This is a genomic window from Streptomyces sp. NPDC001507 (genome assembly GCF_042894765.1).
In the GTDB taxonomy this organism is placed as follows: Bacteria; Actinomycetota; Actinomycetes; order Streptomycetales; family Streptomycetaceae; genus Streptomyces.
In genome coordinates, this window is sequence record NZ_JBIAVV010000013.1 from 228,438 (window position 1) to 392,526 (window position 164,089).

Here is a 164,089-nt window from a genome sequence, read left to right on the forward strand (position 1 = left end):
GGCCGCGACGGATTGGGCAAGCTCGCCGATGCCATGCGCGTGGTGCGCGACGCCAATGACGATCCCGGGAAGTGACGTCGGCACGCGGAACGTCCGAGGACAGAAACGTCGCCTGCGAATGCACTTCCTCACGGGCGAAGCGCAATTACCGAGTTGTGGTGGCGGAAGGCGACGTCAGGCTGACCGTTCCGAGTATTCCGAATCCGCACCGACGCCTTCGTCGTGGTGGTCCACCGGCCCGATAAGTGCCTCACTGATTTCACGCAGTTGCTCAACCTGGGCAGGCGTCAAACGATCGAGGAAATGAGAGCGCACGCAGGCGAGCTGAAGGGGAGCTGCGGTCCGCAAGGCAGCTCTTCCCGCACCGGTCAACCGCGCCAGGACGATGCGACGGCTGACGGGATCCGGTACCCGTTCCACCCAGCCGTGCTCCCGTGTGCGGTCCACCAGATGAGAGAGTCTGCTGGTCGATATGCCCATCCGCCGGGCCAACTTGGTGAGGCCCAATTGCCCCTCAGGAGCTTCCGCCAGCCAAGAGAGCATCTCGTAGTGGATCTGCCACATCCCGGTCTCGCGTCGAATTTCCTGCCCGACCTGCTCAGTCAGCCACCGTGCCGCACTACTGAAGACGCGCACAGAGTGCTGCGTGCAAACGTCGGCCGATTCGATGCTCTCCACAAGGACTCCTTGAATTTTGCGGCACCCCTCAGTGTAATTTAATGTCGAACCAAATGGGAAGCGTGACATACGCACTTGGTCACACTCGCGACATTTCTGTTGTGGTCAAGATCCGTTTGGAGGCGGACCCCGGCGCTGGTGGCGGGGTAGCCGCGAAAGCCGAAGAAGCACAGGCCGTCGATCACTGCTTCAGACAGGATTTCCGGCAGGCTCCATGGGCGGGGGCGCAGCCGTCCGTTGCCACGCCTCCATGCTGAAGCGGCAGAGCGATCATCTGGTGAACCTCTGCGGTGCCGTCGATCAGCCCGGAGACGTCGATCTGCACCGCCCAAGTGGGGTGATGTCCGATGCTGCCCCGAGTACGACCACATCCTCGGGATCCCAGTCGGAAGGATTTCAGCGACGGAGCTGGTCCGTCGATGTAGCGGTGGTGCGGTTGGCGATGTCGGCGAAGGCCGGCATGCCGAGACCGACTGTGGAGGGTGTCCACGAACATCAGCCTGTCCGGGTGAGCGGTCATTTCAGGTCCCTGCCGACGGACAGTTGATCTCCCTGTCCGGTATGACTGTTCGTCCTCCGTTCGACTGTATCCGTGCAGAGGGTCGGGACGGCCGTGCCGTGCGCCTGCGCCGTCTGTGATGTCAGTGGTGGCTGCGATGCTGGCGGCATGACAACCCCTTGGAACCTGCTTGATCTCGACAGGGCCCTGCGTGCCGGCTGGGCCGCCGACACCTGCTCGCCCGACGACCAGGCCGACTGGCAGCCGGACAACCCGGCCTGGGGGCACTGCGACATCACCGCCTTGATCGTCAACGACGTCTTCGGCGGCGACCTCATAGTCGGCGAGGTGCACCTTGACGGGACCCAGCGCGGTTTCCACTGGTGGAACCGGCTGCCCAGCGGGGTGGAACTCGACCTGACACTCGAACAGTTCCAGCGCGGGCAGATCGTCACGGCTGCCCGTGTCGTCGAGCGGCCGCCGGGCCCGCTGCCCCGCCGCTGGGAGGAATACCTCCTCCTGCGTGAGCGTGTGATCAAGCACCTTGGTCCGCTTCCGGAGCCCGTCTGAGGAGACAGCGGTCAGCCGACCGGGGCGTGGGAGACGACGCCCTGACCGCTGGTGGCCTGGGTCAGCCGCAGCGAGGACCCGTCGGTCAGGACGATGTGAGCATGGTGCAGGAGTCGGTCAACGGCGGCGGTGGCCGGCGTTTTCGGCATGATCGAATCGAATCCTGACGGATGGAGGTTCGAGGTCGCGATCACGGACCGGCGCTCGTAGGCGGCGTCGATCACGCGGTAGAAGGCCTCGGCTGCGGCTTGCCCGGACGGCAGCATGCCGATGTCGTCGACGATGATGAGGTCACACCTGGTGATCTTCGTGATGGCCTTGGAGACCGTGTTGTCGACGGTTGCCCGCCCGAGGTGGGCGGTCAGCGACTCCAGGGTGAACCAGGCGACCTTCATGCCCCGGTCGATCGCCTTGTTCGCCAACGCTTCCGCCAGGTGACTTTTCCCAGCACCGCTTGGTCCCGCGACCGCCAAGTTCTCCGCCCGGGTGACCCATTCCAGCGTCGTGAGCGCGTGCTGGGTCGGCGGCGGGATCGAGGAGTCGGCCTCCCGCCACGACTCGAAAGTCTTCCCGGACGGCAGCTGGGCCATCTTGCGGTGGTTGCGGCGGGTCGCCTCGTCGCCGCCCTTGATCTGCGCTTCCAGCAGTTGTCCGCCCGCACCCTGCCCTGCGAGCGTTCGACCCACTCCTCGATCCTCGGCATGAACGGGTCGATCAGCTTCGGCCGGACGACCGCCGCGTCGACCGGACGGTCCGTGTCCGTGCGCACCTCCGCACGGTCTTGGGGTCGACCCCCGCCAGCTCGGCGGCGGAGCGGGACCTGCGGTGTCCGCCTACAAGGATCTTGCGGTGTCCGCTCTCACGTGGCCCTTGTCCGGCCCGTCGCCCATTTCGCCGTGGTGACGGGCCGGACGGCTGCTCAGCGGGCGAGAGTGTCGGTGAGCGGCTGGCGGGTCAGCCGGCCTGCTTCACCACGTGCAGGGAGCCGTTGAGGGAGCCCTCCTGCTGTTCGTAGTGGGAGAGTGCCAGGCCGAGGCCTATGAACGTCGGTGCCCACTCGCCGACGAAGATTCCCCACCGGTCGGCTCGCTCGATGCCGGCCTGTTCGGCTTTGAGGCTGGCGAGCCAGGACGCGAAGCTGAGACCGATGGATGACAAGCCGGCCAGGTAGGCGTGCTCGCTGCGGATGCCCATGTCGTGCATCTTCTTGATCACCATGGGGGTTCTCCGATCTGTGGCGTGTCCTGTCGGGGTACCACAGTGAATTCCTCCTATTCGACCCTTATGGATGCATTTGAGACCACGTTCTCTGCCGTGGAACAGCCCGCGCCCTCAAGCCGGCGGTCCCTGGCGAGCTCGTCCGGCGCCTCCCGAACCGGTGAACAATCGCTGCTCGTTCTCGGGCCCTGGCTCAACTCCGTGACGCCTGTCTTGCCCCTTCTGCCGGCTCATCCGCGAACACAGTGCGCAGTGGGTAGCCCGTAAACCCTCCACCTGCGCTTTTACCCCGCTCGTCTCTCGCTCTCGGCGGGGTCGACGCTGAGCTGGTAACGGGTCTTGTCGGCGACCCAGTTGGTGACGTACGTGCGCCGGTAGGGCGAGCAGGGGGGCAGCCACTCGGTGGGGTCCTTGTCGGTCTTCGACCGGTTCGAGGCGGCGGACACCGCGATCAGCGCGCGGGGATCGTCCAGGTCGTTGGCGTAGGCCTCGTGCTTTCAGGCGGAGGCGCCGGAGCCCCGGCCTCGGCGAGCGGGACCAGGCGTCGACGACCAGGCGGTCGACGTTCGGCTGTGGCGGGATAGCTGCACGCCCCTGGCGGGACGAGCAATAGTCAAGGATCGCGGTGTCAGGCGACTTGTCTGGTCGCGTCTGACGCCTGGCCGCGGCTTCTTCGGTTGGTCATTCAAGGGGGACGTGCTTGGCGGAACACCTAGACTCGGGCCATGAGTAGGACCGACCGCGCCAGCCGGGTTATCGCGGCATCACCGGCGACTGTCTACGGCGCTCTCCTCGACCGGGAGTCCCTTGAGGCCTGGCTGCCGCCGGAAGGCATGCGCGGGCGGGTCGAGCGGTGGGATCCCCGGCCTGGTGGCGGATTCCGGATGGTCCTCACCTACCTCGACCCCGTCGACAGCCCCGGCAAGACTTCAGACGCGACGGATGTCGTCGACGTCGGGTTTGCGGAGCTGGCGCCGCCGGAGCGCGTTGTGCACAGGGCCGTGTTCGAGGCCGACGACCCCTCGTACGCGGGCACCATGACGATGACCTGGCACCTCGCTGCCGCCGGTGACGGAACCGAGGTGACCGTCACAGCCACGGACGTGCCACCTGGCATCGAGCAAGCGGTCCACGAGGCCGGGATCGCCTCCTCGCTGGCGAATCTGGCGTCGTACGTGGAAGCGGTCGACTGAGTCAGGTTGGGCCGCGACCCCGGCCCGGCCACGTCGCCGCGAGAACCGTCGAACACTCACACGTGGGGCACACAAGCCTCGTCCTGGACGTGGTCGAACAAGCCCGGTGGCAGCGTGGCCACCGGCCGAATGACCAGGTCACCGGGCTGGTGCACCACTCGGACGCGGCAACCGTCCGGCACGCCGTCCGCGACGAGTTCGCCAGCGGCAAGGAACTCGACGAGGCCACAGGAGACCCACCTGGCCCTCCTAACTCTTTCGGGCTGCTGTGTCACCTCATGACAGCGGCGAGACGGCGGCAGACACCGCCTCATGTCAGCAAGAGCGGCGCAGAGTCTTGGCTGTGTCGTCTCATGAGGCTGGTGCCGCTCCAGCGGCGACAACGGCGTGCTGGTCCTCATGTCCGGCGGTGTCCGAAGGCTGCCCAGACCTGGACCCTGGCCGCGGACCGGCCGCGGCGGCCGACTCGGACAAGTAAGTCAAGCCTTACTTTCATGGAAATCTGGCTGCATAGTGGAGGGCCGAGTCCAGAGGAGGGCCGCTGTTGCCGCAGTTCGACAAGGATGCCGCAGGACAGGTCGAGGTGGAGCAGGCCCACCTGGCCGCCATGTACCGGCTGCTCGATGAGCGATTGGCGGATGCACGGGCCCAGCTGGCGGATGTGCTGAGGTCGTCTTCCGACAGCGCGGGCGAGGTGTACGCGCGCGATGTCGCCGCAGAGCGTCTGGCACGTCGGATTCGCGGGCTGGAGGGGGCCGAGGAGGGGTTGGCGTTCGGCAGGGTCGATGGCGCGGACGGAACAGTCCTGCACATCGGACGGCTCGGCCTGCACGTGGGGGACCGCGACCTGCCACTGCTCGTCGACTGGCGAGCGGACGCGGCGCGGCCCTTCTACGAGGCGACGACCGTCCACCCCATGGGACTGCGGCGCCGGCGTCATCTGCGGGTCGAGGGCCGTGCGGTACGTGGGGTGAGCGACGAGCTCCTGGACGGATCGCCGGCCGCAGTCGGCGACATCGTCGGCGACGGTCCGCTGCGGGAAGCACTGGAGGCACAGCGCACGGGGCGGATGCGTGCGGCGGTGGCGACGTTGCAGGCGGAGCAGGACGCGATCGTCCGGTCCCCGCATCGGGGGGTGACGGTGGTGCAGGGCGGCCCCGGTACAGGCAAGACCGTGGTGGCGCTGCACCGGGCGGCGTATGTGCTGTACGCGTTCCCGGGAGCGGCCGCGCGCGGTGTGCTGGTGCTCGGGCCGAACGCGCGGTTCCTCGAATATGTTTCCCAGGTGCTCCCCTCGCTGGGGGAGAACGAGGTGCTCCTGGCGACGTGCGCGGAGCTGGCCGGGTTGGCGCCCGTAGCTGTGGAGTCGTTCGATGTCGCGCGTCTCAAGGGGAGTTCCGCGCTGGCCGGGGCGCTCGCCGGTCTGGTGCACTCCCTGCAGGCACCTGCCGGCGGCTTCGTGGTGCGGGTGGGGCAGCAGGCGGTCCGGCTGGAGGGCGTAGATGTCGCGGCGGCGCGGGATGCCGCGGTGGCGAGCGGTCTGGCGCACAACCGTGCGCGGGAGGTGTTCAAGGAGCACCTGATCCGCGCGGTCACGGATGCTCTGGAGCGCGACGCCGTCGAAGCCCTCGCACATATCGACGTCGAGATCGCCGAGAGCACGGGCCTGGACCTCGATGCCGCGGCCGAGGCCGATCTGCGGGCTCTCGGGTTCGACGACGCGCCGGCCGCGGATCCGGCCGAGGTGTTCGACGCGGACGCCGTCCGCGCGGACCTCTCGGGCGACGCCCACGTCGACCGAGAGGTGGAGGCCCTCTGGCCGCGACTGACACCCGAAGGGGTCGTGCGGACCCTGCTGGCGGACGCTCGCACGGTGGGCAGGCATCTGCCCTCACTCGCCCGCGACGAACGGTCCCGGCTGGTGCGTTCGCCTGATGCCCCGTGGACGGATGCCGACGTACCGCTGCTGGACGAGGCGGCGGCCCTGGTGGACGGACTGCCGGAGCGGTCGTTCGGACACGTCGTGGTCGATGAGGCCCAGGAACTGACCGCGATGCAGTGGCGGATGGTGATGCGCCGGTGTCCGGCCAGGTCGATGACGCTGGTGGGTGACTTCGCCCAGGCGGGCCCTGCGACGGCGGCAAGCGACTGGTCCCAGGCGCTGGGCCCGCATCTCGGCAACCGGTTCTCCCTGCACACGTTGACCGTCAGCTACCGCACGACCCAGGAGATCCTTGCGAGCACCCACGGCCTGCTGGCGCGGATCGCCCCCGGCCACACGCCGAGCCGGTCGATCCGCCACGGCGATCCTCCCCGCCACCTCACCGCCTGCCCGCACTCCGTCGCCACCACCGTGGCCGGGGAGCTTCGGACGCAGGCGGCAGCACACTCGGACGACCTGCTCGCCGTGATCTGCGCGGAGGACCGGCTCGAGGAATTGGCGTCGGCCGATGTCGAGCGGTGGGCCCGCCTGGTGCCGGCTTCCGAAGCACGCGGCCTGGAGTTCGACGCGATCGTCGTCGTCGCCCCGGAGGAGATCGCCGCAGCGCGCCCCGGCGGCGAGCGCGACCTGTATGTCGCCCTCACGCGTGCAACCAAGAGACTGTGCACGATCACCGTACACACGACGTCACAGCACACCTCATGACGCCGGTGACGGACACTCTGAGCCGGTACCTCGACGCGCTGATACGGCAGGACATCCCAACGCCCCGCTGACGCCGGAAGGCGTCGTCGATCATGTGAGTGCGCCTGGCCAAGCGCTGTGCCCGCTGGTGCGCGCACGGCGAAGCCGGGCTTGTGGACCATTCCTCCCGGCCCGCCACGAGCCCGGCCCGCACCGCGGCAGACGTCGCGGATCTGATCGAGGCGCTGCGGCGCCGGACCAAGCACGGGCCCGCCCGCCTTGCTGCGGTCCTCCAGCGACTGCACGGCATCACCGTCGCGCCCGCCACCGTCCACCGCGTCCTCGTACGCCGCGGGCTCAATCGGCTGTGCGACCTGGACCCGCCCAGCGGCGAGCAGGTGCGCGAGGTGATCCGCTACGAGCACGCCTACCGGCGGCCAGTTCACCGGTGTCCGGGCGGTGCGGGCGGTGTCCCGTTCGAGGACGGCGCGGGAGGCGAGCCGTCCGCGCCGTCGAAAGATTCTTCCGCTGGGACGACGGTTTTCCCTCCTCCCGCTGGTCTTGATTGGCGACCGAACCCGACCAGCACGTGGAGCCTCCGATGCCAGATCACCTCCAGACCGCCGTCGTCACCGGTGCGAGCCGCGGCTTCGGGCGCGCGATCGCCGCCGCGCTCGTGGCCTGTGGCACCCATGTCATCGGTATCGCCCGCAACGGACAGGAGCTGCACGCCGTACGCGGCGAGCTCGGCCCGATGTTCACGCCCGTCGCCGCCGATGCCGTCGGCGAAGCCCTCGCCGAGGAGGTGATCCGTACCCACCGGCCCGGTCTCCTCGTGCTCAACGCCGGGGCAACGCCCCACATGGCGCCCGTGCATGAGCAGACCTGGGAGACCTTCAGCCGCAACTGGGAGGTCGACACACGGCACGTCTTCGCCTGGACCGGGGCTGCTCTGCGAGCGCCGCTGAAGCCGGGCAGCGTCGTGCTCTCGATGTCCAGCGGAGCCGCGCTGGGCGGTTCCCCACTCAGCGGCGGATACGCCAGTGCCAAGGCCGCCGTCCGGTACCTGCGCCAGTACGGCGCCGAGGAGTCGCAGCGGGCCGGGCTCGGCATCCGGTTCGTCACACTCCTGCCGAACATGACTCCGGTCGGCGGGGTGGGCGATGCAGGGGTCACGGGCTACGCCGCGCGTGCCGGCGTAGCCCGTGAAACCTTCGTCGAAGGACGGCAGCCGATCCTCACCCTGGAACAGATCGGCAAGGCTGTGGTGGAGCTCGCCGAGGCCCCGGACAGCGGTCCGGAGTACCGGGTCGACGGCGCAGGGCTGAACCCGATCGACTGATCCACGCGCACGGTGGCCCCGCCGCACTCCGAGGAGAACCCATGATGCCGTCGAACGCCGAGTTCACCGCTCTGGCCGAGCAGTTCCGGCCAGAACTGCTCGCGCACTGCTACCGACTCCTCGGCTCGATCCACGACGCCGAAGACCTGGTCCAGGAGACCTATCTACGGGCGTGGCGCGCGCTTGACGGCTTCGAAGGCCGTTCCTCGATGCGGCGGTGGCTGTACAAGATCGCCACCATGGCCTGCCTGACGGCCTTGGAGACGCGATCCCGGCGGCCTCTTCCATCGGGACTGGGCGCGCCGTCGGACGATCACCGTGTGGCGGTGGCTCCCCGCGAGCCGGCAGTGCCCTGGCTCCAGCCGTCGCCGGACGCACGCTTCGGCGTCGGCGACCCCGCGGCGATCGTGGCCACGCGGACGGGAGTGCGCCTCGCGTTCATCGCCGCACTGCAGTTCCTGTCCGCCCGCCAGCGCGCCGTGCTGACCCTGCGCGACGTGCTCGGGTTCCGGACGGCCGAGGTGGCCGAGATCCTGGACACCACGACCGCTGCCGTGGACAGCGCGCTCCGCCGCGCCCGGGCCCGCCTGGCCGATGCCGGACCGGTCGCCGACGACCTGGCCGAGCCGGACCAGGAGACCCAGCGCGGCCTCCTCGACGACTATGTCAACGCCTTCACCCGCGCCGACCCCGACGCACTGGTGCACCTGCTGCGCGCCGACGTCGAGCTGGAGATGCCCCCGACCCCGACCTGGTTCACCGGCCGTCAAGCCGTCATCGGCTTCCTGTCCGCCCGCGTCCTGCGCCCGCACCTGTGGCGAATGGCCCCCACCCGTGCCAACGGTCAGCCGGCCCTCGTCGTCCACAAGCACGCGGGCGGCGGTCGGTACGAACCGTACGGCATCCAGGTCCTGACCCAGCGCGCAGACCGCATCGCCCGAATCACCGCCTTCAACGACCCGTCCCTGGTCGCGGCCTTCGCCCACCACCTCGAACCGCACTGACGCGAGGAGCCGGTGATGCAGATCGTTCCGCTCGGCCGGAGCGGAGGCAGATCGTGGAGTCGGCGGCCTGCATGGGGCCCTCCACCCACGCCCTGAAGCCCTCCTCGCCGCGCCGGCGGGCGTGGGGCGACGTGCAGGACGCGGATCAGGAGCGGCGGCGGGTGGCCGGCGTTGATCCAGGTCAGCCGCCCAGTGTCGAGGTTCAGGTGTGCGAAGACTCCGGCCCGGCGGCCGCCGGGCCGCCATCGGCGCAGCCCTTCGTCGATCCGGTCGGCGATGTCACGCAGGGTGTCGCAGCGCCGCCCGCAGTTCCGACGCCGGCCGCACCACGGCATCCGCCGGGCGCCATGACCCGCTGCGGGAGGGCGTGGGGCGTCATGGGCTGGCCTTCAGGGGGCTGGCTGTGCCTTCGCGGAACGGGGCACGGCCGGAACGGCCTGACGGCCATGCGGTGAAGTCCGTGGCAGGGAGTGAGAGGCGCGTGAACTCTCCGTACACCCTCGCGTTCACAGCTCTGCCGAGGCCGGGACGGGCAGGCTCGGCGGCAAGTGCGCCGCGCTCATCGTGATGACCCGGGCCGGTGCTCCGGTGCCGCCCGGGTTCGTGGTGACCATGGATGCCTTCGAGGCGCTGCTCGACCGCGGAGGGTTGCGCCGGGCCGTCGACGCCGCCCTTGCCGGGCTCCTCGCCGATCCGGGTGCTGTGGCGGCGCGCGGCGCCTCTGTACGACACGGAGGGCTTCACCCAGATCGCCGAGCTGCTGGAAAAGGCGGCCGACTACGGCGAGTGGCTGGACGTGTGGCCGGCGGGCAAGAAGGGGTGGCCACCACAAGGGGTTCCGCGTACGGCCGCAGGTCCTCGACGCTCCACCGGTCCCAGTCGGCCTCGGTCACCATGCCGGAGAGCTTGCAGACGGTGTTGGCCAGTGCGGCCAGCAGGCGCACCGCGTCCGCCCACGGCCGCAGCTCGCCCGAGGCGATGGGGGGCTTGCCCGCGTGATCGAGTACGAACGTGCGGCCGGGAGGCAGGCGGGCGGACTCACACGCGGCCGCGACCTGGTGGGGCCTGACGACCAGGTCGTACACGAGCCCCGCCTCGGCCACCGCGGCGAGCCCACGCAGCACGTCCGGCCGCATCAGCGAGCGAGGATCGGATTCGCCCTGTACCTGATGGCGGATGCCCACCAGGTACTCACCTCCCGGCCCCTCCCGCAGCGCCGCGAGCGCGCGGGCGACATCCGGGGAGGTCAGGTCGGTCCAGCCCACGACGCCGGCCACCAGGTCGCTGCCCTGCGCCAACGCCAGGAACTCGGGCGTCTCCTCCGGCACGTCGGTCGTCTGGACCAGGACGGTCGCCGTGACGCCTGCGGCCCGGGCCTCGGACTCCAGATCGGCGAGCAGGAAGTCGCGCCGCAGCGGGGCGAGTTCCTGTCCGGTGAGCCAGTCCTGGTCGCGGACAGAGAGGTCCCACACGTGGTGGTGTGCGTCGATGACGCCCTCAGCGGTGCTCGTCTCCATGGCGATCCCTCCACGACTCCGGTGCGGCGGCAGGGACGGGGACGTGCGGGGGCAGCAGGTCCTCGGCGCGTAGTTCGTCCCAGAGCGCGGCCGGTACCGTTCGCCGCATCTGGTCCACCGTGTCCCGGACCTCCTCGGCGGAACGCGCGCCGGACAGCACGCTCGCGACCGCCGGATGGCCGAGCGGGAAGCGCAGAGCGGCTGCGCGCAGCGGTACGCCGCGGCGGTCGGCGGCCGCTTTCATGCGCAGGGCCCGGGTCAGTACCTGTGGCGGGGTGGGCGCGTAGTCGTACATGGCCCCGGGTTCGGGGTCGGTGAGCAGACCCGAGTTGAACACCCCGCCGACGACGACACTCCTGCCGCGGGCGGCGGCCTCCGGCAGTACCTCCGCGAGCCCCTCCTGCTCCAGCAGGGTGTAGCGGCCGGCGAGCAGCACGACGTCGATGTCGGTCTCGCGCAGGAAGCGGGCGGGGAGCGCGCACTGGTTCACCCCGATGCCGATCGCCTTGACGACGCCTTCACCGCGCAGCCGTTCCAGCGCCGGGTACGCCTCGGTGAGGGCCTGCTCGGCGTGGTGGTCCGGGTCGTGCAGCAGGGCGATGTCCACACGGTCCAGGCCGAGGCGGTCCAGGCTCGCTTCCAGGGAGCGCAGGACGCCGTCGGAGCTGAAGTCCCAGACGCGGCGGTGCGTGTCGGGCACGGCGAAGCCCTGGGCGAGATCGTCGCCACGGCCACCCTCCGGGTGGGGTTCGAGCAGCCGCCCGACCTTGGTGGAGACGGTGTACGCGTCGCGGTCCCGGCCGCGCAGCGCGCCGCCCAGGCGGCGCTCGGACAACCCGAGTCCGTAGTGCGGGGCGGTGTCGAAGGTGCGTACGCCCGCTTCCCAGGCCGCCTCCACCGCGGCGGACGCGGCCTCGTCGGAGACCGGGCGGAAGAGGTTGCCGATGCCGGCGGCCCCGAACGACAGCTCGGTGACCCTGACGTCGGTGGTGCCCAGCGTGGTCGTTCTCATGAGCCGGCCGCCGGGCGCAGCCGTGGTCCCTGCACGCCACCGTCGACGGCGAGGGCGATGCCGGTGACGGAGGCCGCGGCGGGGCTCGCCAGGTGGACCACGGCCGCCGCCACCTCGTCCGCGGTGACCAGGCGGCCCAGGGGTTGGCGTGCCTGGAGGGCCGCGCGTTCCGCCTCCGGGTCGTCGGCGGCGTCCAGGAGCCGGGTCACCCAAGGGGTGTCGGCGGTGCCGGGGTTGACGCCCACTTCGTCGGCGGTCACCCGCCACGGTCCGAGAGGGTTGAACGTCTGGCAGGACTTGCCCAGGTCCCACTGCGACGAGTACGTCCTCACGGAGCCGCGGGGGATCGGCACTTCGTCGTACGGGCCGCTCACCGTGCCGGGGTCCCTCATGAACACCGGGGGCCGCGGGGGGATCGCCGCGCCGGTCTCGGCGGCGTGGTCGCGGTAGTTCGGGCCGACGCAGACGATCTTGCCAGGGCGGCCGAGAGGGTCACCGGTCCGCAGACCGTCCGGGTCCAGCTCGGGCGGACTTCCCGCCGCGACCTCCGCCCGGGCCCGGGCGGCACCGTCCGAGGCGAGGAAGGCGCCGTCGATGTCGGAGGTCAGGGGGGACAGGTCGAGCAGCCGGCCGTCCTCCGTGCGGACTGCGGCACGCTCCTCGCCGGGCGCGCCGACTCGTGGAGGTTTCACCGGGCGTCCCCCTCCGACGGGTGCAGATGCCAGATCTCGGTCAGGTCGGACCAGCGGCCCCCGGTGCCGGTATCGGCCCAGGCCTCCTGGCAGGGGTCGGTGAGCTTCCACCAGGCCTGGGTGGTCGCGTCGGTGCCGATCGTGGCCATGTCGGCCTCGAAGTCGTCGCCGACCTGCACGGCCGGCGCGAACCAGCGCTGGCGCCTGACGAACTGACGGGCTCGGCCCGGCGCGGCGCCGAGCCCGGCCGGGAACCGGCCCCCGTTCGCTATGCCTCTGCGGTGTTCGATCGCAGGTGCTCGCGAAGCCAGTGCTCGGTGTTGCTGACGTGCAGCAGGGCCGCGGCCTGGCTCACCGCGGCGTCGCGAGTGCGGAGGGCGTTGTAGATCGCCTCGTGCTCGGCGAGAGTCCGCCCGGCGGACTGGTCGTCCAACTGGCCCCGCCAGATCCGGGCGCCCAGGGTACGGCCCGAGATGCCCTCGAGCAGGGTGAGCAGGCTCTCGTTGCCGGTGGCCGCCACGACCGAGCGGTGGAAGGCCGCGTCATGGACGTTGAGCTGTTCCACGTCGTCGCTCGCCTCCCGCATCGCATCCAAGTGGCCCTTGACCTCGGCCAGTTGGTCGTCAGTGATCCTGGCGGCAGCCAGTCCGGTGGCGAGCGGTTCGAGCAGCCGCCGGACCTCCATGAGATCCAGCAGGGCGCCCGTGTCGGTCTGGAGGAGCTCCACGGCGCCACCGAGTCCCTCCAGCAGCAGGCTGGGCTGGAGACTGGTCACGTAGGTGCCGTCACCTCGCCGCACCTCGAGCACCCGGGCCACGGCCAGTGCCTTGACCGCCTCGCGGGCGAGGTTGCGGGAGAGGCCCAGCTGCGCGGCGAGCTCCGGCTCCGGGGGCAGCTTCGCGCCCGGCGGCAGTGCGCCGGAGCGGATGAGCTCACGGATCTGCCCGATGGCCCTGTCTGTCAGGGACAACGTGAGCTCCTTCCGTGAGCGCGCGTTGTGGTCCGGTGCGCGAGTGACCGGGGCGGCGCGTCGAGTGTGGCGCCGATCATACCGGGGAGGCCGCCGAGGGTCCGCCGTCGGTATGTGCCGCCGCCACATGGTGCGTGCGAGATACCGGTGAAGCCCTGTCCGACCCCGAAACATTGTATGTTTGCCGGTGAATAAATGGCACCAGACCGCTTATATCGGTACGAAACCCCAAGTGAAAGCCTGTTTTCATCCCTGCACACCCGTTGACATGGCGAGGACACATGGCGGACCTTCTTCCGTAACAACCGGCGCAACGGGTGGTGACTGTCGCGCCGGGTCCCCACCTCTTCCGTCTGCCTCCGTCCGACACAGGGATGCCCCATGCCCAGTTCGATCAACAGACGTCAGTTCCTCGCCGGCGCCACCTGCGTGGCCGCGGCGGCCGTCGCGGGGGGAGTGTTCGGCGCCGGCAGCGCGCAGGCCGCTCCCAGCACCTACACCCCGTCCTGGGGTTCGGTGAACCAGCACCCGCCCGCCCCGGAGTGGTTCCAGGACGCCAAGTTCGGCATCTACTTCCACTGGGGCGTCTTCAGCGTCCCCGCGTACGACAGCGAGTGGTACCCCCGCAACATGTACATAGCGGGGAGCAACGCCAACACGCACCACATCGCGACCTACGGCGACCCCTCGGTGTGGCCGTACCACAACTTCATCAACGGAGCGAACGACAAGTCGGGCCACTTCACCCAGTTCGCACCCAGACTCAAGTCCGCCGGCGGGAACTTCGACCCCGACGAGTGGGCCCAGCTGTTCGTCGACGCCGGGGCGAAGTTCGCGGGACCCGTCGCGGAGCACCACGACGGATTCTCCATGTGGGACTCGCAGGTCAACGAGTGGAACTCGGTCGCCAAGGGCCCCAAGCTCGACCTGCTGAAGCTGTTCACCACGGCGATCCGGGCCAGGAACCTGAAGCTGCTGGTGGCGATGCACCACGCGTACAACTTCAACGGGTACTACGACCACGTGCCCGCCCAGACCGACCCCAGCCTGAAGAAGCTCTACGGACAGCTGGGCTCCACCGCCGAGAACCAGCTCTGGTACGACAAGCTCAAGGAAGTCGTCGACCGCGCCCAACCGGACATCCTCTGGGAGGACTTCGACCTGAACAAGGTCGACGAGACCCAGCGCCTGAACTTCCTGTCGTACTACTACAACCAGGCCAACTCCTGGGGCAAAGAGGTCGTCGCCACCTACAAGGACGGCTTCAACGGCCACGGCGAGGTCTTCGACTACGAGCGCGGCGGGCCGGCCGACCGGACCGCGCCCTACTGGCTCACCGACGACAGCATCTCCAGCTCCAGTTGGTGCTACACGCAGGGCATCGGCTACTACAGCACCCAGCAGATGCTGCATTCCCTCATCGACCGGGTCAGCAAGAACGGCAACATGCTGCTGAACATCGCGCCGATGGCCGACGGCACGATCCCCCAGGGTCAGAAGGACGTGCTGCTCGGCATCGGCGACTACCTGAAGCGCTTCGGGGAGTCGATGTACGCGACGCGTGCCTGGACGCAGTACGGCGAGGGCCCGACCCGGATGGGCGGCGGCTCGTTCACCGCCCCGCTCGTCGGCACCGCACAGGACATCCGCTTCACCCGCGGCAAGGGCAACACGGTGCTGTACGCCACCGTGCTGGGCTGGCCCGGCAGTTCACTGAAGATCAAGACGCTCGGCTCGGACCGCATCAACCTCTCCTCGCTCACGTCGGTGAAGCTGCTCGACTCGACCGCCGGCACCTACATCAACCTCGCCGCGCCGACGCAGGACTCCTCCGGGCTGACCGTGACGCTGCCCTCCTCGGCGCCGTTCACCGCGGGCGCCTACGTCCTCAAGCTCGGCTTCTCCGGCCCGATCCCCCCGCTGCGGCCGGCGGTCGGTGCCGTGGTCTACCAGGACGTCAACTTCTCCGGGAACTACGCGGTGCTCGATCCCGGCACCTACACGGCAGAGCAGCTGCAGCTGGCAGGGGTGGACCCCCAGAGCATCTCCTCCCTGAGGCCGGCGGCCGGGAACCAGATCGTCGCCTACAGCGGTGACAACTTCACCGGCACCTCCTGGACCTTCACCGCCGACAACCCCGACCTCAGGGTCACCGGCCAGAACGACCAGATCACCTCCCTGAAGGTGCAGTTCGATCCGGCCGCCTACTTCCGCATCACCAACGTCACCGACGGTCTGGCCCTGGACAGCGGGGGAAACGTCGCGTCGGGATCCAACCTCAAGCAGTACACCTGGGACGGCAGCCCCAACCTCCAGTGGCAGCTCGTGGAGGTCGGCGGCGGCTACTACAAGCTGGTCAACCGCACCAACGGCATGGTCGCCGACGGCGGGGGCGCCACGTCCAACGGCTCCCCGGCCCAGCAAGCGGCGTGGAACGGCAGCGACAACCAGCAGTGGACGGTCACCCACCGCGGCGAGGGCATGTGCACCATCGCCAACCGGGCCACCGGCCTCGTCCTGGACGGCGGCGGGAACGTGGCCTCCGGCTCCGTCACCAAGCAGTGGGGCTACGGCAGCAGCACCAATCTGCTGTGGACCTTCACCGCCCAGTGACAGGGGTGTGATGGCGGCGAACCGGGGGACTGCCCGGACGGAGAACCGTCCGGGCAGTCCCTCTCGCACCGTTGCGGCGGCGCGGACAACTCGGCCTCATCCAGGGGATCCCGTCACCGGCAAGGCCTCCGTGAACTCCAGGTGCTCCCGCAGCCACTGCTCGGTGTTGTTGACGTGCACCAGGGCCGCGGCATGGCACAGCACGGCGTCACGGTCGGCCAGTGCGGCGTAGATCGCCTCGTGTTCCGCCAGCGTACGGGCCGCCACCCGGGTGTCCACCAGACCACGCCAGATCCGGGCCCGCAGGGTGCGGCCCGAGATGCCCTCCAGCAGGGTGATCAGCGTTTCGTTGCCGGTGACGTCCACGATGGCGCGGTGGAACGCCACATCGTGCGCGTTGAGACGCTCGACGTCGTCGCGCGCCTCGCGCATGGCGTCCAGATGCCGCTTCACCTCCGCCAGCCTGTCGTCCGACAGCCGGGCGACGGCCAGGGCGGTGGCGGCGGGCTCGAGCAGACGCCGCACCTCCATGAGGTCCAGTACGGCACCGGGATCGCCCTGGAGCAGTTCCACCGCGCCACCGAGGCCCTCGAGCAGCAGGCTCGGCTGCAGGCTGGTGACATACGTGCCGTCGCCCCGTCTGATCTCCAGCACGCGCGCCACGGACAACGCCTTCACCGCCTCGCGCGCGAGGTTGCGGGAGAGCCCGAGCTGGGCGGCCAGCTCGGGCTCGGGGGGCAGCTTCGCGCCCGGAGGCAGCACCCCGGAGGCGATGAGCTGGCGGATCTGGGTGATCGCCTTGTCGGTCAGGGACACGGCTGACTCCGCTCGTCGGGCGCGAAGGGGATCTCGGCGCGGAGGAGCCCTTGGTCGCGCAGGTCGTGCCAGAGCTCCTGGGGTATGGGCTGTTGGTGCAGCCGCGCGTTGCGCCGTACCTGTCCGGGGTCGCGCATGCCGAGCGTGACGTTGACGACGCTGGGATGAGTGGGGGGAAGGCGACGGCGGCGGGCAAGGTGGCGCGGTGGGCCTGGCAGACGTCGGCGATGGCACGGGCGCGGTCGACGAGTGCGGGTGGGACGGCCTGGTAGTCGTCCTTCATGCCTTCGGCGGGCCGGTCCTCGGCGAGCAGGCCGGAGTTGAAGGCGCCGACGGCGACGACGGCCTTGCCGTGTTCCTGTGCGGCGGGCAGGACGTCGTCCAGGGCCGAATGGTCGAGGAGGGTGTAGCGGCCGGCGAGCATCACCACGTCGGCGGCGGTGTCGCGCAGGAAGCGGGCGAGCAGGGCGGACGGGTTCCCTTCACGACCCGGTCGGCGTCCGGTGTGCGGAAGGTGACCTCCACGCAGCGGGCGCCGCCCGCCGCGAGTGCGTCGGCCAGGGGGCCGGCACTCGCGACGGACGCCACGGTGAGCACGGGCAGGAGCCGCGACCCCGCCAGTACGCAGGCCAGGCCGGCGGTCACCGGCCGAGCCATCCGCCGTCGACGGGCAGGGTGATGCCGTGGACGTAGTCGGAGGCGGGGGAGGCGAGGAAGACGACGGCGCCGGCGAGGTCGTCGGCGGTGCCCCAGCGCCCGGCGGGGATGCGCTCCAGGATGGCCTTGCTGCGGGCCGGATCGTCCTGGAGGGCCTGGGTGTTGTCGGTGGCGATGTAGCCGGGGGCGATGGCGTTGACGTTGACGCCGTGCGGCGCCCACTCGTTGGCCAGTGCCTTGGTCAGTCCGGCGATGCCGTGCTTGGCGGCGGTGTAGCCGGGGACGGTGATGCCGCCCTGGTAGCTGAGCAGGGAGGCGGTGAAGACGACCTTGCCGTGTCCCCGGGCCACCATGGTGGCGCCCACGGCCCGGGTGAGCGCGAACTGCGCGGTGAGGTTGACCTGCAGCACCAACTCCCAGTCCGCGTCGCTGTGCCGGGCGGCCGGCGTGCGGCGGATGGTGCCCGCGTTGTTGATGAGGATGTCCACCGGGCGTTCGCGCCCGGCGAGGTTCTCGCCCAGAACGCGGACGGCGTCGGGGTCGGCGAAGTCGGTGCGGATCGCCTCGAACGAGCGCCCGGCGGCCAGCACCTCCTTCTCCACCTGACTGCCGGACTCCTCCAGGTGGGCACTGACACCGATGATGTCGGCGCCGGCCCGGGCGAGGGCACGGGCCATCGCCTGACCGATGCCGCGACGGGCACCGCTGACGACGGCGAGCTTCCCGGTGAGGTCGAAGGCGCTCATACGGCGGCTCCCTGGGCGTCGTCGGTGCAGTCCAAGAGGATCTTCATCACGTCACCGCCGCTCTCCAGCGCCTCGAAGGCGGCCGGCGCCTCGGTCAGCGGCACGATCTTGGTGATCAGGCGCTGGGCGGGGATCGTGCCGTCGGCGACCAGGGCTACGGCCCGCTCGAAGTCGCCGCGGTCGTACAACCGGGCCCCGACGAGGGCGAGTTCACGCCAGAAGAAGCGGTGCAGGTTGATCTCGCGGGGCCGTGGGTGGATGGCGACCAGGCACAGCCGGCCGCGCACGCCGAGGACGTCGACGGCGGTCTCCACACCGGCCGCCGCGCCGGAGACCTCGAAGGCGACGTCCGCGCCCGCCTCGCCCGTCCACCGCTGGACGAGTGCGGTGATGTCGGTGGCGGCCGGGTCCCACGTGCTCAGGCCCAACTCCTCGGCCAGCAGCCTGCGGTGGGCGTTGAGTTCGGCCACGCGCACCTCGGCGCCGGCGGCGCGGGCGACCAGGGCGATGAGGATGCCGACGGGTCCGCCGCCGACCACGACGACCTTCTCGCCGTCCTTCACCGCCGCCCGGCCCACGTCGTGCACCGCGACCGCGGTCGGCTCGACGAGCGCGGCCTGGTCCAGGGGCAGGGTGTCGGGCAGCCGGACGAGGGTGGAGGCGGGCACGGTCCAGCGCTGCTGCATGGCGCCGGGGGAGTCGATGCCGATGAAGTCCAGGTGCTGGCAGACGTGTTGCTGGCCGGCGCGGCAGGCGGGGCAGGTGCCGTCCCAGCGCAGGGGCATCACGGTCACCGCGTCTCCGGGCCGCCAGCCCTCGACGCCGGGCCCGACGCGGACGATCCTGCCCGCCATCTCGTGTCCCAGTACGGCGGGCGCGGCGACCCGGGCGTCCATGTCGCCGTGGAAGATGTGCAGGTCGGTTCCGCAGATGCCGACGTAGGCGGGGGCGAGTTCCACTTCGCCGGGGCCAGGCTCGGAGGCGGCGGCCGGGGCGGTGTCCAGGGTGCGGGCCGAGGTGTATCGGACGGCGAGGGTCATCGTGGGGTCAGGGTCCCTTCCGCGCGGACGCCGATGGTCAGCAGCAGGTTGGCGTAGGTACGGGTGTCGCCGGTGACGACGGCGAGGGCCAGGTCGGGGGAGCGGGCGGCGTCGTAGAACGCGAAGCGGCCCAGTGCGTCGACGGGCACCGGCGCCAGTCGGGAGCGGTACTCGGCGACGGCCGCCGGCTCCGGCTCGCCCTCGGGGGGCACCATCACCTGCGCCGACTCCACGGGCAGGGCGCGCAGGAGCACGTCCAGGACGGTGGTGACGTCGAGAGTGCCGGGTGCCAGGTTGAGGTGGACGGTTCTGGCTCGTTCGCCGACGGCGGTGCTGGCGGGGTAGTGGCCGTCGGCGAGCAGGACACGGGCACCGTGCCCGGCTCCGGCCAGTGCTTCGAGGATGCCGGGGTGCAGCAGTTCGGTCAGCAGCACGCAGTCCTCTCCTTACTTCTGGTTCTCGTGGTCGGACAGGCGGTAGAAGGCGGTCGCCGTCTCGCAGAGCACCGCGTGCCTCTCGTGCGGCGAGCCGTCGTCCAGCAGGTGCTCGACGGTGGCCGCCCAGCGGGACCAGCCTCCGGCGAGCACGCAGACGGGCCAGTCGGAGCCGAACATCAGCCGCTCGGCACCGAAGGCGGTCAGCAGGACGTCCCAGACGGGGCGGATGTCGTCGGTCGTCCAGGTGCGGTGGTCCGCCTCGGTGATCAGTCCGGAGACCTTGCACCGCACCTGCGGGTGGCCCGCCAGCACGCGCACCTCGCGCACCCAGTCGGAGAACGCGGGCTGTCCGATGGGCGGTTTGCCCGCGTGGTCCAGCACGAGCGGGAGGTCCGGGAAGCGCTGGGCGAGGCGGATCGCCTGGCCGAACTGGTGGCTGCGGATGAGCACGTCGTAGCCGAGACCCCGGTGCTGTACGGCGCGCAGGCCCCGCTCGACGGACGGCTGCTGCAGCCACTCCGGGTCCGACTCGCCCTGCACCAGGTGGCGCAGGGCCCGCAGATACCCGCCCCCGGTCCCGGAGCGCAGTTCGTCGAGTACGTCGCCGACCGCGGGGGAGGTCAGGTCCGCCCAGCCGACCACCGCGCCGACCAGCGGGTCCTGGGCGGCGAGGTCGAGCAGCTCCGCCGTCTCCGCCACGGAGGTGACGCACTGCACGACCACCGTGCTCGTCAGCCGGCGTCCCGCCAGCGGCCGGTCGGCGGCCCGTCGCAGGTCCTCGATGCCGTGGCTGCGGCGGATGGGCTCGTGGCCCGCTTCGTCGAGCCATGGCTGGGGCCGGCGGTCCAGGTCCCACACGTGGTGGTGGGCGTCGACCAGGGGCAGCGGTTCAGACACGGGCGGACCAGACCGGGCCGTCGGGGTAGCTGTACTCCTTGAGGGAGGCGGGGTGCATCTGTGCGCTCAGTCCGGGCAGCGTCGGCGCGAGGTAGTGGCCGCCGACGATGCGGACCGGGTCGACGAAGTGCTCGTGCAGGTGGTCGACGTACTCGATGACCCGGTCCTCGGTGGTTCCGGAGACGGCGACGTAGTCGAACATCGACAGGTGCTGCACCATCTCGCACAGGCCGACGCCGCCGGCGTGCGGGCAGACGGGCACGCCGAACTTCGCGGCCAGCAGCAGGATGGCGATGTTCTCGTTGACGCCGCCGACGCGGGCGGAGTCGATCTGGACGATGTCGACCGCGCCGGCCTGCAGCAACTGCTTGAACACGACACGGTTGGCGATGTGTTCGCCGGTGGCGACCTTGATGGGGCTCAGCGCCCTGCGGACGGCGGCGTGGCCGAGGATGTCGTCGGGGGAGGTCGGCTCCTCGATCCAGTACGGGTCGTAGGGGGCGAGCGCCCGCATCCAGTCGATGGCGGGCTGGACGTCCCATCGCTGGTTGGCGTCGACGGCGATGCGGATGTCCGGGCCGACGGTCTCGCGGGCGGTGCGCAGGCGCCGTATGTCGTCCTGCAGGTCGGCGCCCACCTTCAGCTTGATCTGGGTGAAGCCGTCCGCGACGGCCTCGCGGGCGAGGCGGGCCAGCTTCTCGTCGGAGTAGCCGAGCCAGCCGGGGGTGGTGGTGTAGGCGGGGTAGCCCTGGTCGAGGAGGCGGGCGATGCGCTGCTCACGGCCAGGTTCGGCCCGGCGCAGGATCTCCAGCGCCTCCTCGGGCGTGAGGGCGTCGGACAGCCAGCGGAAGTCGACCTGCGCGACCAGCTCCTCCGGTGACATCTCGCCCAGCAGACGCCACACGGGCTTGCCCGCCCGCTTGGCGGCCAGGTCCCAGGCGGCGTTGACGACCGCGCCGGTCGCCATGTGGATGGCGCCCTTCTCCGGCCCCAGCCAGCGCAGTTGGGGGTCGTGGACCAGGGAGCGGGAGAAGGCGCCGAGGTCGGAGCAGACCTGTTCCACGGAGAGGCCCACCACGTGCGGGGCGAGGGTGGCGATGGCGGCGGCCTGGGCGTCGTTGCCGCGCCCGGTGGTGAAGGCCAGGGCGTGGCCCTCCAGCCCGTCGCCCGCGTCGGTGCGCAGGACCACGTAGGCGGCGGAGTAGTCGGGCTCGGGGTTCATGGCGTCCGAGCCGTCGAGGTGTTCGGAGGTCGGGAACCGCACGTCCAGGACGTCCAGGGCGATGATGCGGGCTGACGGGGGCACGGGGGAGGACATGGCGGCAACTCCTGTGAGGGGCAGGGGAGACGGTTCCCCCTGCGACGAGACGTGAACGCGGTGGAGGCGGGGCGGCCGGTGGGCCGCCCGGGTCACTCCTGGACCTTGCCGCCGGTGATACGGGAGATGGCGAGGGCGACCAGGATGATCAGGCCGTTGAGGGCGCCGATCCACTGGGCGGGGACACCGGCCAGCGTCAGCACGTTCTGGATCATGAAGAGCAGCAGGATGCCGCAGAACGCGCCGAACATGGTGCCCCTGCCGCCGTTGAGGCTGATGCCCCCGATGACGGCGGCGGCGAAGACGGTGAAGATGTAGCCGTTGCCCTGCGCGGAGGCGACCGAGGCCAGGCGTCCGGAGAGCATCAGCCCGGCGAGGGCGGCGAGCACGCTGCCGGTGACGATGACGATCCACAGCACCCGGTCGGTGCGGATGCCGGCCGCCTTCGCCGCGTCGACGTTGCCGCCGATGGCGTACAGGGAGCGGCCGAAGCTGGTCCAGCCGAGCACCACGATCGCGACGGCGAACAGGGCCAGGCAGATCCAGATGGAGGCGGGCATGCCGAACCATTCGGCGGTGCCGGCGTAGAGCATCGACTGCGGCAGCTGGAAGAAGGTCTGGCCGCCGGAGATGCCGGTGAGGATGCCGCGCAGCACGATCAGCATGCCGAGCGTGACGATGAAGCCGTTGAGGCCGAAGCGGATGATGAGCAGCGAGTTGATCACACCCACGAGCGCGCCCACGGCGAGGGTGAGGGGGACCGCCCAGGCGCCCGGGAGCAGGCCGAGTCCGTGTCCTGCCCCGGCCGGCACGACCAGCCAGGCCGCGACGCCCGGCGCCAGGCCCATCGTGGACTCCAGGGAGAGGTCCATCTTCTTGACGATCAGGATCATCGTCTGGGCGAGGACCAGCAGGGCCATCTCGGACATGGTCTGCAGGACGTTGATGAGATTGTCGGCCTGCAGGAAGACCGGGTTGACGATCTGGCCCACGACCGCGATGACGACGATCGCGGGAACGAGCGCCAGATCGCGCAGCCGGGCCAGCGGGATCCGGCCGCCGAGCAGCGCGGTGCGCTTGTGCCCGGGGTCGACGGCCTTGGCGGCGGCGTCCGCGAGGACGGTTTCAGGCATCGAGGTCCACTCCTTCCATCGCGGCCACGAGGTCGTGGTCGTGCCAGCCGCGGGCTATCTCGGTCGTGACCCGGCCCTGGAACATCACCAGGATCCGGTCGCACATGCGCAGGTCATCGAGTTCGTCGGAGGCGATGAGCACGCCGGTACCGGACTCGGCGGTCTCCTCGACCTTGCCGAGGAGGAACTCCTTGGACCGCACGTCCACGCCGGCGGTCGGGTTGATCAGGACCAGCAGCCGGGGGTCGTCGGCCAGGGCGCGCGCCATGACGACCTTCTGCTGGTTGCCGCCGGACAGGGCGGAGACGGGCAGCTCCGGTCCGGGGGTCTTGATGGCCAGGTTCTCGATCATGCCCTCGGCCAGCCGGTCGCGCCGTCCGCGGCTGAGGAAGCCGTTCCTGCCGAGCCGCCTGGGCACGGACAGGGTCGCGTTGTCGGCGATCGACATGTCCGGCACGAAGCCCTGGTGGTGCCGGTCCTGCGGCACGAACCCGGCGCCGGCCGCGAGCGCGGCGGGCACGCTGCCCGGCCGGGGCCGGCGCCCGGCGATCTCCAGCTCCCCGGTCGCCGCGGCCCGCAGTCCTACGACGGTCTCGGCGACCTCCGTACGCCCGCTGGCGGCGGCGCCCGCCAGGCCGACGATCTCCCCGGCGCCGACCCGGAAAGTGACGTCGGTGTAGGTGTCGTCGCTGCCCAGGCCCTGCACGGTCAGCGCGGGCACGGTGCTCGCGTCCAGGCTGCCGGTGCGCTCCTGGCGCCGGTCCGCCGCGGCCTCACCGGTCATGGCGGCGACCAGCTCGGTGCGGGGCAGTTCCGCGACCGGCGCGGTCACGATGTGCGCCGCGTCGCGGAACACCGTCACCATGTCGCAGATCTCGTAGACCTCCTGCAGGTGATGACTGATGAACAGGAAGGTCACGCCCTGGCGTTGCAGGTCGCGGATGCGGTCGAAGAGCCGGTTGATCGCCGCCGCGTCGAGCTGCGCGGTGGGCTCGTCGAGGATGATGAACCGGGCCCCGAAGGACAGTGCCCGGGCGATCTCGACGAACTGCCGCTGCTCGACGCCGAGGTCGCCGGCCGGGGACTGCGGGTCGACGTCCACCGACCAGGCCGACAGCAGCTCCTGGGCCCGGCGGCGTACGCCGGTCCAGCTGATGAGCCGGTGGGGGCCGTGGTGGTGCCGGTTCAGGAAGAGGTTCTCGGCGACGGTCAGCGTGGGGATGATCGTCGACTTCTGGTAGACGCAGGCGACGCGCCGGCGCCAGGCGTCGCGGTCACTGAGCCGCGGTGCGGGGTCGCCGCCGAAGGTGACCGTCCCCTCGTCGGGGGCGTGCAGGCCCGTCAGGACGGACACGAGGGTCGACTTGCCGGCTCCGTTGCGGCCGACGAGTGCGTGGGTCTCGCCGGGCCGGACGGTGATCCGGGCGCCGTTCAGGGCCACCGTCGGGCCGAATCGTTTGACTATGCCCGTCGCCTCGACGACGGGCGGGGCCGCGGGGGCCCGCCCGTCGTCCGCCGGGGCGGGCGCGGGGGTGACAGTACGCTCCCCGTCGCTCATCTCAACCGCCTTGTTCTGGATAGCCGTTGGGTCCCTGACCGGGAAGGTCAGCCGAGGTGGTTGCCCCACAGCGACGTGTCGTCGCTCTTGACGCTGGGAACGCCGCCGTAGGTCCCGCCGTCGGCGGTGACCAGGGGAGCGGAGAGCTGGTCCTCCAGCAGACCGTCACGGACCTGGATGATCGTGCTGTCGTGGTCCGTCTTGCCCGGCTTGAACGTCTTCCCGTCGATCGCGGCCTTGAGGTAGTACAGGGCGTACTTGGCGTACAGGTCGGCGGGCTGGGAGACGGTGGCGTCGATCTTGCCCGCGGCGATGTCCTTGAGCTCCTCGGGGATGCCGTCGTTGGACACGATGAAGACGTGCTTCCTGTCCTTCGGATCCACCAGCAGGCCCTTCTGCTTGAGCACCTGCAGCGTGCCGGACAGGCCGAAGCTGGACTCCATGTAGACGCCCTTGATGTCCGGATTGGCGGTCAGGTCCGTCTGCAGTTTCTGCGCGGCGACCGCGCCGTCCCAGTTCGTGGCCTCGCCGAACACCTTGATGCCGGGGTAGTTCTTCTTCATGCAGTCGTTGAACGCCTCGGTGCGGTCACGGCCGTTGATCGAGTCGAGGCCGCCCTCCAGCATGACGACCTTGCCCTTGCCGCCGAGCTTCGTGCCGAGGAACTGGCATGCCTTCTCGCCGTAGGCGCGGTTGTCGGCCCGCACCACCATGAACACCTTGCCGGTGTCGGGGCGGGTGTCGACGGTGACGACGGGGATCTTCTTCGCCTCCAGCTGGGCCAGGGTCGGCGCGATGGCGGCGGTGTCCTGCGGCGCCATCGCGATGCCCTTGACGCCCTGGCTGATGAACGTCTGCGCGTTGGCGGTGAGCTTGGCGACGTCGTTCTGGGAGTTCGTGGTCTTCAGGGACAGGCCGAGCTGCTTCGCGAAGTCGGGCGTGTACTTGATGTAGGAGTTCCAGAAGTCGGTGTCGGACCGTGGGTAGTCGACGCCCACGAGCGGCTTGTCGCTCGACGAGGCGGAGGTGCCGGAGCCGCTGCTGCACGCGCTGAGCAGCGTCAGCGCACAGACGACGGACGCGGTGGAGCCGAGTGCGGTTCTGATTCTCATGGGTACTTCCTCGCGCTGGTCCCGTAGCGGGGTTGTTACACCGATGCGACGGTTGGGTGTCGCTGACAGAGAGATGGGATGTTTATAGGGTTGGCACGAGGGGATTGTCTAGGGGTCGGGACAAGGTGCCGCAGAAATCCGCCAGAAGGCGCGACCGGAGGCCCACGTCATGGGATGTCAACGAAGGATCCATCCCATCAATGTTGTGAACCTGTGATGGGATGTCTCTTGCGCCCGGATCGCTCGATGGCCGCGCCGGCGCGTGGCTGCGACCCCGTCAGAGCGCGTCCGTGGGCCCGGAATTCGGACGGTACATGTGAGGGCCTTCGATCGAGACGGCGAACTTCGGCGATGCGGACCGCTCCCGCTCGTGCCCGCACGGCCGCGGCCGTGAGCGGACTCGACCCGCGCGAGCGCACGACGCGCGGCTCATGGTTCAAGCGCCCCGCCGACCGGCCGAGTCCGCGACGAGGGCGGAACGCTCCGGCCGATGCCAGGGGGCCCGGGCCCGCCGCCCGGCTGCCGCCGCGACCGGTCCGTACGGGCTGGCCGGCGCCCGGCCGGCCCCGCATCGGACGGTGACCCACCAGGACTGACGGGCAGTCAGTTCGCCTGGGAGCGGCGGGACTCAGAGCCAGCCGCGGCGAGCGGCCTGCCAGGCGAGCTGCATCCGCGTGTCGGCGCCGGCGAGCGTCATCATGTGCTGGATGTGGCGCTGCACGGTGCGCCTGCTCAGCCCCATCTGACTCGCGATGGCCTTGTCGGCGACACCCGCCACGAGCAGCGAGAGCAGCCGGCGGTCGGTCTCGGTCAGCGGGTCGGCGTCGACGACCCCGTCGCTGCCCTCCACCCCGCCGGACGCGCTGACCTTCAGTGGGACCGCGGTCTCCCAGTAGCGCTCGAAGAGCGAGATGAGCGCCTCCAGCAGGCTGCTGCCCCGCACCAGTGCGGCCGTCGCCACCTGGGGACTGCCCTGGGGCCCACCGGGGACCAGCGGGCAGATGGCGATGGCGCGGTCGGCCACGGCCAGGCGCAGCGGCAGGTGCGGGACCGACCGGGCCACCTCACCGGCGCGCACACCTTCCACGACGTTGTCGACGGCCCCCTCGTCGTCGAAGAAGGCCTGCTCGTACAGGACGCGGTAGCGCACCCCGCGGGCGAGGGCGTCGTACTCGGCGCGGTTGCTGCCCGAGGGCATCGCCACGTACTGCGCTTTGCAGAACCAGAGCATCTCGTGGCACGCGTTGTCCTGCATCTGCCGCAGGTGCTGGCGCAGCGCCTCCGCTCCGGTGATGACCTCGATGAGCTGGCCGGGGTCGTGCCTGCGGCGCGTACTGCGGTAGCTGTCGAGGAGGTCGGTGACGGCGGTACGGGCCTTGTCGAGCGCGTCGGCGTTGCGCTGCAGCCGCGGCAGCAGCGCCACGTCGGGCGGTACGGCGGCGTAGTGCAGCGGATCGCGGTCGGTGGGGCTGGCGAGGCCCTTGCCGCGCAGGGCCGCGAGGACGGCCTCGACGGAGTCGCGCGGGAGCCCGGTCCCGTCGGCGATCTCCTGGGCCGACGCGGTCGCGGTCCCGACCAGGAGCCGGTAGACCGTCTCCTCGATCGCCGTGAGACCTGCCGCCTCCAGCATGCCGTGCCCCTCCCTCGCCGCGGCCGGCCCCGAGACGCGGAACGGCCCGTTGAAGTTTGCACCGCGAGTCACCACCGGGCAAGCAAACGGCGGGTGCCGGGGCTTCCGCCCGGGCACCCGCCGTCGTTCAGCCGTTCAGCCGTTGAGCGGGGCCGCCGTCACCGCCCCGAGGAGGGGCCGCGGTGCAGGTAGGCGCGGTCGACCGTCTGCCGCACGGTGTTGCCCGCGGCGTCCACCGCGGTCACCCGCAGGCTGACGTACGCGTCCCCGCGCACCCCCGACGGCCGTTCGACCGCGGCGGTGAACCGCGTGCCGCCGTCCCGCGCGGTGCGGGCGGTGTGCCAGGTACGGCCGTCGTCGTACGACGCCTCGACCTTGAGCGTGACCCCGTGCGGGGCGGCCAGGCCGTCCGGCATCCGTACGTTCAGACCCAGCGTGTGCGACCGGCGCGGACCCACCGCGTTGCGGAGGTCCACCGGCGCGCTGTAGTCGACCTGGAGCAGCGGCAGCAGCGTGGCCGTCGCCGCGGTGTCCGAGGTGAACGTCCAGGACGTCCTGGTGCCGGTGCCGAACTGCCAGTCGGCGGAGGTGCGGGCGGTGGTGAGGTCCAGCCGGTAGCCGGCCTTGCCCGCGGGCACCTCGAATCCGCCCCAGGCCCCGGTGCCGGACTGCGCCACGAGCCGGCCGTCGCGGTACACCTCGGCGTGGGCCACGTCGCTCGGGTCGCCCACCGCGGACACCGCGGCACCGGAGCCGACACCGCCACCCAGCGAACTGGCCTCCGCGAACGACCAGTGGCCGGACTGGGAGTCGGTGAATTCCGGGATGTACAGGGACAAGGTGTCGCCGTTGCGCACCGAGCCGGGCCAGCCCGTCACACCGTGCGGGACCGACGGGCGCACCGGCCCCGCGAACCACTTCTCCGCGGTGTGCTGTCCGGGCCGGTAGGTGTGGGCGGCGTCCTTCATGCCGACGCCCAGCTCGAGGTCGCGGTCCATGACGGTGTCGTGGTGCACGGTGTGGCTCCACAACGTGTCACCGGCCGTCACGTACTCGGTGCGCTGCTGTCCCATCGGCACGTCACGGGTGTACTGGTTCCAGGCGAACTCCTGGTAGGGGCGCCAGCCGAAACGCTGCTCGCTCCCCCAGGCCGAGGCGCCGGTGCGGGTGTAGGCGGCCTTCACCACCGCGCTGTTGCGTTCGCTGACCGTGTACACCAGCTTCTCGGGGACGCGCTGCTGGGACACCTGCATCACGTCGTACAGGTAGGGGCTCTTCACCGTGCCGGAGAAGTCCACCGTGGTGGTGTGCTCACCGGCTCGCTTCAGCAGGTCGGTGCCCTCCGTCGCGCCGGCGCGCATGACCGGCAGCGCGAGGCGGTCGCCCTCCGGCTGCCAGCGGGTCCAGGGGAAGAAACCCTCGGGCATGACGAGCATCAGCGCCTTGGCCCCGGCGTCCGCGGCGGCCTTCGCCAACTCGGCGTCGTTGCCGAAGTCGTAGCGGACGACAGCGAGTTTCCCGCGCACATGGGCGGCCTTGAGGTCCGCGGCGGTGCCCGCTCCGGCGTCCACCGCGGTCAGCCGGACGCCCTTGTCGTCGAAGACCGGAGAGGTCGGCAGGTAGTACGGGACGAAGGGCGCCGAGGTGCCGGACACCTTCGCCCGCAACTGCGGGGCCGTCATCTGCCAGCGCGAGGCGAACTCGAAGGTGCCGTCGGTGACCTGCGCGGTCGGGCTGACGTAGATGCGCTTGGCGACGTCGAAGAACATCACGCCCTGGATCAGGCCGTGGCCCTCGATGCGCCGGTACGTCTGGTAGCTGAGGATCCCCCGCTGCTCGGCGGGCTGGGGCGTGCGGATCCGCACCTGGGTGACCTTGGAGGCGTCCAGCGTCACCGTGGTGTCCTTGGAGACCTTCACCTGCGGGTTGATCACCTCGACCAGTTCCTGGCCGTCCGAGGCGTTGTCCAACGTGCTGAAGTCGACCTGGTAGGTGCCCTCCTCGACGACGGCGACCGCGGGGTCGGCGCTGGTGTACGAGACGAAGCCGTCCTGGCCCCAGATCGTCGGCAGCCAGCCCGGCAGCACCTTGCCCGCGCGGTCCCGGGCGATCACGGTGAGCCGGTGCTGCGGCGCGTGCACGACCAGGGAGAGCGTGGTGTGGGCGAGGACGGTGCCGTCCGCGCCGGTCGCGGTGGCGTAGCCGTAGTAGGCGCCGCGCTTGGCGTCCTTCGGGTCGGTGTACAGCGGCACGTCGGCGGAGGCACCGGGGGCGAGGTGGACGGTGCTCGCGCCGGGCGCGACGACACCGGCCGTCAGGGCGACGCCATCGGAGTTGGCCAGGGCCACGCTCAGCTTCAGGTCCACTGCCTTGTCACCGGTGTTGGTGTAGTGCAGGGTCGCCGACTGCTGCTTGTCGCCGCCCAGCTGGACGGCCGGCAGCAGCACGCTGCCGGTGGCCGTGACCGCGCCCATGGCCGCGGCGACGTCGATCCGGCCGCCGCCCTGCTCGGTCACCTTCGTGCCCGGCACGGTGTGCGCGGTGCTGATCAGCGCGTCCTTCAACTGCTGAGCGGTCCAGCCGGGGTGCTGCTGCGCGATCAGCGCGACGGCACCCGCCACGTGCGGGGTCGCCATCGAGGTGCCGGACGCCGCCGTGTAGTTCGCGTCGACCGGGTCGCCCATGGTGGTGCCGGACGCGCGCGCGGCGACGATGCCGACGCCGGGGGCGGTCACGTCGGGCTTGACGGCCTTGTCGCCGAGGCGCGGACCGCGGCTGGAGAAGGAGGCGAGGGAGTCGTCGCGGTCCACGGCGCCCACCGTCAGCGCGGCGTCGGCCGCACCGGGCGAACCGATCGTGGAGTCCCCGTTCTCGCCCGCGTTGCCCGCCGCGACGACGAAGAGGGTGCCGCCGGAGGCGGACAGCGTGTCGAGGGCCTGGCTCATCGGGTCGGTGCCGTCGGTCGGCTCGTCGGAGCCGAGGCTCATGTTGACGACCTTGGCGTGCTCGGCGGCCGCCCACTCCATGCCGTCGATGACCTGCGACTCCGAGCCGTAGCCGTCGTCGCCGAGCACCTTGCCGATCAGCAGCTCCGCCTTCGGCGCCACCCCCTTGCGGGAACCGGAGGACGCCGCGCCCGTACCGCCGACGATCGACGCCACGTGCGTGCCGTGCCCGAAGTGGTCCACGGTGTTCCCGCTGCCCGAGAAGTCCTTCGCCTCCGCGATCCGGCCCGCCAGATCGGGGTGGGTGGCGTCCACGCCGGTGTCCAGCACGGCCACCTTCACGCCCTGGCCCTCGTACCCGGCCTTCCACGCCGCGGGCGCGTTGATCTGCGCCGTGCTGCGGTCCAGCACCGGCGCGACCCGGCCGTCCAGCCAGACCCGCGGGGTCGCGGCGGCGCGGGCGGTGCCCTCGGCGTCGCCCGGGTTCAGGGCCTTCCAGAAGGCGCCGAGGTCGTCGTCCGCGACGCGCAGCGACCGCGCGCCGATACTGGCGAGGGTCCGCGCCGGGGCCGACGCCTCGTTGAACGCGGCGACCCGGTCCGCGACGGCGGCCGCGGCCTTCTCGCTCTTCGCGGTCGTCCGGGCCACGCCGCCGCGCGGGGAGGCGGAGACGATCAGCGGCAGCGCGGAGGTGCCGGCCTCGTCGTAGCCCTGGGCGATCAGGGTGGAGACGTCGAACAGACGCCGGTCCAGCGTCCCGGCGGCGACCAGGTCCGCGGCGTCCGACGGCAGCACCGTCAGGTCGCCGCCGTCCTCCTGGTACGTGCGGAAGACGATGCCCTCACGACCGGGCCCCGGCTCGACCGAGGCGGCGCGGCGGCCGTCGGCCCCCGGCGACACCGTCACGCGGTCGCCGGTCACCAGGCGTACGGTCACGGGCGGCGCGCCCTGGCCGTCGGCGGGTCGCGCCGCGGTCTCCTGGGGCGTCTGGGCGGAGGCGGCAGGTACGCCTCCGGCGGCCAGCAGCAATCCTGTCGATATCGCCGCCGTCAGGCGGATCCATGCCATCAGCCAAGCACCTCTCGTACAGCTGCGAGTCACGCGATGTCCGACAGAATCTGCTGTGGCGGTGAGCATGTCACTGGCCTCTGGTGTCACACCTGCGACATGTCTCAACGGCGCCACGGCGTGCGGCCGTGGCCCCCGCAAGGTGTCGGCGCGGCATTCCGCCGTGGGAGCGGCGCTCAGGCCGCCGCGCCGCGGATGCCGAGGCGCGCCGACTCCGCCCGCAACGGACGGACTCCGTGACGGGCACGGGACTTGACCGTCCCGCCAGGAACGCCCGGCTGTGCGCCGACGTCCTCGGGCCCGCCCGGCCCACGACGTGGACGCGGACCCCCGCTTCGCGGTGCGCGGGGGCGAGCGCGGGCAGGGCGCCGACCAGGACGGATCGGTCTGCGACGGCGCAGGCATGGTCGCGGACCGGCACGAGCGCGGTGCCCGCGAAGTCGGCGGCGATGACTCCCCCCGGTACGCAGCGGTCGCGGCGGCGGTGACCGACGGCGACGTTGCGGGCCACGCGGGGATCCTCGCTCATCCGGGCAAGCAAAGGTCTATTCGTTCCACATGACGCTGTCGTACCCCCGCGACCCGTTCTGCTGCTTCACCACCAGCCAGGATCTTCAGACCTTCTTCGACTGCCACCGGCGGGCGTTTGCCCACTACGGCGGGGGGCCGACGTCGATCGTCTACGACCGGACCAAAACAGTCGTCCGCCGGGATGTCGCGCCAGGCGAGGCGGTCCCGCTGCATCCGGAAGCGGTGGGCTTCGCCGGCCACTACGACTTCGACGTGCAGGCCGCCTACCGCCCCACCGGCAAGGGCCGGGCCGAGCGCCAGTCCCTGATCGTCCGCGACCACGTGCTCGCCGGACGGCCCTTCTCCTGCGTCGAGGAACGGCAGCTGCGGCATCTCGGCAAGGACTGCCTCGCCGCCTTCGACGGCAACCTCTACTCGGTCCCGGCCCAGGGGTGATGCGCTCTCACCTGGCCGTCGAACAGGGCCAGCGACCGTCCTCGTCGCATGCCATCAACGAGTGGCTATGACCGGCCACATCACGATGGCGCTGCGTAACAGAGGATGGCCACCGTCTGGTGCGGGCTCCACTGCTGCTCGACTATAGCCATCAGCTTCCAGCCCAGCCGCTCATACAGGGCTGCCGCGGCAGTATCGGATGCGACGACGTCGAGTACCGGATGCAGGCCACGACGCCGCGCCTCCTCCACCGCTTGGCCGATCAGCAGCGCACCGATCCCATGTCCCCTGGCCTGCGGGGCAACGAACAGTCTGCCGACCACGGCGGTCATACCCCGCGTCGCCCCGTTCCGCTCACTCCACAACATCGGGGCCAGATCACCTTCGCCGCCGTGCGACAAACTGACATGCCCAATCAGGCGGCCTTCGAGCTCGGCAACCCAGGAGCCCAGCACGGGACCGCGTGACAGCCACTCGCCCGGCCGATCAGGCCAGTTCACCGGATAGCCATCAAGCTGATGGACCTCCGCGAGGACCCGCACACACTCCTCGACATCGCCATCAGCCCTCTGCCGGACGCAGAGGCTCGGCCTGTCATCAGGCACCCCGGAGCTTTCGATGTCCACTCCGGAATAGAAACACAGGCCACAGAGTCACAGCCAGCCACTTTCGACACAGGCCCTGGGCGAGCTGCCAGCGGTTCTTGCGGCCGACCGGGTCGAGCAGTCCGCGGACGCAGTCCTGCATCCGGCGCCTGCCTCCACCCGGAGAAACGGGCTCAGTCCACAGGAAGAGTTCTTCGAGTTCCAGGTCTCAAGCATTCCAGCCGGCCGACGCACGCGTCGAGTGCACCCTCCGGTACCTCCGCACCGGCCTTGGCTGCCACCGCGCGCTGGCACTGCGCGGCCGATTCGATCCGGAAGAGGGTCCCGGAGGAGTCGGACATCACATCCTTGATCATGCAGTCGGTCCTGGCCGCGTCGGCGAGCCGGCCGCAAGCCCAAGACGACCAAAATCTGCAACCCGGCCAATCCAGCAACGTCCTGAGACCGAGTGGGTTTTGGGAACCTGGTGATCAGTGTGAGCGGGGGCTTCCTATCCTGGCTTGATGGCGACACCAGATTTCATCCTCGCGCTGCGAGAGAAGATAGGGAACGACCCGCTGTGGCTGTCAGGAGTGACCGCGGTGGTCCTCAGGGAAGGACGTGTCCTGCTGGCGCAACGTGCGGACAGCGGCGAGTGGACCGCAGTGACTGGAATCATCGATCCCGGAGAGCAGCCGGCGGACGCCGCGGTCCGGGAAGTACTGGAGGAGACCGGCGTCGAGGCAGTTCCTGAGCGCCTGGCGATGGTGAATGTCACCGATCCGGTGGTCTACGACAACGGAGACCACACGCAGTATCTCGACTTGGTGTTCCGGCTTAGCTGGCAGTCCGGTGACCCATATCCAGCCGACGGCGAGAACACTGCCACCCGCTGGTTTCCTCTGGATGCCTTGCCTCCCATGACAGACGACATGATCGCCCGCATCGCCGCTGCTGCAGCCGATGAGGCCGCCGCTCGGTTCGTTGTCTCTCCGCGATCCGGGCACGGTCACCCCGTAGCGGATTCGGCGGCAAGCTGAACGGCCTTCGTAGCCCATGAACCCCACAGCGGAGGGGTGCTTCCCGCCGGCAGCAGAGGTGGTGCGGGGTCTGCCCCCGTCCGGGGAAGGCCCCGCGTTCCGGTTCGGCTGGCGCTTGACGGCCTGCGCACGGTAACCGCACGCGGTCGGGGAACAGCCGCGCGCGTGGTCATGGATGTGTCGCCGCTAGTTCGTCGGCGTGTTCACCGGTGACCAGGAAGACCACGCGGCGGGCGACGGAGACGGCGTGGTCGGCGAACCGTTCGTAGTAGCGGCCGAGCAGGGTGACGTCGACCGCGGTCTCCACCCCGTGGTGCCAGCGGTCGTCCATCAGGTGCTGGAATATCGAGCGGTGCAGTTCGTCGATCCGGTCGTCGTCCTGCTCCATCTGGCGCGCGTCGTCCAGGTCGCGGGTGACGAGGACATCGGCGGCCTGCGCCATCAGACGCTGGGCGAGCTGGCTCATCTCCAGGATGGTGCGGCGCAGGTCCTGGGGTACGGCCTGGGCGGGGTGGCGCAGCCGGGCCAGCTTGGCTACATGCTGGGCCAGGACCGCGCAGCGTTCCAGGTCAGCGCTCATGCGCAGGGAGGTGACCACCACCCGCAGGTCGGTGGCGACCGGCTGCTGGCGTGCCAGGACCGCGACCGCCCGGTCATCCAGGTCACGTTGCAGGTCCTCGACCTTGCTGTGGGCTGAGATCATGCTGTCCGCGAGCTGGAGATCGGCATCCAAGAGTGCGCTGGTGGCCCGGCCCAGGGCGGAACCGACCCGGTTCGCCATGTCCACCAGGGCCTCGCCGATCGAGGCCAGCTCTTCGTGGTACGCCTCGCTCATACGAGCCATGCTCCCCTTTGCCGCCCCCGATGTGCTTCTTTGCCAGAGTCCCACACCCCGCGGGAGCAGGGACAACAGCGTCACGCCGGACGCCAGCGTCTCGCTGCCAGTGCTTTGTCGGTCGCCGGAACCGGCTGGGCCTTCTGTGATCGAATGAGCGCTCAGCTACGGGGAGGATGCCGGCGTGAGCGGCGAGTGCCTTGCGTGCGATCTCATGGAGGGCAGGACCCCGCTGCCGGGTGGGAACCTGTTGCGGACGCGACTGTGGGTTGTCGAGCACTGCGTCGGCCCTCTGGGCCTTGGTGCGGTCGTGGTCAAGCCGGTCCGGCATGTAGTGCACGTAGCCGACCTGACGGCGCAAGAGTCCGTGGAGCTCGGACCTCTGCTGCAGAAGGTGAGCGCTGCGGTCACTGAGGTGATGGGCCCGGAGCAGGTGTATGTATGCCTGTGGTCCCATGCCGGCGGTGTTCCCGGACACATCCATTTCGTCGTGCAGCCCGTCGGCGCAGAAGACATGGCACGGTTCGACGCCTTCGGTCCCGCGCTGCAGGTGGCCATGGGGCAGGCGCGGTGCTTCCCGCCGGCGGTGGAGGTGGAGCGGGTCTGTGTTCGGCTGAGGGAAGCCCTGAGTTCCGGTTCCGCCGGTGCTTGACGGTCTGGGTTCGGTTGCCGCGCGCGGTCGCAGATCCGGCGTGCGCGTGGTCATGGTGGTGTCGCTGTCGGTTCGTCGGTGACCAGGAAGATCACGCGGCGGGCGATGGACACGGCGTGGTCGGCGGACTCGTCCTCCAGACCCCGGCCCTCGTCATCGCCCAGGCGCTCGGCTACCACGACACGAGCACCACCCGCTCGAGCGCCGTCGGCGCTCCCCGCGCGCGACGCCGGACAGTCGTGCGAGGGCAGGGGGGCGAGGAACGTACCTGCGTGCGCACGGCGTCCCGGTGCCGCCTCGCCGGCCGGGCAAGGCCCCGCCGGGCCGTCTACGCCTCGCGGCGCTGTGCTTCCTCCCGTGTGGGCTGGGACGGGATTCTCGTCGTGAGCGGTGTGATGGGGCGGGTGCTGGTGCGGGGGGCTCCTTCGTAGCGGCTCGGGAAGGGGTATTTGCGGTCCAGGAACCTGCGGATGGCCGCCTGGGCAGCCGGTCTGGCCTCCGGGGATGTGTCCACGTCGTTGAGGCAGAAGAAGTCGATGTCCTCGCCGGCCGCGAGGCGGGCCAGACGGCGGTGCATGTCCGGTGTGCCCAGCTGGACGTAGCGGAAGCGGTAGTCGGCGGGGACGGCCCGGCCCGTTGCGATCGCCCAGTGGTGGTGGAGCGTGGATGCCGGAGCGACGTCGGAGGTGGAGCGGAAACGGGAAGAGGACGTCCGTTCGAGTTCCTCGATTCCCAGGCTCTCCATCTCGCGCATCACGGACAGCAGTTGGGGATGCGGGGTGTGCAGCGACTTGTGCGTGATGTGTCTGCCGTGGAAGCGCCTGATCACCTCGCGGGCGTTCTTGCCGGCGGAGTTCGGGGCGGGTTCGAGTGGGTGCGGGGCGCCTACGCCGAGTTTCAGGGGAGACAGGGGGATGCGGGCGATGCCGTTGCCGTGGAAGAAGTGCTCGGGGCGGACCGGGCGGTTGATGAAGACGTCGTCGTTGAAGTAGAGGTAGTGCTCCGACAGGCCCGGGATGTGGTGCAGGCGGCTCTCTATCGCGTGCGAGTTGAAGACCGGGAGCGCGTCGGGCGGCAGGATCTCCCGGTGGTCGATCACCGTCAGGCCTTCCGCCTGCGGGTCCAGCCAGGACGGGATCTGGGAGTCGGTGACCAGGTAGACGTGCCGGACGAACCCGGCGTACATCTCCAGCGAGCGCAGGGCGTACTTCAGTTCGTCATGGCTGGTGTAGCGGGAGGCGCCGGTCTCGCGCGGAGCGATCACGTTGTCGGAGAGTTCCTGGTGGGCCCGGCGCTTCGCGGCCATCGCCGGGTCGTCCCCGTCCACCCAGGTGTACACGGCGTCGACGGGGAACAGCACCTCGTCGATGCCGGGCCCGGCGAACGGGGCGAACGTCGGGACGGTGCGGCGGCGGACCGCCACCGCCGCCGGTTGCCGCGCCGTGAGCGGGAGCACTTCGGCCACGGGGTTGCGGCGCGGGGCGACGAGCGCCGGCCCGAAGACGTCCGGCAGCCGGCTGCCGGGCACGGTGAGCCAGGCGGGATCGGCGCCGCCGGTGCTGCCCCCGGCTGAATCCGAGGGGGCGCCGAGGTCCCGGCCGTGCCGCCAGAACTCGATGTCGCACCCCGTCTCCAGGCCGCTGAGCACCTGTCCTGCCGGGCCGAGGCGCACCACGCCGGTGCGGAGTACGGGGGCCCGCCGCAGTGCCCGGGGCAGTCTGCCGTCGGCCCACAGCACCGCGGTCGTCACGGCGCCGCCCGGTCCGACGGTGCCGACGTACCCGGCGGTGCCGGCGAAGCGCTGGGCGGCCCGGGCGAGGATCGCGCCGCGGTACGTCTCCTCGACGCCGACGACCTGCCGCGGCGCGCCGTGTCCATGGTCGGAGGGGACCAGGAAGTACGGGACGTGCAGCCCTTCCAGGAGGGTGCAGACCCGTTCGAGATCGGCTTCGGTGGCGTCCGCGGCCGTGTAGGCGTCGACCGTACGGCCGTACAGCCGCGTCGGTCCGAAGGTGATCCCGCGCCCGGGGACGGCGGCGCGCAGGCGTCGTCGGGCCCGGGTCGCGCGCAGCGCCCAGAGCCTGGCCGACAGCCAGGCGCGCAGGCGCGCCAGCAGGTCCCGGGCGGCGCGCAGGCCGGCGGGCGCCGTGAACGTGAAGCGGTGACGGATGTCCATGCCCCCCAGCCCCCGTCAGTTCTGCTTCTCGGAGGGCTTCTGGGAGGGCTTCTCGACGGGCTTCTCGAAGGGGCTTGCGAAGGGGAAGTAGTCCTCCAGGAACTCGTGCATCCGCAGGCCGACCCGCTCCCGCTCCTCCGGCGGCACGTCGACGTCGTTGAGGCAGAAGAAGTCGAAGCGGCGGGTGCGGCGCAGGTCGGCCAGGCGGGCCTCGGCGTCGGGACGGCTGATGTTGACGTACCGGAAGCCGAACCGGCCCGGCACACCGCGGCCGGTCATCAGCGCGTACTGGTAGAGCAGCGGGGCCGTCACGGCGATGTCCTGCGGCGAGCGGAAGCGGGACGCCGTGGTGCGGCCGATGTCCTCGGGGAAGAGGTCCTCCAGGTCCCGCAGGGTCGCGCGCTGCTGCGGCAGCGGGGTGTGCATGAAGTTGTGCGTGGTCATCCGCCCGAACTTCTCCAGCAGCAGCCGGCGGACGTTCTTGCTCGCGGAGTTGGTGGCGGTCTCCTCGGCGTGCGGCTTGCCGACCCCGATCTTGAGCGGGGACACCGGGATCTTCATCAGACCGCTGCCGTGGAAGAAGTGCTCCGCGGTGACCCGGCGGCCGACGAACACGTCGTCGTTGAAGTAGAGGTAGTGGTCCGACAGGCCGGGGATGTGGTGCAGCCGGGTCTCGATCGCGTGCGAGTTGAACACCGGCAGGACGTCCGCCGGGAAGATGTCGCGGTGGTCGACGACCGTGATCCCCGGGGCCGTGTCGTCGAGCCAGTGCGGCTTCTGGCCGTCGGTCACGAGGTAGATGTGGCGGACGAAGTCGGCGTACATGGCGAGTGAGCGCAGGGAGTACTTCAGCTCGTCGTGGCTGGTGTAGCGGGAGGCGTTGGTCTCCTTGTCCAGGATCTCGGCGGTGCCGCGCTCCTGGTAGCGGGCGCGCTTGGCCCGCATCTCCGGCTCCTCGCCGTCCACCCAGGTGTATACGACGTCGACGGGGAAGGTCACGTCGTTCACGGTCGGCAGGGTGAGCGCGGCGAAGCTCGGCAGCTCCCGGTCGCCGATCCGGACCACGGCCGGTGTCTGCTCGGACACCGGCAGTACGTCCGTGATGCCGTTGTTCCGGGGTGCGACGAGGGACTCGGCGAAGACGTCCTCGGAGGCCTGCGGCTGGACCGAGGCCAGGCGCCCCGGCCCTGCGGCGGAGGCGAGGAGCTGTGCCCCGTCCTCCCAGAACTCGACGTCGCAGGCGAGTTCCGGGCCGGCGAGCAGCTGGCCCGCGGGGCCCAGGTGGTTCTCCCCGATCCGCAGGACCGGGGCCGTACGCAGCGCGGCCGGCAGGACACCGTCCATGAACAGGGCGGGGTGCCTGAGCCTTCCGCCGGGCAGCGGTCTGCCGATGAACACCGCCTTCCCCGCGTTCTGCGCCTCCAGGGCGGTGAGGAGACGCTCCCGGTCCACGGCGTTCACACCGACCGTGTGGCGCGTGCGCGAGGCCGGCACCAGGAAGTAGGGGATGCCGTCCTGCTCCAGCGCGGCGAGGACCAGGCCGAGGTTGGCGGCGGCCGCCTCAGCGGCGCTGAACCGGGTCACGACCCGTCCGTAGAGCCGCTGGCCGCGCACTGCCACCGGGCGGAGCACCGGGTCCGTGACCGCCGCCATGCGGCGCCGCCGCATGGTGCGCAGCTGCCACACCTTCTCGGCGGCCTTCCGCTCGACTCGCGGGCGCATCCGCCGGGCAAAGGAACGCACGGTCACGTTCTGAGCTCCTCTACATCAACCTCTACACAACCTTGCGTTAACCAGACGGACATCTGGGCCGGATGGTTGTACAAAATTTCTCAGAGAATTAGGGAAACACCGAACACGCACACAACCAACTCACACCTGAGTGTGCTACGTCTCACCGGCGGTACGCGGTGAGTGCTGCCACCGGCAGGACCGCGAGGGCCGGGACACCGCCGGTGAGGGCGAGGACGGGGTAGCCGGCCGCGGCGACGACGGGGCCGGAGCTCAGGCCGCCCGTGGCGCCGTGTCCCCGCCGAAGGCCACCACGAACACGGCGTCCGCCGCCACTGAGAGCGACGTCACAATGAACGACGTCTGGGACCCGCTTCCGCCCGCCCCCTTCCAGAGCCTCGCCACCGCCGCCGAGCAGATGCGACTCGACAGGAGCGCGGCCTGGTGTCACCGGCGCTGCTCCGAAACCCGCAACGGCATCATCCGAGCCGGCCTCACCCTCAGACCGGCCCACGAGGCCCGCCTGCAGACACCCCTCTCTGGAGCCGGCGTCCTACGACCGACGGGGGCCACCGGAGGAAAGTCCTCCCGCGCCACCACCCCAGAGGAACTGCTCACAGGCCGGGAGGCTGTGGGAGGAGATCAGAGAACAGGGCTACCCGGACGGCTACGTGCGAACCTTCGCCCACATGGTCACCGACCTGCAAGGTGATCAACTGCCGGAGTGGATCGAATCAGCCAGAGCCTCGACGGACCTGCCAAGTCTCAGCCGCTTCGCCCAGCACCTCGAACGTGACCTTGTCGCCGTCGTCGCCGGCCTGTCGGGCGTGCAGGATTCGTACTCCTACGCAAAAGAGTCCTCCTGGCGTGACTGGTTGCAGGGGTGGACACATGACCGCCACCGGCCGGGGAAAGGGAGGGCTGGTGCCGCGCGGGCGGTAAGACGCGGCACGTGAGCCGCCCAGAGGAGGCCGGGTGTTCGAAGGGTTCGAGACCGCGCAGATCGATGTCGGTGAGGCTTCCGTCTTCGTCCGCTTCGGTGGGGACGGTCCGCCGGTGGTGCTGCTGCACGGGCATCCCCGAACATCGGCGACGTGGCACCGGGTCGCGCCTCTGCTCGTACGAGCCGGTCACACGGTGGTGTGCCCGGACCTGAGGGGATACGGGCGTTCCAGGGGACCACGCTTCACGGCGGATCACGCCGGCTACTCCAAGCGCGCGGTCGCCGGGGACGTGGTGGCCGTGATGCGCAGCCTCGGACATCGGCGGTTCTCACTCGTCGGGCATGATCGCGGAGGCGCCGTGGCTCTGCGCCTCGCACTCGACCACCCCGAAATCGTCTCCCGGGTGGTGTTCGCGGACTGCCTGCCCCTGACGGAACACCTGTCGCGCATCACCGTCGAGTTCGCCACCCAGTGGTGGCACTGGTTCTTCTTCGCTCAACCGGGCATCCCCGAGCGCGTCATCACCGCCGATCCTGACAGCTGGTATCGCGGCGACCCCGCGACAATGGGAGAGGAGAACTACGACGATTGGCGGCAGGCCACACGCAATCCCGACGTGGTGCGAGCGATGCTTGAGGACTATCGCGCCGGCCTCACCATCGACCGGCAACACGAGGAAGCCGATCGCGCCGCCGGTGCCCGCATCGCCTGCCCTACGCTGATCCTCTGGTCCCTGCAAGACGACATGGAGGATCTGTACGGAGATCCCCGTGCAATCTGGAATCGGTGGGCCGATGACGTTCGCGGACACGGCATCGACTCCGGGCACCACGTCGCCGAACAGGCGCCCAAGGCATTGGCCTCTGCACTTACCGACTTCCTCGAACCGGGCCCACACCTCGAGTAACCACCGCGCACCGAGCACGCCGCACGAGCTGAGCCGGAGATTGGTCACTCCCCGTGCACGCGTCACGGAAAGTGGACCAGAGCCTGACTTTTGATGTCGCTCCGGTGCTGCGGGGCCACTCCGTCCGGTTCCGGACTTCTCTGAACCAGACCGTCGCTCTGGCTTGGAAAAGTCGCCTCGGACCCCCTGCTTCGCGTCCGGCTCTTGCTGCCGTGAGTGAGGCTGTTGACCCTCACGTGGCGTCAGGCTGCACAGTCGGTGCCATGGAGGATCACTGGACCGTGGGACGCGTGGCCGAGCTGGCCGGCGTGAGCGTCCGCACGCTGCATCACTACGACGAGTTCGGGCTCGTACGTCCGTCGGCGCGGACCGCGGCCGGGTACCGGGCCTATTCGGCGGGCGACGTGGAGCGGCTGCGGGAGGTGCTGGCCTATCGGCGGTTGGGCTTCGGGCTGCGGGAGGTTGCCGAACTGGTCGGTGACCCGTCCACCGACGCCATCGCGCACCTGCGCCGACTGCGCGGCCTGCTGCTGGAGCGGCGCGATCGCGCTGACGCCATGGCGGCCGCCATCGACAGGGAACTCGAGGCACGGGCGAAGGGACTGAAGGTGACACCGCAGGAGCAACTGGAGATGCTCGGTGCACGGCTGTACGACGCGATCGGCGGCGCTTACACCGCGACACGGCGTACCGAGCCGCGGATCGCCGCGCAGATCTGGGACGCGCTCGGGGACGCGCGGACGGTGCTGAACGTGGGGGCCGGCACCGGCTCCTACGAGCCTGCTGACCGCGAGGTGACCGCGGTGGAGCCGTCTGCGGTCATGCGGGGGCAGCGGCCTGCCGGCTCGGCGCCGTGCGTGGCCGCCGCCGCGGAGAGCCTGCCGTTCGAGGACCAGTCCTTCGACGTCGCGATGGCCGTCTCCACCGTTCACCATTGGGGGGACCCGATAGCGGGGCTGCGCGAGATGCGGCGCGTGGCCCGCCGCGTGGTGGTGCTCACGTTCGACACCGACGAGCCCCGATGGCAGGACCGGTTCTGGCTCACCCGCGACTACCTGCCCGAGTTCGCCGCCGTCCTCGCAGAGTTTCCGTCGCTTGCTGGGATGGCCGACGCGATCGGCGCCCGCACTGAGCCGGTGCCTGTCCCGTGGGACTGCGCTGACGGCCTGTTCGAGGCGTACTGGCGCCGACCGGGGGCGTATCTGGAGGATCACGTGCGCCGTGCGATGTCGGTGTGGACGAGGGTCGGACCGGAGGCCGAGCAGCGGGCGGTGCGAAGCCTCAGCGACGACCTCGACTCCGGCCGGTGGGCCGAGCGCAACAGCGACCTCGCCGGCCTCGACGCGGCAGATCTCGGCCTCCGCCTGCTCATGGCTTGACCCGCGCCGCAGGTTCAGTCTCATGGCGGTTCCTGGACCGTCCGCTGGTTCGGCTGCTTGTCAGGCGGCCCCTCCCGGGTGACGCCCGTCAGCCGGCCTGTACTTGTTCGGCTTGGGCCTTGGTGCGGGCGAGGCGGAGGACTCGGTGCGGTCAAGCCCGATGCGGCCGAGTTCATCAATGCACAAAAGATCGACACGCCCGTAACGGGCGATCGTCTTCGACAGCTGCGCCTCGTCCGCAGCCTCGGCCAGCTCGTTGACGAGCTTGGTGGCCACCACCTAGCGGACACGCAAGCCCTGCATCGCAGCCTCGGTGCCCAGAGCGATCAGCAGGTGCAACTTGCCGTTGCCGGAGTGGTATAGGAACCGTCCGACACCGCACCTATGACAACTTTGATGCTCGCGGAACTGGCCGCCGAGTTCCTGCCGGACGGTGTGTTGAGCGTCGTTTGCGGCTCTCGGGAGACAGGTCGCCGGCTGGTACGGGATCATGTGCCGGCCATGGTGTCGGTCGCCGGCAGCGTCAGTGTCGGGAACGAGGTGGCCGGGGCAGCTGCCACGGATGTCACACGCCTCCACCTGGAGTCGGGCGGCAAAGCACCGGTCGTGGTCGCCGCCGACGCCGATCTGGCCCTGGCGGCCAAAGGGATCGACCAGGCAGCCTTCTTCAACGCCGGACAGGACTGCGCCTCGGCCTGCCGGGTCATCGTGGACCAGTCCGTGCACGACGAGTTCGTGACGGCGCTCACGCAAGAGGCCAAAGGTCTCACCACCGGCGCCCCCGACGACCCCACGGTCTTCTTCGGTCCGCTGAACGTCTGGATCAACTTTCACATCCCGGTCGCCGCCGAGATACCGCACGGCGGGTTCAAGCACTCCGGCTACGGCAAGGACCTCACGTCCTACGGTCTGGAGGACTACACCCGCATCAAGCACGTCATGACTTACCTGGGGTCGTAGCCGCAACCGCCGGCTCGGCCGAGAGGGCCATCGGTTCATCGCAGCGCGACGAGCCCGACGGCGAGCGCCGCGCAGGCCAGTCCGGCGGACTGACGGCGGTTCAGATGTTTGTTCAGGAGCACCAGGGCGAGGAGGACGGCGACGCCAGGGCGGTCCCGCGGCGGCGGGGCCATGGGGATCGGTGAGGGCGGAGAGGACGGTCTCGCGGATCTCGGTGAAGGCGCGGGTCTGCTCACCGCTGAGGTGGTCAAAGGTCATGACGCGGACGGTCATGGGTCAGTCGGCTGCGGGAGATCTGGGCTGCTCGGCAAGGTCTGTCATACGCAGGCGCCGGTCGTCGGTCGCCGGTCGCCGGTCGTCGGCATCGACGAGGCGGACCATCGCTGTGCAGTACAGGTCAATGCTGCATTTCTGCGGCCTCAGCCGCCGGCCTGGAGTTGTGCCGGGCCGAGGTAGGACACCGTGGTCTGATCGGCGTGCGGGGCCAGGAGGTCCTGGAGTTCGTCCGCTGCGACCTTGAGGAGAGCGCCGTCGCGGTCGGCGTGGAGGGTTTCGAGGACGAAGGCGACGTGGGTGGAGTCCTCGGTGACGCGGGTGCGGTGGGCGTCGCGGTGGTTCCAGTGGCGGGTCAGGACGCCGGTGGTGTCCGCGTAGATGACCTCGCCGGGCTTGGGGTGTTCGATGATGTCGGGTTCACCGAGTGGGGTGAAGGACTCGGTGCCGTCCGCGTGGCGGATGTCCACGTCGCCGGTGACGTGGTCGAGGTCGAAGGCGCCGGCGGGCAGACCGTGGCGGACGGAGACGGCGTTGTAGGAGTCGACGGCCGGGCTGATGCGCGGCAGGCCGCCCTTCTTCGCGAGGCGGCGGCCGAGCGCGTCCACGCTGGGGCGGATGCGGCGGGGGTTGGTGCCGAAGGAGCGGTAGGCGGTGTGCCACGTCTCGATGCGCGGGTCGGTCTCGTCGGCGGGGTGCCAGGCGCCGTCGGCGAACTCTTGTTCCAGCTCCTCCACGGCTGCGGCGGTGTGGGGCCAGGGCTCTCGGCCGCGCAGGCCGGTGGCGGTGACCAGGGCGATCAGCGTGCCGGGGAAGGCGGTGGCGACGGCGGGGGCGATGCGGAAGGCGGGCATGGGCGGCGTTTCCGTTTCCGGTGGGTGGGATGGTCAGGAGTTCCAGGGGCCGATGCGGTCCAGGCGGCGCATCTGCTGGCGTGCGGCGGGCACGTCCAGGCCCTGGCCCCGCTCGGTGAGGTGCTCGGCGACGGCGCTGCGGCGTTCGACGGGCTTGTGGTCGTCGTACTTGAACTTGGCCCGGACATCGGTGACGTCGAGACGGAGCCCGCGGATGCCCGGGAGCATCCGGCCGTACGGCGGCTGGTCGACCGCCACGGGGGCGTGGTGGCCGTCGGGCTGGAAGTGCGCGAGCTGGCGGCGCAGCAGTTCGGCCTTGGCCTCGGGATCGTCGACGGTCTCGGCGCGGCAGGTGAACTGGACGGCCGCGTAGTAGCTGGTGGGGACGCCGTCGGTGGGCGGGATGCCGGGCTTGGCGCGCCAGGGGCCCGGGATGAAGGCGTAGTCGCCGATGACGGTGAAGACGACGTCCGGGTCGTGTTCGATCGCCTTCCATACCGGGTTGGGCTTGGCGAGATGGATCAGGAGTCGGGTTTCGTCGCAGGTGAAGTGGGTGGGTACGACCATGGGCGGGTGGCCCGGCAGGCCGTTGACGCTGAGCTGCCCGAAGTCGTGGCCGTCGGCGATCCAGGTCTGCCACTCGGCCTCGTCCAGGCCGGCGTCCCAGGGGTGGACCAGCATGTGCTTCTCCTTGATCGTGCGGGTCTGCTCAGGCCAGGGCGAGAAGGCTGACGGCTACGGCGGCGGCGCCCAGGCCGACGAGCTGGCCGCGGTGGACGCGCTCGGCGAGGACACCGCGCGCCAGTAGCACGGTGCCCGCCGGGTAGAGGGCGGTGATGACGGCGACGACGGTCAGGTCCCCGCTGCGGGCGGCGAGCAGGAACAGCAGGTTCGCGACGGAGTCCAGCACACCGGCGGTCGCCGACAGCGCGTACGCCGGCCGCTCAGGGCCCAGCCTGCGGTGCATCAGACCGGCCGCGGCCAGGGTGACGGCGGAGGAGACCGCCCGGCCCACGATCAGCGGGGCCACCCCGCTGTCGGTCGGCGCCTGGTGCAGGAAGACCAGCTGCAGGGCGATGGCGGCGCCCGCGCCGAAGGCCAGCAGGAGCGCCGTACGGGAGGGGCGCGTCGAGCCGGCGCCGTCTCCCGCGCTGACCAGGACCACGGCCACCAGGGCAAGCGGCGGTCCCACCACCCCGGTGGCGGTCAGGTGCTCCCCCTGCAGCAGTCCGACACCCACCGGCAGCACGGCGGAGACCAGCGCGGTCACCGGGGAGAGCACGTTCATCGGGCCGATCGCCAGGGTGCGGTACAGCAGGGCGAACGCGGCCGCGGAAGCGATGCCCGAGGCGGCACCCCAGCCCAGGGCTCCGGGGCTGAAGGAGGCGCCGAGCAACGGCCACAACAGCAGTTCGACCGCGAGACTGGCCGGGGCTGCGACCATCACGGTACGCAGCACATGAGCTTTCCGGGCTCCGAGACCGCCGAGGAAGTCGGCGCATCCGTACGCGAGTGAGCTGCCCAGGGCCAGTAGCAGAGCGATCACAGCACAATCCCTTACCATTCAGTGGAACGACCACACCGTACAGCGAATCGACCGAAGGCCACAACCGATCGACCGTACGGTGCAATGGAATGTCCATTCGTAAGGAAGGTGGCCAGGTGACGGAGACAGCCGCGGCGCTGCGAACGGTCGCGCACAACGTCCGGGCGGCACGTACGCGCGCGGGCCTGTCCCTGGACGAACTCAGCCGCCGTGCCCAGGTCAGCAAGGGCGCCCTGGTGGGATTGGAGAAAGCCCAGGGCAACCCCAACCTGGCCACGCTGGTCCGGCTGGCCGACACCTTGGGCGTCTCCGTGTCCGCCCTGATGCAGGGGCCGCCCGAAGGCCGTGTCCGTGTGGTGGCGGCCGATGCCGTGGCGCCCCTGTGGACCGGGGAACGGGGCAGCGAGGCCCGGCTCATGCTCACCACCTCGGGGCCGGCTCCGGTCGAGGTCTGGCGCTGGCAGCTGGAGCCGGGCGAGGAATACCCCAGCCACCCCCACCAAGCTGGGGTCCTGGAGACCGTGAGCGTCACCGCCGGCCGGATGGCCCTGATCGTCGACGGCAGCGAGTACACCGTCGAAGCCGGCCAGACCGCCACGTTCGACGGCGACACCCCGCACACCTACCGCGGCGCCGGCACCGGGACCTGCCACCTGATCATGACGGTGCACCTTCCTCCCGGTCCGGCGGCAACGGCCTGATCCACGGAACAGCGCACGCCTCACAGCGCCGCGGCCACCGCCAAGAGCAGGCGCCACAGCCGGGTGTGCGGCGTGGGGCCGGGAATGGCCCGGTTGGTGAGGAAGGCGAACGCGATACCGGACACCGGGTGGGCGAAGGCCAGGTGACCGCCGAGGCCGTCATGGCCGAACGAGCCGGGACCGAGCATGGGCTGGTGCAGGGACGCCAGGCCGAAAACGGTGCCGAAGCGGGTCGGTTGGTCGACCAGGACTTCCTCGGGCCCGTGGACCTGCTGGTGGCGGACCCGGTCGACGGAGGCGGAGGAGACGACGCGCAGGGGACCGTCGACCACGGTGGAGAAGAGCCGGGCCAGTGACCTGGCGTCGAAGACGCCGTTGGCGGCGGGGCTGGTGGCGCAACGAGGGCGCGGAGCACGGGCGGGGGTGGCGACCCGGGGCCGACCGTACGGGGGCGAGGGGGCCTGTCAGTGTGTGATCACTGGCATGTGCGTCTCGGCGTCGTCTGTGGTCGAGTGGGTTGCCGATCGGCCCACGTTGACGAGGGTCAGGGCGAGTGCGGCGGCGGCGACCAGGATGCCTACGGCGAACCAGATGGCGCTGGCGTAGCCGTGAACCATGGCCTGCAGTTGGACGAGCTGTTGCTGGGGCTTGGTGGTGGCGGCCTGAATATGGTCCTTGACGTAGGCGGTGGTCGCAGAGGCGGCGATGGTGTTCAGCAGGGCGGTGCCGATAGCGCCGCCGACCTGCTGGGAGGTGTTGACCATGGCGGAGGCGACGCCGGCGTCGCGGGCCTGGACGCCGTAGGCGGCCAGGGACATGGCCGGCATGAACGCCGTTCCGATGCCCAGGCCGAGGAGCAGCTGCGCGGGCAGGAGCAGCCCGGTGTAGGAGGAGCCGGTCTCCAGCTGGGTGAGCAGGAGCATGCCTGCCGCCGCGGTCAGGAAGCCGGGGCCCATCAGCAGGCGCGGCGCGACCTGGGTCATGAGCCGGGCGCCGATCTGGGTGGAGCCTGCGATCATGCCTGCGATCAACGGCAGGAATGCGAAGCCGGTTTTGACCGGGGTGTATCCCTTGACGACCTGCAGGTAGTAGGTGAGGAAGAGGAACATGCCGAACATGGCGATGATGGCGAGGCCGAGGGAGAGGTAGACACCGCCGCGGTTGCGTTCGGTGATCACCCGCAGGGGCAGAAGCGGGGCCTCGACGCGGGACTCGGTGACGACGAAGGCGAGCAGCAGGACTGCCGCGGCAATGAACAGGCCGATGGTCACGGCGTCGCTCCAGCCGTCGGACTCGGCACGGGTGAAGCCGTAGACCAAGGAGACCAGTCCGAGGGCGGACAGGAGCACGCCGGGGATGTCGAGGGGGGAGCGGTTGCGGCCGCCTTCAGGCTCGCGGATGACGAGCCAGGTGCCGGCCGCGGCGACGAGGGCGAACGGGATGTTCACGAAGAACGTCCAGCGCCAGTCGAGGTATTCGGTGAGGAAGCCGCCGAGGATCAGGCCGACGGCGCCGCTGCCTCCGGAGATCGCTCCGTAGATGCCGAACGCCCGGGCGCGTTCCCTGGCGTCGGTGAACATCACGGCGAGGAGGGACAGCGCGGCAGGGGCGAGGACCGCACCGAACAGGCCCTGCAGGGCGCGGGCTCCGAACATCGTCGCGCCGGTGGTGGCCACGCCCCCGAGGGCGGAGGCGGCGCCGAAGCCGATGAGGCCGATGAGGAAGGCGCGCCGTCGGCCCCACAGGTCGGCGATCCGGCCGCCGAACAGGAGCAGACCGCCGAAGGCCAGGGCGTAGGCGGTGACGACCCACTGCCGGTTGCCGTCGGAGATGCCCAGGTCGGCCTGGGCGGAGGGCAGGGCGATGTTCACGATGGTTGTGTCGAGCACGACCATGAGCTGGGCGAGCGCGATGAAGACGAGTGCCCTCCAGCGGTTGGCTTCACCGCCCGGGGCGGCGGAGGCTCTGCGAACTGTTTCGGACATGGGGTACCCACTTCGGGACTTCGTGACGGAGAGGAGGAGGGGCCCGGGCCTGGCGGCGGACCGGGGGAGGATCCGGCCGCCGGGCCCGGGCGGCGCGCCGGTCCCGTCCCCACGGATCCGGCGCGGCGGGACCGCCCCCGCTCGTGAGCGGCCCCGGTCTGAGGTGGCGTGCGCAGCAGGAAGGGGGCGGGCTGCCAGGAGTAGGAGGCGCCTGCGGGGCCCGGACGGCTGCCTCGGCCAGTTCTGTATCTGCGGGACGCGAGGTGTCCGGCGTCGCAGGCAGGGCGAGGGGCAGGGACCCAGCTGTTCAGCACGTGTCCGGGGACAGGTGGGCCGCGGTGCAGATGAGGGCGAGAGGCGCTGCGGCAGGACGGCGGCTACCGCCGAGGTGACCGGTGAAGGCGCGGTACGGCCTGCGGTGAAGACATGAGGTCTGGTTCGTCCGCCATGGAGACCTCGGCGCAGGGCTGTTGGTGAAGACGGGCTCGGTGAGGGTCAGGTGGGCAGGCCGACGGCGCGGGAGATGACGGTGTCGAAGGCGCGGTCGGACACGATGCGGCGCAGGGCGATGAGGGGGCGGGCGCCGAAGCCGGTGGCGTAGCGGGTCTTGGGGCGGCGGGCGGTGACGGCCTTGCCGATCGCGTCGGCGATCACCTGGGGCGGGGAGTTGCGCTTTGCGTTGGCCTCGGAGCGCAGCGAGGAGGCTACGGCGTCGGCCTGCTTGGCGTAGGCGCCCGCGGTGGAGGACTTCTCCAGTTGGTCGGCGGCGATGGCACCCCACTCGGTGGCGATGCCGCCGGGCTCGATGACGACGACGTCGATGCCGAAGGGCTTGGCCTCCAGGCGCAGGCAGTCGCTGAGGGCTTCGAGAGCGAACTTGGTGCCGTGGTACCAGCCGCCCAGCGGGGTGTAGATCTTGCCGCCCATGGAGGTGATGTTGACGATCGCGCCGGTGTGCTGGGCGCGCATGTGCGGCAGGGCGAGCTGGGCCAGGCGCATGGCGCCGAAGACGTTGACCTCGAACTGGCGGCGGGCCTCGTCCATCGGGACGTCCTCGATGGCGCCGTAGGAGCCGTAGCCGGCGTTGTTGACCAGCACGTCGATGCGGCCGGTCTCGGCGACGATGCGGTCGATGCCGGCGTGCATGGAGTCGTCGTCGGTGACGTCCATGGCCAGCGGGCGGATGCCGCGGTCGGCCAGCTTCTGCAGGCGGTCGGTGCGGCGGGCGGCGCCGTAGACGGTGTACCCCAGGGACTGGAGCTTGAGAGCTGTGGCCTCGCCGATGCCGGAAGAGGCACCGGTGACGAGAGCGGTCTTGGCGGTCATGGGGACTTCCTGTCGGAGTAAGATGAACTTCGGTTCACAATCCATCATGAACCATGGTTCACGTTAATGCAAGCCGAGACGCCCACCGTAGGAGAGCCCATGGCCCAGACCCGAGCACCGCGCGCCGACGCGGTCCGCAACCGCAAGAAGATCCTCGACGCCGCCCGCGAACAGATCACCCTGCACGGCCCCGACGCCGGAATGGACGAGATCGCCGCCGCAGCGGGCGTGGCCGTGGGCACCCTGTACCGGCACTTCCCCACCAAGACGGACCTGGTCGCCGCGGTGGTCGCCGAATACACCACGCACGTGGCCGAAGCAGCCGAGGCCGCCCGTGAACGCCTCGCGACCGGCGCCCGCGCTGTGGACGAGATCACCGACTTCCTGGCCCGCGTCACCGAGGCGACCGCCACCAACCACGCCGTCAAGGTGGCCGCCCGCGCCCTCGGTGCCGACCCCGTCGACCGGGATGCCGAAGCCCGCGCCGGTGCTGCACTGGCCGCGCTGATCCAGGCGGGTCAGGCCGACGGAGACATCCACCAGGACGTCACCGTCGACGACATCTACCTGCTCTTCAGCACGGCCCCCACCGACCAGCCACCCGCCGCCCGCGCCCGCTGGCTCACCCTGGTCCTCACCGGCCTGACCACCCACACACGAACCGGGGACACCGGGATTGCCTCATAACCGACTGCCTTCCGGCGGGGGACGGCCAGGCAACGATGTTGTACGGCCGTACGGCCGGTCAGGCACAGGCCGCGGGCCCTGCGTCGGCCGAGGGGCATCGGCCACGCTGGTCCGCCTCCCCCCCCGGTGCCCAAACACGCTTCGACCCGTTTTCCCCCGAACCTTCACCAGGCGGGAGCGCGGCGGGCAGTGGGGTGCCGGTGTCGTCTGTGCGGGCCTCGGTGTCGTCCTCGACCGGGGCGGGCCGTCAGCGGTATTTCCTGTACGGCGACTACTCAGACCCGGGCCGAGCGACGTCAAAACTCATGTCCAGATCACGGGGTCGTCCCGCGCCATGCGTCCGGGCGGGTGATGCCGTCCATGAGCAGGTCGAGCAGCCGCTCGGCCTGAGCGCGCTGGTGGGCGGCTCCTGCTGCGAGGGTGACTCCTGCCAGGGCCGTGAGGATGTCGGGTGAGGGCACGTCGCCCCGGATCACTCCCCGGGTGATCCCGGCGAGACGGAATTCCTCGATCGCTCCGGTCAGTTGCTCGCGGGTCTGCGAGCTGAGCTGTTCGTCGTTCTGCAGGAGGGTCTTGAGCGTGTCAGCCATGCCGTGCTTGGCGGCGAGGTAGTCCAGCACCTGGGACATCCACGTCCGCAGGGCCCGGTCGGCGGGCAGTTCGCGCAGGAGGTCCGCGGTTCGGGCGGCCAGCCGGGCCGTCTCGTAGCGGTAGGTGGCGTCGACGAGTTGCTCGCGGGTCGGGAAGCGCCGGTACAGGGTGCCGATCCCGACGCCCGCGTCCTTCGCGATCTGCTTCAAGGTCGCGCCCGCGCCGTCCCGGGCGAAGGCCGCTGCGGCGGCGGCGAGCAGTCTGTCCTCGTTGGCCCGTGCGTCGGCCCGGATCGGTCGGACGGACGGGTCAGACATGGGGTTCTTCCTCTCGGCTTGCCATACGGAGCCGACTCCGCTTAGCGTGGCGACTAAGCGGACCCTGCTCCGCTTACTGTGGGACGCTATCAGGCCGCGGCCGGCCGTTCCACCGCACCGCCGTGCTCGCAGAAGGGCCACCGCACCATGCAGTACCGCACGCTGGGCAGTACAGGAGTCCAGGTCAGCTCGCTGTGCCTGGGGGCCATGATGTTCGGGCAGTGGGGAAACCCCGACCATGACGACTCGATCGGCATCATCCGCACTGCGCTCGACGCGGGCGTCAACATCATCGACACGGCCGATGTGTATTCGGGCGGCGAGTCCGAGATCATCGTCGGGAAGGCGATCGCCAAACGGCGCGACGACGTCGTCCTGGCGACCAAGGTGTCGAGTCCCATGGGGCCCGGCCCCAATGAGCGCGGCGCCTCGCGGCGCTGGATCGTCCGGGCCTGCGAGGAGAGCCTGCGCCGCCTCGGCACCGATCACATCGACCTCTACCAAGTACACCGGCCTGATGCCGCGACCGACCTCGACGAGACCCTGGGCGCGCTCTCCGACCTCGTCCGCGCAGGCAAGATCCTCTACGCGGGGTCGTCGACCTTCGCCCCCTCCGCGATCGTGCAGGCGCAGTGGACCGCCGAGCTGCGCCGGCGTGAGCGCTTCGTCTGCGAACAGCCGCCGTACTCCCTGCTGGCCCGGGGCGTCGAAGCCGACGTCCTGCCCACCTGCGAGACGTACCGGATGGGGGTGCTCGCCTGGAGTCCGTTGGCCGGGGGCTGGCTGTCAGGCCGCTGGCGCCGCGACGCGGCCGATCTGTCCAGCCATCGCACCCAGACGATGCCCTTCCGCACCACGCTCTCCCACTACGACATGGCTATACCGGGCAACCAGGCCAAGCTCGACGCCGCCACCGAACTCGCCGGCATCGCCGACGAAGCGGGCCTCACCCTGATCCAGCTCGCGCTGGCGTTCGTCACCACGCACCCCGCCGTGACCGCGGCGATCATCGGCCCCCGCACCGCCGGGCATCTGCACGACCAGCTGAGCGCCGCGGACATCAGCCTGGACCCCGCCGTGCTGGACCGTATCGACCGCATCGTGGCGCCGGGCACCACCCTCAACCCTGACGACGCCGGCTACAGCGCGGACGTCCTGGCCGACCCGAAACGCCGCCGCCGCGCCGCAGTTCAGTGAAACCGGGCAGTTCGTCTCGCAACCGCGCGCACCGGGGCCAACGGCGCTCCTCAGCCACGAACGCGGTCACCGGTCAACGCAGACTGACGCCGCCGCAAGATTGCGCTCACCCCGCCGGGGCCGATGGCAGACCCGATCGACGGGCTCCGGCCGGGGCCCAGCGGCGTCATTTCCCACTGACATTGATCATGGAATACCGTCGCGAACGACTCCCCGAAGCCATCGCGAAACGGCATCCCTGAAGAGCGGCACAGCCACGGGTGGTCCCACTGCAACGAGTGCGGCGGTGGCAGCCTGTGGCGCGTTGTCCCCGGCGGGCAGGTACCGGCTCGGTGCCTTGAGCAGGCGTGAGCGCGGCGGTCAGCAGGCGGGCCGGTAGGTGGCGGCCGGGCCGATCCCGCCGGGCCCGAACTTCTCCCGGATCCGGTCGCACGCCCGCTCGACGGTGAGGCGGGTCTGGCGGGCGGTGTCGAGGCTGAGCTGCCCGGCGACCTGGTCGGCGTCGGCGACGCCCTTGGCGCGCAGCGCGAGTGCGGTAAGGCGGCCTCGCTGGAGGCCCGCGGCGTCCATGAGCTGGTAGGTGAGCCGGCGTAGGTCGTCCTCGTGCCAGGACGGCTCGGGCAGGCGGCGGGTCTTCTCCCAGGCCGGTCCGTCGGCGAACGTCAGCGTGAGCGCGTGCGGCCTGCCCGCGGCGGAGCAGCACGGCACCGAGCTGCACGACCAGGCCCAGGAGGGCCGAGCGCGCGGCGGCGCCGTCAAGGACGTCGTGGGGGAGCGGTGCCGGACGCCGACGGAAGCCGGCAGGCGGCGCGGGGTGACGGCGCGGGGGCCGATGCCGCGGGCCCGGTCGACGGCCGTACGGCCCGCATTGCCCAGTAGGCGCTGCACGGTTGCGGCCGGCAGCGCGGCGAGCAGGCCGACGCCGTAGCGCTTCAGGACGGCGGCGTGGCGGGGTTCTCTGAACGACCGTCGATAGCGTGTCAGTCAGTGGCTGCTGGTAAACGAGTGGTGTCTTCGTGGACAAGCCCCATAGCTTGTGCGCTCGTGACCGATGATCCGAAGATGCCCTCGAATCCCCACGACCTCGGCCGGGTGTTCAACGAGGTCCCGGAGCTCTACGACCGGGTTCGGCCGGGATACCCCGACGAACTGTTCGCGGACCTAGTCGCCGTCACCGGCTTGGACGAAGGGTCGTCGGTGCTGGAGGTGGGCTGCGGTACCGGTCAGGCGACGCGTCCGCTGGCAGCGCTCGGATGCTCAGTGACCGCCGTCGAGCCGGGCGCGGACATGGCCGCACTCGCCCGCCGGCGGCTCGCCTCCTTCCGCAACGTCGACGTCGAGACGTCGACATTTGAGGAGTGGGACGACCGCGGTCGACGCTTCGATGTTCTCGTGGCTGCGTCATCGTGGCACTGGATCGACCCGTCGACCGGCTGGCAGCGAGCGCACGACGTGCTTTCTCTCGGGGGTTGGATGGCGTTGCTCGGCCACGTCGTCGTCCGCTTGCCGGGAGAGCCGGAGGTGTACGCCGAGACCGCCGATCTGCACGAGCAGTTCTGCCCCGGAAACCCCGGCTGGGGTCATCCACCGCTGGAGGACGAGGTGCGCACCACCGACGAGGGCTGGGGCCTGGTCGACGATCCCGGAGGATTGTTCGGCCCGACGATCGTGCGCTGGTATCCAACCGTCCAGTGGTTCAACGGGGATGGCTTCGCCGATCACCTTCGCTCGTTGTCGCTGTATCGGAGACTCGACCGGGATGTCCGTGAGCCTCTGCTCGACGCCATCGCCGAGCGTATTCGCACGCACATGGGCGACCGAGCGTCACGCCGTTATCTGAGCGTCCTGCGTGTCGGACAGCGTGCCAAATGAGGCCAGTAACCCTTCTCTGCACTACGAGATGCGGCCCGCGATCTCGCCGAAGGCCGGGAGAGTTTGTTTGACGGCCGAGCACGACGACCGGGCCCGCTGCCGTTCAGAACGGCGGATCAAGGCGGCCGGCTTCCCTCGCGAGCGGCGGCGCCAGTCTTCCCGGCGGATCTGCGTAGAGCACACCGACGCCGAGCACAAGCAGTGGCGCCCACTCCAGCGCTACACCGGGCGGCGCAAGGACTGCGCCGACACCCACCTGGCGATCGCCGGGCTGGACTCCGACCGATCCGCTCAACGGGCAACCCGCCGCAAGACGAGCACAGAACCGGTACCCGTCCGACAGCCGGCCTGCTGATCACCCTCCAGCCGACCCGCCAGGCCACCACACCCCGACATCAATCGTTCCCGAAGTCGTCAGCCTCGGAGGACCGGCGGTCACGGCGCCGCAGCCGACTACAGGCCGGCGGCGCCACGTCCGGGACAGGGGTATACGTCTGACGCCAAGATCCGGCCACGGGCGCGCGCCTGCATCGGCCGCCAGTTCGCCCTGCACGAGGCCACCCTGGTCCTCGGCCTGCTGCTGCGCCGCTACGGCCTCGGCGCCGACCCGGACTACCGGCTGCGGGTGACCGAGCGGCTGACGCTGATGCCGGAGGGCCTGCGGCTGCGCCTTGAGCGGCGCACCCCCGCCCCGGCGCCGGTGACCGTGCCGGACGCGGCCGCGTCACAGCACGGCGACGGCTGTCCAGTGCACCGGACGGGTGACTGAGTCCGGCAGACGCGTCCGCGCGTTGCCCCGGGCCGCGTCGAGCTGGGGCTGGGTCAGGAAGAAGGCACCCGTGAGGTCGGCGTCGCGCAGGTCGGCGCCGATCAGGTCCGCGTCCCGCAGGTCGGCCCCGGTGAGGTCGGCGGCGATGAGGTAAGCCCCACGCAGGCTCGCCCCGCGCAGGTCGGCGCCCCGGAGCCGGGCACCCATCAGATCGGCACCCCGCCGGTCCTTCCTCTTCCCGCGCACCCCCGCCCGGGCCAGCTCGCTGGTCCGCAGCAGCAGCACGTTGACCTCCTGCCGGTGCGCGGCCACGTCCAGGGCGGCCAGCTCCTCGGGCGTACCGAGACTCAGCTCCTCGGTCTTCCGCAGCGCGGCACGCAGATCGGCGTGGACGGGCCGGGCCGCGGCCAGCCCCAGGGCCTCCGTCAGATACCAGAGCAGTTCGTGCAGTTGGCGTACGACCGGGAACGCCTCGAACATCCGGCGGGCGTCCTCCCCGGACCCGCGCCGCCAGTCCCGGCCGCCGAAGGTGACCTGCGAGACCTTCTGCCCCGCGCCGAGGCAGTCGTAGACCGTACAGCCGGCGAACCCGCGCTGACGCAGTTCGGCGTGGATGCCGCAGCGATGGTCGCCGCCCAGGTTCGCGCAGGGCTTTCCGGCGGGCTTGCCGACCGCGAAGTCCGCCGACGCGGCGAACGGCAGGGCGACACAGCACAGCCCGAAACAGCGAGCACAGTCCCCACGCAACCGAGCCGGTTCGGATATGTGTTCTGACATCCGGCCAGCCTACTGAGCGGTGCCGACCTCCTCGTCGGCATTTCTCAGCCGGGCCGCGTCCGCCCCCGGCGGCCGGCCGAACTGCCGCCGGTACTCGCGGCTGAACTGGGAGGCGCTGTCGTAGCCGACCGCGTACCCCACGTCGGCCACGTCGTCGGTGCTGCTCATCAGCCGCAGCCGGGCCTCCTGGAGCCGGATGTGCTTCTGGTACTGGATCGGGGTCATCGCGGTGACCGCGCGGAAGTACCGGTGGAAGGGGGAGGCACTCATGCCGGAGAGCCGGGCCAGGTCCTCCACGCGCAGGGCGTCGGTGTAGTGCTCGCGGATGTGGCGGACGGCCCGGCCGATCTGGGTGAGCCTGCTGTCGGCGAGCCCGATCTGCCGGACCAGCGCGCCCTGCTCGCCGGTGATCAGCCGCCACAGGATCTCCCGCTCGATCATCGGGGCGAGCACCGGGATGTCGGCGGGCCGGTCGAGCAGCCGGACCATCCGGAGGGCGGCGTCGACCAGGTCGGCGGGCGCCTCGCCGACCGCGAGCGCGGGCAGCCCGGTGCGGCGGCGCACCCCGCCCGCGTGCCGGTCGGTGCCGGTCTCCAGGAGCAGCGCGGCGATGCGCGCGGGCCGCAGCCGGAAGCCGAAACCCAGGAAGGGCGTCTCGCGACTGGCCCGGGTGCACTGCCCGCTGACCGGCAGGTCTACCGAGACGACCAGGTACTGGCCCACCTCGTAGTCGTAGATCCGGCCGCCCAGTGTCAGCCGTTTGGCGCCCTGGGCGACCAGGGCGAGGACGGGGTCCGCCATGCCCGAGCGCGGCCCCGTGGGCCGTTCGGCGCGGGTCAGCATGAGGCCGTCGATCGCGGGGACGGCGTCGGCGTCACGCAGGGCGTGCCGGTCGATCAGCGAGCGCAGTTCGTCGAGGGACACGCTCCCGATTCAAACGCCGGCCGAGGACGACCGCAACGCCCTTCCCCGGAAAGGCGACAGGATCGTGCAAGCCACCGGCACGATCGCCCTAACGTTCCCGCAGCTCAGCCTGGTTTGCTCGAGGAGTCGCATTCCCCACGCATCTTCCAGGGAGCATTTCATGGCACTCGACTCGTACGTCGGTCTCGGCCGGTCCGGACTCAAGGTGAGCCCCTTCTGTCTCGGTGCGATGAACTTCGGCGAGGACGGCGGCTTCGGCTGCTCGGTCGAGGAGTCGGAGAAGATCCTCCACACCTATCTCGACCTCGGCGGCAACTTCGTCGACACCGCCAACTTCTACACCAACGGCCACTCCGAGGCGATCCTCGGCGACTTCCTCGCCGCTCGCCCCGGCCGCCGCGACCGCCTGGTGCTGGCCACCAAGTTCTTCGGCAACCTGCACCTGGGCGACCCCAACGGCGGCGGCGCCGGCCGCAAGGCGATCGTCGGCCAGCTGGAGGACTCGCTGCGCCGCCTGCGCACCGACTACGTCGACCTGTACTGGCTGCACAACCACGACCGGTCCACGCCCGTCGAGGAGACCCTGCGCACCCTGGACGACCTGGTGACGGCCGGCAAGATCCGGTACGTCGGGTTCTCCGACACCCCGGCCTGGTTCACCGCCAAGGCCCACACCACGGCGCTGCTGCGCGGCTGGACGCCGGTGACGGCGCTGCAGATGGAGTACTCGCTGCTGGAGCGCACCATCGAGGGCGAGCTGATCCCGCTCGCGCAGGACGCCGGGATGGGGATGCTGCCCTGGTCCCCGCTCAAGAGCGGCTTCCTCTCCGGGAAGTACCGCAGGGACCGGTCCGCACCCGCCGACGCGAAGCGGGCGGCCGTTCTCGGCCGGCCGAGAACGGAGCAGTTCACCGTGATCGAGGCGGTGGCCGCGGTCGCAGAGGAGACCGGCGCGAGCCCGGCCGCCGTCGCCCTCTCCTGGGTGCAGAACCGCCCCGGTGTCACCTCCACCCTGATCGGCCCGCGCACCCACGCCCACCTGGAGGCCAACGTGGCCGCCCTCGACGTCCGCCTGACACCGGAGCAGACGGCCCGGCTCGACGAGGTGTCCGCCCCGGCCCTCAACTTCCCGCACGACCTCAACCACCGCGTCGGCACCATGCTCAAGTACGCGGGCGCCACGGTCGACGGGGTGCCGAACGCGGTGTACCCGCCGCTGCTGGCGAGCAGCGCCCGCTACTGACCGGGGATCCGCCGCGGTCCCGGAAGTCACCGCTGGGATTCCGGCCCTGTGTAGTTGTGCCAGCCGGTGGCGGAGCACGCGGCGCGCATCCCCGGCCACACGGCGGCCTGCCGGTCACGGTACTCGGCGAGGCGGTCCTGCCGGGAGACGAGCGCGACGGCGGTGCGGGCGGCGAGGTCGCCGAGCTTGGCCGGGTCCCACAGCTCGAAGCCCTCGGCGGTGCCGTTCTTGACGTACTGCCGCATGTCGCCGGGCGTGCCGAGGCCGGTCAGCCTGACGTTGCCCCTGTACCTGGAGCCGCGTTGAGCTCGGACCTCTGCTGAGCAGGTGTTCATTGCCGGGCTGCGGTGTCCTCGATCGCCTGACAGAAGTCGTGGAACGCGGAGACCCGTTCGCCGCTCAGGGGCTTTCCGTGGGCGAATCCGACGGCTCGAACGTCGCGGGGCATGCGCAGCAGGCTTGCGGGCCGGGCGGCAGGATCAGCAGCCAGCGCCGCCGGGCCGAGGGTCAGTCCGCTGCGGTGGAACACGGCGTCGCCGACGAGCAGCGTCCGGGTGGGTTCGTGCAGCAGCATGATGTGGCCCGGGCTGTGGCCGGGGGTGTGGATGACGCGCAGCGAGCCGACGGCCTGTCCGCTTGTGACGGTCCGGGCGGCCGCGACCGGCTGCCAGTGCAGCAGTGGCAAGTGGTCGATCGCCCGGCCGAGTGCTCCGGACCTGCCGTGGGGCGACACCCGGCCGGCGGCGAGCCACGGCTGCTCCAGCTCGTGGATGAACACGTCGGCGCCGCCGGTTCGAGCGAGCAGTTCGGCCAGGCCCCGGACGTGGTCGGGGTGGGCGTGGGTGATCACGATCCGCGTGATGTCGCTCAGCGTGCGCCCCGCCGCCTCGACGGCCTGCCGGATCACAACGGGGGCGTTCTTCCAGCCGACGTCGACCCGGGTGAGGCCGTCCTCTTCCTCGACCAGGAAGCAGTTGTCGCCGTCGCCGCGGGTGGGGATGCGCACGATCCCCGGCGCCAGGCCGCTCATGCGCCGCTGCCCTGGCCGGCCGCCGCCACCGCGGGCGAGGCGAGGATCTCGGCGAGATCGGCCGGGAGGTACCCCTGGCGGGCGAGCCGGGGCAGGACCCCGCCGTCGGCGATGATCTCCAGGACGAGGTCGGGCAGGACGGGGACGGTACCGGAGGCGTCCGTGGTCTGGTTCGCCCAGTTTCCGGTGGCCAGGTCGAGCGCGGCGGTGTCGCCGTCGCGGAACACCGCTGTCGCGTCAGGCACCGTCATCGCCGGGAGTCCGGCGTTGACGGCGTTGCGGAAGAACAGGGAGTTGAACTCCTCGGCGATCAGCGCGGCCACGCCGAGCTGCCGGAACAGGGCCGCGACCGGGCGCGAGGAGCCGAGGCCGAAGTTGCGTCCGGCCACGACGACATCGCCGGGCTGGACCTGCGTGGTCCAGCCGGGACGGACGGCGTGGAAGACGTGCTTGGCGGCCTCGGGGATGTCGAGCTTCATCGCGTCGGGCGGATACATGTCGTCGGTGGTCAGGCCGTGCCCGAACGCCCAGACGCGTCCGGTCACCTGCAGCCGGCCGGCCTGGGACGGCGCCGCTTTCGATGCGGTCATCGGGATGCCTCCTGTGGGGCGTCGCTGATGTGGCCGGCGATCGCGGAGGCCGCGACGGTGGCCGGGGACGCCATGTAGATCTCGGCCTCGGTCGATCCCATTCGGCCGGTGAAGTTGCGGGTGGAGGAGGTGATGCACACTTCGCCCGGTCCGAGCAGGCCCATGTGGTAGCCGAAGCAGGCGCCGCAGGTGGCGTTGGTGACCACCGCGCCGGCGTCTGCGATGTCCTGCAGGTAGCCCAGGCGCATCGCGTCGCGGTAGACCTGTTGGCTGGCCGGGGTGACGATCAGGCGGACGCCGGGTGCGACCTGCTTGCCGCGCAGCACGTCGGCGGCGATGCGCAGGTCGTCGAGCTGGCCGTTGGCGCAGGAGCCTATGAACGCCTGGTCGATCTTCCGCGGCTCGATGGCGGTGACCGGCAGGCCGTTGCGGGACACGGTGCCCGGGCGGGCCACATAGGGAACCAGCGTCGACAGGTCGATCTCGCGGACGTCGGCGTAGGCCGCGTCGGCATCCGCGTGCGCGGGCTCGAATCCGGTGACGCCGAGAGCTTCGAAGTGTGCGGCGAGCACGTCGTCGTGGGCGAAGGTCGAGAAGTCCGCCGAGACCTCGGCGCCCTGGGTGGCGATGGTGCGGCGGTCGTGCAGCGGGATCGAGGCCAGGCCCGGGCCGCCGTACTCCAGGTTGCAGTTCGTGGCGTCGCCGTAGGCGTTGGCGATGTGCAGGAACACGTCCTTGCCGCTCACGCCGGCCGGGAGCGCGCCGACCAGTTCGTAGCGGATCGTGGGGCTGACCTGGAACCAGGTGCGACCCGTGCACAGGATCGAGTAGACCTCCGCCGGACCGAGGCCGCGGGCCGCGGTGTTGTACGCGCCGCCGGCGCAGGTGTGGCTGTCGGTGCAGGCCAGGATCTGCCCGGGCCGGGCGAGGCCGTTCTCGGCGATGACCTGGTGGCAGATGCCGTGCCGGCCGACGTCGTAGAACCGCTCGATGCCGAACTCGGCGGCGAACTTCCGGGCGTTCGGGCCGCCGGCGGCGTCCTTGATCGTGGGCGCGGGGACGGCGTGGTCCATGACGATCGCGACCTTGTCAGGGTCGGCGATCCGCAGCGGCTGCAGCCAGGTGGTGGCGAACTGCAGGTCTATCAGGACTGTCATGTCGACGTCCACGGTCACGGTGTCGCCGACGTCCACTGACGCCACGCCGGCTTTGCGGGCGAGGATCTGCTCGATCATCGTCATGGCCATCTCAGGCACTTCGTCCTTCCGCAGCGGGCTGGTACTTCTGGCCGATGTCGAACCATTCGGCCATGCCGACGAGGTTGAAGAACTCCTCGGGCTTGGTGGGCAGGAACTCGTCGGGCTTGATGCCGCGCAGCCGGCACATCGCGGTCAGCGCGCCGAGGGCGCTGTGCGCGAGGGCGGCCGAGGGGTGGATGGCGACGGCGAACCCGAGCTGTTGCAGCCGTTCGGCGGACTGCTCGGGGGTGAGGCCGCCGATGACCAGGTTGAGCAGCAGCGGGGCGTTCACCTCGGCGGCGATCTGCTCGATCTCGTCGACGCTTTGAGGTGCCTCGACGAACAGGATGTCCGCGCCCTCGGCGGCGTAGCGGTTCACGCGGGCGATCGCCTCGTCCAGGCCCAGCGGTCCGCGGGCGTCGGTGCGGGCGATGACCAGCATGCCGTCGTCGGTGCGGGCCTCCAGGGCGGCGCCCAGGGTGCGGGCGAAGTCGTCGGCGGACACGAGTTCCTTGTCCGGTAGGTGCCCGCAGCGCTTGGGGAACGCCTGGTCCTCCAGCTGGATCGCGGCGACCCCGGCGTCCTGGTAGTCGCGCACGGTGCGGATCACGTTGACCGGAGCGCCGTAGCCGGTGTCGGCGTCGGCCAGCAGCGGCACGTCGCCGAGCGCGCGGACCACCATCCGGGCCCGTTCGGCCATCTCGGTCTGGGTGACCAGGCCGATGTCGGGCAGGCCGAACCCGGACGCGGCGACGCCGGCGCCGGTGAGGTAGGCGGCGGCGTGGCCGGTGCGGCGGGCCAGGTGGGCGCTGATGCCGTCGAAAACACCGGGTGCGACGATGAGCTGTCTGCTCGCCAGCAGTTCGCGCAGGCGGGCGCGGGCGGGTGTGGTCATGTGGGCTCCTGCGGGTTGAGAGGCTGGGCGCCCCCGGTCAGTCGAGGGCTCGCCCGACGGGCGCGGCCAACAGGCCGGCCAGCGGGGCGATCGAGTCCGCGTCGGCCAGCCCGCGCACCGTAGAGACGATCGCGGCGGCGCGGTCGGCGTCCATGACGCGCTCGGTGAGGGCGTGGAACTTGGCGACGACTTCGTCGTTGGTGATCGGGTCCGCGGGGTTGCCGTGCGGGGCGATCACGGACTCGGTGTCGGTCGATCCGTCGGTGAACGTGACGGCCAGGTGGGTTTGGAACCGTTCGGTCTGCGGCAGCTCGTCGATCGCCCGGTCCAGGGTGACGTGGGTGCGGTCCAGCAGCTGCCACACGTCGTCGGCGTCGAGGCGTTCGGCCGTGAACTGCTCGGGCAGCGCGGTGCCGTCCAGGAGCGTGACGGCGGTGGCGTAGCCGATGTTCATCTGACCGCCGATCGCCTCCAGCGGCCGGGTCGGCTGCCACCAGCCGTGGTGGTACACGACGTCGCCGACACGGATGTCGATGCGTTCGACGGCGCGGCCGGCGATCCGTTCGCGCAGCGCCCGGGCGGCCTGGACGGCGCCGTGCAGGCCGCCCATGACGGCCCACGACTTCACCATCACCATCGACGTCTCCCACCTGTCGCCCAGGGCCCGGGCGATGGCCTCGACGTCGGTGGGGTGGCCTTCGCCGTACACCGCGACAAACCCGCCGTATTCACGCTCGAAGACCTGGTCGATGCCGGTGTAGCCGGCCGCGGCCAGGGCCGCGGAGTAGAAGCCGTTGCGGGCGGCGAACCCGTGCTGCATCCGCTTGCCCATCGCCTCGAACTGCGCCGACATCAGCCCGGCCGACTGGGTCGCGGCGAACCCGAGAGCGTCCTCTGACTGCGCGGGATCCAGGGCGCGCAGCTTCGCGCACGCCGCGGCCGCCGCGGAGGCGCCGAACACCGGGCCGGAGTGCCAGCCGCGCGGCAGCATCCCGGTGCCGCCGAGCGAGGCGCCGACGCGCGGCCCGACCTCGAACCCGACGATCGCAGCCAGGAGCAGGTCGCGGCCGCTGACGTCCTGTCCCAGGTGGCTGGCGGTGGCCAGCAGGGACGGGATGAGCAGGGAGGCGCTGTGCAGCGGCGCGAGCGGGTGGAAGTCGTCGAGTTCGAAGCCCTGGACGTAGGAGCTGTTGAGCAGCGCCGCACCGGCCGGGGTTGTGGTGCGGCCGGTGCCGATGACCACCGCGTCGCCGCCGCCTTCGATGCCGAGCACGGCCTCGGTGGCGATCCGCGACCAGGGCAGCTGCGCGCCGACCAGGGCGCAGCCCAGGCCGTCCAGCAGCAGGTGCGCCGCCCGGTCGCGGACGTGGTCGGGCACGTCATCCCAGGTGAGGTCGTGGATCCAGGTCACCAGTCGGCCGGTGACGCCGTCGGGCTCGCTCGAATCGTTCATGGAGCCATTAGCTCAAGCGCTGCGGCACCGGCACCATTCAACTTGCATATGATGCAAGCATGGCGGGTGCGAGCACGGCGTTGCGCGGACTGCAGGTGCTGGAGGCGCTGTCCGGGATGCGGCAGCCGGTGCCGCTGCGTGCGGTCGCCGACCGTGTGGGCCTGTCGCAGTCGCAGACGTTCCGCGTGCTGCAGGAACTGGAGCGGGCCGGATATCTCGACCACCTGGGCCGGTCCGGTTACCGGCTGGCCGGACGCTCGGTCGCCCTGGCCACACTGATCGGACCCCGGCCCGCACTGCTGCGCGCCGTCCAACCGGTCGTCAGCCGCCTGGCCCACCTCACTGGAGAGGCAGTCGTCCTGCATCTGCGCACCGGGGACACCCGGGTCCTGGTGCTGGGCGTGCCCGCCCCTTCCGGACCGATCCTCGACCCCGCCGGCGTGATCGGCGAGCGCTCGCCGCTGGCGGTGGGATCCAGCGGCCGCATCATCCTGGCGCACCTGCCCGAGCCGGAACTGGCGACCATGGACCTCGGCGGCATCACCGGCGCCCAGCTCGCGGCGATCCGCGAACGCGGCTACGAGACGTCGCGCGGCGAGAATCATCCCGGCATCAACGGCGTCTCCGCGCCACTGCTGGCCCGCCGCACAGCTACGGCATCCACCGCCGCCGGCCAACAGGCTGCGGAGCCCGACGGACAGACGGCGCTGGGCGCCATAACGGTCGCCGGGCCTTCGATACGCCTGGTCGAGGACGACTTCCCCCGTGTCGTGGCCCCGCTGCTCGCCGCCTGCCGCGACCTGAGCCTGCGGCTGGCTGCGATCCTCGGACCGAATCCCGGCCATACGGTCCAGGCTCTGGACCTGTGACACCGCTGTGGCCGGGCCGGCGCCGCAGGCCGAGCCCTACTCGGCGGCGGCCACCTCGACCGCGACCGCTGCGGCCGGCTCGGCTCCCGCGGACAGCGCATGGGCCTGGCGGCTCTGTACGTGAGAACGGGCTCTGGCTCAACTTCTGTGGACCTGTTGCGGAGCGTAACTGGTGACGGCCCCGGTGGCGTGCACCGGTGAGCGATCGTGCAGGCTGGACGCATGGCCAGTCGCGTTGAGGAGTACCTCGCCCATCTTGATCGACTTTCCGGGGGAAGGGAGCCCCGTTTCTTCCCTGTCAAGTCGACCAAGCAGGGGCTGCGGGGCGTGACGGAGATCGTGTACGACAACCTGCCGGACGGGCTGCTCACGACGCTCACCTACGGCTTGTCGCTGGCAGAACATCCGGACTGGCAGCACGGCTCGCCGGAACTCTGCCTCAGCGTGAACTCGACCAACGTGATCTGGGCCCACGCGGTGGGCTTCCTCGCCGAGCAGCTCCGTGGTACCCACCCCTTCAGTTACGGCAGCACCGTCAACTTCGGTGAGCGCATCGCGCCCGAGTCGGAGATGACGGCATTCTGCGTGTTCGCACCGCTGGTCCTCGACAGAGGCGACTACCTGGGCATCGACGTCGGCATTCCCGGACATGAGGGCCACGATGTGATCAACATCCAAGGCATCTATCCCATCCACGAGGTCGAGCGGCAGTTCATCGACGAGCATGGGCTTGAGACCTTCTGGAAGAGCAACTGGGAGCCCACCGACGTGCTCCGGCACCCAGCGATCTGATCTGGGGACGGCAGCAGCCTTACCGATCGTTTCGGAATGACGAGCGCGGCAGCCGACACGCGGCAGCGCGGCTGTCCGTCATGCGCGGTCGTGCACCTGAGCCCAGTCATCGCCGCCACGGGCCCACGTCCACAGCCAGTGCCGCAGCGGCGGACTCGCGTTCCGGAGGCCGTCGTGTGGGTCTTCGCCCCAGCTGGGCTCCCACCCGTCCACGTCGAAGAGCAGCACCGGGTTGTCCAGGGCGGGCAATGAGACGTGCCACTCCGTCGTGCAACCACCCGGCACGAGATACAGCCATGAGGAAGGCAGCATCTCGATGCGATTGCGTTCGTGCATGCGGACCGAGGAATGCCGGTCATCCAGGTGTCCCGGCGCACGCCGGCCCGTGGTCGGCGAAGCGATCCCTGCATCGGGCCCGAAGCCCTCGTTGCCGACCTCGGTGCAGATCCGACGAAGCAGTTCCGGCAGAGGGCGCCAGATGATCCGCTCCGCGGCGTCGACTTCCTGCCGCGTGATCGGTGCGAACCACGCGGTTTTGCGGCCGAGCCGAGGGGGGACGGCTACTGCGCCCGGCTCACCGTCTCCGGCGACCAGGTCGTGCCGCGCTCCCGTCGCGGCGAGGCACCGGAGGTACGGAGTCCAGGAGGCGTCCTGACCAGGACGCTGGCACCAGGGCGTGGCACTGCTCACGAGCCGTGGTGTGTGGTGAGCAGTCGCGTCTGTGCGGATGCTCGTTCTCTCTGGCGCCAGGTTCCGGGTGGTTCTGCGTGGTGGCGGCGGAAGGCGGCGGCGAAGGCGAAGGAGGACCCGTAGCCGACGGCGTCGGCGATCTGAGGCAAGGTGAGGTCGTCGGCGCGCAGGTGGTCGCGGGCGATGGTCATGCGCCATTCGGTCAGGTACTGCATGGGGGCCTGACCGAGGGCATCCCGGAACACCCGCGCGAAGGCGGCCCGGGACAGGCCGCTGATGTCGGCGAGTTCGGGGACCGTCCACGGGTGGGCCGCGTTCTCGTGCATGGCTCGCAGCGCGGCTCCCAGCCGGGGATCCGCTGCCGCCCGGTACCAGCGCGGTGCGGTCGCACTGCGGCGGAAGTCGCTGCGGATGGCCAGGACGAGGAGCAGGTCCAGGAGGCGGTCCAGGACGATCTGCTGGGCGAGTTCGCTGCGGACCAGTTCGCGGGACAGCAAGGTGATCACGTCCCGCAGCGGATCGTCGTCGGCCGCCGAGAGGGTCATGACCTGGGGCAGTGCGTCCAGGAGCCCGCGGCCGACATCGCCGGAGAACTGGTAGGCGCCGCACAGGAACACGGTGGCCTGCGGGTTGTCCCCGGGGTGCGTCTGGGCGTGGCGTGCCCGGAATTCGTCCGGTTCCAGGCATTCGGCGCCCGGTTCATGTCCGATGTAGTGGTCCGGTCCGCCGCGCACCAGGGTGACGCTTCCCGGGATGAGCTCCACGGTGCTGTCGGGGGTGTTCAGCCAGAGGTAGCCGCGGCCGCGGACGACGGTGTGCACCGACAGTTGGACCGAACCGCCCAGCCGCAGTCCCCATGGTGCTTCGGCGACCGTCCGGGCGAACACCGCGCCGGTGGCGCGTGCCCGTACCAGGTGGTCAGTCAGCAGATCCATGGGATCAGCTTGACCAGCCCGAGCATCCGGGGTCAAGGCGTGAGAGCCTGGCGTAAAAAGTAGAGCGAATCACGCATGGATTGTCTTGTTCCAGGCTTCGAGCATGGAGTCATGAACAACGAAGTACCCATCGCACTCATCCTCGGCGGCACCGGCCGGTCCGGTTCGCTGCTGGCCGACGCGCTCGCCCAGCGGGGAATCATCCCCCGGACAGCGGCGCGCAGCGGAGCGGACGTCCGGTTCGACTGGGACGACCCGGCCACCCACCCGGCCGCCCTGGACGGCGTCGACCGCCTCTATCTGGTGACACCCACCGCGCGTATCAGCTACGCCGCCCAGGTCGCAGCCTTCCTGGACCTCGCCGAGGTGGCTGGCGTGCGCCACGTCACCTACCTGAGCGTGTACAACGCCGACCAGGCGCCGACGGAGGTCGACATCGCGGCCGTCGAGGCCGATCTGGCGTCCCGGCAGGGCATCACGCACTCGATCCTGCGCACGTCGTGGGTGATGCAGAACTTCGCCGACGACCACCTCCCCATCATCGACGGCGTACTCACGGTCCCGAGCGGCGGCGGAAGGGAGGCCTTCGTAGACGCGGCCGACATCGCGGCGGTCGCGGCCCAGACGCTCCTGGACCCCGAGACCCACGCCCGCGCCGTCTACTCGCTCACCGGCCCGCAGGCCCTCAGCTTCCAGGAGGCCGCGGACATCATCGCTTCCGTGAGCGGCCGGTCCGTCGCCTACCACGACGTCGACCAGGAGATGTGGATCAACGGGGCGCTCTCTGCGGGCGTCCCCACCGACTATGCGGTGATGCTGCGCTGGCTCACCGGCAACGTCATCACCGGCAACGGTGCCACGCCCACCGGCGACATCGAGAAGGTCACCGGCTGGTCGGCCACCACCTTCCGCGCGTTCGCCGAGCGCACCGTCCACGCCTGGACCCCGGAGGCGAAGTGAGCAAGACCGTCGACGACAACACTCCCCTGGTCGGGGCGGACAGCCCGTTCTTCCGCATCATCAAGGAAGGGCTGGACGGCCTGGCCGACGGGGAGGACTACTATGACCTGCTGGCCGAGGACGTGGTCTTCGAGTACCTGATCACCGTGCCGGGCTACCCCCGACGGGTCGAGGGACGCCAGGGGATCATCGACCTGTACAGCAACTACGGCGACTACATCACGCTGCGCAGCGCGGACAATCTCCACGTCCACCACGACCCCAAGACCTCTACGGTCGTCCTGGAGTACGAAGTCCACGGCACGTCGGCGGTGACAGGGCGGCCCTACGACAACCGCTTCGTCTCCGTTGTGACCATCAAGGACCGCAAGGTGACACACTGGCGCGACTACCTGGATCCCATCGCTGTATTCGATGCACAGGGATGGCCGCAAGACCGCTCCTCGTAGCACCCGGCACCCCCTGAGGCGCGGCCTCATCTCCCAGGCGCCGAGTGCCTGAGGCCCGTCGTGCGCCCGCGTCCGCCGAACGCCGACGCGGGCACACGGATTTCGCGTGACACCGAGTCACTTGCTTGCGAGGGCACCGTCGCCTGCGCCAACCCAGCACGCGCACCGGTGCCGCCGGCATCACCGGCGAAACGACGAGCAGGCCCGTGCAGGCCACGATCGGTTGCAGTAGCGTCAGCCTGCAGCTCACCACCGCTGCACCACCTCCTATGACGGAAGAGACCGCATGCCATCCGCCGACGAGCTCATCGGCCGCCACGCCGTCGAAAGCCTTCTGGGCGCCGTTGAGATCGCCGCCCCGGACGCCGACCTCGGGTCGCTGCGTGCGGCGCCACGTCGGATCGCCCCGCTGTCCCTGCGGGAACGCGCCGACCTGCTACGCGATGCCCTGCTGGCGGATCTGCCCGGCGACTACGCCACGCTGGCGCGGACCGTACGCACCGCCCGGGACAACGCCGCAGACTTCACCGGATGGCTGATCTGGCCGGTCACCAGCGCGATCGCCACCCGCGCGGTCCAGGAAGACACCACCGCAGCCTTCGACGATGCGATGGCGCTGCTCGCCGATCTCACCGGCCGTCTCACCTCGGAGTTCGCCATCAGGACTCTGCTGCGGCACGATCTTGACCGGGCCCTGGGCATCATCAGCGACTGGACCGGGTCGGCCGACGCCCACGTGCGCAGGCTCGCCTCCGAGGGGACCCGCCCCTACCTTCCCTGGGCGGTACGGGTGCCCGACATCCAGGCCCGCCCCGGCGCGACCGTACCCATCCTGGACGCCCTCTACCGCGACGAGAGCGACTACGTACGCCGCTCGGTCGCCAACCACCTCAACGACCTCAGCCGGGACCACCCCGACCTCGTCGTCGACACCGCCCGCCGTTGGCTGGACGATTCCGACGCGGCCACCGGAGGCCTCGTGCGCCACGGGCTGCGCACCCTCGTCAAACGCGGCCACCCCACAGCCCTCGACCTGCTCGGCTTCGCCCCCGCGAGGGTGGAGGTCGACGGACCTCGCCTGGACCACACCACCATCCCGCTCGGCGGCAGCATCCACTTCACCGCCTCGATCCGCAACACCAGTGACACCGAGGCACGGCTGACCATCGACTACATCGTGCACCACCGCAAGGCCAACGGCGGCCAGACCGGCAAGACCTTCAAACTCACCACCCGCACCCTCGCACCGGGCGAGCAGATCCAGGTGACGCGGGAGCACTCGTTCCGGCCGATCACGACCCGCCGCTACTACCCCGGAACTCACGCGGTCTCCCTGCAGATCAACGGAATCGAATCAGCCCGTGCGGACTTCGTCCTGGCAGGCACGGGCACAGCCTGACTCCAAGAACTCTGGTCTGCCGTGGCGTGACCCGCCGAGCTGACGCCAGTCCGCTGGACGGCTGCCCTCAAGACGTCACGAGGAGAGAGGCTAAGTTGCCGTCGACCTGGTGGAGAGCTTCGCGCAGGGCGGCGTTCGCCGCGTCGAGTTCGGCGTTATGCAGGGTCAGTACGGGCTTCTTCCACCTGGTCGATGCCGCCTGCGGACGGCGGGCCATGACCGCCAGTTCGAACCTTGATCCATAAGGCTTCGACGGGATCATGCCCAGTTCGAGGCCGACGACCCCTCGTACGCGGGCACCATGACGATGACCTGGCACCTCGCTGCCGCCGGTGACGGAACCGAGGTGACCGTCACAGCCACGGACGTGCCACCTGGCATCGAGCAAGCGGTCCACGAGGCCGGGATCGCCGCTTCGCCCCCACTGCCGCCGCCCACCCGGGCCGCCCTCTACCGCGCGAGCTGGTTACCGAAGCTTCAGGACCCGGCGGAACCAGGCTGGTACTGCCATGCCAGGGCTCCCCAGGGAGGGGTAAGTTGGTGTTTTTGGGGAACGGAGGTCGCTCGGCGAGACAGCTGTTGAGCTGCGCGCCGCCGGCCCGCATGAAGTGCCACCTGATGTCCTTGAAGAAGTGGTCCTGCGGGAGTGAGCCCTCCGGCGTCCTGCCGTAGGTCATTTCGGAGGCGTGGTAGGCGGGCGCGCCGCCTGCGACGGCGAAGTCGACGCTGACGCCGGTGCCAACGGCCCGGGGGAGCGGCGGGCACCGGCGTCGAGGCCGTGGCGGCCATGAGGACGGCGACGGACGACACGGCCCGGCGTTTGGTGCGGGCGGTGGTTCCGGGGAGTGTTGTGGGTGACTCCGTGGTGCGGCTCCTTGGGGGGGAGGAAGGACCGGGAGACTTCTGGGGCCCCGGGGCTGTGCGGGCGACGGCCGGTCAGCGGCCTTCTCGGTGCGCGTGCGCTTCCGCGAGCAGGAGGTAGCTGCTGGCGGTCCAGGTGTAGGCGCGGTCGCGCAGGCCCGTTCCGGTGAGCGCGTCGAAGTTCTCGGCGAACCCGTGGGTCTCGCACAGGGCGCGGAAGCGGGCGCTGATGTCGTCGGCCAGCCGGTGGTGGCCGGCGCGGCGCAGGCCGTCCTCGACGAGGACGGTGGCGGGTGCCCAGATGGGGCCGCGCCAGTAGCCGTCGGCGAGGTAGTGCGGCGAGGCGGTCAGTTCGGTGGCCAGGCCGTACGGCGTGAGATGGGCCTTGATGCGGTCGGCGAGCGCACTGCCGACCTCGGCGGGGAGGCGCTCGCCCAGCGCGATGGGCATCAGGTCGAGGAGGCTGGTACTGCTCCAGGTCGCACCGGTGCCGAGCCCGCGGGTGACGAATCGGTCGCCGGTCCAGAGCTGCGCGAACAGCGCGGCCTGGATCTCCTCGGCCGTACGAGTCCACCGCTCCGCCTCTTCTGTCCGGCCTGTTTCTGTTGCCAGGTCCGCGAGTTCGTGCAGCTGCAGGACGAGGAACGCGGCCAGGTCGGCGCTGACGACCACTCGCTCGGGGTCGAAGGTGGTGGCGTTGTCCCAGCCGCTGTCGTTGCCATGCTGGTAGTAGGGGAGTTCGTCAGCGGGGGCACGCCTGGCTGTGAGCCAGAAGTTCGTCCAGCCCTCCAGCCGCTCGTAGGTCTTGGTCAGTTCGGCCTGGCTCGGCGGCGTCGGCAGGCGACGGCGCAGGTGGCCCAAGGCCCAGCCATGGATGGGCGGCTTGACGAAGTTGCGCAGGACCTCGGAGTGGGCGACGGAGTCGGGCAGGGCGCCGGTGGCGTCCTGGTGGTCGAAAGGCAGGTGGAACTGGTCCCAACCCAGGTCCGGCCGACCCGGCGTCAGGGCAAGGGCGTTGAAGCAGTGGTCCCAGCTCCAGACCTTGTCCATCCAGTGCTTGGACATCAGCACGGCGGGCCGGGTGACGAGACCCGTCGGCCGTACGGTCGCCGACCAGATGACGTAGGCGGCGAGTCCGGCGGCCGGGGTGGCGGCCGAGCGCCAGGGGGCCACCGCTTCGACGAAGCTCGCAAACGCGCCCTGTGCGCGATCCACGATGTCATCGAAGGTGGCCGAGGTCGTGTACCGCGGGCGGGCAGTGTCGAGTTCTTCGATGGCCATCTCCCAGGGCCCGTCCGACGTGACCGCGACGCCGCGGTCGGCGCTGCCGAGGGCCTGGGCTCCGGTCGCCTCGGTGATGGCTCCGGACAACAGGGTCACGCGGTAGCGGCGCCCGGTCTCGTACGACGTGAACACGTGCGCGCCCGCCGCCGGATCGTGGAAGAGGTACGTGCCGCTGAACGGCGTCAGGTTCCGCGCGGCGGCGAACACGCCGATGCCCAGGCCGCTTCCCCGCAGCCGCACGGTGTCCGGTGACTCGTAGGCGAGGTCGACGCGCCCGCTCCCGCCGATCCAGCTCAGCAGGCCCGGTGCCGCCGCGACACGGGTCTCGGCGCGGTCGCCCGTCGTCGGGTGCGAAGGAACCAGGCGCAAGACGCCGTGCATGCCGTTCTGGTGCGAGACGAGGTGCAGGTCCTCGGTATATGTCTTCTCCGCGATCACGGGAGAAATGTCGAACCATGATCCGTACGTGCTGAACGGGATGTCGTGGACGGAGAATGCCGGGCCTGGTTGGGCGGCGGTCATGTGGCGTGACTCGTTTCTTGGGCAGGGGGCGGCGACCGGACGACGCACGAGAGGGTCGGCCGGCGTGGCAGGGGTGGGCGGCTCAGTCCTTGACGGCGCCGGCGGTCACGCCTGCGGCGACGTAGCGCTGGGCGAGGACGAGGATGACGGCGGCCGGCAGGGAGGCGACGACGGCGGTGGCCATGATGGCGTTCCACTGCTGGTTGTTGTTGCCGATGTAGTGGTAGATGCCGAGGGTGATCGGCTCGTGGGCGCCGCCGTTGACCAGGGTGCTGGCGAAGACGAAGTCGGACCAGGACCACAGGAACGCGAACAGGGACACCGTGACGACGGCGTTGCGGCTGATCGGCAGGACGATGGACCAGAAGGTGCGCAGCGGCCCGGCCCCGTCGGTCGTGGCGGCCTGGAGGAGCTCGCCGGGGATGCCGGACATGAACGCGGTGAAGATGAGGACGCCGAAGGGGACGGACAGGGTGGAGTCGGCGACGATCAGGCCGGGGACGGACTGGAGCAGGCCGAGCTGGAGGTAGATGGCGTAGAAGCCCATCGCCATGATGATGCCGGGGATCATCTGGGCGGCCAGCAGGACGAAGCTGAGGATGCCGCCGCCGCGCGGGCGCAGCTTGGCCAGGGCGTAGCCGGCCGGGGCGGACAGGGCCACGGTCAGAGCGGCGGTGCCAAGGCCGACGACGAGGCTGGTGCCGAGGTAGGGCAGCTGCTCGTCGAGGACGGTGCGGTAGCCGGCCAGGGTGCCGTGCAGCGGCAGCAGGTCCGGCGGGCTCTTGCGCATGTCCTGGTCGCGGGTGAGGGAGACGTTGACCATCCAGTAGACCGGGAAGAGCATGATCGCGGTCAGCAGGACGCCGATCGTGGTCTTCATCCGTGTACGCCTGCGGCTTCGGCTCATGACAGCGCCTGCTTTCTCTGGACCCGGACGTAGACCAGGCCGAAGACCAGGGCGGCGACCACGAGCAGGTTGCCGACGGCCGCGCCAGGGCCGAAGGCCGGCAGGAGGTTGCCGAAGCCGAGCTGGTAGGACCAGGTGGCGAAGGTCGTGGAGGAGTCCGCCGGGCCGCCCTTGGTCATGATCCAGATGATGTCGAAGACCTTGAGCGTGTAGACCAGCCCCAGGAGAAGGGTGATCGCGGAGACCGGCCGCAGCAGTGGGAAGGTGATGCACCAGAAGCGCCGCCAGGCACCCGCTCCGTCGATCGCGGCCGCCTCGTACAGGCCGACCGGGATGGACTGCAGGCCGCTGTACAGCACGACCAGGTTGAACGGGACACCGATCCAGACGTTCGCGATGATGACCGAGGTCAGCGACCAGGACGGTGAGGTCAGCCAGTTCACCGGCCCGATGCCGACAGCGTGCAGAGTGGCGTTGACGACGCCCGACTCGCTGTTGAGCATCCAGGACCAGGTGGAGGCCGAGACGATCAGCGGCAGCAGCCAGGGCACGAGGAACAGGGCCCGGAGCGTGGTCGAGAGCCGGAAGTTCTGGTTGAAGAAGACCGCGAGAGCGAGTCCGACGGCGTACTGGAAGACGAGGCATACGGCGGTGAAGACCGCGGTGTGGAGCAGGGCGGGGGCGAAGGCCGGATCTTCGAAGACCTTGCGGTAGTTGGCCAGCCCCGTGAACGGGGCGTCGCCCTGGACGAAGGAGCGGACGGTGTAGTCGCGCAGGCTCAGGTCGAGGTTGCGGTAGAGGGGGTAGGCGTAGAAGAGGCCGAGGTAGAGGGTCACCGGGGCGAGGAACCCCCAGGCGGCCCAGTGGGCGGAGGGGGGCCGGCGGCGTTTCGGGCCGCGAGCCGGGGACGGGGAGTCGGCCGCCGCCCCGCCCGGGACGCCTGCGGACCGGTGGCCCGGCGGATGTGTCGTCTGCTTCACCGAACTCACGTCACTTGGCCGCGGCCTGCGCCGCAGTGAGGGCGTCCTTGGGCGACCGGGATCCGCTGAGGGCGGACTGGACGGCCTTCCACATCTGCTCGGAGATCTTGGGGTACTTGGTGCCCAGGTCGTCACTGGTACGGCCCTTGGCCGCCTTGACCGCGTCGACCCAGGGCTTCAGGCCGGCGTTCGAGGCCACCTGCTTGTCCTGGACTTCCGCGGTCGGGGCCACGTAGGACAGGGTGGTGTCGGTGGTGTACAGGTTGGCGGTGCTGGTCAGACAGGTCGCCAGCTTCCGGGAGGTGGCGTAGCGGCCGGTGTCCTTCTGGACCGGGATGGTCACGAACTCGCCGCCCGTCGGAGCCGCGGCGTTCCCGCCGTTCACGCCGGGTATGGGCAGTACTCCGTAGTCGAAGCCGGCCTTCATGGCGTTGGCGAGCTGCCAGGTGCCGTTCTCGCTGAACGCGTAGTCGCCGGTGGCGAACTCCTGCCAGCTGGTGGTCTGGGTGTTGTTGAGGACCGAGTTGGGGGCGTAGCCGTTCTTCAGCCAGTCCTTCCACAGGGCCAGCGCGGACACTCCCTGGGCGGAGTCGAGTTCGGTCAGCTTGGCGCCCGCACCCCAGAACCAGGGCAGGAACTGGAAGCTGCCCTCCTCTGTTCCGATCGCCGAGAAGGTGATGCCCTTCTCGCCGGCCTTCTTGACCTTCGCCAGCGCCGCCGTGAGCGAGTTCCAGTCCCTGACCGAGGCGATGTCCACGCCGGCCTTCGTCAGCACCTCCTTGTTGTAGTAGAGGGCGAGGGTGTTGGCGCCGATCGGGGTGCCGTAGGTCTTGCCGCCCGACTGGCCGGCGGCGAGCAGGTTGGGGTCGACCTTCGAGGTGTCCAGCTTGCTGTCGTCGGTCGTGGTGAGGACGCCCGCCTCGGCCAGGGTCGACACCACCGGGTTGTCGACGATGAGGACGTCGGGGGAGTTGCCCTGCTGGGCGGCGAGCAGCGTCTTGTTGCCCAGGTCGCTGGTGTCGAAGCCGGTCCGCTTGATCTTCACTCCGGCCTTGGTGCCGCACTGGTCCAGCAGCTTCGCCCAGGCCGAGGTCTTGTCGAACTGCGGGTACGGATCCCAGATCGTGTACGTGCCGCTGCCGGCGCTCGTCGTGCCGGTGTTGCCCGAGCCGGAGGAGCAGGCGGTGGCGGCGACGGCCACGGCGAGTGCGGTGACGGCCGCGGCGGTCAGTCGGCGCTGTCTGGAGGAGCTGTTCATCGCGAGGGTTCCTTTGTTCTGGGCATGCCGGTGCCGAGGACATGGAGTGGTGAAGGCGCGAGGGGGTGAGGACCTGAGGCGTGAGGAGAGACGGACACGGCGAACAGCGCTGTCGGGCGGTTCGGGCATCCGGTGTGGTGAAGGTGGAGTGAAGTCGGGGAAAGTACGTGGGTGCGGTCGGGACCAGGCGATGTTCAGGGCGCGGTACTGGTCCCGGCGGGCCCGGTGCTGGCCCGCAGCGAGACCGGGGGAGCGAGGAGGTGGTGCCGGGGCGGAGCTTCGGGGTGGTCGAGCCGTTCCACCAGCAGGTCGACGGCGCGACGGCCCATCTCCTCCGCCGGCACGTCCGCGGCGGTGAGCTGCGGGGTCACCGTCTCCGCCCACCGGCTGGCGACCACCCCGGTGACGGAGAAGTCGCGCGGCACATGACGGCCCGCCCTGGCCAGCCCCCGGTACAGACCGCCCAGCGCGGCCTCGTTCAGCGTGACCAGAGCCGTCGTGGCCGGGTCATCGTGCAGGATCCGATCCAGGCAGGCCTCGCCGGAGGCGGCGTCGTCCTCAGAGCAGTACGTCCGTACCGTCAGCCCCCGCTCGGCCGCCGCCTTGGTGAAGCCGTCCAGGCCGCGGTGCGCTGACTCGTATCCGGCCCGCAGCAGCTGCTCGGGCCGGTTGACGAAGGCGACCCTCGTGTGGCCCAGGTCGGCGAGGTGGTGCACGCAGGCCGCCGCGAGCGCGGTGTGGTCCAGGCCGACCCACCAGCCGCCCTCCGGGTGGGCGGTGCGGCCGATGGCGACGGAGGGGAAGCCCAGGTCGGCAAGGTGGTCGACCCGGTCGTCCTCCAGCCGGATCTCCATCAGGATCGCGCCGTCGACGCGCTGCTCCCCCAGCAGTCGCTGGAACGAACGGTCGCTGTCCACGCCGCTCGGGGACAGCAGCACGTCGTAGTCGTAGGCGGCGGCCGCCTCCACCACGCTCCCGATGAAGTCGAGCTGCATCCCGGTGTAGTGGTTGCCGGCCGGTGGGAACACCAGGCCGATCGTGTTGGTCCGGCCGTTGGCAAGGGCACGCGCGCTGGCGTTCGGGCGGTAGCCCAACTCGTCGATGACCTGCTGGATCCTCCGGCGCGTGTCGTCCGAGACCGGGCGCTTGCCGCTCAGGGCGTACGACACGGTGCTCCGCGAGACACCGGCCCGCCGTGCGATCTCACCGATGTTCACGGCAACTCCTTGGTCGAACCGGTTCGATGCGCCTGCGGGGCAGAGAGTCCGGTCGCATGGATTCCAGGGTGAGGAGAGAATCGTCCACCGGTCGTCGAACCGGTTCGCGTGAAGTGAAGTTAGGAACAACCCGGGCGGCTGTCAATGCTCCAAACGCCCCTTCTCGTACGGGCGGTGCCGTACCGGGCGGTGCCGTGCACGGTCTCCGCGTCTGGGATGCCCCAGGTCCCGGGCTTGGCGAAGCGGAACTCTTTGCCGTGCTTCGGAGGTCGGCCGCCCTGGGGATAGGACAGGGCACACTCCTTCGGCGAGGGTGCCGGCCGTCGCATGACACGGTCCGAACGCATGCGTCCCGAGAACCTCGACGGGCAACCCGGCCAGGAGGTGGGCCATGCGCGGGGCGTCGTAGCCGGCGTCGAAGACGATCAGGACATCCGGATCCACGGTGCTCGGCCAGCAGTGTCAGGTCCACCGGCGAGGTCACCGGTCCGTTCTCGCACCACGTTGCGTCGGCGACCTCGAACAGGGCGTCACCGCGCCGGGTCAGGTAGGCGTACAGGTCCTCCCGGAAGTGTGACGTGAAGTCGAACGCGTCCCGCCGAGCAACGTGGTCCAGCACACTCACCTCTGCGGCCTTCGTACGAATTCGGATTCCGTGGTGGAACGCAGGATCACGCGAGGGCCGTCCGCCTGCCCGGCGAATCCCCGGACGAGCGAATCCGTTGGAGGTGTCGTTCGGAGTCATGGCACCATGTTCGGCATGACGACAAACCGAAAGGTCCATGCCTCGTAGACGGCCAGGACACATCCGGGCCGGCATCTCCTGCCGCCACCGGACACCAGACGCAAACCCCGGCATCGACGGCCTTTCCACGCGTGCACTGTCAGAGATCTACCGTCTCGAGCGCACCCGGAATTACCTGCAGCCAGGCGACGTCAGCGCAGCCGTGCGCTTGTGGAAGGACTACGTCCGTCGTCCCGAGCGCGAGCTGTGGCACGACTACGAGTGGGGCAACGTGCACTGGTACTGCTGCGGCAATCCCCTTGAAGCGCGTGCCCTCCTCGACACCGTGACGCAGGCCATGTCGTCTCGAACGGCCCGCGAACTCCGGCAGATCGTGGCAGGCTTGATGACGTCTGGAACCAACCGTCAACGCCGTACGGCACGGACAGAGGATAAAAGACAAGCTCAGATCCCTTTGAGGTGCATACCGGCGAGCAGTTCGTCCGTCGCGTGCTGTGTGCGGCCTCGGTGGTCGCCACCGTCTCCTCTTCATCGGGGCAAGGCTGCGAACCCGTTTCACATCTCACGACGCTACGAGGTCGAGGCGAACCGATTCGACGCAAGCGATTCGACGGGATTTCACGTCCGGCGTTGCGCAGGCCAGTCGCGTAGTGCGAAGCGCAAACGGCTGCAATCCCCGTGCTGGGGCGCCTGCTTCGGCGAGTGGCTTTCGCTCCGGTGCTCCGTGATCTGGTTCTGCTCGGAGTCCTTCCTGTTCAGTGGCCTGATGAAGGGGCATCCGTAGGGTCGGTGGCCGGCCGTCGGCGACACTCGCGCGGCCCCCGGCACCCTCGCGGCAGTAGGTCGGGCCGCGGTCCGGGCCCGTTCCATCGCAACTTTTCGTGCTTCCCAAGAGCTTGCGAACCGTGGCAATCAGCAGTCGAATCGATTCCGCAGCAAGCACCGCAGGAAGGGTCTCCCGACCCTTGGCACCCTGTGAGACCGGTAACACCGCCATCCCCGATGTCTCTCGGCAATCCCACTGCACCACGGCACGTTCAGGCGCTTCGGCATGTGTCACCGCCACCGCCACCACCGCGACCCGACCGGGTTGCACCGGCACGGTAGGGAGTCCAGATGGGAACCACACGTACAAGGCGGCGTCTGCTGCCCAGGCGCGACAGCGTCGAGCGGTTACTCGCGGCGGTACACCACCGTGGCGTGCCCCGAAACGCATCGCCTCGGACACATCTCCCTCCGTCGGCGGGCACGGCCCGTTCCCGGTGGAAGACGTTTGCCCTGGCGGGGGCCGCAGCCGCGCTCGTCGCCGGCGCTCTGGCCGGCGCCACGGCCACGGCCGGCACAGCTCGGGCCGCCACGTCCGGGCCCTGTGACCTCTACGCGGCAGGCGGCACGCCCTGCGTGGCGGCACACAGCACCACCCGAGCGCTGTACGCCTCGTACAACGGGCCGCTGTACCAGGTCCGGCGCGCCTCCGACAACTCCACCCGTGACATCGGGGTCCTGAGCGCGGGCGGGTATGCCGACGCCGCCGCCCAGGACTCGTTCTGCTCGGGGACGTCCTGCCTGATCACGGTCATCTACGACCAGTCAGGCCGCAACAACAACCTCACCCAGGCACCCGGCGGCGGTGCCGCGGGGGGACCCGACAACCTCGCGAACGCGACCGCCGCGCCCACCACGGTGGGCGGACACAAGGCTTACGGCGTCTTCGTGGCGCCCGGTACGGGCTACCGGAACAACCACACGAAGGGCATCGCCACCGGGGACAACGCCGAGGGCATGTACGCGATCTTCGACGGCACGCACTACAACGGCGGCTGCTGCTTCGACTACGGCAACGCCGAGACGGACAGCAACGACGACGGCAACGGCACGATGGAGGCCATCTACTTCGGCAACATCAAGGTGTGGGGGTACGGTTCGGGCAACGGTCCGTGGATCATGGCCGACCTGGAGAACGGCCTCTTCTCCGGGGTGAACCAGCATTACAACGCCAACGACCCGACCATCAACCACCGCTACACGACCGCCATCATCAAGGGTGGCCCGAACCACTGGGCGATCCGTGGTGGCAACGCGCAGTCCGGCGGCCTGGCCACGTTCTACGACGGAGTACGCCCCAACGTCTCCGGATACAACCCGATGCGCAAGCAGGGCGCCATCATCCTGGGCACCGGCGGCGACAACAGCAAGGGTGCCCAAGGCACCTTCTACGAGGGCGTGATGACCTCCGGCTACCCGTCGGACGCCACGGAGAACGCCGTCCAGGCCAACATCACCGCTGTCGGGTACGGCAACTCCGCGGGGGGCGGGACGAGTACCGGCGCGCTGCACGCGGTGGGCGCGGGCAAGTGCCTGGACGTGCCGAACTCCTCCACCGCGGCCGGCACACAACTGCAGATCTGGGACTGCAGCGGCGGCGCCAACCAGACGTGGACCCGCACCTCCTCGGGCCAGCTGACCGTCTACAGCGGCAGCAGCCAGATGTGCCTGGACGCGTACGACAACCAGACGTCCGCCGGCACGAAGGTGGTGACCTGGCCGTGCAACGGGGGTGCCAACCAGCAGTGGCAGGTGAACGCGGACGGCACCGTCACCGGCGTCCAGTCCGGGCTGTGCCTCGACGTCACCGGCGCTTCCACGGCCAACGGCGCCTTGGCAGAACTCTGGCCGTGCAACGGCGGATCCAACCAGCGATGGAGCCTCAACTGACCTGAAAGGCTCCGGTCCGCGGCCGGCCCACCACCGGCTCCGGGCCACTCGTCACCGGCTGCTCACACCGGCCCCCCCGGACGTGGCACCTGCCGGGAACGTCACCGCCGAGCAGCCGTTCTCCGGTATGTCCAGTGGTTCGACGGCCGTTGGCACGCCCGGCATCGTGCAGCGGGCCCCGGGCGGAGCGGCCGGCGGTCTGTGACCGCCGGTGTGGCAGCCAGAGGGCTCGGCCTCCTTCCGGAAGCAGCACGGCGGCCTGCGCCTGGACGTCCACGGCGGTGCCCGCAGCCCCGGCCGGAAACCGCACCGAGGGCCCTGCGAGAACGCAGCCGGCACTCACCAGGACTCCACCCCCACCCGACCGTTCGATTCGTGTGCCCGTTCTCCCCACCCACTGTCCCGCACCAGTGAGGAACGCTCATGAAGAAGTGCTCGGTATCCCTTGCTGCCGCACTGATGGCCGCACTCGCCATCGGCGCGGCACCACCCGCGGCGTCCGCCACCGCCACCGGGGCGCTGCACTCCGCCGAAGGTGCCGCCGCCGCGCCCGCCCCCCTGCGGCTGATGCCGCTGGGCGACTCGATCACCTGGGGCGTCGGCAGCCCGTCCGGGAACAGCTACCGCGGTTTCCTGGGGAACCAGTTGTCGGCCGAGGGGCATGCTCTGGACTTCGTCGGCTCGGGCCGCAACGGCACCATGTCCGACCCGGACAACGAAGGCCACTCCGAATGGCGGATCGACCAGATCGCCGGCATCGCCGACTCCGTGCTGGCCCGCTACCGCCCCAACGTGGTCACCCTGGAGATCGGCACCAATGACCTGAACGGCAATTACCAGGTCCCGACCGCCCCCGACCGGCTCCGCGCGCTCATCGACCAGATCACCCGCGACGCCCCCGACGCGACCGTCCTCGTCGGCACCGTGATCGTCTCCACCAGCGGCACCGAAGAGGCCGTCCGTCCCGCGTTCAACGCCAGGCTCCCTGGAATCGTGCAGGCCGAGCAGGCCGTCGGCAAACACGTACGGCTGGTGGACATGAGCGCTCTGACCAGTGCGGATCTCTCCGACGCCCTGCACCCCAACGACAACGGCTTCCGCAAGATGGCGGACGCCTTCAACGCCGGGGTCCAGGCCGCGGACGCGGCCGGCTGGATCAAGCCACCGGCATCGGCGGGCGGTGAGGTGCGCTCCGGAATCGCGGGGAAGTGCCTCGACGTCAACAACGGCAGCACCGTCAACGGGACCGCCGCGGACATCGCGGCATGCAACGGCTCCGACGCACAGCAGTGGTCCGCGCTCTCCGACGGCACCCTGCGGGCGCTCGGCAAGTGCCTCGACGCGACGGGCCGCGGTACCGCCAACGGCACGAGGATCGAGATCTGGGACTGCAACGGCGGCGGCAACCAGCAATGGCAGGCGTACAACGGCGGCTACCGCAACCCTGCCTCCGGCCGCTGCCTCGACGACCCCGGCTCCTCCACCACCGACGGAACGCAAATGGTCCTGTGGGACTGCAACGGCGGCGCCAACCAGCAGTGGACCGCGCTGCCGGTCGCCTCGGCCCAGTGACCCCAGCCGGCCGGGGCACCGACTCCCGGCCGGTGCCATCCCCCACACAAGGAGACCGATCCCTCATGCCCTGGCTCAACGAAGAGCCCCGTCCGCGCAAGATCCTGGCCCTGGCAGCCGTACTGACAGCCGGCACGGCACTGGCTCTGGCCGGCCCCGCCAACCCCGCCGCGCACGCGGCCTCCGGCACGCTGGGCGCGGCAGCGGCCGACAGCGGCCGCTACTTCGGCACGGCCGTGGCCGCCGGGAAGCTCGGTGACGCGACCTACTCGGGGATCCTGGACCGCGAGTTCAACATGATCACGCCCGAGAACGAGATGAAGTGGGACACCACCGAACCCTCTCGCGGCACCTTCAACTTCGGGCCCGGCGACCAGATCGTCAGCCACGCCACCGCACACGGGCAGAGGATGCGCGGGCACACGCTCGTCTGGCACTCCCAGCTGCCCGGCTGGGTCAGTTCCATCACCGACGCGAACACCCTGCGCAGTGTGATGGACAATCACATCACCACCGAGATGACCCACTTCAAGAACAAGATCTACGCCTGGGACGTGGTCAACGAGGCGTTCGCGGACGGCAGCAGCCAGCACCGCAGCTCGGTGTTCCAGAACGTGCTGGGCAACGGCTTCATCGAAGAGGCCTTCCGCACCGCCCGGGCCGCCGACCCGTCGGCCAAGCTCTGCTACAACGACTACAACATCGAGAACTGGTCGGACGCCAAGACCCAGGGCGTCTACGCCATGGTGCGCGACTTCAAGTCCCGTGGCGTGCCCATCGACTGCGTCGGCTTCCAGTCCCACTTCGGCACCGGCGGCCCGCCGTCGAGCTTCCAGACCACCCTGTCGAACTTCGCCGCGCTCGGCGTCGACGTACAGATCACCGAACTGGACATCGCGCAGGCACCGACCACGGCCTACGCGAACACCGTCAAAGCCTGTATGAACGTGGCCCGCTGCACCGGCATCACCGTCTGGGGCATCCGGGACAGCGACTCCTGGCGGAGCGGGGACAACCCCCTGCTGTTCAACGGCGGAGGCAACAAGAAGCCCGCCTACGGCTCGGTCCTGAGCGCCCTGGGCGGCAGTGGGGGCGGCAACCAGGGCGGCATCGTCCCGGGAACGGTGTACTCCCTGACCGACGTTGCCGCCGGCCGGGCGCTGGACGTGCCGGGCGGGCAGACGGCCAACGGCACGTCCCTGCAGGTCTGGGACCCCAACGGCGCGGCGAACCAGCAGTGGCGGGCGAGCCAGAACAGCGATGCTTCGTACACGCTGACGAACGTCGGCAGCGGGCGGGTGCTCGACGAGCCGGGTGGTCAGACGGGCAACGGCACGCGGATGGAGATCTGGGACGCCAACGGCGGTGCCAACCAGCACTGGCGGGCGAGCCGGAACGGCGACGGTTCGTACACCCTGACCAACGTCGCCTCCGGCCGGGCGCTGGAAGTGCCCGCCGGGCAGACCGCCGACGGAAGTCCCGTCCAGGTCTGGGACTCCAACGGCGGCGCCCATCAGCACTGGAATCTCGGGTGAGGTGATCGGCGCGAGGTAGGCCGGAAGGCGACAACCCGCGCTCGGTACCGCAGCGGTCGCCGGGCGCGGTTCAGCCATGCCCTCACGCGGCCTCATCATGACCCAGACATGGGATGTATCAAGCGGTGAATTGCCAAGAGGCTTCTATTGACAGGGTGTTGGGCCTGTGGGATCACTATGCGACATGGGATGTATGAGCGTTCCCTGTGAGTGCTCTCGGGCACGCTGACGGGAGCGGTCGACACCCCGCGCGCACCTTCTCGGACAGGCACGGCACTCTCCGTCCCCTTCCCCCGCCCACGCGAGGACACAGAATGCAGCCTCCTTCCGCTCCGCCCTGTCGCCCCACCGCTCACGCGTCGCGCTTGTCCGCGGCGGCCGCCGTGATCGTGATGGGACTGCTGGCCATACTGCTGGCGACCAAGCCGACATGGTCCGCGCCGGCGTCGGCGGCACCTCCGGTGAATCAGGCGCCCGGGGGGTCCGGCCCGTGCGACATCTACGCCGCGGGCGGTACCCCGTGCGTCGCCGCGCACAGCACGGTGCGCGCCCTCTACCGCTCGTACAACGGACCGCTGTACCAGGTCAGGCGTAGTTCGGACAGCGCGACCCGGGACATCGGCCTGCTGGCACCCGGCGGCTTCGCCGACGCCGCGGCCCAAGACGCCTTCTGCGCGGGCACCAGTTGCGTGATCACGGTCGTCCGCGACCAGTCAGGACACGGCAACGACCTGTGGTACCAGGGCTCCGCCCAGGTCCCGGGATCGAGTCAGAGCAGCCCCGCCAAGGCGACGTCCGAGTCGCTGACCGCCGGGGGCACCAAGGCGTACTCGCTGTACATCAACCCCGGGAACAGCTACTGGCGGGACGGCCACCTGACGGGCGTGCCGACCGGTGCGGCCCCCGAAGGGGCGTACATGGTGACCAGCGGCACCCACGTCAACGGCGGCTGCTGCTTCGACTACGGCAACAGCGAGACGACCAGGAAAGCCGACGCGGCCGGGGCGATGGACGCGATCAACTTCGGCACCGAGTGCTGGTTCGGCGGCTGTTCGGGAAGCGGTCCCTGGGTGCAGGCCGACCTCGAATGGGGTCTGTACCCAGGCGGCAGCACGTCCTGGAACCCCAACCAGCGGGCGTTTGGTAGCAAGTTCGTCACGGCGATGCTGAAGAACAACGGCACGTCCAGGTTCGCGCTCAAGGGCGGCAACGCCCAGTCGGGCGGCCTGACCACCCTGTGGGACGGCGCGCTGCCCGGCGGATACAGCCCCATGAGAAAACAAGGGGCCATCGTCCTGGGCAGCGGCGGCGACTGCTGCAAGCCCGGCGGCGGCGCCAACCAGAGCGCCGGCACCTTCTACGAGGGAGCCCTCGTCGCAGGCTATCCCTCCGACGCGACCGACAACGCGGTGCAGGCCAACGTCACCGCTGCCGACTATCGCTGAACACCCGTCAGTTTCCCCGACCCGGTCCAGGAGTAGATGCCCCATGCCCACGACCAGTCCGCTGCCTCCACTGCGGTCCCTGCGCAGAACCCTGGCGCTCACCCTCTCGGCCGTACTGCTCGCCGTGGCCGCACCCCTGATCTCCCTCGCCACCGCACCACCCGCCGCCGCTCTCGGCAACGGACTCGCGCCGACTCCGCAGATGGGCTTCAACGACTGGAACGCCTACGGCTGCGACGTCTCCGAGGCGCTGATCAAGTCCACCGCCCAGGCGATGCACACCAACGGCATGCAGGCGGCGGGCTATTCGTACGTCAACATCGACGACTGCTGGATGACCCACAGCCGTGACTCGGGCGGTCACCTGGTGCCGGACCCGGCGAAGTTCCCCGACGGCATCAAGGGCACCGCCGACTACGTCCACTCGCTGGGCCTGAAGCTGGGTATCTACGAGGACGCGGGCACCGCCACCTGCGCGGGATACCCGGGCAGCCTCGGCCACGAGAGCACGGACGCGCAGTCGTTCGCGTCGTGGGGCGTGGACTACCTGAAGTACGACAACTGCAACAACACCGGCGTGCCGGCCCGGACCCGCTACACCGCGATGCGGGACGCGCTCGCGGCCACCGGCCGACCGATCCTGTACAGCCTGTGCAACTGGGGCCAGGAGAACGTGTGGACCTGGGGCGCCGACGTGGGCAACAGCTGGCGCACCACGGGAGACATCAGCCCGACCTTCTCCAGCATGCTGTCGATCTTCCACAGCAACGTGGGGCTGGCCTCCTACGCCGGACCCGGCCACTGGAACGACCCGGACATGCTGGAGGTCGGCAACGGCTCCATGACGGCCGCCGAGAACCGCAGCGAGTTCAGCCTCTGGGCGGAGATGGCCGCGCCGCTCATCGCCGGCACCAACATCCCCCAGGCGAGCGCCGCCACCCTGTCCACGCTGACCAACTCCCGGGTGATCGCGGTCGACCAGGACCCCCTCGGCAAGCAGGGCACCATGGTGTCGTCCGTCGGCGGCCTGGACGTGCTGGCCAAGCCGCTCGCGAACGGTGACGTGTCGGTCGCACTGTTCAACGAGACGGGCTCCACGGCGACCATCACCACCAGCGCGGCCGCGATCGGGAAGACCGGGGCGTCCGCCTACACCCTCACCGACCTGTGGTCGGGCGGGTCCTCGACCACCTCCGGCACCATCAGCGCCTCGGTGCCGGCCCACGGCACGGTCATGTACCGGGTCGCGGGCGGCACCAGCAGCGGCGGAGGCACCGGCGTGACAGGGGCACTGCACGCGGTCGGCGCCGGCAAGTGCCTGGACGTGCCCAACTCCACCACCACCGCAGGCACCCAGGTGGAGATCTGGACCTGCAACGGCGGCGCCAACCAGACCTGGACGCACACCGCATCCGACCAGCTCACCGTCTACTCCGGCACCGGTCAGATGTGCCTGGACGCCTACGACAACCAGACCACGCCGGGCACGAAGGTGGAGATCTGGCAGTGCAACGGCCAGAGCAACCAGCAGTGGACGCTGAACTCCGACGGCACGATCACCGGCGTCCAGTCCGGCCTGTGCCTGGACGTCACCGGCGGTGCCACGGCCGACGGAACCCTCGCCGAGCTGTGGACCTGCAACGGGAGCAGCGGCCAGCAGTGGACGCTGGGCTGACTCCCCCTGCCCCTCGGCCCCGCCACGGAGGAGGACTCCTTGCCCGGATCAACAGCCGACCACCGGCGAAGGCGCTTCCCGGCCCCGTTCCCGATCGCCGCGTTCCCGATTACCCCCTTCCCGATCGCCGCGTTCCTGATCGCCCTGGCGATGGCCCTGGCCGCGTGGGGCACCCCCGCCTTCGCCACGTCCCCGCGGACCGGCACCACCATCGCCGTCCACGACTCAGCTCCCGGCCCCGCGGCCGCCGCGTCGCTGCCGTGCGACATCTATGCCGCGGGCGGCACACCGTGCGTGACGGCCCACGCCACGACCAGGGCGCTCTTCGCGGCCTACGACGGACCGCTCTACCAGATCCAGCGGTCCTCCGACCACACATACCGCGACATCGGGCTGCTCGCCCCAGGCGGGTACGCCGACGCCGCCTCCCAGGTGTCGTTCTGCGCCGGCACCTCGTGCACGATCACGAAGATCTACGACCAGACCACCCGCCACAACGACCTGCCCATCTCCTGGGGCGGCTACTGGAAGGGACCCGGCCCCAACGGATCCGACGTGGGAGCCGACGCCATGGCCCTGCCGGTGACCGCGGGCGGCCACCAGGTCTTCGGCGTCAAGGTCACCCCCGGTGTCGGTTACCGCATCGACCACGCGAGCGGCGTCGCCACCGGCTCCCAGCCCGAAGGCATCTACATGGTGACCTCGTCGAACTTCACCAACCAGTGGTGCTGCTTCGACTACGGCAGCGGCGAGAACTCGCACACCGACACCGGCAACGCCACCATGAACGCCATCTACTGGGGCAACGCCTGCTGGTTCGGCGGCTGCACCGGCAGCGGCCCGTGGGTCGAGGCCGACCTGGAGAACGGCATGTTCCACACCAGCACCGGCTCCAACAAGGACCCGAACAACCAGGGCGTGCACCACCCGTTCGTCAGCGCGTGGCTGAAGAACAACGGCACCAGCAACTTCACCCTCAAATACGGCGACGGTGCAGGCGGTGGACTGACCACCACCTTCTCCGGCCCCCTTCCCAACGGCTATTCACCGATGAAGGTCGACAGCTCCGTCCTCCTCGGCACCGGCGGCGACAACAGCGTCTCGGGACAGGGCGAGTTCTTCGAGGGCGCGATGACCGCGGGTTACCCGTCCGACGCCACCGAGAACGCCGTCCAGGCCGGCATCACCGCCGCCGGGTACGGGACGTCGGGCGGCGGGGGCGGCACCACCGGTGCGCTGCACGCGGTGGGCGCGGCCAAGTGCCTTGAGGTACCGAACAGTTCGACGACACCGGGCACCCAGACGCAGATCCGGGACTGCTCAGGCGGGGCCAACCAGACCTGGTCCGAGAGCACCTCCGGTGAGCTGAGCGTCTCACTGGCAGGCAGCCGCCTGTGCCTGGACGCCTCCGGGCAGGGCACCAGCCCCGGCACGAAGGTCATCACCTGGACCTGCAACGGCCAGAGCAACCAGCGATGGACGCTCAACACCGACGGCACCGTCACCAGCGCCCAGTCCGGGCTCTGCCTGGACGTGTCGGGCGCCGCCACCGCCAACGGAACCCCCGTACAGCTGTGGACCTGCAACGGCCAGTCCAACCAGAAATGGACGCTGAGCTGACCCGGTGAGCCAACGTGCCCGACTCCGGGGCGGGGGCATCCCGCCGCCGCCCCGACTCAGGAGGATCGGATGAGGATGACAGCGAGACCCGGCATCGCGGCCCTGGTGACCGGCATCGTCCTGACGCTCGTGCTGGCGCTTCTGACGACGGCCCCGAGCCAGGCCGCCTCGGGCACGTCGCTGAGCGTCGACCTGGCCGCGACCCGGGGACCGTCCACCGGCGTGGGGGAGGGGTTCCTCTACGGCATCAGCCAGGACGGCACCCAGCCCGTCGACCAGTTCCTGCAGCCGCTGGGCATCAACGCCTTCCGCGGCGGCGGATGGTTCTCCGGCGGCTGGATCAAAGACGGCTACCAGTACGGGTCGGCGACCCGGGCCGACCTCGACTCGATCACCGCGCAGGCCCGGCGGCTCACCCGGCCGCCCTACCACGCGCAATACCAGGTGCTGGTCAGCGACATCTACGGCGCCAACGGCGGCCAGCCCTCGAACACCAGATACCCGTGCGACAACGGCGACTGCTCGAACTGGATCAGCTTCATCGACGCCACGGTGGGGGCCCTGCAGGCGTCGGGGCTCACGTTCTCCTACGACATCTGGAACGAGCCGGACATCTCCGTGTTCTGGACCCGGGGTGTCAACAGCGCACAGTACTTCCAGATGTGGGACACCGCCTACCGGGAGATCCGCCGCATCGCCCCCGGGGCGCAGATCGTCGGGCCGTCCCTCGCCTTCACCCCGCAGCGCAACCCGGGGGAGTGGCAGACCTGGCTCGCCCACGTGAAGGCAGCCGGCACCGTCCCCGACGTGATCAGCAACCACAACGAAGGTGACGTCGACGACCCGGTCACCGTCGCCCAGAGTCTGCGCACCGCCCTGAGCTCGGCCGGCATCGGCCCGCTGCCTCTGTCCTCGAACGAGTACCAGCCCGCCGACCGGCAGACCGCCGGTGTGACGGCCTGGTACCTGGCCCGGTTCGCGCAGTCCGGATACACCAACGCCATGCGCGGCAACTGGGTGTGCTGCACCACCCCGAACCTGACGGGAGTGCTCACCCAGAGCGGAGGCACCTGGCAGCCGACCGGCAACTGGTGGGCGCTTCGGGACTACGCCGACATGACGGGAACCCTCGTCGACACCTCCGGCCAGGTCGGCTCCACGGCCGTAGCCGCCTCCGAGGACTCCGCCGCCGAACGCGCCGTGGCGCTCATCGGCGACTCCAACGGGTACACCGGGGCCGCCTCCGTGACGTTCGACGGACTGTCCTCGGTGCCCTGGCTGACGAACGCGGGCAACGTCCACGTCACCGTGCACCGCATCCCGGACCAGGCCCCGCTGAGTGCGCCGCAGACCGTGTACGACCAGACCGTGAGCGCCTCCGGCGGCTCGATCACCGTCCCGTTCACCTTCCAGAGCTCGCACGACGCGTTCGCCGTCTATCTGACCCCGGCCTCCTCCGGCGGCACGGGCTTCCCGGACGGCTACCGCCAACTCGTCGTCGCCGACGACAACCTGTGCGTGGACGTCTACGGCAACTCCACCGCCGCGGGCGCCGTGATCGACCAGTGGACCTGCAACGGGCAGGACAACCAGCGGTTCCTGTTCGTGCCGGCCGCCGACGGCTATGGCGAACTGCGCGCCCAGCACTCCGGCCAGGACGTGGCGGTCGCGGGCAGTTCCACGACGGCCGGCACACCGGACATCGTGCAGCAGGCTCCCGGCCCCGCCGCCAACGCCCTCTGGCTGCCCGTGCGCCAGTCCGACGGGTCCTACGCCTTCCAGAACCGCAACAGCGGCCTGTGCCTGGACGTCTACGGCGCCGGCAGCACCCCGGGACAGCAACTGGACCAGTGGCAGTGCAAGAACGCGCCGGGCACCAACCAGGACTTCGTCGTCCGCTGACACCGCACCCGACGCGCACCCCCACCGACCTGCGAAAGGAACCCACCGTGTCAGCAATCGGACGGCTGCTGCGGCGCCTGCGCGCCTCGACCGCCGCGCTCACGGGCCTCCTCCTGGCCGTCGGCGGCCTTGTCGGCACCGTCGCCGCCCCGGCGCACGCCGCCACCTCGATCACCATCGACGGCGCCTCCGGCGGACGGACCTTCGACGGCGTCGGCGCGATCAGCGGAGGCGGCGGCAACAGCAGGCTCCTGATCGACTACCCCGAACCCCAGCGCGGCCAGATCCTCGACTACCTCTTCAAGCCCGGCTACGGGGCCTCCCTGCAGATCCTCAAGGCCGAGATCGGCGGGGACACCAACTCCACCTCCGGTGCCGAGCCCAGCCACCAGCACACCCGCTCCGACCTGAACTGCGACCGGGGCTACGAATGGTGGCTCATGGAGCAGGCCAAGGCCCGCAACCCGGGCATCAAGCTCTACGGCCTCGCCTGGGGCGCGCCGGGCTGGATCGGCGGCGGGAACTTCTGGTCCACCGACATGGTCAACTACCTGGTCTCGTGGCTGGGCTGCGCCAAACAGCACGGACTCACCATCGACTACCTCGGCGGCTGGAACGAGCGCGGCTACAACGTCTCCTGGTACGAGCAACTGCGCAGCGCGCTCAACTCCAACGGCTACGGCGGCGTCAAGATCGTCGCGGCCGACTCGGACTGGACCGTGGCGGGCGACGTCAACTCCAACTCGGCGTTCGCCGCCGCGGTGAGCGTCATCGGCACGCACTACCCCTGCGGTTACCGCTCCTCCCAGGCCAACTGCTCGGTGCCGTCGGCCGCCACGTCCTCCGGAAAGCCCCTGTGGGCCAGCGAGAACGGCTCGGACGACTACAACGGGGGCGCCCCCGCCATGGCCCGCGGCATCAACCGCGGATACATCGACGGCCGGATGACCGCGTATCTCAACTGGCCGGTGGTCGCGGCGATCACGCCGAACCTGCCGTACCCCACCATGGGCCTCGCCCTGGCCTCCCAGCCCTGGTCCGGCCACTACGCGATCGGCAAGAACACCTGGGTCATGGCACACACCAGCCAGTTCACCGCCCCGGGCTGGAAGTACCTCGACTCCTCCAGCGGCTACATCGGCGGCAACCGGAACAACGGCAGCTACGTCTCGCTGAAGTCCCCGAACGGCTCCGACTACTCCACCGTCATCGAGACGATGGACGCCGGCAGCGCCCAGACCCTGAACTTCGACGTCGCCGGAGGCCTGTCCAGCGGCACCGTCCACGTCTGGTCGACCGACGTGAACTCCTCGAACCCGGCCGACTACTTCGTGCACACCGCCGACGTCACCCCCTCCGGCGGAGGCTTCAGCCTGACCGTGCAGCCCCATCGCGTCTACACCCTGACCACCACGACCGGGCAGGGCAAGGGCACCGCCACCGGCCCCGCCCAGGGCGCCATGAGCCTGCCGTACAGCGACACCTTCGACGGTTACGCCACTGGCAGCGAGGCGAAGTACCTCATGGACTGGCAGGGCGCCTTCGAGGTGACGGCCTGCGGCGGCGGCCGCGGCGGCAAGTGCGTGCGCCAGATGAGTCCCCAGAAGCCGATCACCTGGGACGCGCTGTCCGATCCGCACGCCCTGCTCGGCGACGTGGGCTGGAGCAACTACACCGTATCCTCCGACGTGCTGCTCGAACAGTCGGGATACGCCGAGCTGATCGGCCGCGCGAACGGCCAGGACTACAGCAGCACCGGCGGACTCAACGCCTACCACCTGCGGGTGAGCGACACCGGTGCCTGGTCGATCCTGAACTCGGGCACCAACGGCACCGTCTCCACCCTCGCGCACGGCACCACCACGGCACTGGGCACCAACCGGTGGCACACGCTCGCGCTCACCTTCTCCGGGACCACCATCAGCGCCGTCGTCGACGGTGCCACGGTCGGCTCGGCCAACGACCGCACCTGGGCCGGCGGACAGGTCGGCTACGCGACCGGCCAGGGCGAGACGGCACAGTTCGACAACCTGTCCCTCACCCCCGGCAGCGGCGGCGGAGGAGGCGGCACGACCGGCCCCATCGTCGGGACCGCCTCCGGCCGGTGCGTGGACGTGCCCAACCAGTCGCAGACCTCCGGCACGCAGGTGGAGCTGTGGGACTGCAACGGCGGCAGCAACCAGCAGTGGACCAGCACACCGGCCGGTGAGATCCGGGTCTACGGCAACGCCTGCCTGGACGCGGCGGGCGGCGCCACCATCCCCGGCACCAAGGTCGACATCTCCGGGTGCACCGGCGGCAGCAACCAGAAGTGGACGCTCAACGCCGACGGCACGATCACCGGCGCCCAGTCCGGCCTGTGCCTGGACGCCACCGGCGCGGCAACGGCCAACGGCACCCTCCTGGAGCTGTGGACCTGCACCGGCGCCGGCAACCAGAGGTGGTCGCGCGAGTAACCGGTACCGGCCGAGACCGCCACCCCGTCACCTGACCCTGAAGGACCCCCTCATGACCGCCTCCCCCCGCCCGATCAGCCGACGCCGCATGCTCGCGGCGACCGGCGCGGCCACGGCCGCCGGACTGCTGCGTTTCGCACCTCAGGCCGCCGCGACCGACGGCCCCGCGAGCTACACCGCGAGCTGGTCCTCCGTGGACCAGCACCCCCCGGCACCTGCCTGGTTCAAGGACGCCAAGTTCGGTATCTACTACCACTGGGGCGCCTTCAGCGTCCCCGCGTACGGCAACGAGTGGTACCCGCGCAACATGTACATCGGCGGCTCGAACGAGAACCAGCACCACATCGCCGCCTACGGCGACCCCTCGGTGTGGCCGTACCACAACTTCATCGACGGCGCCCGCGACAAGGCCGGCACCTTCGTGCAGTTCGCGCCCAGACTGGCCTCCCAGGGCGGCAGTTGGGACCCGGACGCCTGGGCCCGGCTGTTCAAGTCCGCGGGCGCCCGGTTCGCCGGCCCGGTCGCCGAACACCACGACGGCTTCTCGATGTGGAACAGCCGCGCCAACCCGTGGAACTCCGTCCAGCACGGCCCCCGGCTCGACCTGGTCGCCCTGCACGCCCAGGCCATCCGCGCCCAGGGCCTGAAGTTCATGGTCTCGCTCCACCACGCCTACCACTTCAACGGCTACTACGACCACGTGCCGTCCCAGTCCGACCCGGGCCTGCGCATCCTCTACGGACAACAGGGCTCGGCGGCCGAGAACAAGCTCTGGTACGACAAGCTGGTCGAGGTCGTCGACGGTTACCAGCCCGACCTGCTCTGGCAGGACTTCGACCTGAACCTGGTGCAGGAGTCCTACCGGCTGCAGTTCCTCGCGCACTACTACAACCAGGCGGTCGCCTGGAACAAGGACGTGGTCGCGACCTACAAGGACGGCCTCGACAACAAGGGCGAGGTCTTCGACTTCGAGCGCGGCGGCCCGGCAGATCTGCTCACGCCGTACTGGCTGACCGACGACAGCATCTCCTCCTCCAGCTGGTGCTACACGGTGGGTATCGGCTACTACACGACGCAGGCGCTGCTGCACTCGCTGATCGACCGGGTCAGCAAGGGCGGCACCATGCTGCTGAACATCGCCCCGATGGCCGACGGCACCATCCCCTCCGCACAGCAGTCGATCCTGCTCGCCATGGGGGACTGGCTCGGCCGCTTCGGCGAGGCGGTCTACGGCACCCGCTCCTGGTCCGCCTACGGCGAAGGCCCCACCAAGATGGGCGGCGGCTCCTTCAGCGGACCGGTGGCCGGCAAACCGCAGGACGTCCGCTTCACCCGCAGCCAGGACAACAAGGTCCTCTACGCCACCACCCTGGGCTGGCAGGGGGCGACCACGACCATCACCACGCTGAACTCCAACCAGATCAACCTCAGCAGCCTGACCGGCGCGCAGCTGCTGAACAACGCCGCCGGCACCTACGTCAACCTGCCCGCACCGACCCAGGACGCCTCCGGCCTGCACCTGACCATGCCCTCGACGAACCCGCCGTTCACCGCCCTCGCCTACACGGTCAAGCTCACCTTCTCCGGTGAGATCCCTGTCCTGGGCGCACCCGGCGGGTCCACCACCTGGGTCAAGATCGCCAATGTGACCAGCGGACTGGTGCTCGACAGCGGGGGCAACGTCGCCTCCGGGTCCAACCTCAAGCAGTGGAACTACGACGGCAGCGCCAATCTGCAGTGGCAGCTGATCGACCTCGGGAACGGCTACTACCGGATCATGAACCGCGCCAACGGCATGGCCGCCGACAGCTGGGGCAACTCCGCCAACGGCGCACCCGCCCGCCAGGAGGCGTGGAACGGCGGCAACAACCAGCAGTGGTCGCTGAACAGCCTCGGCGGCAACCGCTACCAGATCGTCAACCGCGGCACCGGCACCGCCCTGGACGGCAGCGGCAGCACCACGGTGGGGTCCACCACGGTGCTGTGGGCGCCGAACTCCAGCACCAACAACCAGTGGACGGTCACCGGCGTGTGAACCACGCCGAGAACCCACGCGCACAGTCATCCCTCGAGACCGGAAGAAGGAGTGCATGAAACACAAACCGCTCTTACTGCCCGTCGTGGCGGCGATGCTTCTCGTCCTGTCGGCCGCCGGCACCTCGTTCGGCAGAAGCGCCGCCGCACCCCCGTCGGCCACCGCCGCCGCCGGGTCGACCGGCTGCGGCAAGGCTCCGGCCCTGACGAGTGGCAACCACACCATCCAGAGCGGCGGGCAGACTCGTAGCTACCTCCTGCGGATCCCCGCCGGCTACGACAACAACCACCCCTACCGGCTGATCTTCGGCTTCCACTGGCGCGGCGGCACGGCGGCCGACGTCGACTCCGGCGGAGCCGACGGATACAACTGGTCCTACTACGGCCTGCGGCGCCTCGCGGACAACGCCAACAACAGCACGATCTTCGTCGCCCCACAGAGCATCGGCAACGGCTGGGCCAATTCCGGCGGCCAGGACGTGGCCTTCGTCGACGCGATGGTCAGCCAGATCGAAGCGGGCCTGTGTGTGGACACCACCCAGCTCTTCTCCGCGGGCTTCAGCTACGGCGGTGCGATGTCCTACGCCATCGCCTGCGCACGGGCGAGCGTCTTCCGCGCGGTCGCGGTCTACTCCGGCGCGAACCTGAGCGGCTGCAACGGCGGCAACCAGCCCATCGCCTACATGGGCCTGCACGGCCTTCGGGACAACGTGCTCCCCATCCAGTCGGGACGGGACCTGCGCGACACCTTCGTCCGGACGAACGGCTGCACCCCGCAGAACCCGCCCGAACCGGCGTACGGAAGCCTGACCCACATCATCACCACCTACTCCGGATGCCGGTCCGGCTACCCCGTCGTGTGGGCGGCGTTCGACGGAGCGGGCCACGACCCCGGCCCGATAGACGGTTCCACCGGTGACGGCTGGCACACCTGGACGTCGGCCGCGGTGTGGCAGTTCTTCACCCAGTTCGACTCCAGCACGCCTCCGCCTCCGCCGTCCGGCGGCCAGGAGATCGTCGGCCAGCAGTCGGGGCGCTGCCTCGACATCAACAACTCCACCACCGCCAACGGCACCCAGGCCCAGCTGTGGGACTGCAACGGTGGCTCCAACCAGCGGTGGACCTATACCGCCGCGAAGCAACTGATGGTCTACGGCACCAAGTGCCTGGGCGTGGGCCAGTCCGCCGGCAGCGGCACCCCGGCGGCGATCTGGGACTGCGACGGGCAGCCGGACCAGCAGTGGAACGTCAATCCCGACGGCACGATCACAGCGGCGCAGTCGGGTCTGTGCCTGGACGCCGGCGGGCAGGCGACAGGCAATGGAACGAAGGTCCAGCTGTGGACCTGCACAAGCGGAGCGAACCAGCACTGGCGCTTGCAGAACTGACAGGCGCGGCCAGGTACGGCACCATGCCTACCTGGCCCATGCCGACAACTCGCCGTGACGTCCCGGCGAGTGCGGGACCTCGACACCCTGGTCGCCCCCGACGGCCCGCTGGTATGCCGGACCGGAGGAGGCCGCCCCGGTCTCCGTGACGACGACGCCGTCCGGCAAGACCCTCCTCGACTTCGGCCAGAACCTCGGGGGCCGGCTGCGCCTGACCGTGTCCGGCGACAGCTGCACCACCCTCACCCGGCGGCGCGCCGAGGTCCTGGCGGACGGCGAGCTGTGCACCCGGCCGCTGTGCCACGCCACCGCCACCGACACCTACACCCTGCGCGGGGAGGGCACCGAGGTCTTCGAGCCGCGCCTCACCTTCCACGGCTTCCGCCACGCCGAGATCACCGGTCAGCCGGACGGCTTCGACCCGGCGACCGGCGTGCGCGCCGTCGTCCTCCACTCCGACCCGGAGCGCACCGGCTCCTTCGAGTGCTGCGCCCAGCTGGTCAACCAGCACCACGACAACGTCCTACGGAGCATGCGCGGCAACTTCCTGGACCTGCCGACCGACTGCCCGCAGCGCGACGAGCGCCTCGGCTGGACCGGCGACATCCAGGTCTCCGCGCACACCGCCTCCTCCCTCTACGACAGCGCCCGCTTCTTCCTGGGTCGACGCGGCCACCCTGGTGCTGTGGACGCGTACGCGCTCGGCGCCGTAGCTGACTGGATGCACCGCGCGGTCGCCGGTCTCGCCTCCGCCGAGCCCGGCTACCGCCGCCTGCGCGTGGAGCGGAGGCCCGGCGGCGGACCCACCCCCGCGCGAGGCCCTGCGTACCCCGCACGGGCCCGCCGACGAACCAACCGTGCAGGCTCTCGTACCGCCGAACACCCCGGCCGAGATCCTGCTGCCCGGTGCCGAGCAGGCCACGGTGGGCTCGGGCCGGCACCCGGTTCTTCGACGAGTACGCCATCGTCCCGACTGTCCCGCGGCCGCCGTCCGTCGTCTGAACCTCGCCCGTGCACGGGCGGTCCGCCGTTCCCCCACAGAGCGGCGTCGCCCGCCGGCTCCTCCAAGAGGCCGAGCAGGAAGAGGGCGGGATGGGGATGTCCTCGTACGGGGTAGGCGAGCGGGGCGACGCGGGGCGGCCCGGCGCGCTGCTTGAGGGAGGGTCACGTATGCAATTCGACGACGATGCTGCTCTGGACACGTCCGAGGTCGAGGACGGTCGGGGAGGTGCGCTGGGCGGGATCCCGGGCGGCGGGAAGACCATTGGCGGGGGGCTGGTCGGGCTCGTGGTGCTGATCGCGTCCGTGCTCTTGGGTGTCGACCCCGGCATGCTCGGCTCGGGCGGCAGCGACACGTCCTCGTCCGGCAGGTCGGCCGCGGACCTCGCGGCGGACTGCCGGACCGGTGCCGACGCCAACCACAAGGAGGAGTGCCGGGTCGTCGCCGTGGTCGACAGCGTGCAGGCATTCTGGAAGCAGACGGAGACAGCCGCCGGCAAGCCCTACCAGCAGGCCCCGACGTTTTTGTTCACCGGCAGTGTGAACACCGGTTGCGGGAAGGCGACTTCCGACGTCGGCCCCTTCTACTGCTCAGCCGACGACAAGGTCTATCTCGACCTCGGCTTCTTCAACGAACTGAGCAGCAAGTTCGGCGCCAAGGGCGGCCCGTTCGCCGAGGCGTACGTCATCGCACACGAGTACGGCCACCACTTCCAGGACCTCAGCGGAACGATCTCCCGTGGCAGCGGAAAGGGCCAGAACAGCGGCTCGGTGAAACTCGAGTTGCAGGCGGACTGCTACGCCGGGGTGTGGGCCCACCACGCCACCACCACCCCCGACCCCAAGAGCGGTAAGCCACTGATCACCGACTTGACGAAGGACGACATCAACCGCGGTCTGGACGCGGCCGCCGCCGTCGGAGACGACCGTATCCAGCAGCGCTACCAGGGCAAGGTCACACCCGACACCTGGACCCACGGCTCCGCGAGCCAGCGCCGGCAATGGTTCTCCACCGGCTACCGCTCCGGCCGCGTCGCCCGCTGCAACACGTTCAGCTGACCACGCTGACAACCACGGCACGACGCCCGGCTGTGGGCCGCTCATGGGCAGATCGCCTAGCATGCCGCGCCGCGGTGGCGATGTTCAGTTCTCGCTCCCCGCCGGCGGCGCGGTTGCCGATGTCCCACATCGGCCGGAGCCGCCGGTCTGCGGCAAAGGCAGTCCGGCGTCGACCTTCCTCCGCACCCACCAGGCTCAGGGGGGCGCGGACGGTGCCGTGTCGGAGTTCCCAGAAGTCAACGGACACTGGGTGGACATCCCCGATCTGGAGGAGAACGCCGAGCGTCATCTCCGGTCGGCCGGAACTCCTCGATCAGCGCCCAGAACGCCTCCTCGTCCACACCGGCCATCATGACACTCGGATCCGACAGCCAGGGCTGTCGGCCGTCGCGAAGCCCGCTCCAGAGCACGACGAGGTCCAGCGAGCGGTGAGGCCGTTGCAGCCGAGCCGTGTTGATCCGCGGCGTGCAGAGGAGCGGGTTTTCCCACGACCGTCACTCGGCCGTATACATCCGACAATTGGTCGACTCATCTCTGCCGCAAGGGTCAACTACCGGGCTTCCAGGCCTGAATCGTTGACATACATCCGATCTCCTCTCCATACTCTCGGCTTGCGGCCTCGTGGCCAGACATCGGTGGCCGCCGCTCGTGAAGTGTTGATGGCCAAGGAGAGCTGATGTGAGACGTCATCCAGCGGTCATAGCCGTGCTCGCGATGGTCGGGGCCCTCACGACCGCTCCCGCGTTCGCCGCGGACGTCGGGCCGTCCGTCCACCACGGTTTCAAGGTGCCGCAAGCGGTACTCGACCATCTCCGCCAGGACGACTGGACCCAGCTCCAGAAGATCCTGTCCGGCATCTCCGGTTCGGTGACGTCGCCACTGAAGATCGGCGACGTGGACAAGGGCAGCTACACGACCGGCCAGCTCATGGGCAACGGCGACATCGGCGCCGTCGCTGCGGGCGTGTCCAACACTTCGCAGCAGTTCTACTTCGGCAAGAACGACTTCTGGGGCACGCTGCACGCGCAGGGCAGCTCGGTCAAGGACAACGCGGGCATCCTCTCCGGCGGCGGGCTGGACGTCTGGCCGACCACCGCGGCGGGTACCGACGCGGCGAGCGCGTTCTCGATGAAGCAGGACATCCTCAACGCCCAGGTCACCACGGACATGGAGCTCAAGGACGACCAGGGTGCCGACGCGCCGCTCCAACTGAACTCCTGGACCGCCGACACCGCGAACGTCTTCGTCACCGAGATCCGCAACGACGGAACCGGGCCGGTGACGCTGAGGATCAAGCAGTGGGTCCCGGCGATGGCGTACGCGAACTCGAGCGCGACCGACCTCACCGATGCGCAGACGACCTACCCGTACACCGGAGGAGTGGACTCCTCGCAGGCCGGTCCCGTCCTGTGGACGACGCGGGACAGCACCACCACGAACACGAGCGGCTATCGCAGCCGGATGGCGACCGCGACGACCGTCGTCGGCTCTGAGCTCGCGAACCCGCGCGAGCAGATCGAGGCCAACGACTACTACGACAGCAACAAGCGCAAGTACTACAACTCGCTGGGCGAGTCCGGGAACGTCACCGTCGCGCCGGGCGCGACCACGTCCCTGGTCACCTACCTGAGCAGCAGCAGCGGCGACTACAACACGATCAAGAGCGTCACGGACGTGCAGAAGGACGCCGAGGACGGGGTGCGCGCGTACGCGTCGCAGAGCGCCGTCGACCGGCTCAAGGCTGAGCACCGGGCATGGTGGAAGGACTACTGGCTGCGCGGCTACGTCCAGTTCACCGATCCGGAGATCGCCCAGTACTACTACGGATCGCTGTACGTGCTCGGCAGCTCCAACCGGCCGACGAGCGCGAACGGGAAGGTGAATCCGCAGAATCTGCCGGGCTCGATGTACGGCGAGTGGGTCCCCGCCGACAACGCCGGCTGGGGTGGCCGGTACTTCCTCAACTACAACCAGCAGGCGCAGTACTACGCGGCGGGCTCGAGCAACCGCATCGACACCGAAGTGCCGTTCAACCGGGTCATCGCCTACGACCTGCCGTGGCAGCAGAACAACGCCGCCGCGCAGGGGCACGACGGCGCGGTGCACGTGCGGACGTTGTCCCCTTTCCACCTGCTGGCGAGCGACCAGCCGGCACTGAACCCGAAAGCACCCGTGCCGGTCTACGGGTTCAGCTCGGGGTCCACGGACCAGAAGTCGAACGGCTTCTTCGCCGCGATCAACATGCTCTCCTACTACGAATACACATTGGATGATCAGTACCTGCGCACCGTGCTCTATCCGTACCTCAGGCAACTGCTCGACTTCTACAGCTCCTACGTCCTGAAGCAGGACGACGGGAACGGGCAGTACCACTACTCGGTGATCGGCTCCTCGATCCACGAGGGCGACGCCGCCGACATCAACGCGGACCTCGACATCGGCGCCATCAAGTACCTGTCGAAGTTCCTCTCCGCACATGCCCGTGAGATGGGCGAAGCCCAGGACACCGTCGCTCATTGGAAGGACCTGGCAGACCACACGGCGTTCCCGGAGGCCGAACTGCCCAAGGGCGTCTTCTCCGCGAACAACAACGACGACTTCGTCCCGACGCTGACGGCCACCGACTACCAGTCGCCGAACCAGGCGCACGTCGACATGATCGAGCCGGGCGACCAGCCGGTCGAGCTCGAGGGCGTGGTCTTCCCCTTCGAGAACGTGCAGCAGCTCGACGGCGACCCGGAACTGCTCGGCAGGGTCCGCAACACACTCGAGTACATGAACTCCTGGGCGGCCACCGGGTTCGCGGGCTGGAGCAGTCAGAACAACGGCTTCCCCAAGGTGTTCCCGATCGCGGCGCACGCGGGCTGGCCGGCCGCGGACCTGCTGGCGAAGTTCAAGACGGCACTCAAAGCCAAGGTGCGTACCAGCAACCTGACCTACTACGGCAGCGGTGGCGCGGTCGAGACCGTCGGCGCGATGGAGGGCGTCAACGCGATGCTGCTGCAGAGCAGCACCACGCCCCAGATGCCGACGACCCTGTCGGTGTTCCCGAACTGGGACCGGACCCAGTCGGTGAGCTACGAGCGGCTGGGCGCGAAGGGCGACGTCGAGGTGTCCAGCGCGTTCGACGCGGACAAGGGCTCGGTGTCCTATGTGGACCTGACCAGCAGGCGGGACGGGAAGATCGCGCTGGTCGACCCATGGGCCGACGGCCGCCCCGTCGTCCGGCTGGTCAACGCCGACAACACCCTGGGCGAGCGCGTCGACTACGACGTGCGGGGCGGCAAGCTCGTGTTCCATGCCGAACAGGGCAAGCGGTACATGGTCATGGTCGACACCACCGACCACGCCCACACCGTCACCGGCATCTCGCTGTCCACGTACTCGACCACGCTGGTCTACGACAGCACGCGTCGCCACGCCCCCGCGGGCACCGGCACTGTCACGGCCGCGCTCGAGGGCGGCAAGCCGGGCGACACGGTGGCGTGGAAGTCCTCGAACAGCCACGTCGTGACGGTGACCGGGTCAGGCAGGACGGCGACGCTCCAGGCGGTCGGCACCGGCGGCGGCAAGGTCGCGAACGTGACGATCACCGCGCGTGGTGTCGAGCACGGCGGCTTGTCCGACGACGGGGTACGCCAGACGATCCACGTCAAGGTCGCCGACGTGTCCACGGTCCCGACCGGACTGCAGCTGCTCAGCCCGCCGGAAGCGACGATCTACGGGCCGGCGTCCACCAGTGCCGACATGGGCAAGGTGACCGGCACGAACCGACTGCAGCTCACTGCTTCGGTGTCGCCGGCCAACGCCTACGACCGGCGGATCGCCTGGCGGTCGAGCGACCAGAACGTGGCGATGGTCGACAAGAACGGGCTCGTGATCGCGCGCGGGGCGGGCACGGTGACCATCACCGGCACCAGTACGGCCAACCCGAGCCTGCCACCGGTCACGACCACCGTGAAGGTGACCTCCTCAGGAGCGGACTTCAGCGGGTACGGCCCGCTGGCGTCGGTGCTCACCGCGGCGAAGAAGGTCTCGGCGTATGCGGGCGACACCACCGGAGCGGGCGGCTTCACGCGGGTCACGACCAGCCGGGACTGGGAAGGACTGCAGGAACGCTTCCAGATGGCGTACATCAACGCCTTGGGCGTGAAGACGCGTTACTCCGGCTATTCGGCGGTGAACATCAGCGAGGACACCGCCTACTTCGCGAGCGTCGCGCTGAACGAAGCAATCAAGGCGGTCGACCCGGCCCTCGCGGTCACCCTGCCGGACAAGACCGACCCGGTCGCGGCGGTCGCCGGTGAGTCGAAGGTCACCGCGGACGACTTCGCGACCCAGCAGGCGTGGGACGACCATCAGGCGGCGCTGGCCGCGGCCCGTAAGGCCGACGACGAGGCGCAGGCGACCAGGCGGACGTGGATGCCGCCTGCGCCGCGCTGACGTCGGCAGCGTCCGCCGTGAAAACGGGGATGCCTCGGACCGCAGGTCGTGAAGCCCACTCGCCGAGTCCGCCCAGCGCACCGCACCAGAGGTTGAACGGCAAGGTCAGAGCCTGTGAACACACCTCAGTCCGCGCAGATCACTCCGTTATGGGCAGGCACTCGGCGAGCAGGTCAACGACGTCCCGCCAAGCTCGCTGCGCGTGCTGAGGGTGATAACCGACCCCCGGGCGCACGACGTGGTCGACCGATGGGTGATGGAAGGCGTGCAAGGCGCCGCCGTAGACCACGAGGCGCCAGTCGACGCCCGCAGCCTGCATCTCGTCGGTGAAGGCGACCCGTTGCGCGGGCGGCATGATCGGGTCCTCCGACCCCACACCGGCCCACACCGGGCAGTGAATGCGCGCCGTCTCCCCTGGTCGGCCCGTGGTCAGTGCGTTGACTGTCGCGATCGCGCGCAGGTCGACGCCGTCGCGCCCGAGTTCCAGCGCGATTGCGCCCCCGGTGCCGTAGCCGACGGCGGCGATCCGGTCCGGGTCGGTCCGCGGCTCGGCGCGGAGCACATCGAGCGCCGCGTGGCCGATGCCTCGCATCCGGTCGGGGTCGGCGAGCAGCGGCATGCAACGAGCCAGCATCTCCTCGGGGTCGCCCAAATAGCGCCCGCCGTGGAGGTCGAAGGCCAGCGCCACGTATCCCAGCTCGGCGAGCCCATCGGCCCGGCGGCGCTCGACGTCGCTGAGCCCCACGCCCTCGGGCCCGACCAGGACCGCGGGCCGGCGGTCGACACCGGCCGGGAGCGCGAGGTGCCCGATCATCGTCAGGCCGTCGGCCGCGTACTCGACCGTGCGCGTTGTGACTGTCGTCATGAGCCTGGACTGTAGTGATCGTCGAGCGCGGTCGGGCCGGTGTTCAGCCGCCGGCAGAAGGCAGGGCTCTGGCGTATTCCGGAACCACCCCGTCAGCGGTTCAGCTCAGAGCCCTGGAACAAACTGCCGTCCGCCCGAAGAGCGGGCGCACCGGACGCCGCTGCGCGCAGACGCGATGTGTTCCTAGGATCTCACCGACGGATGACGCTCACACCTCGTTCCCCGAAGATCTCCAGGAGCAGGTCGAACGGCACAAGCTCGCCATCGCCGACGGGCACGCGCTCCGCCAACCGCGTCCGAGCCTCGGCCGAGCAGTCCCAGTGCAAGGTGAACGCAATGGTCGTGCCCCTGCCGCCGCTCAGGCAGTCGTCCAGATCGTCCAGGTTCCATCCAGCCCATCCACCGGGGGCGTTGACGGCCTCCCCGATCGCGCAGTAGAAGGTGTCCCGGTCAATGACATGTCGGCCGTCCAAGGTGAACACCTGCAGGCTACCGGTGCAGGTCAGCTCCCACGGTCGTTCAGCTCCGGGCAGGGCGTTCTCGCACCAGAGCGTCACCGTGGTAGGCCACCCGGCGGGAGGCAACCCGCGAGGTGCACTCGGCGCGCGCTCTCCTGACCCGGCAGGGGCGTGAACAACTTCTCTGCGCGCCCGGCCCGACAAGGCCCGTGCCGACCGGGCCTACGACTCTCGCGCGAACCGCTCCTATCTGCGCAGACACGGCGTGCGGGCCACCATCCCGGAAAAGGCCGACCAGATCCGCAACCGCAAGAAGCTTGGATCTCACCAGCGCAGACCCGATACGTCCTAGCCGTTGATGTCGAGCGCTGTTCCGTACAGCCGGTCCACCTTCAACCGGATGACCACTCGGCGCTCGGCGACCAACTGTTCCAGAAACGCATCTTCGTTCTCCGGCTTTGCGGCCTGTGGAATCATCCCGAGCAGCTCCCGACCAACCGCATCGCCAGGAACCGCCGTGATCTCGGAGACCTCGGCCGCGCCTTCGGCAACGGCGAACGACCACACGTCACCGCCCTGCACATGCAGCGCCGCACGCCGGTCGCGCCGCAGGTGCCCGACCTTGATGCGGTCGGCCGTCGTCGAGAACCGCACTATGCGGGCCTCGGAGTCCCAGCTGTACAGCATGGTGGTCAGGTGGGGGTGGCCACTGCGCTTGACAGTGGCGAGTGTGCCGAACTGCTGCTTGCCGAGCAGGTGGGAGAGGGCTTCATCGGAGAGTGAGCGAGGTGCTGGTCCTTGAGTCATGACGTCGTCAACATGCGTAGCTGCTCAACAATTTCGGGGACGCCATGAACCCAACCCCCACTTTCACAACACTCCCTGATTGATCACACAGGACTTCACGGCCAGGGGGTCACAAACAACGGCCTCACACGCAGGAGAGCGTCAGGGGCTCGCAGGACGTCGGCCACGTTCGCGCAGGTTCACTACGGCTCTGGTAGCGACTCAAGAGGTGGACGATGCAACGGGGCTGTTCTCCACGATGCGTCAGCTTCACAGGCTCCGCTCTCCCGTCCGCGGGATCACGGAGCGGACGTGCGGTCCTTCCGGATCGGGTCGCCGCCGGCGGCGAGTCTCACGAGCGGTGAGTCGAACCGAGAGCGGGGTGGTCTTCATGTACTCCTCGAGCGAGTGGCCGCGGAACATGGGGAAGCCGTTGAAGTAGGGGCGGAACGCTTTGACGGCGTCCTGCGACTTCTCGGCGATGTGAGCCGGTCCGCCCAGCCCGACGATCGCCTGTTCGGGAGTGCCGTGCCCGTAGTGGGCGTAGCGCTGCCGATAGAAGGCGACGAGTCGTTCGAAGTGCCCGTAGGGAGCAGGGACGTTGTTGGCGAAGAAGCCGTTGCCGTAGTGGGCCGCCTGCTCAGCGATCTCGGGGGTGCGGATCGAGCCGTGCCATACGAACGGCGGGACGTCGTCGAGCGGTCGTGGGATCGCGGTTTACCCCTGCAGCGGGGAACGGAAGTTCCCCTCCCGATCGACCACGTCTTCCCGAGTGAAAGGACTCGCCCGCCCGCGCCTGGCCAAGTCCGTGCACGACGCCGGATGGTCGGCGTTCGTGAGCATGCTGGAGTACAAGGCCGCCCGGTACGGGCGCACGTTCGTGAAGATCGGCCGCTTCGGGCCGACCCCTCAGGTGTGCTCGCAGTGCAGCGTCCAGGGTGGCCCCAGGCCCCTGCACGTCCGTGTGTGGACCTGCGGGGCCTGCGGGGCCGTCCTGGACCGGGACTTCAACGCGGCGGTCAACGTCGCCAAGGCGGCCGGACCGGCCGTGTCAGCCTGTGGAGCGCAGGTAAGACGGTCACCGGTGCCCGCACCGCGCGGCGAAGCAGGATCCCACCCGACAGCGTACCCTTCACCGGCGCGGTAGGCGGGAATCTCCCCCCTTCAGGGGGGACAGAGGATGTCAATTCTGCCAGCCGACGGTCTCCGGCAGAGGCGTGCCGAAGATCGTGGCGCCGACGTTGGCCAGCCCCTTCTTGACGCCGTAGACGGACGGACCGCTGAAGAGGGGCAGGAAGGCGTACTGCGCCAGCTCTTCACGTTCGATGGCGTTGGCGCGGGCGGTCTGCTTGGCGGGGTCGGATATCTCGGAGGCGGCGTGGATCTGCTTGTCCAGCTCCGGGGTTCCGGTACCGGTCAGGTTGGAGTCGCTGTCGGTGCCGTAGAACTGGTAGAGGTAGCGCGCGCCGAAGGGGTCCGTGGAACGGTTGCCGGACAGGAAGAGGTCGAAGTCGCGATCGCTGAGGATCTTGGAGAAGTCCGCCTCGTCGGCCTTCTTGATGTCGACGCCGATGCCGACCGGCTTCAGCATCGCGGCGAACGCGTTGGCCGTGGCCTTGTCCAGCGGGTCGTCGCCGAGCAGGGTGTAGCGGACGGTGAGCCTGGTGCCGGCCTTCTCGCGAATGCCGTCGCCGCCGGCCTTCCAGCCGGCGGACTCCAGGGTCTTCCTGGCGTCGTCGGGCGCGTACTTGATCACCGATGAGACGTTGTCCTCATACCCCTTCTGGAAGCTGTAGAGGAGCGCCGAGCCGGGAAGCGGCTCGGAGTAGTCAAGTCCCTGAAACTGGATCTTGGCGATCTGTGTCCGGTCGACGCTCTCCAACAGCGCCTTGCGTACCCGCACGTCCCGCAGGACGGCGGACTTCGAGTTCACGTACAGCGAGTACTCGAACGGGCTGCCGCCGCGGCGGATCTCCGTGCCGGCGACGCCGCTGATCTGCTTCAGTCCCTCGGCGCTGCCCGTGGTGGCGTAGTCGACCTGCCCGTTCTTGAACGCATTGATCGCCGCGGACGAGTCCAGGTTGACGTAGATCCGCTTGTCGAGCTTGCCCTTCTTCCCCCACCACTTGGGGTTCCGGACGAAGGTGAGGTTGCCGCTCTTGGTGTCGAAGGTGCCGACGGTGTAGGGGCCGGCACCCCATTCGGGATGGGCCTTCTTCACGTAGGCGTCATTGAAGTTGGCCACCGTCGCGGCCTTGGGGTTGAGCAGCGTCGTGAACAGGCTGGACCACCATGGGTCCACGCCCTTGAAGTCGATGACGGCCTGCTTGTCGTCGGCGCCGCGGGTGACCGAGGTGATGTTCCGGTACCCCTCGGTGTTGCTCGCGTTGTAGTCCTTGTCGGATCCGTTGTCGGCCTGCCAGGTGGCTTTGACCGCCCGCCAGTCGATGGGGGAGCCGTCGTTGTAGGCGGCCTTGGGGTTGAGGGTGAGCACGACTCGCTGGTTGCCGCCGGTGACACTGACCTTGACGTCGCTGAGGTAGTCCGGGTTGTACTGCACGTCGCCGGTGGGCGAGTAGGTGATGACGTCGGGGTTGTACCAGAACCACACCCGGGTGGCGGTGAGGGTGGCGTTGGCATTGAACGGGTTGCCCTGGTCGTCGAAGGTCCCGGGCGTGGTGTAGGTCCCCCCGTCCTTGACGTTGTCGTAGGGCTGGGGGTTGTAGTCGACCTTCGCCGATGCCACGGCGGGCGTCGAGCCCTTGGCCGATCCTCCGGCGTCCGGCGCGTCGGCCCCGGACGAGCTGCAGGCGGTGGCCGTCAGGGCGAGGGCCAGGGTGAGTACGGAAGCCTGGGCGGTTCTCGGTCGCATGGCGAGTGGATCCGTTTCTTCGTGGGGGTGGAGCGCCGCACGATGCGGCGGCGCTGCGGAAGAGAGGCCGGGAGGTGCGGTCAGCGGGCGTGGCAGGCGGAGCGGTGGCCGGCGCCGGACCCCGCGGGGTGCAGGGCGGGGCGCTCGGTACGACACCGCCGCTGCAGTCCGTCGTCGAGCAGCCGGTGGAGCGGACAGCGGTCGACGAAGACGCACCCCTGCGGCAGGCGCGACGCGCTGGGCTGCTCGCCCTCCAGGACGATGTGCTCGCGGGTGCGTTCCCCTTGCGGATCGGGTACCGGGATCGCGGACAGCAGCGCCTGCGTGTAGGGGTGCTGAGCGTTGGCGAAGAGTTCTTCGGTGCCGGCGGTCTCCACGATGTGCCCCAGGTACATCACCGCGATGCGGTCGGCCACGTGGCGCATCACCGCGAGGTCGTGCGCGACGATCAGGTACGCCAGCCCCAGTTCGCGTTTCAGCCGGGTGAGCAGGTTGATGACGCCGGCCTGGACGGAGACGTCGAGGGCGGACACGGGTTCGTCCAGGATCACGATGCGCGGCTCGGTCGCCAACGCCCGTGCGATGCCCACGCGTTGCCTCTGACCACCGGACAGGGCGGCTGGGAAGCGGTCCGCCACCGAGGCGTCCAGCCCTACCAGGGCGAGGAGTTCGCCCACCCGCATCCGGATCGCCGCCCTGTCCTCGCCCACCGCCTGGAGCGGTTCGGCGAGGAGCTGGAAGACGGGCAGGCGCGGGTCGAGCGATCCCATGGGGTCCTGCATGACGATCTGCACGGCACGCCGAAGTCTCCGCCGCTGGCCGGCGGAGGCCGGGGCGGCGACGTCCGTGCCCGCGATGTCGATCAGACCGTGCTCGGGTCGCCCGAGCCGCATGATCTCCAGCAGGGTGGTGGTCTTTCCGCTTCCGGACTCGCCGACCAGACCGAGGGTCTCGCCGGCCCGCAGTTCGAAGCTGACGTCGCTGACCGCGTGCAGCGTCCCGACCCGGCGTCTGAGGAGAGCTCCCTTGGTGAGCGGGAACGTCTTGGTCAGGCCGGCGACCCGCAGCACCGTCTCGGCGCCGGTGCCCGGGCCGGGCCTGGCCTGCCCTTCGGCCTCTGCCGCCTGCGGGAAGAGCCCGTCGGCCGCCAACGTGCCGTCGGCAATCTCGTCGGCGCGCAGGCAGGCCACCTGTCCGTGCCCGGGGACCGTGGTCAGCTCTGGTTCGTCCGTGTGGCAGGGCCCGACGGCGGCGGGACAGCGGTCCGCGAAGGAGCATCCCGCCGGGAGCCCGACCAGTGACGGTGGTTCGCCCGCGATCGGCACCAGCGGGTGGCCCGCCCGCGCCTCGGGTCGGGGGACCGCGCCCAGCAGCCCGATGGTGTACGGCATGGTCGGCCGCGCGAACAGTTCCTGGGCGGCCGCCTGTTCCACGATCCGGCCCGCGTACATCACGGCGACGTCGTCGGCGTATCCGGCCACCACCCCCAGATCGTGGGTGATCAGCACCAGGGCCGCGCCGGTCTCGGCCTGGGCCGTCCGTAGGACACCGAGGATCTGTGCCTGCACCGTCACGTCGAGGGCGGTGGTCGGCTCGTCGGCGACGATGACCGACGGCGAGTTCGCCATCGCCAGGGCGATGACCACGCGTTGGCGCATGCCGCCGGAGAACTCGTGCGGGAACGACCGCGCGTTGCGCCGTGGGTCCGGGATGCCGACCAGGTCCAGGAGTTCGACGGCCCGGTTCCACGCGGCCTGCTTCGTGAGCTTCTGGTGGACGCGCAGAGCGTCGGACAGCTGCCGGCCGACGGAGAAGATGGGGGTCAGCGCGGACAGCGGATCCTGGAAGACCATGCCGATGTCGTTGCCGCGTACGGCGGACAGCCGTCGGTCGTCGAGCCCGACCAGATCGCGGCCGCCCAGCAGCACCCGGCCCGACACGCTTGCCGACCCGGGCAGCAGCCCCATGATGCCCATCGCCGTCGCGGACTTGCCCGACCCCGACTCGCCCACGACACCGAGTGTGCGCCCGGCGTGGACGTCGAAGCTCACGTCCCGTACGGCTCGTACCGGACCGGCCTCGGAGGGGAAGGAGACATTCAGGTCCCGCACGGACAGTACCGGCGTCGGCGTGGCGGGTTCCGCTTGCGGATGCGTGCCCGGAGCCGTCAGCGTCATCGCCGGCCTCCCGCCGCGCCGGTGACGGACGTCGGGTCGAGTGCGTCCCGCAGCCCGTCCCCGATGAGGGTCATGGACACCGTCAGCAGCACCACCAGGGCGGCCGGGTAGCCGAACAGCCATGGTGCGCTGGTGATCGTGCCGGATCCGTCGGCGAGCATCGTGCCCAGCGACACGTCCGGGGGCTGCACTCCGAAGCCGAGGAAGGACAGGGCGGTCTCACTGAGCACGGTGGCGACCACTCCCAGGGTCAGGTTGACGACGAGCAGGGAACCGAGGTTGGGGATGATGTGCCGCAGGACGATCCGCCAGGGCCTCACCCCCATGAACTCCGCCGCCAGGACGTAGTCCCTTTCGCGCAGCGAGGTGGAGACCGACCAGACGACCCGTGCCGTGGACATCCAGCCGAACACGGTGAGGACCAGGATCAGCACGCGCCAGTCGCCGGCGAGGTGATGCGAGACGAGGGCCAGGATCAGGAACGACGGCACGACGAGCAGGAAGTGGATGACCATCAGGGTCAGTTTCTCGACGCGTCCGCCGAAGTAGGCCGCCCCCGCACCGATCACGGCGGCGAGCGCGATCGTCAGCACGGAGACACTCACCGCGATCACCAGGGAGCGCTGGAGGCCGTGCACGGCCTCGGCGTAGACATCGTTGCCACCCTGGTTGGTGCCGAAGTAGTGCGTCCCGCCGGGCGGTCGGGTGAGCGCCGTGAAATCCACGTCGGTGTAGTCGAAGTGCGTGAACAGGCCGCCGAAGACGCTGAACAGGACCAGCAGGACGAAGAGCGCGACGCCCAGCAGGGCTGGACGGTTGCGGGCGAACCGCCGCAGGTACAGGCGTCCGCCGCCGGTACCGGGCGCCGGGGCCCGTTCCACCGGGCGCGGACCGGACGGCTCGGGCAGGCGTGTCACCGTGGTCGCCACGTCAGCTCACCCGCACCCGGGGGTCGAGCAGGACGACCGCGATGTCGGCCAGGACCGCGCCGATCGCCGTCATGGCGGCTCCGAAGGCCGCGACGGCGACGGCGCCGTGCACGTCGTTCTTCGCGATGGTCTGGACGAAGTACTGGCCCATGCCGTTCCAGCCGAAGACCGTCTCGGTGATCACCGCGCCGGTGAAGATCGCCGGGATGCTGAAGGCCACTGAGGTGGCGGTCGGGATCAGCGAGGCGCGCAGCGCGTGCCGGCGGATCGCCTGGGCGCGTGTCAGGCCGGTAGCGCGGGCGGTGCGCACGTAGTCCGCGTTGATGCTGTCCAGCAACAGCGACCGCTGGGTCAGGTGGTAGCCGACGTAGCCCAGCAGCGTCAGGCTCAGCGTCGGCAGGACGAGGTGCTGGAACCGGTCGGCAACGGTCGGCCACAGACCGCTGACGGCAGGGGACTTTTCCCCTGCGACGTACAGGAAGCGCCAGCCGAGACGCTGGTTCAGCCAGATGCCGGCCAGGACGACCGCCAGTGCCGCAACGGCCGTCGGTACGTTGAACAGGAAGACCGAGACGAGCTGGCTGACGCGGTCCCACCAGCTGTACTGCCGGGAGGCGGTGAACACGCTGAGCGCCACACCGGCCACCACCGACAGCAGCGTGGCCGCGGTGACCAGCTGGCCACTGACCACGACCCGGAAGCCGATCTCGGAGTTGACCGGCGCCCCGACCGGGGACTTCCCCCAGTCGAAGTGCAGGGCCACATCGGTGAACCAGTGCCACCACCGGTCGGGCAACGGGACGCGTGGGTCCAGGTTGTACGGCGCCAGGGCGCGGTCGATCTGGTCCTCCGTGCGGACGGGCCGCAGCCCGCGGTAGTTGGACCGCGGGTCGAGAAACCACGCAGCCAGCAAATACGTCACGTTGGTGGCGACCACGATCATGGCCAGCCATCCCGCGGCCTTGCGTGTCACATGACGGATCACACGCCCGCCTTACTGCCGGAGGAACGTGTTGCGGCGGTGGTGACCGCGCACGGGACCGGCGAGGGTATGCCGGATCTGGGCATGAGTCTTTTGCTTTCTGACGGAGTGTTCCGCGGTCTTCGCCCCCCGGACCAGGCGAGCAGACCGACCAGGAGATTGTTCGACGCTGATCACCTGCTCCGCCAGACTTCCCGACGCCCCGCCACGTGAATGCAATGCTCATGACATAAAACGTGCCCGACACCGCATCGCGCGGGTGGGGCGGCCACCGTCCGCGGTCCCTACCGGGGCCCGCTGGGACAAACTCTCGGGAGGCCAGCGAGCTGTCAACACCTCCCACGCCAAGATCAGCGCGCTTGGCGAGCAAGCCATGACCACCCTCAAGACCTGGCGGCTCCTACGCAGGCTCCGTTGCAGCACCACCTGCATCACCGGAATCGTCCAAGCCGGCCTGGCCCTCCATCCCGCCGCAAACACCTGAGGCTGGAAAATGCGCACCATGGCGAATCACCCAGGCTTCGGCCCAGTCGGCGCACGCCGACGACACCCGCTGGGACCAGCAGCGCGCCGCCTTGCGCTCCGTCGCCTCATACGACGGTGACACCCAGATCTGGACCACTTGGATCGGCGCACTGGACCTGCCGAGCGCAGCCAAGCTGCAGACGCTCTTCGAGGCAGCCCGCAGGTACGGGACGGACGTCCGCCTCGAACACGCACCCGCCCCGGCCTGGTGGACGGCCCCGGTCTTCACGGCCGATGCCGAGGTTACTGCGCTCTTGGCGACCCAAGCCGATGAAGGCCGTCGGCTTGGCGAGTTGCCCGTCGTCTGAATGCAGCCGGGTTCCAGCGCGGCACGCCGCATTCAGGGCCATGCCCGGTGAGGAAAGCAATCGGGGACCTGACTGCCGCCCGCTCGTCGGCTGCGCTCAGCGCAGCCGACGGCGGTAGGACGGGAAGAAGCCCCAGAGGTCCCAGACATATGACGCACAATGCCCCACCGTCCGGACCGCACAGGCCTGGGGGCGGGGCAATGGCCGGGGCTTACTCGTGCGTCGTCAGGCGGGAGTGATGTTCTCCGCCTGCGGGCCCTTCTGGCCCTGCGTGATGTCGAAGTTCACCTTCTGGCCTTCCTGGAGCTCACGGAAGCCCTGGGCGGCGATGTTCGAGTAGTGGGCGAAGACGTCGGGGCCGCCGCCGTCCTGCTCGATGAAGCCGAAGCCCTTTTCCGAGTTGAACCACTTCACAGTGCCTGTAGCCATGTGCTGTCTCCTTCGAGGGGACTCGTATCGGGCCCCGCACCGTGCGGGATCCGGAGGTGATCGCCTGGTCCGGAGAGGCCTTGAACAGCAAAAACGCCCGTGACTGCGATCACGGGCGAACGGGACTTCGGAACCACGACTGCTGATGAAGACGCTACACCGGCTGGTGGGACTCGGCCACTGGAACACGGGGTTGCCCTCACAGGATGCGTTCGTTACCACTCAAATCCCGAGGCCGGACGGTGGGAGCACACGCGCCGTCGGCCTCGGACCTTGACTCATCCCTACTGGCTTCGGCTCGACAAGGTGAACTCTCGGAGTGCCTGGTAGGCCCCGGTCGTGGCTGTATCCGTGGTGTATGGGCTATGCGGATGGGGGTGGGCGACTCCTGCAGGGCGTCAGCGCCGAGAGACCGTACGGATGCAGGCGGCTGAGCTGTTCGAGCAGAAGATCAACCCGCCGGAGGTGGCGCGGCGCCTGCGGGTGAGCCCGAAGTCGGCTGTTCAGTGGCACCAGCTGTGGCGGGAAGGCAGCGTGCAGGCGCCGGCCTCACGTGGCCCGAGCGGGTCGCGATGTCGTCTGTCCCCGCGCTGTCTGGAGAAGCCGGCGCCTATCTCGACGAGGGACTGGCCGCGCATGGCTGGGTGGAGGACCAGGTGTGGACCGCGGCGCGGGTGGCCACGTTGACCGGCAGGAAGTTCCACGTTTCCTGCAGTGTCTCGGGCGCGACGAGGCTGATGCATCGTCTCGGCCTCAGCCCGCAGGTGCCCGCACGGCGGGTCGCCGAGCGCGACGAGCAGGCCGTCACCGCCTGGAAGGAGGCGACCTGGGCCGAGGTAAAAGGGTTCGGGCGGCCTGCGGAAGCTACATCTGCTTCGAAGACGAGGCAGGCTCCACTCGCCGGCCGCCCAAAGGACGCACCTTGGGTCGGCGCCGCCGCACTTCGGTCGTGACGGTGAGCGGCCGACCGCTCGGGACGCCTTCCGTGGCCGGGCTGATCGCCGTGCGGCCGGGCTCGCGGACCTCGCTGTGCCATCGCCTGCGCACCCACCGAGCCGGCAAGGACAGACGCCGCAGCACGGGCGAGCGGGACTTCATCGCGCTGATCGACAGCGTCCACCAACTCGTCAAGGCGCCGAGCGTGCTGGTCTGGGACCGCCTCAACAGCCACGTCTCCCACGCGATACGTGAGCTGATCGCCGAACGGGCCTGGCTGGTCGTGTCCCTACTGCCCGCCTACTCACGCGACCTCAACCCCGTTGAGTGGGCATGGGCACACGCCAGGCGCAGGCTGGCCAACCTCGCCGTGGTCGCCCTGGACCGGCTCGAAACCCTCGTCCGCAACCGGCTCAAACGACTTCAGTACTGGTCCGCCATCCTCGACGGCTTCATAACGGGCACCGGATTGACCCTCGATGACCCAGCATCACCCTGACGAACCGAAGTCAGTAAACGCCAAGGTCAGTAGTTGGCTGCGGAGCTGCGTGATCGGCGCGAGGTCTTCTGGTTCACTCCGTGACGAAGTCGGCCATCATGGCCATGTCCTCGTGCTCGAGGTTGTGGCAGTGGAGCAGAAACCGCCCCGGGTAGTCGGTGAAGCGCGTGACGATTTCCACGGACTCGGCGGGACGCAGATCCACGGTGTCCTTCCAGCCCGCGTCGTACGCTCCGGGCGCCCGGCCGTTGCGGGCGGTCACCTGGAAGTGGTTCAGGTGCAGGTGCACGGGGTGGTGGAAGTCGGTGACGAACCGCCATACCTCGGTGGTGCCGAGGCGGACGGCCGCCAGCGGCCTGCCGGGCTCGTAGGGACGGCCGTTGATGGTCCATCCTGATCCGCCCCGCCGCTGGAAGTGGAAGGTACGGGTCGCTGCGGCCTGCTCGGCCCGTGGCGCGGGGATCGCCGAGAGCCGGCCCGGTACACGGGAGTCGTCGGCCGGAGGCCGGGCACCGGAGACGTCGAACCGCATGACGGCCGCCGTGCCGCCGCTGCCCAGGCGGTTGACCAGCCGCACCCGGGTGCCGGGCCGGTAGCGGGCGAAGTCGACGACCACGTCGAAGCGTTCGCCTGGGGCGATGTCCAGGGTGTCGTGCGCGAGCGGCCGCTCCAGCAGGCCCCCGTCGCCGCCTATCTGCACCAGAGCGCCGCCGCCCGGCGGCGCCGGGTCGAGCGCCAGCTGGTAGCGGCGGGCGTTGGAGCCGTTGAGCAGCCGCAGCCGGTAGCGCAGGCGCTGGGTTTCCAGCACCGGCCAGGGTGCCCCGTTGACCAGGATGACATCGCCCAGGACACCGTCCATGTACGGGTCGGTGACGCCCGCCGTGCGCTGTCCGGCATCGAGCGCCGGGTACTGGAAGGAGCCGTCGGCGGCGAAGGACCGGTCGGCGACCAGCAGCGGGATGTCGCGCTCCCCGGCAGGCAGGGGCAGGGCCTCCTCCTCGTCGTCGTGGACCAGATGGAACCCGGCGAGCCCGTGCCAGACGTTCGGTCCGGTGAAGCCCATGCGGTGGTCGTGGTACCAGAGGGTCGCGGCCCGCTGCTCCATCGGGTACGTGTACGTCCGCTGCCCGGAAGCGGTGTCCTGCGCACCGCCGGCCCCAGGCATGCCCGGCATCCCGTCCGTGCCTGCCGTGCTGTCGTGAGGCAGGATCAACGCGGTCGGGTAGCCGTCGCTGCCGTACGGGGTGTGCCCGCCGTGCAGATGGACCACGGTCGGACGGGGCAGTTCGTTGCGGTGCCGCACCACCGTCCGGCGTCCGGAACGGGACACGATGGTCGGCCCCGGGAACGTCCCGTCATAGGTCCAGGCGTCGGTCTCCAGACCGGGCAGGATCCTCAGCCGCGCCGGCCGCTGGGTGATCTCGTACACGTCCGCCGCGCCGCACGTGCTGACCGGCGCGAGCACGGACGGCACGGGCAGCGGCACCTCGTACGGCCTCGGCAGCGGGGCCCGGCTGCGCAGCAGCAGCCCCGGCTGACCGTACGTCAGCGCCCCTCCCGCCACGGCCCAACCGCCCGCGGTGAGCGCACCGCCGCCCACGGCCGCCGCTGCGAGGAGTCGGCGCCTGGTGATGCCGCCGGTCATGCGGACCCCTCCTCGGCGGCGGAGCCCTCGCTGCGCCCGGCGCCCCCGGTACGAGGGGACGGGGTCCATGCGGCCGCCGGGCGCCAGGCGCGGACCAGCATCAGGAACGTGCAGGCGATGATTGCCACGCCCAGCGGGACATGGACGGCGAGCACTCGCCCGTACCCCATCGCTATCTGCCCGGCCTCCGCGCCGAAGAGCGCGACGGAGGCCAGGGCCGGCCAGCCTGGTCCGCCGCCCGGCCGCCACAGCAGCAGCGCGGCCGCGGTCTGCGCCACGGCGGTGAGCCCGGTGGCGGAAGCGTTGAGCGCGTGCAGGTCGAGTGCCGCGTAGTGACCGGACAGGAAGCTTCCGGCTAGGACCGCCTGCCCCAGAGCGAGGACGGCCTCGCAGGCCACCACCGTCCGGAAGAGCATCAGGGCCCAGCGCCGCACCGGAGGACGTCCGTCGTTCGCGGGTGGGGGCGGCGCCTGGACCGGGGTCGAGGCGGACGCAATCGATTTAGGCATGCTTGAGATAGTGCCACATGGAACCATCTTATCGGAACCAATCTCACCTTGCCCTATGCTGATGCCGATGAACACGCCCGACTCCACCCCGCGCCCACCCGGCACCGGCCGGGTCCGCGTCGGTCCGCTGCTCCGCCGCGCCCAGCGGCGCGCTGCCCAGACCTTCGCCGACGCCCTGCGCCCTCTGGGCATCGAGGGCCGCCACTACGGCGTCCTGCTCAACCTGGAGCTGCACGGACCGCTCAGCCAGCGCCGGCTCATCGACCTCACCGGCAGCGACAAGTCCTCGATGGTGCGCACCGTCGACGACCTGGAGACCCGCGGCCTGGCCGTACGCCGCCCCTCACCCACCGACCGCCGCGCCTACGCCGTCGAGATCACCGAACAAGGCACGGCGCTGTTCGCCAAGGCGTCCGCCGTCGCCGACGACGTGGCCGCACGGCTCCTCGGCCACATGGACCAGGGCGACCAGGACCTGCTGTGCACCCTGCTGGAACGCTTCATCGCGGCCCCTGAAGCCTGACGGAGCGCCAAGCGCGCCGCTGAAGCACGGGGATGAAGCGCGCTCTGCCCCGGTCCCGCCAGATGATCTCGGCGCCGGGATGCTCGGCCAACCAGCCGAAAAAGCCCCGCCCGGACCTCGCCGCGCGTCTGGAGCGCGAGGTGAAGGCCCGGTGGCAGCCGCAGATTAGGGCGCAGGCGCGGCAGAAGGCGGCGACCACCGACGGCCTCGTCATCGACACCCGGGGCCCGCATGGGGTACACGGCGCCGATCGGGTCGACGGACCAGGACCGCGTCCGGCACCTGACCGTCGCCCTGCCGCCTGCCTGTTCGACGCCCGGGAAGCCGGCGCTAGCGAGCAGGAGCTCAAGGAGATCGCGCCCGAGGCGCTGAAGGAGGTGTACCTCCAGGACAATGGCCGCCGCGCCTGCCAGCTGGAGGAGGCCCGCTTCACCGACATCGAACACCTTGAGTTCGACCTGTAGCAGCACGGCCCCGAACAGCCCGCGGGCCCGGACCAGTCGGTTCAGGCTCGCGGGCTGTTCCGCGCCGGGGCCGCCTGCGTCACACGCATACGCCGTCGATCGTGAGCAATAGTCAAGAGTTGTGGGTGAGCTGAGTTCAGCTCTCACTGCGGTGGTTGAGGCCGGTCCTGGCAGTGTTGCGGATCCGTTTGGTGCGGCCGGCTTCGGCGAGGATCTCGACGGCCTCGATGTTCGTCTCGGCGGCGGTCATGAGCTGGAGCCAGTTGGACGACGCGAGCAGGTCGTCCGGTTGCCAGGGCAGCTTGAGCGTGATGGCGCGAAAGAGTGACCACTCCCGCAGGCGCTGAGCCAGGAAGGGGTGGTCGATCGTGGCCTGGGTCATCGCCTGCGCCCACACCTCGAAGGCCGGGCCCGGGTAGAGGTCGGCGGCTCGACGGTCCAGGTGCCGCAGCACGGCGGACTCGGCCATCGTCTGGTCCGGATCGGCGAGCACGCGGCTGACCATGTCGACCTCGTCCGGGTTCGCAACGTGTGCCAGCTTGTCGAGGTAGGCCGCGAAGCGGGCGTGCTCGTCGGGGTCCTGCAGGATGTAGTGGACGTTCATGCGGCCTGCTCCTCGCGCTCGACCTGGACGCCGTTCTCGAATCGTGCGCCAGCGCGCGGACCAGGGACACCAGGTGGGCTCCGGTGATCGCGCGCCATCGCGCCTGGGCGGACTCGACCAGCTTGAACACCATCGCGAGCGCGGCCGCCGGGTTGCCCGCGCCGCGGGTGACCTTGGTGCGGAGCTTAACCGAGGAGAAGGTCGACTCGATCGTGAGCGGACGGTGACCACCGCCGTCGGGCCGATTGCGGTGAAGGCGCCTCAGGTGAACGACAAACGGGTCGATGGCGAGACGGGCGAGCGCAAGCGGTTCTCGTCGAAGATCCTCGCCCCCTGGTGCCGGAAGTCCCCGACGATCAGCGAGGTCTTGCCCCTGCTCTGCCTGCACGGTCTGCCCTCCGGCAACTTCGTGCCCGCGATGGAGCAGTTCCTCGGCTCGGCCGCTGGGCTCTCGTCGGTCACGGTGACCCGGCTGACCAAGCAGTGGAGCGACGACCACGCCGCCTTCCAGGACCGGGACCTGTCCGGATCCGACGTGTACGTGTGGGCTGACGGCGTCCACCCCAAGGTCCGCCTCGGCCAGGCCCGCTCCTGCGTCCTGGTCCTCATGGGCGTGCGCACCGACGGCAGTAAGGAGCTGATCGCGCTCGCCGAGGGCCTGCGCGAGTCGACCGAGTCCTGGGCCGACCTCCTGCGGGACTGCCGCCGGCGCGGCATGCGCGATCCCGAGCTCGTCGTCGGCGACGGAGCCATGGGTCTGTGGCGGGCCCTGGCCGAGGTGTTTCCGCAGGCCAGACATCAAAGGAGACCAGCGCCGCCCTGAGCCGAAGCACCGTAGTTGTCACCAGCGGAGAGAGATGAGCTGGCGATTCGGACCGGTCGAAGCAGTCTGGTTGCCACCAACAAGACATTCGACTTGTCACGTGTGCTCATGTAAACGGAGTACGCAAGGACGGACCTAGGACGGATGTAGGACAGCAGCTCTTAGCCTCGATCTTGCACGACGACCCCGTAACGAGCCGTCATGCACTAAAGCGCGTCACGGGGGCTCGCACGCCTCTCGGCGGCAGTGCTCGCATGGGAGACAACTCACCAAACACGCATCCTCAGGGGGAACTACATGAATCTCGCCCGAAAGCTGGCAGCTGGAGCCATCGCGGCCGGCCTCACGACCGCTGGCGTCCTCGCTGCGACCCCGGCCAGCGCCACGGTCGTGAACTCCACGTGCAACCTGTCGTCCGTCGTCAACGTCTCTTACGGGTCGGGCGGCCACTCCTACTGCTACGTCTGGGACGGCGGGCCCGCCAACCAAGGCTGGATGAACATCGTGAATTCCCATTGGGTGTGCTCGGACAGCTACACGGGATACGTGCGGGACGCCGCGGGACGCAATTGGAACTTCTACCGAGGCGCGTGCACACCCACTTACGGGGCGAATCTGACCTTGATCGTCTTTACCGGCAACTGAGTGCAACGGTCCCGGTGCCCGTGGCCACAGTACTGAAAAGCTGATGCCGAACTGACATGGCGTCACATAGGCGCGCGTTTGACGGACGGCGGTCCGCCGGGTGCGCGCCTTTCGCTTGTTCTCTGGGCTTGTATGCGAGGCGAGCCTGCCGCCGCCGGCGCAAATCCCGGTGACAACATGCCCGCCTCTGTGACAGCTACCGGGCTTCGGCTCACGCTCACTGGTTGCCGGTTTCGACCCAGTTCACGGAACAGAAATCGACGTAGTGAATGCCATTGCTGGTGATGCATGAGTAATCACCATTATGGAAACGCACATCCACGGCGAGGCCGCAGTTGAGGCTGGTGGCGTTGGGCCTGATGACGTGAGGGGTCGGGACTGCGGGTCCGGAGCTGGCGTGCGCCGCGGTCGGAGCGGCCAGCATCAGACCGCAGCTGGCTACGACTCCCGCCGTCAGCTGCGCAGCCTTCTTCATCGTGGCGCGCTTGGGCTTTCCGAGTTTGGGCATTGGGTGTCCTTTCCCCTTCTATGCGGCCTAGTGGAGCGGTTGCCTGCGCGGACCTCGACTTGACCAAATTGTCGCGGCCGTTTAGCGAAGGTGTCATTTGGGCCGTTGGCCCCCTGACGGCCCCACTTCGGGTTTGTGGTGTTGTGGTTTCGGTGTTCGGGCAGGTTGGTGGCTCGGCTGGGTTCCACGGCTCCGGTGGGGGTGAGGCTGCTCGTGGGAGCGGGAAGTTCCTGGTCAGCCGGGGATGGGGAGGGCTTCGAGTCGTGTCAGGGCATCTGTGACCACGTCGGTCCAGGGCCGGCGTCTGGCGAGGCGGAGGATGCGGCGGCCGGTCGTCACGAGCTGGGCGATGGCGGAGAACAGTCGGAATCGCATACGGCGGGATTCCCACCTGCGGGCGGTGCCGGTCAGCGCGAGCATGGGCATCCAGGCCCGCTTCTTCACCCGAGGAGTTCAGCCTTCCCTCCGACGACCAGGACCTTAGACAAGCCCCATCGTCCCAGGGCAGCAGCACTCCTCGCTTATTTGATCATGGACCGGGCATCTACCCTCGCGGAAGCCCGAGGCTACGGCGACGATATGGACACGCGTCCGTCGGCCGTCCTAGATTCGTCCTAATGCCAGGTCAGCGAGGGGACCAACGCTGATCATGGAGTACCTGGGGGGGGAAGATGAGATTCGGCGTACTGGGGCCGTTACATGCCCAGATCACCGGACGAAAGGTCCGATTAGACGGACCGCGGCAGGCCAAGATGCTGGCCGCGCTTCTGATCGACGCCAACAACATCGTCGCCATGGAACAACTCGTCGCCGTGATGTGGGACGGGAAGGCGCCCGCCACTGCGGTCCGTCAGGTCCAGGACGCCGTCTCCGGGCTGCGCCGCAACCTCGCCGCGTGCGGAGCACCAGGCCCCTTGATCAGTACGCGGCGCGGCGGCTACGAGATCGACCTGTCCCCGGATCAACTCGACCTGCTGGAGTTCGACCACGAGCGGCGCCTCGCAGAACGGCACACGGACCCGTCCGAGACAGCTGCAGCACTTCGGCGGGCGCTGGCCTGCTGGCGCGGGCGTGCCCTGACCGACATCTCCAGCCGGGTCCTGGAGATCGATGCGGCACGGCTGAACGAGAAACGCGCGGACACACTCAAACAGTGTCTGGTCATCGAACTCGGTCTGGGGCGTCATAGAGAGATCATTGATGAGCTGACCGCTCTGTTCCGCGAGCACCCCTACGACGAGCAGGTCGCCGAACACCTGATAGTCGCTCTCTGCCGGTGTGGGCGACAAGGCGAGGCGCTGCACGTGTACGAGCGGCTGCGCCGGACACTGGCCGACGAACTCGGCGTCGACCCCACCCCGCCGCTCCAGGCGCTGCACCAACGCATACTCACCGCGGATCCCACCTTGACGACCCCGGTCCCGGCCAGCAGACCCTGGGACATACCACTGCAGAGCCCTGACGCAGCGGCCGCCGGGCCGGCCATGGCGATGCCGGTGCGTCAACTACCCCTTGATGTACCGGACTTCGTGGGCCGGGCCGAGGTACTGGCCGAGATCGCCGGACTGCTCGACGGGCCGGCGCCGAACCGGGCCCGGGTGGCCGTCATCGTGGGCGGTCCCGGTGTCGGCAAGTCCTGCCTGGTGACGCACGCTGCGCGGCTGGCGAGCGGCGCCTTCCCCGACGGCCAGCTCTACCTCAACCTCGCGGCGACATCCGATGAGCCGCGGGACCCGGGGCTGATGCTGGCCGAGGCACTGCGCGCGCTCTCGATCGCCGGCAGTGCGATCCCGAAGGGCCTGGCCGAGCGGTCTGCGCTCTACCGGTCCTTGCTGGCGGACCGTCGCATGTTGGTGGTGCTAGACGATGCCGGTCACGCCGATCAGGTGCTGCCTCTGCTGCCCGCCGCCAACGGCTGTGCCGTGTTGATCACCAGCCGCACTCTGCTGACGCAACTTCCCGGTGCTCGGCACATCGACCTGGACGTACTGAGCCCGGCAGAGGCACGGGAGTTGTTCACGGGAGTCGTCGGGCGGCGGCGGGTCGAGCGGGAACCGGAGGAGGCCGACGCAATCCTCGACTGCTGCGGCAATCTGCCGCTGGCGATCCGGATCGCCAGCGGCAAGCTCATGGGCCGCCCGGCTTGGTCACTGCGGGTGCTGCGGGAACGGATCGAGGATGAGTCCCGCAGGCTGGCCGAGCTGAGGATAGGGGACCTCAGCGTGCGAGCCAGCGTCAAACTGAGCTTACGGCTGCTGCCCGCCGACGCGGTGCGCGCGCTGAGCCTGCTGGGGCTGCTCGGCGCCTACACCCTGCCCGGCTGGGTGGTCGGCCCGCTGCTGGACCGCTCGGACGCCGAGGAGGTGCTGGACACCCTCGTCGACGCCAGCCTGGTTCGGCTGACCGCCACCGACGCCATCGGCCAGCCGCGCTACCGGCTGCACGACCTGATCAGGACCTGTGCCGTGGAGAGCGCCGCCCCGCTGCCCACGGCGGACAAGCAGGACGCGATCATCCGAGTGCTGTCCGTTTGGCTCGACCTGATCGGACGCGGCACCGATCGGCTGCCGGTGGCGGGGCTGCTGGCAGCCCCGCCTGGTGCGGCACCGCGCCGATCACTGCCTGATGCCGTCGTGGACCGGCTGATGACCGACCCGGTTGGCTGGTTCGACGCGGAACGCGACAACCTGCTCGGCGCCGTGAAAATGGCCGTGGACTGGGGCCTGGATGAATTGGCCTGGGAGCTGGCGGCCGGCGCAGCAACCTATTACGACCACCAGTGTCTCTATCAGGACTGGCAGCACGGGCACCGGCTCGCGCTGGACGCGGCCCAGGCCGCCGGCAACGTGCGCGGCGCGTCGGTGCTGCTACGCGGTCTTGGCCAGCTGCACATCTACCAAGACGAGTTCGATCGGGCCACCCGGGCCCTGGAGTCCTCCCTCGGGCTGTGCCGGGACGGTGGGGACAAGCGCGGCGAGGCGTTGTCGCTGGCGATGCTGGGTACGGTCAGCCGGGTGCAGGACCGTGACGACGAAGCCCTCGAACGTGTCGAGCAGGCGCTTGCCATCGCGGTCGGTGAGGGCGACCGGCATGTCGAAGCGCAGCTGTCCTGCTCCATGGCCGTGATGATGCTCATGCAGGGCAAGCTCGACGAGGCGGAGTTCTGGTTCGACGGGGCCTTGAGTCACGCCAGGGCGGTGGGCGACGGGCATCGCGTGGCCGTGGTGCTGCGACGGTTCAGCCGACTGCATGATCGGCGCGGTGATCCGGACGAGGCGCTGCGCTGCCTGTGGCAGGCGTTGGCCACCTTCGAAAAACTGGCCGATGAGCGATGCGCCGCGTACACGCTGCTGGAAGTCGGCCGTGTGTACGCCGGTCAGCACGACCGGGACCGGGCGAGCCCGGCGTTGGAACGCGCGGCGGACCTCTTCCACCGGCACGGCGACCGTCAGGACGAGGCCTCGTGCTGGCAACTGATCGGCGACCTGGACGCCGCCGCCGGCGTCCACCACCTGGCGCACCAACACCGCGGGCGGGCGCAGCGGTTATGGCAGGCGATCGGCGACATGAACCAGACGAAATCCCCAGCGCGACCATCGTCGCCGTGACCTGACTGACGCTGCGCATGCGCAAGCAGTGCGAGGAGTGAGCCGCCCTCGACACGGACACGGGGATAGGACCCGATGCGCGTCTTCACCTGGGAAGCGCTTCTTTCCGCGTTTTTGATCAACTCTCGGACAGGCCAGCCACCTCGTGAAAGCGCGAGGCTAACCGACGCCCGGGTTCATCCGCAGCCGAGCCGTCGGACCCGTCCAGTCCAACAACACGTCGACTCACAGATCACACGCGGCATGAGTTGCGCCAATGGCTACTTTCGGGGCGTAGAAGGAGCCGTACGTCGAATCCCTGGAGTGCTCGCGCTTCGTCCTGCTGGACGAGTGCCCCCGCAGACTCGGAGAGCTGGTTCCTCGCGCGGACGTTCGAGGCGCTGCTCACCAAGGGCGTGCCGGGGTCGGGACTGTAATCGTTCGGCCCTGTCTCACATCCGGTGGTGACGCTTCGTGTGGACAGTGACGGCCCGTGATACCAGCAGACCAGGGGATCTGCAGGGACATTCCGGGTAGGCGGTCTCGGTCGACCTCGGGCAGTTTCCAGGGCCAAGTGCGCCTTCCATACGGCGGGCGGTGACGAGCCCGCCGGCCAGCTATGACGGCGACGATGGGCACTCCGAGGCCACGACAGTCTCGACCGTGACGCAACGTTGCCACCGGATGTGAGACAGAGCCGAACGTCTTACAGTCCCCGTCAAAGCGCCGATCGTGCTGGTGTGGGACCGCCTGAACACCCACGTCTCCCACGCCATGCGTGAGCTGATCGCCGAGCGCGCATGGCTGACGGTTTTCCTGCTACCCGCCTACTCGCCCGACCTCAACCCCGTGGAGGGGGTATGGGCGCACGTCAAGCGCAGTCTGGCCAACCTCGCCGTGGTCGCCCTCGACCGGCTCGAGGCCATCGTCCGAAACCGCCTCAAACGACTTCAGTACCGGCACGGCACCCTCGACGGCTTCTTAGCGGGCACCGGCCTGACCTCCGACATTCCAGCGTCAACCTGACGAACCGCATCCAGTATCGCCGTCCGCAGGCGTCATCAGTGCATGGCAGCGCCACCGAGACTCGTAGCGTTGTCATATGACCGACGACCTTAATGTTGTCCTCGCCCGGATCGATGCCTGGCTGGAGGCCCATGCGCCCGCGGACCACGCCCTCCTGAACCCACCCGCCGCGCAGGACGACATCGACGCCATCGCCGACCGTCGGTTCCCCCTGCACCCCGATCTGGTGACGTGGCTGGGACGTCACGACGGGGTCACCGCCACGAAGGGTCATGGCGGACCTGGCGTGATCCTCCCCGCAAGGTTCATCCTGAGCGGCTCCGAGGGAATGCGTGCCGGTCAACGAACGATGGAGGAAGCAATAGCCGAATGGGTCGACGAGAACGAGTCGGAAGACCCCGACCTGCGGGACATCTACGACGGGGTGTACGGGTACCTGTTCCACGTCCGGTGGGTCCCGATCGCCACGGACATCACCGGAGGCAAGCTCATCCTCGACCACCGTGATGGAGGCCGGTTCGGGAACGTGCTGTACGGCCTGCACGCCGGGGAAACGGAGGGTCCGGTGAAGGTGTGGGACAGCCTGTCGCACATGTTCCGGGACCTTCTCGCCGCCCTGAGCGACGGGACGCAGATCCGCTTGCCTAGTTATGCCGATCCGGTGACACCACACCTGACCGGCACCGGCAGCGATGCCTTCGTGAGGTGGGAGTAGCGCAGAGCAGCGGTCCGAAGCATGACGCGTCAGTAACGCACACCACCGAGTCACAAGGTCTCCACGATTCGAGGGGACTGGCAGGTCTGCGCGGGACTGGCGGAGTAGGAATCGCGTGGCCACGCGCTCAGGGGGTAACGGATCTGCCAGGAGATCCCGGAAGGGCCGTCGGCTGGAAGGGCTGCCACGTGGAACGCGCCGACTGGCTGCTCACCCCCGCTCAGCGGGGGAATCCCGCGTCGCGGGTGGACCGCCGTCATGCTGACGGTGCGGCGTGGTCCACAGGCAACGACGTCCGCCCCCTGGTACACGGGGCGGTGTACTTCGCCGAGCTGCTCGCGGCCGTGCGGGCGCAGCGGGCCGGCGACATATTGATGTTCACGGACTGGCGGGGTGACCCTGACGAGCTGCTGGATGGTCCGAACAGCGCTATCGGCGACGTGTTGTGCGACGCCGCACGCCGGGGTGTCGTCGTGAAGGGGCTGGTGTGGCGCTCGCACCTGGATCGGTTCCAGTTCAGCGAACAGGAGAACTATCACCTGGGGGAGGAGATCGAGGAGGCGGGAGGGGAGTGCCTGCTCGACATGCGGGTGCGGCCGGGTGGCTCGCACCATCAAAAGTTCGTCGTGCTGCGCCACCCGGGTCGGCCCGAGCGGGACGTCGCCTTCGTCGGCGGGATCGATCTGTGCCACAGCCGTCGGGACGACGCCGCCCATCAAGGTGACCCGCAGGCGCAACGCATCGCCGATGCCTACGGTTCCCGTCCGCCCTGGCACGACATCCAGCTGGCGGTGCGCGGGCCCGCCGTAGGTGATGTCGAGGCCACGTTCCGTGAGCGGTGGACGGACCCGGCTCCGCTCAGTCGAAGCCCGCGCAGCCGGCTGCGGGCGGCACTGCGGGGCGAGGACACCCAGGCGGATCCACTCCCGGTACAGCAACCCGACCCGGGCCCCCGCGGTCCCCACACGGTCCAGATCCTGCGCACCTACCCGAACCGCATCAGGGGCTACCCGTTCGCTCCCGACGGTGAACGCAGCATCGCCCGCGCCTACATGAAGTCCCTGCGGCGGGCACGCCGGCTGATCTACCTAGAGGACCAGTACTTGTGGTCAGAAAGTGCCGTCCAGCCGTTCGCTCAGGCTCTCGCAGATCATCCGGGCCTGCGGATGATCGCCGTCCTGCCGCCACTGCCGGACCAAGAAGGGCGGATCAGCACACCGATGAATCTGCTGGGACGGATCCGCGCCCTGGAAGTCCTGCGACGGGGCGGCGGTGACCGGGTGGCCGTCTACAGCCTGGAGAATCACGCCGGGACGCCCGTATACGTCCATGCCAAGGTCTGTGTCATCGACGATGTCTGGGCCGCGGTCGGTTCCGACAACGTCAACCGGCGCTCCTGGACCCACGATTCGGAGCTCAGCTGCGCTGTCCTCGACGAGACCCGTGACCCCCGTGAACCGATGGACCCCGGCGGCCTGGGCGACGGTGCCCGCGTCTTCGCGCGCGAGCTGCGGTTGTCGTTGAACCTCGAACACCTTGACCGTGACGGGGACGGGGAAGCGGCTGCACTCTGCGACCCGGGCCGCGCCTTTGCGGCCTACGCCGACTCGGCCGCCGCTCTGGACGCGTGGCACGACGGCGGCCGTCACGGTCCACGACCCTCGGGACGGCTGCGCACCTATCACCCGCCGCATCTGTCCCGCATCACACGGGCCCTGACCGACCCGCTCTACCGGGTCGTCGCTGATCCCGACGGCCGACCGCGCTCCCTGCGTCGACAGGGTGCCTACTGACAGCCTCCCGGAGGTGCACGAGGCAGGACAAGCCAGGCATACCCGAGTCCAGAACCCCTGGCGGGGGAACGGCGACTGTCGGTTGCGTCCCATGGCTCCTATGTCAATCAGGCGGCCTGCGTGAGGTCGGCTTGCTCGGTGATGGTCTGGGCGTCGCGGAGGAGGGCTCGGTAGACCACGTCCGACAGACGGCGTCGGAGGGCGCGAACGGCTTCGGTGTTGGTGTTCCCGGCCTCTCGTCGACGCTGTAGATAGGTGCGGGCGTCTGGGTGATAGTGCGCCTGCGTGACGGCGATCCGGTGTAGGGCTGCGTTGAGTTGGCGATTGCCCGTCCGGCAGAGTCGATGGCGTGTGCGGTTGCCCGACCATACGGGGAGCGGTGCGGTGCCGTTGTGGCGGGCGTAGGCGCTCTTGGACCGGAACCGGCGGATGTCGGCCGTCTCTGCGAGGATCTTCGCCGCATTGAGAATGCCGCAGCCGGGGATGGCCAGCAGGCTGGGTGCTGTGTCGGTGACCAAGGCGCTGATTTCCGCTTCGAAGGAGCGGATCTCGGCGGTGAGCCGGCAGCACTGCTCCAGCAGGCAGCGGGCCAGGCGGGCTACGGTTCCATCCCGAGTGGCCAGCTCCTTGGCGAGCGCCTGGAGATGTTTGGTGCGGATGAGGCAACGGGCTGGCGGGTCCAGACTGGGGTCGATCTCGTGCAGGTGCCAGCGCAGCCGGTTGATGACCCTGGTGCGCTCGGCAACCAGGTTGTCGCGATGGTCGACGAGCAGGCGGATCTCCCGAGCGGGACCGTCCAGGCAGGCGACGGGCAAGTCCGGCTCACGCAAGGCTGCCCGTGCGACTGCGAGTGCGTCGATCGGGTCGGACTTGCCGTAAGTGCGAGCTGCAGTCCGGCAGTTCGCCATCAGTTTGGGAGGGACTCGCACGATCCGCTCACCGGCCGCAAGCAGGTCACGCTCCAGCCTGCGGGACAGTTGCCTGCAGTCCTCAACAGCCCAGTACCGGTCGCCGTCCCACTTCTTTGCCCAGGCCAGCAACCGGAGATGGTCGGCACTGGTCGTTCCTGTCGTGTGCTCGCCGAGTTTGCGTCCGCGGTCGTCCGCCGCAACTGCGGTGTGGGTGCGTTTGTGCGCGTCGATCCCGAAGACCACCATCGGTCAGATCTCCCTTCCGTCCCTCAAGTCAGAGCGGGCCGGCCGGGGGCACACCTCAATCAGGGCAATGCCGCGCTCCTATCAAGCCACACCGGCCAGGCTGTGACTTCGTGAGCCGCACCATGGGACCAGGCCACTGACGAGCGGGCACGAAGTGGTAGAGCGAACCCACGAAGCCACTCGCAGCATGACATTGAGAAAGTGGTGTAACGGTTCCCACCTGGTCCGGGTGTTTGTCCCTGCGTCGGAGTGAGGGTCCGGATATGAGAACGGCCAGCGGCTGATCTTCGAGATGTCTAAGGGCTGTCCCGTAACTGTGGTTGCGGGACAGTCGTCAGGCGCTTTGGTTCCTCCACAGATGCCGCTCGTCCAGGGTCCCGAATCGCACGTCTCCGCGTTCAAGGTCGACGAGGATGGGCCAGCAGTCCAGCAGTTGCTCCCTCGCATCACGCGAGGCGAGATACTGCACAGAGTTGTAGGGCACGATCAGGAGCCCGTTGCTCTCACGGACCCGCTCTGCGTCGATGGCGAGAGGCGGCTCGTCATCGCGTTGGCTGTGCGCGAGAAACGCCACCGCGAGTTGCAGGGCTTCGTCCGGCTCCACCAGCCGTCTCCAGTCTGTCGGCTCGGAGAAGGCACCCTAACCGGCCTGGGATGATCTTGGTGTGGCTGGTGTGATCACGGCGTCAGAGCCGTCTTGGATAGGTCCGTTCACCGGGCTGAGCCCGCGCTCCTTCGGCAAGTTGGTGACCGCGGTGCAGCGCGAGAGTGCAGCCGAATCACGGACGGGTCGTCCGTGGGGCCTGTCGCTTGAAGACCGTATTCTCCTGGTCGCGGCCTACTGGCGAACCAACTTGACCATGCGCCAACTGGCCCTGCTATTCGGAGTTTCGAAGTCGTCGGCCGACCGGATCATCGACCACATCGGCCCTCTGCTGGCCTTGCCGCCCCGACGGTGTGGAGGCTGGGAAGGTCGTCCTGGCGGACGGCGTCGAGCCACTGCGGGAGTCGTTCCCCCTGCCGCTCGGTGAGCATTTGGGCGAAGGATCGGACGTGACCGGTCAGGGCGTCGAGTTCAGGGCAGTTGGCAAGGACGGCCTTGCCGCAGCATCGCCGCGGTCCAGGCAACCGGTGCGCCCCAGTCGTGCCCCACGACGACCGCCTGCTCCTCGCCCAGCTCCTCGATCAGGGCAATCACGTCGCCGACGAGGTGGAGCAGGGTGTACGAGGTGACGTCCGGCGGCTGCTCGCTGCGGGCATAGCCGCGCTGGTCCGGGGCGACGACCCGGTACCCGGCCGCTGCCAGCGCCCCGAACTGGTGACGCCAGGAGTACCAGCTCTCCGGCCAGCCGTGCAGCAGCAGGACCAGCGGCCCCTGCCCCTGCTCGGCGATGTGCAGCCTGATCCCGTTCACGTCGACGAAGCGGTGGGTGAGCGAACTTTCCATGAGAATCTCCTCGGATCCGGTGCGTGCTACTTGTTCAACTGCGGGTAAAGGGCCTCCAGATCGGCGGACAGCTGCGACGTGACCCAGCGGGTGGTGTCGTCGGCCAGCACCTCGTGCGCCCCCGCCTCGATGCCGTCGAGGGCGGCTACGGCGACGTCGCGGGGGTCGGCCTTGGGAGCGTCGATGCCCGCCGTCATGTCGGTGTCCACGTAGGCCACGTGAAGTCCGGTCACCGCGATGCCACGCGGCTGCAACTTAAGACGCAGGGAGTTCGTCTGAGACCACAGGTCGGCCTTGGAGGCGCCGTAGGGCGTGCCGTCGGCCAGCCAGGACAAGGCGGAATGGACGTTGAGGATGTGCCCCCGGCCATTGCGCTCGATGACCGGCACGAAGGCCCGGGACCAGCAGCGGCCCGGGTGACCAGCAGCGGCCCGTAGAAGTTCGTCTCCACGTCACGGAGCACCTCCTCCATCGGGGAGTCAAGGTACGAGGCGCGGACCGAAGCACCGGCGTTGTTGATCAGGATGGTGACGTCCTGGGCCTGCCCGGCGGCGGCCGTCACGGATGCGGGGTCGGTGACCTCAAGGGCCAGCGGAACGGCACCGGGGTGCGTCACCGTGCGCGGGTCACGGGCCGTGGCGTAGACCTTTCCGGCCCCGCGCCCGTAGAGCTCCTCGATCAGCATCTTGCCGATGCCCCGGCCGTCCCCGGTGACAAGGACAGTGGCGCCTTCGATTGCTGTCACGGCTACCTCCACAAGCTGGAAGCCGATCGGCTTCCTCCACAGTAAACCGATCGGTTTCCAACTGCAAGCCCAGGTGGCAGACCCGACCGGCGCCTGGCGGGAATGGCGGCATGGGCAGGATCAGCGCACCGGAGAGACGTCAGAGCGTCATCCGTGCGGCCATCGCCGAGTTCGCGACCTGGGACTGCTACGGCACCTGACCCGAGGCGATCGCCAAGCGCGTCGGGGTCACGCAGCCGTCCCCATCCGGCTCTTTCCAGGCAAGCAGGGGATCTTCGTCGCTGCCTTGACGCGGGACATGGAAGACATCCGCCGCTGGGCGCAGACGGCGACTAGGCCACGGTGGCTTTGTTCGCGAGAACGGGTTCTGGCTCGCTTTCCGTGTGTGCACGCTGAGTGACGGCTGACGCTCCGATCAGGCTCGGGGAAGTTGCCTGAAAATGACCAGGGACGATCTTGATGTGGTCGACAGTGCGGCGTCGTGGAAGAGATGGCGCCCCGTCTGGAGGGCCTGCTGTTACCGTCCATCGCGGACGTGTCCGTGCTGTCGCTGGACGTGAGCCACGAGGCGATACGCATCGACGTCTGCAGTGCGGCGGACGGGGCGGCGTGCCCGGACTGCGGGAGCGAGTCGACCTGGGTGCACAGCTCTTACCTGCGGTTTCCTGCGGACGTGCCGAGTGGGGGACGTCTGGTCGTCCTGCAACTGAGAGTCCGGCGGTTCTTCTGTCCGGAGTCTTCGTGTGCTCGGCGGACGTTCGCTGAGCAGATGCCGGGACTGACCCGGCGGCACAGCCGGTGGACGGAGCGGTTGCGGTCGACTCTCGCCGCGGTGGGTCTCGCCCTCGCCGGCCGGGCCGGCGCCCGGATGGCACGGGCCTTCGGGGTGTCCATCAGCCGCAGCGCGGTGTTACGGCTGCTCGATGCATTGCCCGAACCCGCAGCCCCGGCCCCGCGAGTGGTGGAGGTTGATGAGTACGCCACACGCAAAGGACGGGTCTACGGCACGGTGCTCGTCGACGTCGAGACCCGCCGACCGGTGGAACTGCTGCCCGACCGAGAGGCATCCAGCCTGGCCGCATGGCTGGCGAAGCGACCCGGGATCGAGATCGTCTGCCGAGACCGCGCACCATTCTTCGCGGAAGGCGCCACAGCCGGGGCACCCCAGACGACGCAGGTCGCCGACCGCTGGCATTTGTGGCACAACCTCGGGGAGGCCGCCGAGCGGGCTGTCGCCCGCCACCGCCAGTGCCTTCGCGTCCTGGTCCCCGATCGCGAGGCGAAGGCCGACGAACCAGCGCCGCCCGAGGAGAAGGCGAACTCTCCATGGCGGAGCGAGCGATTCGCTAACCGCGTCCGAGCCCGGCACGCCACGGTCCACGCGCTGCTGGAAGCCGGCCACAGCCGCCGTTCCATCGGGCGCCAGCTCCAGATGACCCACCGCACCGTCAAAAGCCTCGCCGACGCTGCGAAACCGGAAGACCTCTTTCGCGGCCAATGGCAGCACAGCAGGACCTCCGTCCTCGACGAGTACAAGCCCTCCCTGGACGAACGCTGGGACGAGGGCTGCACCAACGCCTGGAAGCTCTGGGAGGAGATCGGTCCCTTGGGCTATCGCGGCAGCTACGGCCGGGTCAGCGCCTACCTTCGAGAGAAGCGCACCTCGCCACGGCCGGCCACCGCGCAACCACCGGCACCCCGCGCGGTGACGAGATGGATCCTCAGCCGACCCGAAACGCTGACCGAGATCGAACAGTTCCGGCTCAAGGCCGTCCTTGTCAACTGCCCTGAACTCGACGCCCTGACCGGTCACGTCCGATCCTTCGCCCAAATGCTCACCGAGCGCCAGGGCGAACGACTCCCGCAGTGGCTCCATGCTGTCCGCCGAGACGACCTTCCCAGCCTCCACACTCTCGCGGCCGGCATCGACCGAGACCGCGACGCGGTCATCGCGGGCCTTACCCTGCCCTGGAGCTCCGGCGTTGTCGAAGGACACGTCAACAGGATCAAGATGCTCAAGCGCCAGATGTTCGGACGCGCCGGCTTCACACTGCTCCGCAAGCGGGTCCTCCTGGCCCCGTGACCGATGTCAGTGACTCCTGGAACCATGCCTTCGTCCAAGACAGCCGTATCAGGAGCCATGCATGGGAACGTGGGGAACCGGCCCGTTCGACAGCGACCTCGCCGCAGACTTCGTCGATCAACTTGAGGGGCTCACCCACCAGCAGGTCATCGCCGTGCTGGGGAGGGCATTCCAGCGAGTCACCGCCTCAGGGGAACGCGTCGACGGCGGAGACGGGGCCGAAGCCGTCGCCGCCGGCGCCCTCGTCGCCGGCACCCTCCCGGACAGCCCCATCGTGATCGACCCCGATGACGGCCCCAGGGAACCGCTGCCCAAACTGCCAGCCTCCCTTCGCGCGTCGGCGAAACTCGCACTGGACCGCGTTCTCCAGGACGGATCAGAACTGACAACCGGCTGGGTGGACAGCGCTGACGCCGACCAGTGGCGCCAGGAAGTGCGACAGATCCTGCAAGCCCTCGAAACACCCACTGATCACTAATCGTGACCGCTTCACGAAAGTCGTGCCAGAACCACGGCTTGTGAATAAAGCCAGTGCTGCAAGCTACGCCAAGTGCAAGAGGTACGGAATCGGCGCGAACCCGTTGTGCCGTAGCTGCTTTGTCGAGGCCGCGGCGAAGTGGGGGCCGGGAGTTCGGCAGAAGGGCTGCAACGCCTGATCTCCGCTGCACCCGCGGGCTACTGGCGACCTTCAGCCCAATACTCTCGTCCGGCCGCATTGTCGTTTTTCGGCGGCGCGGCCGCTACATGATGCCCGCCCACCGCCATGGCCTGTCGGTGATACGTCCACGGAGGCAGTCCACGCGGTACTGCGCTTCCGCATGCCACTCAGGGTGTGCGGCGGCGTATTGAGCGGCGTACGTCGTCATTCGTAGTTCCCGTGCTCCAGCCAGGAGTTCGTAGCCCTCCCACTGTGTGACGTCCGTGCCGTACAGCTCGCAGAACTCGGCGTACTCGGCCTCGGTGACGGCGCCGGTTGTTGTCAGCTTCAGCGCGGTCGACACCAGGTCCCACTCCGGAGGGCCGACGGACACTCGCTCGAAATCCAGGAGTACCGGGCCGTCGGCGGTGGCCGCCACGTTGCCGACCCACGCATCTCCGTGAACTACGCACTCAGGCAGTCCGGTGGGTCGCTGTTGCCATCGGTCGCGGCCGGTGGCACATGCCGTCGGGCAAGCTCGACGAGGATGAGCCCTTGTCTGTCGGAGCTGCCCGCGAGCTGTACGAGGAAACCGGCGTCACCGTCGACCCGGACCATCTTCGCCTCGTCCAAGTCGTGCACCACCGCCAGGACGACCAGACGACGCGGATCGGATTCTTCTACGAGGCCGTCGAGTGGGAGGGGGAACCCGTCAACAAGGAGCCCGGGAAGTGCCTCGCCCTCGCATGGTTTCTCCAGGGTTCGTTAGGTGTAGTGCCTTGTGGCGTCTCTTGTGGGTGAACTGCCGCCGGAAACCGCATCTCTGGGGCTGATGCGGTCGTTGCGGCATGTTGCCCACGAGCGAGCGGAGGACCACGAGTGAAGGCATTCCCGGTGAAGTTGCCGTCCGGCGACCGGTACTGGACGGTGTTGGACGACCAGATGGCGGTTGTTCCGGAAGCGGATGCGTTCCTGCGGCACGCCAGGTTCGGACAGGCCCAGGCCGAGCTGACCACGAAGACGTACGCCGGTGCCGTGGCCCTGTACCTCCGATGGTGTGCGCGTACAGGACGGGCATGGACGACTGCGGCGGCGGACCTGTCCCTGTTCATGACGTGGCTGCGCTACGCCTCTGCGGAGCTGACGGGTGTTGCGGCGCCAGCCGTCGGCTCCGCGATGGTGATGACCGGTCCGGGCATGAAGCGTCAGCGTGGCGAAGCGAGGATCGAGAACATCCTGGTCGGCGTGCGGACCTTCCTTCGACACGCTGTGAACACCGGCAGCGCGCCTTCCACTGTGCTAGCTCAACTCTATGAACTGGCAGACGATCGCGATCTTCCTTTGGAAGCCAAGGGCGAGCGTGAGCGGATGGCCTATCGCCTGCGAGCCCAGCACCGGGTGAGTGTCCCTCGTGCACGCCGGGACCGTGCGGCCGATGAGGAGGTCCTTGCTCTGCTGAAGGCTTGCCGGCTGTCACGTGACCGGTTCATCGTGTTGCTGCTCGCTCGTGCCGGCCTACGCCGCGGTGAGGCGGCAGGGCTGCGCCGCGAGGACATGCACTTCATGCCGGATTCCTCGCCGCTCGGGTGCAAGGTGAGCGGTTCCCACGTTCACGTTGTTCGCCGGGCCAATGCCAACGGGGCCTGGGCGAAGTCGGTACGCGAGCGGTGGGTTCCCGCAGACTGGCTGGTCGTGCAGGCATACGACCAGTACGTACTGGAGCGACTGTCGTTTCCGCACGGGGAGCACAGTGATTTCGTCCTGGTCAACCTCTTGCGTGGCCAGCTCGGCGCCCCGATGTCCCCGAACGCTGTGACTGAGCTGATCGAGCGGTTGGGCCAACGCGGTGGGGTCGACCGCGCGGTGACCGCCCACATGCTCCGGCACGGGTTTGCCAGCAATGTGGGCGACAGCGGCGGCACTGTGGACGAGATCGCGAGGCTGCTGGGCCACTCCCAACTCTCCAGCAGCGAACCGTACTTGCATCCGGCGCAGAGCCGGATCTGTGAGGCCGTCGAGCGCGTCCCCTCACCGGTCGGCGACCGGTGAGGCCCGCGATGACCAGTGGCCTCGTGTCCCTTGTCGCACCGGCGCCGGCCTCCGGGCCGACTGGCGGCCATGCGGAGTGGTTCTGGAGCTTGATCCGGCCTGAATTCCCGGCGGAGATCGGCTTCGACCGGGACCTGAAGATCCTCAGACCTCCGGCCGAGCACCCGCTGCTGGGCTGGTCATCGTGCAAGGTCGTGGACTGCAACGTGGTGGTCTTGTCGCGGGGGATGTTCTGCTCGTCCTGCAACCGTCGCCGACGCGAGGCGGCCATCAGCGACGCCGACTTCGCGATGTTGCCTCGGCCGGACTCTCGGCGCCGCCGCTTCGTGCAGAACTGCTTGGTGCCCCAGTGCGAGCGGCCGTGGATCGACGCGCCACGCTCGCTGTGTTCGTCGCACTACTACCAGCAGAGCATGGTGCTCAAGTGCTCCCTTGAGGAGTTCCTCACCCGCGCCGATCTGACCCCGCTGCCAAGTCTCGGGCCATGCTCGGTTGCGGCCTGCACCCGCCAGGCGGGCGTCTTGAAATCGATGGTGTGTCACGCGCACAACTGCCGCTTGGTGGACGACCGCCGTGCGAACCCTGATCTGGACATCGCCCTGTGGAAGGCCACCCAGACAGCCATCCCAGAGGGTGCCGAAGTCAGCTTCCGGGGATTACCCGAGCTGGTGGTGGCCCAGCTGATCTACGGCATCCAGCAGCGATGCGCCGACGGTGCCCTCACCACGCACCATCGGCTACGCAACCTCACTACCTGGTTGCGCCGCCAACAGGTCTCTTCCCTGGACAACATCGATCCTCGCCAAGCCGTGGCCAACGGCATCGACCGACTCACCCGCGGCCCGCTGACGACGATTACCACTTCAGTCAGGCGGGCGCGGCTGAGCCCCGAGACGGAGTATCCAAAGGACTGCTGGGACCTGACCGTCTTCGGACATACCGGCACCATTGACTTCAGTGGCGTCTCGCAGCCATGGCTCAAGGAGACCGTCAAACGCTGGGCCCGGCACACCGCGCCGCAGGTCCGGGGGGATAAGGCTGGAGCCAACCTCCGCAAACAGGTGAATGACCTCGGCATGCTGTCCCAAAGCCTGCGGGCCCGCACCGATCGCGGTGACGAGCCCCAGGAGCTTGGCCGTGAGGACATCGAGAACTTCCTCAACCGGATGTCCCACCTTCAGGCCACCGGTCAGATCAGCGCCTACCAGCGTCGCGGCGTCATCTACACGACCGGCCACATCATCAAGCGCATGCGCAGTCTGGGGCTGACCCGGGCGGGCGAACCGATGCACGGGCTGCCCGACCACTTCTCCATGCTCCGGGGCGACCTGCCCACCAAACCCGAGCCCGACGAAGCCGGGCAGGACCTGCCCGCAGAGGTCATGCGGCAGCTCTGCGCCGAACTCCACCGCATCGAGGAACGATCCGAGCCGGAGTCAAGGATCGGCATCGAGTTACTCATCGACACCGGTCGGCGACCCGACGAGATTTGCGAGATTCCCTTCGATTGCCTTGGCCAGGACGGCGAAGGCAAGCCCGTGCTGATCTACAACAACAGCAAGAAGAACCGCCCTCGACGTGAACTGCCCCTGCACGAGTCCACTGCCGAACTCATCCGCACCCAGCAACGCACCGTTCGCGCTCGGTTCCCCAACACTCCTGTGCGAGAGCTGAAGCTGCTGCCTTCGCCCGTCCGAAATCCTCGCGGCACCAAAGCGATCACCGAGAGCGCACTGAGCGGGAACACCCGGATCTGGGTCAACGCGCTCCCCGACATCACGCTGGACGACGGCGTCGTGTTCGACAAGGCGAAGATTTTTCCCTACGCCTTCCGACACACCTACGCACAAAGGCACGCCGACGCCGGAGTTCCGGTCGACGTCCTGTCCAAGCTTCTTGATCACGACACACTGGAAGCCACCCGGGGCTACTACCGCGTCAAGGAAAAACGACTGCGCCAGGCAGTCGACAAGGTCACCCGGCTTCAGTTCGATCGCCATGGAAACCGCACTTGGCAGCAGGCCAGAGCCCTCCTCGATGCCGAACGCAACCGGCGCTCCGTCGGCGAGGTGGCAGTGGCCTTCGGACGCTGCTCCGAACCGACCAACGTCTCCGCCGGCGGCGGACAGTGCCCTCTCCGATTCCGCTGCCTGGGCTGTGATCATTTCAGCACGGACGTCTCCTACCTGCCCGAACTCCGCAGCTACCTGGATGACTTGCTGCGGACCCGTGAACGCCTGAGCGCCATGACCAGCGCGGACGAGTGGGCCAAGCGCGAAGCAATGCCCTCGGACGAGGAGATCGATCGGGTTCGACGCCTCATCCGCCGAGTCACCGAGGACCTGGGCTCGCTGACCGAACAGGAGCGAGGCGAGATCGAAGAAGCCGTCGCCACGGTCCGCAAGACACGGCAGGGCTTCCTCGGAATGCCCAAGATCCGGCAGCCCCTGCCCGATGTCCGTCCGGAGCGTCCGGCATGACACCCCAACCGAGCACGAGCGAGCGCCTCGCCCAAGGTCGTCGGAACGACTCCGAGCGGCGTCGCCAACGCGTCCTCAAAGTCCTCGACCAACTCTCCCGCAGCGGTGGCACCGTGTCTGTCTCCGCCGTCGCGCGAAGCGCTGGAGTCGACAGGACGTTCCTCTACCGGCACCCTGACCTGCTCGCCCATGTTCACGCGCTGGCCACCGAGCCACCTTCAGATGCAGGCAGGGGACCGACGGTCAGTAGGGCGTCCCTGCAAGCAGATCTCTTGGCCGCCAATGCGCGAGGCGCCCGCCTGACCGAACAGGTCCGGCAACTCGAACAACGCCTGTCCGAAGCCCTGGGCCAGCAGATCTGGCAACGCACCGGCATCGGTCCGCCCGCGGATACCGACAGCCTGCAGGCCCGCATCACCGAACTGGAACAACAGAACCTCGACCTACGCCTGCGACTCGAGGAGAAGGACGAGGAACTGTCCGCCGCACGGGCCGCGAACCGTGAGCTGACCAAGACCATCAACCAGGGCCGCTCTTGAATGATCTTGACCAGGGGGTCCGGGAGTCCGGGAGCGGGGAGAGGCCCTTGCCCGAGAAGTGCTCATTTCACGCGGCGCGGCGGTCGTCGATTTCCACGGAGAGGTGTGGCCTTGGCTCAGTGAGCCGTGCCAGGTCGTCGGCGGTGGTGCTGCTTGCCATCAATGACCTGTCGGGCATGAAGTGGACGGTGGTTCCGGTCGTGTGGTCGTCGGCGATCGGTTGCAGCTCCGTGGTGGGCACGCCGTGTTCGTACCGCTGGGTCCAGGATCCGTTGCGGCGGCGGTTGGTGTGGACGAGCCACGTGCTGAGTGCGGCGACGACGGACATGCCCCGACGAGGGTGCGTGTCGGGCAGGGATGGTGCATCGGGGTGATCGAAGAATCGGAGGTCCTTCGTCGCCATGACCGGCTTCTTCACGATGCGCCCGTGCTCGTCGAGGCGCGTGTCGGTGCCCCGTCCGTTGTCTGCGATGGCCACGGAGCCGTCGGGGTAAAGGGTGATGCGGCAGTGCCCGCCGTTGCCGCATTCGGCCTCGTCGGCCGCATAGGCGACGACTTCGTAGATCAGGTGCAGGATGCCGCTGGGGGCGAAGGCAGCTGGGTTCTGGCGGATGTGCTCGAGATGGTCGAGGTCGACGGTGCTCGCCCAGTCGTGCGTGGTGTTGCGCCAGGCCGCCCTTGGGGTGCTCATCCAGGAAGTATGCAGGGCGCTCCCGGAAGCCGCGAAACCACCGATCAGCCCTGGCCAACCCTCGAAACGCCCCCCGAAAACTGCAAGGTCCCGCGGATCGACTCGATCGGACGGGAGCTCGTGACCCGAAACTGAGACAACTCAAGAACAGTCCTCAATCAGGCACCTGGGAGAATCTGATGACCAGCCGCTACCGCAGCATCGTCGATGTCTACGTGCTTCTACGCAGAGCCGACGGACGCATCTTGCTCATGGAACGCGCCAACACCGGCTACGCGGACGGCCAGCTCTGCCCACCCAGTGGACACCTCGAAGCCGGAGAATCCGTGATCGCTGGCGCGATCCGCGAGGCCGCTGAGGAAGTCGGCGTCGAGCTCAGCGAAGCCGCTCTCGACTTCGTGCACGTCGTCCACCACCGCAACGGCAACGAAGAAGCACGCATCGGCTTTTTCTTCCTCGCAGACAACTGGCGGGGCCAGCCGATCAACCGTGAGCCGCACAAGTGCGCACAGCTTCTGTGGGCCGACCCGACGGATCCACCCGCGAACACCGTGCCTTACACGGCCGCCGCTCTAGCGCAGATCACCAAGCAGCAGCCGTTCTCCCTCGACGGTTGGGGACTCTGATCCCTTCCACCACACCTGTTGCAGAAGCAGATCCACACATGGACCGACTTGAACTGGGGAAACAGCTCTCGTCGGCGAGCGAACAGGCAGATCAACCCCAGAGAAAGTGGTTCAGCGTGCACGAGCCGCCGGACGACGTAATCGAGTACCCGAAGGAAGGGCTGCTCGGCTACATCAACGGCACCGGCCTTCTCGCTGAGCACGGCTGGCAGTAAGGAACGACGGGGGTAGGCCGGGCCTGCGGGGGCCGCGTATCCCCGCGGGACCGACCTCTGGGAGCGGCTACCAGTGCCACGACCGTCGCAGCCCGCCCGCCCATACCCAACTCCGGCTTGCCCGGCCCCTCGCCGAGGATCTTCGTCGGCCCTGGGAGCGGTCGGCGCGGCTCGTCGGCTTACCCCTGCCCGGGTCCGCCGGGGGTTCCGCCACCTCCGCGTGAAGACCGCCCGTCCTGCCGACGTGCCCAGATCCTCCAAGTGTGGTCACGCTATTGGCTCTGACGGCGATTCCGTGGACGATCTTGGTGGTGTGGTGTGGTGTGGTGTGCTGCCGTCGAATTGGTCTCATCTGGCGGCCGCGCTGGCGACGTGGCAGGTCATCTGCCCGGGGCGGGCCGGTGGCTCACCTGTAGCGGTCTGGGGTGCAGGCGGTTTGGTGCAGTGTCTGCTGGGACGGCGGCGCGGCTTGGTGCCGATTTCAGGTGAGGCTGTTGCTTTCGGCAGGATGAGCGCTATGACCGAGATCCGTACTCCCCGCCTCCTCCTCCGCCGCTGGCATGACGACGACCTCGTGCCCATGGCGGACATCAACGCGGACCCGCGGGTCATGCGCTGGATCGACGACGGTGCGGTGCGCGACCTGGACCACACGGCAGAAGCCATCGAGCAGTGGGAGGAGGAGTGGGACGAGGAAGGCTTTGGACTCTTTGCCGTTGAGCTGCTGGCTTCGGGTGAGCTCGCCGGCTTCACCGGTCTGTCCGTGCCCGAGTTCCTGCCGGAGGTACTGCCCGCCGTGGCGATCAGCTGGCGACTCGGCTCACAGTTCTGGGGTCAGGGCTACGCGTCCGAAGCCGCCCAGGCCACGCTGGAGTTCGCGCTCCAGGACCGCGGTCTCGACCGCGTGATCAGCATCAGCCGTGTGGGTGACGACGGCTCCGAGAACGTCATCCGTAAGCTCGGCATGGTTCCGGAGCGAGAGACGGCGCACCCGGTGTACGGCTTTCCGTTGCGCGTTCACACCATCGATCTCACCGAGTTCCAGGCGTGAACCGGCCGAGCCGTCGATCCTCACCAGGCAGCCGGCCACTGCCCATGCGTCCCCGATCGCATTGAGTTGATTCCATCCTGAAATCGCTGGTCACGGGGCTGGTGTGGAGGCCGGACGGGGTGCTCGGGCTGGTCGTGGTGATGATCGGTGCCGGGAGATCGTTCGTCAGCCGGACGGAACCCATCCGCGCCGCTCCGCAGCGTTACGTATAGGGTCCAGTAAGCCTGGCTGCGGGCAAGCGGCCCTGCTCCACGTCGGCCCGGGGGATGCGGATACCCAGGATGTCGCCGACGGCCTGCCACACCACGCCGCGCAGACCACCCTCCTGCGCGTCGAGAAGGTCATGCCATTGCGGGACGGTGTACCCCTCCGGGCAGGTCGCCCCGGCGGCTTTCAGACCCTCACCCAGGGCGGCCAGCTTGCTGCCTTCTACCGCATGCGGGCGGTCTGCCAGATCGTCGCCGAAGTTGCTCAGGTAGACGTTCCCGTCGCCGGGCGCGTAGACGAGATAGCTCGGGTTGACCGTTACATTCGCGTTCAGACAGATCAGCTCGTCCCCGGCCGCGGGGCGCATCTTGTCCTCGTCCTCGAAGAACCATTCGCACCAGGTGCACGAGCCTCGGTCTTCCAGAACGTATGCCCACTCACCGGACGTGCCGTACATGCAGGGTGCGTTCCGGGTCGGGTGCAGGTCCCGGTACGGCATACCGATCGATATCTCCTTCTCATCCGCGCCCAGCCTGAGCAGCAGATCCCGGACAGGGACCCCGCGCAGCGCGGTCATGGAGATGCCGCCGAGCATCCCGTCAGCCGCCGGTTTATCGAATGTGTGCCGCCCAATCCACTTCAAGCCTTCCGTCACTGCGCTGCACCTCCTCGGTGTCGTTGGATGCCGGTCGTCATGATGCCCCGGCTTTCGACTCGAGGCCGGGGCATCATGACGCCACTGAGCGCGCTTTATCTTGTAGTTGCAGGTCATGGGGCTGGCGTGGGTGGTAGATGGGGTACTCGCGCCGATCGGTTCCCTGATCACTAGCAGGTGATCACCGGGGGGGCGTGGGTGATTCGCCGGAATCGTGGTGCCAGGTCCTGCCTCCTTCGTAGGCTCCCAAGGGAGCGGGCGTGGGAGGGCTACTGGTGGCGGATGTACTGGTATGGGTGATGCAGCAGCGGGTGGTGCTGGCCGATCGCGCCGAGCGGCTGCGCAAGGAACTCGCCGAGATTGATGCCGAGGTGGCCCGGCTGGAAGCCGCAGAGGTTGTGATCGGACAGTTCATCGAGGCCGAACGTGCGGGTGAGGCCGACGCCCCGGCCATGGCCGCCGAGTTGGAGCGGGTCACGACTGCTCCGGGCGCAGGCGGGATGCTACTGGTCCCGCACCGCGAGCCGGGAATCGCCGACAGCGTGCTGCCCGCCGACTACCAGGCGATCATGAAGATCGTGGCCGCAGCCTCGGATCCGGTCCCGGCGAAGGACGTCAGCGTCCAACTCGGCAAGGGCACCGCGCCTAAGCAGGTGGAGCCGGTGCGTGACAAGGTCAGGCGCCTGGCGGACCGAGGCTGGCTGCACCGCACCCCGGCCGGCCGCTTCACCGCCCTGTGGCAGCCGCTGCCCTGACCAGCATCAGCTGAATGTCGGCGTAACGCGCAGACCCTCGACGGAAGTTGGGGATTCCATGCGAAAGAACACCAGCCTCGCCGAGGGCACTGAAGAGTTTGTCTACAGGTGCCGCCTGCCACTGTCGAGCGCCGCCCTGGACCTCGTCTCCGGTCTGGTCCGAGGCCACCTCAAGAAGATCCACTCCCGCTGGCGCAAGCTCCCGCCCGGCCGAATCGCCCTGATCGTCCTCGCTGCCCTCCGCCACGACCAGCGGCTTTCCGACATAGGGGGCGGCAACGGCATCTCCGCCTCCACCGTGCGCCGCTGGCTGCTGGAAGTGATCGAACTGCTGTCGGCCCGCGCTCCGCGCCTGGACCGCGCCCTGAAGAAAATCGCCCGGAAGGGTGGTGTCGTCGTGCTGCTCGACGGCACCCTCGTGCGCACCCGACGACGCACCGGGGACGAGAACCGGCCGAACTATTCGGGCAAACACAAGGCCCACGGCCTGCTATTCCTCGCCCTGACCGACGGGCGCGGCAACCTGATGTGGATCTCGGCGGCGAAGCCAGGACGCTCCAGCGAGATCACCACCGCCCGCCACAACAAGATCACCACCCGCCTGCGGGAAGCCAGCCTCGGTGCCCTGGCCGACCTCGGCTTCATCGGCCTGGACGACGATCCCGATGACCCCGTGATCATTGCCGGCTGCCGGGCGAGTCGCGGCCATCCGCTCACCGCCGCCGAGAAGGAGGCGAACCGGTTGGTCAGCCGCGAACGCGCGGCGAACGAGCACGGCTTCGCCGACCTGAAGAACTGGCGGATCCTCACCAAGGTCCGCATGAACGCCCGCCACGCCACCACGCTCCTGCGCGCCCTGCTCGTGCTGACGAACGCGGGGGTCAACCGCTGACAGACGACCACCTGCCGACGATCACGTCCCTGACCGGCACGAGAACCCCATCCACGACCCACGCCAGCCCCACGACCTGCAGCTTTTAGGTTGAAAACCTCTCATTGATTGCCAAGGGGGGGACGCCCAGACGAGGGATGTTGCTTCCGTGCCGTTGGCCTGTGCCTTCACGGAACTGCGGTCAGAGCCTTGAATCTCCTGACCCTGTGCTGAGGATGGCCCCGGAGTTGCTCGCCTTGATTCCTCAGGAGTGCAAGTGCTGAAATGCGGGTTGCCGAACTTGAGGGCTGGCTCTTGGTTGGGTGGCTGGGTGGGCACGGGGGCTGGGACGAGGCGGTCCCGGGGGCGGGAACAGGTGGTGGGGGAGCGGGTTCAGGGTTCGATGGCGAGGTGTTCGATGAGGTTGTCGCGCAGTGTGAACCGATAGCGCAGATCGATGGTGCCGCCGGGGAAGTTGCCTTCGAGGTGGTGTGTGGCGATGTACTGCGCGGTTTCGGTCTGCTGGGCGTTCGTGAGGTGGATGGTGTAGGTGAATTCGGTGGCGGATCGGTCCAGCCACCGCTCGATCGCGATGCTGCCCTGGTAGGTGTTGCCGTCGTCGATCACTGTGGCGTCGTCGGTGAACGTCGTGACCGCGGTGGCGGTGTCGTGGGCGCGGTGCGCTGTGAGGTAGCGGGTGATCACCTCGGGCAGGTCGTCCGGGGTGATGGTCCGGGGCTGGTTGTCGTGCATGACGCTCCTGATGGTGGTGGCGGGTTCAGACGGTGGGGGTGGTGCCGCCGTCGATGACGTGTTCGGCGCCGACGATGGCCGAGGCGCGGTCGGAGACGAGGAAGGCGACGAGTTCGGCGACTTCCTCGGGCCGGTTGGGGCGGCCGAGCGGGATGCCGCCCAGGGAGTCCATGAGCCGGCCCAGGGCCGCTTCCTGGGTGATGTCTGCCTCGTGGGCGATCCGGGTGACGAGGTTGTCGGCGGCCGACGTCTGGACGAAGCCGGGCGAGACGGTGTTGACGCGGACGCCGTGCGGGGCGACCTGGTTGGCCAGGCCCTTGCTGTAGGTGGTCAGGGCGGCCTTGGCGGCGGCGTAGGCCAGGGTGCCGTTCCACAGCGGCATGCGGCGCTGGATCGAGGTGACGTGTACCACGGCCCCCTTGCCCTTGGTGATCATGTACGGCATGAGTGCGCGGTCCAGGCGGACGGCGGCCAGCAGGTTGGTGTTCAGCTCCGTGGCCCAGTCGTCCTCGCCGAGCGCTGCGAACCCTCCGGCCGGTGCCTGGGACCCGCCGAGGGTGTTGACCAGGATGTCGACGCCTCCCACGCGGGCGTCCACCTCGGCGGCGACGTGGGCTGCGCCCTGGTCGGTGGACAGGTCGGCGGTGATGAACGTCTTCTCCTCGACGTCGTCGGGGCGACTGCGGGCGGTGACCAGTACGGTTGCGCCGGCCTGGGCGAGACGGCGGGCGATGGCGGCTCCGGTGCCCTTGGTGCCGCCGGTGACCAGAGCGCGTCGGCCTTCGAGGGATTCGCTGATTGGCGTGGTCACGGTGTGCTCCGTTCCTGGGTGCGGGCAAGGAAGGCACCGCCCCCGTCGTTACTGCTAAAATAGAAGCTACTAACTTTGACTTTAGCAGTAACTAAGGGGATGGTCGCCGTGGCGAGCCGGATCAGGCTGGAGGACCGGGAGTGCCCGCTGTCCACGACGGTGGAACACGTCGGCGAGTGGTGGACGCTGCTGATCCTCCACGACGCCTTCGACGGCTACACCCGTTTCGACCAGTTCCAGGAGAGTCTGGGCATCTCCTCCAGCATGCTCACCACCCGGCTGAAGACCCTGGTGGCGGACGGGCTGCTGGAGCGCCGGCCCTACCAGACCAACCCTGTACGTCACCAATACGTTCTCACCGACCTGGGGCGCTCCCTGCGACCGGTGATCGTCGCCCTGGCCGCGTGGGGCAACTCCCGCCTCACACCGGCCGAACGCAGCATGATCCTCATCGACGCGCACAACGGCGAGGAAGTCGAACCCGTCGTCGTCGACGCCAAGACCGGCCGCCGACTCGACGACAGCGACGCCTACGTCTTCACCGCGGGCCCCGCAGCCAGTGACGCCATGCGCACCCGCTACGCGACACGGCCGGCCGCCCCCGCGGAGGCGTAAGGCTGCCGCGGACAAGCACCGAACGATCTCGAACAGAGCCGGAACGCACCGGTTGCCCTTGAATCGACCAGGCGCACAGGCCCGCCGACACTCCCCCGGCGGGCGGGCGGGATCACTGGGCCACGTCCTGGGGCGCCTCCCCCGGCAGCGGTGGCCGCGGCGGTATGCAGCACGGCCCGATCGGTCAGCTCGGCGCTCTGGCTGGGGTGGTCCAGCAGCGTGCGGGCTGCCTCGGCCGTGATGCCGCTCTGCGCGCCGCGCAGCTGCGCCGGCTTCTTCCGGGTCTTTTCGGGCACCCGCGTGATGCGGAAACGGTGGCATGCCACCGGGTGCCCGAGCCGCCCGCTGGGTCTGCGCCGCCACGGGGCGCAGCCGGCCGGCCGTGGTTGCGGGCTGCTGCTCCCGCTTCAGATGCCACGGATCCTCCCTCCGCTGCCGTGGCGGGCGCGCATGATCGCGGCCCGGCCGGCCGCTGATCGGGCCGCTGTAGCCGGCCGCGACCCGAGGTCCCGGCCGGGCCCGGTCCACCGCTCGCCCGGTCGGTGGCAGACCGGGTCGTCCCCGTCCCGCGCCCGGGGCGGCATCTGGCTGCTTGCGCGCCGGGCCGCGGCTCGGCCATGTCCGGGTCCGGCGGTGCGTGGGCGACGGCCACCGCCCGGGGGAAGACGGCCGCGTCGCGTCCCGTGGTCCGCCGCCGTTCCAGTCCAGTCCAGTCCGGTCCCGGCGCTGGCGCCCGCGACGTGGTGCAGGCGCTGCGGTCAGATCGTCTCCCGCTGCCGGCCGAGAGCCTCTCCCGCCGCTGGGTCGCCACTGTGTGTGGCGGTGCGCGCATGCCGGTGTGGTCCGGCCTCGGCCCGCGTCGCCCGCCTTGCCGCACCCGCCTGCGCTGCGCCGCTGCCGCCCTCGGTGGGGTCCCTGTTCGTGATCGTTGATGCGTTGTGCGAATAATGAGTGAGGGATGAGGGGTAGTTTTGGCTTTATGGGTATGGGGCTGGAGGAGCGGGTGAGGTCGGCGGTGGCGGCGCTCCTGTATGCGACCGGTGAGTCGCAGTCCGTTCTGGGGGCTGTTCTGGGGGTGAGTCAGGCGCAGGTGAGCCGTCGTCAGCGTGGCACCGCCGCCTGGACTCTGGCGGACTGTGAGGCTGTTGCCGCGCATTACGGCATTGACGTCCTGGAACTCCTGGGGGGGCCTACCCGGGCCACGGAGGCGCTGCCCTCTGCACGTCGCCGCGTCGCTGGTCATCGGGCGGGCAGCCGGCGTCCTGCGGCTGCCGGGGAGGGCATGTGATGACGGACTTCGGTGCGGTCGACGCTCTGCTGGCCCAGGCCGGGCAGCAGGTCCCGCTGCCGCCTGCCGGGGAACGGCGGATCCTGCGTGAGGAGTTGAACCTCTCACGTGCCCAGCTTGCGCAGGCTCTGGGGGTCGGCCCCTCCACGGTCGCAGGGTGGGAGTCCGGACGGGATCCGGGCGGCGAGACGAGGGTGAAGTACGCGTACTTCCTCGACGGGGCCAAGGCCAAGCTGGCCGCCGGCTCGGCCCGGCAGGCCCCCGCCGGCGAGCCCGGAGCCCGGGTGGTCGCGGACACCGGGCAGGCGGTGGGGCAGGACGACGACGCCGGCGTGCTTGCCACGCCCCGGCCGTGTGTGCTGTGCGGGCGGCCGGCTCGCTATCAGGTCGCCGGGTTCCCGCAGCACCTGGATGCCGCCGGGTGCGCCGGCGCGCCGGTGGACGCGCTGCCGGTCCCGGCACCGGCACCGGCACCGGAACCGGCAGCGGCAGCCGCACCTGTTGCGGCTGCGGCCGGGGTGGAGCGTGGTCGGGGCCGTGCCGGCGGGCCGGGGCGGGGGGCGCGGGGGGTGAGGGTCGTGGCGGCCGGGCGCCGGGTACGGCCCGCTGACGCCCCGGATCCGCTGGCCGGCCGGATCGCTTCGGCGGTCGCGGCCGCGCTCGGCGAGCACTCCGGTGACGTCGAAGCGGCGACGGCGGCTCTGGTGAAGCGGGCGATCCCGGATGCGATGGCCCTGCTGGACCAGTCCCGTCTCGGCGGCCGCTACGACATCGTCGCGCACCCGTGGCTGCCCGACGTCCTGCGCAAGCAGTCCGCGCGCGGCGCCGACCAGATCTGGGAGGCCCGCCCGAAGTGGACCCGCCCCGAACTCCCTGCGGGCGGGCACGAGGTGACCGCGCTGGACATCAACGGCGCCTACCTGTCCGCGCTGAAGACGCATCTGCCGCTGGGGCAGCTGGAGCACTCCGAGGGCGGCCGGCACGACCGGCGGCGGGCCGGTGTCCACCTGATCACCCCGCCCGGCTGGGACCACGACGCCTACCTGCCCAACCCGATCGGGCAGCGTGACGAGCCGGGCCCGCTGTGGGTGACCGAGCCGACCCTGCGCCTGCTGCTGCGGATCTCCGGCCCGAAGTACGCCCTGTGCGACCCACCGGTCATCCACGAGTCGTGGACGTCCGGGGCCACCGAGGGCCTGCTGGAGAAGTTCCGGATCACGCTCAAGGACGCCCGCGACGCCGCGATCGCCGACGGCGACGACGTGATGCTGGAGTACGTCAAGGCCATGTACTCCAAGTTCGTCTCCACGATGGGCGAGTCGAACTACAACCGGGAGCTCTACCGCATCGACTGGATGCACCTCATCCGCTCCCAGGCCTTCGCCAACCTCTGGTGGAAGGCCCACCGCGCCTGGGACGAAGGCCTCATGGTGGTCCGCGCCATGGGCACCGACGAACTCCATGTGACCGGCGACTGGCGCGCTGTCTTCCCCGAAGGGCGCGGCGTGACCGAGGTCAAGGTCAAGGACGTCTACACCGTCGGCGACGCCGACCCCGCGCCCCAGGAAGAGGTCTGACATGCCCGGCCGCAACATCGACTTCGGCAAGTTCGGCGCGGACGGCATCAAGGGCCATGAGGCCGTCGCGCGTCAGCTGGACGCCCTCGCCGGGTACATCGCCACCCCGGTCACGGCCCGGCGAGGCCTGCTCGCCCGCCTGCACTACCTCACCCGCAGCGACCGTGCCCGCTCCGCCGCACGGGAAGCCGGCCTGACCGCCACGCCCCGCACCATCCGGGCCTGGCTCGCCGGCACCCGTCGGCCCTCCCGCGCCAGCCTCGCCGTGATCGAGCAGGCCTACCGCACCGTGCGGCGGGAGGACGTCGCCCGTTACCTGCTCGCCCGCCTCAACCGCGACGGCCGCGGCACCCGGGTGGAGATCCACCCGCTCAACCAGTCCCGCGTCTCCCCACCGCACCAGCGCGTGGTCGCCTTCCGGACCATGAACGTCCGACGGTGGGACCGGATCGTCGCGGCATGGGCCGCCGGTGACGACTCGGCGCTCGATGAGGCGTGGGTGGACCAGGTCGTCGACCTCGGCTCCCAGTGGGGCCAGTACGAGTACGTCACCAACATCGGATTCGCCGCATGACGGCGTCTTTACAGCAGCCTGATCACCCCACAGGATGGGAACGTCCGTTCGATCAATGGGGTGATGGCAGCCGCACGGAAACCGAGTGGTTGGATGCCAGTACCGGTCCTGAGGCGTCTCGTTGGGCACAAAAAGCCGCAGCGGTACGGGTGGACAGGCTCGGTTCGAGGGGATGGAGGGCCGGCCGTGGGTGATCGCAGTTCGATCGAGTGGACCGAGGCGACGTGGAACCCGACCACGGGATGCGACCGCGTCTCCAAGGGGTGCGACAACTGCTACGCGCTGACGCTGGCGAAGCGCCTGAAGGCAATGGGCTCGCCGAAGTACCAGACCGACGGCGACCCGCGGACCTCCGGGCCCGGGTTCGGACTGACAGTGCATCCGGATGCGCTGACGGTGCCCTACGGATGGAAGAGCCCGCGCACCGTCTTCGTGAACTCGATGAGCGACCTGTTTCATGCCAAGGTCCCGCTCGACTACGTGCGCCGAGTCTTCGACGTGATCGCCGAGACCCCGCAGCACACCTACCAGGTCCTGACCAAACGGGCGCGGCGCCTGCGACAGGTTGCCGACCGGCTGGAGTGGCCGGCGAACCTGTGGATGGGCGTCTCGGTGGAGAGCGCGAAGGAACTGCCGCGCGTGGACGACCTGCGGCAGGTGCCGGCAGCGGTGAAGTTCCTGTCGTGTGAGCCGCTGCTGGGTCCTTTGGACGGCTTGGAGCTGACAGCGATCGATTGGGTCATCGCGGGAGGCGAGTCGGGGCTGGGACATCGGCCGCTGGATGAAGCATGGGTGACCCAGATCCGCGACACCTGCCAGCAGGCGCAGGTGGCGTTCTTCTTCAAGCAGTGGGGCGGCCGTACACCGAAGGCGGGCGGCCGCGAGCTTGACGGCCGTACCTGGGACCAGATGCCGCTGCCCGCGGCCGTGTGAGGGAGTCCGGGCAGACCGCTGCCCGGACTCGGCTCGTCATGCGGCGGCACTCCTCGGATGGACGGTGATCTCCCGAGTTCTCCTCACGCCCGCACCGTCGCTCGGTGTCTTGCCCTGCTTGTGCAGGCGCTGTACGGCTTTGCGTGCTGCCGGCTCGGTCACCTGTCCGTAGAACTCCCCGAAGATCTCCAGCGTGTGGTCCACGAGCTTGACCGGCTGCCGGCTCCGCAGCAGCAGGTTCTCCAGGTTGTCCGCGATCTTGGGAATCGCCCCGAGCGCGACCTCTTCCGGGTCCGGGCGCATGGGCCACAGCGCCAGCTTCCCCTCGCTCTCCTCGCGCGCGTCCAGCGTCTTCCACCATTCGTCCCGGGCACGGGCGACCGAGTCGCCGAACACCCACAGCCCGTACTGACTGCGAGTGGCGAAGACCAGCCGGTAGACAGCGCGCTTGTGCGCATCGTGGGAGACCGGCACCGACTGCACGAACATGCCGGTGCGCTGGGCCAACAGACGGGAGTACTCGGCTGCCACGGCCTCGATGGCGTCCTCGGCGGCGCCCTCTTTCGCAGTGGGGGCGGCGGCCTCGGCGAAGTACTCACGCCACCAGGTGCCGCCACACACGTCGTCGAAGCGCTGCAGCGACCTCTCGTTGCCCTTCGGGGAGCGGACGTGACCGCCCAGGCGCCACACGGCCATCATGCTGAAGTTCATCAGCAGCTCGGTCGGCGGCTTCTTCTGCGGCCGCTGCCGGGCCAGCACATCCACGAGCCGCCGCTGAGGCAGAACGAGCCCGCACGGGTCCAGGAAGAGGAACAGCGGCGCGCGCGCAGCCCGCTGGACCACGCTGTCGAGTACGGTGTCGACCTCGCCGCGGCGGGCATGCGCCGGCACCTTGCCGGCCTGATAGTGCTCGACAATCTTGTTCAACCGCTCGAACGACTTCTGCTGAGCCTCCGTAAAGAAGCACTCCAGACTGATCCCGTGCCGCGCACGGAAGTAGGAGGCGACCCGCAGGGCAATCTCCGCCGAAGCGGGCTCGCCGTTCTCGTAGCGGCCTTCACCTGCGTACCCGTCCAGATAGACCACACGTTTGTCTTGCGAATGAGCCCCCGTCATGCCCCCGAACTGAGGCAAATAGCGCTTCAGCAGCTCGTGCTTCAGCACGCTCGGCAGAGCCTTGTCCTTCCAGTACTCCCCACCCGTTCCGCTGGACATGAAGCCCCCACTCCGTCACGGCTCAACTAACCGTCTGTGACGCATGGTCAGCCACTCACCCGAACCCGACAAGAGGTTCATCACGCCACCCACCCACCCGTCGGCAGTAGCGGCTACGGCGGAAGAGAGCACGCAGCATCTGCCCCCAGTTTCAGACATGGCCCGTTCGAGTGAGCGCCTACTTTGGTGCCCGACGCCCACGGAGTTCTCAGCAGGCTGTACCTCTCCTGCGTGCGCAGCGATACCGTTGATGGCATACGCCCGTACCGTGCCTGGAGGCTGTGATGAACGACCAGCCGGCCCCCGCCGACGGAGCCGTCCGGCAGCAGCTGGAGCCTGCGGCCGCCGACGCGGTCCGCGCGTACGCGGCCAAGACCCGGGAGCAGGCCGACCAGTTCGCCGCCGTCCTGGAGGACATCGCGGAGAACGGGTTGCCCGCGGTGGAGGACTGCACGCCGTGGGAGGGCCTGCGCGAGGCTCACCTTGCCCGGCTTACCGCGCAGCGGCCGGCCGTCGCCTGATGCCCCCGCAGCACGGCCCCCGCCGCGCCCGATCGCCTTGTCCGACTCCGCCGCCAAGCAGCTGGAGAACATCACCAACGAGGCGTACATCCACGCCTTGGACCGCGCCCTGGTCGTCATCTCCGTCGACCCCGAGCTCGGCGAGCCGATCCCCGGCGACACCGCCGGCCCCCAACTGCGCCCGTGCACCGACGACCTCGAAGCCGTCCGGATCCTGTACTTCGTTACCGCCCTGCGCACTGTGGTCGTCGTCGCCTACATCGAGGTTTGACCTGCCTTCTTGAGCCAGCCCGGCCAAACCTTCGCGTGGTTCTTTCCGATTTCCGCATCCGTGGGGTGCTATGAGGACGTGATCAAGAGCCTAAGGGCTGTCCCGTAACGACTGATCTTGGCGACATGATCTTGTCGTGCCTGGTCTGATCACGGCGTCGGAGCCGTCCTGGATAACCCCGTTCGCTGGGATGAGTCCGCGGCAGTCCGCAAGTTGGTCACCGCCCTGCGGCGCGAAGGCGCGGACCCTGCCTGCAAGGGTCGGCCGTGGAGCCTGCCTTTACACGATCGGGTCCTGCTGGTCACCGCGTGTTGGCGGACGAACCTGACGCTGCGGCAGCTCGGCCCGCTGTTCGGTGTGTCCAAGTCGGCTGCCGCGCGGATCATCGGGCATCTCGCACCCCTACTCGCCCTGCGGCAGCGCAAGCGGTTCCGCAAGGAGACCGTGCTGATCGTGGACGGCACCCTGGTACCCACCCGCGACCACACGGTCGCCGAGCAGTCGAAGAACTATCGGTACTCCACCAACCACCAGGTCGTCATCGACGCCGACACCCGGCTCGTCGTCGCCGTTGGCCGGTGATGGCCTGCGGGGGAGTGTCAGTTGTGCATCGTCATCTGCGTGTCAGTGGCGCAGGCTCGGTGACCTGGTGGTTGCTGCTGACGGGTGGTGCCCACCTGTTGCTGACATGAGTGACGAAGGGCCATGTCATTCTCACGCAGACTGCAATAGCGGATGCGGGGTTTGCACTGGTCAGAGCACGAGTTCCATGCTGCGGGACGGTAGGCCTTGGCAGCCAGCGTCTGGTTCGTGGACGGCGGCAGTTGCAATGCGTGATGACTCTTTGCGCGTCCAGGCTGGCCGGTTTCGGGGCTGCAGCGGCCGAGTACGGGGCGGGTGAAGGCTTACGGCAGCGTGCCGTCGAGGCCGGGCATGGTCCGGACCGCGTTCCGACAACCGACGACCAGTGCGCGACGCCGTCCGGTGCGTGCCCGGCAGCGCAGTGCCCGGTCGGCTGCTGCCCGGCCCGCGCCCCCCGCCCGGCCGCGGCCGGTGCCGACAGCCCCTAGGTTTCGCTCCTGTCCTCGGGGGTGACGGGCCCGGTCCAAAAACGATGAGGCAGGGGTTTCCTGGTCTTCTGGTTGGCTTCCCACCTCTTCTTCTCCATGGCCTGGAGATCATCCGCCTTTGCCGCGCGCAGGCCCGATTCGATGACGAAGTGCCGCGCCCAGTGGTAGTCGTCGGATGTTACCTCCTCCAGGGCCTTTCCGAAGTGGTAGCGCTTGTCGCCGTTTCTGTAGGTGCGGACCTGGGGGGTCAGGATGTGGAAGCGGGCCATGCTCGCGTAGTCGATGCCGAGACTGATGGCCAACAGAGTGTCCTGGGTGATTGCCATGAAGTTGTCGAGCTTCTCGAGTCGCCTGAGACCAGGGTCCCGATACTCTCCGCGAGGTTCATCGAAAGGGGAGGGTCTCTCGCCGAAGTTGAAGGCTGACCGTCTGGTTGGCTCTTCGCCGCTCTGGTAGTTGGTCAGCAGTGCCTGGAATGCCAGGCTGAGGCCGGCCATGGCCTGGACGTAGTCGCCGATGTCGGCATGCGTTTGTGTGTCGCGCAGCAGTTGCTTGACCTCGTGCTGAGTCAGCAGGTCGACCATATCGACAGTGTCGAGTTCGACACCGAAGATCTTGGGGGTGACCGTGGTGAAGAAATCGACAACGGTCTCGCGCGCCTGCTCGATCTGGTGCGCGGAGGGGAAGGTTCCGTTGTGCTTGAGAGCGACGCGGGCGTCGTTGAGGCGCCTCATCTGATCCTTCTTGGGAAGTTCATAGACTGGTTTGATCGCTTCCCAATAGCTGAGGAACTCCGCGTTCCTCTTCAAGTCCACGCCCAAATGCTGCGCGGCGAGGCCGATGAAGTTCTCCACCGCGTCGTGGAAGGACGTGATGGCCCGGGAGCGCAGTGGCGAGGGTTGCCCACTCTGCTCGACCCCCTCGCGGTACAGGTAGCGGACGTACGCGAGCCGCTGAACTGTCAGCGGATCAAGCGGCTGTGCCATTACAACTCCAGGGATCGTCATGTGCTTGAGATTGTGACGGCGTGCGGAGCCCTGCTGCACCAATATTTCTGTGCGATCCGTGCAGCCCGATCACCCAAACGCAGTTGCAGCCGCACATTTGCCCACCGCGACGGTCTGCGGGGGAATGTCACCTGGGCATCGTCGTCTGAGTGTTAGGCGTCTCAGTCCAACGCGTCGAACAGCAATTGCTGAGCGGGGGGAGGGAGCAGCAGGCTGCCGTACCGGCCTCGGCCAGCGCGAGACGGCACGCGTCCCACAGGGCGAGCGTCTCGTGCCGTGCACCAGCCGTAGCCGAACGTCTGACAGCCCAGCACCAGTACCCGCCGCGCCGTTCCAAGAGCACAGGACTCCGAAGACGGCGGGCATTGCTGGGCGGTGGCGTCTCTACGAGGCTTCTGCCTGTAGCGGCCAGCTCAGGGTGGCAAGCCCCGTCGGACCGCCGATGTGCACGTACTGCGTGCGGCCGGGGGGTGTGGACGATGTTGGTGACCGGTGCCGCGGTGAGCAGGGAATGCACGAGACGCCCGGTGAGGGGCTCCCACAGCCGCATGCCGGTGCCGTTGCCGGCTGCCAGCAGACAGGTTCCCGGGACGTGGGGGAGCGGGGTCATGACGGCGGTGTACGGGGTGTCCATCCGGCTGATCGGACTCCGACTCGATCTGCCTCACGGCCTGGTCGAGTGGGTAACCATGCTCATCGTCACCCGCGAGGGTGACCGCCGCTGCAAGCTCCCACCGCACCAACGTGCCCTGGTCGGCCTGGTGTACCTGCGCCGGCACGACACCCTCGCCCAGCTTGCCGCCGGGTTCGGCATCTCCGTGGGCACCGCTCACGCCTACACGACAGCCGTCGTCGACCGGCTCGCCGACCGCGCACCCGGCCTGCTGCGCGCCCTGCGCGAGGCGGAACCGGACTACGTCCTGCTCGACGGCACCCTGGCGGAGTGCGACCGGGTCGGCGACAGCCGGGCCGACTTCTCCCACAAACACCGCCGACACGGGGTGAACGTGCAGGTGGTGGCCGACCCGGTCGGGCAGCTGCTGTGGATCTCGCCTGCTCTGCCCGGCCGCGCCCATGATCTGACCGCGGCCCGCGCCCACCGGATCATCCGGATCTGCGAGCGCCAGGGCGTTCCCATCCTCGCCGACCGCGCCTACATGGGAGCCGGACCGTGGGTGACGACACCCCTCAGACGCCCGCCGGGCCGTGACCTCACGCCGACCCAGCAAACCGTCAATCGCGCGCTGTCCGCGGCACGGGCACCGGTCGAGCGTGGCGTCGCACGCTTGAAGTCCTGGCGCATCTTCCGCCGATCCCGGTGCAGCCCGAATCGAATGTCGTCAATCTCCGCGGCCGTCCTCGCTCTGGAGCGGCAGTGCTGAAAGACCTCAGTGCTTCGGACAGGAACGCCCTGCCCAGCAGAAGGCTGAAGACGGGGGCGATGGAGATGAGCATGCTGGCGGTGCCGGCGGACACGTGCACCTCGCCCCAGTTGAGCAGCACCTGGTAGCCGGTCATGCCGGTAGCCCCGGCAAGGGCGATCAACGGCAGGTCGCTGCGCCGCGGACGCCGAACGCCGAGCAAGGGTGCCACCGCTGTCAGGACGACGGAGGCAATGGCCAGCCTCAGCAAGGACAGTCCGGCCACTCCGAGGCCGTCGACCCCGACGCGGATGGCCGGAAATACCGAGGCCCAGAGGACGACGACCCCGGCCAGGGCGAGGAAGCTGCGGCTGCCGGTGCTTCTGCTCATGGCAATAACGATGGCCCGCAAGGCGATAAAGGTCCAGTTACTTATTCTTGGATATAAATGAAGCGTTGTTTATGAATGGGGGGAAGTGGGTTGCCTGGTAGTTGATTCCTGCAGATCGAGCACTGGCCTGCGCGGCGATTCGACGGGTGTCGGATGTGCCGGCCCGCCGGCAGTGAGGACGGGCCCTGGTCGGCGGTTCGTCGAGGCCAGGGAATCTGTAATGCCACGCGGGCCCCTCTCGAGGGGTTTCGTTGCGGGCCGGTGCCACGCGTGGGAGCGGGAGGTGGCGTCGCGGAATTTCGGACAATAATTAAGACCTCTTATTCGATGAGGCTAGAACAACTAACTGGACCTTTTGGGTTGCTGCGCGCACCGTGGGAGGTGGATGAAACACGATGTGCGTTTCCGAGCCGATGGCGAACCGACAGGTTCCGTAGGCCGCCCAACGATTCGACGGCACAGCCCGGAGACTCCGCCCGACAAGGAGTTGACCATGTGCAGGCACTGGCCCCCGCATCCCGAAACGAAGCTGCCGAACTGCGGCGCCACCCACCGTTCCATGCTCTGCCCGCAACGCGACGTCGTTGGTGTCACTGAGCGCGTTCCCGGATCGCATCACTGGGAGTTCCGATGATCGTGGCAGAGGCGGATCGTCGGACGCTGTTGGCAGAGGTCCTCGCCACCGATGAGCAAGAGGTCCCGCGTGCTCGGCACATGGTGGCCGAGTCCCTTGCCCTGTGGCATCTGCCGTGCCTGGTCGAGGCGGCTGAGCTGTGTGTGTCCGAGATGGTCGCCAACTCGGTGGTGCACGCCGCGCATGGCCGCATCAGCTTCACGCTGGAGTACGGCGACGACGGGCTCCGCATCAATGTCAGCGACGGCTCGCCTGTCCTTCCTGCCACCCGGCAGCCGTCGGCTGCCGCGGAGCACGGACGAGGCATGCTCCTGATCGACCACTTGGCCAAGGAGTGGGGAACGAGCGTGAACCGAGACGGCACGAAGTCCACCTGGGTGCTCCTTGCGGTGGAGGAAGCCTGCCAGTGAGCAGCGCCGCATAACGCCGCGTGCGAAAAACCCGGTCACCTGGCAGTGCACGATCGCGCGGGCCGGCCACCCGCCGCCCGCGATCATCGGTCCCGGCGGCGTCAGTTTTCCCGAACTGCCCGCCGCAGTCCCGTTCGGCGTGGGGCTGGTGCCCTTCGAGTCCGTGACCCTGCAACTGCAGGAGGGAAGCGTGCTCGCCCTCTACACCGACGGTCTGATCGAGAACCGTGGCCACGACCTCGACGAGGGTATGAATCGTCTGGGCGGTGCCCTGACACAACCTGGCCTCCTGTTGGAGGACCTCGGTTCGGCCGCGATGGACACGATGCCCCTCCAGGCACCCGGCGACGACGCCACCCTGCTTCTCGCACGCGCCCGTTCGCTCGGCCTCGGCCAGGTCGCCACATGGCCGCTTGCGCGAAACCCGTCCGACGTTCGTCGGGCCCGGGCCCTGGCCACCCGCCAGCTGGATCACTGGGGGCTGGAGCAACTGCACGAGCAGACGGAACTGATCATCAGCGAACTCATCACCGACGCCCTCCGTGATGGCGAGGGGCCGATCCAGCTACGCCTGATCCGGCACCAGGTCCTGACCTGCGAGGTGCAGGACACCATCGGTAGCTTCTCGCAGATACGCCATCCCCACAGCACCGATCCAGACGGTCGCGGCCTGCTCCTCATCGACGAGCTGAGCCGCCGGTGGGGCACTCGCCGCACACCGGCCGGCAAGATCATCTGGGCCGAACAGCAACTACCGTCCGGGAGGATGAGCCACTGACCGATGTTCGCGAACACATGGCGCTCCGGACGCGGTACGGGAAAGCAACACCCGAGGGCCAGGCCGGCGTCCGCGTCTCCCAGGGCCCTGGCCGCCTGGCCGGCGCGGCCACCGAGGCGACAGTCGCCATGAGGGCGTGCGGTGACAGTGTGGTTACTGACAGAACGAAGCCGGTAGAGCCAGTGCTCCCGGGCGAAGGGCCGATGAAATGAAGCCGCTGGACGCACCGACGAGAAGATTCGTCGAACAGATCGGCAGGAACCCCTTTGAATAATGTCCGGACGTGACAGCTCTCCTGAAATTCGAAATGTACACATCGGGAATGCGGGCAGCCATTGTGGAGGGCGCCCGAAGAATGGCTATGCTTGAACTATTCACAGGGAATGCGTAAGGAACGTTCATGCTTGACGTGCGACGACTTCGAGTCCTGCAGTACCTGGCCACCCACGGCACAGTCGCGGCCGCAGCGGAAGCGCTGTATCTGACCGCTCCCGCCATTTCACAGCAACTGGCTGCGCTGGAACGGGAAGTAGGGCTGCCCGTCGTGGAGAAGCGGGGGCGCACTCTGCATCTGACCCCTGTCGGTGAGCTGCTGGTGTCCCATGCCGAAATCGTGCTGAGCGACCTGGCAGCCGCAGAATCGGATCTGGAGGCCATACGCGGGCGCGGCCACGGCATCGTACGCGTCGCCGCCTTCGCGTCCGCGGCCCGCGCCTTGATTGCTCCGGTGTGGAAACAGATCCTGGATGCAGAGGCGGAAACCGAAGGCTCGTTGACGCTGGAACTCTTCGAGCAGGAGCCCGAGAGGGCCCTAGAGGCCTTGCGTCGACGGGACGTCGATCTGGCCGTCGTCCACGGATACACGGTCTTGCCACGGGACTTCCCCAGCGGATGTGAGCAGACCAAGCTCCTTGAGGAACCCGTCCTGCTTGCGCTGCATCCCGAACACGCCGCACGCATGGGGCTGAAGCCGGGTGAAAGCGTGGACCTGGCGCGTCTGTCCGACAGTGTCTGGCTCACGCCCGGACCGGAGACATCCTGCTACGAGATGATCCAGCGTGCCTGCGGCGCGGCCGGTTTCGTGCCGACCATCCGCTCCCGCAGCAGCGACTTCTCAGTGCTGGCGGCGCTGGTTGCCGCAGGCGCCGGAGCAGCCCTGCTTCCCCGGATGACATTGCCGGACACGCTGCCCGGGCCGATCAGCCTGCACCGTCTCCTTCACCCGGTAACTCGCACCGTCTACTCGGTCAGCCAGAGCGGCACGTCCCGGCGACCCGACATCCGCTACTTCCAGGAGCTGCTCCATCAGGCTGCTGAGACGGCCGTACTGCAGAAGCAGCAGATCTGAGAGCGCACCACGCCTGCCCGGTAGGTGCCGTGCTCTTGCCCGGGGCGGGTTTCCGAGATCCAAGACTTGACGCTTGGCTCCCATGAGTATGTGCTCACCGAAACACTTCTTGTCGGACGACGAGCCGATGAACCGTCTGGTCACCGCTCGAACAGGACAGCCGCCCCCCTTCTGTGTACTCCCTCACCGCCGAGGACGGCGCAAGCTGTCCCGCGACGCCCTGCTCCTGCTCGACCCGAAAGAGATCGCACGGCCTGCCGACGCGGAGCCGTATCAACCTGCTTATGGCGGGCTGGGCCCGCCGACCCTGCCCCGGTACCGCGAGGCACCGCGGCCGCTGCCAGACCTCGTTGAAGAGAGCGCCGTGTTCCAGAAGGTCACCTGGCGGCAGGGCAGCAAGGGCACGATGACCTCGTACTTCGCCGTGCTTCAGGTGCGGCCCTCGGGCAAGGAAGCTTGCCGAACCGCCCAGGAACAGGCCGGAGGACGCAACCGGTGGGACGGAGTTCTGCCGCTGCGGACTCTGCTGGTCGAACCCCGAGACGGCGGCCGAGCCGACCGGCTACTGGATGAGCAACCTGCCTGCCGCCACCCCTGTCGCCGACCTGGTGCGGTGGGCGAAGATACGCTGGCGGATCGAGCACGACTACCGAGAACTCAAGCACGGCCTGGGCCTGGATCACTTCGAGGGCCGTACCTGGCGCGGCTGGCACCACCACGTCACCTTCGTCACTGCCGCCCAGGTCTTCCTCACCCTGCGGCGGCTCGACCCAAAGCGCAGATGCCGGCCTGACCCTCTGCCAGGTTCTCGACGAGCTCCAAGACCTGTTGAGGTGCTGGACCGGCACCTGCACCACCTGCGGCCGGCCCCTGCCGACCAGCAGAATCAGCCGTCCTCGCTGCAGGCAACGTCCGGGCCGAGGGTCGCGTCGGGGGACTCGAAGCACGTGGCGGACCGCGCCGGCAGTGCCTGCATAGCCGGTGTCCTGCCCGGTCCAGTAGGGCGAATTGGCCGGGCCGAGCGATGAGGACGGCAAGGCATGCACGCACATGGTTGCTGATCCCGAGGGCCAAGGCCAAGTCGGGTACGCGACGTGAACGTGGCATACGCAGACCGTCTGCTCCTCCGGAACGACAAACTGACTGAGTATCAGGTCAAGATGTCGACCGAACCGTGCTCGGCCGATCAGGACTTGGGTGAAGGTTCCGGCCGATGGGTGGCGTCGTTGCCGCTGTTGCTCGGCGGCATGGTCTGGAGATCATGTCCGGTCTGCTCTCGTTCTCTGCCGGTCGACTCCGCCCGCCGTCTCGTCGGGAACCCGGTTCGCCCGCAGCGGCGGGGCGCCTGATTAGGGGACGGAGTGTCACTCGTGCGAGTCCGCACAGTCATCGATTTTCCGTGACCGTGATGTCACGGAGAGCAACTGCGGTGATCGTCGGGGCTGCTGGCGCGCCGTCGGCCCATGTGGGCAACCCCGAGCTTCTGCAGGGGATTTTGCGGAGGTGTGATCAGGGGTGATTCAGCGATTCTTCAAGGTGGGCAAAATATAACTAACTGGATCTTTTATCCCTATTTCCTGCACTGTTGGAGGCAGGAACCGAGGCCGGCAATGAAACGGAACAGGATTAACGATCATGGAAATGAAACTAGAGGTCGTCGTGATACCCGTCGCTGACGTTGACAAAGCCAAGAGCTTCTACGAGGGGCTGGGGTGGCGACCGGACGGTGACTTCGTCGTCGATGAGGGCTTCCGTGTAGTGCAGTTCACCCCTCCCGGTTCTCTTTGCTCGGTCATCTTCGGCACCGGTGTCAGCTCAGCCGAGCCGGGGTCTGCCCAGGGTCTGTACCTCGTGGTCAGCGACATCGACGAGGCCCGAGCCGAACTCCTCGACCGGGGCGCCGACGTGAGTGAGGTGTTTCATGACGTGAGCGGCGTGTTCGACCGTCCCGGGACGGAGGGTCGAGTGTCTGGACCGGACCCCGAACGTCGTAGCTACCTTTCTTTCGCCTCCTTCAGCGACCCGGACGGCAACGGCTGGGTGCTGCAGGAGATCACGAAGCGGTTCCCGGGCCGCTGACAGAGGACGAGGGCGTGCACGGGGCCACGACGACGGCGCGTACCACGGTTGCTGAGGCAGCGTGGCACCGCGGGACGGTCAAGGGGCGGGTGGTCCCCGCAAGTTCGTGCAGTGGTCGCGTGTCGCTGCCCAGACCCGCAAGCCGACGGCCGATCTTGACCAGCTCGTGCTCCGCAGGGCAGCTCTTTCCCTTGCAGCCGCTCACGGAACATCACAAGGTCCGACGGCGAGGCGCGGTCCGGCCCGCGTCCGTCGGGGTCCACACCCAACAGAAGGAAAGCAGTAGTGATGCAGAACGTATCCCTTGTCTATGACGTGGTCGTCATCGGCGCGGGGCCGGTCGGTGAGAACGTGGCCGACCGTGCCCACACCACCGGTCTGAGTACGGTGATCGTGGAGGGTGAGCTGGTCGGTGGCGAGTGCTCGTTCTGGGCCTGTGAGCCCAGCAAGGCGCTACTGCGGCCGGTAGTGGCGCGCGCGGATGCGCGACGTGTCCCTGGACTGCGCCAGGCGGTGCAGGGACCCCTGGATGTCACCGCCGTCCTGGCGCACCGCGATGCCATGTCCGGCCACTGGCAGGACGAGGACCAGGTCGAGTGGCTGAAGCAGGAGGGCGTCGACCTCATACGCGGTCACGGACGCCTCGACGGACCGAAGCAGGTCACGGTGCAGACCCACGACGGCGAAAGGATCCGACTGTCCGCCCGGCACGCCGTCGCCCTCTGTACCGGCACCAGCGCGGTAGTGCCGGACCTGCAAGGACTGGCGGAGGTGCGCTGCTGGACCAGCCGGGAAGCGACCAGCGCCCACGAGGTGCCGGGGCGGCTGGCCATGGTCGGAGGGGGTGTGGTGGCTGTCGAGATGGCCACTGCCTGGCAGGCGCTCGGCTCCCGGGTGACCCTTCTCGTCCGCGAGGACGGGCTGCTGGGCCGTATGGAGCCCTTCGCAGGGGAGATGGTCGCGCAGAGCCTGCGCGAGGCCGGCGTCGACGTGCGCTTCGAAACGAAGGTCACGTCGGTGGCACGGGCCGGCGGCGAGCTGCGGATCAAGCTTGCGGACGGTGGAAAGCTGACTTCCGACGAGATCCTGTTCGCCATCGGACGGGCTCCTCGCACCTCCGACGTCGGCCTGGAGACCGTCGGCCTCACCCCGGGTGACTGGCTGACCGTGGACGACACCTGTCAGGTGACCGCCGTGGACGGCGGCTGGCTCTACGCCGTCGGCGACGTCAACCACCGTGCCCTCCTGACCCACCAGGGCAAGTACCAGGCCCGGATCGCCGGGGCGGTCATCGGAGCCCGCGCCAAGGGCGAGCCACTGGACGACAGTTGGTGGGGCGCACATGTCGCGACGGCCGACAGCGTCGCAGTCCCCCAGGTCGTCTTCACAGACCCGGAAGTGGCCTCCGTCGGCCTGACCACGCGAGAGGCCGAGCGGACAGGGCGACGGGTGGACGTGGTGGACTACGACATCGGACAGGTCGCGGGTGCAGTCCAGTTTGCCGAGGACTACCGCGGCAACGCCCGCGTGCTCATCGACACCGACCGTGGCACCGTGGCCGGGGCCACCTTTGTAGGCCCAGGCGTGGGAGAACTTCTGCACTCGGCCACCATCGCGGTCATCGGCGAGGTGCCGATCGACAGGCTCTGGCACGCCGTGCCCGCCTTCCCGACGATCAGCGAGGTCTGGTTGCGACTGCTGGAGACCTATCGCACATAGCGAGGCCGGCGACGGGCGCGGCCACTTATGTCCCACCTCGTGCCCTGGGCACGACCCGGCAGGAACGCGCGGGCGGCGGCTATGCGCACGGCTTCATGGCATGGAGTTCTTCGACCAGGCCAGGAACAGCGCCCGGTCACGTGACCCGACGATCATCCAGGCACCTCGCTTGGCCACGCCTGGCGGGCGAATCCTCGACTCTCTTTCCCCGCAGTCTCCCCGAAACGCTTCGAAAGCACAGAAAGGCACATCACCATGGACTGTTTTGACTGCAGTGTTCCCCGTCAAGCAGGGACCGTCATCCCGAGGCCGCCCAATGCCCTGGCCGTATGCGCCCGGTGCGGGGCCGGGATCTGCGGCCAGCACCTGCATGTAACTGCCGACCCGCTGCCCGGCTCACCCGACTCCTCCGTCTCACTGCCCGAAGCCAGGCGGCTCACCTGCGGCGTTTGCTACGAAGCAGAGGGTGCGGCCCGCGGTGCCTGGCTGAGCATCGGCGCACTGACCTGAACCGTTGCCCATGCGGGACCGACGAGCGCGGCGTCCCCGGCGGGGGCTTCGAGGTTCTCGAAGCCCCCGCGGCAGCCGGCACCCCAGGTGGCGCGTGGTTGCCGCAAGCGGGTGTGAGGTCTCAAAGGCCGGGGCAGCGCGGTTCATCCACAAGATGACCCATCCCGCAACGCTCCCGGCCAGGGCGCCAGCGGCGCCGCGGACGATGGCCGTGGCCCGCCGTTCGGGCGAGGGAATGCAGGCGACGGCGGCGGCTGCCGTCCAGGAACTGCCGTAGCTGGGCCCGGAACTGGGACCAGAGGTGGCGCAGCTTGTGGCTGCGTTGGTGGCGCCGGGTCGGCGCCGGCCGGGCAGTGTCCTGGCGGCGTGCGAGGTCGACCTGTGGTCCGCCGGAAACGAGCAAGGCGCCCGCTACCACCCTGGCCACCACCAACGCCGTCCGCTTCGGCGGCACCCGCAGCATCTGTTTCCCTACGGCACCATCACCGAGCCCATCCACGTGGCCACCCTCCTGCCGGCTCTTGAGCGCACGTTTCACCGCAAAGCCCAGGACTCCGCCCCACCCCGCCTGCACGAATGGGCCACCAGCGTGCTCATGACGGCTTCGCCCCGGCCTATCACCGCATGAGGGCAGCCGCCTCCTCACACCGTCCGCCGGGCGGCGTGGATGCCCTGGGCGCCGTAGATGCCCCGGGACTGCTCGTGGACGGCGGTGATCTGCTCGGTCAGCTCCGCGTCCTGCACGGCCCGGGAACTGGGTGTGTGGGTACGGCGGGCGTAGAAGGCGGCTCGGGAGACCTTCAGCAGTTCACACGCACGCTTGACGTTGTGACCTGCCTGCTTCTCCGCCTCGATGAACGGGTGCACCATCACCGGGTCTCCTTGATGCTCCTATGTCAAGCGGCCAGGCTCATTGGCGTTGGGGGTAGCGGGTTGAGGGGTTGGTCGAGGTTGGCCTGGTCGG

Annotated in this window: 138 protein-coding genes and 28 pseudogenes (1 of these 166 running past the window's edge); 82 read left to right on the plus strand and 84 right to left on the minus strand. The window is 69.3% G+C overall.

Translation table 11 applies throughout. The features are described 5' to 3' along the window. Positions 1-75, plus strand: partial view of a MarR family winged helix-turn-helix transcriptional regulator gene (locus ACFY0K_RS37105; RefSeq protein ID WP_390643554.1) — the 3' end only. The gene continues 456 nt to the left of window position 1, outside the view; only the last 75 of its 531 coding nucleotides appear in the window; the start codon falls outside the window, past its left edge; its stop codon occupies positions 73-75. A gap of 99 nt (positions 76-174) precedes the next feature. Here the strand turns inward: ACFY0K_RS37105 and ACFY0K_RS37110 are convergent, their stop codons facing one another. Both ACFY0K_RS37110 and ACFY0K_RS37115 read right to left on the minus strand, forming a co-directional pair. Next, on the minus strand, positions 175-678 hold the full coding sequence (locus ACFY0K_RS37110) for a MarR family winged helix-turn-helix transcriptional regulator (RefSeq protein ID WP_390643555.1): 504 nt from the start codon (positions 676-678) through the stop codon (positions 175-177). A gap of 181 nt (positions 679-859) precedes the next feature. Continuing rightward, a complete protein-coding gene (locus ACFY0K_RS37115; RefSeq protein WP_390643556.1) occupies positions 860-1,003 on the minus strand; it encodes a hypothetical protein in 144 nt (47 codons plus the stop codon). Positions 1,004-1,345: 342 nt separating this feature from the next. On the opposite strand from ACFY0K_RS37115, the gene ACFY0K_RS37120 reads away from it, so the two are divergent. Further along, complete coding sequence (locus tag ACFY0K_RS37120; RefSeq protein WP_390643557.1) at positions 1,346-1,747, plus strand: hypothetical protein; 402 nt, start codon at positions 1,346-1,348, stop codon at positions 1,745-1,747. Positions 1,748-1,758: 11 nt separating this feature from the next. On the opposite strand, the gene ACFY0K_RS37125 is transcribed toward ACFY0K_RS37120, so the two are convergent. The 3 genes from ACFY0K_RS37125 to ACFY0K_RS37135 form a co-directional block, all read right to left on the minus strand. Then, positions 1,759-2,433 carry an ATP-binding protein gene (locus tag ACFY0K_RS37125; RefSeq protein ID WP_390643558.1) on the minus strand — a complete coding sequence of 225 codons (675 nt, stop codon included), beginning with the start codon at positions 2,431-2,433 and terminating at the stop codon, positions 1,759-1,761. 268 nt (positions 2,434-2,701) lie between these two features. Next, on the minus strand, positions 2,702-2,965 hold the full coding sequence (locus ACFY0K_RS37130; protein ID WP_390643559.1) for a hypothetical protein: 264 nt from the start codon (positions 2,963-2,965) through the stop codon (positions 2,702-2,704). Positions 2,966-3,249: 284 nt separating this feature from the next. Beyond that, positions 3,250-3,411, minus strand: a complete 162-nt coding sequence (locus ACFY0K_RS37135; protein WP_390643560.1) for a hypothetical protein — start codon at positions 3,409-3,411, stop codon at positions 3,250-3,252. Between the two features lie 279 nt (positions 3,412-3,690). On the opposite strand from ACFY0K_RS37135, the gene ACFY0K_RS37140 reads away from it, so the two are divergent. From ACFY0K_RS37140 to ACFY0K_RS37160, 5 genes and pseudogenes are all read left to right on the plus strand, one after another. After that, complete coding sequence (locus tag ACFY0K_RS37140; RefSeq protein WP_390643561.1) at positions 3,691-4,158, plus strand: SRPBCC family protein; 468 nt, start codon at positions 3,691-3,693, stop codon at positions 4,156-4,158. Between the two features lie 544 nt (positions 4,159-4,702). Next, complete coding sequence (locus tag ACFY0K_RS37145; protein ID WP_390643562.1) at positions 4,703-6,805, plus strand: HelD family protein; 2,103 nt, start codon at positions 4,703-4,705, stop codon at positions 6,803-6,805. Positions 6,806-6,903: 98 nt separating this feature from the next. Then, positions 6,904-7,116 (plus strand): annotated as a pseudogene (locus ACFY0K_RS37150) (helix-turn-helix domain-containing protein); the annotation flags it as partial. 269 nt (positions 7,117-7,385) lie between these two features. Continuing rightward, entirely contained in the window at positions 7,386-8,126 is a 741-nt protein-coding gene (locus tag ACFY0K_RS37155) for an SDR family oxidoreductase (protein ID WP_390643563.1), read from the plus strand. 41 nt (positions 8,127-8,167) lie between these two features. Then, complete coding sequence (locus ACFY0K_RS37160) at positions 8,168-9,130, plus strand: RNA polymerase subunit sigma-70 (protein ID WP_390643564.1); 963 nt, start codon at positions 8,168-8,170, stop codon at positions 9,128-9,130. A gap of 83 nt (positions 9,131-9,213) precedes the next feature. Here ACFY0K_RS37160 and ACFY0K_RS37165 read toward each other — a convergent pair. Continuing rightward, a pseudogene (locus tag ACFY0K_RS37165) lies at positions 9,214-9,465 on the minus strand (SpoIIE family protein phosphatase); the annotation flags it as partial. Between the two features lie 211 nt (positions 9,466-9,676). Here ACFY0K_RS37165 and ACFY0K_RS37170 point away from each other — a divergent pair. Further along, positions 9,677-9,847 (plus strand): annotated as a pseudogene (locus ACFY0K_RS37170) (PEP/pyruvate-binding domain-containing protein); the annotation flags it as partial. Positions 9,848-9,870: 23 nt separating this feature from the next. Here ACFY0K_RS37170 and ACFY0K_RS37175 read toward each other — a convergent pair. The 5 genes from ACFY0K_RS37175 to ACFY0K_RS37195 form a co-directional block, all read right to left on the minus strand. Next, complete coding sequence (locus ACFY0K_RS37175) at positions 9,871-10,647, minus strand: amidohydrolase family protein (RefSeq protein ID WP_390643565.1); 777 nt, start codon at positions 10,645-10,647, stop codon at positions 9,871-9,873. Further along, positions 10,628-11,659: an aldo/keto reductase gene (locus ACFY0K_RS37180; protein ID WP_390643566.1), complete on the minus strand. Its 1,032-nt coding sequence runs from the start codon at positions 11,657-11,659 to the stop codon at positions 10,628-10,630. The genes ACFY0K_RS37175 and ACFY0K_RS37180 overlap by 20 nt, the downstream gene beginning before the upstream one ends. Further along, positions 11,656-12,351: an SDR family oxidoreductase gene (locus ACFY0K_RS37185; RefSeq protein ID WP_390643567.1), complete on the minus strand. Its 696-nt coding sequence runs from the start codon at positions 12,349-12,351 to the stop codon at positions 11,656-11,658. The genes ACFY0K_RS37180 and ACFY0K_RS37185 overlap by 4 nt, the downstream gene beginning before the upstream one ends. Further along, positions 12,348-12,530, minus strand: coding sequence for an L-rhamnose mutarotase (locus tag ACFY0K_RS37190; RefSeq protein WP_390643568.1), 183 nt, complete (start codon positions 12,528-12,530; stop codon positions 12,348-12,350). Before ACFY0K_RS37190 ends, ACFY0K_RS37185 begins: the two co-directional genes overlap by 4 nt. Before the next feature lie 89 nt (positions 12,531-12,619). Further along, the gene (locus ACFY0K_RS37195) at positions 12,620-13,321 is read right to left on the minus strand and encodes a FadR/GntR family transcriptional regulator (protein WP_390643569.1); all 702 of its coding nucleotides are present in this window, start codon (positions 13,319-13,321) and stop codon (positions 12,620-12,622) included. Positions 13,322-13,702: 381 nt separating this feature from the next. Here ACFY0K_RS37195 and ACFY0K_RS37200 point away from each other — a divergent pair, with 381 nt between their 5' ends. Continuing rightward, the gene (locus ACFY0K_RS37200; protein ID WP_390643570.1) at positions 13,703-15,934 is read left to right on the plus strand and encodes an alpha-L-fucosidase; all 2,232 of its coding nucleotides are present in this window, start codon (positions 13,703-13,705) and stop codon (positions 15,932-15,934) included. A 96-nt stretch (positions 15,935-16,030) separates the two neighbouring features. Here the strand turns inward: ACFY0K_RS37200 and ACFY0K_RS37205 are convergent, their stop codons facing one another. The 13 genes and pseudogenes from ACFY0K_RS37205 to ACFY0K_RS37265 form a co-directional block, all read right to left on the minus strand. Further along, positions 16,031-16,750: a FadR/GntR family transcriptional regulator gene (locus ACFY0K_RS37205; protein ID WP_390643571.1), complete on the minus strand. Its 720-nt coding sequence runs from the start codon at positions 16,748-16,750 to the stop codon at positions 16,031-16,033. Then, a pseudogene (locus ACFY0K_RS37210) lies at positions 16,741-17,228 on the minus strand (aldo/keto reductase); the annotation flags it as partial. The pseudogene ACFY0K_RS37210 and the gene ACFY0K_RS37205, both read right to left, overlap by 10 nt. After that, positions 17,174-17,407, minus strand: a complete 234-nt coding sequence (locus tag ACFY0K_RS37215; protein ID WP_390643572.1) for a hypothetical protein — start codon at positions 17,405-17,407, stop codon at positions 17,174-17,176. The gene ACFY0K_RS37215 and the pseudogene ACFY0K_RS37210, both read right to left, overlap by 55 nt. Then, positions 17,392-18,153, minus strand: a complete 762-nt coding sequence (locus ACFY0K_RS37220; protein ID WP_390643573.1) for an SDR family oxidoreductase — start codon at positions 18,151-18,153, stop codon at positions 17,392-17,394. Before ACFY0K_RS37220 ends, ACFY0K_RS37215 begins: the two co-directional genes overlap by 16 nt. Next, positions 18,150-19,193, minus strand: a complete 1,044-nt coding sequence (locus ACFY0K_RS37225) for a zinc-binding dehydrogenase (RefSeq protein WP_390643574.1) — start codon at positions 19,191-19,193, stop codon at positions 18,150-18,152. Before ACFY0K_RS37225 ends, ACFY0K_RS37220 begins: the two co-directional genes overlap by 4 nt. Then, positions 19,190-19,627 carry an RbsD/FucU family protein gene (locus ACFY0K_RS37230; protein WP_390643575.1) on the minus strand — a complete coding sequence of 146 codons (438 nt, stop codon included), beginning with the start codon at positions 19,625-19,627 and terminating at the stop codon, positions 19,190-19,192. The genes ACFY0K_RS37225 and ACFY0K_RS37230 overlap by 4 nt, the downstream gene beginning before the upstream one ends. Before the next feature lie 12 nt (positions 19,628-19,639). Further along, the gene (locus ACFY0K_RS37235) at positions 19,640-20,527 is read right to left on the minus strand and encodes an amidohydrolase family protein (protein WP_390643576.1); all 888 of its coding nucleotides are present in this window, start codon (positions 20,525-20,527) and stop codon (positions 19,640-19,642) included. Continuing rightward, positions 20,520-21,845 carry an L-fuconate dehydratase gene (locus ACFY0K_RS37240; RefSeq protein WP_390643577.1) on the minus strand — a complete coding sequence of 442 codons (1,326 nt, stop codon included), beginning with the start codon at positions 21,843-21,845 and terminating at the stop codon, positions 20,520-20,522. The genes ACFY0K_RS37235 and ACFY0K_RS37240 overlap by 8 nt, the downstream gene beginning before the upstream one ends. Positions 21,846-21,937: 92 nt before the next feature. Next, positions 21,938-22,978 carry an ABC transporter permease gene (locus ACFY0K_RS37245; protein ID WP_390643578.1) on the minus strand — a complete coding sequence of 347 codons (1,041 nt, stop codon included), beginning with the start codon at positions 22,976-22,978 and terminating at the stop codon, positions 21,938-21,940. Next, positions 22,971-24,536: a sugar ABC transporter ATP-binding protein gene (locus ACFY0K_RS37250; RefSeq protein ID WP_390643579.1), complete on the minus strand. Its 1,566-nt coding sequence runs from the start codon at positions 24,534-24,536 to the stop codon at positions 22,971-22,973. The genes ACFY0K_RS37245 and ACFY0K_RS37250 overlap by 8 nt, the downstream gene beginning before the upstream one ends. 47 nt (positions 24,537-24,583) lie before the next feature. Next, complete coding sequence (locus ACFY0K_RS37255; RefSeq protein ID WP_390643580.1) at positions 24,584-25,648, minus strand: sugar ABC transporter substrate-binding protein; 1,065 nt, start codon at positions 25,646-25,648, stop codon at positions 24,584-24,586. A gap of 628 nt (positions 25,649-26,276) precedes the next feature. Next, positions 26,277-27,278, minus strand: coding sequence for a helix-turn-helix domain-containing protein (locus ACFY0K_RS37260; protein WP_388603622.1), 1,002 nt, complete (start codon positions 27,276-27,278; stop codon positions 26,277-26,279). A gap of 158 nt (positions 27,279-27,436) precedes the next feature. Then, positions 27,437-31,291, minus strand: a complete 3,855-nt coding sequence (locus ACFY0K_RS37265; RefSeq protein WP_390643581.1) for a S8 family serine peptidase — start codon at positions 31,289-31,291, stop codon at positions 27,437-27,439. A gap of 460 nt (positions 31,292-31,751) precedes the next feature. On the opposite strand from ACFY0K_RS37265, the pseudogene ACFY0K_RS37270 reads away from it, so the two are divergent. After that, positions 31,752-32,251: pseudogene (locus tag ACFY0K_RS37270) on the plus strand (DDE-type integrase/transposase/recombinase); the annotation flags it as partial. Between the two features lie 86 nt (positions 32,252-32,337). Here ACFY0K_RS37270 and ACFY0K_RS37275 read toward each other — a convergent pair. Then, the gene (locus tag ACFY0K_RS37275) at positions 32,338-32,799 is read right to left on the minus strand and encodes a GNAT family N-acetyltransferase (RefSeq protein ID WP_382724445.1); all 462 of its coding nucleotides are present in this window, start codon (positions 32,797-32,799) and stop codon (positions 32,338-32,340) included. A 566-nt stretch (positions 32,800-33,365) separates the two neighbouring features. Here ACFY0K_RS37275 and ACFY0K_RS37280 point away from each other — a divergent pair. Continuing rightward, positions 33,366-33,881, plus strand: coding sequence for an NUDIX domain-containing protein (locus ACFY0K_RS37280; protein ID WP_390643582.1), 516 nt, complete (start codon positions 33,366-33,368; stop codon positions 33,879-33,881). Between the two features lie 169 nt (positions 33,882-34,050). On the opposite strand, the gene phoU is transcribed toward ACFY0K_RS37280, so the two are convergent. Then, complete coding sequence (gene phoU / locus ACFY0K_RS37285; protein WP_390643583.1) at positions 34,051-34,716, minus strand: phosphate signaling complex protein PhoU; 666 nt, start codon at positions 34,714-34,716, stop codon at positions 34,051-34,053. A gap of 184 nt (positions 34,717-34,900) precedes the next feature. On the opposite strand from phoU, the gene ACFY0K_RS37290 reads away from it, so the two are divergent. Further along, positions 34,901-35,368 carry a hypothetical protein gene (locus tag ACFY0K_RS37290; RefSeq protein ID WP_390643584.1) on the plus strand — a complete coding sequence of 156 codons (468 nt, stop codon included), beginning with the start codon at positions 34,901-34,903 and terminating at the stop codon, positions 35,366-35,368. A gap of 50 nt (positions 35,369-35,418) precedes the next feature. On the opposite strand, the gene ACFY0K_RS37295 is transcribed toward ACFY0K_RS37290, so the two are convergent. From ACFY0K_RS37295 to ACFY0K_RS37305, 3 genes are all read right to left on the minus strand, one after another. Further along, on the minus strand, positions 35,419-35,547 hold the full coding sequence (locus tag ACFY0K_RS37295; protein WP_390643585.1) for a hypothetical protein: 129 nt from the start codon (positions 35,545-35,547) through the stop codon (positions 35,419-35,421). A gap of 149 nt (positions 35,548-35,696) precedes the next feature. Next, the gene (locus ACFY0K_RS37300) at positions 35,697-37,544 is read right to left on the minus strand and encodes a stealth conserved region 3 domain-containing protein (protein WP_390643586.1); all 1,848 of its coding nucleotides are present in this window, start codon (positions 37,542-37,544) and stop codon (positions 35,697-35,699) included. Positions 37,545-37,559: 15 nt separating this feature from the next. Continuing rightward, a complete protein-coding gene (locus tag ACFY0K_RS37305) occupies positions 37,560-39,293 on the minus strand; it encodes a stealth family protein (RefSeq protein WP_390643587.1) in 1,734 nt (577 codons plus the stop codon). A gap of 671 nt (positions 39,294-39,964) precedes the next feature. On the opposite strand from ACFY0K_RS37305, the gene ACFY0K_RS37310 reads away from it, so the two are divergent. The 3 genes from ACFY0K_RS37310 to ACFY0K_RS37320 all read left to right on the plus strand — a co-directional run bounded on the left by ACFY0K_RS37310 (position 39,965) and on the right by ACFY0K_RS37320 (position 42,505). Next, entirely contained in the window at positions 39,965-40,231 is a 267-nt protein-coding gene (locus ACFY0K_RS37310; protein ID WP_390643588.1) for a hypothetical protein, read from the plus strand. A gap of 19 nt (positions 40,232-40,250) precedes the next feature. Then, the gene (locus tag ACFY0K_RS37315) at positions 40,251-41,126 is read left to right on the plus strand and encodes an alpha/beta fold hydrolase (RefSeq protein ID WP_390643589.1); all 876 of its coding nucleotides are present in this window, start codon (positions 40,251-40,253) and stop codon (positions 41,124-41,126) included. Positions 41,127-41,407: 281 nt separating this feature from the next. Beyond that, entirely contained in the window at positions 41,408-42,505 is a 1,098-nt protein-coding gene (locus ACFY0K_RS37320; RefSeq protein WP_390643590.1) for a MerR family transcriptional regulator, read from the plus strand. Between the two features lie 147 nt (positions 42,506-42,652). Here ACFY0K_RS37320 and ACFY0K_RS37325 read toward each other — a convergent pair. Then, positions 42,653-42,859, minus strand: a pseudogene (locus ACFY0K_RS37325) (ATP-binding protein); the annotation flags it as partial. Between the two features lie 9 nt (positions 42,860-42,868). On the opposite strand from ACFY0K_RS37325, the pseudogene ACFY0K_RS37330 reads away from it, so the two are divergent. Beyond that, a pseudogene (locus ACFY0K_RS37330) lies at positions 42,869-43,465 on the plus strand (aldehyde dehydrogenase family protein); the annotation flags it as partial. Positions 43,466-43,500: 35 nt separating this feature from the next. Here the strand turns inward: ACFY0K_RS37330 and ACFY0K_RS37335 are convergent. The 4 genes from ACFY0K_RS37335 to ACFY0K_RS37350 all read right to left on the minus strand — a co-directional run bounded on the left by ACFY0K_RS37335 (position 43,501) and on the right by ACFY0K_RS37350 (position 46,138). After that, on the minus strand, positions 43,501-43,638 hold the full coding sequence (locus ACFY0K_RS37335) for a hypothetical protein (protein ID WP_390643591.1): 138 nt from the start codon (positions 43,636-43,638) through the stop codon (positions 43,501-43,503). A 246-nt stretch (positions 43,639-43,884) separates the two neighbouring features. Then, the gene (locus ACFY0K_RS37340) at positions 43,885-44,592 is read right to left on the minus strand and encodes a B3/4 domain-containing protein (protein ID WP_390643592.1); all 708 of its coding nucleotides are present in this window, start codon (positions 44,590-44,592) and stop codon (positions 43,885-43,887) included. A 33-nt stretch (positions 44,593-44,625) separates the two neighbouring features. Beyond that, the gene (locus ACFY0K_RS37345) at positions 44,626-45,273 is read right to left on the minus strand and encodes an FMN-binding negative transcriptional regulator (protein ID WP_390643593.1); all 648 of its coding nucleotides are present in this window, start codon (positions 45,271-45,273) and stop codon (positions 44,626-44,628) included. Between the two features lie 28 nt (positions 45,274-45,301). Further along, on the minus strand, positions 45,302-46,138 hold the full coding sequence (locus ACFY0K_RS37350) for an EamA family transporter (RefSeq protein WP_390643594.1): 837 nt from the start codon (positions 46,136-46,138) through the stop codon (positions 45,302-45,304). 116 nt (positions 46,139-46,254) lie between these two features. On the opposite strand from ACFY0K_RS37350, the gene ACFY0K_RS37355 reads away from it, so the two are divergent. Continuing rightward, on the plus strand, positions 46,255-46,839 hold the full coding sequence (locus tag ACFY0K_RS37355) for a helix-turn-helix domain-containing protein (RefSeq protein WP_390643595.1): 585 nt from the start codon (positions 46,255-46,257) through the stop codon (positions 46,837-46,839). Between the two features lie 20 nt (positions 46,840-46,859). Here the strand turns inward: ACFY0K_RS37355 and ACFY0K_RS37360 are convergent. The 3 genes and pseudogenes from ACFY0K_RS37360 to ACFY0K_RS37370 form a co-directional block, all read right to left on the minus strand. After that, positions 46,860-47,264, minus strand: a pseudogene (locus ACFY0K_RS37360) (serine hydrolase); the annotation flags it as partial. Positions 47,265-47,303: 39 nt separating this feature from the next. Beyond that, positions 47,304-48,824 carry an MFS transporter gene (locus ACFY0K_RS37365; protein ID WP_390643596.1) on the minus strand — a complete coding sequence of 507 codons (1,521 nt, stop codon included), beginning with the start codon at positions 48,822-48,824 and terminating at the stop codon, positions 47,304-47,306. A gap of 495 nt (positions 48,825-49,319) precedes the next feature. Further along, positions 49,320-50,150, minus strand: coding sequence for an oxidoreductase (locus tag ACFY0K_RS37370; protein ID WP_390643597.1), 831 nt, complete (start codon positions 50,148-50,150; stop codon positions 49,320-49,322). Positions 50,151-50,249: 99 nt separating this feature from the next. Here ACFY0K_RS37370 and ACFY0K_RS37375 point away from each other — a divergent pair, with 99 nt between their 5' ends. Continuing rightward, positions 50,250-50,837: a TetR/AcrR family transcriptional regulator gene (locus ACFY0K_RS37375; RefSeq protein WP_390643598.1), complete on the plus strand. Its 588-nt coding sequence runs from the start codon at positions 50,250-50,252 to the stop codon at positions 50,835-50,837. Between the two features lie 314 nt (positions 50,838-51,151). On the opposite strand, the gene ACFY0K_RS37380 is transcribed toward ACFY0K_RS37375, so the two are convergent. Beyond that, positions 51,152-51,745 carry a TetR/AcrR family transcriptional regulator gene (locus tag ACFY0K_RS37380; protein WP_390643599.1) on the minus strand — a complete coding sequence of 198 codons (594 nt, stop codon included), beginning with the start codon at positions 51,743-51,745 and terminating at the stop codon, positions 51,152-51,154. Positions 51,746-51,892: 147 nt separating this feature from the next. Between ACFY0K_RS37380 and ACFY0K_RS37385 the strand changes: the two genes are divergently transcribed. Continuing rightward, positions 51,893-52,942, plus strand: coding sequence for an aldo/keto reductase (locus ACFY0K_RS37385; protein WP_390643600.1), 1,050 nt, complete (start codon positions 51,893-51,895; stop codon positions 52,940-52,942). 360 nt (positions 52,943-53,302) lie between these two features. On the opposite strand, the gene ACFY0K_RS37390 is transcribed toward ACFY0K_RS37385, so the two are convergent. Next, a complete protein-coding gene (locus ACFY0K_RS37390) occupies positions 53,303-53,830 on the minus strand; it encodes a hypothetical protein (protein ID WP_390643601.1) in 528 nt (175 codons plus the stop codon). A gap of 156 nt (positions 53,831-53,986) precedes the next feature. Between ACFY0K_RS37390 and ACFY0K_RS37395 the strand changes: the two genes are divergently transcribed. The 3 genes and pseudogenes from ACFY0K_RS37395 to ACFY0K_RS37405 form a co-directional block, all read left to right on the plus strand. Beyond that, complete coding sequence (locus tag ACFY0K_RS37395; RefSeq protein WP_390643602.1) at positions 53,987-54,814, plus strand: class I SAM-dependent methyltransferase; 828 nt, start codon at positions 53,987-53,989, stop codon at positions 54,812-54,814. A gap of 67 nt (positions 54,815-54,881) precedes the next feature. Next, positions 54,882-54,959: pseudogene (locus ACFY0K_RS37400) on the plus strand (AAA family ATPase); the annotation flags it as partial. Positions 54,960-55,331: 372 nt separating this feature from the next. Further along, positions 55,332-55,583: pseudogene (locus ACFY0K_RS37405) on the plus strand (cytochrome P450); the annotation flags it as partial. Here ACFY0K_RS37405 and ACFY0K_RS37410 read toward each other — a convergent pair. Both ACFY0K_RS37410 and ACFY0K_RS37415 read right to left on the minus strand, forming a co-directional pair. Then, on the minus strand, positions 55,539-56,360 hold the full coding sequence (locus tag ACFY0K_RS37410) for a pentapeptide repeat-containing protein (protein WP_390643603.1): 822 nt from the start codon (positions 56,358-56,360) through the stop codon (positions 55,539-55,541). The pseudogene ACFY0K_RS37405 and the gene ACFY0K_RS37410 overlap by 45 nt on opposite strands. Before the next feature lie 9 nt (positions 56,361-56,369). After that, complete coding sequence (locus ACFY0K_RS37415) at positions 56,370-57,284, minus strand: AraC family transcriptional regulator N-terminal domain-containing protein (protein WP_390643604.1); 915 nt, start codon at positions 57,282-57,284, stop codon at positions 56,370-56,372. A 160-nt stretch (positions 57,285-57,444) separates the two neighbouring features. Between ACFY0K_RS37415 and ACFY0K_RS37420 the strand changes: the two genes are divergently transcribed. Beyond that, a complete protein-coding gene (locus ACFY0K_RS37420) occupies positions 57,445-58,527 on the plus strand; it encodes an aldo/keto reductase (RefSeq protein WP_390643605.1) in 1,083 nt (360 codons plus the stop codon). Between the two features lie 137 nt (positions 58,528-58,664). On the opposite strand, the pseudogene ACFY0K_RS37425 reads toward ACFY0K_RS37420, so the two are convergent. The 6 genes and pseudogenes from ACFY0K_RS37425 to ACFY0K_RS37450 form a co-directional block, all read right to left on the minus strand. Further along, a pseudogene (locus tag ACFY0K_RS37425) lies at positions 58,665-58,826 on the minus strand (rhamnose ABC transporter substrate-binding protein); the annotation flags it as partial. 32 nt (positions 58,827-58,858) lie between these two features. Continuing rightward, entirely contained in the window at positions 58,859-59,557 is a 699-nt protein-coding gene (locus ACFY0K_RS37430; protein ID WP_390643606.1) for an MBL fold metallo-hydrolase, read from the minus strand. Further along, positions 59,554-60,147: a 3-isopropylmalate dehydratase gene (locus tag ACFY0K_RS37435; RefSeq protein ID WP_390643607.1), complete on the minus strand. Its 594-nt coding sequence runs from the start codon at positions 60,145-60,147 to the stop codon at positions 59,554-59,556. Before ACFY0K_RS37435 ends, ACFY0K_RS37430 begins: the two co-directional genes overlap by 4 nt. Continuing rightward, the gene (locus ACFY0K_RS37440; protein WP_390643690.1) at positions 60,144-61,394 is read right to left on the minus strand and encodes an aconitase/3-isopropylmalate dehydratase large subunit family protein; all 1,251 of its coding nucleotides are present in this window, start codon (positions 61,392-61,394) and stop codon (positions 60,144-60,146) included. Before ACFY0K_RS37440 ends, ACFY0K_RS37435 begins: the two co-directional genes overlap by 4 nt. 1 nt (position 61,395) lies before the next feature. Further along, positions 61,396-62,280, minus strand: a complete 885-nt coding sequence (locus tag ACFY0K_RS37445; RefSeq protein WP_390643608.1) for an oxaloacetate decarboxylase — start codon at positions 62,278-62,280, stop codon at positions 61,396-61,398. Between the two features lie 37 nt (positions 62,281-62,317). Further along, on the minus strand, positions 62,318-63,733 hold the full coding sequence (locus ACFY0K_RS37450; RefSeq protein WP_390643609.1) for an MmgE/PrpD family protein: 1,416 nt from the start codon (positions 63,731-63,733) through the stop codon (positions 62,318-62,320). A 59-nt stretch (positions 63,734-63,792) separates the two neighbouring features. Between ACFY0K_RS37450 and ACFY0K_RS37455 the strand changes: the two genes are divergently transcribed. Further along, positions 63,793-64,602, plus strand: a complete 810-nt coding sequence (locus tag ACFY0K_RS37455) for an IclR family transcriptional regulator (RefSeq protein WP_390643610.1) — start codon at positions 63,793-63,795, stop codon at positions 64,600-64,602. Positions 64,603-64,824: 222 nt separating this feature from the next. Continuing rightward, the gene (locus tag ACFY0K_RS37460; RefSeq protein ID WP_390643611.1) at positions 64,825-65,394 is read left to right on the plus strand and encodes a suppressor of fused domain protein; all 570 of its coding nucleotides are present in this window, start codon (positions 64,825-64,827) and stop codon (positions 65,392-65,394) included. A gap of 78 nt (positions 65,395-65,472) precedes the next feature. On the opposite strand, the gene ACFY0K_RS37465 is transcribed toward ACFY0K_RS37460, so the two are convergent. Beyond that, the gene (locus ACFY0K_RS37465; protein ID WP_390643612.1) at positions 65,473-66,084 is read right to left on the minus strand and encodes a hypothetical protein; all 612 of its coding nucleotides are present in this window, start codon (positions 66,082-66,084) and stop codon (positions 65,473-65,475) included. Next, positions 66,081-67,019 carry a cupin domain-containing protein gene (locus ACFY0K_RS37470; RefSeq protein ID WP_390643613.1) on the minus strand — a complete coding sequence of 313 codons (939 nt, stop codon included), beginning with the start codon at positions 67,017-67,019 and terminating at the stop codon, positions 66,081-66,083. The genes ACFY0K_RS37465 and ACFY0K_RS37470 overlap by 4 nt, the downstream gene beginning before the upstream one ends. A gap of 111 nt (positions 67,020-67,130) precedes the next feature. Between ACFY0K_RS37470 and ACFY0K_RS37475 the strand changes: the two genes are divergently transcribed. The 3 genes from ACFY0K_RS37475 (at position 67,131) to ACFY0K_RS37485 (ending at position 69,827) form a co-directional block, all read left to right on the plus strand. After that, positions 67,131-67,979, plus strand: coding sequence for an NmrA family NAD(P)-binding protein (locus ACFY0K_RS37475; RefSeq protein ID WP_390643614.1), 849 nt, complete (start codon positions 67,131-67,133; stop codon positions 67,977-67,979). Continuing rightward, complete coding sequence (locus ACFY0K_RS37480) at positions 67,976-68,428, plus strand: nuclear transport factor 2 family protein (RefSeq protein WP_390643615.1); 453 nt, start codon at positions 67,976-67,978, stop codon at positions 68,426-68,428. The genes ACFY0K_RS37475 and ACFY0K_RS37480 overlap by 4 nt, the downstream gene beginning before the upstream one ends. 286 nt (positions 68,429-68,714) lie before the next feature. Continuing rightward, positions 68,715-69,827, plus strand: coding sequence for a DNA alkylation repair protein (locus tag ACFY0K_RS37485; protein WP_390643616.1), 1,113 nt, complete (start codon positions 68,715-68,717; stop codon positions 69,825-69,827). A gap of 67 nt (positions 69,828-69,894) precedes the next feature. Here the strand turns inward: ACFY0K_RS37485 and ACFY0K_RS37490 are convergent, their stop codons facing one another. From ACFY0K_RS37490 to ACFY0K_RS37520, 7 genes and pseudogenes are all read right to left on the minus strand, one after another. After that, on the minus strand, positions 69,895-70,224 hold the full coding sequence (locus tag ACFY0K_RS37490; RefSeq protein ID WP_390643617.1) for a hypothetical protein: 330 nt from the start codon (positions 70,222-70,224) through the stop codon (positions 69,895-69,897). A gap of 539 nt (positions 70,225-70,763) precedes the next feature. After that, positions 70,764-72,494 carry an amylo-alpha-1,6-glucosidase gene (locus ACFY0K_RS37495; RefSeq protein WP_390643618.1) on the minus strand — a complete coding sequence of 577 codons (1,731 nt, stop codon included), beginning with the start codon at positions 72,492-72,494 and terminating at the stop codon, positions 70,764-70,766. 82 nt (positions 72,495-72,576) lie between these two features. Then, a complete protein-coding gene (locus tag ACFY0K_RS37500) occupies positions 72,577-73,401 on the minus strand; it encodes a carbohydrate ABC transporter permease (RefSeq protein ID WP_390643619.1) in 825 nt (274 codons plus the stop codon). Then, positions 73,398-74,381 (minus strand): carbohydrate ABC transporter permease, encoded by a 984-nt coding sequence (locus ACFY0K_RS37505; protein WP_390643620.1) that lies wholly within the window; start codon positions 74,379-74,381, stop codon positions 73,398-73,400. The genes ACFY0K_RS37500 and ACFY0K_RS37505 overlap by 4 nt, the downstream gene beginning before the upstream one ends. Before the next feature lie 10 nt (positions 74,382-74,391). Then, the gene (locus ACFY0K_RS37510; protein WP_390643621.1) at positions 74,392-75,639 is read right to left on the minus strand and encodes an extracellular solute-binding protein; all 1,248 of its coding nucleotides are present in this window, start codon (positions 75,637-75,639) and stop codon (positions 74,392-74,394) included. Positions 75,640-75,833: 194 nt separating this feature from the next. Next, the gene (locus ACFY0K_RS37515) at positions 75,834-76,856 is read right to left on the minus strand and encodes a LacI family DNA-binding transcriptional regulator (protein ID WP_390643622.1); all 1,023 of its coding nucleotides are present in this window, start codon (positions 76,854-76,856) and stop codon (positions 75,834-75,836) included. A 161-nt stretch (positions 76,857-77,017) separates the two neighbouring features. Further along, positions 77,018-77,297, minus strand: a pseudogene (locus tag ACFY0K_RS37520) (transposase); the annotation flags it as partial. 1,420 nt (positions 77,298-78,717) lie between these two features. Here ACFY0K_RS37520 and ACFY0K_RS37525 point away from each other — a divergent pair. The 13 genes and pseudogenes from ACFY0K_RS37525 to ACFY0K_RS37585 all read left to right on the plus strand — a co-directional run bounded on the left by ACFY0K_RS37525 (position 78,718) and on the right by ACFY0K_RS37585 (position 102,444). Next, positions 78,718-80,316, plus strand: a complete 1,599-nt coding sequence (locus tag ACFY0K_RS37525; protein WP_390643623.1) for an arabinofuranosidase catalytic domain-containing protein — start codon at positions 78,718-78,720, stop codon at positions 80,314-80,316. A 423-nt stretch (positions 80,317-80,739) separates the two neighbouring features. After that, positions 80,740-81,888 carry a ricin-type beta-trefoil lectin domain protein gene (locus ACFY0K_RS37530; protein WP_390643624.1) on the plus strand — a complete coding sequence of 383 codons (1,149 nt, stop codon included), beginning with the start codon at positions 80,740-80,742 and terminating at the stop codon, positions 81,886-81,888. A 65-nt stretch (positions 81,889-81,953) separates the two neighbouring features. After that, on the plus strand, positions 81,954-83,423 hold the full coding sequence (locus tag ACFY0K_RS37535) for an endo-1,4-beta-xylanase (RefSeq protein ID WP_390643625.1): 1,470 nt from the start codon (positions 81,954-81,956) through the stop codon (positions 83,421-83,423). A 470-nt stretch (positions 83,424-83,893) separates the two neighbouring features. Next, positions 83,894-84,868, plus strand: a pseudogene (locus ACFY0K_RS37540) (arabinofuranosidase catalytic domain-containing protein); the annotation flags it as partial. A gap of 43 nt (positions 84,869-84,911) precedes the next feature. Next, entirely contained in the window at positions 84,912-86,543 is a 1,632-nt protein-coding gene (locus tag ACFY0K_RS37545; RefSeq protein ID WP_390643626.1) for a glycoside hydrolase family 27 protein, read from the plus strand. A 39-nt stretch (positions 86,544-86,582) separates the two neighbouring features. Continuing rightward, complete coding sequence (locus ACFY0K_RS37550) at positions 86,583-88,163, plus strand: arabinofuranosidase catalytic domain-containing protein (RefSeq protein ID WP_390643627.1); 1,581 nt, start codon at positions 86,583-86,585, stop codon at positions 88,161-88,163. A 69-nt stretch (positions 88,164-88,232) separates the two neighbouring features. After that, positions 88,233-90,065, plus strand: a complete 1,833-nt coding sequence (locus tag ACFY0K_RS37555) for an RICIN domain-containing protein (protein WP_390643628.1) — start codon at positions 88,233-88,235, stop codon at positions 90,063-90,065. A gap of 47 nt (positions 90,066-90,112) precedes the next feature. Beyond that, positions 90,113-92,521: a ricin-type beta-trefoil lectin domain protein gene (locus tag ACFY0K_RS37560; RefSeq protein WP_390643629.1), complete on the plus strand. Its 2,409-nt coding sequence runs from the start codon at positions 90,113-90,115 to the stop codon at positions 92,519-92,521. A gap of 52 nt (positions 92,522-92,573) precedes the next feature. Next, the gene (locus tag ACFY0K_RS37565) at positions 92,574-94,556 is read left to right on the plus strand and encodes an alpha-L-fucosidase (protein ID WP_390643630.1); all 1,983 of its coding nucleotides are present in this window, start codon (positions 92,574-92,576) and stop codon (positions 94,554-94,556) included. Between the two features lie 55 nt (positions 94,557-94,611). Next, positions 94,612-95,943, plus strand: coding sequence for a ricin-type beta-trefoil lectin domain protein (locus ACFY0K_RS37570; RefSeq protein WP_390643631.1), 1,332 nt, complete (start codon positions 94,612-94,614; stop codon positions 95,941-95,943). A 145-nt stretch (positions 95,944-96,088) separates the two neighbouring features. Continuing rightward, complete coding sequence (locus tag ACFY0K_RS37575) at positions 96,089-97,060, plus strand: family 78 glycoside hydrolase catalytic domain (RefSeq protein WP_390643632.1); 972 nt, start codon at positions 96,089-96,091, stop codon at positions 97,058-97,060. A gap of 53 nt (positions 97,061-97,113) precedes the next feature. After that, positions 97,114-98,001 carry a neutral zinc metallopeptidase gene (locus ACFY0K_RS37580; RefSeq protein WP_390643633.1) on the plus strand — a complete coding sequence of 296 codons (888 nt, stop codon included), beginning with the start codon at positions 97,114-97,116 and terminating at the stop codon, positions 97,999-98,001. Positions 98,002-98,679: 678 nt separating this feature from the next. Beyond that, complete coding sequence (locus tag ACFY0K_RS37585; protein ID WP_390643634.1) at positions 98,680-102,444, plus strand: Ig-like domain-containing protein; 3,765 nt, start codon at positions 98,680-98,682, stop codon at positions 102,442-102,444. Positions 102,445-102,583: 139 nt separating this feature from the next. Here the strand turns inward: ACFY0K_RS37585 and ACFY0K_RS37590 are convergent, their stop codons facing one another. Both ACFY0K_RS37590 and ACFY0K_RS37595 read right to left on the minus strand, forming a co-directional pair. Continuing rightward, a complete protein-coding gene (locus tag ACFY0K_RS37590; RefSeq protein WP_390643635.1) occupies positions 102,584-103,309 on the minus strand; it encodes a dienelactone hydrolase family protein in 726 nt (241 codons plus the stop codon). 191 nt (positions 103,310-103,500) lie between these two features. Further along, positions 103,501-103,866, minus strand: a complete 366-nt coding sequence (locus tag ACFY0K_RS37595; protein WP_390643636.1) for a barstar family protein — start codon at positions 103,864-103,866, stop codon at positions 103,501-103,503. 88 nt (positions 103,867-103,954) lie between these two features. Here ACFY0K_RS37595 and ACFY0K_RS37600 point away from each other — a divergent pair. Continuing rightward, positions 103,955-104,107 (plus strand): annotated as a pseudogene (locus tag ACFY0K_RS37600) (IS5/IS1182 family transposase); the annotation flags it as partial. 8 nt (positions 104,108-104,115) lie between these two features. On the opposite strand, the gene ACFY0K_RS37605 reads toward ACFY0K_RS37600, so the two are convergent. Both ACFY0K_RS37605 and ACFY0K_RS37610 read right to left on the minus strand, forming a co-directional pair. Next, a complete protein-coding gene (locus tag ACFY0K_RS37605) occupies positions 104,116-104,574 on the minus strand; it encodes a TIGR03618 family F420-dependent PPOX class oxidoreductase (RefSeq protein WP_390643637.1) in 459 nt (152 codons plus the stop codon). A gap of 249 nt (positions 104,575-104,823) precedes the next feature. Continuing rightward, positions 104,824-105,324, minus strand: a pseudogene (locus tag ACFY0K_RS37610) (LLM class flavin-dependent oxidoreductase); the annotation flags it as partial. Position 105,325: 1 nt separating this feature from the next. Here ACFY0K_RS37610 and ACFY0K_RS37615 point away from each other — a divergent pair. Continuing rightward, positions 105,326-105,700: pseudogene (locus ACFY0K_RS37615) on the plus strand (zinc ribbon domain-containing protein); the annotation flags it as partial. A gap of 36 nt (positions 105,701-105,736) precedes the next feature. Here the strand turns inward: ACFY0K_RS37615 and ACFY0K_RS37620 are convergent. The 4 genes from ACFY0K_RS37620 to ACFY0K_RS37635 form a co-directional block, all read right to left on the minus strand. Then, entirely contained in the window at positions 105,737-107,425 is a 1,689-nt protein-coding gene (locus ACFY0K_RS37620; RefSeq protein ID WP_390643638.1) for an ABC transporter family substrate-binding protein, read from the minus strand. An 80-nt stretch (positions 107,426-107,505) separates the two neighbouring features. Then, complete coding sequence (locus tag ACFY0K_RS37625; protein WP_390643639.1) at positions 107,506-109,602, minus strand: dipeptide ABC transporter ATP-binding protein; 2,097 nt, start codon at positions 109,600-109,602, stop codon at positions 107,506-107,508. Beyond that, entirely contained in the window at positions 109,599-110,483 is an 885-nt protein-coding gene (locus tag ACFY0K_RS37630; RefSeq protein WP_390643691.1) for an ABC transporter permease, read from the minus strand. Before ACFY0K_RS37630 ends, ACFY0K_RS37625 begins: the two co-directional genes overlap by 4 nt. 49 nt (positions 110,484-110,532) lie before the next feature. Then, complete coding sequence (locus tag ACFY0K_RS37635; RefSeq protein WP_390643640.1) at positions 110,533-111,516, minus strand: ABC transporter permease; 984 nt, start codon at positions 111,514-111,516, stop codon at positions 110,533-110,535. Between the two features lie 255 nt (positions 111,517-111,771). Here ACFY0K_RS37635 and ACFY0K_RS37640 point away from each other — a divergent pair. Continuing rightward, a pseudogene (locus tag ACFY0K_RS37640) lies at positions 111,772-111,997 on the plus strand (IS5/IS1182 family transposase); the annotation flags it as partial. A 574-nt stretch (positions 111,998-112,571) separates the two neighbouring features. Here the strand turns inward: ACFY0K_RS37640 and ACFY0K_RS37645 are convergent. Then, the gene (locus ACFY0K_RS37645; protein WP_093496951.1) at positions 112,572-112,775 is read right to left on the minus strand and encodes a cold-shock protein; all 204 of its coding nucleotides are present in this window, start codon (positions 112,773-112,775) and stop codon (positions 112,572-112,574) included. A 420-nt stretch (positions 112,776-113,195) separates the two neighbouring features. On the opposite strand from ACFY0K_RS37645, the gene ACFY0K_RS37650 reads away from it, so the two are divergent. From ACFY0K_RS37650 to ACFY0K_RS37660, 3 genes are read left to right on the plus strand one after another with little or no spacing between them, the layout of a single operon-like run. Continuing rightward, positions 113,196-113,462, plus strand: a complete 267-nt coding sequence (locus tag ACFY0K_RS37650; RefSeq protein ID WP_390643641.1) for a helix-turn-helix domain-containing protein — start codon at positions 113,196-113,198, stop codon at positions 113,460-113,462. Continuing rightward, on the plus strand, positions 113,348-113,728 hold the full coding sequence (locus ACFY0K_RS37655; RefSeq protein WP_390643642.1) for a winged helix-turn-helix domain-containing protein: 381 nt from the start codon (positions 113,348-113,350) through the stop codon (positions 113,726-113,728). The genes ACFY0K_RS37650 and ACFY0K_RS37655 overlap by 115 nt, the downstream gene beginning before the upstream one ends. After that, complete coding sequence (locus tag ACFY0K_RS37660) at positions 113,725-114,210, plus strand: transposase (protein WP_390643643.1); 486 nt, start codon at positions 113,725-113,727, stop codon at positions 114,208-114,210. The genes ACFY0K_RS37655 and ACFY0K_RS37660 overlap by 4 nt, the downstream gene beginning before the upstream one ends. Before the next feature lie 73 nt (positions 114,211-114,283). On the opposite strand, the gene ACFY0K_RS37665 is transcribed toward ACFY0K_RS37660, so the two are convergent. Beyond that, positions 114,284-115,855, minus strand: coding sequence for a multicopper oxidase family protein (locus ACFY0K_RS37665; RefSeq protein WP_390643644.1), 1,572 nt, complete (start codon positions 115,853-115,855; stop codon positions 114,284-114,286). Continuing rightward, positions 115,852-116,364 (minus strand): hypothetical protein, encoded by a 513-nt coding sequence (locus ACFY0K_RS37670; protein WP_390643645.1) that lies wholly within the window; start codon positions 116,362-116,364, stop codon positions 115,852-115,854. The genes ACFY0K_RS37665 and ACFY0K_RS37670 overlap by 4 nt, the downstream gene beginning before the upstream one ends. A gap of 67 nt (positions 116,365-116,431) precedes the next feature. Between ACFY0K_RS37670 and ACFY0K_RS37675 the strand changes: the two genes are divergently transcribed. Together ACFY0K_RS37675 and tpg are read left to right on the plus strand one after the other, a co-directional pair. Further along, complete coding sequence (locus ACFY0K_RS37675; RefSeq protein WP_390643646.1) at positions 116,432-116,887, plus strand: MarR family winged helix-turn-helix transcriptional regulator; 456 nt, start codon at positions 116,432-116,434, stop codon at positions 116,885-116,887. A 32-nt stretch (positions 116,888-116,919) separates the two neighbouring features. Next, positions 116,920-117,351 (plus strand): telomere-protecting terminal protein Tpg, encoded by a 432-nt coding sequence (gene tpg / locus ACFY0K_RS37680; protein WP_390643647.1) that lies wholly within the window; start codon positions 116,920-116,922, stop codon positions 117,349-117,351. A 136-nt stretch (positions 117,352-117,487) separates the two neighbouring features. On the opposite strand, the gene ACFY0K_RS37685 is transcribed toward tpg, so the two are convergent. Together ACFY0K_RS37685 and ACFY0K_RS37690 are read right to left on the minus strand one after the other, a co-directional pair. Next, positions 117,488-117,955, minus strand: a complete 468-nt coding sequence (locus ACFY0K_RS37685) for a hypothetical protein (protein WP_390643648.1) — start codon at positions 117,953-117,955, stop codon at positions 117,488-117,490. After that, positions 117,952-118,166, minus strand: a pseudogene (locus ACFY0K_RS37690) (IS256 family transposase); the annotation flags it as partial. The pseudogene ACFY0K_RS37690 and the gene ACFY0K_RS37685, both read right to left, overlap by 4 nt. A 3-nt stretch (positions 118,167-118,169) precedes the next feature. Between ACFY0K_RS37690 and ACFY0K_RS37695 the strand changes: the two are divergent. Together ACFY0K_RS37695 and ACFY0K_RS37700 are read left to right on the plus strand one after the other, a co-directional pair. Next, positions 118,170-118,760 (plus strand): annotated as a pseudogene (locus tag ACFY0K_RS37695) (transposase); the annotation flags it as partial. Between the two features lie 315 nt (positions 118,761-119,075). Beyond that, the gene (locus tag ACFY0K_RS37700) at positions 119,076-119,423 is read left to right on the plus strand and encodes a hypothetical protein (RefSeq protein WP_390643649.1); all 348 of its coding nucleotides are present in this window, start codon (positions 119,076-119,078) and stop codon (positions 119,421-119,423) included. Positions 119,424-119,640: 217 nt separating this feature from the next. Here the strand turns inward: ACFY0K_RS37700 and ACFY0K_RS37705 are convergent, their stop codons facing one another. Both ACFY0K_RS37705 and ACFY0K_RS37710 read right to left on the minus strand, forming a co-directional pair. Continuing rightward, the gene (locus ACFY0K_RS37705; protein WP_390643650.1) at positions 119,641-119,931 is read right to left on the minus strand and encodes a hypothetical protein; all 291 of its coding nucleotides are present in this window, start codon (positions 119,929-119,931) and stop codon (positions 119,641-119,643) included. 234 nt (positions 119,932-120,165) lie between these two features. Continuing rightward, positions 120,166-120,363: pseudogene (locus tag ACFY0K_RS37710) on the minus strand (IS1380 family transposase); the annotation flags it as partial. Between the two features lie 320 nt (positions 120,364-120,683). Between ACFY0K_RS37710 and ACFY0K_RS37715 the strand changes: the two are divergent. The 4 genes and pseudogenes from ACFY0K_RS37715 to ACFY0K_RS37730 all read left to right on the plus strand — a co-directional run bounded on the left by ACFY0K_RS37715 (position 120,684) and on the right by ACFY0K_RS37730 (position 127,052). Then, positions 120,684-123,539: a BTAD domain-containing putative transcriptional regulator gene (locus ACFY0K_RS37715; protein WP_390643651.1), complete on the plus strand. Its 2,856-nt coding sequence runs from the start codon at positions 120,684-120,686 to the stop codon at positions 123,537-123,539. A gap of 696 nt (positions 123,540-124,235) precedes the next feature. After that, positions 124,236-124,544: pseudogene (locus tag ACFY0K_RS37720) on the plus strand (transposase); the annotation flags it as partial. 76 nt (positions 124,545-124,620) lie between these two features. Then, entirely contained in the window at positions 124,621-125,259 is a 639-nt protein-coding gene (locus tag ACFY0K_RS37725; protein ID WP_390643652.1) for an SMI1/KNR4 family protein, read from the plus strand. A gap of 188 nt (positions 125,260-125,447) precedes the next feature. Further along, positions 125,448-127,052, plus strand: coding sequence for a phospholipase D family protein (locus tag ACFY0K_RS37730; protein WP_390643653.1), 1,605 nt, complete (start codon positions 125,448-125,450; stop codon positions 127,050-127,052). Positions 127,053-127,159: 107 nt separating this feature from the next. Here the strand turns inward: ACFY0K_RS37730 and ACFY0K_RS37735 are convergent, their stop codons facing one another. Beyond that, positions 127,160-128,209, minus strand: a complete 1,050-nt coding sequence (locus tag ACFY0K_RS37735; RefSeq protein WP_388715372.1) for an IS110 family transposase — start codon at positions 128,207-128,209, stop codon at positions 127,160-127,162. Positions 128,210-128,543: 334 nt separating this feature from the next. After that, a complete protein-coding gene (locus ACFY0K_RS37740) occupies positions 128,544-128,813 on the minus strand; it encodes a YrhB domain-containing protein (RefSeq protein ID WP_388604775.1) in 270 nt (89 codons plus the stop codon). 61 nt (positions 128,814-128,874) lie between these two features. Between ACFY0K_RS37740 and ACFY0K_RS37745 the strand changes: the two are divergent. Then, a pseudogene (locus ACFY0K_RS37745) lies at positions 128,875-129,165 on the plus strand (transposase family protein); the annotation flags it as partial. Between the two features lie 146 nt (positions 129,166-129,311). Here ACFY0K_RS37745 and ACFY0K_RS37750 read toward each other — a convergent pair. Together ACFY0K_RS37750 and ACFY0K_RS37755 are read right to left on the minus strand one after the other, a co-directional pair. Then, positions 129,312-129,656, minus strand: a pseudogene (locus ACFY0K_RS37750) (alpha/beta fold hydrolase); the annotation flags it as partial. A gap of 26 nt (positions 129,657-129,682) precedes the next feature. Next, positions 129,683-130,401 (minus strand): annotated as a pseudogene (locus tag ACFY0K_RS37755) (SDR family oxidoreductase). Positions 130,402-130,891: 490 nt separating this feature from the next. On the opposite strand from ACFY0K_RS37755, the gene ACFY0K_RS37760 reads away from it, so the two are divergent. Next, entirely contained in the window at positions 130,892-132,484 is a 1,593-nt protein-coding gene (locus tag ACFY0K_RS37760) for an ISL3 family transposase (protein ID WP_390643692.1), read from the plus strand. Between the two features lie 61 nt (positions 132,485-132,545). Next, on the plus strand, positions 132,546-132,962 hold the full coding sequence (locus ACFY0K_RS37765; RefSeq protein ID WP_390643654.1) for a DUF4259 domain-containing protein: 417 nt from the start codon (positions 132,546-132,548) through the stop codon (positions 132,960-132,962). Positions 132,963-133,224: 262 nt separating this feature from the next. Here the strand turns inward: ACFY0K_RS37765 and ACFY0K_RS37770 are convergent, their stop codons facing one another. Continuing rightward, entirely contained in the window at positions 133,225-133,602 is a 378-nt protein-coding gene (locus ACFY0K_RS37770) for a phosphotransferase family protein (RefSeq protein WP_390643694.1), read from the minus strand. Between the two features lie 41 nt (positions 133,603-133,643). On the opposite strand from ACFY0K_RS37770, the gene ACFY0K_RS37775 reads away from it, so the two are divergent. From ACFY0K_RS37775 to ACFY0K_RS37790, 4 genes are all read left to right on the plus strand, one after another. Continuing rightward, positions 133,644-133,922 carry an NUDIX domain-containing protein gene (locus ACFY0K_RS37775; protein ID WP_390643655.1) on the plus strand — a complete coding sequence of 93 codons (279 nt, stop codon included), beginning with the start codon at positions 133,644-133,646 and terminating at the stop codon, positions 133,920-133,922. 78 nt (positions 133,923-134,000) lie between these two features. Beyond that, positions 134,001-135,170, plus strand: a complete 1,170-nt coding sequence (locus ACFY0K_RS37780; protein WP_390643656.1) for a tyrosine-type recombinase/integrase — start codon at positions 134,001-134,003, stop codon at positions 135,168-135,170. An 8-nt stretch (positions 135,171-135,178) separates the two neighbouring features. Further along, entirely contained in the window at positions 135,179-137,650 is a 2,472-nt protein-coding gene (locus ACFY0K_RS37785; protein ID WP_390643657.1) for a tyrosine-type recombinase/integrase, read from the plus strand. A gap of 272 nt (positions 137,651-137,922) precedes the next feature. Further along, complete coding sequence (locus tag ACFY0K_RS37790) at positions 137,923-138,189, plus strand: hypothetical protein (protein ID WP_390643658.1); 267 nt, start codon at positions 137,923-137,925, stop codon at positions 138,187-138,189. Between the two features lie 67 nt (positions 138,190-138,256). Here the strand turns inward: ACFY0K_RS37790 and ACFY0K_RS37795 are convergent, their stop codons facing one another. Then, complete coding sequence (locus tag ACFY0K_RS37795; protein WP_390643659.1) at positions 138,257-138,880, minus strand: ATP-binding protein; 624 nt, start codon at positions 138,878-138,880, stop codon at positions 138,257-138,259. 179 nt (positions 138,881-139,059) lie between these two features. Here ACFY0K_RS37795 and ACFY0K_RS37800 point away from each other — a divergent pair, with 179 nt between their 5' ends. From ACFY0K_RS37800 to ACFY0K_RS37810, 3 genes and pseudogenes are all read left to right on the plus strand, one after another. Then, positions 139,060-139,506 (plus strand): NUDIX domain-containing protein, encoded by a 447-nt coding sequence (locus ACFY0K_RS37800; protein ID WP_390643660.1) that lies wholly within the window; start codon positions 139,060-139,062, stop codon positions 139,504-139,506. Positions 139,507-139,819: 313 nt separating this feature from the next. Continuing rightward, positions 139,820-139,989, plus strand: a pseudogene (locus ACFY0K_RS37805) (transposase); the annotation flags it as partial. Positions 139,990-140,238: 249 nt separating this feature from the next. Beyond that, positions 140,239-140,772, plus strand: a complete 534-nt coding sequence (locus ACFY0K_RS37810) for a GNAT family N-acetyltransferase (RefSeq protein WP_390643661.1) — start codon at positions 140,239-140,241, stop codon at positions 140,770-140,772. A gap of 202 nt (positions 140,773-140,974) precedes the next feature. Here ACFY0K_RS37810 and ACFY0K_RS37815 read toward each other — a convergent pair whose 3' ends face one another. Then, positions 140,975-141,634, minus strand: a complete 660-nt coding sequence (locus ACFY0K_RS37815; RefSeq protein ID WP_390643662.1) for a hypothetical protein — start codon at positions 141,632-141,634, stop codon at positions 140,975-140,977. A 275-nt stretch (positions 141,635-141,909) separates the two neighbouring features. Here ACFY0K_RS37815 and ACFY0K_RS37820 point away from each other — a divergent pair, with 275 nt between their 5' ends. Together ACFY0K_RS37820 and ACFY0K_RS37825 are read left to right on the plus strand one after the other, a co-directional pair. Continuing rightward, the gene (locus ACFY0K_RS37820; protein ID WP_390643663.1) at positions 141,910-142,389 is read left to right on the plus strand and encodes a hypothetical protein; all 480 of its coding nucleotides are present in this window, start codon (positions 141,910-141,912) and stop codon (positions 142,387-142,389) included. Between the two features lie 58 nt (positions 142,390-142,447). Further along, on the plus strand, positions 142,448-143,281 hold the full coding sequence (locus ACFY0K_RS37825; protein ID WP_390643664.1) for a transposase family protein: 834 nt from the start codon (positions 142,448-142,450) through the stop codon (positions 143,279-143,281). 372 nt (positions 143,282-143,653) lie between these two features. On the opposite strand, the gene ACFY0K_RS37830 is transcribed toward ACFY0K_RS37825, so the two are convergent. Both ACFY0K_RS37830 and ACFY0K_RS37835 read right to left on the minus strand, forming a co-directional pair. Next, the gene (locus tag ACFY0K_RS37830) at positions 143,654-144,013 is read right to left on the minus strand and encodes a nuclear transport factor 2 family protein (RefSeq protein WP_390643665.1); all 360 of its coding nucleotides are present in this window, start codon (positions 144,011-144,013) and stop codon (positions 143,654-143,656) included. Positions 144,014-144,038: 25 nt separating this feature from the next. Beyond that, on the minus strand, positions 144,039-144,824 hold the full coding sequence (locus ACFY0K_RS37835; protein ID WP_390643666.1) for an SDR family oxidoreductase: 786 nt from the start codon (positions 144,822-144,824) through the stop codon (positions 144,039-144,041). A gap of 99 nt (positions 144,825-144,923) precedes the next feature. On the opposite strand from ACFY0K_RS37835, the gene ACFY0K_RS37840 reads away from it, so the two are divergent. The 5 genes from ACFY0K_RS37840 (at position 144,924) to ACFY0K_RS37860 (ending at position 149,811) form a co-directional block, all read left to right on the plus strand. Beyond that, positions 144,924-145,439 carry a winged helix-turn-helix transcriptional regulator gene (locus tag ACFY0K_RS37840; protein WP_390643667.1) on the plus strand — a complete coding sequence of 172 codons (516 nt, stop codon included), beginning with the start codon at positions 144,924-144,926 and terminating at the stop codon, positions 145,437-145,439. Positions 145,440-146,424: 985 nt separating this feature from the next. Continuing rightward, the gene (locus ACFY0K_RS37845) at positions 146,425-146,727 is read left to right on the plus strand and encodes a helix-turn-helix domain-containing protein (RefSeq protein ID WP_390643695.1); all 303 of its coding nucleotides are present in this window, start codon (positions 146,425-146,427) and stop codon (positions 146,725-146,727) included. Then, on the plus strand, positions 146,727-148,304 hold the full coding sequence (locus tag ACFY0K_RS37850; protein ID WP_390643668.1) for a helix-turn-helix domain-containing protein: 1,578 nt from the start codon (positions 146,727-146,729) through the stop codon (positions 148,302-148,304). The genes ACFY0K_RS37845 and ACFY0K_RS37850 overlap by 1 nt, the downstream gene beginning before the upstream one ends. A 1-nt stretch (position 148,305) precedes the next feature. Next, positions 148,306-148,878 carry a transcriptional regulator gene (locus tag ACFY0K_RS37855; RefSeq protein ID WP_390643669.1) on the plus strand — a complete coding sequence of 191 codons (573 nt, stop codon included), beginning with the start codon at positions 148,306-148,308 and terminating at the stop codon, positions 148,876-148,878. A gap of 186 nt (positions 148,879-149,064) precedes the next feature. Next, positions 149,065-149,811 (plus strand): DUF5131 family protein, encoded by a 747-nt coding sequence (locus ACFY0K_RS37860; protein WP_390643670.1) that lies wholly within the window; start codon positions 149,065-149,067, stop codon positions 149,809-149,811. 36 nt (positions 149,812-149,847) lie between these two features. On the opposite strand, the gene tcmP is transcribed toward ACFY0K_RS37860, so the two are convergent. After that, complete coding sequence (gene tcmP / locus ACFY0K_RS37865; protein WP_390643671.1) at positions 149,848-151,026, minus strand: three-Cys-motif partner protein TcmP; 1,179 nt, start codon at positions 151,024-151,026, stop codon at positions 149,848-149,850. Positions 151,027-151,310: 284 nt separating this feature from the next. On the opposite strand from tcmP, the gene ACFY0K_RS37870 reads away from it, so the two are divergent. From ACFY0K_RS37870 to ACFY0K_RS37880, 3 genes and pseudogenes are all read left to right on the plus strand, one after another. Next, positions 151,311-151,547 (plus strand): hypothetical protein, encoded by a 237-nt coding sequence (locus ACFY0K_RS37870; protein WP_390643672.1) that lies wholly within the window; start codon positions 151,311-151,313, stop codon positions 151,545-151,547. Further along, positions 151,547-151,818, plus strand: a pseudogene (locus ACFY0K_RS37875) (hypothetical protein). The gene ACFY0K_RS37870 and the pseudogene ACFY0K_RS37875 overlap by 1 nt, the downstream one beginning before the upstream one ends. Before the next feature lie 136 nt (positions 151,819-151,954). Beyond that, positions 151,955-152,397, plus strand: a pseudogene (locus ACFY0K_RS37880) (transposase family protein); the annotation flags it as partial. 487 nt (positions 152,398-152,884) lie between these two features. Here the strand turns inward: ACFY0K_RS37880 and ACFY0K_RS37885 are convergent. Next, the gene (locus tag ACFY0K_RS37885) at positions 152,885-153,874 is read right to left on the minus strand and encodes a hypothetical protein (protein ID WP_390643673.1); all 990 of its coding nucleotides are present in this window, start codon (positions 153,872-153,874) and stop codon (positions 152,885-152,887) included. Between the two features lie 629 nt (positions 153,875-154,503). Here ACFY0K_RS37885 and ACFY0K_RS37890 point away from each other — a divergent pair. Beyond that, complete coding sequence (locus tag ACFY0K_RS37890; protein WP_390643674.1) at positions 154,504-155,277, plus strand: transposase family protein; 774 nt, start codon at positions 154,504-154,506, stop codon at positions 155,275-155,277. Positions 155,278-155,287: 10 nt separating this feature from the next. Here the strand turns inward: ACFY0K_RS37890 and ACFY0K_RS37895 are convergent. Beyond that, a pseudogene (locus tag ACFY0K_RS37895) lies at positions 155,288-155,647 on the minus strand (EamA family transporter); the annotation flags it as partial. A 630-nt stretch (positions 155,648-156,277) separates the two neighbouring features. On the opposite strand from ACFY0K_RS37895, the gene ACFY0K_RS37900 reads away from it, so the two are divergent. The 6 genes from ACFY0K_RS37900 (at position 156,278) to ACFY0K_RS37925 (ending at position 162,615) form a co-directional block, all read left to right on the plus strand. Next, the gene (locus tag ACFY0K_RS37900) at positions 156,278-156,691 is read left to right on the plus strand and encodes an ATP-binding protein (RefSeq protein WP_382729478.1); all 414 of its coding nucleotides are present in this window, start codon (positions 156,278-156,280) and stop codon (positions 156,689-156,691) included. Beyond that, positions 156,666-157,469 (plus strand): SpoIIE family protein phosphatase, encoded by an 804-nt coding sequence (locus tag ACFY0K_RS37905; RefSeq protein ID WP_390643675.1) that lies wholly within the window; start codon positions 156,666-156,668, stop codon positions 157,467-157,469. The genes ACFY0K_RS37900 and ACFY0K_RS37905 overlap by 26 nt, the downstream gene beginning before the upstream one ends. Positions 157,470-157,869: 400 nt before the next feature. Then, positions 157,870-158,817 (plus strand): LysR family transcriptional regulator, encoded by a 948-nt coding sequence (locus ACFY0K_RS37910; RefSeq protein WP_382729482.1) that lies wholly within the window; start codon positions 157,870-157,872, stop codon positions 158,815-158,817. Positions 158,818-159,386: 569 nt separating this feature from the next. Beyond that, the gene (locus ACFY0K_RS37915) at positions 159,387-159,845 is read left to right on the plus strand and encodes a transposase (RefSeq protein WP_390643676.1); all 459 of its coding nucleotides are present in this window, start codon (positions 159,387-159,389) and stop codon (positions 159,843-159,845) included. A gap of 607 nt (positions 159,846-160,452) precedes the next feature. Beyond that, positions 160,453-160,896 carry a VOC family protein gene (locus ACFY0K_RS37920; RefSeq protein ID WP_382729486.1) on the plus strand — a complete coding sequence of 148 codons (444 nt, stop codon included), beginning with the start codon at positions 160,453-160,455 and terminating at the stop codon, positions 160,894-160,896. A 288-nt stretch (positions 160,897-161,184) separates the two neighbouring features. Next, positions 161,185-162,615 carry a dihydrolipoyl dehydrogenase family protein gene (locus ACFY0K_RS37925; protein ID WP_390643677.1) on the plus strand — a complete coding sequence of 477 codons (1,431 nt, stop codon included), beginning with the start codon at positions 161,185-161,187 and terminating at the stop codon, positions 162,613-162,615. Between the two features lie 1,152 nt (positions 162,616-163,767). Here ACFY0K_RS37925 and ACFY0K_RS37930 read toward each other — a convergent pair. Further along, positions 163,768-163,995, minus strand: a complete 228-nt coding sequence (locus ACFY0K_RS37930) for a hypothetical protein (protein WP_382729490.1) — start codon at positions 163,993-163,995, stop codon at positions 163,768-163,770. Positions 163,996-164,089: the final 94 nt, after the last annotated feature.

Bases quoted from the DNA above. Each gene is read 5' to 3' on its own strand.
- ACFY0K_RS37265 (WP_390643581.1), bottom strand. From the start codon at position 31,291: ATGGCATGGATCCGCCTGACGGCGGCGATATCGACAGGATTGCTGCTG.
- ACFY0K_RS37565 (WP_390643630.1), top strand. From the start codon at position 92,574: ATGACCGCCTCCCCCCGCCCGATCAGCCGACGCCGCATGCTCGCGGCG.
- ACFY0K_RS37700 (WP_390643649.1), top strand. From the start codon at position 119,076: ATGAATCTCGCCCGAAAGCTGGCAGCTGGAGCCATCGCGGCCGGCCTC.
- ACFY0K_RS37500 (WP_390643619.1), bottom strand. From the start codon at position 73,401: ATGAGCCGAAGCCGCAGGCGTACACGGATGAAGACCACGATCGGCGTC.
- ACFY0K_RS37310 (WP_390643588.1), top strand. From the start codon at position 39,965: ATGGTCACCGACCTGCAAGGTGATCAACTGCCGGAGTGGATCGAATCA.
- ACFY0K_RS37525 (WP_390643623.1), top strand. From the start codon at position 78,718: ATGGGAACCACACGTACAAGGCGGCGTCTGCTGCCCAGGCGCGACAGC.
- ACFY0K_RS37470 (WP_390643613.1), bottom strand. From the start codon at position 67,019: ATGGATCTGCTGACTGACCACCTGGTACGGGCACGCGCCACCGGCGCG.
- ACFY0K_RS37385 (WP_390643600.1), top strand. From the start codon at position 51,893: ATGCAGTACCGCACGCTGGGCAGTACAGGAGTCCAGGTCAGCTCGCTG.
- tcmP (WP_390643671.1), bottom strand. From the start codon at position 151,026: ATGTCCAGCGGAACGGGTGGGGAGTACTGGAAGGACAAGGCTCTGCCG.
- ACFY0K_RS37160 (WP_390643564.1), top strand. From the start codon at position 8,168: ATGATGCCGTCGAACGCCGAGTTCACCGCTCTGGCCGAGCAGTTCCGG.
- ACFY0K_RS37810 (WP_390643661.1), top strand. From the start codon at position 140,239: ATGACCGAGATCCGTACTCCCCGCCTCCTCCTCCGCCGCTGGCATGAC.
- ACFY0K_RS37855 (WP_390643669.1), top strand. From the start codon at position 148,306: ATGCCCGGCCGCAACATCGACTTCGGCAAGTTCGGCGCGGACGGCATC.
- ACFY0K_RS37120 (WP_390643557.1), top strand. From the start codon at position 1,346: ATGACAACCCCTTGGAACCTGCTTGATCTCGACAGGGCCCTGCGTGCC.
- ACFY0K_RS37670 (WP_390643645.1), bottom strand. From the start codon at position 116,364: ATGCCTAAATCGATTGCGTCCGCCTCGACCCCGGTCCAGGCGCCGCCC.
- ACFY0K_RS37785 (WP_390643657.1), top strand. From the start codon at position 135,179: ATGACCAGTGGCCTCGTGTCCCTTGTCGCACCGGCGCCGGCCTCCGGG.
- ACFY0K_RS37140 (WP_390643561.1), top strand. From the start codon at position 3,691: ATGAGTAGGACCGACCGCGCCAGCCGGGTTATCGCGGCATCACCGGCG.
- ACFY0K_RS37455 (WP_390643610.1), top strand. From the start codon at position 63,793: ATGGCGGGTGCGAGCACGGCGTTGCGCGGACTGCAGGTGCTGGAGGCG.
- tpg (WP_390643647.1), top strand. From the start codon at position 116,920: ATGAAGCGCGCTCTGCCCCGGTCCCGCCAGATGATCTCGGCGCCGGGA.
- ACFY0K_RS37765 (WP_390643654.1), top strand. From the start codon at position 132,546: ATGGGAACGTGGGGAACCGGCCCGTTCGACAGCGACCTCGCCGCAGAC.
- ACFY0K_RS37645 (WP_093496951.1), bottom strand. From the start codon at position 112,775: ATGGCTACAGGCACTGTGAAGTGGTTCAACTCGGAAAAGGGCTTCGGC.
- ACFY0K_RS37685 (WP_390643648.1), bottom strand. From the start codon at position 117,955: ATGAACGTCCACTACATCCTGCAGGACCCCGACGAGCACGCCCGCTTC.
- ACFY0K_RS37440 (WP_390643690.1), bottom strand. From the start codon at position 61,394: ATGGCCATGACGATGATCGAGCAGATCCTCGCCCGCAAAGCCGGCGTG.
- ACFY0K_RS37870 (WP_390643672.1), top strand. From the start codon at position 151,311: ATGAACGACCAGCCGGCCCCCGCCGACGGAGCCGTCCGGCAGCAGCTG.
- ACFY0K_RS37915 (WP_390643676.1), top strand. From the start codon at position 159,387: ATGAGCAACCTGCCTGCCGCCACCCCTGTCGCCGACCTGGTGCGGTGG.
- ACFY0K_RS37260 (WP_388603622.1), bottom strand. From the start codon at position 27,278: ATGCTGGAGGCGGCAGGTCTCACGGCGATCGAGGAGACGGTCTACCGG.
- phoU (WP_390643583.1), bottom strand. From the start codon at position 34,716: ATGAGCGAGGCGTACCACGAAGAGCTGGCCTCGATCGGCGAGGCCCTG.
- ACFY0K_RS37370 (WP_390643597.1), bottom strand. From the start codon at position 50,150: ATGACCGCCAAGACCGCTCTCGTCACCGGTGCCTCTTCCGGCATCGGC.
- ACFY0K_RS37840 (WP_390643667.1), top strand. From the start codon at position 144,924: ATGGTCGCCGTGGCGAGCCGGATCAGGCTGGAGGACCGGGAGTGCCCG.
- ACFY0K_RS37340 (WP_390643592.1), bottom strand. From the start codon at position 44,592: ATGCCCGCCTTCCGCATCGCCCCCGCCGTCGCCACCGCCTTCCCCGGC.
- ACFY0K_RS37715 (WP_390643651.1), top strand. From the start codon at position 120,684: ATGCTGGCCGCGCTTCTGATCGACGCCAACAACATCGTCGCCATGGAA.
- ACFY0K_RS37445 (WP_390643608.1), bottom strand. From the start codon at position 62,280: ATGACCACACCCGCCCGCGCCCGCCTGCGCGAACTGCTGGCGAGCAGA.
- ACFY0K_RS37545 (WP_390643626.1), top strand. From the start codon at position 84,912: ATGCCCACGACCAGTCCGCTGCCTCCACTGCGGTCCCTGCGCAGAACC.
- ACFY0K_RS37650 (WP_390643641.1), top strand. From the start codon at position 113,196: ATGCAGGCGGCTGAGCTGTTCGAGCAGAAGATCAACCCGCCGGAGGTG.
- ACFY0K_RS37155 (WP_390643563.1), top strand. From the start codon at position 7,386: ATGCCAGATCACCTCCAGACCGCCGTCGTCACCGGTGCGAGCCGCGGC.
- ACFY0K_RS37725 (WP_390643652.1), top strand. From the start codon at position 124,621: ATGACCGACGACCTTAATGTTGTCCTCGCCCGGATCGATGCCTGGCTG.
- ACFY0K_RS37850 (WP_390643668.1), top strand. From the start codon at position 146,727: ATGACGGACTTCGGTGCGGTCGACGCTCTGCTGGCCCAGGCCGGGCAG.
- ACFY0K_RS37485 (WP_390643616.1), top strand. From the start codon at position 68,715: ATGCCATCCGCCGACGAGCTCATCGGCCGCCACGCCGTCGAAAGCCTT.
- ACFY0K_RS37510 (WP_390643621.1), bottom strand. From the start codon at position 75,639: ATGAACAGCTCCTCCAGACAGCGCCGACTGACCGCCGCGGCCGTCACC.
- ACFY0K_RS37580 (WP_390643633.1), top strand. From the start codon at position 97,114: ATGCAATTCGACGACGATGCTGCTCTGGACACGTCCGAGGTCGAGGAC.
- ACFY0K_RS37240 (WP_390643577.1), bottom strand. From the start codon at position 21,845: ATGTCCTCCCCCGTGCCCCCGTCAGCCCGCATCATCGCCCTGGACGTC.
- ACFY0K_RS37605 (WP_390643637.1), bottom strand. From the start codon at position 104,574: ATGACTCAAGGACCAGCACCTCGCTCACTCTCCGATGAAGCCCTCTCC.
- ACFY0K_RS37830 (WP_390643665.1), bottom strand. From the start codon at position 144,013: ATGCACGACAACCAGCCCCGGACCATCACCCCGGACGACCTGCCCGAG.
- ACFY0K_RS37255 (WP_390643580.1), bottom strand. From the start codon at position 25,648: ATGAGAATCAGAACCGCACTCGGCTCCACCGCGTCCGTCGTCTGTGCG.
- ACFY0K_RS37280 (WP_390643582.1), top strand. From the start codon at position 33,366: ATGGCGACACCAGATTTCATCCTCGCGCTGCGAGAGAAGATAGGGAAC.
- ACFY0K_RS37475 (WP_390643614.1), top strand. From the start codon at position 67,131: ATGAACAACGAAGTACCCATCGCACTCATCCTCGGCGGCACCGGCCGG.
- ACFY0K_RS37220 (WP_390643573.1), bottom strand. From the start codon at position 18,153: ATGAGCGCCTTCGACCTCACCGGGAAGCTCGCCGTCGTCAGCGGTGCC.
- ACFY0K_RS37225 (WP_390643574.1), bottom strand. From the start codon at position 19,193: ATGACCCTCGCCGTCCGATACACCTCGGCCCGCACCCTGGACACCGCC.
- ACFY0K_RS37180 (WP_390643566.1), bottom strand. From the start codon at position 11,659: ATGAGAACGACCACGCTGGGCACCACCGACGTCAGGGTCACCGAGCTG.
- ACFY0K_RS37365 (WP_390643596.1), bottom strand. From the start codon at position 48,824: ATGTCCGAAACAGTTCGCAGAGCCTCCGCCGCCCCGGGCGGTGAAGCC.
- ACFY0K_RS37705 (WP_390643650.1), bottom strand. From the start codon at position 119,931: ATGCCCAAACTCGGAAAGCCCAAGCGCGCCACGATGAAGAAGGCTGCG.
- ACFY0K_RS37775 (WP_390643655.1), top strand. From the start codon at position 133,644: ATGCCGTCGGGCAAGCTCGACGAGGATGAGCCCTTGTCTGTCGGAGCT.
- ACFY0K_RS37410 (WP_390643603.1), bottom strand. From the start codon at position 56,360: ATGTCAGAACACATATCCGAACCGGCTCGGTTGCGTGGGGACTGTGCT.
- ACFY0K_RS37250 (WP_390643579.1), bottom strand. From the start codon at position 24,536: ATGAGCGACGGGGAGCGTACTGTCACCCCCGCGCCCGCCCCGGCGGAC.
- ACFY0K_RS37675 (WP_390643646.1), top strand. From the start codon at position 116,432: ATGAACACGCCCGACTCCACCCCGCGCCCACCCGGCACCGGCCGGGTC.
- ACFY0K_RS37420 (WP_390643605.1), top strand. From the start codon at position 57,445: ATGGCACTCGACTCGTACGTCGGTCTCGGCCGGTCCGGACTCAAGGTG.
- ACFY0K_RS37760 (WP_390643692.1), top strand. From the start codon at position 130,892: ATGGCGCCCCGTCTGGAGGGCCTGCTGTTACCGTCCATCGCGGACGTG.
- ACFY0K_RS37300 (WP_390643586.1), bottom strand. From the start codon at position 37,544: ATGGACATCCGTCACCGCTTCACGTTCACGGCGCCCGCCGGCCTGCGC.
- ACFY0K_RS37795 (WP_390643659.1), bottom strand. From the start codon at position 138,880: ATGAGCACCCCAAGGGCGGCCTGGCGCAACACCACGCACGACTGGGCG.
- ACFY0K_RS37620 (WP_390643638.1), bottom strand. From the start codon at position 107,425: ATGCGACCGAGAACCGCCCAGGCTTCCGTACTCACCCTGGCCCTCGCC.
- ACFY0K_RS37920 (WP_382729486.1), top strand. From the start codon at position 160,453: ATGGAAATGAAACTAGAGGTCGTCGTGATACCCGTCGCTGACGTTGAC.
- ACFY0K_RS37665 (WP_390643644.1), bottom strand. From the start codon at position 115,855: ATGACCGGCGGCATCACCAGGCGCCGACTCCTCGCAGCGGCGGCCGTG.
- ACFY0K_RS37345 (WP_390643593.1), bottom strand. From the start codon at position 45,273: ATGCTGGTCCACCCCTGGGACGCCGGCCTGGACGAGGCCGAGTGGCAG.
- ACFY0K_RS37335 (WP_390643591.1), bottom strand. From the start codon at position 43,638: ATGGCCCCGCCGCCGCGGGACCGCCCTGGCGTCGCCGTCCTCCTCGCC.
- ACFY0K_RS37900 (WP_382729478.1), top strand. From the start codon at position 156,278: ATGATCGTGGCAGAGGCGGATCGTCGGACGCTGTTGGCAGAGGTCCTC.
- ACFY0K_RS37380 (WP_390643599.1), bottom strand. From the start codon at position 51,745: ATGTCTGACCCGTCCGTCCGACCGATCCGGGCCGACGCACGGGCCAAC.
- ACFY0K_RS37925 (WP_390643677.1), top strand. From the start codon at position 161,185: ATGCAGAACGTATCCCTTGTCTATGACGTGGTCGTCATCGGCGCGGGG.
- ACFY0K_RS37845 (WP_390643695.1), top strand. From the start codon at position 146,425: ATGGGGCTGGAGGAGCGGGTGAGGTCGGCGGTGGCGGCGCTCCTGTAT.
- ACFY0K_RS37910 (WP_382729482.1), top strand. From the start codon at position 157,870: ATGCTTGACGTGCGACGACTTCGAGTCCTGCAGTACCTGGCCACCCAC.
- ACFY0K_RS37625 (WP_390643639.1), bottom strand. From the start codon at position 109,602: ATGACGCTGACGGCTCCGGGCACGCATCCGCAAGCGGAACCCGCCACG.
- ACFY0K_RS37450 (WP_390643609.1), bottom strand. From the start codon at position 63,733: ATGAACGATTCGAGCGAGCCCGACGGCGTCACCGGCCGACTGGTGACC.
- ACFY0K_RS37375 (WP_390643598.1), top strand. From the start codon at position 50,250: ATGGCCCAGACCCGAGCACCGCGCGCCGACGCGGTCCGCAACCGCAAG.
- ACFY0K_RS37890 (WP_390643674.1), top strand. From the start codon at position 154,504: ATGACGGCGGTGTACGGGGTGTCCATCCGGCTGATCGGACTCCGACTC.
- ACFY0K_RS37130 (WP_390643559.1), bottom strand. From the start codon at position 2,965: ATGGTGATCAAGAAGATGCACGACATGGGCATCCGCAGCGAGCACGCC.
- ACFY0K_RS37435 (WP_390643607.1), bottom strand. From the start codon at position 60,147: ATGACCGCATCGAAAGCGGCGCCGTCCCAGGCCGGCCGGCTGCAGGTG.
- ACFY0K_RS37655 (WP_390643642.1), top strand. From the start codon at position 113,348: ATGTCGTCTGTCCCCGCGCTGTCTGGAGAAGCCGGCGCCTATCTCGAC.
- ACFY0K_RS37200 (WP_390643570.1), top strand. From the start codon at position 13,703: ATGCCCAGTTCGATCAACAGACGTCAGTTCCTCGCCGGCGCCACCTGC.
- ACFY0K_RS37930 (WP_382729490.1), bottom strand. From the start codon at position 163,995: ATGGTGCACCCGTTCATCGAGGCGGAGAAGCAGGCAGGTCACAACGTC.
- ACFY0K_RS37175 (WP_390643565.1), bottom strand. From the start codon at position 10,647: ATGGAGACGAGCACCGCTGAGGGCGTCATCGACGCACACCACCACGTG.
- ACFY0K_RS37530 (WP_390643624.1), top strand. From the start codon at position 80,740: ATGAAGAAGTGCTCGGTATCCCTTGCTGCCGCACTGATGGCCGCACTC.
- ACFY0K_RS37590 (WP_390643635.1), bottom strand. From the start codon at position 103,309: ATGACGACAGTCACAACGCGCACGGTCGAGTACGCGGCCGACGGCCTG.
- ACFY0K_RS37735 (WP_388715372.1), bottom strand. From the start codon at position 128,209: ATGGTGGTCTTCGGGATCGACGCGCACAAACGCACCCACACCGCAGTT.
- ACFY0K_RS37570 (WP_390643631.1), top strand. From the start codon at position 94,612: ATGAAACACAAACCGCTCTTACTGCCCGTCGTGGCGGCGATGCTTCTC.
- ACFY0K_RS37215 (WP_390643572.1), bottom strand. From the start codon at position 17,407: ATGGCTCGGCCGGTGACCGCCGGCCTGGCCTGCGTACTGGCGGGGTCG.
- ACFY0K_RS37495 (WP_390643618.1), bottom strand. From the start codon at position 72,494: ATGACCGCCGCCCAACCAGGCCCGGCATTCTCCGTCCACGACATCCCG.
- ACFY0K_RS37535 (WP_390643625.1), top strand. From the start codon at position 81,954: ATGCCCTGGCTCAACGAAGAGCCCCGTCCGCGCAAGATCCTGGCCCTG.
- ACFY0K_RS37825 (WP_390643664.1), top strand. From the start codon at position 142,448: ATGCGAAAGAACACCAGCCTCGCCGAGGGCACTGAAGAGTTTGTCTAC.
- ACFY0K_RS37245 (WP_390643578.1), bottom strand. From the start codon at position 22,978: ATGCCTGAAACCGTCCTCGCGGACGCCGCCGCCAAGGCCGTCGACCCC.
- ACFY0K_RS37555 (WP_390643628.1), top strand. From the start codon at position 88,233: ATGAGGATGACAGCGAGACCCGGCATCGCGGCCCTGGTGACCGGCATC.
- ACFY0K_RS37800 (WP_390643660.1), top strand. From the start codon at position 139,060: ATGACCAGCCGCTACCGCAGCATCGTCGATGTCTACGTGCTTCTACGC.
- ACFY0K_RS37460 (WP_390643611.1), top strand. From the start codon at position 64,825: ATGGCCAGTCGCGTTGAGGAGTACCTCGCCCATCTTGATCGACTTTCC.
- ACFY0K_RS37885 (WP_390643673.1), bottom strand. From the start codon at position 153,874: ATGGCACAGCCGCTTGATCCGCTGACAGTTCAGCGGCTCGCGTACGTC.
- ACFY0K_RS37430 (WP_390643606.1), bottom strand. From the start codon at position 59,557: ATGAGCGGCCTGGCGCCGGGGATCGTGCGCATCCCCACCCGCGGCGAC.